Source organism: Paraburkholderia sp. GAS348, assembly GCF_050434205.1.
GTDB lineage: Bacteria > Pseudomonadota > Gammaproteobacteria > Burkholderiales > Burkholderiaceae > Paraburkholderia.
Genome location: NZ_JBNPVT010000006.1, coordinates 1 through 230,686, shown reverse-complemented (window position 1 = coordinate 230,686; position 230,686 = coordinate 1). Strand labels below are relative to the sequence as shown.

Here is a 230,686-nt window from a genome sequence, read left to right as displayed (position 1 = left end):
GACGGCTGGACGCCGGCCGCATGAAAGATCCGGGCACTATCGACTCCGCTGTGCTCGAGGGCGCGTGAAATTGCGAGCGCATAGCCACCGATCGTCGTGAGAACGGCGTCGCTGTCGGAGCGGGAGGCGGTGGCTCTCTGCATGTTGGACGGCAATCATTGCTGGGCCGGCGTGCTGTGTGCGAGCGGCAGGCTGGCTGGGGGAGAAATGCGCTTGAGCGACGGTGTGGTCGCGTCGGTATCGCAATAGCGTAGCCGCGATTGCACTGCGAACTCCATCGGCGTAAATGCCAGGTCAGGAATCGTCACACGCGCGAACCGCCATTTGCACGAAGGTCAAAGCTCCCGATGGGCGTGTTGCGCGGCGTTCGCAAACCTCTTCCGTGCGTCTTACTTTCGCCCGGTGTTTACCCGCATCGAGCGCCAGGTTGCGCACGGTGCACGCGCAAGACCACTGGATTGTCTTCAAAGACCAGCGCCGCGCGGGATGCCGTTCATAAAATGCCTCCGATTTGTCAATGACCCGCAGACCCGCGATCCGGCGGCTGGCGTCACGTTTCAGTCCATGACAGGAGACCCTCATGACCCGCGAACTCAACCCTGCGGCATCCGATTCCGCTCCGGCGGGACCGTCTTCGGAAGAGACGGGCTCAATCGGGCAGCCCTTTCTCACCGGTGTGGCCATAGCCGGGACGCAGGATCTGCCATTTCCCAAAACGCCGACAGCCAGTCTCGCCGCGCGGACGCTGGCCGAGTCGAAGCACCAGTGGCGCAGCAAAGCCACCCCCTTGCGCGCCGACGCGCCGAACGTATTGATCATCATGCTGGACGACGTCGGCTTTGCACACGCCGATACGGTTGGCGGTGCGATTCATACGCCGACGCTCAGCCGCATTGCCGATTCCGGCGTGCGCTACAACGCCTTTCACACCACCGCGATCTGCTCGGCGACGCGTGCGTCGCTGTTGACGGGGCGCAACCACCATCGCGTGGAATCCGGGACCATCACCGAGTTGGCGAGCGATTTTGACGGTTACACCGGTGAGATTCCAAAGACTTCAGCGACCATACCGGAAGTGTTGCAGCACTATGGCTACAGCACAGCTGCATTCGGGAAGTGGCATAACACGCCTGCCCAGGATGTCTCTGCTGCGGGGCCTTTCGACCGCTGGCCGACCGGGTGCGGATTCGATCATTTCTACGGTTTCATGGGGGCGGAGTCCTCGCAATACGAGCCGAATCTGTATCGCAACACCACGCCGATCGAGCGGCCCAACGATCCGAAGTATCACCTGAGCGAAGATCTGGCAGCGCAGGCCACCAGCTGGTTGCGCCAGCAACATGCTCTTGCGCGTGACAAGCCGTTTCTGATGTATTGGGCGCCGGGAGCGGTGCATGGCCCGCACCAGGTCTTCGGTGAGTGGTCGGATAAGTACAAGGGACAGTTCGACGGAGGCTGGGATGTCTATCGCGCGCAGGCCTTCAGGCGTCAGAAGGCGCTTGGCTGGATTCCGGCCGACAGCATCCTGACGCCGCGCCCAGACACGATGCCTGCATGGAATAGCCTTGGCGACGATGAGAAGCGATTCCAGGCGCGCCTGATGGAGGTGTACGCCGGTTTCCTCGAGCATGCCGACACACAGGCCGGCAAGATCGTGGATGAACTGGAGCGGCTGGGCTTGCGTGACAACACGCTGATCTTTTACGTGCTGTCGGATAACGGGGCGTCCTCGGAAGGCTGGAGCGGCACCATCAACGAAATGCTGACGCTCAACGGCGTGCCGATGCCTTTCGCGCAACAGATGAAGATCCTCGAGGAGGAATACGGCGGCCTGCCCGCGTTGGGCGGTCCAAAGGTCGCGAACATGTATCACGCCGGCTGGGCCTGGGCCGGAGAAAGTCCGTTTCAGGGCACCAAGCTGGTGGCGGGTTATTTCGGCGGCACCCGTGTGCCGATGGCGGTTTCCTGGCCCAAGGGCATCAAGGCCGACGCCAATGTGCGTGGGCAGTTCCACCATGTCAACGATATCGCGCCGACCCTCTACGAGGTCATCGGCATTGCGCCGCCGGAGTCAGTCAATGGCCAGAAGCAGGATCCGCTGGACGGCGTGAGCCTCGCGTATACGTTCGCCGACAGCGAGGCGCCCACGCAAAAAACGCATCAGTACTTCGAAGTATTCGGCAGCCGCGGGATCTACTCGGAAGGCTGGATGGCGTCGGTTTTCGGGCCGCGTGTGCCATGGTTGCCAGGCGCCTACGCCGCCTACGCGAACTGGAATCCGGACGAAGATGTCTGGGCCTTGTACAAACTCGACGGCGACTTCTCCCAGTCGAACGATATTTCGCGCGACTACCCGCAAAAGCTCGCGGAGTTGAAACAGAAATTCGATAGCGAGGCGCGCGCCAATCACGTTTATCCGATCGGCGCGGGTTTGGGGCCGCTTCTTAATCCCGATGCTCGTGTGGGAACGACTCAGACCGAATGGCACTTCAATACGGAGATCACGCGCCTGCCCGAATTCTGTGCGCCTAATCTGCGCGCGCGCAACAACCGGGTCACGGTGGACGTCGAGGTGGCCGCCGCAGGCAGCGGCGTGCTCTATTCGCTGGGTGCGGTAGCCGGCGGTCTGGTGCTCTATATGGACGACGGTTACCTCCACTACGAATACAACTTCCTCGGTGTGGTGAGAACGCGCTTGCGTTCAGCGGACAGGATCGCGCCGGGTCCGCGTCGGTTCGATCTCGAGACCATGATGAGCGGGCCTGCGCCGGGTGCGGCTGCCGCGTTAGTCATGATGGTCGACGGCGTGGAAGTGACGCGGGCGACGACGCCGTTCACCGTCCCGCTTGCGTTCAGCGCGAGCGAAACCTTTAACGTCGGCGTCGACCTCGGTTGCCCGGTGACGCTGGACTATCGTGATCGCGCGCCGTTCAGATTCAATGGCCGGATCAACGACGTGCATATCGTGTATCTGCCATGATCGACTACATCGTGATCGGCGGTGGATCGGCGGGCTGTGTGTTGGCAGCCCGCTTGAGCGAGGATCCACGGGTTCAGGTTTGCCTGCTCGAAGCAGGCAAGCCTGATAACAGCCCATTGATTCAATGTCCGGCGGGGCTTGCCGCGTTGATCCCGTATCCCATCTTCAACTGGGCGTTCAAGACGATGCCCAACTCCGGGCTGAACGGCCGGATCGGCTACCAGCCGCGCGGCAAGGCGTTGGGCGGGAGTAGTTCGATCAACGGGATGATGTATATCCGTGGCGACCGGGCCGACTACGATCAATGGGCAGAAGAGGGCAATGCCGGCTGGAGTTATGACGAGGTGTTGCCGTACTTCAGGAAGTCGGAGAACAACGCGTTCTGGGGCAGCAATGCGCATCACGGCGCAAGCGGCCCGCTCAACGTGGCGGATGTGCTGGAACCGAGCGTCTATGCAAGAGCGTTTGTCGAGGCCGGCGTACAGGCGGGGCATTCGCCCAACCCCGATTTCAATGGCGATCATCAACTGGGCATTGGACTGACGCAGGTCACGCAAAAGAACGGCGAACGCTGCAGCACCGCCAAGGCGTTCCTGACACCGAATCTCGACCGGACGAACCTGCAGGTCATCACCGGTGCGCAGGCTACGCGAATCCTGATGGACGGCAAGCGCGCGGTTGGTGTCGAGTTTCAACAAGGCGGCGCAATCAAGGTTTTGAAAGCCACGCAGGAAGTTTTGTTGTCGGCCGGCGCCTTGCAGTCGCCACACATTCTGATGCTGTCGGGCATTGGGCCTGCCGGGCATTTACAGCAGCACGGCATTGACGTCGTCCATGATTCACCGGGCGTCGGCAAGAACCTGCAGGATCACATCGATATTGTTCACAGCTACGAAGCCGGTGCGTCGCGAGGGCTGTTCGGCGTGTCGCTGTCGGGCGTGTGGTCTGTGGCGAAGGGCATTCGCACCTGGGCGAAATACCGACGCGGCGTGCTGACGTCCAACTTCGCGGAAGGCACGGGCTTTGTGAAGACGCTGCCGGAAGAAAGGCGCCCGGATGTGCAGCTCGTGTTCATCGTTGCAAAGCTGATCGACCACGGCCGGAAGATATTGATCGGTAATGGCTACTCGGTTCACTGCGGCCTGTTGCGCCCCAAATCCCGCGGCAGCGTTTCATTGGCGAGCGCCGACCCGTTGGCGGCGCCGCTGATCGACACCAATTTCCTGGCCGATCAGGACGACGTGAGTCGCCTCATACGCGCTTTCAAACTGGTGCGCGGCATCATGCGTCAGCCGGCTCTCGCGCGATTTGGCGGCAAGGAATCCAGAAATTCGGCGCGCGCGCAGACCGACGCACAGATCGAAGCGTTCATTCGCAACCACGCTGACTGCGCCTATCACCCTGTCGGGACCTGTCGCATGGGTAACGATCCGCTCGATGTGGTCGACGATCAATTGCGCGTGAAAGGGGTGCACGGTTTGCGTGTTGTCGACGCGTCGATCATGCCGAACATCGTGTCGGGCAACACCAATGCACCGACCATCATGATCGCGGAGAAAGCCGCCGACATGATCAAGGCCGCGTTGGCCGAGATCAAAGAAGGATCATGCTGCACTGGATGCCCCTCGTGAAGGCACGATCGCGCGGTACACAAAATTAGAGCTGCGGCGGCATCGAGAAAGAGGCGAAACGCAAAGCGCTTTCCGTTTCATTTCACCGTTTGCCAGGCGCTGCGATGGCTCATCATCTTGATCTCCAAAGGAGCAGAACCATGGGTGTTCTCGACGGAATCCGCGTCGTGGAAATAGCGGGTATCGGGCCGGGTCCTTTTTGCGGCATGTTGCTTGCCGACATGGGCGCCGAAGTCATCCTGATCGAGCGCGCCGACGCCAACGATGGCGGCATGCTCGATCTCGGCAAGAGCGCTATCGTCAATCGTGGCAAACAGTCCATTGCGCTGAACCTGAAGGACACGCGCGCGATTGACGCGGTCCTGCGGCTCATCGAGGGTTCAGACGCGTTGCTCGAAGGCATGCGCCCAGGCGTGATGGAGCGGCTGGGGCTCGGGCCGGAGATGTGTCTCTCACGCAATCCACGCCTCGTATACGGCCGGATGACCGGATGGGGACAGACGGGGCCGTTGGCGCAGTGCGCCGGCCACGACCTGAATTACATCGCGCTCTCCGGCGCGCTGTGGTTCGCGGGCGAACCCGGCAGGCCACCCATGCCACCGCCCACGCTATTGGGCGATCTGGGCGGTGGCGCGCTGTATCTCGCGATGGGCGTGCTTGCCGGCATCCTGGGCGCTCGCCGTACCGGTCATGGCCAGGTGGTGGATGCTGCCATCGTCGACGGCAGCGCCAATCTGATGAACCTGCTGCTCTCGGTGCATGCCGCAGGGCATCAGCCTATCGAACGCGGGCGCGGCCTTCTGGACGGCCCGCACTGGAGCGGCACCTACGCGTGTGCCGATGGCCACTTTGTCAGTGTCCAGGCGCTGGAGCCGCAATTCAATGCGCTGCTCTTCAGCAAGCTTGGGCTCGGTGACGATCCGGATTTCCGGCAGCCTTATCACCCGCATCGATGGCCTGCCCTGCGTGACCGGTTGGCGGTGGTATTCGCCACGCAACCCCGGCAGCATTGGATCGATTTGCTCGAAGGCAGTGATGCCTGTTTCGCGCCGGTGCTGACGCCTGTCGGAGCCATGACGCACCCGCATATGGCCGCTCGCGGCGTCTATGCGGAGCGCGACGGGGTATTGCAGGCCGCCCCGGCGCCGCGATTCTCCGCGACCCCGTCCGGCGCCCCTAACGCCGTACCGCGCCGTGGTGAACATGGCCTTGCGATCCTCCGAGCCATCGGGCTTGGCGAAGACGAGATCGTGCAATTGCTCGCCGCGCACTGAGGCCACGTCACACGCAACTTATCGCCGGGACCTGCGACTTCATTCCAATGACCTGTAGCAAACCACAGTTCTCCATACGATCAACACATTCGCCAATTTCTTGAGGCCGACGCCTTCGTCGAGCGTCCTGATCACCGAAAAGTATGGAGATGTCATGAACGAAGACGTTTTGTTGTACGACGTCGATGGGTCTGTTGCCCGTTTGACGCTGAATCGCCCAAAGGCGATGAATTCGCTGAACCTGGCGATGCTTGCGGAACTGGATCGCCGTCTAACGCAGATCGAGGCCGACGATGAGATGCGTGTGCTGGTGCTTACCGGTGCCGAAGCAGCCTTCTGTGCGGGCGCAGACCTGAAGGAAGTATTGGCGGGCCAAGACCTGGGTCCCGGCGAAGCGGATTTTCTCGATCGTGCGAACCAGGTGTTTGGCCGGCTGCGCAATTTCCCGAAGCCCGTGATCGCCGCGTTGAACGGCGTCACGATGGCCGGCGGCCTGGAACTGGCGATGTGCGCGGATCTGGTGATTGCCGCCGAGACCGCCACGCTCGCCGACGCGCATGCCAACTTCGGCGTGTATCCGGGCGCGGGTGGCGCGGCCGTCCTGCCGCGGCTCATTCCGCTCAACATGGCGATGTATCTGCTGCTGACCGGCAAGTCCCTGTCGGCCACCGAGATGAAGGCGTGTGGCCTCGTCTGCGAAGTGCACCCGGATGTGGAACTCGCCGAGGCCGTGCAGAAGCTCGCCACGCATATCGCGCGAAAGAGCCCCATTGCGTTGCGCCGCATGAAAGAAGTAGCGCGGCAATCCGCCGACAAAACGCGCGACGACGCGTTGCTGCACGAGCAGGTGATGCTGCGCCAGCACATGCGCACATTCGACTTCCACGAAGGCTTGCAGGCTTTCGCCGAAAAGCGCGCGCCCCGGTTTCAAGGCCGCTGAATCACATCGTAATGAGAACAGAAACATGAGCGATATCTATGTGGCCGGCGTCGGCATGACTGCCTTTGGGCGCCTGCTTGAAAAGTCGGTGTACGACATGGTCGGAGAAGCCGTAGCGCTTGCGTTGAAAGACGCCGGCTGCGGTACGGCCGACATTGGCGCCGCGTATTACGGGACCATGACGAATGGCCAGTTGCAAGGCCAAACCGCCATCCCCGGCCCGATTGCGATGCGCCGCCTCGGCATTGAAGGCGTGCCGGTATTTACGGTGGAAAACGCCTGTGCCACGGGTTCATCGGCATTCAACCTGGCGACGCTGGCGTTGCGTTCGGGCAGCTGCGATATCGCGCTGGCCGTTGGTGCGGAAAAGATGAATATTCCGGACAAGGCCAGGATGTTCGCGGCGTTCGACGGCGGCTGGGACGTCTCGACGGTGGAGCGCAACAAGGCGACGTTGCTCGCCATGGGCGAGGGCATGACGCCGCCGCCGGGCACCATGTCCGAGCGCCCGTACAGCGTCTTCATGGACGTGTATGCCGCGATTTGCCGCAACCACATGTTGCGTTACGGTACTACCCAGAGGCAGATCGCTGCTGTGGCGGCAAAGAACCATCAACACTCGGTGCACAACCCGCTGGCGCAGTTTCAACAGCCCTTCAGTATCGAGGAGGTATTGGCGTCGCCACCGATCGCCTATCCGTTGACCACGTTGATGTGTTCCCCGATCAGCGATGGCGCGGCCGCTGTCGTGCTGTGCAACGCAGCGGGACTGAAGAGGCTCAACGGCGCGGCTCGCCGTGCGGTGCGTGTGCTCGCCAGCGTCGTGCAAACCGGCACCACGCGCGGCCTCGATGAGCCGCACAAGATCATTGCCCACCGCGCGGCGAAAGAGGCATACGAACAGGCTGGCGTGGCGCCTGAAGACGTCAATGTCGCGGAGGTTCACGACGCGTCCGCGATCGGCGAAATTCTCAATGCCGAGTCATTGATGCTGGTGCCTTTCGGCGAAGGCGGACCGGCAGCGGAGCGAGGCGACTTTACGGTCGGCGGCCGCATGCCGATCAACCCTTCCGGCGGCCTCGAATCGAAGGGCCACCCCATTGGCGCAACCGGCCTCGGCCAGATCCACGAACTGGTGACCCAGTTGCGCGGCGAAGCGGACAAGCGGCAGGTGGACAACGCCCGCATTGCGATTCAGGAAAACGGCGGCGGTCTTTACGGTATCGAAGAGGCCGTGGTGGCCATCACGATTCTTGCCAAACAGTAAGTCATTCAGGGAAGCCTAGAGATGGGATACGTATTCAGGACGGAAGAGCAGCGAGGCGCGGTGGACGGACTGCGGCGCTATCTGGCAGACAAGGCCGATCCCTTGTTCAACAAGGAGTATCGCGACAGGTTCGTGCCGAAGGAGCAGATGGGTGAGTTCATGCGTGAGCTTAGCCAGTTCGGCCTGATTTCGGGTACCGTGGGTGAAGAGCACGGCGGTCTGGGTCTTGATTGGCTCACGATGATCATGCTGTTCGAAGAAGTGGCGGCCACCTCGGTCGATCTGTCGGTGCCGGTGCTGATCAATGGTTTCTGTGCGCAGATGCTCGCGAGGCTGGCGCCTGCGCATCTGCGCGAACGCTATCTGCCGGGACTGCTCAAGGGCGAACTGTTCTGCAGCGCGGGTATCTCCGAGCCGGACGTTGGCTCCAACGTGCTGGAGATCAAGACGCGCGCCCGGCGGGATGGGGATCATTACATCATCAACGGCGAGAAGACGTGGATCAGTAACGGCGCCTATTCGGACATTCTGATCTGCACGTGCCGGACCGGCGACGATCCGCGCCGCGGCCTGACGCACTTTCTGCTCGACCGCAAAGAGCATCCGTACGAGGTTCGGGATATTCATAAGATCGCCTGGAACAGCCAGTCGACGGCGCAGATATTCCTTAGCGATGTCCGTGTGCCGGCCAGCAACATGCTCGGCAACGAAGGGGAAGCGCTGAAGAACACGTTAACGATGTTCGAACGCTCGCGTGTTTTCGTCGCCGCGCAGGGTCTCGGTATTGCACGGCGCGCATTGGAAGAGGCGACGCGCTATGCCACGGAGCGCAAACAGCACGGCAAGGTGATTGCCGGGCACCAGCTGATCTCCGCGATGCTGGCCGAAATGGCCACGCATGTCGACGCCAGCCGTCTGCTGACCCAGCGTGCTGCATCGATGATCGAAGCGGGAGTGCCCGCCGAGATGGAAGCAGCCATGGCCAAATATTTTGCCTGTGAAGCCGCGGTGACAATCGCCCGCCAGGCGGTGCAGATTCACGGCGGCAATGGGGTTACCAAGGAGTTTCTGGTCGAGAAGCTGGCGCGCGAAGCGATTGTTGTGCCGATTCCGGAGGGCACGACCCAAATCCAGCAACTCATCATCGGGCGCGCGCTGACTGGGGTCAACGCATTCTGATGCGTGGCGGCGCTCACGGCGCTGCCCGCACCAGGGCCTTTCAAATTCTCAACTTATATTCGGATATCCCATGCGTATTCAGGACAAAGTCGTCGTTATCACCGGGGGCGCTTCGGGGCTTGGTTTGGCCACCGCGCTGTACCTCACGCAGGAAAAGGGCGCCCGTGTCGCTATTTTCGATTTGAATGTCGAAGCCGGTGAAAAGGCGGTAGCCGATATCGGCGCCGATCGCGCGATGTTCGTGCAAACGGACGTCAGCAGCGAAGAGTCGGTGCAAAAGTCTGTCGGCGAGGTCATGGCCCGCTTCGGCGCCATTCACGTCTGTATCAACGGCGCGGCCGTGCCGACCGCATTCAAGGTGTTGGGCAAGGAAGGCAAGGCAGCGCCGCTCGCAAAGTTCGCGCAGACGACCGCGGTCAATCTCAACGGCGTATTCAATGTGATGTCCAAATGCGCGGAGCAGATGGCGAGCAATGACCCTGAGGCGGGCGAAGAGCGTGGCGTGGTGATTAACGTTTCCTCGGGCGCGGCGTACGAAGGTCAGATCGGGCAGAGCGCCTACGCGGCGACCAAGGCCGGCATCATCGGCATGAACATGCCGGCCGCGCGTGAACTCGGCGCGATTGGGGTGCGCGTCAACGCGATCGCCCCCGGCCTGTTCCTGACGACTATGGTGGCGGGACTCGACGAGAAGGTGCTGACGATGCTCAAGGAGCAGATGGAAGCGCCGAAGCGTTTGGGCGACATGCGCGAGTTTGCGCACTGCTGCGCGTTCATTATCGAAAACGCTTACCTGAATGGCGAAACCATTCGTCTCGATGCTGCGTCGCGCATGCGTGCGAAATAGAGTCGGTTGAGGATCGGTTCAGGATCGGTCGATCCCCGAACGTTTCAAAGACTGGTGCTGGAAGAGAGTAAAAAATGAGATTGGCAGACTATTTCGATGCGGTAGCGCAGCTTCACCCGGACAACCTGGCGTTTGTCGACGGCGCCACCCGCATGACATACGGCGAGGCCAAAAAATACGTACATGCGGTAGCGCACTGCTTGACGCGCGCGCGCGCGGCAGGTGCGGGCACGCATGCGGCAATCTATGCGCCCAACGACTACCGGGTCAGTCTGCTGCACCTGGGTATCAACCTGGCCGACGCTGCGTGGCTGTCCGTCCACATTCGCAATTCGGTTGAGACTAACGCCGAGGTGCTCGACTACTTCGACACCGACATGGTGTTCTTTCACAGCTATTTTGAAAGCAGCATGCCGGTGCTGAAAGCGAAGCTGTCGAAAGCCAGACTGTATGTCTGCATCGACCGCGCATCGGAACACGGGATGTCGATGGATGAATGGCTGAAAGACTGCTGGAAGCCTTTCCGCAATCAGCCGGAGGACCCGGCCAAGCGTGCGTTCCTGCAACCTACCGGCGGCACGACCGGGCCGTCCAAGGGCGCGGTGCACACGCATCGGAGCCTCGAGTTCATGGGGCTGGGTCTCACTTCGGCGTTCGGCATCACGTCCAGTTCGCGGCACTTGTGCGTGGCGCCGCTGACGCATGCCGCCGGGCTGCTGGCGCTTGGCTTCACGATCAAGGGCGGTGTCAACATTCTCATGCCGGGTTTCGATCCAGATGCCGTGTTGAGCTTGATCGAAGCGGAAAAGATCACGCACCTTTACCTGCCGCCTACCGCCGTCTACGGTCTGCTGGCGCATCCGAAGACCCGGAAGACGGACTTCTCTTCGTTGCAGGCCTTCATCGTCGGTGCGGCGCCGATCGCGCCGGAGAAGTTCAAGGAAGCAGTTCAAGTGTTTGGACCGGTCATGTATGAAAGCTTCGGGCAGACAGAGACGCTGGTGCCGATCCTGGTCAAAGGTCCTGCGGACTACCTGATGCCGGATGGCAGCTTCGACGAGGATGTGGTGAGGGCGGCGGGTAAAGCGGTCGACGTCGCGTGTCTCGCCATCATGGACGCCGAAGGCAACCTGTTGCCTGCCGGTGAACGTGGCGAGATCGTCGTGCGCTCGTCGATGGTTATGCAGGGCTACTACAAGAAGCCGGACGACACGGCTGCGGTTTCGGCATTCGGCTGGCACCACACCACCGATGTCGGCGTGCGGGACGCACGGGGCTACGTCACCATCGTGGATCGCATGAAGGACATGATCGTCACCGGCGGCTTCAATGTTTTTCCCGTCGAAATCGAGAAAGTCATTCAGAACCATCCCGCCGTTCTCGATTGCATTGTGATCGGCGTGCCGGATGACAAATGGGGCGAGGCGGTGAAAGCGGTGGTTCAGCGCAAGCCCGGGCTGACCGTTTCCGAAGAAGAGATCATGGCGCTCTGCAAGGAGCATCTGGGCAGCACGAAGACGCCAAAGAGCGTCGAGTTCTGGGTCGACCTGCCGCGCAGCGCGGTGGGCAAGCTGCTCAAGAAAGACGTTCGGGAAAAGTACTGGGGTGAGCAGTGGCGATCGGTGTAGGTGCCGATCTACCGATCCGCTGCAGGCGTGCCGCCTGAAGCGCGAGATGTAGCGGGATACGTGCTCGATCGAGACCGCGCCGAGAAAGAGGGTGAACCGGAATGCCGAAATGAACGATGCCATTGAAAATCTGCGGGACGTATTGGCCCGGCAGCGTGATGCATGCCGCGCCAGCCCCTATCCTGAGTTGAAGCAACGCAGGCGCGAGTTGAAAACGGTGCGAGAGGCCTTGAGCCGCTATCAGGATCGACTCGCGGCGGCGATGAGCGACGATTTCGGCCGCCGCTCCGAGTTCGAGTGCAAGATGCTGGACGTGATGTTTCCTGCGTTGCAGATCGACCATGCGCTTGCCAACCTGCGGCGTTGGATGAAGCCGCAACGGCGGCGCACGGACTTGCTGTTTCGCACCAACAGCGCCAAAGTGGTCTACCAGCCTAAAGGCGTTGTCGGCGTGATCGCGGCATGGAATTTCCCGATCGTCGAGGCAGTGGGGCCGATGATCACGGCGCTCGCAGCGGGCAATCGGGTGATGATCAAGATGTCGGAATTCTCGCCCCGCAGCACGCTGGTTCTGTGCGAGATGCTGGCTGAGATATTTCCGGAAAATCAGGTGGCGGTGTTTGGCGGCGGCGTGGATGTTGCTCGGGCCTTTGCGAGCTTGCCGTTCGATCACATCGTGTTTACCGGTTCGCCTGCTGTCGGAAAAGAGATCATGCGTGCGGCGTCCACCAATCTGACACCTGTCACACTGGAGCTCGGCGGCAAGTCGCCTGCGATCGTCGCACCTTCAGCGTCGCTGGCGGCCGCGGCGCGCTCGATCGCGCACGGCAAGGCATTCAACGCGGGGCAGGCCTGCGTGGCACCGGATTATGCATTGGTGCCACGCGATCGGATCGACGAATTCGTGGCAGCCGCAGTAAGCGCATTCCGACGCATGGTTCCCGACCCGGCCGGCGATCCGAACTACACGTACATCGCTTCCGACCGCCACGCCACGCGCGTGCATGAGTTGCTCGCCGATGCGGTGGCCAAAGGCGCCACCGTCACCTCGTGCGGCACCGGCAACGGCAACGGCTCGCGAGCCGTGCCCATGCAGATCGTGACGAACGTGACGCCCCATATGCGGATCATGCAGGAAGAGCTGTTCAATCCCATCCTGCCGGTGATGGCCTGCGATTCGCTGGACGAAGGCATCCGGTACATCACGGCGCGGCCTCGTCCGCTGGCGTTGTACTACTACGGTACGGACGCGGGCGAAATCAAACGATTGGAGCAGGACGTTCACGCCGGTGGCATGACCGTCAACGATTGGGCATGGCACGTTTTCCAGGGTGACTTGCCGTTTGGCGGCACCGGCAATTCGGGAATTGGAAGCTGGCGCGGGCCGGAGGGATTCAGAGCGCTGTCGCACGGCAAGTCGGTATTTAGGATGAGGCGCTGGTTCCCGATCGGTCTGTTTCGTCCGCCCTACGGCACGCGCGTTCAACGGCTGATATCGAAGCTATTCCTTGGGTATCCCGACCCGGCCTTGAACATTCCGTGTTCATATGAAAATGAAGCCCGCCGGTATGGTTCGACGGCGCAAGACATAAGCAGAGAGTCGACATGAGAGCCCTACACCTGATCCAGGCCCGCGGGGCTTCCGGCGCCGGCGTGTACCAAGGTTCGAAAGCCTATGCGTGGACCGTGTTCGCCTTGAGCTTCGGATTGATTCTGTCGGACTACCTGTCGCGCCAGGCGGTGGGCGCCGTCTTCCCGTTTCTCAAACCGGTGTGGGGCGTATCGGATTCGCAACTGGGCGCGCTCGTCAGTATCGTGTCGCTGGTGGTCGGCGTGATGACCCTTCCGTTGTCGCTGATCGCGGATCGTTGGGGGCGCGTCAAAAGCATTACGCTGATGGCGTTCGTCTGGTGCTTCGCCACCATCGCGTGTGGCATCGCGACCAGCTACACGCAGATGCTCGCGGCGCGCGCAATGGTGGGGTTTGGCGAGGCCGCCTATGCGGCGGCGGGCGCGGCTTTGCTTGCCCACACTTTCCCGGAAGACAAGCGTTCCGCGGTATTGGGGGCGTTTCAATCGGGCGGCATCTTCGGTTCCGTGATGGGCGTGGTGATTGGCGGTGCGGTCGCGAGCCAGTTCGGCTGGCGCTATGCCTTTTTCGCGGTCGGCGCGCCGGGCCTGCTGCTCGCCGTCCTTTACCCTTTCTTTGTTCGCGATTACCAGGTGCCTGCCTTGCAACAGGGCGCTTCGGGCCAGTGCGTCAATGGGCGGCCGCGGTTTGCCGAAGTATTCAAACATGTGTTCGCCGCGCGCTCCGGCAACTTTACGTTCGCCGCGTTCGGTCTGCAGCTGGGGATCCCCGCCATTCTGATTGCATGGGTGCCGACATACTTCAATCGCTTCTACGGCTATGACCCGAAGAAGGCGAGCCTGATCGCGGCGGTGGTGGTGCTCCTGCTGGGTATGGGCATGCTCTTTGGAGGCGGCGTGGCCGATTGGCTGAGCAGGGGACGGCCTCGCTATCGGGCGCTCGTGCCTGCCGCTTACGCGCTGATTTCCGCGTTGATGCTGTTTGCGGCATTCGCATTGCCGCCTGGCTTAGCGGGGCTTGTGCTGCTGCTCGGCGGCGCGCTCTTCGCCGCGGCGCATGGGGGCGCCGCGGTGGCGATGCTGATCGACGTCACCAATCCCGCCGTTCACGCCACCGTGACGGCAACTGCGGTGCTGGGCGCCAATCTGCTTGGCACGGCACCAGGTCCGTATCTGGTGGGACTCCTTTCCGACGTGACGAATCTGCGCACAGCGCTCACTGTTGCGCCGCTGATGTCGCTGAGCGCAGCGGTTCTATTTCTGCTTGCCGCGCGTTACTACGAAGCGGATATCGCCGCGAGGAAGGCTGCCGGCTAGGAACGGCAGCGGTTTTTGTCTGCGCGGCATGCGGCATGCCGTACGTCGTACGCCGCGCGATTCTGGCGACACTCTGAAAGACCTCCTTTTTGGCCGCAATGACAGGCGCGGGAACCGCTCGTCCCATACGATTAGCCATCGACGCAATACGGCCGGAGCCGGCCGTATTGCGGGGCTGATTTAGTCAAATCTCAAGCGGGTTGCTTGTTCTTCAAAGGCCATAGCCATGACTTCTGCTTCGCACTACTGGGTGGCCGCCTGCCGCCGTCAAGCATGAATGCCCCAACCGCGGCATCGCTGACCGGCATTCATCTGATGGCGAAGCCCATCGGCGCGCTTTGCAATCTCGATTGCGGCTATTGCTTTTACCTCGAGAAACAAAACGCGTTTCCGCCACGCGAGCGCTTTCGTATGTCCGATGAGGTCCTTGAGGCTTACGTCCGGCGATATATTGCGGCTCAGTCGGCGCCTGAGGTCGAATTCACCTGGCAGGGCGGTGAACCCACCTTGCTGGGGCTGCAATTCTTCGAGCGCGCCGTGGCATTGCAGCGCAAGTTCGCTCAGGGCAAGCTGATTCGCAACACCTTGCAGACCAACGGCACCTTGCTCGACGACGAGTGGGGTGCGTTTCTTCGACGCGAGCGTTTTCTCGTGGGCGTCAGTCTGGATGGTCCGCGTGAGCTTAACGACGTGGCGCGCCCCGACAAGCGCGGCCATTCGAGTTACGACGACACCGTGCGTGGTTTGGCCGTCTTGTCGCGTCATGGCGTGGATTTCAATGTGCTGGTGACAATATCCAGCACCAATGTCCATCAGCCGTTGGAAATCTATCGTCATCTGAAGGAACTAGGCGCGCGTTTCATCCAGTTCAATCCGGTCGTCGAGCGGGTGGCTCAGCCTGAGGAAAAGGTCATCGGACTGCATTTTGCCGTGCCCCCGTCGCTCAGCTTGTCTGCCGTAGCGAAAGCGAAGCCAGTGGCACGTAGAGAAACAGCGGTGACGTCGCTGACGGTGAGCGCGCTTGCGTACGGTGCATTTCTGTCCGCGGTATTCGATGAATGGGTTCGCAACGACGTTGGCACGGTTCACGTGATGAACTTCGAATGGGCGCTCGCGTCGTGGTGCCAGTTGCCTGCGGGCGCGTGCATCTTCAGCCCGCGTTGCGGCAAAGCCGCCATCGTCGAGCACGACGGCAGTGTTTACGCTTGCGACCATTTCATGTACCCGGAATATCGCCTCGGCAACGTGATGTCGGACGACCTGGGCAGCATGATGTCCTCGCAGGTGCAGACCGACTTCGGCATGGCGAAGGAAACCTCGCTCCCCGCCAAATGTCTGCGCTGTGAATTCCGCTTCGCGTGCCATGGCGAGTGCCCCAAGAACCGCTTTATCGAATCGGAAGACGGCGAACCGGGGCTCAATTATCTGTGCGCCGGCTATCAGGCCTATTTCCGTCACATCACACCCGCAATGAACATCATGGCGCGGTTGCTGGGGCAGGGCAAACCGGCGGACCAGGTGATGGACATCATCCGGTGCTGACGCCGAACCCGCGATGTCTCGCCCGACGACCGCGGCGGGACGTCCGGTCTGAATGATCATCCGATATGGCTGACGCGAACGACTTCAGACGCGTATTGGACAACGATGCTGCTTCGACGACCTGTCGTGCGGCGTTGACCGTTGAGGGCTGGTGAGCGGCTTACACAAGCCGTTCGGCGGCTGGCTGCTGACCACGAGTCTCGCAGGTTGCTGGTTTTGGAAAGTGATTCAGCACGGAAATTTCTGGTTGCCACATGGACGCCGGATCAGGTAATCCAAGGAGACAAAATGAAAAGAGGCTTTGCAGTTGCAATTGCAGTGGCAACAGTCGGTAGTACTGCGCATGCACAATCGTCGGTAACAATGTATGGGGCAGTGGATACGGGGTTGCTTTATCAGAATACTTCGGCGGCTTCGTACAATCCCGCCGCGCCGAATACCGGCCACCTTTTCAAAATGAAAGACGGTGGCATCTATACCAGCATGCTCGGGTTCAAAGGTACGGAAGACCTGGGAGGCGGGTGGAAGACCAACTTCAAATTGCAAGGTTCATTTGACAGTACCAGTGGCAAATTTGGGTTGAGCGGTACCGCCGGCGTGGCGGCGCAATTCAATCAGGAGGCGTCGGTTGGCCTGGCCGGCCCGTACGGGTCGCTCACCATGGGCCGGCAGATTATCCCGCTGACCTACGCGATGGCTTACACCGATGTGCGCCAGGGTGGCTACTTCGGCAGTATTTTTACCGCGCTGGTCAGCATGAATTCCGCTGCGGGCTGGCCCGGAACCAGTACGAACGCACAGCTTGGGGCGGTGTTCGACGACAACGCCATTGTCTATGTCTCCCCGAACTTCGGCGGCGTGACCGCCAGCCTCGAATACGCGCCGGGTGGCGTAGCGGGGCAGGCGCAGGGCAGCACACGAGAATCGGCGGTTTTGCAGTACGACAACTATGGACTGAAACTCGCGGCAGCCTATTACAACGGGCATGATACCAATCCCAGTCCGACAAGCGTGGCGACCGGGCTGGACAACAACCGGTTCTACTACCTCGGTGCGCTGTATTCGATCAACGGCTTTACAGCCAGTACGTCGTTTAGCAACGGCCGCAATCCCGCCCATCCGAAGACCACTAATTTCGACATGATTTCCGGTGGCTTTGGCTATCGGTTCACGCCGGCTTTCGAGCTGACAAGCGGCGTGTATTACATCAAGGACGAAAACAACTCGGCGAACAAATCGACCGAAATTGTGCTCGGCGCGAACTACAGTCTTTCCAAGGCGACCACGCTGTATGCCCAGGTGGGTTACGTGGACAACCGGGGCAAGATGAATCAGTCGGTTGAGTATGGGCAGCCCGTCGCGCCGGGTATGAATACGACAGCGGCGATGATTGGTATTCGAAAGCGATTTTGAGCGTTCCCGCGTAAAGCGCCGCGCTGCCATGCCCCGTCCGACGTGTCGGGGGGCTGGCGGCGTCTCGGCAGGCGTGAGCGGAGCAGGGAGCGAACGATCGATAAACGCCCCCTTCATTATCAACATGTCGGCCACGCGCAGCCCATGATGCGCGATCATCAGTTCTCGATCCGCCCTATGATTAAGTTATCCCAGGGTGCGAGCTGGGCATCTCAGGTTCGCATCGGGCCATTCCGGAACAACTGCCTCGCTGGGCCAATAACTAATCGAACTCTCGACTGGAGAAGAACATGGTGAGCCTGGACACGCTGGAGACGCTGATGGCCGCTTCGCTGGTTCTTCTGCTCGGTCGGCAGATCCTTGCCCGGACACGCGTATTGCGAACCTACAGCATCCCGGAACCGGTAGTCGGCGGGTTACTTGTAGCGCTGCTGGTTTTTGGCTCAAGGAGCGTGTTTAAAATCGACCTGCGTTTCGATACAACGCTTCAAACGCCGCTGATGCTCACTTTCTTCGCCACCATCGGTCTGAACGCCGATCTCGCCGGGCTGAGAGCCGGCGGGCGTGCGCTACTTGTCTTTCTCGGTGCCGTGGTCGGCTTGCTCGTGATGCAGGATGCGCTCGGCATCGGTCTCGCCTGGGCGTTAGGACAAGAACGTGTGCTCGGCCTGCTTGGGGCGTCGGTGACGCTCTCAGGCGGCCATGGCACGGGTGCAGCCTGGGCCAAGGTGTTCGCGGAGCGTCACGGGCTCGCAGCGGCAACCGAGATTGCGATTGCCTGCGCCACGTTCGGCCTGATACTCGGCGGATTGATCGGCGGCCCGGTCGCGCGCTTTCTGATCACGCGCTACGGCCTTGCGCCCAACCCGGAATCCGAGGTCACAGACACGACCGGTTTCGAGCAGCCCAAAGCGGTTCGCCCGATCACGGCGGAGGCCTTCATCGAAACAGTGGCGCTGATTGCCGTTTGCCTCGCTGTCGGCTCGGCCATCGCATTGTGGTTGACCGGCACAGCGTTCGAGCTGCCCGCGTTCGTGTGTGTCCTGTTTGTCGGCGTTGTCCTGCGCAACGGGCTTGCGATGCCCGGCTGGTATCAGGTCTTCGAGCCCGCGGTGTCGCTGATCGGCAATGTCAGTCTCGGACTCTTTCTCGCGATCGCGCTGATGAGCCTGCGCTTAGGGGATCTGGCCTCGCTTGCGCTGCCGCTTTTCGCAATCCTGGTCGCGCAGGCGATCGCGATGGCCGTCTACGCCATGTTCGTCACCTTCCGGGTCATGGGGCGCAACTATGACGCGGCGGTGCTAGCCGCCGGACACTGTGGTTTCGGCCTCGGCGCCACGCCAACCGCGATCGCCAACATGCAAGCCATTACGGATCGGTTCGGCCCTTCACACCTGGCCTTCCTGGTGGTGCCGATGGTAGGCGCCTTTTTTATCGACATCGCCAATGCGATCGTCATCAAGTTGTTTCTGCTACTGCCAATTTATCCGTAAAGGCGACTGGGCCGACAGTGCGTATTTCACACCGGGCCGGACAGCGATTCCGTGCGCGGCGCCCGGCACGAGCAGAAGGCTCGCAACGACACGCGATCCATTGACTAGCGAGAGGCGGCAGCACCCGCTGCAGTTCCATCCTCCGTGCGCGGTACCGCGTCGTGTGCCAGCGGCGCCGGGAGTCCGGACTTGAGATGAACGTCGTGCTGCGGGAATGGGATTTCAACGCCCGCCTGCCGCAACTCACGTTCGATCGCCGTAAGCACATCGTGGGTGGCGGGAATTCGTTGATTCACGCCCTCGACAAAGAAACGCGCCTCAAAATCGAGTGAACTGTCGCCGAAAGCGAGGAAGAATACGCTAGGGGCGGGATTCGTGAGGACTTTGGGTGCCGAGCGCACTGCTTTCAGGATCGATTCGCATGTAGCCTTAGTGTCGGAGCCGTAGGCGACGCCGACCTTCAGCACCACCCGCGTGATGTGATCACTCAGCGTCCAGTTGATGACTCGCTCTGTGATGACGGTCTTGTTCGGTATCACCACTTCCTTGCGATCGAAGTCGGTCACTGTCGTGGCGCGCGCCTGCACACGGGTCACGACGCCGGTCACGTCTGCGACAGTCACGGTATCGCCGATACGGATCGGCCGCTCGAACAATATGATCAAACCGGAGACGAAATTTGCAAAAATCTCCTGCAGGCCGAAGCCGAGGCCCACGCCCATGGCTGCGACCAGCCATTGAATCCGGGACCAGTTGCCGCCCAGCACGCTAAACACCGTCATGACCGCCCCACCCACAATGACGTAGCGGGCCACGGTCCTGATGGCATAGCGGCTGCCGCCGGAGAGCCGTGCCCGGTCCGGGAAGGCAATATCAAGGAAGCCTCCGATGTTTTTGACCGCAACGACTGCGATAAATCCTATCGTCAGGGCGAGCATCACGCCCCCGAGGGTGACGGTGCGCTCCACCGTTTGGCCCTCCTCGACATCGGTATAGGACCAGAGAGCAATCTCGTTGAGCCGGCTCAGCCCTGGTAATGCGCCGTGCCAGACCACCAGCACGGCAATCACCAGCAGTACGGCGGACAACGCCCGCAACAAGCGTGTCGCCTGGGCTCCGATCGAGGCCAGGTCCGGTCGGTCCAGATTCTTGCGTGCCCCGTCGATCAGGACTTCCGACTCCCGATCCATGCCCTGCGTCCGCGCGCGCTCAAGTTCGTCGCGCCGGTCGCGCAACCAGCGCGCGGTCAGCGTATGGAACAGCGCGATCGCTGCCGCAGCGAGGCAACTGATTAGCGTGAGCCGGCCGAAGACCTGCGCGGCATTGTAAAAGCCAACCGCCGACAGTACCGTCAGCGATAGCGGCACCAAACAGGCGAAGATGTAGGCGGCATATTTCATGACCACGTCCCGGTCCTCCGCGGCTGGGCCGAAATACCGCGAGAGAACCCGGCCACCCGGCCGGAAGGTCATACCGATCACGCCGGCGAACACGATGAGCGCGAGCATATGAGTTAGGCGCCCCAGTGAGGCCCGCACGATGAGATCGTCGTACTGGGATGCGACCTGGTTGACGAAGCCAAGCGGCACCACGAGGAAAGTGAACACGCGCGATGCGCGGCGCAATGCACGCACTGACTGGGCGTCGAGTCCGAAATGCAGTTGGGCAATGCCATCGCGACGAAACAGCCTTGAGAAGAACAGCCCTGCGAGTACCCCCCACGCCGCCGGGCCGAGCCCTTCGCCGACAGCATTGGCAAATTCCGAGGCCGTCGGCGAGGTGACGATCAGGTTGCCGACCGTCCAGACGGCTAGCGGTATCGGCGCAACGACGAGCAGGGTCGTGCCAAGGGCCTGCACGGTGGCGGTGACGTCGGGGTCGCCCTCTGCTCCCTTGCGCTCGGACAGGCGTCGCAGACGCGCAAGCAGACGCTTGCGCGCCGCCACGATGGCGAACGCGGCGCCAAACAGGACAAGCACCTGCAGCGAGCGTTGCTGCGCCTGATCCTTGATGGTTTCGCCCACCTCGCGCCAGCCCGTTGGCGAGGCGAGCCACAACAGCGTCTGCGGCAAATCGCTGAAGGACCGTTCGGACAGGGGGGCCACAGGCACCCAGAACAGCGCCTTGTCGATCAGGCTACGATAGTCTTGCGCGGTGCTCAGGAGCTGGTCCTCGGCGGCGACGAGTTCGTCCAGCGTGTTCAGGTAGGTTCGCTGCGAGGTCGATAGCCGATCGAGCAGTTCCCTGCGGTCCGCAATCAGGACTACCGCTTCGCCACGCAGGGCTGCCAGTTCTGCCGGGCGCGTGCGTGCAGCCTCTTTGCGCACGACGGCGTCGAGCTCTTCGTCCGGGTTCGCGAGACGACGTTGTTCGCGCTCGACCTGGAACGCAGCCGCAGCGATCGACTCAGCGGCGCGCGCCCGTTCGCCGCGCGCGCGACGGAACTGCTCCGCTTCAGGCAGCGCGGCAGCGCGCTCCGCGAGCACCCGGGCCAGTGATTCCGTGAGCTTGCTGCGCGCGAGGCTGAGGCGCGCGCGCTGAAAATCGACCGCCAGCTGTTCCGCCTCCGCCGTGCGCCGATCGCGAGCTTGCCGCAGCGACTCGATTTCTTTCGCGGTCCCGGCAAGCTGCGCCGAGGTTTGGACATTGGCCGCCGCCAACCGATTCAGGGTGGGACTGCGGTCCACCAACTGCCGCTGGCGTTCGGAGGCCTCTTCCTCGGCACGCCGGGCGTCATCTACTCGACGCTGATCGACGAGCGCCACCAGCCGCTTCAGGTCGGCATCGTCGCGCTGCAATTGCGTGCGAATCACGTCCCGCCGCAGTTGCGTCAAACGGGCCAAAAGAGGTTGCGCATCGAGGCGGCTGCGCAAGGCATCAGCCTGAGCTTCGCGAACCAGCAGCGCGGCCCGCCTGGCCTGCGTCTCCGGTATGGTGAGCAAAGTCTGGCGGGATGCACCTGAAGCGGTCTGGATTTCCTCGCGCGACCGTTCCAGACCGGCTTGCGCCTCGCGCTGCGCGTTGCGCAGTTCCGCGGGCTCCGTGTCGACACGTTCGATTTCGAGGTCGAGCATCGTGAGTTCGGCGCGCGCGGCGGCCTGGCGGGTCTCGGCCTGGGCTCGCGCCTGCTCCAGGTCATTGAGTGTGCTGCCGGCACTCAACGGGGCCGAACCCGCCCGGTCTGATTCAGAACGAAGCTGTTCCAGCGTCCGCTCCAGATCACGAATCTGGTCCGGCGCATCGCGCATCAACTGACGATAGGTCTGCGCCTGGGCACGCAGCTCGGGAACCCGCTCCAGATCCGCGAGCGTTGCGCGGGACAGTTCCGCTATGCGCGCCTTGGTGGGCGGATCGATGTCCTTGCGGACCTCGGCTTCCCGGGCCGTGCGCCGCACCTGTTCGACGGTCAGGTCAGCGTTCGAACGAACCACGGGAGGCTCCCCCTGCGCGAGCACAGCCGTCATGGTTGCGCCGACCAGCAATAGTCGCGCGATGGTCAGGGGACTAAGCAGACGGGTTTTGTCTGGACTACTGCCGACGTAAACCACCACCGCCACCCCTTGCGCCGCCCGCGCCGTTGGCTCTCCGGTCGACACCGCCTCCCGGTTGCGCGTAGCGTTGACTCTGGGTCGCACCTCTCTGACGATTCTGCATGTCGTTGTTCAGCTCTCCAAAGGAAGGCTGCGCGCTGGTCCGGTTGATGCCACCCGCAGCATTTTGAGGCTGGGCAGTGGCCCTGCTCGGCGGTGCTGGCGTGGTGCGCTGCTGCTGATAGTTCTGGGCGCTTTGCTGAGTGGTCCGGGGATTCGCCGGCTGGGCTCCCGCGGGGCGTTGCTGCTGAACGCTCTGGGCGCTTTGCTGAGTGGTTCGGGGATTCGCCGGCTGGGCTCCCGCGGGGCGTTGCTGCTGAATGCTCTGGGCGCTTTGCTGAGTGGTTCCGGCGTTACCGGGCCGAGCTCCTGCGGCGCGCTGCTGCTGATTGTTCTGCGCGTTTGGCCGAGTCGAGCCGGTGTTCGTCGCGGAGGGCGTGCGCTGGGGCTGCGCGGCTTGCACTTTTTGCGGCGACGACTGCGGCGTCGGTTTGTTCACGTTGGACCAGGAACCGTTATCGTACTTCTGCCAGCTCCCACCCGTGTTCTTGTACACATTGCCATCACGTCCGGCGTAAAGGTCGCCGTTTGCCGTCTTGCCCGCTACGGCTCTGCCGTTGGCCGTGCTTCCAGCAATCGCCTTGCCGCCAGCCGAATTCTGATAAGTCCCGACCGAGCCCTTCGCTGTGGTGGCATGCTGCGTCGCCGCCCACTGGTTCCCCTTCGTCACGACAGAGCTTCCCCATTGGCCATACGCGTTCGATCCCTGACGGGTGGCGGCATAAGCGCCGGTGTAGGGGTTATAGGCCTGCGCGACGCTCGCGCTGCCGTACTTGCCGGAAGCCGTGGCGCCGCGCGCGTACGTCCCGGTATAAGGATTGTACGAAGCGCCCCACTGCGCGCTACCCGCCGGGCCATAGGCACTGCCGCGTACGCCGCGCGCGCCGGTATAGGGGTTGTAGGCCGGGTATCCATACGGCGCCGGACGCGGATAGTAGATGGGATACGGCCCGTAGCCCACGCGGACATAGGGCGGATAGTAGTAGCCGTTGCCTTGCGCAACGATCGCGCCGACAGCGGCGCCTGCGATAAACATGCCGAGATATCCGGCGGTATAGCTGGCCTGGACAGAGCCGCCCGGCACGACCTGTTGTGTCACGTAAGTGACGTTATAAACGGGCGAGGCCGGCGGGATCGTATAGATCACCTGAGGCACTGAACTGCTGGTTTGCCAGGGTCCGGCCGGCGATGGCGAATCGAACCATACGCCCCGCGAACAGAGGTAATAGTGATTCTGCACCTTGATGATCTTGTCGGGCGTGTTGGTTGCGTAGGCGAGCGTGGTGCCTTCGATCGGTGCGAAATTTGGCTCGCCGCTGTAGGCGACCTTGATCTCGGCCGCCGCGGCAGCAGGGTTGACTTCAACCGTCGTCGGAATCTGCGCGAGCAGCACCGCGTCGTTGGCCTCCGGCGTGCCCGGCACGGAAGCGAGGACTCGCGAGGCCGGGCTGTCGCGAGGAATTCTGGCGAAATCGGCCGGTAGCTGGTTGGTTGCGAACGTCCATGGCCCGCTGGGGTTGGGCGACGAAAACCAGCGGCCTGCCGTCAGATAGTAGTAGATCTTGGTCGGCGCATAGACGAACACGTCGCTATCGGTATTCTTCGCGAACACCAGTCCTGTGCCGGGGATCGCGGTGTAAACCGGTTGGCCGTCGAACACGATCAGCTCAGCCGGCGTACTGCTGAAGAAGACCGCCGGCGGCTTCGCAGCGTGCTTCGCAGACGGTGGAATGAAGGGCTTCAGATCCGTCCAGGTGGGGTCGGCAGGAATCTTCGTCATCTTGGCTGGGAGTGTCTTCGTTTCCGCCCAGCCGGTTTTCAGGTCGGTCGACGTCATCCACGATTGACCGGTGAACAGGTAGTACTGGTGGGCGGCGTTGTCGACGAACAGTGGCCAACTGGCGTTGACCACGAATGTGACATCTGAATTCTGGATCGGCGCGGGTACCGGGTCGCCATCCACAAACAGCAGGACCGCCGGCCCGAAACTGACAAAGATGGCCGGTGGATCGCTCTTGACGGCGACGACCGGTGCGGCCTGTTTCTTGTCTATGCTCGCCACCAGCCGATCCATCGACAAGGTCAGCGACGCCTGCGGATTGAGAAACTTTCGCACCAGCTGATCCAGCTTCTGGCTCGTTGCCTGGTCCGTGCCGGGGAAAGCGGTGCCGGTAATTTGCGGACTGCTCAGAAGTACGTTGCGACTGTCGATATCCACGTCAGTGTGCATTTGCATCGTGATCACGCCCACCTGTGGCTTGCCACCGCGCGGGGTGATGCTAATCGCCATTCGACCGGTCAGTTCCTTGAAGTCTTTCCAGTCGTCGATCTGTGGCTGGTAATAGGTGAGGGTCGCGTCCCCCTGGACCATTTCACGTGGCCAACCAGGGTCTTGAGTCGCGGCGCGGCTCGGCTGCATGGCCGACAACGCCAGTGCCAGCGCCAACACTCGGATGGGCAGTCTGGAAGTCACAATGCTTTGCTCCTGTCCGCCTCACGGCACTTCCGCAGCGCGACCCGTGCCAGGGACGGAAGGCGAATGAGCAGATACGGGGTACGGCTGTTGGCGGCCGGGTCGCGATTGTCGTCAGTGGTGCAGCTAAAAAGATAGGTTCACTACCGCGCATATGCAATTGGACCTTGGTCCAATTGCATGCAGCCGCGCGGCGAGCAAGATGCGCAACAGTAAGAGGGCATGGCCAGATTTCGTCAATCGTGCGATTCGGGGAAACACGGGCAACGTCGGGTCCACGAAGACGTCGTGCCGGCCAACGCCCCCGCTTCGAAGACGGGGGTTAAGCGAAAAACCAGAAGCGGAGGATTGCCGGGTGAGCCACCTCGTCGTTGCTTTGATTGTGTTCATAAGCGTTGTCGGCAGTGCGCTGCTGGGTTCGTATCTGCGCGTCGTACTGCCGCAACACCACCTTAGCGATGAATCAATCAGTGTCGTCAAACTGGCGACCGGCCTGGTCGCTACCATGGCCGCGTTAGTGCTTGGCCTGCTGATTTCGTCGGCAAAAGCCTCGTTCGACACGACGAATAGCGAAGTTGTGCATAGTGCCGTTGACATCGTGCGCCTTGATCGCGTCCTGGCCAGATATGGACCGGAAACGCAGGAGATTCGCGGCTTGCTTAAACGTATCACCGCCGCGTCGATCGAGGTGCTCGCTTCCGGCGATCCGTCGCAGTTGGCGAAAATGAGCGGGCCCGAGGCAGTGGCAAGGGGCGAGGACTTCCAGCGCAAGGTGGAGGAACTCTCACCGCACAATGCGGTGCAAAGTCAGTTGCAGGCACGCGCCCTCCAGATCGTCGATGAAGTGTTCGCCGCGCGCTGGCTGGCGTTACTCCAGCAGAAGGGCTCGATCCCCGTGCCGCTGCTGGTGGTTCTGGTGTCCTGGCTAGCCATTCTCTTCGGCACGTTTGGTTTGTTCGCGCCTCGCAACGGTACGACTATGACAGCGCTAGCCATGTGTGCACTGTCGACTGCCGGCGCGATCTTTCTGATTCTGGAAATGAACACGCCTCTCAATGGGATAGTCAGAATCTCGCCTGAGCCCATGCGCGCAGCGCTGGCCATTCTTGGCCAGTAGCCGCTCGATCGCGCGGGCGTTGGCTCTGCTGCTCCCGCACTCGAGCACGATCAGCGATTGAACCAGTGGTATTGGAAATAGGACCAAAGTCCAATGCGCGTACGGTCGCATCCGACTAGTCTGAAAGATGCGCGAGTCCAGCCGTGCTATTCATGGGAGAAAATCATGATTGTTTCTGTACGCACATTCGCTGTCCCGCTTGCATTGGCATGCATCGTGGTGTCTTCGAGCGCATTCGCGAACTGCGCCACCAACGCGCGCGGCGAGACCGTTTGCGGCAACGGACAGACGGCTGGCGGCTACAACCCGAATACCGGTAACGCGTGGAAGGCCCAAAAAAATCAGAACGGTGTCACGACGACCCAGACAAGCAAGGGCGGAGAGGCCAAGACAAAGAACGGCAAGGGCGTGTATAAAAGCCCGAGTGGCAAGACATGCTATCGGAGCGCCAACAGTCAGGGATGCAATTGAATCGATGAGCCTGGGCGATGGATGTTCCGGCGGGTGAGGTCGCACAGGATGCGCACACCGGGTATCACTTCAATGACACGCAACGACGCGACAGGCGCTAGTGCGTGGTTGAGCAGTTCAAGCGCGGCAGGGCCTCCCCACGCACCTTTCTCCGTGATGTCCTCGCAGAAATAGCGCCGCCTTTTTTGCTCTCTGGCACCGACTAGGGACCAAGGTCCAATATCGGCAATCCTGCCTGACTCATAGTCTGTCGTATGGAGGAGTGCACTAGCGCGCACTCCCGGATACCGGACTACGTTCAATGGGAAAACTCAAACCATTCGTTGTCGTTGTCGATGACGATGAATCGGTAAGCCGGGCGATCAGGCGATTGCTGCGCTCGATCGGGCTCGCTGCCGAAACGTTCGCCAGCGGCGACGCGTTCCTCGAAGTCCTGGCGTCCATGCCGTCATATCACCCTGACTGCGTCGTGCTCGACGTGCAGATGCCAGGGTTGAACGGGCTGGAAGTCCAGCGACGCCTGGCCGGCAGTGGCATACCTGTCATTTTCATCACCGCCCACGACGACATCGGCGTGCGCGAGCACGCGCTCGCGGCCGGCGCGGTCGCCTATTTGCGCAAGCCGTTCAACGACGAACTGTTTGTCAAGACGGTACGCGCTGCCCTTGAAGGCGATCAGCCACCGTAGCGCAAGCCTGTGCGCTTGCGTATTCAGGCGATATTGGACCAAAGGCCAATTGTTTTAACTGGACGCAAATACCACTATTCACGTTGCCCGCGAAGAATTTAAGGCGGAAACGCATTTCACACCGTGGTGTCAATTTCTGAATGGAGCACGCATCATGATCAAGTACCTTCGGCTAATTCTCGCGGTTCCCTTCTTTCTGTTCGCCGTGGCGTGCTCAACGAACCCGACTGTTGCCAATGGCGGGGACCCCGAGTTAGACGCGCAGGCACGTCAGGCACTGCAGCAACTATTCGACAGCACTCCGAAGGCGAAGGATCTCCAATACCAGGCGAAAGCCGTCGTCGTGTTTCCGAGCATCGTCAAGGCTGGGTTGATAGTCGGTGCGCAGGGTGGAAAGGGCGTGATGTTTGGTCCGGACGGCAAGATCCTTGGGTACTACAGAGTGCGCGGCGTTTCATACGGGATGCAAGCAGGCGCACAAACCTTTTCGGAGGCTATGTTTCTCATGACCGACCCGGCAATCACGTCGCTCACGAGTGGCACCGGATTGTCCGTTGGTGTGGGACCGAGCGTCGTGGTGGTGGATGCAGGGATGGCGAAGTCGATGACAACTACGACATTGCAGTCAGATGTCTATGCGTTCATTTTTGGCCAACAGGGTTTGATGGCGGGCCTGGGCGTTCAGGGGCAGAGAATTGTTAAGTTTGACGAATGAAGTGCGCACTATCCCGCACGGTCGTGGCCACCGATGTTCTAACGCGAATCACCTCGGCCATGCACGCCGCGCCGGACGCGCGATCGGGAAATCGCTCGCGCATTGCGCGGACATTGACAGCCGTTAGCCAGTAAATGGGGCGACCGTAGAAGATCGAGGTCCTCAAGCCATGCAACGAATGCAACGAGTCGCAATAGGTCTGGTGGCAGGGGTGCTGACATTTGCAGCCGCCGCGCAGCAGCCCATCATCTATCCGGCCAAGGGGCAGAGCGCGCAGAAGCAAAACACGGACACCGCGGAGTGTCAGCTATGGGCGAAGCAGACGACCGGTGTCGATCCGGTCGCGATTGCCCAGCAATCCGGTCAACCTGGCGCTGCGCCAAAGCAGGGTGGTGCGGTCAAGGGCGCAGCCGGGGGCGCCGCCGTGGGCGCAGCAGTGGGCGCAATCGCAGGCAACGCCGGGAAGGGCGCTGCGATCGGTGCGGTTACCGGCACAGCGGCTGGCGGCGTGCGCCAGCGCCGCGCCAATCAGGCCGAGGCCGCGCAGCAGCAGGCGGGGCAGCAACAGACGTCCCAGCAGATGGCGACGTTCAATCGGGCAGTGGCGGCTTGCATGACCGGCCGTGGCTACACGGTTCAGTAGACATCGATCGGGACGGGAGTGACAGCCATGAGCAGGAACCGCCTAGGTTTCGCGATTGCCGGGCTCGCCGCGCTTGCGCTGTGCGCCGCCTGCCACAAAGCCGCTACGCTGCCGGCCGCCGGCGCGATCGAGGTCACCGTGATGCCGGTGACGCAGCGCGACACGCCCGTCGATTTCGAATACACCGCACAAACCCAGAGTTCACGCGAGGTCGAGATTCGTGCGCGCGTGGACGGTTTTCTCGACAAGCGGCTCTATACCGAAGGGCAAATGGTTCACGCCGGGCAGACGCTCTTCCAGATGGACGCGAAGCCCTTCGAGGCCGCGCTGCAAACGGCGAAAGGCCAGCTTGCACAGCAGCAGGCGCGCCTGACGGTCGCGAAGGCAAATCTCGCGCGCGTGATTCCGCTGGCCGCACAAAATGCGTTGAGCCAGAAGGATCTCGACGACGCGACAGGCAATGAAAAGCAGGCTGAAGCTGCGGTGCTGGCAGCACTTGGCCAGGTGCAAACCGCGCAGTTGAACCTTGGCTACACGACGATCAAGTCACCGCTCACCGGCTTATCCAGCTTCGCGAGGCAACAGGACGGCAGCTTTGTCACCGCCTCGGCGTCGGGGCTGCTCACCTATGTCTATCAACTCGATCCGATGTGGGTCAACTTCAGCATTTCGGAAAACGAGTTGCTGAAGTTCCGCGACGACATCGCGAAAGGCCACCTGCGGGTTCCGGCCAATCAGGATTTCGAGGTGACGGTGATCCTGGCGGATGGCACCGAGTTTCCGGAGCACGGCCATATCAGCTTCACCAATCCTGCTTTCAGCAATGAGACCGGCACGTTCCTCGTGCGGGCGTCTTTCGCCAATCCGCAAGGCACCTTGCGTCCCGGCCAGTTCGTGCGGGCCCGCGTGTCCGGCGCCACGCGCCCGAACGCGATCCTCGTGCCGCAACGTGCGGTATTGCAGGGCTCGAAGAGCCACTTCGTGTGGGTGGTCGACAACGATTCGAAGGCCCATCAGCGGGTCGTGGAAGTGGGCGAATGGCATGGCGACGACTGGTTCATCACCCAGGGGTTGCAGCCGGGTGAGCGGGTGGTGGTGGACGGCGCGATCCGTGTGGCCGCCGATGTGCCGCTGAAAATCGTCGCGGCGCCGGCCGCGCCCGCTGCCCCCGCTGCCCCCGCTGCGCTCGATGCGCCAGCGGGGGGCGATGGCAGTTCGAAGGAGCACCCGGCTGCCACGACCGCCACGGCTGCCGCGACTGCCACGACTGCCACGCAGTAAGGGGGTTGCGACATGAATATCTCCCGTTACTGCATCGACCGCCCGATTTTTGCGTCAGTGATTTCGATTGTCATCACGCTTGGCGGCGCGGTGGCGATGTTCAACCTGCCGATCGCGCAGTATCCGGACGTCACGCCGCCGCAGATCACCATCTCGGCAAACTACCCAGGCGCCAGCGCCGACGTGGTGGCCAACAACGTGGCCGCACCGATCGAGCAGCAGGTGAACGGCGCGGACAACATGATCTACATGAACTCGTCGAGTTCATCCACGGGCAATCTGACCGTCAACGCGTACTTCCAGATCGGCACCAATCCGGAATTGGCGCAGGTCGACGTGCAGAACCGCGTGAACCTCGCGCTGCCGCAACTGCCCTCTTCGGTGCAGTCGCAAGGCATTCAGGTGCAGAAGAAGTCGTCGGCGTTCATGATGGTGATCGCGATCTATTCGCCGAGCGATCGCTACGACGCGACCTATATCGCCAACTACGCGAACATCTACGTCCTGGATGCGCTCAAGCGCATCCCGGGTGCGAATCAATCGTCTATCTTCGGCACGCCGGATTACGCGATGCGCATCTGGCTCAAGCCAGACCGCATGGCGCAACTGGGCATCACCGCGGGTGACGTGCAACGCGCGGTCGCCAATCAGAACCAGCAATTCGCGGTAGGCCGTCTCGGGCAGTCGCCCACCGGCGCACCGGTCGAGCAGTCGTTTGCCGTGACCACCACGGGCCGCTTGAGCGACCCCGCGGAGTTCGACAACATCATCATCCGGGCGGCCAGTGGCGATGCCGCGATCGTCCGGTTGAAGGACGTCGGCCGCGCCGAACTGGGGCAGAAGGATTATTCGATCCGTAGCCGCTTTCAGGGCAAGCCGGCCACTGTGATCGCGGTGTATCAGCAGCCTGGCGCCAATGCGCTCGACGTCTCGAAGCAGGTGCACGCGACCCTCACCGAGATGAAAAAGACCTTTCCGGAAGGGCTCGACTACAGCATCGCCATGGACACGACCGATTTTACGCGAGCGTCGATCACGGATGTCGTGCACACGTTCTTTGAAGCGCTCGTGCTGGTCGTGATCGTGGTGTTCGTGTTCCTGCAAAGTCTGCGTGCCACGCTGATTCCGGTTCTGGCGGTGCCGGTGTCGATCATGGGCACCTTCATGGGCATGCTCGCGCTCGGCTTCTCGATCAATATGCTGACGCTGTTCGGCATGGTCCTCGCGATCGGCATCGTGGTGGACGACGCGATCGTGGTGATCGAGAACGTCGAGCGGAATATGAATGTCCACAAGCTGAGTCCGAAGGATGCCGCGAGGCGCGCGATGGACGAAGTGGCCGGCCCGGTTGTCGCGATCGTGCTCGTGCTGTGCGCGGTGTTTGTGCCGGTGGCGTTTCTCGGCGGCATTACGGGGCAGTTGTACAAGCAGTTCGCCATCACCATCGCGATCTCGGTCATTTTCTCCGGGGTGGTCGCGCTGACGCTGTCACCGGCGCTGGCCGCGTTGCTGCTGAAGCCCGGCCACCATGAGAAGAAAGGGTTCTTCAAATGGTTCGACAGGAACTTCGAGAAGATGACGGACAGCTACACGTCCGTGGTCAAACTGGTGATCAAACGCTTCGTGGTCGCATTGTTGCTGTTTGTCGGCATGGCCGCGCTGGCGGTGGTGATGATGCGCACCATTCCGACTTCGTTCCTGCCGCCTGAAGATCAGGGCTATCTGCTCGGCGCGATCATCATGCCGGACGCGGCGAGTCTGGATCGAACCGGCGACGTGTCGCAACGCGTCACCGATTACTTCATGAAACAGCCGGCGGTAAGCAGCGTGACGATCGTCGACGGCTTCAGCCTGCTGGACAGTCAGAACAAGAATAACGCTAGTGCGTTTTTCATCGGCTTCAAGAGTTTCGATGAGCGCTACAAGTTTGCCAATATCAAGACCCAGAATGCGAAGGCGGTGTTGATCGACGCCTACAAGAATCTCTCCACGGTGAAGGAAGGGATCATCCTGCCGGTCAATCCGCCGTCGATTCCGGGTCTTGGCACGACCGGCGGCACTGAGATGTGGATTCAGAGCAAGGGCGATGCAACCATCGCGCAGCTCGCCGGGGTGGTGGACGACTTCGTGGCAAAGGCGAAAAGCCGGCCGGAACTGGCGCGTGTCACGTCCACTTTCAATGCGTCGTCGCAGCAGTTGCTGGTCGACGTTGATCGCGACAAGTCGGAAACGCTCGGCGTACCGATCGAGGAAGTGTATAGCGCGATGCAGACGATGTTCGGCTCGCTCTACGTCTCGCAGTTCAACCGTTCGAGCAGGCTGTGGCAGGTCATCCTGCAGGCCGAGCCGCAGTACCGACTGACGCCGCAGGATCTGAGCCAGCTTTACGTACGCAGCAAGACGAACAACATGGTGCCGCTGAAGGCGGTGGTGAACTCCAGGTACGTCACCGGCCCGGATCTGGTCACGCGGTTTAACAACTTTCCGGCAGTCAAGATCACGGCGAACGGCGCGCCGGGATACAGCTCCGGGCAAGTCATCAATGCACTCGAGGAAGTGGCCGATCAGGTGATGCCGTCGGGCTACGGCGTGGGCTGGAGCGGTGAGGCTTACGAAGCGCGGCAATCGGGTGGCACCTCGGGGCTCGTGTTCGTGTTTGGCCTCGTGATGGTGTTCCTGATTCTCGCCGCGCAATACGAGAAGTGGAGCTTGCCGTTCGGTGTGTTGCTGGCGGTGCCGTTCGCGTTGTTCGGCGCGCTGCTCGCGATTCTGTTGCGTGGGCTTGAGAACGACGTGTACTTCCAGATCGGCTTGACCATGCTGGTCGCGCTCGCAGCCAAGAACGCAATTCTGATCTTCGAGTTCGCGGTGCTTAATCGCGAGGCCGGCGAGTCGGTATACGACGCGGCGGTCACGGCGGCAACCGAGCGGCTGCGGCCGATCGTGATGACCTCGCTCGCGTTCATTCTCGGTTGCGTGCCGCTTGCCATTGCGCTTGGCGCGTCGGCCAACAGCCGGCATTCGATCGGCACCGGGGTGATCGGCGGCATGCTCGGCGCGACGGTAATCGCGGTGTTCTTTATTCCGATGTTCTTCTACGTGCTCGAAACCATGTCGGAAAAGAGCGGCGGCAAGAAGACGCCGGGGGCGAGCGGTGGCCCTGCGATGGGCGACGGCACAGGTCCGGTTGCGCCCACGGGATCCGGCGGCGGTGCCGCGACCACGCCGTCCGCGCAGCATGAGGGCGACTGACATGCGAGCCTCTGCGTTCCCGCTGCGCGTGGTCCCCGCCTTGCTGCTCGCAATGGGACTGGGCGGTTGCCTGTTCGGTCCTGACTACGTGCGCCCGAATGTGGCGACGCCCGCGAACTTTCGTTTCGAAGCCGGTGAAACCGCTGAGGTGGCCAACGCGCCGTGGTGGGAGCAGTTTCAGGACCCGGTTCTGAACGATCTGATTCTGGCGGCGCTCGCGGACAACAAGGATGTGAAGATCGCGGCGGCCCGAGTCGACCAGTTTCTCGGTCAGTTCGTGACGACACGCTCGGCGCTGTTTCCGCAGATCAGCGCCGGCTTCGACGCGTCGCGTCAGCGTGCTTCCCAGTCCGGGCCGACACCGTTGCCCGCGGGCTTTGGTCCCGTCTACAACGCGTTTTCGGCGCCGTTGACCGTGGCGTGGGAGCTGGACCTCTTTGGGCGGGTACGCCGAGAGACCGAGTCGGCGCGTGCGAGCCTGCTCGCGAGCGAGGAAGGCCGTCGCGCGACGATTCTCTCGCTGGTTGCTTCGGTGGCCACCGCTTACATCAATCTGCGTGATCTCGACCAGCAGCTGGCGATCGCGAGAGCGACCACCGACAGCCGCGCGGGATCGGTCAAAGTATTCCAGGCGCGTTTCTCCGGCGGCGATGTCTCGCAGATGGAACTCGCGCAGAGCCAGTCCGAATATGAAGCCTCGCTCGCGACGATTCCGCAACTCGAGGCGCAGATCGCGCAGCAGGAAGACGCGTTGTCGGTGCTGCTCGGGCGCAACCCGGGCCCGATTCTGCGCGGCCGCGAGCTGACCGAACTGGTGTTGCCTGTGGTGCCTGCCGGTCTGCCGTCCGATCTGCTGGAGCGCCGTCCCGATCTGCTGCAGGCCGAGCAAAACCTCGTCGCCGCCAATGCGCTGATCGGCGCGGCGCGCGCGCTGTATTTTCCGCAAATCTCGCTGACGGGTCTGTTCGGCTCGACGAGCGGACAGTTCTCGAAGCTGTTCACCGGGCCTGCGCGCGTCTGGTCGTACGCCGGCTCGTTGACCGTGCCGATCTTTACGGCGGGCAGCATCGGCGGTCAGGTCAGCCAGGCCGAGGCGCAACAGCAACAGGCGCTGATCCAGTATCAGCAGGCGATTCAAACCGCGTTCCAGGAAGTCGACGATGCGCTCATCGCGCTGCAGAAGTCGCGCGAACAACTGATCGTGCAGGCGCGCCAGGTGGAGGCGTTGCGTACATACGCGCGGCTCGCGCGGCTGCGTTTCGAAGGTGGCTACACGAGCTACATCGAGGTGCTCGACGCCGAGCGCAGCCTGTTCAACGCGCAGCTCAGCTATACGCAGACCAATGGCCTGGTGTTCAGCTCGCTGATCGGTCTTTACAAGGCGATGGGCGGCGGGTGGGTCGTGCAGGCCGAGGCGATGACGGGGCGGGTGATGGGGCAGCGCAGTGTGGCGCAGGTGGCCGCTCAAGCGGCAAACCCGTCGGCTAGTCCTTCAGCTAATCCATCGGCTAATCCACCGGCTAATCCACCGGCTAATCCACCGGCTAATCCACCGGCTAATCCGGCGGAGACAGTGCCAGGTGCGGAGCAGCCCAAATGACCCCCACCGTGACAAGCGCGGCGACCCCGACGCGTCTCATTGCCTGCCACGAATGCGATCTGCTGCAACGCGAAACGGCGCTGCCGCGCGATGGCGTTCTGCGCTGCTGCCGCTGTCAGGCGGAACTGTATCGCGCTCGTCCAGACAGCGTCGATCGGGCGCTCGCCTTTACGCTCGCCTCGGCCGTGCTGTTCGTGATCAGCAACCTGTATCCGATTGTCGGCCTGGCGGTCAATGGGGATCTCGTGGAGACGACGTTGCTCGGTGCCGTCCGCATCCTGTACAACGACGGCATGTGGCCGCTTGCGGGACTGGTGTTCGCCACGACGTTACTGATGCCGTTGCTGCAGATGACGACGATGACGTATCTGCTGGTGCCGCTGTGGCTTCACCGCCGGCCGTACGGAGTCGACATCGTATTTCGCCTGATGCATCTGGCGCGGCCGTGGGGCATGACCGAGGTGCTGATCCTCGGCATGCTGGTGGCGCTGGTCAAACTGGCGCACATTGCGAGCGTCGTGCCGGGCGTTGCGCTCTGGTCGTTCGGTGCGCTGATGCTGCTGCTGGCGGCGGCCAATTCGGCGTTCGATCCGCGCGCGCTCTGGCAGCGGATGGGCGAACGCGAAGCTTTTGTCACCGATCTGCACGAGGCCGCGGGGTCATCCGCACCCACCGCCATGCGTTGCGGTCTGCTGAGTTGTCACAGTTGCGGGTTGCTGGTGCATTCGCGCGGCTACCTGCATGACGCCGGCTGTCCGCGCTGCGGTGCGCATCTTCACACGCGCAAACCCGATAGCTTCGCGCGGACCTGGGCGTTCCTGATTGCTGCCATGGTGCTGTATATCCCGGCGAACGTGTTGCCTGTCATGAACACCAGTTCGCTGTTCGGCTCCGAGAAAGACACGATATTGAGCGGTGTCGTCTACCTATGGACCTCGGGGGCGTGGCCGCTTGCCGCGGTGGTGTTTATTGCGAGCATCGCTGTGCCGATGCTCAAGATCATTGCGCTCATTTACCTTGTGATCTCCACACAGCTGCGCTCGAACACGCTGTTGCAGCAACGAACCCGCATCTATCGGCTAGTGGAGCTGGTCGGCCGCTGGTCGATGCTCGATATCTATGTCATCACCATTCTGGTCGCGCTCGTGCAGTTCAACGCGCTCGCCACGATCCAGGCGGGACCCGCCGCGGTCGCGTTCGGTTCGGTAGTGGTGCTGACCATGTTCGCGGCGATGTCGTTCGACCCGCGCCTGATCTGGGACGCAACGGAGGATCATCATGTCTAGACCTCCCGGGCCGCCGGAGCTTCCCGAAGCGGTAGCGACGCCGCGCTCGCGCTGGCGCATGCAGGTCGTCTGGCTGGTGCCGATCATCGCGGTGCTGATCGGCGGCTGGCTTGCGGTCAAGGCGGTCCTCGAACAGGGGCCGACGGTCACCATCAGCTTCGCGACCGGCGAAGGTCTCGAAGCGGGCAAGACCAAAATCAAGTTCAAGAACGTGGATGTTGGCGTGGTCAAGAGCGTGACCTTGTCGAGAGACCACAGCAGCGTTGTCGCGACCGCCGAACTGGTCAAGGACGCATCGAGCATGCTGCTCGACGATACGCGTTTCTGGGTCGTGCGCCCGCGGATTTCCGGAGGCACGGTGTCGGGCATCGGCACGCTGCTGTCCGGTTCCTTCATTGGCATGGATGTGGGTACTTCAGCGAAGTCGCGGCGCGACTATGTCGGACTCGAGTCGCCGCCGGTCTTCGCCAGCGGCGTGCCGGGGCGGGAGTTCGTATTGAAGAGCGATGACATGGGATCGCTCGATGTCGGCTCTCCCATCTTCTTCAGACGCCTGCAGGTCGGACAGATCACCTCATACGCGCTCGACCCGGACGGCAAAGGCGTCACGCTGCACGCCTTCATCAACGCGCCCTATGACAGGTACGTGCAGAACGATACGCGCTTCTGGCATGCAAGCGGTGTCGATGTGTCGCTCGACACCAATGGTATCAAGGTCAATACGCAGTCGCTGGTGGCGATCCTGATCGGCGGTCTCGCATTTCAGACGCCGGAGGAAACGAGCAGTCAGCCCGAGGCTGCGGTTCGTACCCGATTCACGCTTTTCGAGGATCGTGCGGAGGCCATGAAGCGCCATGACAAAATTGTGGATACCTACGTATTCAATTTTAACGACTCGGTACGCGGGCTGACCATCGGTGCGCCGGTCGATTTCCGCGGCATCGTGGTGGGCGAGGTGGCGGCGATCTATACGCGTTTCGATCAAGCCACGAAGCAGTTCAGCATTCCGGTCGAGGTGCGCCTTTATCCGGAGCGGTTCACGTCGCGTTACCAGTCTGGCGCGTCCGGAGGCCGGCTCTCATCGGATCCCCACCAGCTGGCGGAAAGGCTGGTCGCACTCGGCCTGCGCGCGCAGCTTCGAACCGGCAACCTGTTGACCGGGCAGTTGTATGTCGCGCTCGATTTCTTCCCCACTGCAGCCAAGGCCGGGATCGACTGGAACGCGACGCCGCCGGAAATACCGACCGTGCCGGGCGGACTGCAGTCACTGCAGGATTCGGTCGCCAGTCTGGTGGCGAAGCTGAACAAGATTCCGTTCGAAGGCATCGGCAACAATGCGCAAAAGACACTGGCCGAAGCGGATGCCCTGCTCAAAGAGTTGCGCACCGAGGTCATGCCGCAGGCGCGTGACACGCTCTCGGCCGCCCAGACGGCTCTGAATTCGGCGAATAGCGCGCTGCAGCCCGACTCCGCGCTGGCGCAGAACACTGGCGACGCCATGAAGGAAATGGCGCGCACGGCGGCGGCCTTCCGTACCTTGGCGGACTATCTCGAACGCCATCCAGAGGCGCTGATCCGGGGCAAGCTGGAGGATAAGAAATGATGCGCCGATCCTTACCCATTGCCATGGCGGTGGCGCTCGCCGCGTTGTGCGGTTGTGCGTCGTCGCCGAAGTCGGAGTTCTATACGTTGAGTCCCCAGGCGCCGCAGGCGAGCGCCCCCGCCGCCGCCCCGATCACGGTGCTGATCGGGGTGGTGACGGTGCCTGAACTCGTCGACCGGCCGCAGATCGTGGTTCGCTCCAGTGACAGCAAGGTCGAGATCGACGAATTCGCCCGTTGGGCGGATCCCTTGAAAACCCAGATCCCGAACGTGATACGCGCCGATCTCGCGCGTCTGCTGGACAGCGCGTACGTGTCCACCCGCCCGATTGGCGTCGATCCGGCCTCGGCCTACCGGGTGCAACTCGATGTCCAGCGCTTTGACGGCGCGCTCGGCGATGCGGCGACGGTCGACGTGTTGTGGTCGGTGTCGCCGCCCGGGAAAGGTTCGCCGCGCAGTGGCCGCAGCACCGTGCAAGAGCACTGTGCTGGCGCCGGTTACGATGCGTTGGTGGCTGCCTACAGCCGGGCCCTCGTCGCGGTCAGCCGCGACATCTCCGCGTCGATCCGCCCGGCGTCGTCGCAATGATGTGCGTCAGCCTGCCGACCGGGCGGGTTCGCTCGGCTCGTTGAAAAGCGCAAGGCTACCGGCACGGACGGCGTCTGTTTAGTTTGACGAAGCAGGCGACGCGACGGGCGATACCGCGTGCACATCCATGCTCCCGAGAGCATCCCCCATGATTTTGTTGTCGGGCGAGTAGGGAAACAGTAACTCGATCTTGATCCCGTTCGGGTCTTCAACAAAGAGCTGGTGCTCCGAAAGTTCCGGAACGACTCGTTCCTGGAATGGCAAGCCCAGTGCGCTGAGGCGTTTCTGATAGTCCGTCAGACCGATACAGCGCATCGCTATGTGGTCAAGCGAGCCGCCTCCGGGCGACACCGCGCGATCGCCCAGGTATGCCGTCATCTCCGCATTGTTTGCTTCGACGTTGGCGATATGGACCAAAGGCCGGTCGCCGGCATACATCCATCTGCCGGGAAACCTGAATCCGGGGCGCCAGCCTTCTGTCATTCCAATAGCGTCACGGAAGAATGCAGCGGTCTCGTCGACTTTAGCGGTGCGCAAGGTGAAGTGGTCAAGCTGCAGAATGGTCATGGAGCCTCCAATAAAATTGGTCGATCGATAAATATCAGGTTGGCGGATTAAATCTGTTTCAAGAAAGAGATAAGTGCAACGATGCTAGACCAGGTCACCTTCGATGAGAGCCAGCATTTGGGCGGCTGCATCGGCCGCACGTTCAGCGATCTCTTCCTCGCTGGCGCTTACCACACCGAATAGTGCCTCGTCGAAAAGGCCAGCCTTGAGTAGCGCCGCGAAGACCGCTGCAGCTCCGTACCTGTCAGCTACTTTCCAGCCGGTGACAGGCAACCACCGGTCCAGGTAGCGCGCGAACAACGCGTCGCGCATGCCTGTGACTTCTTCTCGATAGCGGCGAGCTAACTCGGGGAAGCGGGGCGCATCTCGGGTCACTACGCGATAGAGGGCCAACTGTTCCTCCGAAAGCGCGTGCCGCAGATAGTCGCTGCCTGCAATTGGCAACGCGATGGCCGGAGGTTCCTGAAACCAGAGTGGATCGCTCGGTTCCGCCGGCTCTGACGAGCCAGTCGGCTGCGCGCCGGGAGGCGAGCAGGCCGCCTGCATCACCGCGCTGAACAGATCGTCCTTGCTCTCGAAGTGACGGTATAGCGTCTTGATCGACACACCGGCGTCCGCCGCGATGCGATTGACGGAGCTTTCGGCATAACCGTTTTCAAGGAAGGCCCGCAGCGCAGCGTCGACGATCATCGTTCGCTTGCGCGACATCAACGCGGCTTTCGGATTGTCATCCGACCAGGTCTTGACCATAAGTGTCCCTCATTTATCTGCTTGACGGATGATACGACAGCGACCACTATACCACGAACGACAGCGATCACTGTCGCTCCAGTGCCGGGTCGATTTTACCTCTTGGGGAAAGGACTCGGTTTCCATGTGACCGTTTCCTGATGGACATTCAGATGAGTAAGCTTCTTTCACAAACGCTGCGGCTACCCAGCGGCGCCATTCTCGCAAACCGCCTCGCCAAGGCCGCCATGAGCGAAGGCATGGCCGATGCCAACAATCATTCGACGCCGCGCCTCGAAGCGTTGTATCGGCGCTGGGCGCGTTCTGGCGCCGGGCTGCTTCTCTCCGGCAATATCCAGGTTGACCGCTGGCATCTCGAGCGCCCCGGCAATATCGTGGTCGACGACGAGAGTGGACAGGAGCAACTCGCACGGCTCGCCGCTGCGGGAACATCGGAAGGCGCGCATTTCTGGGCTCAACTCAGTCATACCGGACGACAGGTGCAAAGTGCGATCAATGCATCGCCGCTCGCGCCGTCATCGGTCGATATCGAAGTGATGCGGGGTGCCGGCTTTTCGTTCGCCACGCCGCGCGAAATGACGGAAGAGCAGATCCAGCGGGCCATCGGGCAATTCGCCTTCGCTGCCGGGAAAGTGCACGAGGCCGGTTTCACCGGTGTCTCGCTGCATGGGGCGCACGGTTACCTGATCTCGCAGTTCCTTAGCCCGCTCGCCAACAGGCGCACGGACCGCTGGGGAGGTTCGCTTGAAAATCGCTCCCGTTTCGCACTCGAGGTGTTGGCTGCGGTTCGGAATGCCGTTGGTCCCGACTTTCCGGTTGCGCTCAAGCTCAATTCATCTGATTTTCAGAAGGGCGGCTTCACCAATGCCGAGTGCATCGAACTCGTGAAGAAGCTCAACGATTCTTCGCTCGATCTGCTCGAGCTATCGGGCGGTTCGCTCGAGCAGCCTAAGATCGCGGGCCTTACGCTAATGGACGAGGGAGAAGACGCGCCGCGCGAAAGCACCGTCAGGCGCGAAGCATTTTTCGTGGATTTTGCCGCCTCCGTTCGCGCCGCGGCGAAGATGCCCGTGATGGTGGTCGGTGGATTTCGCACGACGGCAGCCATGATCGAATCGCTGGAGCGCGGCGAACTGGATCTCATCGGACTCGGCCGTCCGATCATTGCAGATCCTGAAGTGCCGAAGCGCATTCTCTCCGGTGAAGTCGATCGTGCGTCCAGTCCCGAAGCTGCGCTCCATCCGTTTCATCTACTTCCGTGGAACAACATGCAGCTCGAACGGCTGGCAGACGGTCTTGATCCTGATCTGTCGTTAGATGGCGAAGATGCAGTGGCGCAGTTCACCGAACTCGAGACTCGCATCATCGCCACACTGCTGCAGCATAGAGCCATGGCCTGATGCAGAAGCGCGGATCGCCCGACCAGAGCGGGTGATCCTTGGGCTCGGGCCGAAATATGTCGCGCGCTGCCCAACGGCGAACAAGGCGCTGAGCGAGTGCGTCCCGTTGTCCAGCCTGACCCACGGAGCGATGGAGTCGGATGGCATTAAAATACCATTTGATATTTGAATTCTATATGGTATTGTTTTGACGTAAACCAACAGTCGTCGCGAGTGCGCCTCGACTACCTCGAAGATCGGATAGCCAGCAGAGACGTAGCGGTACGAGGAGGAGCCACTGGGCTGTGGAGCGTCGAACGATATCTCAGCCTTCGCGGGCGCGTGCCGTGCGCACCGCAACTTTCACGGACATGGAGTCAGCTTTATATGCAGTCTATCGCCACTTACAGCACGCCGCATAACCCTTCGGACATTCTGAGTCAGCCTCTGACATTGCCATGCGGCGTGAGGCTGCCAAATCGCCTGGTCAAGGGTGCAATGTCAGAATTCCTTGCCGATTCTCGCAATCGCGCGACGGAAAAGCATGCGACGCTCTATCGCACGTTCGCGCGTAAGGGCCCGGGACTGCTTTTCACCGGTAATGTGCAGGTGGATCGGCTGCATTTGGAGCACGGCTCAAATGTCGTGATTCAAGGTCATCAGGATACCAAAGCTCTTGCGGCACTCAAGGCGTGGTCATCGGCCGCAAAAGCATTCGGCGGTCAGGTCTGGATGCAATTGTCGCATTCCGGCCGGCAGACACAGAAGTCGATCAATCTTGCGCCCAAAGCCCCTTCCGCCGTTAAGGTGAACTTGCCTGGCGATCGTTTCGGGACGCCGGTAGCGTTGACCTCGGACGAAATTGAGGACCTCGTCGAGCGGTTCGCTCATGCCGCGGGGGTGGCTCGTCAGACAGGCTTTGACGGTGTGGAGCTGCACGCCGCTCATGGTTATCTCATCTCCCAGTTCCTGTCGCCCCTCACCAATCTGCGAAGCGACCGCTGGGGTGGCAACCTGGCCGGCCGAGCTCGCTTTCTACTGGAGGCAGTTGGTCGTATTCGGGCCACCGTCGGGGCCGACTTTCCAATCGGCGTCAAGCTCAATTCGGCGGACTTTCAGCGCGGCGGTTTCAGCTTCGAAGACAGTCAGATTGTCGCGGGCTGGCTTGATGAGGCCGGGGTCGATCTCATCGAGATCTCGGGGGGCACCTATGAGCAGCCCAAGATGGCAAACATTGAGGGGCTTGAACCCTCTTTTGATCCCACTATCAGCAGGTCCACTCAGGAACGGGAGGCCTTCTTTTCTCGTTTTGCGCCTGAGATCCGCCGCAGTGTCAGTCGGGCCAAGCTCATGGTTACCGGAGGTTTCCGCACGGCGAAGGGCATGGCTCAGGCGATTACCGACGATGGTATCGACTTGATTGGATTGGGACGACCGCTATGTCTCTATCCAGAAGCTCCGTCCGAGCTATTGAAGGGCGACCTCGATCAATTCGAGCCGTGGGAACATCGGCTGCGGTTAGGGCCTGGACTTCTCGGGCCGCACTCTCCGATCAAGATCCTCAAGGCAATCAATGGTTTTGGAACAATGAATTGGTATAACGAGCAACTTCTTCGTTTAGCCGACGGGCTTCCTGCTGATCCCAGGATGAATTTCCTGATGGCATTCGTTCGGGGCAGCAATCGCGAGCGTCGGGTGGCGCGAGCTTTGGAGTCTGACCGATAGTCTGCCATGGCCACTATCGTAAATACATTTTGGATCTCCAATACCGAGTGGTATCTTTGATTGGTGCGCTATCCATCAATCCATCGACAGGTGACGGACGACATTGAAAACGGAGGATGCACATGGGTAAGTTGAACGGCAAGGTAGCACTGGTAACGGGCGGCGCGCGAGGTATCGGTGCGGCTATCTCATTCGCTATGGCGAGCGAGGGTGCCACGGTTGTCCTTACGGATATTGATAAAGCGGCGGCGGGAGCGACCGCGAATACAATTCGCAAGGAGGGTTGGGGCTGCATCGCGATGCAGCACGACGTTTCGAACCCTGCCAGTTGGGCGATGGTTGCTGCCGAAACGGAACGTCAACTCGGGGCTCTGGACGTACTGGTGAACAACGCCGGGATATTGGTAGTACGGTCCATAGCGCAAACTAGCCTTGAGGACTTTCATCGTGTGTCTGCGGTGAACACCGATGGCGTATTCCTCGGCATCAAGCACGGTTTCGCTGCAATGGGTACGCGCGGCGGATCCATCATCAACCTGTCCTCGCTCGGGGGGATGATCGGCGCAGCGAATCAGATTGCTTACGGCGCCTCTAAAGGCGCAGTCAGGCTGATGACTAAATGTGCAATGGCCGAGGCCGCGAGTCTGGGGCTGCCGATTCGTTGCAATTCCATCCATCCTGGGGTCATACATACGCCCATGACCGAAGCCCACTACGGTTTCGGAGCGGGTACAGGTGTGGATGAGATGTTCGCTTCAGCGATACCGTCAGGGCGACTTGGAACCCCACGAGACGTGGCTGCCGCAGTTGTCTATCTTGCATCGGATGATGCGTCATACGTCAACGGTGCGGAACTGATGGTCGACGGTGGCATATTTGCCGCTCCGATTCAAAAACCGAAAGCACCTGATTGATGGGAGCGCACAGCAATCGTTTCGGCGTCTGACGCCACTTCGGTAGGTGCGTGTCACCCGACGTGCAATCTACAGATGCGGTGACCAATCACCGTGCCTAACGATCGAGCCCAAAACGTTCGGTGGCAGTGGGGCGGAACACTAGCCTAGCTGCTACCCATCACCATTGCTCGGTCCCGGAAGCTAGAAAAGATGTATTGGCACTCTGGGTGTTGGATACCGGAATCAGGTTGCGTTAGCTTCGACACCCCATCCACAGAAATGCACGCACAAAGCGGCTCTCCACGGAATCGTCGTGTGCCCATGTGCCAGTGTGTATAGGGTTTTATGGAGTGCGTGAGATCGAGCGCGTTAGCAGGGGCGTCAAGTCGGATTTTGCCACTTGCGTCCGGATCAAGTCACCCGCACAGCACCAGTAATGCAAAGGAACCCGGTGAAAACCTCGGCATCCCAAAACGGTCTGAAAAAAACATTCAACCAAGGTCATTTTGACCGTGTGATTGATCGACTCTCTGTCAACAAGCGCGAATGGGCACGACTTCCCATCAAGCAACGTATCGATCTTCTCCAGAAGGTACGTGCAGGCGTCGTAGAAACTGCCGAGGCGTGGGCGCTACTTGCCGTTACGCGGAAAGGCCTGTCGGCCGACTCGACAATCGCGGGCGAGGAGTGGATGTCAGGGCCATGGGCGATGTTGACGGCTATCGATATCCTGCTTCGCACGCTTCAACGCATCGACGGCCATCGTTACCTGAACGGAGTAAAGGTGCGTCGCACCGCCAATGGACAAACGGCCGCAGAAGTCTTTCCGCTGACCATCACCGACAGGTTGCTGCTCAGTGGCGTGAGCGCGGAAGTGTGGATGGAACCGGACGTCTCGCCGGAGATGCTGAGGCAATCATCAGCCGGCAGCTATGGTGCTGAACGTTCCTCAAACGAGGGGCGGATAGCGCTCGTACTAGGTGCCGGCAATATCACCAGCATTGCACCGCTCGACGCGCTTTATAAGCTCTATGCGGAGAACAGCGTGACGGTCGTCAAACTCAATCCTGTCACAGACTACCTCAAGCCGATATTCGAGACTATCTTCAAACCGTTGATTGACGCGGGCTATTTCGCGATTGCGAGCGGTGGCGTTGACGTAGGAATCTATCTGACTACGCATTCACTTGTCGATACGTTGCACATCACTGGAAGCTCCGCTTCGCACGACGCCATTATCTTCGGTGTGGGAGACGATGGCGTGGATCGCAAGAAGCGGAATCGTCCTTTAAACAATCGCCCCATCACGAGTGAGTTGGGCGCGGTCTGTCCGACAATCGTGGCTCCCGGCCTTTGGACGAGGGCTGATTTGCGATTTCAGGCCGAGCACGTCGCCACTCAGAAACTTCACAACTCCGGATTCAACTGCATTGCGGCCCAAATACTCATCTTGCCGCGGGAATGGCCGTTGAAGGACGCATTCCTCGAAGAATTGCGTCGTGCCCTCGCGCGCGCGCCTTCGCGGTCACTGTACTATCCTGGCGCGCAGGAACGGCTCGCCGGGTTTCTGGCAACAAATCCCGAAGCGATTGAGCTCGGAGATGCTGCCGACGTGTCACGCATTATTTCCTTTATCAATGTTGAAGAGAGTGAAGAGCCGCCCAGTTTTTCGACTGAGGTTTTTGGCCCCGCTCTCGGCGTGGTGTTTCTTGAGGGGAGCGATTCCGCGGGCTTCTTGCAGAACGCGATCGCTTTCGCGAACGATCGCCTGCACGGCACGTTGGGGGCAAATGTCATCATTGACCCGGTGACTGAAAAGGCGCTTGGAGTGAAGTTTGAGCTTCTGTTAGCTGAACTGCGCTACGGGTGTGTAGCGGTGAATGCCTGGAGTGGGCTGGGTTTTCTGTTGGCGCACACCCCTTGGGGCGCATTCCCTGGCCACCCGCTCAATGACATTCAGAGTGGCAAAGGATTCGTTCACAATGGTTTTCTGTTTGATCGGCCGCAGAGATCGATTGTTCGCGCGCCCTTCAGACCATTTCCTCGCGGAATCCTGCACGGGAGCTTTGCCATGCTGCCAAGGCCACCGTGGTTCGTGACGAACCGTACGGCAACCGCCACCGCCCGCAAGATTGTCGCCTTTCAGGCAAGTCCTTCCTTGCTAAAGCTGCCTGGAATCTTCCTCAGCGCGCTTCGCGGATAACACACTGGAGAACAATTAGCATGTCCGTACGCTTTGCCACACCTGCATCCAACGCACACCGTCATCAGTTGCTCATTCGTCACATTCTTGAGGGATCGATAGCGGCAGCGGCAGAGCAGGAAATCGTCTATCGGGGCGAGCATCGCCAATCATATGCGGATCTCCTTGAACGGGTAAATCGGCTAGCCGGCATGCTGAAAACATTGGGTGTCAGGCCTGGTGAGACCGTGGCGGTAATGGATTGGGACAGTCACCGTTATCTGGAAGCTTACTTCGCCGTGCCTATGATGGGCGCAGTTCTTCAGACAGTTAACGTCCGCCTGTCCACGGAACAGCTGGTTTATTGCTTACGCAGTTCGACTGCATCCGTATTGCTGTTTCATCGAGATTTTGCGCCTCTGCTGGACGCGGTCCTTCCGCATTTGCCCGGCATTCGATGCCGTGTCCTGATCGCCGACGGTGAAGATTTTTGCAAAGAGGGTACCGAGGGCGAATATGAGGAATTGCTCTCTGCCAGTCACGCACGCTTTGATTTTCCGGAGTTTGATGAAAATGCGCTTGCGACCACGTTTCATACGACCGGTACGACAGGAAACCCAAAGGCGGTGAGCTTCAGTCATCGACAGCTTGTACTTCACGCACTCTCTTTGACGGCGACGCTGGCCTCTCAACCGGATGGACAAGGTTTTCGGCGCGGCGATGTCTATATGCCGCTCACGCCGATGTTTCATGTCCACGCCTGGGGAATGCCCTACGTAGCGACGATGGCAGGTGCGAAGCAAGTCTACCCAGGCAGGTATGAGCCCGAGCTGTTGCTCAAACTTAAGCGCGATGAAAGGGTGAATTTCTCGCACTGTGTCCCTACCGTATTGCAAATGCTTCTTGGCGCAGCCACTGCGGCAGGACATAAGTCCATCGGTCCGTGGACGTTGCTTATCGGTGGTTCCGCGTTGTCTTCGTCCCTACAGGAGACCGCGGCAACGTTCGGCATCAATGCTCTGGCCGGATACGGCATGTCGGAAACAGCACCGACGATTTGCGTCGCCCGGCATGACAGGAATGCCGCCAATGACCGAGGCGCAGCGCTTCGCCGCGCGGGTATGCCGATTCCTCTGGTTCAAACCATGATCGTCGACCCGGATATGAATCCGCTCCCGGCCGACGGTCGTAGCGAGGGCGAACTCGTATTGCGCGCTCCATGGCTCACGCAAAGTTATGAAGGTGACGTGGCTGCAAGCGAGGGCTTATGGCGTGGCGGATGGTTGCATACGCAAGATCTGGCGGTCATCGATCAGAACGGTGCCGTTGCGATTCGCGATCGGCTCAAGGACGTGATAAAGACTGGCGGTGAATGGGTATCTTCAACCCAGGTTGAGGACCTGATCATGCTTCACCCGGATGTCGCCGAGGCCGCCGTAATAGCAATTCCTGACATGAAGTGGGGCGAGCGTCCGTTCGCATTCGTTGTTCCGATTGCGTCGGCGGCAGCCTCGCTTACCGCTGACTTGTTGCGGAATCACCTGGTAGCGTTCGTAGATAAGGGGTTGCTTAACCGGATTGCCATACCGGAGAACATCGCCATTGTGGAAAGCCTGCCCCGGACAAGCGTCGGCAAGATCGATAAGAAAAATTTGCGAACCCATTTCGAAGGAAGGAGTGCCGCCAAAGCATGAGCTCAAGTCGGATACACGTCTATTAACGAACGAACTGTGCCGAAATTGAAATAGACGGCCTATTTTGATAGATCTGCTGCCGTGGCGATGATGGCGGCGACGGCGAGTCACCGAAGCAGCGTTTCGTTTGACCAGAGGTTGCACACCTTGAGTTTGCGGAAGATGGAGGCGTCAATGGTGCAGAACAACGCAAGAACCAGTCGGCTTTCACGAGTTGAGCAACAAGCGCTTACGCGCAGGCGCCTGGTTAGCGCCGCTGAATCTGCATTCTCACGGTTTGGCTACGAAGGGGCGTCTCTTGAATTGATCGCAGCGGAGGCCGGCTACACCAGAGGAGCGCTCTACTTCAACTTTCCCGATAAAGAGGCTCTTTTCTCTGAAGTGCTGCGCCTCTATATGGAAGGCAATATCGCGGCATTGGAGCGGATTGATCGCCTGCAGCCAGAGAGAATTTTTGATGCAGTGGCGAATTGGGTTAAGACGACACAAGCCGGTTCGCAACTGATTGCAGAACTGATGCTTCACACACGGCGAAGCACCGAATTTGCGGCGCGTTACCATGCATTTCAAAAGGGCCTGATTGACATGCTGGCGCGTGTCCTTGAGCGTCACTTTGCGGCACAGTCAATGGCTAATCCGGTCGACGCGGTGCACCTGGCGGATGGGATTACCGCTTTGGCTCGCGGACTGAGTCTGAAGGCTTGTGACCAAACAGCGGCGACACTTTGCGAGTCGGGAGCCATCATAGACAAGATGCTGAGGGTCCTTATCCGCGTCTAGACAACGGAGGTCCGAGTCGAAGACCGATGCGGCTTCGGACATGACTAGTTCAGACCTAGCCCAATCGTCGAGAAAGCCTATCGACGCACCTTTGGCTATCTCGTTGACCAATATGTGAAATCGACGGTTCGCGTCTTCCTCACGCGTCGCACCCTTCTCACGCATGAAGCGAATCAGCTGAAGGATCCGATTGAGCATCCTATCAATACAAATACCAATTGATATTTAAAAATCGAGTGGTATTCTGTCTATCAGCATGACGTTGCATGCGAGTTTGATGTTTTCACGACTTGTTCGGTGATCCCGAAACCTATTGGATATTTGGAGGCGGACTTATGGCTCGGCTGGAAGGCAAAGTAGCGATTATTACTGGGGCGGCGAGCGGGCAGGGGGCGGCAGAGGCACGGCTGTTCGTGGCGGAAGGGGCTCGAGTTGTAGTTGCGGACATTCTGGAGGCTGGCGCCCGGGTTGCGGCTGAATTGGGTGAGGCGGCCTTTTTCGTCAAGCACGATGTAGCGGATCAGGGCTCTTGGGAGCGCGTGATCTCGGAGACGCTTGGCCGGTTTGGCCGACTCGACATTTTGATCAATAACGCCGCCATGTTTGACCCGAAACCGCTGATGCAAACGGAGCCGGCAGAACTCGATACGCACTATCGGGTCAACCAGCTCGGAGTATTCCTTGGCATGCGCGCAGTGGTCGAGCCGATGAAGTCCTCTGGCGGGGGTTCGATTGTGAACATCTCGTCTGTCTCCGGATTGCGAGCGCTGCCCGGTCAGTTCGCATACGCGTCTACCAAGTGGGCCGTTCGCGGTATGACGGGCTGTGCGGCAGTCGAATTGGCACCGTTGGGCATACGAGTCAACTCGGTCTATCCGGGCCTGATTGACACGCCTATGCTCGCGGGCAACTCGCCGGAGACCAACGCGTTCTACGCGAAGATGGTGCCGCTGGGACGCATGGCCAAGCCGGGAGAAGTGGCCGAAGCGGTTGCCTTCCTGGCGTCAGACGCAGCCAGCTACATGACTGGGGCGGAGATTGCGGTGGACGCCGGCGCAAGACTCTAGTCGATCGAATCGGTGCGCGGCTTCGCTGGTTGCCGCGCGAATGAATCACGGGAATGCGCCGGCTTCACGACAAGTCGGGCGCATTGTCATATGAAAGCGAGTGCGTAATGGGTATGAGTTTGCAAGGCAAGGTCGCGGTGATAACTGGCGGAAGCTCTGGGATTGGCCTTGAAGCAGCGAAACTGTTCGTTGAGGAGGGGGCGTTTGTCTTCATTACCGGTCGGCGACAGTCTGAATTGGATCGTGCTATATCTGAGATCGGGCATCATGTTCGCGCCGTTCAGGGCGATATCTCCAACTCTGCCGATCGCCAACGCCTCTACGAAATAGTCGCGGCGGAGGCGGGCTACATTGACGTACTGTTCGCCAACGCTGGCGTCGGTGACGTTGGGCCTATTGGCACGATCACGGAAGCGCACTTCGATCATATCGTCGGGGTCAATTTCAAAGGAACGTTGTTCTCCGTTCAGGAGGCGTTGCCGCTCTTCAGAGACGGCGGCTCAATCATCCTGACCGGCTCGATCGCCGGCGCAAAGGGTTTTGGCGATTTGGTCGTCTATAGCGCGACCAAAGCGGCATTGCGTTCGCTAGCCAGGACCTGCACAACAGGGCTCAAGGATCGCAAGATCCGCGTGAATTTGTTGAGTCCAGGGACGACGGATACACCGATCATCGCACCGATGCCGGACGACATGAAGGCCGGATTTGCTAGCCTGGCTCCGGCGGGCCGACTGGCTCAAGCGGCGGAAATTGCGTCCGTCGCCTTGTTTTTGGCATCTGATGCATCCAGCTTTGTGACAGGTACCGAAGTATTCGCGGACGGTGGAGCTGCGCAGGTGTAGATCGGCATGGAGCGAGTTGATTGATCGTAGGGAAAGCGTTCGATCTACGTGCTGTTTTTCATTTGTCGATAAGTAAAACTGATTAATTTATATGGTCACGTAGCGCATGACGGCGAAGGGCTACGACCCGGCTGGCGCGGCTCCTTCGCAAATTCATGCGGTTGCGAGAAACGAAGATAGGGAGTGTCATGGTTATCAGTAACCCCTTCGAAATTTGCTTTCTTCTTACCGTTTTCTCACTGCTCGGGATCGTTCTCGTCGGGAACATGCTTAGAGCGCTCAAGCTGGAACGATGTCGTCCGAGCCTGGCTGGTGCCATCGTCGGAGTGGCGGCGGGGATGGCAGTCATTGAAGCGCTTCCGTGGATTTCCTGAATCGATGCTACGGGTCGAGCAACGCGGACTGGTCTCTCTGCGCCGAGCGTGTCGTTCAAAAACCGGAACAGACGATTTCTGTGGATGTGCGTGAAGGTTCTTTCACATCGAGTGTGGCAATACCGTGCAACGCATGGACGCCGGATTACTTGCACCTTGCGTTGCTGCAAGGGCAACCCTCTGTCGCCGCATCGTCGGAATAGCCTCCTGAGCATCGTCGAATTTTTAACGATATCAATTTAAATACCGATTGATATTTAAAGTCACATTGGTATCATTGATTGAAGGTTACCCGTTTTCAATGGGGCGACTGGCGGATGCAGAGGGGCAATGTGCGAGGTCGACACTATGACTTACGGTTCAGCTGACCGTGAAGGTGGCAATCATCTTACGCGTGGTCAAGGACGAAACTGCGATGGTTGTGGCAACGGGGCTTGTAGCTGTTAAGGGTTTTCAGGGTAGCTGAGACAGGTGAAGAGGGGTGTGGTCATCGTCCTTTTCTTTCGGGGTGCGGTGCGATCATCGATATGCAATAGTTAGGAATGCAATTCATTAAAATTACGCAAGGCGAGATCTTTATCTGGACATAAATACTAGAAGGTTGCGCTGAACGTCGCGGCCTTTAGCAAACAGGAGACGCCGGAAATGTTTGATGCTAGACCGCAAGAGACGCTGGCTGGGCGACTGAAGGGAACGATTGCTCTCTCGGCGGTGTTGATGGCCACAGTCCCCACGGGTGCCTGGGCCTTTTCATTCAACATGCCGTCGGACTGGCAGGTCAGTTGGGACAATACGCTGACCTACAACCTTGGAATGCGTGCTAACGGCATCGATCCGCTCATAGGAAATAACCCGAACTATGACGAATCCGACTATAAGTTTGCGCATGCGGGCGACATCGTCACCAATCGAACCGCGTTGCTTTCGGAATTAAACGTAACGTATCAAGGGCACGTCGGCTTTCGTCTTTCTGCGTCAATATGGAAAGACTTCGCGTACGGAGGTGGAGACGTCTCAAATCCCGGGATCTATGCGCCCGCAGGTGGTGGGTTCCCGGCTATCACGTACCACTCGATCGATTCTTATTCGGACAGCAAGTACTCCTCCTATACGAATCGCTACTACGCCCAGGGCGAGCAGCTGCTTGATGCATTCGTGTTTGACAACTTTGACGTGGCGGGAAAAAACGTTTCCCTGAAGCTTGGGCAGTTTACGGAATACTGGGGTAATGCTCTGTTTTTCCCGCTCGAGGGGATCTCGTACTCTCAGGGCGCCATTGATGCCATAGCTTTGTCCGCAAGTCCCGGCGCGGAGGTCCAACAGCTATTTCTGCCTCGTCCGCAACTTAGCTTGACTGCGCATCTTACGCCTGAAGTTTCGCTTTCAGGTCAATATGCGTTCGTTTTCAACTCAAACCGCTTGCCTGCCGGGGGGACATTTCTCGCCCCCGCTGATTTTCTCTTTACTGGACCGTCGAATTTCTTCGCGGGTGCCGTTCCAAGTAGCCAATTCGGCTTGCCGGCCGGCGGATATTTGCCTATCAACGTGCCGGCCGGCGCTAGCAATACGCCGCGAAATCTTGACAACAATTTTGGCGTGAAACTAGGTTGGACACCGGCATTTCTGAATGGTGGGATGGGTTTTTATTTTCGCCGCTTCGACGAAACGCAGCCGTGGGCTCCCTTGCTGGATTTCGGAGCCGGTGGAGTTCCTACGGATTACCATCTTTCGTACAACCGCGGGGTTCAACTATTCGGATATTCCCTCGATACGACAATAGGAAATGTCGGCACCGGCTTCGAAGCCTCATACCGAAAAAATACTGCACTGAATAGCACTGCTAGTCCGCTCGTCCCGGTCGAGCCGCAAGGTGCAAAGGGAAATACGCTTAACCTGATCGCCAATGCGATTGTCCCGTTGTCGCGGTCGTTTCTGTGGGACACCGGCACGCTGACTGCCGAACTGGCTTATACCAGGCTTTTGTCCGTCACCGCAAATCAGCTTCTCTATAACGGCGTGGGTAACGCCGGTTGTAGTGCCGGTAACAAATGGGACGGATGTGCGACTCGCAATTATGCCGCAGCCGAAATCCTGTTCCAGCCACAATGGTTGCAGGTTTTTCCGGGCGTCGATCTGAGTATGCCGATCTCGGATGTGTTTGGTATCTACGGAAATAACGCACAGGTAGGCACTTCGCAGAATGGGCAGGGAACCAACTCGTTCTCGATTGGTGTGCAGGCAACAATCCGACAGAAAACGACAGTTACGCTCGCATACAACGGGTACCACGCTCATACGAATGGGGTCGCCTTTACCCCAGGCGGTCTTGCCTACTATTCCAGCGGCAACGGACTGTTCGGCAATAACGACCGTAACTGGGTTTCACTCACACTGCAAAGCTCGTTCTAGTAATAATTGTTGGAGGAGACGTTATGAAGAAGGTATTTGGAATCGTGGCGGGAATGCTTGTCGTTGCCTCGCATTCAGGAGTTACGCTCGCGGCGGTGTCGGCTGACGACGCCAGGAAACTGGGCACCTCACTTACGGAATTTGGCGCCGAGAAACAAGCAAGTGCTGATGGCGCGGTTCCCGCGTATACGGGCGGACTTATCACGCCGCCCGCTGAATTTGACCCGAAGAGCGGCTTGATTCCGGATCCGTTCAAGGACGAAAAGCCGTTGTACAGTATTACTGCGAAGAATATGTCGCAGTATGCGGATCGACTGACGCCTGGTGTACAGGCATTGCTCAAGCGCTTTCCGACTTACCGGGTTGACGTATACCTGACACATCGGACCATGCACTACCCGAAATGGGTGCTCGACAACACACTCAAAAATGCCACCACCGCTAAGCTCGTTGGGAAGATTCAAGGGGATGGCGTGGATGGGGCATTTGGCGGCCTTCCGTTTCCGATTCCGAAAGATGGCTATGAAGTGATGTTCAATAGCAGTCTGAATTTTCAGAGGACTCAGTACGAGAATCAGGCGAAGTCATGGTTGGTCGACAGCGCGGGAAATCGAAGCGAGCTTCCCGAGAATGACGCAAACGATTACAGGCCGTACTATGATCGGGCGCTAGGGCAAGGAAAGGCACCGCATGACGCTTACGACATTTATCATGTTGTCCAGGTATCCCCGCCGACCGGAGTCGGTACAGCAATCCTTGCATACACTCCCATTAATAATTCGGTAGACGATCAAACGACGTGGCTATATATGCCAGGGCAGCGGCGAACAAGAATGGCTCCCGATTATAAATACGACACGCCAATTTCCCAATTCGGCGGCGTCATGTTTTGGGACGATCTTGGACTTTTTCATGGGCGGATGGACCGGTTCGATTTCAATTTGATCGGTAAGAAGGAGTTGGTGATTCCGTACAGTTCGTATAAGTATCTGTCGATGTCGCCCGATCAGATGTTTGGGAAGCAGCATCTAAATCCGGACGCAATTCGCTGGGAGACGCACCGCGTATGGGTTGTAGAAGCGACTCTGAAACACGGGGAACGGCATGCCTATTCGAAGAGGACGTTCTACGTTGATGAGGATAGCTGGGCGATCGTCGAAGCGGACGCATACGATCCGGAAGGAAAGCTCTGGAAGGTTGGATTTGATTACACATTAAATTTTTACGATGGAGGCGGGGGAGTATTTAGCGCAACCTATAACATTTACGATTTACAGAAAGGCAACTATTTCGGGACAAATTCTGGCGGTCCCGTCGATGGCCATCCTTTGATTAAGCCTTCTGATACGCATCAAAAAGAGAATTTGTTTACGCCAGCAGGCATGGCCGGAACTGGTATGCACTGATGCAAAGCAGCACATCCGTCCACGCTTCGGATGTGCTGCTCTGCAAATGGGATTGGGACAGTGCGTGATGCTTCGAATCGGTTTTTGATTAGGTTTACTGCTATGGTCATCTTCGAGAAGGTGTTGGACACCCGCGGTATGAGGAAGTGGGCGCGCGTCGCTGTGGTTATCGCGATGGCGTCTGCGGGACTTGGCAATCAGGTCGCGACTGCATCAACGGCGGCACCGGACGGCTCGCCGAATCGAGCTTTCGTTGATCCTCTTGACGCGCCGGCGCTGATGCGTACGTCCGTTGCTGGACGACCCGTCATGTCAGTTGTGGGTGCGGGCCGACGCCTTGTTGTGGTAGGCATGCGCGGCTTGATCGCGATATCCGATGACGGTGGCAAGACGTGGACGCAGGCTTCTGTGCCGGCGCAAAGCGACTTGCTGGCGCTGAGTTTCCCAACGAACCTCGAAGGCTGGGCAGTGGGACACGACGGGGTGGTGCTGCACAGCGGAGATGGCGGGGCAACGTGGAGTCGACAACTGGATGGGCGCGTTGCGGCGCGTAGGCTGTCTGCCATATATCAACAGAAAGTCGCGGCCGGCGATCAATCGGTACAACCCTATCTGGACCAACTGAACCTCAACTATAAAAGTGGCCCCACGTTGCCGTTCGTCAGTGTGGCGTTCGAAAACGCTCGCATGGGGTTCGCGGTTGGCTCGTTCGGAATGATCGTGGCAACTGAGGATGGCGGAAAGACCTGGCAACCTTATCTAGACCGAATTGATGATCCTCAGTTCTTGCATCTGAACTCGATTCGATACATCGAAGGGAATCTTTATATTGCCGCGGAGAAAGGGACCGTCTTCAAGTTCGACCGCCAATCTGGACGGTTTGTCGCCGCGACCACGGGTTACCCAGGAAGCTTCTTCGGCATTGTAGGCAACGCCAAGGTGCTATTGGCCCACGGATTGCGCGGTACCGTCTATCGCAGCACGGACTCGGGCACTACGTGGACACCGACGACCGTACCTATGCATGGCGCCATCACTGGCGCCGCCTATCTTCCGCAGCGTCGCGTGTTTGTTTTGGTGACAAGCGGCGGGGAGATCGCGACCGGAGATGAGATGGGCGAGAACTTCCAGTCGCAGGTAGTCGGGAGGCCGACTGTTTTTACGGCCGTTCACGGCATGGGAGACAGCGCTGTGGCGGTGTCCGGGTTAGATGGCACGCGCATCTTAACGCTTCACTGACTTTAGCGGATCGCCCCTCGTAGGGCCCTTGCTTCAAGATCTTGAGAGTGTCTTATGGAAAGCAATATCGGAAGCGGTGACGGGATGCCTGTAGTACGGTTGCAAAAAGACTTCGATCGCCGTTCAGGATCCCGTCTGGAGCGGCTGATTTTCAATCATAGACGGTTGATCATGATCATCAGCCTACTGTTGATTGCTATTTTTGGATTTGAAGCATCAAAGCTGACGATAGGCGTGAGCTTCCAGGACATGATGCCTCAATCGAGCGAGTTCATCCATAACTACCTCAAGAATGCTGATTCTCTGCGTAGTCTGGGTAACTCGGTGCGCATTGTTGTCGAGAACAAAAAAGGGAGTATATATAGCCCGAGGTATCTTCAAACATTGCGTCAGATCAACGACCGGGTTTACGTGATTCGTGGGGTCGACCGCGCTTTTGTCAAGTCTCTCTGGATGCCTGTTGTCCGATGGACCGAAGTCACCGCTGACGGGTTCCAGGGCGGTCCAGTCATGCCTGATGATTACGACGGTTCACCCGCAAGCATTCAGCGCCTTCGTGTCAATATTGCTCGCGCGGGCATCGTCGGTTCCATTGTCGGGGGCGACCAGAATTCCAGTACGATTTTCGTGCCTTTGCTGGCGACGTACGGCGATAGCGGAAAACCCCTTGATGACCTTGCTGTTCGAGACGCGATAGAGAAGATTCGCGTCGACTATTCAAATGACCAGATTGCGATCCACGTAATCGGCTTTGCCGAGCTCACGGGCGACCTGATTCATGGGCTGAGGCAGGTCGTCGTTTATTTCATTTTTGCCGCACTGATCGCGATGGGGATTGTGTTCCTGTACACGCGATGTCCACGCAGTACATTGCTCGTGAGCTTATGCTCTCTCACGGCGGTATTGTGGCAGCTTGGGATCATGCGCCTACTGGGCGCAAAGCTTGATCCGTATTCGATACTCGTACCATTCCTGATCTTTGCGGTGGGCGTCTCGCACGGTGCTCAGAAAATGAATGGCGTTACGCAGGACATCGGTCGTGGAACAGACAGATATGTGGCAGCGCGCTATACGTTTCGCAGACTATTTGCGGCGGGTCTGACTGCGTTGCTGGCGGACGCCGTCGGATTCGCTGTTCTGATGTTCATCGACATCCCCGTGATCCGTGGGCTCGCGCTGGCCGCTTGTATCGGCGTGGTAGTGCTGGTTTTCACGAATTTGATATTGTTGCCCGTATTGCTGTCATATACGGGTGTGAGCCAGGCTGCGGCTGGGCGCAGTTTGCGGACGGGCACTCATCACCCGTTTATACGACTTCTCGCACCGTTCTCGCGCCGTCGCGTGGCTAGCGTCGTCCTGCTGCTCGCGGCCGGGCTGACTGTTGGGGGCCTTGTCGTAGGCGAACATCTCAAGATTGGCGACCTTGATCCGGGCGCGCCGGAATTGCGCGCCAGTTCACGTTATAACCGTGACGCCGCCTACGTCACAAATCACTACGGATTGTCGACGGATCAGTTTGCGATCATCGTGAAGACACCGCAAATGGGACTTACCGGCTTTCGGACACTGCTGGAGATGGACCGGCTCGAGGAAGCGTTGCGCGATGTGCCCGGGGTGCAAACAACGACGTCTGCCAGCAGCCTCGCACGCTTGTACACCGCGTCTGGTTACGAGGGTGACCCGCGATGGATGACGATCAATCGGGATCCTTATGTGACAAACGATGCGATCAACAATGTTTATGTTGCAAACCCGGAGCTTGTAAACAACGATCGTTCCGTGGCTCCCATTATTGCGTTTCTTTCGGATCATAAGGCGGAGACCCTGGAGCGCGTCGTTGCAACCGCACAGCAATTCTTGTCTACGCATAACACAGGCGATACGAACTTCCTGCTGGCGGCGGGCAGCGCTGGTATCGAGGCTGCCACGAATATCGTGGTTCGCAATGCGAATAGACGCATGTTGTTCATGGTCTACGGCGCGGTTATGTTGCTGTGTTTCGTCACCTTCCGCAGTTGGCGCGCGGTTGTCGTCGCGCTGGTTCCGCTGATGATAACGTCGATCCTTTGCGAGGCACTGATGGTCGTGCTGGGGATTGGTGTAAAGGTGGCCACTCTGCCGGTTACGGCACTCGGGGTCGGTATCGGAGTGGACTACGCCTTATATTTCCTGAGCGTGCAACTGGCAATGCAGCGTCGAGGTTACTCCCTGGAGGAGGCGCATCTGTCGGCTTTGAATTTTACGGGAAAAGTGATCGCGCTCATTGGCGTCACATTAGCCGCTGCGGTGGTGACGTGGGCGTGGTCGCCAATCAAGTTCCAGGCTGATATGGGTATCTTGCTTACCTTCATGTTTCTCTGGAATATGGTTGGCGCACTGGTCCTGATCCCGGCTCTCTCGCATTTTCTGTTGAGGGACGTGTCGAAATTGCCGTCGGCAGAGAAAAATTCAGACTCCCCAGGCGCGAAGTCGCGCGTTGCCTCCAGTTGAGCTGGCGAGTTGATTTTGTCCAGATATCTCCGGTCGCGATGTAAGTGTGTGATCGGAGGCTAACGGTTTCTGTTCGACACGATACGTACAGATTCAAGAAGGAACCGGTTCGATAGCGCGCAGAACCGCAGCACCTTCGCTGGCGAACGCGCGGAGCAGATGGTGTGCAATGGCGAATGGCTTGGGTGCGGACAGTCCTCCAGCGTGCGTGCCGGACAACATCGCGGCGACTTCCTCTCGTGAAAACCAGCGCGCGTCTTCCAGTTCTGTCGTATCGACGATGATTTCCGTATCATTCGCCCGAGCGAAACAGCCGATCATCAGTGATGAAGGAAACGGCCAGGGCTGAGACGCGAAATAGGTGACCTGAGAACAATGCACGCTGGTTTCCTCAAGCACTTCGCGACGTACCGCGTCTTCCACTGTTTCGCCGGGCTCAACGAAGCCAGCAAGCGCCGAGTACATTCCCGTTGCGAACTGACGCTGACGTCCCAACAGACAGTGATTGTTGTCGATGCCTAACATGATCACGACCGGATCGACTCGTGGAAAGTGTTGCGATCCGCAAGCGTCGCACGAACGTCGCCAGCCTGCGGTCGACGCCCGGCTCGGTTGGCCGCAATTCGCGCAGAAGCGATGGCGCCGATGCCAATCGAGCATTGCTTTTGCCTGACCGAGTGCGCCCAGTAGACCGGGCGAGACCAGGCCGCTAACGGCAATAGAACGCAGATCGATCAGTTCGAGGCGTGTCGACAGTGAAGGGGGATCGAACACACCCTGATCGAACCCGAGGGCAAAGCGTGCCGACCCGGTGTCAGCCTGGCCTAGAAAAACGACCTGAACCGGGGGGCCGAACTCAGACACTTCGCTTGCCGTGAAAAGAATGTCATGTTCACTACCGCGCTTCAGCACTGGAATATCCGCGGAGAAGACGATAAAACGCGTTGACGGATCGCGTTGCAAACTCTCGATAAACGCGGCATCGTCGCGCTTTTCGTTTCGCCGGTCGAGCGGGTTGAAAGCAAAGCCGATAGCGGTGGACTGATCAAGGATGGACATTGGAGTATCTTTCGGTACGGTTACGCCGGGTCGGCGTTGGGTCTCGTGCGATGCATTTTACGTCGCCCGGACGAAGGCGAGGCGAAGACGGCACATGCAAAGGACTTTCCTAAACGGCAAAAATAGGTTACAACTTACAGTAACATTCTAAATACCGGTTAAACTTCAAAATGCAAATGGAAGTCCAGCGTCCGGTTCGCCGTAGTCGTGCTGAACAGCAAGCGCTCACGCGTGAGCGGCTGCTGGCTTCGGCCGAGAGTGCGATCGCCCGGCTCGGCTATGGTGGGGCCTCGGTCGACATCATCGCTGCAGAAGCAGGCCTCTCGAAAGGCGCCATCTACTCCAATTTCTCGACGAAGGAAGACTTGTTCCTCGAGTTGTTGCGATTGAACATGGAGCGCGACATGGCGGCGCTGGAAAAGATCGTCGAGTTGGAGCCGCAGGAACTCTATCAGGCTATCAGCCAATGGCTTGCCACCATGCACTCGGAAAGCGATTGTCCCGTTCTTGCCACGGAGCTTCAGCTGCAGGCTCGCCGCAGTCCGGAGTTCGCAGAGCACTATTATGCGCTTCAGGAGCAACAGATACGGACTCTCGCCCGCATTCTGCGCGCGTACTTCAAGGTGTCTTCAGCCAATCTTCCGATTGATGCCGCGGACCTTGCTGCGTGTATTATCGCGCTGGCCCACGGCCTGAGCCTCCAGCGTCCGGTGGGTAAATCCCGATCCCGTAACCAGGCCGGCCGGGTGATCGATGAACTTCTGCAGGTCTTTCTGACGAAGTAGCTGCCGCTGCGGGCGGCACCGGTCTGGTGCCTGTGGTAGCCCGCCGCACAAGCAGGGCTTGACACGGCGCCGTTGGCATTGGCTTCGAAGCGGGGATTGCGGTTTGCTGCGATCGGTGCAATCGCAACGAACTCAGGTGGCGTACGACCCGAACTCGATGTCGTGCAGGATGTCTGTGCGGGTCGGCGACCAGTCCAGCAGACGTCGCGTCTTTTCTGACGACATGCGCTTGTTCAACGAAAGACTCACGCCGATCGGGCCGCCAGTCGCGAACATTTCCCCGAACTCAAGACTTGCCGTGCGATCGCCGGCGCCGATCATGCGGCTAACGGAGGCGGCGAGTTCTCGCTGGCTCACTTCACCCGCGACGCCGTGCAGCACCGCACCCGCCGGCGCGCGTTCGACAGCGAGACAATACAGTTCGGCGAGTTCATCGACATGAACGTATCCTTGTAGCGTAGCGCCGGATCCGAGGTGTGGCGCGACCCCTTGAGCGCGAGCCATCCTGATGAGACCGGGTAGGTCATAGCTGCCGCCGTGTCCGTAGACGAGACCCGGACGCATCACGATGCCGCGGACGCCCGAGGCGCTCGCTACTTCCTTCTCCGTCTCAACGCGCGCGGCCATGGCTGCGCCGAACATTTCGACCATCACCGGTGGCACATTTGCTGACGCAGGCGCAAAGACCGAGGACGGCAAAGGCAGATCCACATCCTCATCAAAGACGTTGGGCGTCGCCTCGCCTCCGTTGACGATGCCGAGAACCGCCGAGCCGCTGGTGAAGATCAGCGTCCTGCCCGTTCCTTCGATGGCGCCGAGCATGGCGCGAATCGCGTCCCGATCCTGCGCGAACGTTTCAGCGCTGCCCGCCAGTGAGCCAATGCTTGCCGTGCTGACGACGGCATCGACTTCGTTGGCCGCTTTGATCAGACTCGCGCTGTCGGCAAAATCGCCGGCAACGGGGGTGATTCCGGCAAGGCGAAGCCTCCCGGCAGAATCCTCCGATCGCGCGAGGCCGAAGACCTCGTGTCCACGTTTGGCGAGCGCCTTGGCGGCAGCGCCACCGATAAAACCGGTCGCGCCGGTTACGAGAATCTTCATCGAATGTCTCCTTGATAGACGAAATAATACCATATAGAATTCAAAGATCAAATGGTATGTGTGAGTGATGGGTAGCGTCCATGTGTGCGACACAACGCGTCGAGAGATCTGGATGATGGTAATTCGTGTAGGATCGCTAACTGGATTGTGGAAAATTTAAGGGCAAGCCGGAAAACAATGTCAATTGACCTGAAGATACAGATCGTGACACGCTTGAGTGTAGTGTTGCCCGCGATCATGGCGGTCCACATCGGATGCAGACGCTGTCAAGCGTGAAGCCCCATTTTGCCGCTAGCCATCGCCGCGAGGCGCACGACGAGCGCTCGAGGAAGAAATCGCGACAACCAGGTAGTGGCTCGCACGCTTGTCCGCCCCGGGTAGGCGACAGCTTTTCTCTGGTCGAAGGCCTTCAGGGTTTTTTGAACAACCGATTCCGCGCTGTCCATATCCTTTGCCGGCACATTGGTCGAAACTCCATCAAAGAAGCTCGTTGCCGTTGGCCCTGGGCAAGCAGCCATCACATGTACGCCCGTGGCGGCGAGTTCAAATTGCAGCGCCTCGCTGAAGAAAAGAACGAAAGCCTTGGTCGCGGCATAGGTCGCCATATGGGGGAGGGGTTGAAAGCTCGCGTTGGATGCGAGGTTGATGATGCCGCCCTTGCCACGTTCTGCCATCCCGCTGCCAAACAGGTGGGCAAGGGCGACGACCGTCTGAACGTTGACCTGGATCGCCGACTGTTCCTTCTTGAGATCGTGCGAGAGGAAGAGGCCAGTCAGCCCAAGCCCGGCATTGTTGACCAGCAGGTCCACCTGAATGCCGCGGCGCTTGAGTTCCTCACCGATCTGTATGGCGGCTTCGGGAACGCCCAGGTCGGCATTGAGCGGGACGCATTGCACGCCGTGCCTGGTTGCGAGGTCTTCCGCCAAGGCATTCAAAACGTCACTGGAGCGGGCTACCAGCACGAGGTTCATGCCACGTGCGGCAAGTGCCTCCGCGAAGACCTTCCCTAGTCCTTTCGATGCACCGGTAATCAGGGCGGTCGAGCCGCGATAAACAAACATTTTCTGCTCCTTGCATCGGGCGTAATTTGTAATGCGCGTTCCACGCGGTTTGAACCAGACGCAAATTGCTGGTTGCGTGGTCGAGCTTCATGGGGGGGCGCGGCCTGAGTACTGAAGTTGCACATTGTGCAAAGCTCAGCGCACTTTGATAATTGGCGTACGATTTGAATGATCTTCAAAAATAACGGAAACATCGTGGAGAACCTCGGCGACATCCGGCTTTTTGTCGAAGCGGCGAACCTGGGCGGGCTATCGGCGGCCGGACGTAAGCTCGGGCTGTCTCCCGCTGCCGCGAGCGCACGCCTCGTGAAACTGGAGACGAGCCTGCATACGCGGCTGTTTGAACGCACGACGCGCCAGCTAAGGCTCACCGAGGAGGGGCGGATTTATCTGCTGCATTGTCAGCAGGCGCTTCAGTCCCTGGAGGATGCGCATGCGGCGCTACATGCCGGTCGGAGCATTGTTCGCGGGAAGGTGCGGATTTCGGCTACCTCGGATTTCGGGCGCCATGTCCTCAAGGGCTGGCTTGACGAGTTCAACGTGCAATATCCGGAGGTCACGCTCGCGTTGATCTTGTCCGATTCGTTGTCGAATCTGTTGTTCGACGACATTGACCTTGCGATCCGATTTGGCGTGCCCCCAGACAGTTCGCTTGTCGCGCGGCGCCTGGGGCCTAATCGACGCGTGCTTTGTGCGTCGCCCGAGTATGTGACAACGCACGGGGTGCCTGAGCGCCCGCAGGATTTGGAGCGGTTCGATTGCATCATCCTTGCGACGGCATCCGGGCCTGCGAACGACTGGCGGTTCACGCGCGGCGGTGAGGTCGAGACTTATACCGTGCCCCTTGCAAATGCCAGGGAGACCAACGACGGTGCGCTCGCGCGCGAGTGGGCAGTGGCTGGTTACGGTATAGCGATGAAATCGGTATGGGACATCGCATCGGACCTGCGCACGGGGAAACTAACTATTCTGATGCCGGAGTGGCGGTCTCCGGATGTTCCTGTGCACGCCCTGTACCAACGTAGCAGGTATATGGCGCCACGCGTGCGGGCGCTCCTCGACTTCCTGGTGGAGCGCTCTACCGCGATGTCGCATGACCTGGACGCCTATTTGAACTCCGGCGCTGGGGTTGCTGAAAGAGGTGGCGCCCGGAATAGCCGTCTGCCGGGAGAAACGTAAACGCATACCATGCGCAGAACCAAAACGATTTAGACGAGTGCAATCTTGCCGGTGGCAAGGTCATACACGCCGCCAACAATGTCGATCTTCTTGCTCGCGTAAAGTTTTTGGACGATCGGCGGTGAGTTCTTCAGTTGAGCCACCTGCCGTCGCACGTTCTCGGCGACCGCGTTGTCCAGCAAATTGCCGGTCTGCATTTTCCCGGCGGCGATGACGGCCGGTTTGATCGCGGCGATGAGTCCCGGCAAATGGCCCGGAAGGACCGTCTTGGCCTTCAGCACTTTGATTGCGGCGTCGACCGCGCCGCATCCGGTGTGGCCTAGCACCATGATCAGCGGCACCCCCAGGAACTGGGCGCCGTATTCGACGGATGCCAGCAGATCCGGGTTCACGACGTTACCCGCGACGCGTAACACGAAAAGATCGCCCGGCCCCTGATCGAACGCGAACTCCGGCGCCACGCGCGAATCGGCGCAGCTCAGGATCGTGGCAATCGGATACTGTCCCTGGACACGGGCGGCACGCCCCGATGAGAAGTCGCGCTCGTTCGGTGCGTTGGCCGCGTAGCGCGCATTGCCATCCATCAACCGCTTCAACGCGTCCGCAGGCTCGATCGAGTTCGGTGGTGGCGATGCGCCTGGCGCTGGCGGCTCGGCCGCGATCGCGGCACCCACGCTCCACGGTAGGAGCGCCGCGAGTGCGCCGGTCTTCAGGAAATCCCGGCGCGATACTTGAGGCTCGTGCTGCGCATCACCACATAGATCACACATTTGCTTTCCTCCGTCATTGCTGGGTGCATTCGGCAAGCAAACAGGTGTCTTGCCGCATCACGACGCAACTGGCACACCGATCGCCGGCTATGTGCGCTTCACGTGGCGGCCCAACGCCACGAGATAGATCAACTAACTTGCATGGGTTTGAGTCTATACGGTCGGCAGGAGCCGTGCCCGGAAAACTCTGCAACTGCCAGCAACACGAGGCGCTGGCCCAGGCGTGAAGCCGGCGACAGAGACGGTTGGTTTAGGCGAGGGCTCCCCGGCGTCCGTGAGATGGCGCGGGAGCATTGGTGTTCAGATTAAATTGGTGTTCGTATGAACAAGTAAAATAATTGAACGCCGCGCGTTTGTCGTTCTTGGCGGATGCGTGTTCATGTTCTTTGAACACGCGAAATCTATGAACGACCAGTGCGGTGATCCAGGATTCATCAGCAGTGATCTACTCACCCGTGAACGGAAAAACGGGCCGTGGCTTCTTCGCCAGGAAGGCTTCGACGGATGCTGGCAGCGCCAGCTTGACGTCCTTGCTATCGAAAAGCGGCATGGCAATGTCAAACATGGCCTCGTCGGCCGCAGTAACACCGCCTGTTGCCCAGATTCGCAGGAGCGCCTTGTGAGCTGCATGAGCGCGAGTCGGCCCCGCAGCGAGCTTGACCACGAACGCCGTCGCTTCATCGGCCAGCTCGCCGTCAGGCACGACCCGATTCACCACGCCGTGACGCTCCATGACCGCTGCTGGCACCTGCTCCGACGTCAAGGCCCATTCGATCGCTTTCGAGCGACCGGCTCTCTCTGCAATGCGATAAACCCCGCCTAGTAGGGTCACGATGGCGAGCGATTGCTCCGGGTGACCAAAACGAGCCGTTTCCGCTGCAAAAATGATGTCTGCGCGTACAGCCAACTCGAGCCCGCCACCGAAGCATAGTCCTTGAACCGCGGCGACCGTGGGAATCGATAGCCGCTCGAACCGATTGAAGCAGTTCATATACCGCTCGAACAGTGTGCGAAGTTCGCGTGCACTCATATCCGGCCAGTCCACGATATCGCCACCGAAACTGAAATCAGGGCCTTCGGCGCGTACCAGCAACGCTCGTGCATCGCTTTCGCCGACCGCGGTAAGCGCCGCATCCAACTCGTCGACCATTTGCGGTGTAAGGCGGTTCTGAGGCGGATTATGCAAGGTGATGACGGCCATACCGTCGTCGATCGAGTGCGTCAGGTGTGGCATGAAATCCTTCCTCGCTCAGGAAAGGTGCTCTTTGAACCAGGCAACGGCTGCCGAACTCGCAGCAGGGAACTGTCCCAGATAAGGGTCGAAATGTCCGCCCGGAATGGTGACCAGCCGCTTTGGCTGCAGGGCCTGTTCATAGGCCTTGAGCGCAAGATCCGTCACCGTGATTGTGTCGTTCAGCGCGACGACCATCAACAGCGGGGTTGGCGACACGCGGGAAACCCATACGCCAGGTTCGTACATGCGCGCCCCGCGGGTCGAACGAATCGTCACGTTGTTTTCCCAGATGCCAGGGGGCATGGACTGCAGATAGAAATCGATGGCGTCCTGTGCGCGATATGACGCGGGAACCGTAGGATCCGCACTCACAACGGCTTGCCGACGCGGCGGCTCGCCTCGAGCTTGCGCGCGTTCATCTTCCGAAAGTGCGCTTTCGAGCGCGGTGATCCCCTCCGGAGGGATGCGTCGCAGCCCCTGTTCATAACCGCTGATGGTCGGAACCTGCGAGACAACGGCACGTATCCTGCGGTCGGTCGCGCCGAGAACGATAACGTGGCCACCCGCGTAGCTTGTTCCCCACACGCCGATGCGCGACGCATCGACCTCGGGTCGCTCCTCCAGGTAGGAAATGGCCCGGCGCCAGTCGGCGATCTGACGCCACGGATCCACGTCTTGCCGAACCGCACCGTCGCTCGCCCCGAAATTACGATGATCGTGCAACAGCACGACGAAGCCCGCATCAGCAAAAGCACGCGCGAACGGCTCCAGACCATGTTCCCTTACGCCGGCATATCCATGTGCCATCGAAATGGCTGGGCGGGGTTCAGTGGCCCCGTCTGGCACAAACAGCCAAGCGCGCAGTCGCTCATTGCCTTCAACCTCAAACTCCACATCCAACCGCGTTGTCATCTTCGTTCCTTGTGCATTACAGAATCAGTTGTATCAGGGAGATCGATTCGAATCGATCGATTAGGCATAGATAGGGGCGCTTCGCAAGACCGGACCTGTTGATGGACTCTTCAGTCTGTTTCCACCAGTGAGTAACTGAAACCATGATAGCGAGCGGTCGTAGTCGATTGATACAGCCGGAATGAATTCACATGTTACGGATATCGAACAATCCATTTCCGCCATGCAAAGAACGGCGAACGCCAGCCTATCGCAGTGCTCACCAGCGGGGCGAAACTTCTGCCAGTTGGGCTACGCCCCGGCCAAAAGAGAAATTTTCATTCGGTACCGGTACCAAGGCGATAAATACATCGTCCGGAGAAATGCCAACGTTTTCGTGAAGCAGCCGGGTGATCGCCGCGAGAAGTTTCTGCTTGTCGTCGAGAGGGCGGTGCGCGCCGATAAGCACGGTGACAATCATTGCGTCAGCGGTCCGACTCATCTCCATGAAGGTGGGGTCGATGAACAACTCGTCCTCTCCGTGCTCGCTAATCATGATGAAACGGTCGCCCGGCGGAATCCCGAGTCCCTCCACGAGCGAGCGGTTCAGCGAATTACCAATGGCTTTCTTCTGATCCTTCGAGAATCGACCGGCGGGAATGTGGGCGTGAAAAACGGGCATGATGTCTCCGTGAAGTGAGGCTTCGTGTTTACCACGAGCGCAAAAATAAGTTGATATGCGCATAATAGGTGCCATCGCGGTACTTGGCAAGATTCAGATTCGCTGCACTAGGAGGGGCAAATGTCAGTCGTCACATCAGCAAGCAAAACAAGCCGGACACCGCTTTCTTTGGTGTTCGTGCATGGTTTTCTCGACAATCGTACGGTTTGGTCGCCGCTCATAGAGCAGCTCGAATCAACCTCGTATGTGCACTACACGCTCGATTTGCGAGGAGCGGGCTCGTTGCGGGAGGATGGTGGTCCCTACACCCTGGCACAGGCAGCGGCCGACGTTCAGCGCCTGATCGAGAAACACCAGATGGAGCGGGTGGTGCTTGTCGGGCACAGCATGGGCGGCCAGATCGCCGAACTGGCTGCCATGAAGTTCCCTGAGCGCGTCGCCGCGCTGGTGCTTCTGACGCCGGTCTCGTTGGCTGGGAGTCAGTTGCCTCCTGAAGCGGTGTCGTTCCTGCGTACTTCAGGCGGTAATTCGGCCGCGCAGCGAGAGATTCGGAGGCACTTTTCGCGCAATCTCCCGGAGCAGGAAATCGAACGTCTGGTTCGCGAGGAGGTTCTGATGGGCGTTGCGGCGGTAGAAGGATACTTTGACGCGTTCAGTGGCGGCGACTCCGCAGGCAATGCGCCGTGTTCCTATGCCGGCCCTGTACTCATTGCCGGAGCGCAAGAGGATCCGGTCGTGCCCATCGAAGCAGTTGCGGAGATGGCGCATACCCGCTTTCCGAACGCCAGACTGGTGCGGATCGAGCAATCGGGACATTGGCCGCACCTCGAACAACCTGGCGATACTGCGGCTGCCATTGAGGGCTTTCTCTCCGAATGCGCTTTACCGGTCCCTCAGGCGGACTCCCTGGATAGCGTCCGGTTGCAATAAGCGGATATGAGCGTATATTCCTGGTATCAGGGAATATCGAGCAGACGCTCATGACACGGAACGAAGACACGCTTCCCAACATCGACGGGCTGTGCAATTGTCTCGCTGCGAGGCAGGCATCGCGCTATCTCACCGCGGTGTATGACAAGGCATTGAGTCCCGCCGACCTTCGGATCACGCAGTTTTCCATTCTTCACAAGCTCGTAAGAAGCGGATCGATCACCATGGGGGAGCTGGCCGGAGCAATAGCCATGGACCGGACCACGCTGACGTCGAATCTGAAGCCTTTGGAGCGAGACGGATTGATCGATATCGTTCCGTCCAAGGAGGACAGACGCGCGAAGCAGGCGGCTATCACAAAGGCGGGGCTCGCCAGGTATAAAAAGGCGCTTCCCTTGTGGAGTGAAGTCCAGTCGACGTTCGAAGGTGCGTATGGCAAGTCGCCGGCCGCGCGGCTTCGGGATGCGCTCAGGGCCGTGCTGGACAGTGGTTTTGATCCGTGGGCGGACAGTGTGGCCGACGCTGACGCATAGCAAGGTCACGGCGGCAGGAACGGATATGTCGGGCGACACCCGGCATATCATCAGGTTTGATGAGTGACCAGGCTATTTTAAATTCATAGGCGCATATCAACGTATATTCGTGGAGACGAAAATGAACAACGAACACCTTGTGGAAGCCTGCAGGAAGGCATTCACCGGATTTGAAGCCAACGACAAGGCCGACTTGATCGCCGCCCTGGCGGACGATGTCCTGTTCGAATTCTCCGATTCCTTGCCGTACGGCGGAACGTACAAGGGAAAAGAAGAATTTCTGGCCTTCTGGGCGCATGTGTACAAAGAATACGAGTATTTCAACTATGACCTGAGGGCGGTCGTTGAGTCTGACGGCTATATTTTCGTGCCCGTGGTTGCCCGCGCGAAAACCAAAACGGGTTTCTCCATGGAGAACGAACATCTTTTTCTCTTCAAGGTAAGCAACGGCAAAATCGCTTATGGCCGCATTTACGCGGATACCGCACGGGGGCGAGATGTTCTTGAAGGGCGTGAACCGCGTCGCTACCCGAAGCTTATCCTGAGCTGAGAACGCGATAACGGTCGAAGCGTTCGCCGACGTCGCTACGAACGCTTCGATGGCGCCGAGCGCGCGCTTGTCATGAAAGCTGCCGATCATAACGAACTCACGAGGTGTGCGCCGTCGACTGCGACGCAAGCGCCCGACATCCCCCGGCCGGCGTCCGAGGCCAGCAGCAGAAGAGGGCCATCCAGATCGGTCATCTCGTTCAAGCGCCTGCTCGGGATCCTCTTGCGCAGTCGCATCCCATCTTCGCTGGCAAGAAACTCCCGGTTCAAATTGGTCGAAATGTAGCCCGGCAACAGGCTATTAACGCGAATGCCGAAGCGGGCGAACTCAAGGGCCATTGCCTTGGTGGCGTGCAGCACTCCAGCCTTTGAAATAGCGTAAGGCGCGACGCCGCCTGCAACACGCTGGCCCAGAATCGACGCGACATTGATGATGTTACCTTCCTTTCCGACCTCGACCATCCGGCGGGCCGCTTCGGTTGCGACGAGCCAGCACCCTTTCAGGTTCGTGTCGATGACGGCGTCCCAGTCTGCCTCGGATTGTTTGAGGATCGGCCTCGCGATGGTGCGTCCTGCATTGTTGACGACGATATCCGGTACACCCACACTTGAGACGAAAAAATCGAGGCCGCGTGCGACGCTCTCGGAGCAGGTAACGTCCATCGTGGTCCAGATGGCCGTGCCGCCGTCCGCCTCGATCTGGCTGGCGAGGTCCTCCAGCTTGTCGGCGTTGCGCGCCACGATGGCCACCGTCGCGCCCGCGCGCGCCAGCAGTTGCGCGAAGTGACGCCCCAGTCCCTCGGAGGCGCCGGTAACGAGCACTCGCTTCCCGTCCAGCGCGAAGTTGACATCGGTGTTCTTCATAGATCTTGCTCCATGCTCGTCAGAATCTTTTTACCCATGCTGCCCTGATGTTCGCCAAGCCGCTTACCAAAGACAAGGCGCTCGCGCGCATAGGCCTGAATGAAGCGGCGCGTTTTCTCTTTCAACGCCACACTTGATGGCGGAAGAAGCATGTCCAGCGAATCGTTTATCGAAGTCATAAGCAACGATGCAACTATCAGGAGTGGATTGCTTTCGCAGTGCGAACCGGAAACGCCGGACCGAACCCGGCTGCGCGTCCGGCGTGCCCGTGAGACTGATGCCGTAAGCATGAGTTCGAGCCGTGTTCGGTCTTCACAGAAGTATCCGGCGTTCCCGCAACGCGTCAAAGGTGTCCTGACGCGTTTTAAGCGCGCGGTTTGATCACGACGCTTTCCCGGGTGTAGAGCCGGTTTGGCACATCGCGGTCAATGAGCCCATCAAGCGACGCCAATGCTCCGTCTTGTCGCGCCTGTTGGAGGCTGGAGAACCAGCACATATCGATTCCGTCCCACTCGGGCTCACGTCCGTCCCGATAACCCGCCAGACGGGGTGTCGACTGAACGTAACGCTGAACCGCCGGCAAAGCCGCTACGGCGCTTCCGTAATTCTCGCGCCAAAGCTGCTGAAACTCCTCCGGCGAAAGAGCGGGTGAGCGCTTGAAGAACGTGACACGCTTGATGAGTTTATCTCGCGCGGCCGCACTGTCCTTCAAGACGGATTCATCTGTCAGCACAATCCGGATCGTCGAGCGATCCACAAATTGCTCTTCGTCGCGATTGAGTTCCTCATACTCCTTGGTTGTCGATAAGTGCTTCAGCGCCGCACTGTCCGGGAATAGGAGTTCGACGATGCCATCGTAGATCGGAGTGTCTGTTTCAAAGGTTTCAGCTAACGGCGGATTTTGAGTGTAGCCAAGAATCCCCGGCAAGCGCTTGACGAAATTCGGATGCTCGGCACCCCAATATGATTGGTACTCCGACACACTAAGGCCGGCCTTTCGCTTGAACAACGTACACACTTTCAGCATCGTTTCTCTCCTTATAGAGCCTGAACGGCGACCGATATCGTTGCCGGGCGATTCGTCTTCGAAAACACCTGCAGCCGATTCGACCGTCTGGTAGTGAATAGGTCAACCCGTTGGCGCGGGTTGTGGGTGTCATGACAGACGGCACGGAATCACTATATATTCCTTTTGAGAGGAATAAAAGTGGTGGTTGGAAATTTCTGGTGCAAGCGTTCGGGACGCTCCCCGTCGGGCTCGCCTGAACACCCCATGTCTTGGGGCTGACAAGGGGAAAGTATGGGATGGCGGGCTTTTTGCACCTCGGGTAAGCCCTCACGTCGTTGCATCGTTCGGGAGCGTATGTGGCTCCGGCAAGCTGAGGGGCGGGCGCGCCGCGTGCGGAAATGGATTTGCGCTCAGTCGTGCGGCGCAATACCGTGCATTACCAGATTGACAACGAAGTCGACATAAATCTTCTCTGCCTCGGACCGGGAGCCAGGAATCAACTCCTCGATAATGGCCTTTGCGGTGACAAAAATCTCGCTAAGACCCAGCAACGCTACGTACAGCAAACGGGGGTCAAAGTTGGTGGAAAACTCGCCTTGTTTTTGCCCGTCTTCGACGACCGCAAGCAGCCGCACATAGGCAGATTTTGTCAAGTCCAACCGGACGGTCTTTGCCCATTTCGAATCCGATGCATAGACGCGTTCGGAAATCATGGGCCAGAGATTCGGGTTCGCCACGACATAACGGGTTAGCGCCACGATACGGCTACGCATGCGGTCAGTCGGCGTTCCACCGGCAGTGCTGGCTTTGGCCATGACGACGCCGAGCCCATCGATCAGCCGTTCGAGCACGATGGTAAGCAGGCCATCGAGATCGCCGAAATAGTATCGGATTAGCTTGGGGTCGATCGACGCTTTCGCGGCAATGAGGTTCTGCGTCAACTCCGCCGGTCTGTATTTTTTCAAAAGGGCAGTGGTCGTTGCAATGATCTTTTCCTGTCCGACGTTCGGATCGAGCGCGGATGGACGACCTTTGCGGCGCCTCGGTGCGACCACAGTTTCAGCCGTATTCGTAAGAGGAGGATTTTTCACGGATCTGAATTTGGATGGTGTTAGGCGCACGGCGCGCGTTACCTCGAGATCCCCACCTGCGTGCGGATCTGTAAGAGCATTGTGAATTCGAGAGATCTTAACTGGCGAACCCTGGCGACGCAACGTCGGCCGGGGCAATGCGTTGCTCCGGTGCGGGCCGCGCGCCGGCGCCGAATCCAAAGGTTTGCCCCAACGCGCCGATCGGCTGCCCGTCGTGCGATCCGCGTATCGACATAGGGATAAATTCCTATATCGAGGAATTTCGTTGACATTCGACTTTGACGGCGACTAACATCATTCAAACGAAATGACCGAGCTCCTGGAGAGCGATTCGAACGATTGAGCCTGGGCAGCAGTGGGCGGCCCCGGTGACGGGTGACGCGAGTTCGCGCATCAGCCGCCGACAGCGCCGGGCAGTTCACGATGGCGAGGGAAGGGGTGGGACGACGGATCGCTTCAGGACGGGCATTTCGGAATGCAAATTATTATGATGAAAGCGCGGTTGCTTGAATGCGAACCGGCATCGCTCAATTTCCAACGGATGTTCTCTGCAAACCCAATAAAGGAACGCTCATGCGACAAGACATCGAATTCAAGACGGAAGACGGCACCACGCTCCGAGGCTGGATGTACATGCGTGATCTGCCGAATAAAGTGCCGGTCATCGTCATGGTGCACGGATTTTCCGGCACGATCACGTCTTTGACTCAATATGCCGAGGCCTTCTGCGAGGCAGGCTTTGCCGTGCTTCTTTATGACCACCGCGGTTTCGGTCGCAGCGCCGGTAAGGTGAGGCAGCATATCGATCCCTATCAGCAGATCGCGGATTTCCGTGACGCCATCACCTTCGCTCAGATGCAGTCTGGCGTCGATCCCGACCGCGTGGGCATCTGGGGATCGAGTTATGCCGGCGGCCACGTTCTGTATATCGGCGCGTCCGACCGGCGGGTTAAGTGCGTCGTAAGCCAGATCCCTTTCGTGAGCGGACATGCCACCGCCGGGCGCCTTTTCAGGCCCGATCAATTGTCGGCGTGGAGAAAGCGTTTCAGCGCGGAACGACGCGCCATAGGATTGGGGGCGCCACACACGGTGATTCCCGTCTTCGCGACGAACGGCGACGAACCGTGCGCGCTGCCGCCGCCAGTCACGGACGATTTTATCGAGGTTAGCCGGCAAGAAGAGGGTTGGCTAAACGAGGTGACCGTCAGATCGCTGGAATTTCTGACCGAATACGAACCCGGTGCCATGGCGCGATTTATCAGTCCCACGCCGTTGCTGATGATCGTGGCGCGCCATGATCGCGTTGCGGCGCCCGAACTGGCATTGGCCGTCTATAACGAAGCGCTTGAACCCAAGCGCGTCCTGATTCACGGTGGTGGTCACTTCGGTACCTACACGATGCAATTCGACGAAACGAGCGGAGCTGCGATCGAGTGGTTCAGGGAACATCTGCAGGCGTAGAAGCGGCTTCGGTGACACTACCGGGTCTCCGGGCGCCGATTGTGCGCGAGTGATCTCCACGATCTTGTGGGCGCACTCGCGCGATTCTATGCTCCATTTCGAGGACCGACATTCAAATGCACACACAACTTACCGCTGCAATACGGCGAGCGGCGCAGATCAACCCTACCGGACCAGCGGTTGCTGGGCCTGAGGGGACCTTAAGTTGGCCGGAATTGATGCGCCGGGTCGCCCAAGTTGCGTTTGGCCTTCAGGCTCTGGGTGTCGACGCAGGCGACCGGGTTGCGATCCTGTCCGCCAATTCGGCTCGATTTCTGGAGCTTTACTATGCGGTACTTTGGACAGGGGCCATAGCTGTTCCGCTCAACACGCGCACCGGTCCTCACGAACTCGAGATCGTGCTTGCCGACTGCAAGCCGGTAGTGCTGGCCCTCGGAGGTGAATTCGAGAGCCTCGTTTCGATGGTGCCGGTGGCGCGGTCAGGCGTGCGCCATCTCGTTTCGATGGACCGCGCCACGGCGGCTTCCGGGCTGCTTCCCTACGAGAGCTTGTTGACAGGCGAAGAGAGGGTTGACGCCGGACGAAGCGGGGACGATACAGCGGCGATTTACTACACCGGGGGCACGACGGGCGCGCCGAAGGGCGTGATGTTGTCCCACGCAAACATCATGGCGCACTGCCTCGGTATGTGTTTCCCCCTTGCACTTTCCCGCTCCATGAAGCATCTGCACGCCTCCCCTATGTTTCACGTCGCGGATACGGCAGGAATCTTTGCGACAACGATGGTTAGCGGTACACACTATTTTGTTCACCGGTTCGACGCGGTCATGGTCATGGACGAAATAGAACGATCCGGCATCACGCATATTTCACTCGTGCCGACAATGATCAACCGCATTGCGTCGTCACCGCGCGCGCGTGAGTTCGATCTGAGTTCGGTGCAGACAATCTACTATGGCGGTTCGCCGATGCCCGAACGCGTCATCGACGACATCATTTCGTTGATGCCCGTGACGCGCCTCGTGCAGGGATATGGGCTCACCGAGTCTTCGCCAACCTTGTCGATTCTTCAGCACGAGGACCATCTGGGCCTGACGGATAGGAGGCGGCGCCGCTCGGCTGGTCAGGCTTCGCTCGGTGTCGAGCTTGCCATTCTCGACGAAAACGGCGAGAGCGTGCGGCCCGGAGAAAATGGCGAAATCTGTGCCCGTGGTGCCAATATTACCGCGGGCTATTGGAACCGGCCCGAACAGACGAGCGAGGCGCTTACGGGGGGCTGGCTGCATACTGGCGATATCGGTTTCATGGACGAAAACGGCTTTCTCTACGTAGTAGATAGAATAAAGGATCTGATCATTTCAGGCGGTGAAAACGTTTATTCGATTGAAGTTGAGAACTTGATCTACCAGCATCCCGCAGTACAGATGTGCGCGGTAATCGGCTTGCCGAGTCCTTCATGGGGCGAGAGCGTGCATGCGGTGGTGAGTTGCAAGGAAGGATTCTTTATCTCTGCCGAAGACGTGTTACAGCACTGCCGCGAACGACTGGCCCGTTACAAGGTTCCCAAAAGCGTAAGCATAAGAAACCGGGACTGGCCGATGTCGGCTGCTGGAAAGGTACTGAAGACCGAGCTTCGCAAAGAATATTCGTCGAGTACTTAGCGTCGTGCAGTGGGACATGCATCGGGTTTCGCGGACGGAAGTTACGCCACGACTTTCCCGATGCGGCAGTTATTCTCCAGGCGCTTGTTTCAGGCGGAAAGAGCCGCCCAACTATTCCTATTGAAGTAAGGAGACGACATGTCTGACACTTTCACGGAGATTCGCTATGCGGACAAAGACATCGGAGCGCAACGAAGGGCCTTGTGGATAACAGTCACAGGTAATCTCCTTGAGTGGTTCGACTGGACGATCTACGCCACGTTCGCGCCATTCATCGCGAAGGCGCTCTTTGCCCCTGCCAATCCTGTATCGGCGCTCTTGCAGACGCTGGCGATCTTTGCGGTGGGTTTTGTCGCTCGCCCAGTCGGCGGTCTGGTATTCGGGAGATTCGCCGATACTCATGGCCGCCGGACCGCGCTCGTCGTAACCATGCTGCTGATGGCCGCGGGAAGCTTTCTGATCGCTTTCATTCCGTCTTATGCGAAAGCGGGACTGGCTGCCTCGGTGTTGCTTCTTGCAGCCCGTCTGGTGCAAGGTCTCGCACACGGAGGAGAGAGCGCCGCGGCTTACGTCTACGTAGGCGAGATCGCCCCTTCCGCCTCCCGGGGAATGTGGTCAAGCAGCTTTTTCTCGAGTATCACCGCAGGCGTGATACTCGGAAGCCTGCTTGGCGTGCTCTTGACTCAACTGCTGAGCACGCAAGACTTGCTCTCATGGGGATGGCGTATTCCGTTCGGGTTCGGTGCGGTGCTTGGTCTCTACACGTTTCATCTTCGGCGTACCGCGATGGAGTCCGAGGTATTTCGCAAGACGAAAAGGCACGCCGCTGAAAAAACTTCCTCTACGAAATTTTCGCGGGCTTACTTCCTCAGCTGCCTTCGCATGTTTGTCCTGCTGAGTGCTACGGTAGTCGTCTACTACACGTGGCTGAGCTTTGCTACTTCCTATGCGATTGTGACGAAAGGCATAGCGGCAAAAAGTGCGTTCATCGCGAGTCTGGCTGCGCAGTTGATTTGCCTTCTTGCAATGCCACTGTTCGGCCGGCTTTCGGACAAAGTTGGGCGTCGGCCGCTTGCCCTTGTCACCACGTTAGGTTTTGTATTGTTGTCGTTCCCACTCGATGCGATTTTCACCAGCAGCGGCTGGTCGCTATTTGTGGCACAAAGTGTGGCGCTCGTTCTGTTCGCAAGCGTGGGCTCCATCTATCCGGCAATGATGTGCGAGCAACTCGCGACAGGTGGGCGGGGAGTCGGCATCGGATTCGTGACTTCGCTTTCGGCTGCCGTGTTCGGGGGCACCGCTCCTTATCTGAACACATGGCTCAGCGCTATGGGGTCGCATTGGATCTTCACGGCCTATACCGTGGGCCTCAATGTTCTGGCAACTATTGCCATTCTGTTCATGCCCGAGACGAAAGGGGCCGATCTTCAGACGAGCGGCGTTTAGCACCAACAGTCTTTCAGTCGATCCGCTACCTACATTCAGTTAGCCTGTCTATCGGATAGCGGAGAAGTCACGCCCGTAGCATCCGTATTTCACGCGATCATGCACGAGATATGGTATGTATAACTAACGAGTTGGGATGGTTATGGAAATGAAAAAATCCGGATTGGCGGTGATTGGGTTGATCTGCTTGATGAACAATGCACATGCCCAAAGCAGCGTAACGCTGTACGGGATCATCGACACGGCCATTACCTATGCGAAATCGGGCAATGGATCCGGCAATCTCGTTGCACTGGAATCTGGGGTCAGTAACGGGAGCCGGTTCGGCCTGACGGGGACGGAGGATCTGGGCGGGGGCCTGAAGGCGAAATTTGTGGTGGAAAATGGCTTTGCCACCAACACTGGCGCTTTTCAACAGGGCGGACTGTTGTTTGGGCGCCAGGCATGGGTCGGGCTGACGTCTACATCGGGGTGGAGCGTCACGGCAGGCCGTCAGAATTCACCAATGAGCCTGGCGTTGATCGCCTCCGACGCCAATGCACAGATCTACTGGGGCAATACGCAAGTCAGCGGAAACGGCGTATATCAAAGCCGGAAGGCAACCGCCTCGGATGCCGGGTTTCAGGCAACCAGCCGTGTCGACAATTCGATTCTGGGTACTTGGGTGCTACGTGACCTGACGCTCCGATTGATGGTTTCTACAGGGGACGGAAACTCGAGGGACAGTGGCAGATTGTTGAGCGGCAGCGCGACGTATGCATCAGGGCCTGTGATGTTCACGACGAGCTTTACGCGATTTCGCCAATATGCAGCGGATATAACGCCGCTTGCGGACCCCGCGTGGGAGACGGAAGTGATGGTGGGTGGTTCATTCGACTTCAAGGTGGTACAGGTATTCGCTGGCTATTACCGCTTTAATCCATCAAGTGACAACACGACTATCACCGCGCAGACGTTTTCGAATACGTACACGTATTGGCTTGGTGTCCGCATTCCGGTCATCTACACAGATCGGATCATCGCCGAGGCTCTGCGAACAGAGTTCGACTATTCAAACGGACATGGCGCGGGAACCACCTTGGGCATTACATACGAGCATCCGCTTTCCAAACGAACGATCGTCTATGCAAGTTATGGTCAGATCAACAACGACTCGAGATCTGCGGCGATTTTGTGGGCCGGAACGGCCGCGCTCAATTACCCCACCGTGTTGGGAGCAAGCCCCAAAGCATTCTCGGTTGGTATCAGGCACTTGTTCTGACTGCCTTATCGAGGGGGGCGAACGCGCTGCAAGCCGGCCAGTTGCCGACATGAGTATCGGTTGAGACACTTGGCATACCGAAGGTACTGGGTCAACCCAATGCCTTCGGAACCTTTAACCGGCGTCTCGGCAATGCGCAGCGCCTGCTGTCTTAAGCAGACCCTGGATAACGAGGCCGATGCATCTGGAAATGCGCATCGGAAGAAATTTCGAAATAGTCGGCCATGCCGCCACCGCGCAGGACCGGATGCGCGGCTGCTGTATCGTAGACGCCGTCACGCAGAAGCGTCTTGTCAATATGAACGCCCACGACCTCGCCGAGTACGAGCCATGTCTGGACGGCATCTCCATCAATCTTTGTGAGCTGGATAATTTGGGTACAACGACATTCGAAGCGGACGGGACTTTTCTCGACCAATGGAACGTCCACAACGCGTCCTGACAATGAGCTCAAACCCGCCAGTTTGAATTCGTCGATTTCCTTTGGTGTTGACGCAGAGCTCGTATTCATTTGGTGTGCGAGCGAGCGCGTCGTCAGGTTCCAGCCGAAAAGGCCCGTTTCCCGAATGTTCAGCAGCGAATCTTTCGACCCTATGCTCGAAAATCCGACGATGGGGGGCGTGTAGTTGAACGCACTGAAGAAGCTATACGGCGCGAGGTTGGCGACCCCATTGGCATCCCGCGTTGAGATCCAGCCAATTGGCCGTGGGCCAACAATCGCATTGAATGGGTCGTGGGGTAATCCGTGACCAAGCGAAGGTTCGTAGAAATGATAGTGCGGTGCTTTCAGTTCCATTTCCGTCTCCTCATGTTTTGTCGAGGTATAACGCAGTTCAAAGTGAATCTCTGCTTGTGGAGGTGAGTTTATGTTGTCCGGCTAACGTGGCGATGCCAAAGGCACTCCGCTTTTCAAGGCATTGAATAACCAGAACGTAGGGGGCTACACTGAGGCGTGCAGGGAGGTGCCTGAGTCTGCGGCTCCTTTTCCTTTGTCGCGTGTTAAAGGACTGCGGCGTTACGGGATATGAACCTTGCCATCACCATGGGTCACAAGTTATCTGACGCAACTGCGTTACTCTCAATGTCGAACCCCAGAATAATCGCATATGCGCGTAATTTCAAGCTGAAACTGATACGAACGAACATTGTTGGAGATGAACAAAAATTGAATTCACCTGCGGCAAACGCGGTGAGTTTTGCAGGGCGCGGAATATTCAGCCCGCCGGCCACGACGCGATGACGCCGATTGGCCGGGACAACCGTTGCCGTTTACTGCAAGACGTCATTCAACCGGCGTTGTTACATGGAGGCAAGGTTGGACTGAACATGCCCGTTGCCCTGCGGACTATGCTGCTTGAACCTTACTGCGGACGGACTTCGGGCGTGCGGCAACCAGCATGCGGTTGAGCACCGCCACGCCGATGGCCGCTTCGGTTTGCTGGGCATCAGGGGCGCGTGCCGGCAGCCGCGCACCGCCGTCGATCGCGGTGGAATCACGATCTGTGCGGCCGCGCTATGCTGTGCGACCGTCTGGTACGTCGGGGCGCCGGCATAGGCGCCATCGCCGATGAACCGCCCGATCTCGCCCGGGTCTGCTGCTAGCAGCGACGCGACCTGCGAGGGATCGTCTCCCTCCTGAGCGGTGAGCGTGTGCGCCACGATCCGCCCCGTGCTGGCATCGACCGCCAGATGCAGCTTGCGCCAAGTGCGGCGCGATGCTGACTGCGCGGCGGCTCAGTGTGGTGTGATCGAGAATCGGCAGCGTCAGCCCCATCAACTGGAGCACCGAACCGAGCAGTCCTTCAGTCTGGCGCAAGCGCATCCGAAACACGCTGCCCAGCATCAGGGCCGTTTCAATCGCCAGACCCGAATAGCGCGGCTGGCCGCCCGGCGTGGTGCGGCGAGGCGCCTGCCACTGCGTCGGCGCCACGGGCTTGATCCACAGCGTCGGACTGCCTCGGCTACGCAGGCCCGCTTCGTACTCCGGCCAGTTCCACGCGATGCGCCATCTTCGGATGCGATGACGGCCATCTCCAATGCGGCCCACATCCCGTCTCAATGTTGAGACAGGTTTTGCGGCACTTCGATTCTTGTTCGTTGCCGTCTGGCTGCGCTGAATATTCGATAGGAACCCTCGCTCTAGCCTTATGGGCGCTGGACGCGTGGGGTGGCATGGACATGACCGCTTACATGCGAAATGATCATTTCCAACCAGGTCAAGCCTCTGACGTGTAACGGTTGCGAAACATTAGGCGCCTGTCTGGCACTCGTCGACCGCACGGGAACAACGCCGCTTGTCGCGTAGCAAGCGTTTGCGCCCTCATGGCACGGTCATTGCTGTATGAGCCTCACAAGCGAGTCTGTTGCGGCCGATATCAAGCCTGAACAATCCACGGAAGCGATACCAGAACCTCGCACGCGTGATCGTGGAAAGGCCAATGCGCTTTCGACGCAAGCGGTGGGACCATCGAAAAACAAATCCATAAACGCCGGACTAATAGTTCGCATTACATATTAAATGTCACGGGTGAAGGCGGCATCTGGAGGGGAAGCTCATGAGATCGATATATCGTACTGGCATTGCTCGTGCAACGCTCGTGGTGACTTGTGCGCTGTCTTTACCCGCACAGGCCGCCCTTGGCGAAAGAGTCAGCAGCGTAGGCAGCGACCAGGTTCGCATGCATGCCACGGCACACGGCGCCACATCGCAATTCGCGTACACGGTGCATCTGATTACGCTGCCGTCGGGCACCGTGGTGCGCGAGTATGTCGCGGCGAACGGAATCGTGTTCGGCGTCGCGTGGGAAGGCCCGACCTTGCCGAACCTGAAGGCTGCACTGGGCGAGGCTTTCGATCAATACGTCGCGGCCACCGCGACGCGCCGGGCAACCCCGCTTGCCGTTTCGAACGATGCGCTGGTGGTGTTCTCGGGCGGCCATTTACGTGCGTTCGCGGGTTACGCGTATCTGCCGCAAGCGCTCCCCGCTGGCGTCGACGCCAGTGTCATTCAATAGCGGAGCTATCATGCCCGCTCCGGGTTTGCTCCATAATTCAGATTGGCTTTTAAAGCTGCTCGCCGCTACATTGCTTGCAGTGTTGGTGGTCGGATGCGGCGGCGGCGGTGGGAGCAGCAGTTCATCCGGCACGTTGGCACCCGCGCAATCGCTCACGAATATAGCCCCCGCGCCCCAAGCGCTAGCCTCTAACGCAGCAGCGGTGACCGTCGATTTCGGCGTAATCGGTGTGCCGAATATACCCTTCGTCAGCGTTACGCTGTGCGTGCCGGGCACGACGCAGTGTCAAACCATTGATCACGTGCAAGTCGACACGGGCTCCTCGGGGCTGCGGGTGTTCGCCGCTCAATTGCCGGTGTCTTTGGCACTGCCGCAGGAGCAGGATGGCGCCGGCAATCCGCTTGCCGAATGCATGCAGTTCTTCGACGGTTATACATGGGGCTCGGTGCGGCTGGCTGATGTACAGATCAGCGGTGAAAAAGCCGCGTCGTTGCCGATTCAGGTGATCGATCAGGGCTATAGCGCAACGCCGTCGGACTGCAGTAGTGTCGGCGCGTCGCGGAACACCCCTACGAGTCTGGCGGCCAACGGAGTGCTCGGCATTGGCGTGTTCAAGCACGATTGCGGTCCGGCCTGCGTGCAGAATGCAGTGCCGGCGACCTACTACAGTTGCGTCGGGACCAGTTGCACGTCGATCGCCGTCGCCGAAAACGTGCAGGTTGCCAATCCGATTCCCTACTTCGCGACCGATAACAACGGTTCGATTTTGCTGTTGCCAGCCGCGTCGTCAGGCGGCGAAGCCTCGCTCAGCGGGCAACTGGTGTTTGGTATTGGCACGCGGAGCAATAACGGCCTGGGCAGTGCGCAGGTGATCGGGGTCAGTCCGTCCACCGGCACGTTCAGCACAGTGCAAAATGGCATGACCTACTCGCGGAGCGTCATGGACAGCGGCTCGACCGGGCTCTTCTTTCAAACCAGCGCGCTACCGGTCTGCGCAACTCCAAACAACTCGTTTTACTGCCCTGCATCGACCCAGCAGTTGAGCGCAATGATTGAAGGTGTGAATGGTGCGATCAGTGCTGTCTCATTTGCTGTCGGCAATGCCGCGGAACTCAGGCTGAATGATGCCGGCGATTCGGTGATGCCGCTGCTTGCCGGTCCGGCATTTGCCACCCCGACTATCTTCGTCTGGGGCATGCCATTTTTCTACGGGCGTAACATCTATGCTGCCGTCGAGCAACAATCGACGCCTGCAGGAAAGGGGCCATATATTGCGTACTGAGCCGCCGCGCGCGAAGTACCGCCGCGCAGTCAGCGTCGCGCCGCACTTGGCGCAAGCTGCATCTGGCGGTCGATGCCAGCACGGTGCGGATCGTGGCGCACACGCTCACCGCTCAGGAGGGAGACGATCCCTCGCAGGTCGCGTCGCTGCTGGTCCAGCCTTGTCTCCATGCAACAACGCATGCATGGAGACCTTCTATCAATAATGGGTTTGTGTCACAGCGGCTGGCGGAGTTGCACGCCTGCCGCTGGATTTCGACGCGCCTATACAGTCACGACGATCTTGCCGAACTGAGCGTTCGATTCAAGGTAGCGGTGCGCCTCGACCATTTCATTGAACGTGAATGTCTTGTCAATCATCGGCTTCAACGCGCCGGATGCGAGACCAGCGAGGATGAAGTCAACTGCAGCCTTTTGACGGACTGGGTCGCCACTGGTGTTCCAGATCGTGTAACCGACAATAGTCGGCAGCTTAATCAGCAGATCCAAGTAGGACAGCTGCGACGGCTCCTCGCTCAGCGCGCCGTACACGAGCAGAATACCGCCCGTCGTCATAGCCTCGATCAGCTTGCCGAGGCTAGGGCCGCCGACGGGATCGAACACCACGCGCGCGCCAACACCGTCAGTGATGCGCAGCACCTCGGCCACCATGTCTTGTTCTTCGGTGGCGATGACGAAGGCGGCACCGGCGTCGAGGAGTTGTTCGCGCTTGGCGCTGGTGCGGGTCAGCGCGATCGGTGTAGCCCCGATCATATTTGCCAGCTGAATTGCGGCAAGGCCCACGCTGCTTGATGCCGCCGGAATCAACACCACGTCGCCCGCGCCAAGCTTGGCTGCCTCGATGAAGGCACCGTAGACGGTGATGAACATCATCCAGATCGACGACGCCTGCTCGAACGTCAGCGACGGCGGATGTGGTACGACGGCCGAGACCGGCGCGAGGACCAGTTCGCCGTACATGCCGTACTGGTTCTGCGAAAACGCTGGGACGGTGTTGACGGCGTCGCCAACTGCAAACTGCGTGACGCCAGGACCTACGGCGTCGACGATACCGGCCGCCTCGTAACCAAGTCGGGCCGGCAGCTTGACTTCCTCGATATATTCGCCGGCGCGCCACATGGATTCGGCGCGGTTCAAGCCGATGGCCTTGACTCGGATGCGCACTTCGCCGGCTGCCGGCTCCGCGACGTTCACGTCCTTGTAGGAAAGCACTTCAGGGCCGCCGGTGGCGGCAAATTGAATAATACGTGACATGGTAAACCTTTAGTTTGGTGGTATGCCGCAGCTAATTGCACGAGCCGAGCCGGAAGCATGGGCGCTTCCATCACAGCCATCTCTTTCTCGATCAAGCTGTTGACCAGTGCGATAGATGCCGGACCCGTCTCGTAGTCAAGGTCCGCATCATTACGCTTACCTGGCAGGCTGCGGAAATTCAGGCCGACTTTATTGAGCCATGAAGCTTGATCGGAATTTTTAGCAGCATGCTTCTCATAATTTGGAATATCGACCGTGTAATTTCGCTTTTTTGGGCTTTTTTATGACGCTCACTTATGCTTTTTAGCTCCTTGTCCGCCCCGAGAGTGATCTCGCGCGTTGTGTCGCCAAGTGCCTGGCGGGCATCGTGGATCAGCACTTTGGCCACTTCGCGCTCAGCATAGCCATCGGTCAGCGTCACCACGGCGCTGGCGATCAGCCCGTGGCGGTTGTCGCTCAAGGTGTGGCCCATGTAGCGTAATTCGCTTGCCGTTTTACCCTTACGATACAGCCGCGAATCGGGGTCGCTCTTCGATTCATGCGTCTCATGGCTGCGAATCTCGCCCTTGAAGTTCCCGCCTTCTCCCGGGTCCTGATCATCGTCTTTGCGCACAAAGCTTTTATGACTCGCCCACGGTTGAATCAGCGTGCCGTCCACACGGAAGTGCTAGCCTGAAAACCAGTGTTTGTCCTCAGCAATGTCCACAACCTCGTTGAAGAATTCAATGACTGCGTCATGTTTAATCAACCGCTCACGGTTCTTGGTGAAGACGGTGGGGAGTCAGACGGCATCGTGCATCGACAACCCGACGAATCAATGAAGCAGCAGGTTCTATTGGATCTGCTCCATCAACTGCCGCTCGGAGCGAACGCTGTAGAGCACTTGCAACAGCATCGCGCGCGGCAACTTCTCCGGGGCAATGCCGGGCCGTCCACCTTTGATCCCTGCCTCGTACATCCCGGCGAACAAGCGGTCTATCTTGACCAACGCTGCGTTGGCCATCTTGCGAATCGTGCGCAGTGGATGAGCGGCCGGAACCAAGTCTCCCGGCTTACGCAAGGTGAATAGGTTCTCGGTGACGGTATCGGCGCCGCGCATGATTCGCTCAAAGTGGTCTGCGCAGTGGTAACAACGTTTGAACGGACCGTTCGGGTGATTTGGTGGGGAGGTATTTCCGCAGCCTGCGAGGTGAGGCAACGGTAATACGTTCAGGCAGCCTCTGCGTAGAACGGATAGTCCGTATAACCCACTTCAGTGCCGCCGAAGAAGGACTCGCGGTCATATGGATTGAGCGGCCAGCCTTTGCGCAGGCGTTCCGGCAGATCGGGATTGGCGATGAAGTGGCGGCCGAATGCGACGAGGTCAGCATCACCGGCTTCCAGAATGTCATTGGCAGATTGCCCGTCGAAGCCACCAGCGACGATGATAGTGCCGCTGAAGTACTTTCGGAGCAGGCGCGCCGCTGCAGGCGTTTGACTCCATTTTTCGTCCTCGATCACCCCGAGGATGCGCGGCTCGATAAGGTGTAGGTACGCGAGATCCAGCTTATCCAGTTCACGCGCGACGTGGGTGAACAAAGCTTCCGGATCACTGTCGCCCATGTCGCCAAACCTGCCACTCGGGCCGAGGCGCACTGCTACGCGATCGCTGCCCCAGACCGAAATCACAGCATTCACGATTTCCAACAGGAAACGGCTACGGTTTTCAATTGAGCCACCGTAGTTGTCAGTGCGCTTGTTGCTAATATCTTGCAGGAACTGGTCCAGCAGATAGCCGTTAGCACCATGCAGTTCAACACCATCAAAACCAGCTAAAATGCCGCGCTTAGCCGCCAAGCGGAAACTTTCCACCAACTCCTTGATTTCAGCGATGGTCAGTTCTTTGGGGGGAGTGTTTTCCATCCAGCCCGCTTTTCCAAAAGCGACTCCACCATGCTCGACGACGGAAGGCGCCACCGGCTGAGCGCCCCCTGGCTGCAGTTCACTGTTGGACTGACGACCTGCGTGATAGAGCTGCAGGAAGATCTTCCCACCTTTAGCATGAACGGCATCGGTCACGAGTTTCCAGCCCGCAATCTGGCTATCGTCGTAGAGCCCGGGAGCACCCAAGTAGCCATTGCCGTTGGGCGCGGTAATGGTGGCTTCGCCAATCAGGAAGCCGCCTTCGGAAGTACGTTGGGCATAGTATTCCGCCATCAGCTTGCCTGGAATGGCGCCTGGTTCGGCGCGCATGCGGGTGAGCGGCGCAAGGACTACGCGATGGGCAATCTTGTGTGGGCCTACTTGGACGCTGGTATGCAGCTTGGACATGATGTCGGTTCCTCAAAGTGACGGTCGTGAGCAATATAGAGCCTCGGCCTATTTAGAAAAATACCCGGCGATGCCGAACACATCGGAAAAAATGTCTGCAATGTTGGATCGCAGTACACTGGACGCGCTAAAGTAGCCGCCATTTCGGACAGGAAGTGCTTATGGACAGCATGAGTGGAATTCCGATGTTTGTGCAAGTTGCTGAGACGCGCAGCTTTACCGCAGCGGGGCGACAGCTGGGTGTTTCATCCTCTGCGGTTGGCAAGGCCATCGCCAGGATGGAAGAACGGTTACGCGTGCGATTGTTCCACCGCAGCACTCGGAGCATCACGCTGACCGCGGAGGGAACCGTTTTCCTGGAGCGTTGCCGCCGCATCCTGAGCGAGGTTGATGCTGCCGAGGCTGAGCTGTCGGGCCTGGCTGGCAATCCGCGCGGGCGCTTGCGCGTGGGCACGCCCCAATTGGGCGGTTTGATGATGCCGGCCTTCGATGGTTTCATGGAACGCTATCCGGAAATTGAACTGGACATCGAAATGTCCGACCGCATGGTTGATGTCATTGAGGATGGCTTCGATGCCGTTATCAGGACCGGCGAACTAACCGACTCGCGCCTGGCGGCACGCCGTTTGGGTTCTTGTTCGTATGTGCTGGTTGCATCGCCCACCTATTTCAAGCGTCATGGCGTGCCTACCCGGCCGCGCGAGCTTGAAGGCCACTTCTGCTTGCTGCACAAATGGACTTCCACGGGGAAGCTAGACCGCTGGCACCTCCGGCTTGATGCATCCGAGCCCGAGTTGGTTCTGCGCGAGACCATGACGTCGAACACCATCGAGCCACTTGCTCACGCCGCCATTCTGGGCAGGGGCATTGCGTTCCTGCCAGCCTTCCTGGTGCGTGACGCGTTGCAATGCGGTCAGCTAATAACAGTGTTGGATGACTATGTGAATAGCGAAGTTGTCTTCTGGATACTATGGCCCGCTAGCCGCTATGCTTCGCCCAAGCTGCGCGTTTTCATTGACTACATAAGCGAGCACTTGCACATCTGATGCCTTTATGGTGCCAGCTGGATTGTTACGTCCCGGGTTATTTGGGAAGTGACGTCCCACGCTATCCCCGGATGAAACGATGACGAACGTCTCGCGCTGTGATGGAAATGCGCATGCTCACGCAATGCGCGAGACGAAGTTGGACGGGAAGCGGTGGTGATGCAGCGAGGCGGCAAGCACGACGCCGATGCCGGGCTCTGTCAACTGGACAAGCGTAGACTTTCTTTGTTCAGAAGGTGTAGTTATCCTTATTAGATGGCTGTTCTTGGCGCGCTTGTTCACGCGTGCAGCCGCCTTGACCTCGCGCCGCTTTTGCACAAGCACGTCGAGTTCGGCACATTGCTCGTCGACCGCTCGCCACAACAGATACGGCTCGCCGCGCAGCGTCACGAACATCTCGTCCTGATGCCATGTGCTGCCGGGTTTGCGCGTTGCATATCGCGACGCGAGCAGCTCAGGCAATCGTGGTTCTGGATCGAAGCTGCCGCCCGCGTCTTCCGGCGTTTAACCGGCAGCCATCATGTCGTTGAACTGGTTGACCCACGCGTGCTCGTTGGGTCCCGGATTGGCGCGCATGTTCACGGCCGGACCCACGAGTATTTCGTTGGCCTCCGTGCCTAGTTGTTCGATCGCGCCCGCGACGAATTCATCAAGAGGCATCGCGCGCTCTTCCTCGCTGCTGTTCATCAGCTCGGTACGGACCCAGGGCGGCGCGATCTCGATGAGCGAAACCTTGCTGTCCCGAAGCAGATAGCGTTGTGAGAGCGTGTATGAATGCAGTGCCGCCTTGGTCGCGCTGTACACCGCCGTGATCGCCATCGGCACGAATCCGAGTACCGACGTGACATTTGCCACGACCGCACCGTCCCGGGTCTTAAGGTGCTCGATCAGAGCGGAGGTCATGCGGATCGGCCCAAGCAGGTTCGTGTCGACGGTCGAGCTCAGCAGTTCGTCGTCGACCGGGCCCTCAGCGCCATCGGGAAACATGATGCCGGCGTTGTTGATCAACACGTTCAGACCGGGATAGTCGGCGATCAGCCTCGCGGCGACAGCCTTGATATCCGCCGGATCGGTGATGTCGAGCGACACCGCCCGCATGCCGGGGTTCGCATCGATGGTCGCTTGCAGACGCTCGGCGCGCCGGCCAGAGATGATCACCTGATTGCCGAGCTTGTGCAGCGCTTCAGCGAGACCACGGCCGATACCCGAGCCGCCGCCGGTGATAAAAACTGTATTGCCTGTGAGTTTCATGATCGGTTCAAATAGAAATGACGAGTGGCGTCAATGCCGAAAGATGTTTCCGAACAGCTTCGGGCGCGAGGGCCCGATTGGCTGCTTCGGTGGTGGTCTTGATCGTTTTCCGCAGACGTGAGTGACGGCGCGTTATGCCGGCACAGCCTGAAACTCGGGATAATCGGTGTAGCCCTCGGCTGTTGGGCCATAGACCTTTGGCCAGTTGACTTCGGCAAGCGGCGCATCGGCGGCGAAGCGCGCCGGCAGATCCGGATTGCCGATGAACGGGCGACCAAAGGCGACCATGTCGACCAGTCCCGCTTCGATCAGCCGATTACCGCGCGCACGATCGATATCGACGTTCGCAATGATGTTGCCGCGGTAGATCTCGCGGAAATGGCGGAACATGCCGTCGCCTGCCATGGCGGCCAGTGGCGTCGCCGACAGGTCGGCCATTGCTCCCATCAGCAGCAGATGTGAGAGATCGAAATCGTTGAGCCGCCCGATCACATATTCGGAAGTGGCAAGCGTTTCGTCATTGGAAACGAACGCGCCCGTCTCCGACGTCGCGGGTCCCGTCTTGATGCCGGTGCGCTGCGCTCCAACTGCCTCGACCACCGTTTCCACGACTTCGAAAAGAAACCGCGCGCGGTTCTCCGTCGAACCGCCGTATTCATCGGTACGCAGATTGGTGCGAACGTTGAGGAACTGATTGAACAGGTAGTGATAGCCGCCCTGGATCTGCACGCCGTCAAAACCGGCGGCGATCGCGTTGCGCGCAGCCCGGCCAAAATCGGCGACCGTGCGACGGATCTCGTCTTTTTCCATGGGGCGCGGGACCACAGTGTCTTTGCGGCCTGCCGCGGTCACGCTTTGCTGCTCCGGATTGACCGCTGAAGCGGATGGCGGCGCCTTGCCGGCGTCGAAATCCGGATGCCCTATTGAACCGGTATGCCAGAGTTGGGCGACGATCCGACCGCCCGCGTGGTGCACGGCGTCCGTCACCACGCGCCAACCGCGCACCTGGGCATCACTCCAGAGTCCGGGCACGTCTGCCCAGCCGACGGCCTCGGGGCTCACGAACACCCCTTCGCTGATGATCAAACCCGCCGAAGCGCGCTGCACGTAGTACTCGGCGTGCAAGGCCGTCGGGGCAAGCTCGGGATTGGCCGCGCGCATGCGCGTCAGCGACGCCATGACGACGCGATTGGGCAGATCGAGGTCCCCTAGCCGAACCGGCTGGAGCAGGGGTTGGTTACTTTCGATGTTCATGATTTTTCCCACGAGATTGATGGATTCACCCGGTCACAATGGTGATTGACAGTGAGTTTGGTGGGTGAAATCCGAAAAGTCAATGTCGATCGCAATTGTTTTTTTCGAAGACGGTTATAATTGAACCCACAACGATGCGGAGCATTGAACGATGGGTGTCTCGAAACAGCAGGCAGTGGAGAACCGGAAGGCCATCATTGCGGGCGCGGAGAAGTTGTTCCGTGAGCATGGAATCGATGGTGTGGGCCTTAGCGCGCTGATGAAGGCCGCGGGCTTTACCCAAGGCGGGTTCTACAACCACTTCAAATCGAAGGAGGCGCTGGCCGCTGAAGTTGTGGCGACTGCGATGGACAAGGCCAACGGTGACCTGAAGGAAGCCATTGCCGCGCCGATTGAGCCGGACAGGAACCGGCTGAGCCGACAGGTGGACTTTTACCTGTCCGGCACGCATTGCAGTGATATCGAGCAGGGTTGTGCGGTCGCCGGCCTCACTGCGGACGTCCGTCGGCTTGGGCATGAGGCACAGTTGCACTTTGCAAGTGGTCTGCAGACTATGCTCGAAACGTTGACAGGGCTCGTTATGGAACAGGGCTCCGAAGGCAAAGATACGGACGAAGCGCGCCAGCAGGCAATCGCGCTCTACAGTGAGATGGTCGGTGCGCTCATCCTGTCGCGGGCGGTAGCCGGCGCCAATCCTCAGCTCGGCGATGAAATACTGAACGCGAGCCGTCAGATGCTGCTTAGGAATTTCGCGCTGGAAGAGGGCTCGGACGCTCGTTGAAGCGTGTCATGTAACGGACGGATTTTGGCGGGGAAGAGCCGATTCTGAAAAACCGCTTTACAGTTCGCTGCAGCGCGGTTTCTGGTGCGGGTCGTCGCGGTCGTGTGCGCCCCTGAGTCGGCGCAATCGCTGACGATCCAGCTTTAGGATCCTTAGGGATGTTCGGGCGGCATTGGTTCTTCATGGAGCACGTGGCGCAGTCTACCTGGCGCGATCGCGACTGCTGCAAAGATGGCCAGCGAATTCATCCGATGGCCATCGCGCTCATTGCGTATTCGCTTATATGGAGCGATACATCGCGAGCGTTACCGCTCGCCCGGGAACGCGTCGCCAAACATCGGATACCCGCCGGCGGAGTCGCTGCTCGTCGCTTCGTCCTGCAACACGTCCCAATGCTCGACGAGCTTTCCGTCCTCGATTCGCACGATATCCACACCGATCAGGGCGGTTGACCTTGCCGAATTGGTGTATCGGCTGTGCACCCAGACAAGATCGCCTTTGGCGGCAACCATGTCGTATTCAAAACGCGCATCGGGAAGCGAGCGAACCAGGCCGAAAAGCCCCTCGCGTCCGGCCGGAACGAGCTGGCTGTGCTGGACGTAGGAATCGGACCAGAACTGCTCTGCCTTCGCGTAGTCTTTCCTGTTGAACAGCGTGTCCAACGCCTTGAGAACGAGCGCTGTGTTCTTCTCTTCAAGTGTTGCAGTCATGACATGAACTCCGGTGATCTCTAGCCAGGTGTAACACTTTTGACGTTCGTCGCGGGTAGGAACAACGTGGGCGGATATCCTGGCAGGCTTCGTGAGTGCATCGCGCGCGCCGCGAACGCGCGGCGCGCATTCAGCCTTTATTCGACGGGAATCGGATTGTCGGCGATGAACTGGTTGAACTGTTCGACAAACGCATGCTCATTGGGCCCTGCGTTATCGCGCAATGGCTTGGCGGTGGCAACGACGACCTCGGTTGTTGCTGATTCCAGGAGTTCCATCGTTTCGGCGATGAACGCATCGAGCGGCATGGCGCGCGGGTCGCCGCTCTTGTGAACAAGATCAGTGTCGACCCAGGGTGGCGCGATCTCGAGTACGCGGACGCTCGTATTGCGCAGCATGAAGCGTTGCGACAGCGTGTACGAGTGAACTGCTGCCTTGGTCGCTGAGTACAGGGCAGTCGCGGCGAGCGGCACGTACGCGAGCACAGAACTGTTGTTAATGATGTACGACTCGGTCTGTTGCTTCAGATGCTCGACGAAGGCGGCGCTCACTCGTACGGGACCAAGCAGGTTCGTGTCGACGAGACTGACGGCCTGATCGTCGTCGAGCGGGCCACCGGCGTCGTCGAACGGCATAATGCCTGCGTTGTTGATCACGACGTTCAATGATGGATAACGTTCAATCAATTGCCCGGCGACCTCGCGAATCTGCGCAGCATCGCCGATGTCGAGTTGAACGGTATCGATGTCGGGATTCTGCTTCGCGATTTCGTCAAGCAGTGCTTTGCGCCGCCCCGCAATGATGACTTTGTTGCCCCTCTTGTGAAGGGCTTCTGCAAGTGCGCGACCGATGCCCGACGTACCGCCGGTGATGAAGACGGTATTTCCGCTGAGTTTCATGATACGTATTCCTTATTTGGATGAATCCGGATGCAGATTCGATATCCGTGGATTATCGTGCCGTCACATAGCGCGGCGCAGGGACATCGCTCGACAGATGCGGGGACATGCTTTGCCGAGCGGATTCATAGGCTTCCCACTCTTCGGCGGCATGCAATGACGGGATCGTCACAAGTTCACGACGATCAAGGCCCGTCAAGGCTGCGTCGACCATGTCGGAGGCCGACATGACGATGCCCGCGGGCAAGTGCTCAATCGGGAGGCCGGCGGTCTGCCAGAAGTCGGTGGCAGTTGCACCGGGCAGTACGGCTTGCACCTGGACGCCCTTGTCGGCAAGTTCGTGGTGCAGCGACTGGCTGAAGGCAAGCACAAAAGCCTTGCTGCCGCCGTAGACGCCGTTGAGCGTCTCCGGCGAGATCGCGACGATGGATGAGATGTTGATGACGGTACCCTTGCCTCGCGCGACGAAGCCCGGAATGGCGGCATACGTGAGGCGCGTGAGCGCGGTGACGTTCAGGTCGATCATCCGCGTCATCGCATCGACATCGCTGTCGAGCAGCGGTTTATGCGTACCCACGCCCGCGTTGTTGACCAGCAGCGTGATGCTTGCGTCCTGTTTCAGCTTTGCTTCCACGACGGCCAGTGCCGTGCGGTCGTTGAGGTCCGCGTCGACGATTTCAACGTTCTGATGCGTCTCGTTCGTGATGCGGTCGGCGAGGTCGATCAGCCGCTCGCGGTTCCGCGCGACGAGAATCAGATCGTAGCCCCGGCGTGCTAGCCGGTCCGCGTAGACTGCGCCGATGCCCGACGACGCGCCGGTAATAAGGGCTGTACCCTGGTGTGTCTGGGTCATGATGTCACTCCTGTTCGAAAGTGGTTGGATGCGTGAGTGCATTCTGGCTTCGTTTGAGCGTGACGGAAATGACGTATATGGGTATGATTTAGGACATTGGTTGACAGCTTTACATGGGGCCAGAGTAAGGCGCTAAAGCGCCAACTCGGGTCGACAGCTTTGCATGGGACCAGAGTAAGCGCTAAAGCGCCAACTCTGGTCGACAGCTTTGCATGGGACCAGAGTAAGCGCTAAAGCGCCAACTCTGGTCGACAGGAGAACGGACATGCACCGGATCGGGTTTTTGATTAGCGACGGTTTTCAGATCATGGCGCTCGCGCCGCAGTCAGTGTTCGAGTACGCGAACATCGTGGCAGGCGAGGCGTTCTACACGCTTGACAACTTCTCGGTGGCCGGCGGCGAGGTGCGCTCGTCGCTCGGCTTCCCGGTGGGCGCGCGATCGTTGTGCGGGCAGGTCGACGTGGACACATGGATCGTCGCCGGAGTGAACGATCCGCTCACTTCGCCGGCGCCTGACGACGTTCTTGCATTCCTGCGCGAAGTGGGTAATCGCGCAAGGCGCGTCGCCGGAATCTGCACTGGTGGATTCGTGCTGGCGGAAGCGGGCCTGCTGGCACAGCGGCGCGCCACAACGCATTGGGCGTATGCGCGCGAAATGCAGAAACTTTTTCCGGATATCCGCGTCGAGGAGGACCGAATCTATATTGTCGACGGCCCTATCTGGACGTCGGCTGGCATGACGGCGGGTCTTGACCTGGCGCTCGCAATGGTGGAAGAGGATCTTGGTGCGGAAGCGGCCCGTTCGGTGGCGCACAAGCTGGTCATGCACCAGCGCCGGGCGGGCGGCCAGTCGCAACACTCAGAAATGCTGGACCTCGCGCCGAAGTCCGATCGTATCCAGGATGCGCTGAACTATGCCCGCCAGAATCTGAGCCGTTCATTGACGGTGGAGGAGCTGGCCGAGGCTGTTCATCTGAGTCCGCGCCAGTTTAGCCGCGTGTTCACACTTGAAACGGGACAGTCTCCAGCCAAAGCCATCGAAAGGCTGCGACTGGAGGCTGCGCGGCTGATGATCGAACAGAGCCGACATCCGCTTGAGGTCATCGCAAGAGAGTCCGGCTTTCGCGATCGCCGCCATCTGCGCGACGCGTTCTTGCGCGGATTTGGCGTTCCGCCCAATGCGGTTCGACGCGACTCGCGGATGGATGTCCGAAGAACCAGCTAGAAAACGTCGTCCGGAAGGCTCTGTCAGGTTGACGAGGCAAGCGCTTGCTGCGCTCCAGCCCCGTGCCGCGCAAGATCGTCACCGATCAACTGCGCAGTTATCCGGCCGCAAAGGCCGAAATTCCGGAGTTGGCGGGCGTAAAGCACGTGTTCGTAAAAGCGGCTGCCCGGCTGAACAACCGGGCTGAGAGCAGCCGCCAACCGAAGCGCGAACGCGAGCGTCGCATGCGCGGCTTTCGCGACCCGAAACGCGCACAAAAATTTCTCTCGTGCTTCGGGCCGATACGGCAACACTTCGCACTGAAGCGGCAAGTGATAAGCGCCTCGCTTTGTCGCAAACAACTCGCAGCCCGGTTCGTTGCATGGCGCGAATTCGCTGAACTCGCGCAAAATCCGTCGACTGCCTTCTGACCCGTCGTCACATCTGCCGTAGTGCCGTCTCACTCTCGGCAAGTTGACAATGCCTTTTCAAGGCATGAGTGCAGTGGCGTTGCACAATGTCAGGCGTTGCATCTTCCTTCCTGACGTGCCGTCGAAACCCAGGCAAGCGTGTCATCCGGAGTTTGTGTTTCGGTGTAAAGATGACGGTGTCAATATTATTGACGGCCGCGCCCCAACGCAAATGATTCCGACTCGGGAATTTTCCCCTGTCCTGCATGAGGTGGCTCATTCGATGTCGTTGCTGCCGCGTGATGCTGCTCAACCCTATGCAGCGTCGCCTGGGCAAGACGAGAGGAGGTTGAGAGGCCGGGCGGACAGGGTAAAATGCCATTGGCAGCCAGTCTTCGCCGTGTCGAGTCCTGATGGTGGTTAATCTACATCTACACAGCGCAACATCTACACAGCGGCAACTTATGTCTACTCTTCCTCCCGAAGTCATCCCAACAAAAAAGAGCTCGTGGCATCACGGAAACCTTCGCGAGGAGATGGTGCTGCGTGGTCTTGAACTGGTCGAGTTGCGCGGGGCTGCCGATCTGTCATTGCGTGAGGTGGCGCGCCTCGCCGGCGTGTCGCAAACAGCGCCGACGCATCATTTCGGCGACAAGGACGGGTTGCTTGCCGCAATCGCCTCGGAAGGCTTTCGCCTGTTGATGGCGGATCGTCTCGCTGCCCTGAAAGACGGCATGACAAAGGAGCAACGGCTGCGCGTAGTCATGCGAGCCTATGTGGGTTTTGCGCTGAAGCGGCCGGAGCTGTTTCATCTGATGTTCGGGCCGCGTATCGCCGATAAAAACAAGCATCCGGAGTTGATGGAAGCAAGCGGCGGCTCGTTCCAGTTTCTAAACAACTCGATTGCCGAATTCCTCGCGGATCAAAGTGATTTAGCCCGCCCGCCGCGCTTCTCCGCGATTGCGGTCTGGTCAGGCATGCATGGGCTCGCGACCCTGTTGTCGGATCGGGAAAGCGGCTTGTGCCAGGTGTCCGGCGCATTGATCGACGATGTCTGCGAAACTGTCACCAACGTCTTGCTCGGCGGCTTGCAGAGCCCACATGTGCAGGCCGGAACGGCCGTTCGCCGGGCGGCCCGCAACAAGAAGTAATCTCCCCCTCGCGGCGCGTCTTTTTGTCGGCGATCGCCTGGCTGGGCGCGCCGCGCCTGTCTCACAGTGCTTCCCTCGGTACTGGCCGCTTTCCAGCCTGATATACCTTGCCCGTCCGTTTCCCCATGATTTAAGCAATAAACATTGCTCGTGAGAGGTTATTGACGCTTAAACTTGACGATGTAACAATAAGTCTCAGGTAGGGCAGCGCGGGTTGAACGGGTTGCAATAGATGCGGCCGGTTGGCCGGTTGGTCGCGCGTGGCTGGCATCTGGCCTCGCTCGTCATGAAGATTTGCTAGCAGAATTGCTTACTTTGCGCGGTCTATGCGACCGTTCGATTCAAATTCAGGAGGCGAAGATGACTGATATCGTAGTAGCAGGTTTTGCCCGATCCCCGTTTCATTTTTCACGCAAAGGCGGGTTGATTGACGTGCGCCCGGACGACCTGGCGGCGCAGGTGGTGTCCGAGTTGCTCAAGCGCACCGGCGTCGCTCACAATCTGATTGAGGATCTGGTAGTCGGCTGTTCCTACCCGGAAGCGGAGCAGGGGCTCAATATTGCGCGCATTATTGGCTTTCTGGCCGGTTTTGGCGACGTGGTACCCGGCGCCACGATCAATCGATTCTGCGGCTCGTCAATGTCTTCCGTCCACTATGCAGCAGGGCAGATTGCCCTCGGTCTCGGTGATGCATTCATCTGCGCTGGCGTCGAATCCATGACGCGGGTTCCGCAAGGTGGCTTCAACCGATCGCCGAATCCGGACCTGCTGCGCGACTATCCGGCTGCCTATGCGCCGATGGGCCTGACCGCCGAGAACGTTGCTCGCGAGTATGGTGTAAGCCGCGAAGCGCAGGAGGCCCTTGCTGTCGTTTCGCACGCGAAGGCTGCCGCGGCACGCGAGCAGGGACGCCTTGCCGACGAGATCGTGCCGATCAAGACTCCCGCTGGGCTTGTCAGTGTGGATGGCTGTATTCGTCCCGGCACGAATGCCGCGGCATTGGCGGCCTTGAAACCGGCGTTCGCGGAAGACGGCAGCGTCACGGCTGGCACGTCGTCGCCGCTGACCGATGGCGCATCGGCCGTGCTGCTGTGCAGCGCGGATTTTGCTCGCCAACACGGATTGCGCCCGCTGGCGAAAATCAGGACGGCGGCGGTGGCGTCGTGCCGGCCGGATTTGATGGGTATTGGGCCAATTCCGGCGACCCGCAAGGCGCTCGAGCGTGCGGGACTATCGGTTAAGGATCTGGACGTCATTGAAATCAACGAGGCATTCGCTAGCCAGGCAATCGCCTGCGGGCGCGAACTCGGCTTTGACGAAGAACGGGTCAACGTGGACGGCGGCGCACTTGCGATTGGGCATCCGCTCGGCGCGACCGGCGCGCGGCTGGTCGGCAAGGCGGCGTCGCTGCTTAGCCGCGGCGGCGGCCAGTTCGCGCTGGCAACGCAATGCATTGGCGGTGGTCAGGGCATCGCGACCATTCTGGAAGCCGTGTAATACGGTTGTGGGCGATAACACCGTGCCGTGAGGGCCTCTCTAACGCTCTTTCGCGCACGGTTGCCGGAAACGAAATCCGAGAAGCCCCATGTCCACACCGATTCTCAATCCGGCTGACTATCCATTTCGCGACGGCGGATTTCGCAAACCGTCTGCGGAGTTGCAAACGCGTGACGATGGCGTTTTGCTGCTGCGCTCACCAGCGACCTGCATGCGAAACATCCAGGCTAACGATATCGCCTTGTGCCGCCTCTTTTTGTGCAGCTACGCGTGCTTGCGCGGCCTCGACGTGGGCCGCCGGATTGATCGCGCTGTGAGCCGGATCATTGATGACGTCGAATGCCGGGTTGTAGCCGGCCTCTTTTAGATGGGCAAGTTCGGCTTGCACCTGGGCGCGCGTCAGCGGCGCGTTCGATTGTTGCGCAATCGATGCGATCGGCGCGGTCAGAACGGTGGCAATGACGATAGCCTTAATGAGCGACTTCACGATGACATACCTCCCAAAGGTGTAATCAAATGGTGCGAACATCGGGTTTGCAACCCGCGAGCAGAGTCTAGGGGAGGCGTCGATCCGCGGTAACGGGCGACACTGCAACTTATTGTTGCCTGCCTGAGAACAGTCGCGATCAGCCCAAACAAAACTCCGCCGCGCGCTCTAGAACGGCGCCTGCGACGTCCATTGTTGCGTCTTCGAATCCTGGAAGGGAACTCACCTGCGACTCGTAATTGAAGACCTCTTCCAACAAGAAGAGCACGTCGCGGATCGGTGCCTGACAGGTCGGCATAGCTGTTGATCTCACTGAGAGAAAGTCGGCCCAAGGTGACCTGGTGGTGCCGGGTGTTCAAACCGGCTGTCTCCAATGGGAGTGTCTCGGACAGGATATTCAACTTGACACTGTCATACTGCGCACAGATACTTGAGCACGCAAGCAGCGTTCGGCGCACGCGGTCGACGCGCTGGAAGATCAAATATGATTGATGGGAGACAACCATGCAGCAAAGACCTGTTCTCGTGACCGGTGCGGCCGGTCGGGTGGGGGCGGTGGGGCGGACCCTGACGCAGCTTCTGTTGAAGGAAGGCCACGCGGTGAGAGCGATGGTGCGACGCATCGACGAACGCTCGGAGGCACTGAAGGCCATGGGGGCTGACGTGCTCGTCGGCGACTTGCGCGACCTGCATTCGATGCATCGTGCAATTGAAGGATGCCGGGCGATCTATTTCGGCATGTCCGTATCGGATGCGTATCTGGAAGCGACGATGAACGCCGCGGTGGTTGCGAGGCATTACGGTGTCGATGCCTTCGTCAACATGTCGCAAATGACGCTTTCGCAGATGAGTCTCACTGAGACGACCGCAAGTCCTCAGCACAAACTGCACTGGCTCGCCGAGCAGGCGCTGAACTGGTCTGGATTGCCGGTGGTGCATGTTCGGCCGACGGTGTTTCTTGAAGGCTTCTTTCTGCAACTGGCGTCGGCCTCGGTTCGACAGTCGAGCGAACTGCGCTTGCCATTCGGCGACGGCAAGACGTCGCCGGTCGCTGCGGAGGATGTTGCGCATGCGTTAGCGGCAATCCTCGCCAATCCCGCGCCGCATGTCGGAAGGACCTACCACCTGACAGGGCCGGAATCGCAGAACATGCATTTCTACGCCGGCGAGTATTCGAAAGCACTTGGGCGTAAGGTCACTTATGTAGACATCCCAGTCGAGGAATGGCGGCTCGCTTTGCTCGAAAAGGGATTCCCGGTGCACCTCATGGATCACCTTTCGGCGATGGCCGATCTGCATAGAGCCGGGCGGTACGACCGTCAGTCGGACGACGTACTTACACTGACCGGCCGCCCCGCTACCAGCGTGGCCGATTTCGTGAGCCGCTACGAGAACGCGTTTCGTCCGCGTGAAGCGGGCTGAGCCGGGAGCCGTGCATCGATCCCGTCTGACGCCGTGATGCCGGAATAGGGCGACAAGGAGTGCAGCCGCTCGATCGAAGCCATGGGTCATGGCAATAAGCGCAAAAACGCGCAACTCTGCGACAATCCCGGTACACGTAAACGCATGCTGTTTGACAATGGTGCCGAGGCCTCTTCATGGCTGCGCGCCATTCGTCAAGGAGATCTGGCTGGCTTTCGCTCGACGGCTGCGGCTACGGGTGGCTGCGCACACAGATCTGGGCGCAACAAACGGTCCATTCACAGATATGCCTACCGAAGGTGCCCTATGGATTATCTTGATAGCTTGCGCGTTTTCCGCTCGGTCGTCGAAGGGAAAAGTTTTACCCGCGCGGCAGACATGCTGAGCATTACTACACCGGCCGTGTCGCGCGCCATATCCGGGCTTGAGCAGCGTCTCGGCAGTCGTCTGCTTCATCGCACGACGCGGCAGGTTTCGCTAACGGAAGCCGCGGAACATTTCTATGACGGCTGCTGCCGGATTCTCGACGATCTCGAAGTACTGGAAGCCGAAGCGTCGAACCAGGCGCGTGAGCCGACCGGTGTGCTTCGGCTTGTCGCTCATACAACGGCGACCGTGAGTCGGCTCGTGCCGCTCATCTCGACCTTTAAGCAGAAGTATCCCAAAGTGAGTCTGGACGTGACCCTTACCGAGCGCCCTGTCGACCTGGTGGCGGACGGCTATGACCTGGGGATCGTCGTCCCCTTCATGTTGAGTACCGACACGGTGGTGACCCGGCTTCTGGAACGCATGCCGCTCTCGGTGGTCGCGACACCAGCATATCTGGAAAAACACGCTTTACCCGAGCATCCGTCTGAACTGGTTGATCACACGTTCGTCGCGATGTCGCCCACGCTTCGTAAGCCGTCGTTGACTTTTCGCCTGGGTGACGAGGATATGACCGTCCCGCTGAAGTTCGATATCTCTTCGAACAATGCGGTGTTCAACCGGGAAATGGTGCTGGAGAGTTGGGGCGTCGGCGTGGTGCCTGCGGCGCTGGTCCAGGAGGAAGTGGCTTCAGGCAAGCTCGTGTCGATTCTTGACGATTTCGAAATCATCGACGGAGAGGTTGAGATTCGACTCGCGTATAACTCGCGAACCCTGCTGCCGGCCAAGGTGAAGGCGTTCGTCGAGCACGCTGCCACCTTCTTCGACGAGGTGGCAGTTGCGCGGCCGGCGCGGGCCAGTTCCAGGACGTGATGCTTCGCTTGGCTGGCGCGTATCGTGTTGCGGCGCTCGACTTCAAGCTGCTGCGTCGGTAATTCGTCGAAGGCGACGAGCTCCGCATTGCGGTGATCACTCTGTCGTGCAGGGCGTTACGGCGCTTGAGTCGGCACGCAGTGAAGGGCTGCTTTGGAGCGAGGCGCGTGGCTGTTCATGGCCCCATTGCAGTTATTTAGCGCGTCGGAGAATGAGCGATTGATTAGAAACTTGCGAAGGCATGCACAAGGCGGTTAAAAGCACCGGCATTCGACACATTCATCCCGTGCGACGCACCGGCGATGGTTTGCCTCTCCGCATAGTCGATCCATTCTGTGAGCTTTTCAACGTTGTTGCGGAACATCCGCGGGCTGCGCTGTCCGTCGATCAGCAACGTCCTGCATTTCACCTCGCGTGCCGTTTCACGGGAATAGGCGGGCAACGGATCGCGGAGCTGCTTGGGCAGCGTGCCCGCGTTGTCGATCGCCATGGTGCGGAACGCAACCGGGCTCTTGCGCCATGATCCGGGCACGCTGACCGAATCGACGAACAGCTCCAGTCCCGCGTCGATCTGCTGGCTCTCGATGAGTTCAGCGACACGCGCGCGCAGCACATTCGTCGCGGCCGGCAGCGAAGCGTCCGGCATCCCCTCGATCTGCAGCGGACCACCCGGATCGGCGAGCGTCAATGACTTCACAAGCCGCGGATATTCGCGTGCGACATGAAACGCCACGCAGCCGCCACGCGAATGCCCGATCAGATGCACGGGCCCAAGGTCGATCGCCTCAATGAACTCGGCCAGCTCGGCGACATGCGTCTGCCAGCCGAATTCCCCCTGGATGCAGGCCTCGCTTGCCGGCCAATAGTGGCTCAGGCTCACGGAGATGCAGCGAAAATGCTGCGACAGCGCCGCAGTCTGCGCATTCCAGTATCGATAGTCGCAAAGCGACCCATGCACGAATATCAGCGGTTCGCCATCTCCGCACTCGACATATGGCACGCAAATGCCCGATGCGATGGTCGCAAAGGACAATTCCGGCACGGCAAGCACTGAGAGGTCGGTACGGGCGTTCATTGAGTGGCTCCTTGGAAGACACTATGCCCGATGTCGCTGGTTTGGAAAATCGCGTAATATTGATCGAATCTATCTAATTTTCTGATACCGGACCCATTGAAAGCTCTCGACCTGGACGTCATGACCATGATCGTGGCCGTCGCCGACACCGGTAACATCAGCCGGGCGGCGGAAGTCGTGCATCGTTCGCAATCGGCGGTGAGCATGCAGATCAAGACGCTCGAGACTGCGCTGGGCAAGCCGCTGTTTGTTCGCAAACCGAGAAGTGTGGTCCCGACACAGGACGGCGAAGTCCTGTTGACGTACGCTCGCCGCATGCTCGCATTGCGCGACGAGGCTTGGGCCGCCGTGGTCAGGCCGGACGTGACGGGGCGCGTGAGCATCGGCGTGCCGGACGATTATGCGTCGTCGCTGCTGCCGCCAATCCTCAAGAAGTTTTCCGCGACCTATCCGAAGGTGGAAATTCAGGTCGTTGGCTTGCCGAGCGTCGCACTTGCGCCGATGGTGAAAGACGGCTCCGTCGACCTTGTGTGCGCCACGCGAGTCAAGGGCCTGTCAGGCGAGTTCATCCGGTTCGAGCCGATGGAATGGGCGGCGGCGCCGAGCGCCAATGAAATCTGGCGCGAACGGCCGCTGCCGATCGCCGTGTTCCTGCCGGGCAGCGTCGCGCGGGAGAATGCGATTCGCAGCCTCGAGCGCGCGAAAATTCCCTACCGGACCTCGTATGAAAGTCCAAGTCTGCTCGGCCTGCTGTCGATGGCCGAAGCTGGGCTGGCCATTGTCCCGCTCGCACGATGCGCGGTCCCGGCGCACTTCGCGCTCCTGGGACGTGCGCACGGATTGCCCGAGATTCCCGCGCTAGAAATGGTGCTGGCGCGAAGCACGGCCTCGAAGCGGCCGCCTTGCGACTTTCTGGCGGAAAAAATTCTTTCCGAGTTGAGGCGCTAGCCGCAAAGCCCCTGATTCGAGGCGGCGCTGGCTTTGCCGTCCAAGGTCGTGGCGCGTCCGCTCGATCTTCCTCGTCACCGTACCGGTATCGGTCTTGCTTACACCCGGCTCGATAGCGCGCCGAAACGTGCGCGCTTCGAAGCGATGGAGCATAGCGCCAGCGATTCATGGGGGAACTGAGTTTCGACGAGCGCGGCATTTGCGATTCAGCTTGCCAAGCCGGGAAGTGACCATCCACCCGTTGGCTTATAGTGGAGACATCGTCGCCCTCGGGGCGAGCTTCCTGTTCAGGACCGACGCATTTGACGAAGGACGGCAATATGGCTGCTGATTCTGGTTTGACTTACGACCCGCAGGGACCAACGCCTGGGTCATTGATGACGCTGGTTGAATATCTCGAACTCTCGCTGAATGAGGGGAAATGCGTCGTCATGATGCGCAACGGTCCAGACGTCTGTGCTGTCTACATCGGCGATCCAGCGGACGAGGACAACGAGTTGACTGGTCACGGAACCATCGCGGCGGGCGTGGCTGACGCGATACTCGAACTGACGCACGCCGGCTTGAACCGGATAACGGTCGGTGACCAGACGTACCGGTTTGTTCGAAGCTTCACGCACATCGCCGACGTTGGTGCCGTGATATTCGCTCCGGCATAGCGCTCCGCGCATTCGTCAGGACGTCGACCTTGGCTCGGGCCAGGGCCAGCCCTTCTTTTCGATGGCTGCATCCGACTTCGCGGGCAGCGCGGCCGCGGCCGGCGCATCGACCGGAGTTGCGTCTTTTGCGGCATCGTGAGGCGGTTCTGCCAACGGGTCCGCTTTCATCCCCGGAAGCCCGGCCCCGAACCACGCCACCGTCCTTTCGACGTGGCTGACATACGCTTTCCAGCCGTCGGGGTTACCGTCAAAAAGGTTGTGCTGAACGCTTGACGCTAGCGCGTCCCGGTTGAGTTCCGCCTCAAGCAGCTCCCTTGGCCACAGGAAGAACGCGCTGGCGACGCGTTGGGTGAATTCGGCCACCGTCATTTTCGGCGCCAGCGCCCGGAGGAACCCGAAGCGCTGCAGTGAGTCCTCTTCCTGCATAAGATGCGCCACCGGCGCGGTCGGCTTGCTAGTCCTTGCTAAACAGTTCAAAGCTTCGAGCATGTCTCCGAGATGAAGCAGTAATTCCCGCCTGTCAAATCGGTCGTCCATTGCGGTATGTTCGTTCATTGCGTACTTGGTTGGGGAGGGTTGGCTTCGGTTGAACGCCAGGTTTCGTCGCCACTATTCGGGTGCGTCTTCATCGAGTAGCTCGTCGTCCTCTGACTTCAGGATTGGGGCAGGGCTGTCCGGGTCCGGCGAGCCGGCCTCCGCGTCCGGAGCATTGTCCGCGCGTCTGTCTTTGCCGTCTTTGCGGCCCTCGTCAGGTGTCTGTTCGTTTGGATGGTTCGTCATGGCATCCTCCGAAATAACGCTAGCAGCTCGATGCTCCAGTAGCATCCTGGCGCTGCGTGCGGGTTATCGGGTCAGCGGCAGCCGCTGCGCATACCGCACCGTTGATTCGCCGCGTCGCGGTGTCCATCGACACGCACTGCTCGCCGGTACCCAATGTTAGCGCGCTCCCGACCAGCGTCAACCGTCACCTTCGTTTCTGCGTTGCGGCCGACGCGCGTGTCGACCTTGCCGCGCCGGCAGTTGCAGATGCGAGCGTCGCGCCCTTTTTCCGGCGAAACCTTTTCAGGTGTGGCGTTGGCGCTTTCGGTCTGGGGAACGAACGCATTGCTCGCGGTGTGGTCTTACCTGCCAACGGTGAAATGCTCCGCCGCAAACCAATCTAAATCAGGCCCCGATGCGCTCGACTTTCACTAAATGGCTGTTCATCGTCTACGTTCTCGGTACCGGGACGCTGTATTCAATGGCCATCCTGCTTCTGTTTCCTTTCGTCGGCAGGGCTGGCCGATACTGGTTGGCAAAACAATGGTGTCGCGCACTGGTGATAGTGATGCGCTGGCTGCCGGGAGTCTCATGTTCGATAGAAGGGCTTGAACATATTCCTGAAGGGCCAGCGATACTGCTGTGCCGTCACGAATCGACCTGGGAGACACTCACATTTCTTGCACTTTTTCCACGGCGCATCAGTTTTGTTTTCAAGGAAGAGCTTCTTCGCATCCCTTTTTTTGGATGGGTGCTGCGTGGCCTCGATATGGTTAGCCTGAACCGCGGCTCCGCTCGGCAGGCTCATCAGGCTGTGACGCAGGAAAGCGCCGAGAGGCTGGCGAAGGGAGATGTTGTCGTCATTTTCCCGGAGGGGACCCGGGTGCCACACGACGCTCCGTTGAGGATGACATCAGGTGGCGTTCGATTGGCTTGCGCGACTGGCGTTCCTGCTGTTCCTGTGGTTCTCAACGCGGGCAAAATCTGGCCGGCGAAAGGCTGGCCCAGCGGCCGTGGCCGGATTCGTGTGGTTGTCGGGCCGGCATTCTCGCCTCGGGACCTGTCACAGCAGGAACTGGGTCGAGCCGTCCACGAGTGGATGAAAGATGAACTGCTGCGGCTTTGATGCGCTTGAAGCGGGATGAATCCCGCGAATGGCTCGACAAACACCCGCTCGATGGCACTACGCGGCTCCGGTGCCGCAATGGGTCGCCGCGAGCGCCGCTTTGCCTGTCTGCGTGTGCCGACTATCCCCAGAAATTCTGAGCGCAAAGGACGGCATGGCGTACGCCGGTTCACTCCGAGCTTTTTTACGTGTGTACAGGAATCCAAATATGGAATTCTTTGTTCACTTCAATACGGCGTGCGGATAACGTATCTCACTTCTACAACTTCCTCGTGCGTCGCAACAAGTCGGTGATGGAGCGCGTGCGTGCATTCGGTGCGCAGTTGCACACAGCCCTGCTGGCGGGCACGAAGCGGCGGGCACGAAGCGTCAGGTACGAAGCGTCAGGCACGAAGCGTCAGGCACGCGCGGACGCGAACGCGAACGCGCATTGAACCATCCAACAGGCGGAGCCAGGCGTCATGACCGAGCGTTGGACAGGACGCTCAGGAGGACGAAGTCATCGCCGCCATCAACACGACGCCGATCTGGAGAAGCATATGGCCGAGGTTGCGGCGCAACCAGATTGTCCCGCGTCAGGAAGGAGATCCCATGAGTACGCTCCACAATGAAGTCGACCTGGATGCCGACGGACGTCACGTGGGCTATCTGCGGCTGCCTCACTCGGTTCATCGGTCCGCTTACGGCTGGATTCCGATTCCGATCGCATCAGTGCGCACCGGCGACGGTCCCGTCGTGCTGCTCATGGGGGGCAATCACGGTGATGAATACGAAGGGCAAGTGCTGGTCTCGAGTCTGATGCGCGAAATCGAGCCGCAATGGGTGTGCGGGCAACTGATCTTTTTGCCCATGGCGAATTTTCCGGCTGCGGTTGCGGGCCAGAGGACTTCGCCACTCGACGGCGGCAACCTGAACCGCAGTTTTCCCGGCGATCCACAAGGCGCGCCGACGGCCGCAATCGCCGACTACATCGAGCACACGCTGCTCGCACGCGCGCAATATCTGATCGATCTGCATTCGGGCGGAAGTTCGCTTCTCTACGACGGCGCCAATATGCTGGCCATCGAGCCGCGCGATCCCGAGGAGGAACAGCGGCTCAAAGCATTGCTCGCTGCGTTCGGGTTGCCGCGCGCATTTCTGCATCGGCCGAACCCGGTCCATGCAGCGAGCGCCGCGCGGCGGCAGGGTGCGATTTCCATCCTCACGGAGCTCGGCGGCGGCGGCACCGTGCAGGCGAGCCTGCTGCGTGATGCGCGACACGGACTGCTGAACCTGCTCGGGTTCATTGGCGTGTTGAGCGGACCACTCGTACCGGACGGCCCGCCTGCGCGGACGCGCTTCTTCACGGTATCCGGCTCGCGCCACTATGTGTACGCCTATGATCGCGGGGTGTACGAGCCACTCGTCGATTTGGGCGATCAGGTCGCGGCGGGCCAGGCGGCGGCGCGAATCCATTTCCCCGACACACCGCTACGGGAACCGGTCACCACTTTTTTCGCGAGCGCGGGCGAGGTCGTTTGCAAACGTGTGCCGGCCGCCGTGGAGCGTGGCGACTGTCTGTTCCATCTCGCCGAGCCAGTTTGAGGGCGATGCGGGTAAATCCAGCGTTGCTATTCTGGACATTTACACGCTTTATTAGAATTAAAAACGTGTGACCGTGGTCTGTCTAATGGGACGCATTAAAATAAGAAATCATCCCGCGGTTAGCGGGCTTAAGTTCGTGGTCTCGACGCGCTATCCAACAAATATCCCCAGGCCCTGATAGTGCTGCGATCAGGCATCTGAAAGCAACATGAAATAAATGTGCGGCCAGTATCCCATTAATTAATGCGTTTCACCGGCAGCAGAGTTCCTGACGCTATGGTGCGGATAATGATGTGAATTAAATATACGAACTCCACGGAATAACGATTCGTTAAATGTTTGGTTCGTCAAGAATGGGTGACCTGTTATCTTCTTTATAGATCGACGGTAATCAAAGTCGAACTGGAAAAGAATTCAACGACAGGAGTGACAGGGATAAGAGCTATCCCCTATTCACCATGACCTATGAAATTATCGATACCACGCCGCTGGATCCCGTTGCGCGGCCGCTATTGGACGCGCTGCACATCGAGTACACGACACGGTATCGCGAGTTCCGGCCGGACAGCGCGGCATCGGTAAGTGAAGAGATGATGCGTTATCCGGCCGGGTTGTTCGCGCCACCCGAAGGCGCTTTCATCGTCGTCATGCGCGATGGGGAGACGGTCGGCGGCGGTGCGTTCAAGCGCTATGACGCGACGACCGCAGAACTCAAGCGTATCTGGACACACGCCAGTCAGCGGCGCCAGGGGCTGGCCCGCCGTGTCGTGCAGGAACTCGAGGCGCGAGCGTTGCGTCAGGGATATCGCCGCGTCTATCTGACCACCGGCTTCAAACAGCCGGAAGCAGCAGGCCTCTATATCAATGCGGGCTACGAGCCTCTGTTCGATCGTTCGATCGCACCGGAGATCCATTTTCGTCTTCCGTTCGGCAAGGATTTGCTGGAGCCGGGCCGAGTCGATTCGTTGCACGATCTGGTTCAACCCGAGCCGCTTGGCCAGCGGTAGTCACGCGCGCGGTGCATCGTTCAACTCAACCATTTGACGGGATATCAAGTCATGAAGCAAAGCAAGGGAATCTGGGCAGTGCTGGCTGGAACGTTCGCCACATTGGCGATGGGCGCAGCAGGTATCGCTCTGGCGGCAAGCGGTGCATTTAACCTGAGTCCGGATCAGCATGGCCAGATCCGGACCACGCCTGACGCCGCAGCCATCAAGGCCATACCGGCCGCGTTTCCATTTGCTGCGAAGGACGAACTGGTCATCGGCATGGCAGTGGCGTGGCCGCCGCTCGGTACGTATGCGACCGATGAAAAGACGATCGTCGGTTTCGACCCGGATCTCGCGCAACTGGTCGCTGACGGTCTGGGGCGCAAGCTGAAAATCGTGGCGCTTGCGTGGGAAGACTGGCCGCTCGCCGTGCAATCGGGCAAGGTCGACGCGGTTCTGTCGAACGTGACGGTCACCGAGCAGCGCAAGGAGAAATTCGATTTCTCGACCTATCGGCGCGACGTGCTCGGTTTCTACGTAGCCGTCTCAAGCCCGATCAAGACAATCCGTGAGCCAAAGGACGTTGCCGGGCTACGTGTCATTACCGATTCTGGAACGAATCAGGAAAAGATCCTGCTCGCATGGGACAAGGAGAATGTCGCGCATGGACTGAAGCCCGTGCAGGTTCAGTACTACGACGACATCGCCGTCAGGGACGTGGCGCTGCGCTCGGGGCGCGCCGACGCGATCCTGAGCGTCAACTCGGCGCTTGCGTACGAGGCTGCGCAGAGAGGGGGAATACGCGCGGTCGGCGCCATCAGCGGTGGTTGGCCGATCACGGCCGACGTCGCGATCACCACGAAGAAGGGCAGCGGACTTGCTGCGCCGCTCACGCTGTTGCTGAACGACCTGATTCGCAGCGGCAAATATAGCCAGGTACTCGACCGCTGGAATCTCGGTTCCGAAGCGATCGATCAGGCCAGGACGAATCCTCCGGGGCTCCCCAGGAGTTAAATCGTCGAGGCAGTTGAGACTGACTTTATAAGGTCAGTTTTCAATCATAAGTATTACTGAAAATCGAGCGACGCCATCGCTGCCGCACCGGCCGCCGCTCATGCATAGAAAAATTTGCTCGAACGATTTTGGACCCCGATAGCGATAATGGGATCAGCGAAGTCGTTCAGCGAATTTCCTCAAATTTTTCCCCCTGTACCGCGTGGTGCATTGGGAGGGCTTGATATGTCCTACTCACTTTCGATTCTCGACAAGAGTCCGATCGCCGACGGAAAGAGTGCTCATGATGCGCTGCGCTTTACCGTACGGCTCGCGCAGCGCGCCGAGGCGTTGGGTTACAAGCGTTACTGGATCGCCGAGCATCATGGCGCCCCGGGACTCGCGAGTTCCGCGCCGGAGATCGTCGTGTCGCATCTGCTCGCGCACACTTCGCGCATTCGTGTCGGCTCGGGTGGCGTGATGCTTCAGCACTACAGTCCTTTCAAGGTTGCGGAAACTTTCCGGGTGCTCGCCTCACTCGCGCCTGGGCGTGTCGATCTCGGCATCGGCAAGGCGCCGGGCGGACTGCCGTTGACGACGCGCGCGCTGCAATGGTTTCACGACAAGGCGAAGAAGCAGGATTTCGCGCACCAGTTCGCGGAACTCGACGCGTTCCTGAAGTGGGGCGTGGCCGTTGATCACCCGCTGGCAGGTGCGATCGCGCTGCCGACGCCGCCTGAGGCGCCCGAGCGCGTTTTGCTGGGCGCTAGCGCCGAGAGCGCGGCGCTCGCCGCGCGGCACGGCTGGCAGTTCTGCTACGCCGGCCATTTCAACGGTGACGAAGCCAATATCGAGCGCTCGCTCGATGCCTATCGCAGCGTGACAGGACGCCCGCCGCTGCTCGCGCTTTACGCGTTCGCCGCGCAGTCGCGCGCCGAGGCTCAGCGCCAGATCGGCACACTGCGCATTTTCAAGCTGCAGCTTGCAACGGGGCAGAGCGTCAATCTCCCCAGCCCCGAGGCGGCAGCGGAATTCGCGCGACAAACCGGCGTGACCCACTATCGCGTCGACGAACTCCATCCCCACGTCGTCGCCGGCACCGCGGAGGAGGTGCGCCGGGAACTCGATGCCTTGCACGAACGCTTCGGCATCGAGGAATTTGTAATCGACTCCCCGATAACAGACTACGCGCAGCGGCTCGCTTCGGTCGAGGCGCTGGCCGGCGCGGAACAGACCGTACGCGTTTGACTTCAGCTCATCCTACTTACGGACCAGACTATGACTCAGCGAAATCTCACATTCGGCATCATGCTGCACGGCGCTGGCGGCCACATGAATTCGTGGAAGCATCCCGCAGGGCCCGCGGATGCCAGCGTCAACCTGGATTTCATCACCGGCGTCGCACAGAAGGCCGAGGCCAACGGCGTCGCGTTCGCGTTCGTGGCCGATGGGCTCTACATCAACGAGAAGTCGATTCCTCACTTCCTGAACCGCTTCGAGCCCATCTCGATCCTTTCGGCGCTCGCGACATCGACCTCGAAGATCGGCCTCGCCGGCACGCTGTCGACTTCGTACAGCCATCCGTTTACGGTGGCGCGGCAGTTCGCTTCGCTCGATCTCATCAGCGGCGGGCGCGCGGGATGGAATGTCGTGACGTCGCCGCTCGAAGGTTCCGCGAAGAATTACGGCGGTCAACATCCGGACCACGAACTGCGCTACGAGATCGCCGACGAGTATCTGGACGTGGTGCAGGGACTGTGGGATAGCTGGGACGACGACGCATTCGTTCGCGAGCGCGAGAGCGGCCGCTTCTTCGACCGGGACAAGCTGCATACGCTCGATCACAAGGGACGGTTCTTCGAAGTCGCCGGGCCACTGAACATCCAGCGCTCGCCGCAGGGACAGCCGGTGATCTTCCAGGCCGGTTCGTCGGACTCGGGGATCGCGCTCGCCGGCAAATACGCGGACGCGGTGTTCACGCATTCGCCGTCGCTCGAAGAAACCAGGGCGTTCGCCGACCAGGTGCGCCAGAGCGCCGTCGAGCACGGGCGCGCGGCGACCGACGTGAAGATATTCCCGGGCGTCGGACCCATCGTCGGCGCGACGGCGGACGAAGCGGAGGCGAAGTATCGCGCGATCCGCGACCTGCTGACCATCGACGACGCGCTCGCCTATCTGGGGCGCTTTTTCGAGCATCACGACTTTACGCAATACCCGCTCGACGAGCCGTTCCCGGAGCTCGGCGAGCTTGGATCGAACAGCTTCCGTTCGACGACCGACCGCATCAAGGCCAATGCAAAACGCACCGGTGCAACATTGCGCCAGCTCGCGCTCGAAGTGGCCACGCCGAAGACGCAGTTCATCGGCACTGGCGAGCAGATTGCCGATGAGCTGATCCGCTGGTTCGACGCCGGCGCGGCCGACGGCTTCATCCTCGGCTTTCCGGTGCAGGCAGAAGGGCTGGACGATTTCGTTCGATACGTGATCCCGGCGCTGGAGACACGCGGACGTTACAGCCGCACGCTGGCCGGAACGACGCTGCGCGATCACCTCGGCCTGCCGCGCCGGGAAAGCCGCTACGCGACCGCGGAAACGGCCTGATGAACGGCATGCAACGCAGGAGGACAGCATCATGAGCGACACCACCCAGCTTGGCGGTCCCGCTCACGCGGTTCATGCGGGAAACGCGATCGGCACCAATGAAGGTCACGACTACGCGCGCTATCGGATCGTGCCGGTGCGGCATCGTGCGCGCACGGCCGCAACCGTGCTGGCCATCGTCCTGCTCGGGCTCGTCCTGAACTCGATACTCGGCAATCCGCGCTGGGGCTGGGGCGTGTTCGCGCAGTGGTTTTTCGCCGAACCGGTGCTCTCGGGACTTGCGCGTACGCTTGTGCTTACGGCGCTCGGCGCGCTCTTCGGCTTTGCGCTCGCGACGCCGCTGGCATTGGCGCGTGTTTCGCGTTCTCCGCTGCTGGCGGGCTGTGCGTGGGCCTTCATCTGGCTGTTCCGCTCGATCCCGCCGATCGTGCTGCTGCTCCTGCTGAACAACCTTGGCTATCTGTACGAGACGATCTGGATCGGCGTGCCGTTCACACACTTCGTGATGCTGACCGAATCGACCACCGATCTGATCAGTCCATTCTTTGCGGCGGTGCTCGGGCTCACGCTGAACCATGCCGCGTTCTCGGCCGAGGCAATCCGCGGCGGAATTCTGTCCGTCGACCACGGGCAACGCGAAGCGGCCGCCGCGCTCGGCTTGCCGGGCGCCCGCCAGGTCAGGCGTATCGTACTGCCGCAGGCGATGCGCTCGATTTTGCCGACCGCCTTCAACGACGTGATTGGTCTCGCGAAAGGCACCTCGGTTGTCTATATCCTCGCGATGCCGGACTTGTTCTACACAGTGCAGATCATCTATCACCGCAACCTGGAGGTGATTCCGCTGCTGATGGTCGCGACGGTCTGGTATCTGATCATCCTGACCGGGCTGTCGGCGATCCAGGTTCATATCGAACGGTACTACGCACGCGGCGCGACGCGCGAGCAGGTGGCGGTGTCGCCGTTGACCGCGCTATTCGGGCGCTGGCGTACCGCGCGTGCTGCTCGTAGCGAAACCCCGGCGCAGTCGGATCGGCAGCATCGCGCGCGCGAGTCGCTGGAACAGGCAACGGGAGGCTGGGCTCAGCAACGCGTCGGCGGCAGGGTTGGGATCCATAACGTGTCGAAAAGCTTCGGCATGCTGAAGGTGCTCGACAACGTCTCGTTGTCGTTCCCGTCGGGCAGCGTTACGGTGATTCTCGGCCAGTCGGGCTCGGGCAAATCGACGTTGCTGCGCTCGATCAATCACCTCGAACGCGTCGACGACGGCTTCATCGACATCGACGGCGAACTCGTCGGGTATCGCCGCGATGGGCGCACGCTCTACGAGTTGAAAGAGCGGGACGTTCTTCAGCGCCGCCGCGACGATGTCGGGATGGTGTTCCAGAGCTTCAACCTGTTTCCCCATCTGACGGCGCTCGAAAACCTTATCGAGGCGCCGCTCGCGGCGGGCGTGCCGCGCGCGCAGGCAGAAGCGGCGGCGCGTGTTCTGCTCGCGCGCGTGGGACTCGCCGGCAAGGCGAATGCGTGGCCGCGCCAGCTATCCGGGGGCCAGCAGCAGCGCGTGGCGATTGCGCGTGCGCTTGCGCTGAAGCCCAAGGTTCTGCTGTTCGACGAACCCACGTCGGCACTCGATCCGGAACTCGTCAACGAAGTGCTGGACGTAATCCGTCAGCTTGCGCGTTCCGGCACGACGCTGATCATTGTCACGCACGAGATCGGCTTTGCGCGCGAGGTCGCCGACACGATCGTGTTCATGGATGGTGGCCGGATCGTGGAGTCCGGTCCGCCGTCGAGCGTGCTCGGTGCCCCGGCTCATCCGCGCACCCGCGAATTTCTTTCGAAGGTGCTCTAAAACGAGTACCGCCAGCGTCTTGAGCAATTCCATGTTGTCATTGATACTGTATGAATGTACAGTGTTGTGCGTGGACGGCTAGCGCGTGCAAGTTTATTGAGCGGAAGCGGGGCGTGCTGAACCTCGCCCCGTCGCGTTATAAAAATTTCGGATGCGCGGGCAAGCCTGCGTTGATGAGAGGAGATTTTTTCAAATGTCTGCGTCACCCATTCAGGCGCGCCATGCCTGAGCAACTCTGGCTGCCCGGACTCGAGGCGCCACCTGTGCCGACAGACGGCTTGTTCTTCGCCGTCTTTCCAGATGCGCATACGGCGGCGAACATCTCGAAGCTGGCGCAACAGCTCTGCGGGGAGACGCGCTCGAAGAGCAAGCCTCTTGCGGCCAACCGTATGCACGTTACGTTGCTTCACCTCGGGAATTTCGCGGGAGGTTTGCCGCCAGCACGGGTGGATGCGGCCATGAGTGCGGCCGCGTCGATCAGAATGGAGCCTTTTAGCGTCGAGTTCGACAGTGCGCTCAGTTTTGCGCTGAAGCCGCGGCCGGGGCCACTGGTGTTGGGTGGCGACGAGGGTGTCGTTGGACTCCACGCGCTTCATGACGCACTCGTATTGGCATTGGAAAACGCTGGATTTGGCGACCGCGCGGTCTCGTCAAATACGCCGTACACCCCGCACGTGACCCTCGCTTACGGCATGCCCTGGGTCGCGACACGTTCTGTCGAAGCCGTCAGTTGGAACGTGCGTGAATTTGCTCTGGTGCACAGCCTGCTCGGGCGTACCCGACACGTTGTTCTGGCGCGCTGGCCATTGGCGGCCGGGTGAATGTACGGATTCGCGTCGGCCGTCGTAAAGTCAATGCGTCGAGGGGTGCCGGACTAGAACCGCACGCCAGTCGCGCAACCGCCGGCAAAGCCGCCGCCGCTTCCGCCCGCACCTCCGCAGAACACGCCGCAGCCTGATAGCGCGGCCGATATCGCAACGGCCGCCAATGTCGTACGTAGGCATCGCTTGAAGGCATGCTTTCGACGCGGCGCAGTCAATGCAGTCAGGCATGGATCGAGGCGTGCGGCGCAAGCTCGAAGGGCAGTGTAGAAGCGGTGGTCGGTGATTCCGGATTGCATAGCGTAAGTGGACTCCATGAAAGGGGGCAGGTGCAGGCGCCCGTTTTCTCGGCGCATGACGAAAGATATTCGTAAGTTTTTGCCGATACGAAAAGCGGTGGCGTTGGCGGCGCCGGCAACCCTCCACCCTAATCCACGCCACGCGCGCGCTCAAATACGCAAAATCTGAAAACCAGGGGGATTCGTCGGTCAGACAGCCAGAACCAGTGCACGCTCCCTGATAGAATGCTTGGGCCGCAACGTAGTGGACTGCAGATGAAATTGCTTGATGCGTTAGTCGAACAGCGTATTGCCGCCGCAGCCGCGCGCGGTGAGTTCGATGATTTGCCGGGCGCGGGCGCGCCGCTGCCCCTGGAGGACGATGCACTGGTCCCGGAGGAAGTGCGCGTCGCCAACCGGATTTTGAAAATTGCAGGTTTCGTGCCGCCGGCTGTCGAGCAGCTGCACGCCTTGCGCGACCTGCAAGCGGAGCTGAATGCCGTGAGCGACCGGGCTGCCCGCTGCCGTCTCCAGGCGCGCATGCTGGCGCTCGATATGGCTCTTGAATCGCTGCGCGGCGGCCCGCTGGTCCTGCCGCGCGAATACTGCCGCCGCATTGCCGAGCGGCTGTCGGAGCGCGTCGGCAACCTCAATTTGGCCGATGCGGGTTCGCAGTGAGCGAGCCGCTTCCCCCCTCCGTCACGCCAGGTCCGGAGTCTGTCGAGTACCGCGAATCGGCTGAGGCGGTCACATTGGCGGCTGCCCAGGCCGGATCCGTTGGTCCCGATGCGCCAGCACTCGCGGCGAGTGATCCAACGCCAACTGCTGCCGCCAGTGGGCGGATCGACACCCCCACGCCAGACGAATCGCCCACACCGCCTGCCTCGGAGCGCGATCGCCGCTTCATGGCGCTCGCCCAGGCCGCTGCCGAAGAGGCCCGCGCAGCCGGCGAAGTACCGGTTGGCGCGGTGCTCGTGCGGGGCGACGAGGTCATCGCCACAGGGTTCAACCATCCGATCGGCGCTCACGACCCGTCGGCACATGCGGAAATGATCGCATTGCGCGCAGCCGCGCAAGCTGTCGGAAATTACCGTCTGCCGGGCTGCGAGCTGTATGTGACGCTGGAACCTTGCCTGATGTGCGCCGGTGCGATCATGCATGCGCGCATCGCACGCGTCGTGTTCGGGGCGCGCGATCCGAAAACCGGAGCGTGCGGCAGTGTCGTCGATGCATTCGCGAATCCGCAATTGAATCACCACACCACGGTGACCGGCGGCGTGCTCGAAACCGAATGCGGCGCCGCGCTCAAATCGTTCTTTGCCGAGCGGCGGCGCGCAAGCCGTGAAGCACGCGCGGCGGCACGGGCCGAAGCGCTCGCCGTAGCCGGCGGCGAAGCACAGCCCGCTGCGCACATCGGAGCACGCCGCGAGACACAGGTTGAAGCACAGATCGACGCGCACGTGGTAGCGCGCAGCGAAGCGCACGCCGAAGCACACGCCGAAGCGCACGTCGAAGCAGACTCCGCAGCACGCAGCGAACCGGGGCCGGCTGAGCCGCTCTAAAACAACAACGTCCAACAGGTCTTGCCAATGACCGTCCATCGCACCATTGAGTTAATCGCGCCGTCCGGGTATCCGCATGATTCCGAGGTGCTGCATCGCGCGTTGCATCGCTTGCATGCGCAGGGGCATCGCGTCGAAGGTGTGGAGGTGACAAGGCGCCGCTACCAACGCTTCGCCGGCACCGACGGCGAGCGTGCCGCCGATCTCAACCGGCTGGCGGACCCCGCGCGTAAGTTGCCCGACATCGTGCTAGCCGTGCGTGGCGGCTATGGCGCGGTGCGCGTCCTCCACGGACTCGACTACGAAGGGCTGCAACGGCGCTTGGCCGAGCAGCCTGTCGCGCTGGTGGGTCATAGCGATTTCACCGCGGTGCAGCTTGCTTTGCTGGCACGCGCCGGCCTGAAAACGTTCGGCGGCCCGATGTTGATGAGCGACTTCGGCGCAGAAGATCTGAGCGAATTCACCATGCAGCACTTCTGGTCCGCGCTGACCGGACCGACCATGACGGTGACGAGCCATGTGCCGCAAGCGCAAACTGCCGACGTGACGGGCATGTTGTGGGGCGGCAATCTGGCAGTGGTGACGTCGCTGATCGGTACGCCGTACATGCCGCCGGTGCAGGGCGGCATTCTGTTCCTCGAAGATGTCAACGAGCAGCCGTTCCGGCTCGAACGGATGCTTTATCAGTTGCACCTGTCGGGCATCCTCGCGCAGCAGCAGGCGCTTGTGCTCGGCGATTTCTCTGGCGGCAAACCGTACGATTACGACAACGGCTACGACCTGCGCGCGATGATCGAGCAGGTGAGGTCGGTGATCCGGATTCCGGTCATTACCGGTCTGCAATTCGGCCATATGCCCAACATGCTGACGCTGCCGGTTGGCGCGGACGCGCACCTCGTCGCCAACGCACACGGATTCAAACTGACGGTATCGGGCTATCCGACCCTCGCCTGAAGCGGCGTGAGGCGGGGAGGCGGGCGTTTGCCCGCTTTATTTTCAAATCAATCACGCAACTAACGGTCAATATTTCAAGACCACACCCGATAGATCCGCCCCACGAAGGCCCCTCACTTTGTTGACAAAAACCGTCACCCATAGACGACCGTCCCATACATTAATTAAACTGATATTGAAGCAGAGTAAGGCCTGCGTGGGCTATCCGCCAAGCCACGCTATGGTCCGGGTGTCTGGATTGTCGAAATTCAAGACAAAAATTGTTGACAATCTTTATGTCCATCCTATGATGACAACCATACCGAGACGCACATCATGTCCGACACAGACTCCGCAGCCGCGAATAGTTCGAAACCCGAAGCGATCGCCGAGCGCATCCGCGCGGCGATCCTCGAGCATCGGCTCGCACCGGGCGCCAAGCTGACAGAAGCACAGTTGTGCGAAGTATTCGGCGTGAAGCGCGGGCCGATCCGGCAGGCGCTCGCGCAACTGGCCACCGACCACCTCGTCGACCTGGAACCGAATCGTGGTGCGTTTGTTGCCAGCCCGTCGCTGCAGGAAGTGCATGAGGTGTTCGAAATGCGCCGGATCATCGAGCTGGCCGTGGTTGAAAAGATTTGCGGCGGTCATGGCATGCGCCGTTTGAAGAGCATTGGCAGCATGATCGGCCGTGAACGCAAAGCGTTCGAAACACGTGATTTTCCGGCGTGGATTCGTCTGTCGGGCGAGTTCCATACCGAGCTGGCCGGGCTCACCGGCAACGCCGTGCTGTGCGATTGCCTGAACGGACTGGTGGCGCGCTCCACGCTGATTTCGGCGCTGTACGAGTCGCTCGGACGCAGCCCTTGCTCGTTCGAAGACCATGAAGCGATTCTCGCCGCGCTCGACGCCGGCGACGCAAAAGAGGCGGCGGCACGGATGTCGCGCCATTTGCAAAGCGTCGAGTTGAAGATGCTGGAGCGCCCCGCACGTGGCGCAGCCGATCTGCATGAAGTGTTCGGCGCACTGAACGGCGCACCGAAGGAAGCTCATGGACCCAAGTCCGCGCCAGGCTGAGGCAGGCGGCCGGTGCGCGCTCGTTGCTGGTGCGCGCCGCACTGAATTGAACTGAACCGAATCAGGCGTTGTAAGGCGGCTCGGCGTGAGCGCTGCCCGCTTGCGCACGCGTGGCCGTCACGGGACGACAGCCTTGGAGTAGTAACGCATCGCCGGGAATCCGCGGCGACAGGCGGTGCGATAACCACAAGTACATCAAGTACGGAGACACCCGCGGCGCGGTCAATGAGTCGGCTCGACCCTCCTGTTTCCCGATCGGGAAGAAGAGGGTGGCTGGCATGGCCGATGCAACATCCTTCGATTTGTTATCGACGGTCCCTATCCCAAGGAGGAATCATGGCTGAGTTCAGCGCAGCGCCCGGCAGTCCCGCAATTCCCACATACGCAGACGGCGGCGCGTCCAGCGATCCGTCGATACCCGCAGGCTACAGCGAGAGGCTGTACAACGAAGACCTGGCGCCGCTGCGCCATCAAACCTGGGGCGCTTACAACATCTTCGCATTCTGGATGTCGGACGTGCACAGTGTCGGCGGCTATGTGTTCGCGGGTAGTCTGTTTGCGCTTGGGCTGACGAGCTGGCAGGTGCTGATCGCGCTGCTGGTCGGCATTACGATTGTCAACCTGCTCTGCAACCTGATTGCCAAGCCGAGCCAGGCGAACGGCGTGCCTTATCCGGTGGCTTGCCGCGCAACGTTCGGCGTGCTCGGCGCGAATATTCCTGCCGTGATTCGTGGCTTGATCGCGGTCGCATGGTATGGAATCCAAACTTATCTGGCTTCGAGCGCGCTGGTGATCGTGGTGCTGAAGTTCGTCCCGCAGCTATTGCCGTACGCGGACGTGCATCATCATGGTTTCATGGGTCTCTCCACCTTGGGCTGGGCCGGTTTCATGTTGCTGTGGGTATTGCAGGCGCTGGTGTTCTGGCACGGCATGGAGACCATCAAGAAGTTCATCGACTTCGCGGGTCCGGCGGTCTATGTGGTGATGTTCATTCTCGCCGGCTACATGGTGTATCGCGCAGGATGGCGAAACATCGGAATCAACCTGGGCGGCGTTAAATATCACGGCATGGAAGTCGTGCCGGTGATGATCACGGCGATTTCGCTGGTGGTGTCGTACTTCTCCGGCCCGATGCTGAATTTCGGCGACTTTTCCCGCTACGGCAAGAGTTTTCGCAGCGTGCAGCGCGGCAACTTCTGGGGGCTGCCGGTCAACTTCCTCGCCTTTTCGCTGGTGACGGTGGTCACGACCGCCGCCACGCTGCCGGTGTTTGGCCAACTGATCACGGACCCGGTCGAAACGGTGGGTCGTATCGACTATCCGACCGCGGTGATTCTCGGTGCATTGACCTTCACGATTGCGACTATCGGCATCAACATCGTCGCTAACTTCGTGTCGCCGGCCTTCGACTTCTCGAATGTCGCGCCGCGTCTGATCAGCTGGCGTGCGGGCGGCATGCTCGCGGCGGTGGCGTCGATCTTCATCACGCCGTGGAACCTGTTCAACAATCCGGCGGTAATTCATTACACACTCGATGTACTCGGCAGTTTCATTGGACCGTTATATGGTGTCCTGATCGTTGACTACTTTCTCGTGAAACGTCAAAAGATCGTGCTCGATGACCTCTACTCGGTTTCTCCGAACGGCTCGTACTGGTACAGGAATGGTGTCAACTACCGCGCCGTAGCTGCATTGCTGCCGGCTGCGATCATCGCCGTGATCTGCGTGATGGTGCCGACGCTCGACGGGCTGGCCAATTTCTCGTGGTTCATCGGGGCCGGATTGGGTGCAGTGTTCTACCGCGCGCTCGCTCGCTGAGCCAGTACTTCAACAGGAGTCGCTATGCGCATCAAACTGATCAATCCGAATACGACGCAACGCATGACCGAGGCGATGGGCCGCTGCGCGCGTGAAGTCGCCGCGCCCGGCACCGAAGTGATCGCGGTCAGTCCGACGATGGGGCCGCCGTCGATAGAAGGCTATTACGACGAAGCGCTCGCGACGCCCGGCTTGCTGGCCGAAGTTATCGCCGGCGAGCGCGAGGGCTGCGACGGGTACGTGATCGCCTGCTTCGGCGACCCCGGGTTATACGCAGCCCGCGAGTTGGCGCGCGGACCGGTGATCGGCATCGCCGAAGCGGCGATGCATGCCGCGAGCGTGCTGGCACCGGGGTTTTCGGTGGTGACCACGCTGGCGCGCACCTGCGGCATGGCGTGGCATCTCGCCGAGCGCTACGGCATGAAGCGCTTTTGCCGCAACGTGCGTGCCACCGACGTTGCCGTGCTGGACCTGGATAAGCCTGGCTCGGCGGCGCGCCGCATCATTCTCGACGAATGCCGGCGCGCGCTGGAGGAGGACGGGTCGGACGCGATCGTGCTCGGTTGCGCTGGCATGGCCGAATTGTGCGCGGAGATCGAAGATGCCCTGGGCGCGCCGGTGATCGAGGGCGTGACGGCGGCGGTTAAATGGACCGAAGCGCTGGTCGCGCTGCGGCTGTCGACCGCCAAGCGGGGCGATTATGCGCGGCCGCTGGCCAAGCGCTATGACGGCGCGCTGGAAGCCTTCAGCCCGACCGATGCGGACCCAAATCCACAGCCGCCTCGCGATTCGGCCGCACGTGCCGCGGAAAGCGCAAATTCGACTGGCTTACTGCGGGTAAACACCACGGAACGCCCGGTGGGGCCGGCTCCGCACATACATCCAGTCTGACACGCACTATCTGCCCGGGTGTATGGGCGCACCCGGGTGTTTTCGCTACACTGGTCCCACTCGGCGCTGGTACCCGAACGCTATTTTGCTGCTGCTTCTGGTGCCGCTACTCAGGGCCGTCTCGGCCCGCGCCGGCATGCGTGAGAGGCAATCGCGGGCAACCGGACACAAGCACACGCATGCAGAAGGCACGCCAACTCCACGTGCATGTCACGTGAGTTTCACGCGAATTTTACGCGAATTTTACGTATCGTCATCACGCTTTCGTCAAACCATGCCACTCGACTCGAACTACCCACGCGATCTGATCGGCTACGGCCGCCACCCGGTGCAGGCGAACTGGCCGGGTCGAGCGCGCGTCGCGGTGCAATTCGTCCTGAACTACGAAGAAGGCGGTGAAAACTGCGTGCTGCACGGCGATCCCGGCTCGGAGCAGTTTCTGTCGGAAATCGTCGGCGCGGCGTCTTATCCGGCGCGGCACATGAGCATGGAGTCGATCTACGAATACGGCTCGCGTGCAGGCGTGTGGCGCATCCTGCGAGAATTCGAAAAGCGCGGCCTGCCGCTCACGGTGTTCGGCGTCGGCATGGCGATCGAACGGCATCCTGATCTGGGGCGCGCGTTCGTCGAGCTCGGTCATGAGATCGCTTGCCACGGCTATCGCTGGATTCATTACCAGGACGTGTCGCCGGAACAAGAGGCGGAGCACATGCGCCTCGGCATGGAAGCGATCGAGCGCATCACCGGCGCGCGCCCGCTCGGCTGGTACACCGGCCGCGACAGTCCCAACACGCATCGTCTGGTCGCCGAATACGGCGGCTTCCTGTACGACTCGGATTACTACGGCGACGATCTGCCGTTCTGGATGGACGTCGACGTGACGGGCGGCGCCAAGAGCCCGCAACTGATCGTGCCGTACACGCTCGACACCAACGATATGCGCTTTGCGAGCCCGCAAGGCTTCAACACCGCGGACCATTTCTTCACCTATCTGCGCGACGCATTCGACGTGCTTTACGAAGAAGGCGACGAAGCACCGAAGATGCTGTCGATCGGCATGCACTGCCGTCTGCTCGGCCGCCCGGGCCGCTTCCGTGCGCTGCAACGTTTTCTCGACCATATCGAACAGCACGATCGCGTGTGGGTGACGCGGCGCGTCGATATCGCGCGTCACTGGCGCGAACATCACCCTTACCAACAAAACAACCGCGGGGCAGCGGCATGAAGGCGATGCAATACACTCTGGATCAACTCAACAGCACCTCGACCGACGCGTTCGTCGCGGCGCTGTCGGGCATTTTCGAGCACTCGCCGTGGGTCGCGGAAATTGCCGCGCAGCAACGGCCGTTTGCCAGCATCGACGAACTGCATAGCAAGATGTCGAACATCGTCGAGACTGCCGGTGAAGAGAAGCAACTGGCGTTGATCAACGCCCACCCGGAGCTCGCCGGCAAGGCTGCGGTGCGCGGCGAACTGACGGCCGAATCCACGCGAGAGCAGAGCGGCGCGGGCCTCGCCCAATGCACACAGGAAGAATTCGACAGGCTGCTGGCGCTGAACAGCGCCTATCGCGAGAAGTTCGGTTTTCCGTTCATCCTCGCGGTGCGCGGTTACGACCGCCACGGCATCATCGCGAACTTCGAGGCGCGCGTGAACAATAGCCGCGCCGACGAATTGCGCGCGAGCCTCGATCAGATCTACCGCATCGCACGTTTCCGGCTCGACGACCTGATCGACGCGTAAGGTTTCAACTACGCGTCGCGGACCTCGAACCGAAACGTTTTTTCAGCACTAGCAAACATAAAGGAAGACAAAGATGGCACTCCCGATTCTCGACCCGAACGCACCGGAATTCACGCGCCGCTATGTGAACCTGGCGGATCCGCGCCTGGGTGCGCAGGCGCTCGAGGCCAGCGACGATTTCTTCGCACCGAAGGAACGTATGCTGAATCCAGAGCCGGCCGTCTTCATTCCAGGCAAGTACGACGACAACGGCAAGTGGATGGACGGCTGGGAAACGCGTCGCAAGCGCGCCAACGGTTACGACTGGTGCGTCGTGAAGCTCGCGCGTCCGGGCGTGATCAAGGGTCTCGACCTCGACACCAGCCACTTCACGGGCAACTTCCCGCCGGCCGCTTCGGTTGAGGCTGCGCGCGTCGTGGACGGCGTACCGAACCAGTCGACGCAATGGACCGAAATCGTCCCGTCGACCACGCTGCAAGGCAACAGCCATCACTATCACGAAGTCAGCGACGCGAACGCCTACACGCACCTGCGCGTGAACATCTACCCGGACGGCGGCATTGCACGTCTGCGTGTGTATGGTCAGCCGCAAGTCGACTGGGCAGGCGCAAGCCGCACCGAGCAGTTCGATCTGGCCGCGATGGAAAACGGCGCGTATCTGGTCGCGGCGAACAACCAGCACTTCGGCGCTGCATCGACGATTCTGATGCCGGGCCGCGGCGTGAACATGGGCGACGGCTGGGAAACGCGCCGCCGCCGTGAACCGGGCAATGACTGGGCGATCGTCGCGCTGGCGCAACCGGGCGTGATCAGGAAGATCGAAGTCGATACGGCTCACTTCAAAGGCAACTATCCTGACCGTTGCTCGATCCAGGCCGCGTATGTAACGGGCGGCACGGATAGCTCGCTGATCACTCAAGCCATGTTCTGGCCGGTGCTGCTGGGCGAGCAGAAGCTGAAGATGGACAACCAGCACTATTTCGAAAGCGAAATCGCGGCACTGGGTCCGGTCACGCACGTGCGCTTCAACATCATTCCGGACGGCGGCGTGTCGCGTCTGCGTCTGTGGGGCACGCTCGCATCATGAAAACGCTGGCTATCGAACCGTTGACGAAGGAAGCGTTCGCCGCGTTCGGCGACGTGATCGAACTCGAAGGCGCGAAGCAGATTCCGATCAACCTCGGCACCACGATCCGCTATCACGATCTCGCGAAAGTGGACGTGACCGACGAGAACGGCCGCACGCTGGTGAACCTGTTTCGCGGTCAGCCGCGCACGTTGCCGTTCGAAGTGAAGATGCTCGAACGTCATCCGCTGGGCAGCCAGGCCTTCGTGCCGCTGAACGACAAGCCGTATCTGGTGGTCGTGGCGCCGGCGGGCGAGTTGGACCCGAAGCAGATTCGTGCGTTCGTGACGAGCGGCTGGCAAGGTGTGAACTATGCGAAGGGCGTCTGGCACCATCCGCTGATCGCATTGGGCGGCGTGAGCGACTTTATCGTCGTCGATCGCGGCGGCGATGGACTGAACCTGAACGAGCAGGATCTGGGCGAGTCGCTCTGGCTGACTGAAGATGCGTTGAGCGCGGTGACCGTTTGAGGTCGTTGCCTTAGGTTGCCTTCGCGTAATACGGTGAGCAGGTTGGTTATAAAAATGCCCACAGTGCAGAACGCTGTGGGTTTTTGATTTGCGGACCACCACGCTATGGGGCGCAATATGGTTGGTCAGTTGCGCTTGCCGAGAAGCGGTGAACGCCCGATGACTTCACGCGCATGTTCAGCCGGCTCCGGTGCGGAAAATCCCGCCGCTTCGATCGCCGGTTTGAGTCCTTTGAACTGCAAGCTCTTCTTCGGCGATCGCAACGACGCCATACCGTCGTCCCACGCATGCAGCATCTGCTTGGCGACGTTGCGCCACTGCGGTTCGTTGCGCGCCGCTTCAATCAACTCGTGACCGACGGCGACCGCCGAGTCGCATAACGCTTCGACCATCTGTGCGTATTGCCGCGGGGCGATTCCCATCCGTGTGTTGAAAAATCGTTCGAGCGTTTTGCCGGCTGCCCAGGTTTTACGTCCGTCGATCGGCAGGCCCGGCGGATTGGCCGCGAATCGCGGATAAGCCTGCGTCGTGACGATGTCGTAGACGGGTGTAAACGCGACGTCGTCCACGGACGTGTAAAACAGCGCGACATTTTTCGTATGGCAATCCGCGTTGCGCACGACGTAGGTTGTCAGCAAGTGCCAGCCGAGATGCTCGAGTTGCTGCCGCATGCTGTCGCGATCGAGCAGGTAGGCGCGTGCGGCATTGAGCATCTTTTCGCTGGTCGAATTGTATTTTTCGTGCGGCGGCAGGCCCAATAAACCGCACATGTCTTCTACTCCGTACGCGGGCAGGCCATGCGCATCCACGTCGAAACGCTCGACGATCAACGCGCGCCCATCGTCCGACATCTGCGTGCGTGCGACCGGCGCTACGCCGAGCCGTTCGAGCACGCGCATCGAGTAGAACTCGTTGAAGCCGAGAAACGGTGTGTTGTCGTCGGAGCCTTTGACGATGTGGCGGCTCGTTCGGATTGTTGGTTTGCCGAGCGGCATCGGCGCGGACGCACTGGAAGTTTCCGCCTGCGGCGCAATGAACTTCGGCACGGCGCCCGAGATGGCCGCGCGCGCATATTCGCGCACCAGTGAAGCAAAATGTTCGGCCGTGTTGTCACCGTGCAGGATGTCCTGCACATCCAGCGCTTGCAGTTCGGTGCCCGGCGCGACACCTTCGGGCGTCACGGTAACGCGGCCAATCCCCATGGCGCCGACTACGGCCAGCAGTGACAGATCGGTGCCGTCGAGCAGGGGGCCGAATTGCTCGCGGATCAGATTCAGCAGGTAGCCTTCCGGCAGGTTCTGCCGGAAAAACGGATGCAGGTCGCGTGGCCAGCGCCAGGCCTCTTCGCGTACCGGCATGGTCAGGCTGACGAAGTCGGCCACCGTCGCATCACGGTTGTATTTGAGGACGTAGTCGTCGCGCTCGCGAAACAGCGTGGCGACGTGCTTGCCCAGTACCTGAACGTCGAGCCTCATGAGTCCGCGTCCGGCATGCGTTGTTCAGCCAGGATATCTTCGAGCGTCCGCCCGTGGCCGTGCGCGACGAACTTGAGGTCGTAGCCGGCCGCTTCGAGCAGGCGCACCAGCACCGACACGCTCATATCGTTTTTGGCGAGCGTTTCCATACGCGCGACGGTGGTGCGCGCGACGCCTGCGCGGCGCGCCAATTCCTCTTGAGACAGGTGGCTTTCGCGCCGAACGGCCTTCAACATGTCCGATACGTCAGCGAGATTGGTCATTTGTAGCCCCAGGGCATCAAATTGGCAGATGTTAGCCATATTGTAGCCCATAAGACACAATTTGTTCTTATGGTTTTGTGCCTCATGGGCTACATATTCATCAAGTATCTTTAAATTTGTGTCTCTTGGGCTACAATTTTACTGGTCATTCTGACAAGCTGTCCGGACCGAACGATCAACAAAAAAGCGGGCTTCCCGCTCACGCGAAAAGCCCGCTTCATGTTCTGCCAAGGTTCTGCAAAGCCGGGCGCAACGCGGCCACCAGCTCATTACTTCACCGCACCGCCTTCGAACCACGCGGCGATCTTCATCCGCTCGTCGTCGGTCATGTGTGTAACGTTGCCCAGCGGCATCGCCTTCAAGGTCACGGCCTGCTGATAGATCCGCTGTGCGTTCTGCGAGATCTCGTCCGGCGTATCCAGCAACACGCCAGCCGGGGCGCTGCCCATCATCGTCGGATGGGCGGAGTGGCATGCCACGCAGCGCTGTTGCAACACCGGCGCAATATCGGCCACCTTGACCGTCGGCGCATTCGCAGCTTGCGCTTGCGGCACGACCGGCTTCGGCATCGTCCAGAAGAGGGCGCCGAACATCAGCACGATACCGACCAGCGGCAGATACCACAGCACCTGGCCACGATGACGCATCACGAAGAACTGGCGAATCAGCGCGCCGGCCAGCATGATCATCAGGAGCACGACCCAGTTGTACTGATTCGTGTACGTCATCGCGTAGTGGTTCGACAGCATAGCGAACACCACCGGCAGCGTGAAATACGTGTTGTGCACCGAACGTTGCTTGCCGCGCTTGCCGTAGATCGGGTTCGGCGTTTCGCCCTTGAGCATCGCGGCAACCATCTTGCGCTGACCCGGGATGATCACGAAGAACACGTTCGCCGACATGATCGTTGCCAGCATCGCACCCATGATCAGGTAAGCCGCGCGGCCCGCGAAGATGTGGCACGCGAGGTACGCCGCGATCACCACATAAATGCCGACGCAGATGCCGAGTACCTTGTCTTTATTGCCGAGCAGACGGCACAGCGAGTCGTAGACGATCCAGCCGGCGGCGAGGAAGCCGAGAGCGGATGCGACGGCCACGACCGGACCCATATCCAGCACGTTCTTGTCGATCAGGTACGTGCTCGGCGAGAACAGATACAACACCGTGAAGAGGCTCGCGCCCGACAGCCACGTGGTGTACGACGGCCACTTGGACCAGTGCAGGTCGTCCGGCATTTCCGGCGGCGCGACGGTGTACTTCTGCATGTTGTAGAAGCCGCCGCCGTGCACGTGCCACAACTCGCCGAACACGCCGCGCTTGCGCTGGTTCGGGTCCGTAGGCGGTTTCAGGCTGTTGTCGAGCGCGACGAAATAGAACGATTCGCCAATCCAGGCGATGGCGGCGATGACGTGAAACCAGCGCAAGGCCAGATTCAGCCAGTCAGTGATAAAGCCTTCCATGAAACTCCTCCACTTCTGATTCGTTGTACGCACAACGACGCTTGTGCCTTGATTGCGCCTTCTGACTGCGCCTTCGGTGACCCGGCTGACGGGTCGTCGGCATGCGTTGCGTCGCCGCACAGACTGCGGGGTGTCCCCCAAGGGGACTTCTTTCAGGGCGAAAGACGCGGTGCGCTCAGTTCGCACGCGCCGTTTTTTATTGGAGCGTCAGGTCGGGTCGCTCGCGTTCGATTGCGCTTCGCGGGTGTCTCCTGGGAGCCGCACAGTGCAATCGGGCGCGCTCGGAAATACAACACGACTCCAACCTTGTCGTCCTCCAACGCCTATCGAAACCGCCCGGCGCGCCTAGCTGCCTCGATAGGTGCTGTACGACCACGGCGACACCAGCAGCGGCACGTGATAGTGCGCGCCGGCGTCGGCCACGCCGAAACGCAACACAACGCGATCGACGAAGCGCGGCTCCGGCACCTTCGTGCCGATCGACGCAAAGTAATCGCCAGCGTCGAACACGAGTTCGTATTCGCCCGCGACCAGTGCGTCGCCTTCGAGCAGCGGCTGGTCGCAGCGGCCGTCGTCATTGGTGGTGGTGGTTTTGAGCGCGCGGCGGGTGTCGCCGGAGAGCGCAAAGAGTTCGACCTTGATGCCCGCGCCGGGACGGCCGTTGGCGGTGTCGAGCACGTGGGTAGTGAGCTTTCCCATTCGCAATTTTCCTTATGTGAATGCGAGGTTTCGGCGGCGGCCCGATCCAGAATACGTTGCGGCGGATCGAGGCTCCACGTCAGTGGCTACATACCCGTCGGCGAATTGAAGCGAGCGCCGTGGCAGCCATTGTAAAAAGGATGTTCACGTCAGCGCGCGCGAGATAGGAAAGATAATACCTGGCGCATGACCGACAGCCTGTTGAAAGCCGCATCAAGTCGATTTGTTCGACCATTGCCGTACATTTAATCGTATGGGCGGATCGTACCGGCGCCAAAAAGGCCCACTATATCGGCAGTGTGAGGTTGAGTATCGCACTGGCGCGAGTTGTCAGCATTATTTTGGCCGTCGAAGGTTACACCTGTGCGCCGCAGCAAACGTGAGTCAATGCGGCACACCCCGAAGACGGCGGAAATACGCTGGGTAACCGGGCCAACGGCGTTCGACGGGACGCGGCGGCACGGTTGGCGTGCCGTCCCATCGCGTTCGAACGGCTTTGCACGGAAGCAATCAAGCGGAGAAGCGAATGACGATGGAGCAGGCGGCTATCAGGCCAAACAAGCCTAAGAAAACGATGCTGGTGAAGCATGCGGACGTGCTGGTCACGATGGACGGCGCCCGGCGCGAACTGCGCGACGGCGGCATATATATCGAGGACAACCGCATCGTCGCGGTCGGGCCGACAGCGGAATTGCCGCAAACGGCCGACGAAGTGCTGAACATGCGCGGCCACCTGGTGATTCCAGGGCTGGTGAATACGCACCACCATATGTATCAGAGCCTGACGCGCGCGATTCCGGCTGCGCAGAACGCGGAGCTGTTCGGCTGGCTGACCAACCTCTACAAGGTGTGGGCGAACCTCACACCGGAGATGATCGAAGTCTCGACCTTGACGGCGATGGCCGAACTGTTGCTGTCCGGTTGCACGACTTCGAGCGACCATCTGTATATCTACCCGAACGGCAGCCGCCTCGACGACAGCATCGTCGCGGCAGAGCGGATCGGCATGCGTTTTCACGCAGCGCGCGGCAGCATGAGCGTGGGGCAGAAGGACGGCGGTTTGCCGCCGGATTCGGTGGTCGAGCGTGAAGCGGACATCCTGAAGGACACGCAGCGTCTGATCGAGACGTACCACGACGAAGGGCGTTACGCGATGTTGCGCGTGGTGGTGGCGCCGTGCTCTCCGTTCTCGGTGAGCCGCGATCTGATGCGCGAATCGGCGGTGATGGCGCGGCATTACGGGGTGTCGCTGCACACGCACCTGGCGGAGAACGTCAACGACATCGCGTACAGCCGCGAGAAGTTCGGCATGACGCCGGCCGAGTATGCGGAAGACCTCGGCTGGGTCGGTCACGATGTATGGCATGCGCACTGTGTGCAACTCGACGACGCGGGCATTGAACTGTTCGCCCGCACGGGCACCGGCGTGGCGCATTGCCCGTGTTCGAACATGCGGCTGGCGTCGGGGATTGCGCCGGTCAAGCGGATGCGCGCGGCCGGTGTGCCGGTGGGCCTGGGCGTCGACGGTTCGGCCTCGAACGACGGCGCGCAAATGGTCGCGGAAGTGCGCCAGGCGCTGCTGCTGCAGCGGGTCGGCTTTGGGCCGGACGCGATGACCGCGCGTGAAGCCTTGGAGATTGCGACGCTAGGCGGCGCGAAGGTGCTGAATCGCGACGACATCGGCGCGCTGGCGCCCGGCATGGCAGCGGATTTCGTGTCCTTCGATCTGCGTCAGCCGCTGTTTGCGGGCGCGTTGCACGATCCGGTCGCGGCACTGGTGTTCTGCGCGCCGTCGCAGGTGAGCTATAGCGTGATCGGCGGCAAGGTGGTGGTGAAGAATGGCCAGTTGACGACGCTGGAACTCGGGCCGGTCATCGAGCAGCACAACCGGTTGGCAAAGACGCTTTACGAAGCGGCAGCGTAAGCGTAATGATGGAGTGAGAGCGAAATAGAAGAGGCAGGTCTATCGGCCTCCACGCAGACTGGATGCCGATAGAACGCAGAGCAAAGATCAGGGCTTATCGATCAGCGTCTTGGTCGCCTCGGCAACCAGACTGCGCAGCCAGCGTACTTCGTCGGAATAATGCACGCGCTCGTGCCACAGCTGGTAGTACTGCATCGGCGGGAAATCGAGCGGTGCGGGCACCACGGTCAGCGGCAGGAACTTGGCGTAGTAGTCGGCAAACAGGCGCGTCGTCGTGAAGATCAGATCGGATTTGATCAGCACGTAAGGCGCCAGATTGAAGTACGGCAACGTGACGACCACGTGACGCTTTAACCGCTCGCGCGCGAGATGCACGTCGATCGCACCCCGTTGGCCCACCGAGTAAGGAGTAGGCGCAAGATGCGGCGCATTCAGGTACTGGTCGAGCGTCAACCCGCCGCGTTTGGCGAACGGATGCACATTGCTCATCAGGCAGACGATCTGATCGACGAACAGATTAGACAGGTGCAATTGCTCCGGCGGCTCCGGCCAGTTGCCGACCACGATGTCGAGCTTGCCGTCCTCGAGCGCGAGTTCGTAGTCGAACGCCGGCCCGAGCGAGTGAAATTCAAGCGTCGCATTCGGCGCGGCCTGACGAAAGCGCTCCACCACCGTCGGCACGAACAGCACGTTCAGGTAGTCCGGGCAGCCGATCCGGTAGCAACGGATCGACGTGGCCGGATCGAAGTTGTGCTGCTGGAACTTGATGCGTTCGATCTCGCGCAGCGCGTTTTGCACCGGTTCGAGCAGGCGCAGGCCGTACTCGGTCGGCACCATGCCGGATTTGCCGCGCACCAGCAGCGGGTCGCCAGTGATGTCGCGCAAACGGCGCAGCGCCGCGCTGATGGCGGGTTGCGATTGATTCAGTTTGACGGCCGCGCGCGTGACGCTGCGTTCCATCAACAGGGTGTGCAAGACGCGTAGTAGGTACGTATCGATCGCCTCGCGTTGCTGACTCATGACGTCTCCGAAATATATGTTCTGGCTGATCGAGCGGGCGTGGGTGTATATGGCTTTTAATATGAACACAAAACCACGTCAAGAGTGGGATACCCGCAGAGCACGCTGCGGCGGGGGTTTGCGGGGAATTTTGACGGCTCGACTGAGCGGGTCGATTTAGGTATTGTCATCCGGTTGTGGTGACGGATCGCTTGCTGACCAGGCGGGCGGACGCGCTGTGACCGGCAGTCTCTGACGTACTACGGAATCACATGAGCGACTCTTCTTATAGCGACGGCGCCGCCGCGCAGCCGGCAAACAGGCCGGAACAGGCGGCGCCCAGGTTGATGCTTCAGGGCATCACCAAACAATATCCGGCCGTGCGTGCCAACGACGACGTCACATTGATCGTCGCGCCGGGTGAAATCCACGCTGTGCTCGGCGAAAACGGTGCCGGCAAAAGCACGCTGATGAAAATCATCTACGGCGCGGTGCGGCCCGACGCTGGCGAGATCCGCTGGGAAGGCCAGCCGGTCGAGATCGCGAGCCCGGCGGCGGCGCGCAAGCTCGGCATCGGCATGGTGTTCCAGCATTTTTCGCTGTTCGAGACGCTCACGGTCGGCGAAAACATTGCGCTTGCGCTCGACGAACCGTTCGATCTGAAGACGCTTTCGAGGCGTATCCGCGAAGTCTCCGCCGACTATGGCCTCGACATCGACCCGCAACGTCACGTCCACAGCCTGACGGTGGGCGAGCGGCAACGCGTCGAAATCGTGCGTTGCCTGCTGCAGAACCCGCGTCTCCTGATCATGGACGAACCGACTTCGGTGCTCACGCCGCAAGCGGTCCGCAAGCTATTCGAGACGCTCCGGCGTCTCGCGGCAGAAGGTTGCAGCATCCTCTACATCAGCCACAAGCTCGACGAAATCCAGGAGCTGTGCGATACCGCCACGGTGATGCGCGGCGGCCGTGTGACCGGTCACGTGACGCCAAAAGAAGAGACGCATGCGTCGCTCGCGCAGTTGATGGTCGGCCATTCGCTGCCGGATTACACGCGCCGTGAACACACGCCGGGCGCCGTGCTGCTCGACGTGAAGCAGTTGTCGGTGGAAAGCGACGACCCCTTCGGCACCTCGCTCAATAACGTGTCGTTCGGCGTGCATGCCGGCGAGATCTTCGGCATTGCGGGTGTGTCGGGCAATGGGCAGGCTGAATTGCTCTCGGCACTGTCGGGTGAAAAGCGCGGCGTGCGCGCCGATGCGGTCACGATTTGCGGCAAGGCCGCAGGGCGCCTCGGCGCAGGCGGCCGGCGCGCGCTCGGTTTCGGTTTTGTGCCGGAAGAGCGTCTCGGCCGAGGCGCAGTGCCGGCAATGACACTGTCGGAAAACGCGCTGCTCACGGCGCATCGTCAGCAGATGGTGAACTCAGGCTGGATCAAGGCGGGCGCGATGCGCGCCTTCGCGAAGCGCTGTATCGAAGCCTTCGACGTCCGTTGCGGCGGCTCGGAAGCGTTGGCGCAAAGTCTCTCTGGCGGCAATCTGCAGAAATACATCATGGGCCGCGAGATCTTGCAGGCGCCTAAGGTGCTGGTGGTCGCACAGCCGACCTGGGGTGTCGACGTCGGCGCGTCAGCGTTTATTCGCCAGCAGTTGCTCGACCTGTCCGCCCGCGGCGTGGCGATTCTGGTGATTTCCGAAGAGCTGGAGGAGTTGTTCGACATCTGCGATCGCATCGCGGTGCTGGCAGGTGGCAGACTCTCGCCGGTGCGTGCCACGGGGGCGACCAACGCCGAGGAAATCGGCCGCTGGATGGCGGGCCTGTTCGGCGACCGCGAGGGCACGGCGCCGTCGGCGGAACAGCCGGCGCATGCCTGATCAGATCGATGCGCGCTCGGCCAACCGATCGACGTTAAACACCAGAACCAGACATAAGCACCCGCTCCCATGATTCTTCCATATCGACTCGAAGCACGCACAACGCCCTCGCGCACGATGCAGCTTGCCGTGCCGCTGATCGCCGCGTTGCTCACGCTCGTGATCGGCTTCCTGATCTTCAGCCTGGTCGGCCGTGATCCGCTCGAAGCCATGCACGCGTTTTTCATCGAACCGCTGTCCAGCGTGAACGGCTGGTCCGAACTGCTGCTGAAAGCGTCGCCGCTGTGCCTGATCGGCCTCGGTCTCGCGATCGGCTATCGCGCCAACGTCTGGAACATCGGCGCTGAAGGGCAGATGCTGCTCGGCGGCATCGCCGCCAGCGGCGTCGCGATCTATTTCGATCAGGCCACCGGCTGGTGGATTCTGCCGACCATGATGATCGCCGGCGTGCTCGGCGGCATGGCGTGGGCCGCGATTCCCGCGCTCTTGAAAAGCCGCTTCAACACCAACGAGATTCTCGTGAGCCTGATGCTCACGTATGTGGCCACGCAGTTGCTGATCTATCTGGTGAGCGGCCCGTGGCGCGATCCGCAGGGCATGAACTTCCCGCTCTCGGAGATGTTCAGCGGCGATGCGCTGTACCCGACCTTTTCCGGCGACTGGCACTGGAAATGGCTGCGCGGCACGCGGCTGAACGCGTCGGTGTTCATCACGCTGATCGCGATTCCGTGCGTGTGGCTGTTCATGCGCAAGAGCTTCGCGGGCTACCGGATGAACGTCGGCGGTCTCGCGCCGCTCGCCGCGCGCTACGCCGGTTTCTCCGACAAGAAAACCATCTGGACGTCGCTTCTGATCAGCGGCGGTCTGGCGGGCCTCGCCGGGATGGGCGAGATCGCCGGTCCGATCGGCCAGTTACAGGCAACGTGGTCGCCGGGCTACGGCTTCACCGCGATCATCGTCGTGTTCGTGGGGCGGCTGCATCCGGTCGGCATCGTGCTTGCGAGCTTCCTGATGGCGCTGCTGTACCTCGGCGGCGAAGCGGTGCAGACCTCGATGCAATTGCCGCAGGCGCTCTCCGGCGTGTTCCAGGGGCTGCTGCTGTTCTGCCTGCTGGGTGCCGACCTGTTCGTGAACTATCGCGTGCGCCGGCGTTCCGTCGCCGCGCAAGCCCACTGATTTTCCCGCCGGATCTCCATGGATATTCAACAAGCCAGCGCGCTCACCTCGAGCGCCGTCACCGCCGCAATCCCACTGATGTTCGCGGGCGCAGGCGAACTCGTCGCCGAGAAGTCGGGCGTTCTCAACCTCGGCGTAGAAGGCATGATGCTGATGGGCGCCGTGAGCGGCTACGCGGTCACCGCCATTACCGGCAACCCGTGGCTCGGCGTGGTCGCCGCGATCGGCGCGGGTCTCGCGATGTCGCTGCTGTTCGCGTTCCTCACGCTGACCATGCTCGCCAACCAGGTCGCCACCGGCCTGTCGCTGACAATCTTCGGCATTGGCTTGTCGGCCTATGTCGGCAAGCCGTATACGTCGGCGGCGGTGCGCGCCACGATCGACACGTGGACCATTCCAGGTCTCTCGAAGATTCCAGTGCTCGGGCCCGCGCTCTTCAGCCTCACGCCGCTCGATTACCTCGCGTTCCTGATGTTCGCGGTGATCTGGTGGTTCCTGTACCGCACGCGTGCGGGCCTCGTGCTGCGCTCGGTCGGCGAATCGCCGCAAGTGGCGCATTCGGTCGGCTTTCCGGTGGTGGGCGTGCGTTACGGCGCGGTGGCCTTCGGCGGCGGCATGGCGGGGCTCGCAGGCGGTTATTACTCGATCGTCAACCTGCACCTGTGGCAGGAGCAGCTCACGTCGGGCCGCGGCTGGATCGCGCTTGCGCTGGTGGTGTTCGCGACCTGGCGTCCTGGGCGTTTGCTGATTGGCGCGCTGCTGTTCGGCGCCGTTACCGGCCTGCAGTTCTACGCGCAGGCCATCGGCGTGCCGGTGCCGACGCAGTTTCTCGCGATGCTGCCATACGTCGCGACCGTCGTCGTGCTCGTACTGATTTCGCGCAACCCGAATACGATTCGTCTGAACGCACCCGCGTCGCTGGGCAAGCCGTTTTTCTCGGCGGGCTGACACGCTTGCCGTTTCATATGACCGGCCACACGTTTCAAATCAATTGATAAACACGACAGGAGAAAACATGAAGAGAAGAAATCTGCTGACCGCTTTCGCTTGGGGCGCGGCCGCGCTGTCGCTTGCGGCACCGCTCGCCCAAACCGCGCAGGCGGCCGATGCGCCAGGCGTCGCGTTCGTCTACCTCGGCAATCCTGGCGATGCCGGCTGGACCTTCGCGCACGATCAGGGTTCGAAGGAAGTCGAAGCGAAGTTCGGCAACAAGATCAAGATCACCCGCATCGAGAACGTGCCGGAATCGGCCGACTCGGAACGTGTGTTCCGCGATCTGGCGAACAAGGGCAACAAGATCATCATCGGTTCGAGCTTCGGCTATCAGGACTTCGAGCTGAAGGTCGCGAAGGACTTCCCTGATACGGTGTTCCTGCACGCAACCGGCTACAAGAAGGCGCCGAACTTCGGCACCTATGACGTGCGCATGTACCAGGGAGCGTACCTGGCCGGCGTCGCCGCGGGCTATGTGACGAAGACCAACACGCTCGGCTTCGTCGCATCGGTGCCGATTCCTGAAGTGATCCGCAACATCAACGCGTACACGCTCGGCGCGCGTTCGGTGAATCCGAAGATTCACACCAAGGTCATCTGGATCAACAGCTGGTTCGATCCGGGCAAGGAAAAGCAGGCTGCCGAAACGCTGATCGGCCAGGGCGCCGACGTGCTGCTGCAAAACACCGATTCGAGCGCGACACTCGCGACCGCATCGGAAAAGCACGTGCATGCGTTTGGCTGGGATTCGGACATGAAGAAGTTCGGTCCTGAGGCGCACCTCGGTTCGGTGGTCGCGCACTGGGGCGTGTATTACAACGCGGCTATTCAGCAGGTGCTGGATGGCAAGTGGAAGAACGACCCGGTGTGGTGGGGCATTCCGCAGAAGGCCGTCAATCTTGAAGACCTGAACACGTCGGCGATTCCGGCTGATGCGCAGAAGCAGGTCGCGGCGAAGCGCGATGAACTGGCCGGCGGCAAGTGGGACGTGTTTACCGGCCCGATCAAGGATCAGTCCGGCGCGGTGAAGGTGCCGGCAGGCAAGACGCTCGCCGATTCGGAACTGCAACGCCTGAACTGGTACGTGGAAGGCGTGGACGGCTCGCTGCCGAAGTAAGCCGGCTTTTGCGGTTATCGCGAGCGGATTTAGCAGCTGTTGGTCGGATCGCAAATGACCGGTTCACAAATGACCGGGTCGCGAGTGACCGGGTCGCGAGTGACCGGGTCGCGATCGACCAGGCTGCGGTCTCAGCAACCGCTGCTTTAAGGCGCTGCGTCCACCACGGACGCAGCTTTTTTTTTTGCTTCAGATTATGTGTTGACGATGTTTCAGGCAAAGCGTTAGTCGATGCGCAGGCCGACCTTGATAGTCACCTGCCAGTAGGCGACCTTGTCGTTTTCGATCTGGCCCCGCGTTTCCGTCACTTCGAACCAGTGCAAATTGTGCAGCGTCTTCGACGCTTTTGTAATCGCCGTGCTGATTGCGTCGTCGATCGATTTGGTCGATGAGCCGGTCAGTTCGATTTGTTTGTAGACGTGTTCTGACATGAACTTCCTCCTTTGACCTTCGTTGGTGTGCAAAAAAAGTATAGGCAATGGATCGCCGTTGACGTCCCCTACGTCTCGCACGTGAGCGAGTCATCCCGCACATCGCGTGCCCGATATGCCGCGGCGAGGCGAGGCCGTTATGATGTCCGCGCGACTCAACTTGAAACCTGACGAGGCTCGAAAGTGGAAATTGGTTTTTGCGGTCCCGGTCTGATGGGCGCGCCGATGATCCGGCATCTGCTGCGTGCGGGGCATACCGTGCATGTCTGGAATCGCACGCGGGCCAAGGCGGAAGCGCTGCTGGCCGACGGCGCCAAGGTGGTCGATACGCCACGCGAGCTGGCCTCGCGGTGCGAGGCGGTGCTGCTGTGCGTCGCGGATGCGGCGGCGGTTGAGGAAACTGTGTTCGGTGCAGAGGGGCTGCTGAGCGTGGATGCCGCTGCGCCGAGACGCGTGCGCTGGATTGTCGATCACTCGAGCATTCCGCCGGCCGCGACACGCGCGTTCGCGCAGCGCGCGGCGGCGGTGGCTGCAGTTGCGGCGGAAGGCCCGATTGCTGCAACGGGTGAGGGTGGACGAGAGCGAGAATCTGCGGGCACAAGCACAAGCACAGGCACAAGCACAGGCACAGGCACAGGCACAGGCACAGGCACAGGCACAGGCACAGGCACAGGCACAGGCACAGGCACAGGCACAGGCACAGGCACAGGCACAGCAAACGTCGGCTGGATTGACGCGCCCGTATCAGGCGGCGTAGCGGGCGCGACGGCGGGCACGCTGGCGATCATGGCGGGCGGCGCCGCGGCGGACGTCGAGGCAGTCACGCCACTCCTCGGCGCGTATTCAGCTCGTGTCACGCGCATGGGCGAGGTCGGCGCGGGGCAAACCACTAAGCTCTGCAATCAGACCATCGTCACCGCAACCCTGGCGGCGATCGCCGAGGCGGTGAGCCTTGCGCAGCGCAGCGGTATCGACGCCTCCAAACTGACGGAAGGCCTTGCCGGCGGCTGGGCCGATTCGGTGTTGCTGCAGATTTTCGTGCCGCGCATGACGCAAAGCGGCCTCGCGCCGATTGGCGCATTCCGCACGTTCCAGAAAGACATCGACACGGTCGCCGCGACGGCGTACGAGACCGGCACGCCGATGCCGGTTTCGTCGACGGTCCAGCAACTGTTGCGACTCGGCGCGGCGATGGGGCTTGGGGAGGCCGATCTGTCGGCTTTCATCGACGTTTTGCAGACGGCGCGCGGCGGCTAGAAGGCACGCGGGAGGCGCGAACGCGACGCGAACAGGGCGTCGAAACGCGCGAGCACGGCGTACGCGCGGGTTGAAGCCTCGATAACCTGCTAAAATATTGGGTTGTTCGCCGATATCACATTAAAGGACGCGCCGTGCTGTCTACCGCCAATATCACCATGCAATTCGGGCCAAAGCCCCTCTTCGAGAACATCTCGGTCAAATTCGGGGAAGGGAACCGGTATGGCCTGATCGGTGCGAACGGCTGCGGCAAGTCCACCTTCATGAAGATCCTGGGCAGCGATCTGGAACCGAGCTCCGGCAACGTGATGCTCGAACCGAACATCCGCCTCGGCAAGCTGCGCCAGGATCAATTCGCCTACGAAGACGTGCGTGTGCTCGACGTCGTGATGATGGGCCACACGGAAATGTGGGCCGCCATGACCGAGCGCGACGCGATCTACGCGAACCCGGACGCCACCGACGACGACTACATGCACGCCGCCGAACTCGAAGCGAAGTTCGCCGAGTACGACGGCTACACCGCCGAAGCGCGCGCGGGCGAGCTGCTGCTCGGCATCGGCATCGCGATCGAAGACCACAACGGCCCGATGAGCAACGTCGCGCCGGGCTGGAAACTGCGCGTGCTGCTCGCGCAGGCGCTGTTCTCGAAGCCGGACGTGCTGCTGCTGGACGAACCGACCAACAACCTGGACATCAACTCGATCCGTTGGCTGGAAGACGTGCTCAACCAGTACAACTCGACGATGATCATCATCTCGCACGATCGTCACTTTCTGAACCAGGTCTGCACGCATATGGCCGACATGGACTTCGGCACGCTGAAGGTCTATCCCGGCAATTACGACGACTACATGCTGGCCAGCACGCAGGCGCGCGAGCGTCAGCAGAATGCCAACGCCAAGGCGAAGGAGCGCGTCGCCGATCTGCAGGACTTCGTGCGCCGCTTCTCGGCGAACAAGTCGAAGGCGCGTCAGGCTACCAGCCGTCTGAAGATGATCGACAAGATCAAGATCGAGGAATTCAAGCCGTCGTCGCGGCAGAATCCGTTCATCCGCTTCGAGTACGAGAAGAAGCTGCACAACATCGCCGTGGTGGCTGACAAGATCTCGAAGAAGTACGACCGCTCGATCTTCAACGATTTCAGTATTAGCGTGCAGCCGGGCGAGCGGATCGCGATCATCGGCGAGAACGGCGCGGGTAAGACCACGCTGCTGCGCTCGCTGCTCGGCAGAATCACGCTGGATCATGGCGCGGTGAAGTGGGCTGAAAATGCGAACGTCGGTTACATGCCGCAGGATACGTACGAGGAATTCCCGGACGACGTCACGCTGATGGACTGGATCGACGGCTACCGCCAGGAAGGCGACGACGAGCAGATGGTGCGCGGCACGCTCGGCCGTCTGCTGTTCAATGCCGACGACATCCGCAAGTCGGTCAAGGTACTCTCCGGTGGCGAGAAGGGCCGCATGATCTGGGGCAAGCTGATGCTGGGCCGCCACAACGTGATGCTGATGGACGAGCCGACCAACCACATGGACATGGAATCGATCGAATCGCTGCAAATCGCGCTCGATAAGTACGAAGGCACCCTGATTTTTGTGTCGCACGACCGTGAGTTCGTGAGCGGCCTCGCAAACCGGATCATCGAAGTGAAGACCGATGGCACGCTGAACGACTTCGGCGGCAACTACGAAGACTTCCTGTTGAGCCAGGGCGTGCAGTAAGCGCTCCTCGTTGCACGGTGTAGCTTCAGGCAAAGCCCGCTTCTTCGAAGCGGGCTTTTTTCATCGTGCGCGACTTGTGCACCGGTTCCAGTTTATCTATACGTGCAGCAGATCCACGGATCCGCAGACCCGCGAGCGTCTCGACGGAAGAACCATAAATCTCACCGTGAAGTGACCAGCATCGAGCAGCCGGACTCAAAAGCTGCTTCCGATCGTGCAAGGCGGTATGGGCGTCGGCATCTCAGCTCACCGGCTGGCGGGCAGCGTTGCCCGCGAGGGCGCACTCGGCACCATCGCGAGTACCGACCTGCGTCATCATCATCGCGATCTGATCGAACTCCTGCTGACCGGTGCGACGCGACCCGCTGCCGCAGGGCGATGGGCGTTCTCGCTGGGTTGATACGGGTCAACGTGAAGCCTGGCGAGACCTTCGACAATCCCCGCACGCCAACAAACACTCGGGGAAGCACATGAAGCTCTCGATCAGGAACAGAATCAAGACCGCCGCCGTCGCGTCGTGCCTGCTAGGCGCGGCTGCGCTGGCTCCGCAGGCGCAAGCTGCCGGCGGCGACCAGTTGAACGGCATCCATGCCGGCGACATACTGGTGCGTCTGCGCGCAATCAGCATCATGCCGAACGTGGAGACCAACCAGTCGCTGTCGGCGCTCAACGTGGGCGTCAACAATGCCATCGTGCCGGAGCTGGATCTGACCTACATGATCCGCGATTATCTCGGCGTCGAGCTGATTCTCGGCACGTCGCGCCATCAGTTGACGTCGAACCTCGGCAATCTCGGTGGCGTGAACGTGTTACCGCCCACGCTGCTGCTGCAATATCACTTCAACCACGCGGGGCGTATCCGTCCGTACGTCGGTGCGGGTCTGAACTACACGTTGTTCTATAACAACGGCCTGAACGCAGGTGGTCAGCCGATCTCGATCACCAACCACAGCTTTGGCCCCGCATTGCAGGCCGGCGTGGATGTGCAGGTGACCAAATCGCTGTTCGTCAACGCGGACATCAAGAAGATCTGGATGCATACCGACGCAACACTCGGCGGTCAGTCGCTCGGCCGGCTAAGTATCGATCCGGTGGTGGTTGGTCTGGGTGTCGGTATGCGGTTCTGATTGCCGCGCTTGAGAAGCCGCTCGCGCCACGCAAAAACGCCGGAATTTCCGGCGTTTTTTATTGCAATCTCAATCCCAATCGAGAGACGAGTTTGCCGACAGGAGGGCCGATGCGGCCGGCCGCGGCGCGAGGAGACTACAGCTTGTCGTTCTTGAAACGCATGGCCGTGCCGTCCTGTTCGATACGTATCCATACGGCGCGCTTTTCCTCGTCGCTCAGGAACACCCAGTTGGACACTTCGGTGGCGGTGCGGCCGCAGCCTTTGCAGATTTCGTCGAAAAGCGTGGAACAAACGCCGATACACGGGCTGTCGGGGAGAGCGTGGAGATTCGAAGCCATCGGAAACCTTGGGGCGGAGAAGCGGAGTTCCGCTATGTTAGCCGATGCGGCGATCGCGCCTCGGCGTCGCACTCGCCGTGGCTCAGATGCATGCACGGTCGGCAGCATCCACTGCCGCGTTCGCCCCGCTTCGAGAATGCTTACAAAACCGCTTCATTGAGACTGCACTCACCCGCACGCGACGGGCCCGCAGCGAACCGGCTTCGGCGAGGCCGCCGTAACTTGACAACGAGATAACACCGAGGTTGTCACTGGTGTTTTTTCAGGTAGACACACGCCAATAACCCGCTAAAATTGCGCCGATTTTGTGGCGGCGCGGCTTACGCTGTACCGTTTGCGCGACAGCTCAGCATTTTTTTTGGTGCGCGCAATAATTAATGGTAGTTTTCGAGTTTTTCAGGGGAGCCGCGTGCAGTGTGACGCGGCGTGGGCGAAGACGTCCGGTTCGGGCCGGTCAGGATTGGAGAACGGAATGAAAAAACGGGTAGTGGTGCAGGTGGCGGCGCTCGTCTTGTGTGCAACACCGTGGTTGACGGCCGCTGCGAAAGATACGCAGCTGAACGTGTATAACTGGTCCGATTACATTGCCAAGGACACCATTCCGAACTTCACCAAGCAGACTGGCGTCCAGGTCAAATACGACAACTACGACAGCGACGACACGCTGCAAGCCAAGCTTCTCACCGGCAATTCGGGCTATGACATCGTCGTGCCGACCAGCAATTACGCCGGCAAGCAGATTGCCGCCGGCATCTTCGCGCCGCTCGACAAATCGAAGCTGCCGAACCTCAAATACCTCGACCCGTCGCTGATGGCCCTCGTGGCCGGCGCCGATCCGGGCAACAAGTTCACGGTACCCTGGGCATACGGCACGACCGGCCTCGGCTACAACGTCACCAAAGCGCAGCAGATCCTCGGCAAGAACGTGCCGCTCGACAGCTGGGACGTCCTCTTCAAGCCGGAAAACATTTCGAAGCTGAAAGCATGCGGCGTGTCCGTGCTCGATGCCCCAGACCAGATGTTCGCCGCCGCGCTGCACTACATCGGCAAGGATCCGATGAGCACGAATCCGGCCGACTACCGCGCCGCGCTCGCAATGATGAAGAAGATCCGTCCGTACATCACGCAGTTCAACTCGTCGGGTTACATCAATGACCTGGTCGGCGGCGACGTGTGCTTCGCGTACGGCTGGTCGGGCGACGTCGTGATCGCCAAGCATCGCGCGATCGAGGCGAAGAAGGCCTACAAGATCGAATACTACATTCCGAAGGGCGGCGCCCCGGTGTGGTTCGACGTGATGGCGATTCCGAAGGACGCGAAGAACAAGGAAGCCGCGCTCGAGTGGATCAACTACATCGAAACGCCGCAGGTCCACGCCGCGATCACCAATGCCGTCTACTACCCGAGCACGAACCTCGAAGCGCGCAAGTACGTGGACAAGGACGTGGCGAACGACCCGGCCGTGTACCCGTCGCCTGAAGTCATCAAGACGCTGTTCCTGTTGAAGCCGCTGCCGCCGGAAATCCAGCGGCTGCAAACGCGGCTGTGGACTGAGTTCAAGTCCGGCCGCTGATCCGCGGCCAGAGTGAACGGGTAAGTATCATCATGAAGCCCTCGGTGTCCACCGGGGGCTTTGTTCGTCAAACGCCGGAGTAAAGCATTGTGATGAGTAGTGACCAGTCGGGCGCGCTGGCAGGGGCCGCCGTGCCGTCCCCGGGCCTGAACGCCGAAGCAGGCGATGCAGCAGAGAATTTCGTCCAGATCGTCGACATCGTGAAGAAGTTCGGCGAGACCGCAGCGGTCAAAGGGGTCAACCTGTCGGTGAAAAAGGGCGAGCTATTCGCGCTGCTCGGCAGTTCCGGCTGTGGCAAATCGACCTTGTTGCGCATGCTGGCCGGCCTCGAATCGATCACGTCGGGCAAGATCCTGATCGACGGCGAAGACCTTGCGCAATTGCCGCCTTATCGCCGGCCGGTCAACATGATGTTCCAGTCGTACGCACTGTTTCCGCACATGACGGTCGAGGCCAACGTCGCCTTCGGCCTGAAGCAGGAAGGCGTGCCGAAATCCGAACTGAAAGACCGTGTGCAGAGCGCGCTCGATCTCGTGCAGATGGGCCGCTTTGCGAAGCGCAAGCCGCATCAGCTCTCCGGCGGCCAGCAGCAGCGCGTGGCGCTCGCGCGCTCGCTCGTCAAGCGGCCGAAGCTGTTGTTGCTCGACGAGCCGATGTCCGCGCTCGACAAACAGATCCGTCAGCGCACGCAGATCGAACTGGTCAATATTCTCGACAGGGTCGGCGTGACCTGCATGATGGTGACGCACGACCAGGAAGAGGCGATGACGATGGCGGACCGTCTTGCCGTGATGAGCGAAGGCGAGATCATCCAGCTCGGCACGCCGCATGAAGTCTACGAATATCCGAATTGCCGTTTTTCGGCCGAGTTCATTGGGTCGACCAATCTGTTCGATGGCAACGTCGTCGAAGACGAACCCGATCACGTGTTCATCGAAACCCCCGACCTGCCAGTCCGCCTCTACGTGAGCCACGGCATCACCGGGCCGCTCGGCATGCCGGTGACGATCTCCGTGCGGCCCGAGCGCATCGCGCTCACGCGCAAGCCGCCCGAAGGCGCGTACAACTGGGGCAAGGGCGTCGTGACGAATGTCGCGTACATGGGGGGCTATTCGCTGTATCACGTCAAGCTCGACGCCGGCAAAACGGTGATCGCCAACGTGACGAGCCTTGCCTTGACAGAGATCGACCCGCCCACCTGGGGCGACGAGGTGTATGTGCGCTGGAGCGCATCGGCCGGCGTGGTGCTGACGTCATGAAGCGCGCGATCAGTTCTCTGGCGTCGTGGCCGGTGCGCCGTTTCAATCTGACCGGCCGCACCGCGGTGGTGGCTGGGCCATTCATCTGGCTGCTGCTGTTTTTCCTTGTGCCGTTCCTGCTGGTCGTGAAGATCAGCTTTGCCGATTTGCAGCTCGGCATCCCGCCCTATACGGAACTCACCGCGTATGCGGATGGTGTGATTCACGTCGCGCTAGACCTGTCGCACTATGCGTTTCTGCTGACTGACAGCCTGTATTTCGCGACCTATGTGAATTCTGTGGTGGTCGCGGCGATCTCCACGTTGCTGTGTTTGCTGATCGGTTATCCGATGGCGTACTACATTGCGCGATCGAATCCGGCAAGCCGCAATCTGCTGATGATGGCGGTGATGCTGCCGTTCTGGACGTCGTTTCTGATTCGCGTGTATGCATGGATCGGCATCCTGAAGAATAATGGCTTGCTGAACAATTTTCTGATGTCGGTCGGGCTGATCCACACGCCGATCGAGCTGTATCACACGAACACCGCGGTTTATATCGGCATGGTGTATTCGTACCTGCCATTCCTCGTCATGCCGCTGTATGCACATCTGGTGAAGATGGACATGACGCTGCTGGAAGCCGCCTACGATCTCGGCGCGAAGCCGTGGCGAGCGTTCTGGCAGATCACCTTGCCGCTGTCGAAGAACGGCATCCTTGCCGGTTGTTTGCTGGTGTTCATTCCAGCGGTAGGCGAGTATGTGATTCCGGAATTGCTGGGTGGCGCGAACACGCTGATGATTGGGCGCGTGATGTGGAATGAGTTCTTCGACAATGCCGATTGGCCGATGGCGTCTGCCGTGACGTGCGCAATGGTGTTGTTGTTATTGGTGCCGATGGCGTTTTTCCAGTACGCGCAGGCGAAGGCGATGGAGGAAAGGCGCTGATGAAGCCGAACCGGATTTTTCAGTTCATTGCGTTGGGGATCGGGTTTCTGTTTCTCTACATTCCGATCGTGAGTCTGATTGTGTATTCGTTCAACGAATCGCAACTGGTCACGGTGTGGACGCGGTTTTCTACGCGCTGGTATGCGGCATTGTTGCAGGACGACGAGTTGATCGCGGCTGCGTGGTTGTCGTTGCGGGTGGCGTTGCTGACGGCGTTTGCTTCGGTGATCATCGGTACGTGGGCTGGGTTTGTTCTGGCCCGCATGGGGCGGTTTCGTGGTTTTACGCTCTACACCGGGATGATCAATGCGCCGCTGGTGATTCCCGAGGTGATTCAGGGGATCTCACTGCTGCTGCTGTTCATCGAAATGGCCAAATGGTTGGGATGGCCTGCCGGGCGTGGCATTTTCACGATCTGGATCGGGCACGTGATGTTGTGTATTTCATATGTGGCCATCATCGTCCAGTCGCGTGTGAAGGAGTTGAATCCTTCTCTGGAGGAAGCTGCGCTTGATCTTGGGGCGACGCCGCTTAAGGTGTTTTTCTTTATTACGTTGCCGTTGATTTCGCAGGCTCTGGTTTCTGGGTGGTTGTTGTCGTTTACCTTGTCTATCGACGATCTGGTTTTGTCGGCGTTTCTGTCGGGGCCTGGGTCGACGACGTTGCCGCTGGTTGTTTTCTCCCGTGTTCGGCTTGGATTGAATCCGGAGATGAATGCGTTGGCTACTTTGTTTATTGGCGTTGTGACCGTTGGGGTTGTTTTGGCTAACTATTTTATGCAGCGGGCCGAGAGGAAGAGGGCTGTGATGGCGGTGTAGGTTTTTTGCCGCAAGAAAAACCATCAAACCTTATACCCAATCAGTCGCGTGCGCGGTTTCCGCAGACAGATTAGTCTTGCTTGACTTGCACCCCTTCGGTCTCCTGGCGCGCCGTAAGCGGCACCCCCCTCACTTGCAACGTTGACAAACTGACGAGAATTCCTAATCTGAAAACAGCGCCCGATAAGGTTAATGAATATTTGGACGTCCTGCGCTCCGAACCCCATAGCCAAGGAGAGTCCCGTCATGGGAATGCGCCCAGATCCTACGTTCCACGCATCGCCGAAGCTCGCAATGGATGCGCCAGCGGAAGACTTCGCCTACACGCTGTTACTCAGCCCCGATTTCTCGCAGCCCGACGCGCTCGCCGTCATCGACGTGAAGCCCGGATCGCCGACCTACAGCCAGGTGGTTCACACGGTGCCGGTGTCCAACAAGGGGGACGAATTTCACCACTTCGGATGGAATGCCTGCTCATCGTCACTGTCGCCACTGACCGGTCACGCGTTCCTCGAACGGCGCTATCTGATCATTCCGGGGATGCGCTCCTCGCGCATCTACATCGTGGATACCAAGCCCCATCCGACCCAGGCGCGAATCCACAAAATCATCGAACCAGAGGAAATCTTCCGCAAAACCGGCTACTCGCGTCCGCACACGGTCCATTGCGGGCCTGAAGGCATCTATGTCAGCACGCTCGGTGGCGGCGGTAGGGATGGCACAGACGGCCCCCCGGGCATCTTCATCATGGACTGCCAGACTTTCGATGTCCTCGGCCGCTGGGAGATCGACCGCGGGTTGCAGGAGAAACATTACGATTTCTGGTGGAACCTGCCGCGCGACTACATGGTGTCGAGCGAGTGGGCGTTGCCGCCGCAATTCGAGAACGGGATCGTCCCGGAAGATCTTCTGTCGAACAGGTACGGGCACCGCATCCACTTCTGGGATCTGCGGGCGAGGCGCAACGTGCAGACGATCGACCTCGGCGCGAACCACCAGATGGCGCTCGAAGTGCGGCCTGCGCACGATCCCGGCCGGGAGTACGGCTTCATCGGCGTGGTGGTCGACACGACGAACCTTGAAGGGTCGATCTGGACCTGGTGGCGGGAGGGCGGAACGTTCCACATCGAGAAGACCGCGACCATTCCGCCCGAGCCCGCAGCCACGGAACTGCTTCCGCCGTTGCTTCAGGGATTCGGCGCGGTGCCGCCGCTCGTCACCGATATCGATCTCTCCATCGACGACAAATTCCTGTACGTCGCCTGTTGGGGAACCGGCGAGATGCGCCAGTACGACGTAACGGAACCCCGCAAACCGAAGCTCACGGGATCGGTCCACATCGGCGGGATCGTGCGGCGCACGCCGCATCCGAACGGTAATGCCTTTGCGGGTGGTCCGCAGATGGTCGAGATCAGCCGCGATGGGAAGCGGGTCTACTGGACCAACTCGCTCTACTCGACGTGGGACAACCAGTTCTACCCGGACGGTGTGCCCGCGGCTCAGGTCATGGGCCGGGCTGAACCTGGCGGCGGCCTTGCGCTGGCCGACGACTACTGGGTCGCCTTTCCCGATGGATACCGGGCTCACCAGATCCGGCTCGAAGGCGGTGACTGCTCGACCGATTCGTTCTGCTACCCGTCGGTGGGGATTTGATTGGGGGCGGCTGGCCGCAGACCGGCCTTTGGTTAGCCGTCGTGGCGAGCGGTCTCTATCACGGGCTCAACCCGGCAATGGGCTGGCCGCTTGCCGTTTCGAGCGGGCTGATGGACCGGCGTGCACGGGCGCTGTTCTCCGCACTCTTATATCTCGCGGCGGGACACGTGTTGGCCATGTTCGTGGTGATGGTGCCCTTCGCCATGCTGGCGATCCTGCTCGCCTGGCAGCGCGAGATCCAGATCGGCGCGAGTGTGCTGGTCATCGGCTTTGGTGCCTTCCTTCTGATCTGGCGGCGCCATCCGCGGGTACTCGCGCGGATCCCACCGTCGCGGCTCGCGCTTTGGTCCTTCGCCGTTGCCATCGCGCACGGCGCAGGATTGATGCTGGTACCGATCTACCTCGGCCTTTGCCGGTCCTACGACATGGAACGAGGGCATCAGGCCGCGCGGACCCTGATCGACGCGAATCTGGGCATGGCGCTGCTTGTCTCCGGCGTCCATGCCACCGCGATGATCGTGGTCGGCGGAGTCTTCGCCTGGTTGGTCTACCGCTACCTGGGGTTGAAGTTCGTGTCGCGGAGCTGGTTCAATCTGGATGCAGTCTGGGCATCGAGCCTCATCCTGGTGGGCGCTCTCTCATTGGCGTTCAATGCCGCGGTACTCGGCGGCGAGGGGCGATAGCCGTTGGCTTGCAGGCGCCACACGGCATCGCGCGTTGGGTCTGCATAAATCAGCCGGAGACGCGCACCGCCTCTGCCGTTAGCGCAGCACCGCAGCATGCGAGTTGCCGATCAGCGTCGCGCGCGCGATGCCGAGTGCCTGCATGAACGTGTCGATGAAACGCCGGTAGGTTGGCAGGTTCATCGTTTCGAGTTCGCCGGCGCTCGAGCGCAGCGGTCCGGTCACGCCGAACGGCGGCAGATCGAGGCGAATCACGCGATGCTCGCGCTTGAGTTCGTCGGCGACGCGATTCCACGTATGCAACGAAGACGCGAAACCGTGAATCATCACGATCGTGTTGCCGCTGCCTTCATCGACGTAGTGCACGTCGGCGCCCATGATCTTGACGAACTTCGAACCGCTTTGTGTGTAGCGCCGCTGCAATTCGGCGCGCGGCACGCTGGTCATGCCGAGGCGCGCGGCGAGCGAGCGGGGCGGCAGTACCGCTGTTGATGAGCGCGTTGCGGATTCGATGCTTGCCATGGTTGTTGTCTCCCTTTAGTTCGAATCTGCAGAAGGCGGATCGCCATGCCGATGCCCGCAAACCCGCTGCCGACAATGGCGATGTGTGGCGCCGCGGGTTGGGCAGATGAGGCGGGCGTCACAGTTGGTCTCCGGGGGCAAAATCCGGGTGTCTACATATGTCTACACCAGCATAACGCGCAGGGTAGACAACTGTACACTTCGCGTCAAGATCGTTTAGAGTACGACTGTTAAACGCGCGAGCCGCGCTCAGGCTGAAAGCTCATGAACCCCGTACCTGAAGCGGCGTCCACCGCCGGCCATGGCGCTGTTGCCGGGCAGGACCTCCCGCCCGGCAAGCGCAAACTGATCGAAGCCGCGTTGCGTCTGACCGCGGGCGGGCGCAGCTTTGCAAGCCTGGGCTTGCGCGAACTGGCGCGCGAGGCGGGGCTGAATCCCAACACGTTCTACCGTCATTTCGACACGCTCGACGACCTGGCGCGCGAGGCGGTCGAATCGGTGAGCCGCCGCTTGCGGCCGATGCTGCGGCGCGAGCGCTGGCTGGCCGCGCACGACGAGCCGCAGAGCGTGCCGCGTCGCGCGTGTGTGGCGTTCTTTGCGTTTGCATTGGAGAATCGCGAGGCGTTTCTGAGCGCGCTGGCCGAGTATCACGGCACCTCGCGGGCGCTGCGTGAAGCGGTGCGGGCGAACCTCCACGAGGTGTCGGCGGAAATGGCGGACGACGTCGTGCAACTGGAGCTGATGCCGACGCTTGCCCGCGCAACCGTCGACGAAGTCTGCACGCAGATTGTGCTGCAACTGTTTCATCTGTCGGCGGAGTATATCGACGCGGATGCCGTGCGCCGGGAGGCACTGGTCGCGTATGCGGAGCGTTTCATCGTCCGGCTGTTCGCGGGGTCGGTGCTGCTTGCGCAACATGAGCCGGTGAGGGCGTCCGCGTCAGCGAGGGCCTAAAGGCAAAGGCAAAGGGAAGGGGAATCGCGGTAAAAAAACAGGCTCCGCGCAGGAGCCTGTTTTCATTGCAGCTTGATGGGTCAGCGTTTGATCGACTGCATCTCAGCCAGCGCTGTGTTTCTCAGGTATCGCTCCAGCCGCCGGAATCGTCGTTACTCCCCATGTCGACGCCACCGCCGTTGTTGTCGCTCCAATCGTTCGAGCCCTGGCCGAAGTCGAGGCCGCCGCCATTGCCGCCGTCGCCGCCGCGGCGACGCGTTTCGTCATCGACAATCACGTCGTGCTCCACGACGCGCTCACGCCCGGAATTCAGCGCCTCGCCAAGCAGCACGCCGGTCAGCAGACCGCCCATGCCGCCGCCGAAACCGCCGCCACCTTGTTGCACGATGACCTGCGGCTGCTGCTGATACGGTCCCTGCTGCGGATAGGGCGCTTGCGGCGGGTTGCCGAAACGCTCGGCCTCCTGCGCATACGGCGACTGCTGCGTGCCGGCGGCCGGCGTGGCATACGGATTGGGCCGTCCCTCGGCGCGGGCGCGCAGGCTGCCGATGCGCTGCTCCAGTTCGTCGAGCTGATACGGCGGCACCGGATTCTTGCTGTTCGACAGCGTTTCGACGAGACCGCGCAACTGGTCTTCGGTCGATTCGACTTCTTTCTCCAGTGCTTCATGACCTTGCGCGGTGGAGAGCTTTACATCGAGCTTCAATGAGCGCACGGCGTTGAGCATCTCGGTCGCGCGCTTGAGCTGCACGCGACGATCGTCGTCGGCACGCGAATCGTCTTGCGAGCGGGCGCGGCGCAGTGTCCAGCGCAACACCAGCGCGATCACGCCAAACAGGAGAATGATGCCGACCCACATGCCGATGCCAGGACCATGCCGTTGCGGCGTTTGCGGCACCATTGCCGACTGCTGCTGCATTGCCGGCGAATTCTGCTGCACGAACGGGTTGGCCGCGCGGCTTGTGGTGTTGCCGCCGGCACGTTCCGCGTCCTTGCGGATACGTGCTTCGGTTTGCGCGAAACGGCTCGGGTCGGTGAAGCGGATTTGCGGGTCGAGCGTCTTGGCCTGTTGCACCTGGGCGAGGGCGTCGGCATAACGGCCTTCGCGATCGAGCACCTGGCTGTACAGATAGTGCGCGTGCGCATTGTTCGGATGCGCCTGCAGCACTTCGCTCAAACCGGCATCGGCCTGCTGCCAGTTGCCTTGCGACATGGCGGATTCGATCTGCTGCGCCGTCGGCACAGCGAACGCCGCGGCCGATACGAACAGCAGTGAGGCGAACGCGCTTGCGAGAAATTTTTTCATTTACGGACCGGGTGCGATGCACCCGTCTCCTTCAGTCGATTCCGGCGGCCGGCGTTCCGGTGGCCGGCGCTCCGGTAGTCGGCATTCCGGTGGCCGGCATTCCGGTGGCCGGCATTCCGGTGGCCGGCATTCCGGCTGCGCCAGTCATGGCAGCCGGTATGCACTGCCGGTGCAATTACTGAGCCTGCGTGTTGATCTGCTTCTTCAACGCTTCGAGACGATCCTCAACGGACGGGCCGCGGTTCAGATCCGCGAGCTTGTCGTCGAGTGCCTTGCCGCTCTTCACGTCGGCCGAATTCAGGCGCGCGTCGGAACGGGCATTCGACAACGCAACCTTATCTTCCAGCCTCTGGAAATCTTCGGACAGATTCTTGCCGCCGATACCGCCCAACGCGGTGGCTGCAACATCTTTGGCCTGAGCGATCTGCTGCTTGGCTTGCAGAATGTTCGAGCGCGCGTTCAGGTCGTTGCGACGGGCACGCATGTCGTCGATCTGGCTTTTCAACTGCGCAACCGACGGCTCGAGCGTGGTCAGTTCCTTCGCCAATGCATCGCGCTCGGCTTCGGCTGTGGCTTGTGCGCCGAGGGCTTCGCGCGCGAGCGCTTCGTCGCCGGATTGCAGCGCGCGTTTCGCGCCGTCTTCGTATTTCTTCGCCTTGTCGGCGGCAACATCGCGCTTGCTTTGCTGCGTGGCGACTTGCGCCTGAATCTCGATCAGCGAGTTCTCGGCTTTAGCGATGCTCTCGTCGAGTTCACGCACGATCTGGCGCGAATCGCGCGACGGGTCTTGCACGGAATCGGCTGCGTCGTTCAGGAGACCTTTAAGCGTGCGCGAAATGCTGTCAAAAAGCGACATGAAAACCTCCAATGAATGAAATCGGCGCTGAATAGTCCCACGCGCTTTAACTGCCTTTGAACGCTAGTTTACGCTGCTGCGCGTGAAGCGGCGCAACGTTCGGACCGGAGTTCGGGGCACACTTGTCAATTGCAATAGTGGCGCTTTAAATTTCCGTTTTGAAACCGGATTGCAAACAGCCTCAGCGGTTAAAACATGTGGTGGCTCATTCAGCCGCCCGGATATTACACCACGTGTTCTCTTAAAACCGACTTAAAGGGCGCGATGACGCAATCGCCAAACTTTGCGCATGGCGGGTGTCCGTGCGGCACACATCCGCACGGTGAGTGTCCGCATGGCGGATGTCGCGGATGGGACGAGGCGTAGCGTGTGAGCGGCGTGCGTGCGTTTTGGCACTACCGCGTCGATTCGCGCGAGGCGGGTCTGCTCGCCCGGGCAACTTTCAATTCAGGCGACGAATTCAGGCGAAGCGGCCGCCTTCCGTGCTTGGATCGCTTTGCGGATCGTCATCGTCCCGCGTGGCGTCGAGGCGCGGGCGCTTGAGCACGTTGCGCAACGGCGCGTCCACGCCGTCCGGTTTCTGCGCGGAGTCGGCAATGGACGCCGCTTTGGCAGCGGCGACACGCGCCACGGCTTCGGCTGCCGCAGCGGCTTCTATTTCCTCTGCGGTGGCGGTCAGGGCGGCCAATACACCGGCCGGCAGCAATGGTGCTGGGCTTGCGCCCGCGGGTGTGCCCAACAATTCATCCGCATGCGAGGCGGCCGCGCTTTCCGCTGGTGCAGCGGATTCGCTGTCACCGTGGGTTTGCAAGGCCGGCGGGAGCGCTGCCCGTGCATGGCGGGTGCCGCGCGCGACACGCTGCAGCGCCGCGTCGAGCGCGTCCGGCGCGCGCGGCGCACGCAACCGGTCAACGATACTGGCAGCCTTTACCTGCTCGCTGGTGGCGCCGAAGCTCAACACCGCGCGCCGCATCAATTCGCTGACGCTAATGCCCAGGTTTTCGGCGGTGGCGGCGATCGCGCGTTTTTGCGCGGTCGTGACAAATACGACGATGCGTTCGCTGGGCTTGTTCATGGTCGGCTCGCACACTTGTTTGTTGGCATTGGCGGGTCAAGGCGTGTATTTGGCGTTCGCCGCCGCGCGCGCCGGTGACGACTCGCGCGACGAGTCCATCATATGACGAGTTGCACCGATGCGGAACGGGCGCAACATGAAAATCCCGTGACATCAATGAGTTGTAGCGTTTGCGGCAGGCTTGTCCACAGGCCTTTCAACATTTTCTGTTGATAACCCTGGCCGGCGGCGCCGGGCGCTGGTCTGACTGCCGCGATCTACTGTCGAGACGCCGCGCGAAGGGAATTCTTACAAAAAAACTATCTTGGACGACGCTTGATTTCTTTAAAATGCGCTGTTACGTTGCGCCGGACGATGCCTCAGGCGTGCCGTGCGGCCGCCCGGGGGGCGTAGGGCCGCGCGGTGTTTTGCGCCTCATGCGTTCAGTGACACGCCCACTATTCCAGTCATGCCAATCATCAAACGACCGCATTCTTCCAATTCTCCGGCTGGCGACGACCGGGATTCCCACCACCGAACTCCAGGACGCAACGCTGCTTCGCGCGACGCTGAGGCCGGCCGCCGTTCGATCGGTGCGAGCATCACCCTCTGGTTTGTCAGTCTGCTGGCGACTATCGCCGTGGTGGGTGCGCTGATCGTCGGTTACGCGCTCGTGGTGATGGGGCCGCAACTGCCGTCGCTCGATGCACTGACCGACTATCGCCCGAAAGTGCCGTTGCGGGTGTACACCGCGGATCACGTGCTGATCGGCGAGTTCGGCGAAGAGCGGCGCAGCATCGTGCGCTTCCAGGACATTCCGGATCAAATGAAGAAGGCGGTGCTCGCGATCGAGGACTATCGCTTCTACGAGCACGGCGGCGTCGATTTCGTCGGCATTTTGCGTGCGGGTGTTTCCGACCTGACGCATGGGGGCGCCTCTCAGGGCGCGAGCACGATCACGATGCAGGTCGCGCGCAACTTCTTCCTCTCGAGCGAGAAGACCTATACGCGCAAGATTTACGAAATGATGCTGGCGTACAAGATCGAGCGCGCGCTGACCAAGGATCAGATCCTCGAGGTCTACATGAACCAGATTTATCTGGGCGAGCGCTCGTACGGGTTTGCCGCGGCCGCGCGCGTGTATTTCGGCAAGGATCTGAAAGACATCACGCTGGCTGAAGCCGCGATGCTGGCGGGTTTGCCGAAGGCGCCGTCCGCATATAACCCGGTGGTCAATCCGAAGCGCGCGAAGATCCGTCAGGAATACATTCTGAAGCGCATGCTCGAGCTGAAATACATCAGCCAGGATCAGTACGACCAGGCCGTCAAGGAAGAGATTCACACGAAGAATCCCGGCAACGAATACAACGTGCATGCCGAGTACATCGCCGAAATGGTTCGCCAGATGATGTACGCGCAGTACAAGGACGAAATCTATACGCGCGGCCTGAACGTCACCACCACGATCGATTCCGCCGATCAGGACGCCGCCTATCGCGCGGTGCGCAAGGGCGTGATGGATTACGAACGGCGCCACGGCTACCGCGGACCGGAAGGCTTCGTGCAACTGCCCGCACCGGGCGACGACCGCGATCAGACCATCGACGACGCACTTACCGATCACCCCGACAACGGCGAACTCATCGCCGCCGTGGTGACGGACGCGAATCCGAAACAGGTGAAAGCGCAACTGGTCGACGGCACCGAAGTGACGATCAGCGGTGACGGCCTGCGTTTTGCAGCGGGCGCGCTCTCCGCACGCGCGGCGGCTGCCGCGAAGATCAAGCCGGGCTCGATCGTGCGCCTCGTCGCCGACGACAACGGCAACTGGCAGATCACCCAGCTTCCGCAAGTGGAAGGCGCGCTGGTTTCGCTCACGCCGCAGGACGGCGCGATTCGCGCATTGGTGGGCGGCTTCGACTTCAACAAGAACAAGTTCAACCACATCACGCAGGCGTGGCGCCAGCCGGGCTCGAGCTTCAAGCCGTTCATCTATTCGGCGGCGCTCGACAAGGGGCTCGGACCGGCCACGATCATCAATGACGCGCCGCTGTACTTCCCGCCGAGCACGCCGGGCGGCGACGCATGGGAGCCGAAGGACGACGACCAGCCGGACGGTCCGATGCCGATGCGTCTCGCGCTGGAGAAGTCGAAGAACCTGGTGTCGATCCGCATCCTGTCGTTCATCGGCACCCGGTACGCGCAGGATTTTGTTACGCAGCGTTTTGGTTTCGACGCCGACAAGACCCCGCCGTATCTGCCGATGGCGCTCGGTGCGGGCCTCGTCACGCCGTTGCAATCGGCGGGCGCATACTCGGTGTTCGCGAACGGCGGCTACCGCATCAATCCGTATCTGATCAGCGAGGTGACGGATGCGCGCGGCGAGCCGCTCTCGAAAGCGCAGCCGCTGACCGCCGGCCGCGATGCGCCGCGCACGCTCGAACCGCGTAACGCCTACGTCATGAACAGCCTGCTGCATTCGGTGGCCACGGCCGGCACGGGCGCGGGCACCAACGTGCTGCATCGTTCGGATTTGCAGGGCAAGACGGGTACCACCAACGACGCAAAGGACGGCTGGTTCGCCGGTTATCAGCAATCGCTGGTGGCGGTGGCGTGGATGGGTTACGACCAGCCGAAGAGCCTCGGCAGCCGCGAGTTCGGTGCACAGCTCGCGTTGCCGATCTGGGTCGAGTACATGCAGCGCGCGCTGCGCGGCGTGCCGGAAGGCGAGCCGGCGCAGCCCGACGGCGTGACCTCGGTCGACGGCGAATTGTTCTACACGGACATGACGCCGGGCAATGGTTTCGTGGCCAGTATCGGTCTCGATTCGGCGAATCCGACCGCTGGTGTGAGCGACGCGGTCGGTGGCGTGGGGCCGGCGGGTATGACGCCTCCGGCGGTGCCGCCGCCGAGCGTCTCGTCGAATGAAAAGAAGCAGATCATGGATCTGTTCGAGACGAACAAGCCTTGATGTCCCGTAGATTTTCTGGCGCAACTCGGGCGAGCCCTCCGGGCAGATTTTGTGCCCGCCCTCCGCAGTGTGTTGTAATCACGCCTGCGGTGCTTTTATATCGGGTCACATACAGACGCCCGAGGGCGCTCGATTCCTAAGCGGGTTCGGCCCCCAGCACTGCTGCGTCTCGCCGCGAGCGAGGCGTTCATTTTCAAAAGTCGCACCGCGTGAGACCTGTTTGACGCGCGCGCATGCCACTTCGCTCGTGGGTAACTGTCAGGTTGCCGCGGCCGGTGTGTTTGTCATCCAGCATCCACCGGGCCGTTGCCTCTTGAAAAGTCGAATACTCATCTGTCTGATGACAGGTTTGCTGCGCGCGTTTGCTTTCCTGCCCTATGGCGTCGTCGCGCGCATCGGCACCGGCATCGGTGCGTTGCTGTACCGGATTCCTGGTGCGCGCCGGCGCGTCGTGCATACCAATCTGAAACTGTGTTTCCCCGACATGAGCGACGAGGCGCGCGAACGTCTCGCGCGCGCGCATTTCTGTCATGTGATCCGCAGTTATGTCGAGCGCGGCCCGCAATGGTTCGGCAATGCGCAGTCGCTGGCGCGCCTCGTCGAAGTGGAGAGTGCAATCGACCTCGGTGACATGCAAGGCCAGCCGACGATTTTTGTCGGCTTCCATTTTGTCGGTATCGAGGCGGGCTGCATGATGTATTCGACGCGGCACCCGGTTGCGTCGCTGTACACGCCGATGTCGAACCTCTTGCTCGACGCGATGGCCAGGCGGCAGCGCGGGCGCTTCGGCACGGAGATGATTCCGCGCAGCGATAGCGTGCGGCGCGCATTGCGCGTCCTGCGCGAGGGCAAGCCGGTCATGCTGGCTGCCGATATGGACTTTGGGCTGCGGGATTCGGTGTTTGTGCCGTTTTTCGGCGTGCCGGCTTGCACGCTGACGTCCGTGTCGCGGATGGCGCGCGCGGGGAATGCGCGCGTGGTGCCGTTTGTGACTGAGGTCTTGCCGGATTACCGCGGCTATAAGCTGACTATTTTTGACGCACTAAGCGATTTTCCTTCGGATGATGTGACTGTCGACGCACGACGGATTACTGAGTTTCTCGAGACGCAAGTGCGACGGATTCCTGATCAATATTATTGGGTGCATAAGCGGTTCAAGAATCGGCCTGTGGGGGAGGCTGGGGTTTACTAGAAACAGAAACCGCGGGTAAGACATCGCGCCGCGCAGCATGCGGCGTTATCGTCCAACCCTTGTGCCGCAGCAGGCAGCGCGATATCGGATAGTCGCGGTGGCCCTATGCCGCATGTCGTGCGGCTACTTCCGACCGTAGCATGGTGGCGAAGTGCGGCTGTCGCGATCGTGCATGTCAATCCCGCTCAATTTGAGTCAATGCCTCGACCGCGCCCATTCCGCGTGGCGATGTCCAGACACGTCTGCTTGTCCATCACGTGATTCGTCTGCCACGACCGATCAACGCACGTTGCTGTCCGAAACACCATTCCAGACCCGAGGTCGGTTATGCGCAGCTATACGGAAGACGAACGTGTAGACGGTCGACAAAATGCCGGAACAAAAAAAAGGACAAGGAAGAGAGCCAGGAAGCGGACACGTACTGGTAACCGGGCGATCAGGGTAGCCGATCTCATCGGTCAGGACGGCGCGTGGAATTTCGATGAGTTCGATGCGGTGCCGTATCTGATCACGCAAATTCCTGGCTGGGCAGGGTCGGGACTAGCCCTGGAGGTCGAAGCGAACGGTATCCCTACGCAGCGATTCGGCGGCGATGGTGGTGATGCAATCCGTGTCAGGTTGAGAAACAATGGCTTGAGAGACGCGCACTACAGCGCGGTGGTGAACGGCACGGAAGTGCCGGTCCGCGACGATGGTAACTGTTTCTTCTACGCCGTCTGGGAGGCGTTGCAGGACCACCGGCACGAGGCTGCGGCACATCGCATCTTCAATGGGCGCGAGCCGCTCACGAGGCTTGAGGCTGCGCGCTATTTCCGCCGCGCAATCAGGGAATATGTTATTCAGAACCCGGAGCGGTTCAACGAAATAACGGGATCCCTGACAGGCGCGGACGAAGCGGAAGAGGTGTTTTTCGACGCGCCGGAACACGCCGAATGGTTGCCGGAGCCCGTCTCGCAGATGGCGAGTGCGTCCACGCGGAACAGGGCTGCTTCGACAGAACTGTCCCGCACGCTTTTTCATCTGGGCAATCAGGCGACGGACTGGATAGGCCAATCCGCGTTGACGAGAATCCTGTTTCAACAGCTCTCCGCCTTCTCGCCCGTACTCAGTTTCTACGCCTCATACGCTGTGAGTGCATATCGTCTCGTGACAGCACTGATCCGGCGCGACGTGCTCGACGGATTGATGCAGACGTTGCTGATGCTTCCGTACCAGCTCCTTTCTCCGCCAATGTGTTTGCTTGCCATTGCCGAGCAAACCAAACGGTATATCGACAGCGTACTCGGATGGGACGACATCCAGTCGCTCGACGCCGATGACAAGGACCAGCGTGAAACGATATACATGTGCGTGGGTATAGTTGCGCTGATCACGCAGTACCTCTATTTCAAGCGCACGAAAATCGCGTTTCCGGAAACCGAGCTGGGCAAGAAACTGGTGGGCATGTTCGGGCTGCTCAAGCGCGCGACGCAAGGTTATGCGGTTTTGCAAACGCTGGTCGATACAGTGCCCGTGCCGAGCACGACTGAGCCTAATGCCGTTGTTGACCCCAATGCGCTTGGCTATGATCCGCATGACTACCGGGTGCAGAAGAGTGCGGCGGAAAAGCAATGGCAGAGGCGGCATGCGCGAATCCAGAAGCGGCTTGCGATAGTCGAGAGGCAGGAGCAACTCGCTGAGATCAGATCTCGAGCATCGAAGGCTGCGGGCGGAGCGAGCAATGGCGATACGGGCACGCCTGCACCGGCCAGGTCGGGGGCCGCAGACGCGGCTGTCTCGAAGCCGCTAATCGTGGCGGGAGCGGTCGCCGCCAGTCATACCGTTGTGAACATGGGCGCGGGCGCGGCGGATGTCGTCGAGCGTTCGGCATTGCTGGCTGACCAGGAAATCGCTGCGGTCGCGACGACGTCCCGAGTTCAATCGCTCGTGAGGAAGAGTCCGCTGGCGGGGGGCGTCGTCGGGGCAGCGGCGGCGGCCGGGTACGGGCTATATCGGCTCGTGAGCTGGCTGGAGCAATCTGATAGCGGCGGGGACGCGCCGCAAAACGTCGCTTATCCAGAGAATGCGACCTCCGCGACGTCGGAAGGCGTCGACGCGACGACGGTTAGTGCGGCCGGCAGCACTGCGATGCATGACGCGAGCGATGGGTTGAGTAGTTCGACGTCGATGGATAGGTCGAGAGAGGCTTCTTCCGGGACGGGTGTAGATGTGACGGCCGTAGCGGAGTCTGATTCACCGACGGAACCCACGTATCTTCAGAGCACCGCGGTGCAGCGGCAGACGGACGGCACCCGCCAGCAGGGCGAAAACGCGACGGAGGGTATTTCAGAATCGGCCGTGAAGCTTGGGATGACTCAGCCGTTTGCAGCGTCAACCGAGGCCACCGGCCAGCCTTGGCCATCCGGCATGGTGATAGATGAAATGGTGGACGATTTCATTATCACCGTGACTGAGGAAGACGATGAATTTCTGAGGACAGACGAGTTAGCCGTCCCCGTTGAAGGTGGCATGAGTTCGGATCTGATCGATTTCGTTTTATACAGCTCGGATCAGGTGAATGAGGACGAGCCGTCTAATCGATCCCGTAGATCAGCGAACGCTGAAGCTCAGGGCGTGGTCGTTCCGGCTGCAACCAGCGAGTTGAACTCGTGGATATCGAGGAACTGGCCGGAATCAGAATCTTTTAAACCGGGCTCAGACGACGTCATGGTTAAGGTCGGTAAGGAGATTTTTAAAGCAAAAAATGGTCAAACTTATATGCTTGTTGGCGGAAATTATTGGAAATTCGTCCCTAAGAGTCTTGTTTTTGGTGAGCTGAAAAATGAAATATCAAAAAGAAAATTTTTGCTTTACCGGGAAATGCCGAATTTTGTGTGGGGGTTCACCCGCGCCGACAGGGCTAAATTAAAACTCGGCCCCATTCCGGATGTAGACATACCGAAGCCGGCCGTAGTTTCAGAAGATCTAAGCGCTTGGGTCACGGCGCATTGGGGGCATAGCAGTGCGATTGTGACGGGTGGGGGAGTGCGCATTTCAGACGGTATTTATGAAGCCAAAAATAGAAACCTGTTTTTGAAGGTGAACAATGGTTGGTGGAAATTTGAATTTCTCGCTGACCGAACCCGTGCAGAGCTGTTCAATCAGAAAAATGGAGAATCTGTTTCTCTTAAATTTGACGGCGCAACGTGGGCCAGATATACCGCCCCGAGCAGCGAGGTTTCCACTCCTGATGCGAGCCGGCTTGATAATAGTCATATTATAGAAAATCTGTTCAGCTACGACTTCTATTCAAACGAAGTAAAAATCCAGTTGAAAGAAATCGTGAGGGCAGTTTTGAGTGGAAAAGAAGAAATAAAATATTCAGAATTGGTTGATAAAGTGGGAAAGCAGTGTGCCGCGTGGTTCGCGCAGGAATCTCAAAAAGAAAACTCGACGATGATCGCCGAAGTAATGTTGGCGCGCGGCGAAATGGAGATCCGGCGGGCGCATCTTCGACTTTCTGGCAGAAATGACGCGTCCGGGATGAAGTCCCTGTGGGAATATTATAATCTGGAAATTGACGTTCCTTTGCTTCAGGAGTATGACCGGTCGTTATCGTTGGGAGCAATTGATGATGCGGTATTTATAGAAGCTCTGACAACAACAGATGAAGATAACAGATTCACGATTCATCGTAACCGGTTGCAATCGAAAATCGACGAGCTCGTAGCTGATACGGAAAGGTTGACCGGCGAAAATGATGCGACGGAAACATCAATAAGCAATGCAAAAAGTAATCTGAAGAATCTTAGGGGGCAGCTCGATGCGTTGTCCAATAATAGCAAGGGCTATACTTTCATTAAACACCTTCGCGCTCACAATATTAATATTGTGAAAAATAGAATAAGGGATAAGTCGAAAGAATTTATTTCTGGATCGACCAGATTAAATGCGAATAACAATAAAATAAAGCATAATCACGATGAAATTGCTCGCCTAAAAAACGAGCTATCCGTTTATAACTGGAGCGTGGATTTTGAGGAGGGGCGGCTCACTCGGTATCGGGAGGGGATCGAGAAAGCTCGTCAAGTAATAAATCAGACTCTCCGCAGAGGTGCTGTTTCTGGAGATGTTTTATCTTGTGCGAAAAAAAGCAGGGTTGCGCATTACTACACTTTGATCAACACTGCCAATGAGCAGTTGGCTATCAAGCGGCTTGTGCGAGACCGCTATACTGTGGACGAAGTGACGGCATTGGAAAAACTGGATGTTGTGAAAAAATATTTGTACACGTCTTCGCAGCTGTCCCAGGAGTATTTTTACTTACTGAATGAACTGCCCATCGCGGAAATCCGTAAAATCACGGTTCGCGGTGATTATCGTGACATCATTTCTGCTCAGATAGCAGCCGCGAAATTTTACAAAAAAAGCAAAGGTTCATTGTCGAAAAGTGACACCCGGGAATCATTGCTGGACGAATACCATAAAATACCTGCTTCTGACGATGAGGCCCAAGGGTTTCTACTCCTCACGGCCGCTACCATTTATGGGATCATGAAAAGGCCAGGTGGCGTGCTCGACTGCGTTAAGGTTTCTCCAGATCTTATTGTCAGCGAATTTACTTCATATAAAATTTCCCAATCCCCGTTGGCTCGTATGGCGGATAAACCTGAAGGTTTTTTTTCGATCGGGGAACTGAAGGATAGCAATCAGTTTGTCACGCAGCTTGAATTCACTAATCAATTTTCCGACTATGTGGAAAAATTTAGTCGATATGAATCCGATTTGTTGTCGATAGGCCTGCTTGTTTCGTCCGGACTGAGCATGCTGGAGTTGTACACGGAATTTATAAATTTTTACCGCTTCAATCTGGTAGTCAATCATGGAAATGCCGAGATAGTCGGTGGCGTGGCATTTGTGGAACTATACAATGGGGATTGGCTAGTAGTTTCGTGTCTTCTCGATTCTCTTAAAGCAAAACGCGTTTCAAAAAAGAAAATGTCAGAAAACAAATACTTGAGATTTCTGATAAAACACCCCTCCAGAGAAAGACCTCGGGGTAACGGAAAGCGACCTCTCCCGAGGGTCGGATCAGGAGACAAGAATTTCAACGCTCAGGAATGGAGGGACTTGAAGAAATATTTCATTGTTCCTTTCTTGGGGGGGCGCTCAGCATACGCAGGTTCGGAGCCGTTGCTACTTAACGCGGACAATCCCGGAAAATATTCCAAGTCTAATGGCCTTCTGCTTGGCGAGATGCAAGTTTTTGTTCAGGAATGCATGAATGAGATGGCGCGTGGATTGAAGAATTATCTATATTATCCAAATTTCTGGCAGAAACTTTCGCTCGATTACGTGCCACTTTACCGTCAATTCTACAACTGGAAAACTGACAAGGCGTACGAGCCGGATTTGCAAGAAATATTGTTTGACGTTATCGTGATTTCTATGATCATGTTTTCGAAGGGAAAGCCGAAGATTAATTTGATGCTCGGCCAAGGGGGGCACGGCCTTCTGGTAAATATTTTCGAACTGTACCTGAAAAATAAAAAGGCTGGACTGGCCGGGTGGAATCTGGTTGGAGCGGTTCTGGCGCAAATGCCGATTACTGGAGTGAGGACAGGTGTCAAGGCTGTCAAAATCACCTTGTCAGGATTATATGATTTGATCGAGCCTGTTCCTCTAAGAACGGCCATCGGCGGATTTTATAAATGCCTGATAAAACCTACGAGGGCGCTTAATCGGGGATTTTTTTTAGGCAAGGTCACGACATGGGCTCCAGGAGATCCGGCGAACCCGAAAGAGATACCCGTGGCGTCTCGAAAAAATGTCGGAGCCACGGGAGAAATTAATGAAAGCTGGCAGAGAGCGGGCATTTCCCTTGATGGAATGATTAAGGGCGAGGATTCCCCGAACAAGGGTGTTTACCGAAATCCGCGTGCAGGTTCTTCAACTGGCACGTCAACTGACACAGACTCCAGTGACTACTACATTAAGGATAGGTCGGCCATCTATGAGGTTCGTTGGGATGAGTATGCGCGCACCTGGCGTGTTATAGATCCCGGACATCCGGGAAAGTTTAGCTACGCGGTTCCCGTTAAACTGAACGAAGACGGTCGATGGGTAACGCATAATGACGTCCCCGGTAAAGGGGGGGATGCGCGGGATCAGTTTGAAGGAGTAGCTAAATTACCCCGTCTTTCCGAAAACCAGGTGGCACCAGTCAGAAATCTGTTGGCTCAGGCGCGTGATAAATCTCTGGATATAATTGATAATTATGAAGTCGCCATCAGCAACAAAAAAAATAATGAAGAAATCGATAATTTGATGGATATTTTTCTGGGGAGGCACGATGAGCCATTAAAAAATGATTTAATGTATTCACTCAAGCGTCAGCGGAAATTTATTGAGACTCTTGAAGTCCGAAAAGATGTAAATTACCGTGGTGGATACTCTCGTGAAGATATCACTAATGTTCTTGAGAGTGAATTTACCTCAAGCGCCGAGCCTAAGCCAGCGATGACGGCTTACGTGGATGCTATTGTTGACGCCGGCAATGAGAATTTCAGGAGTAAAGACGAGCTGGTGAATTTCATGTCTGCAATGATGCTCCGGCAAAGTCGCCGTGTACACGGTTTTGAAGAGACTGTCGAGGGATATGTGAAAATCTCCGGTAGCTCGCTTGACGTTTCAGATATTCTGAAGCCAGGTCTAATAGGCAAGGATAAAATTCCGGGTGCCGATAACATTTCGTGCTTCCTGATGCAGGTTTATTACCTTAAAAAGTATCCCGATCTGTACGGAAAGTTTTTAAATAATTACAACGACTGGAAGGTGAGGCCGGATGATTCGTTGACCTGGATTTTCCCTGGGCATGGTACGGAAAACCCTTTTCCGTTGGTGCAGACAGACAAGGGGGAAATTCGGCATGGTCTCGTGCGACCGTTAATTGGTAGAGGGATTTTATCAGGAAAATCAACCAGTGATCCCGGTGTTAGTTTTCATTTTGTGAGAAGCGATGCGTTGATTGATACTACAGGCCTCCCTCCGCAAGTATTTTCCATGTCAGAAATTACGGAGGAGAATGGCCGATTGCATGGTGTTGTGGATATTTCAACGGGAGATCAGATAAGTTCCGCATCAAAAAATGGTCCTGTCATTGGGTCATGGGGAGGGGAGAATGTGCTGGACGATAATGTGATAGTAATTGATGTTTCAAATGGTCAGTCCAGTACGATTGGAATCGCCATTCCGCTTGATCAGCTGAAAGAAGGTAAGCCAATAATTATATCGGCTGGCGAATTGAGCGGTTGTTCAATGATTTATGCCGTGCGTGATAACACGTTGTATGCTTTCCACGCTGGTCAGAAGTCGGGAGACTCTGGCTGGTTGACGAGTCGGGAGGGGGCGGCAAGCATCTATAAGGCACATCTTGCGTTCAATGGGAAAGTGATATCGGATTTTGAGATCAAGGAAAATAGACTGATTGACGGAAATGGGATGTCTGTATCGGGTAACGATGCGTTAGTAAAAATATTCTCAACTTACGATAGAAGTACCATAAATTATTTTGGAAAGTCGACTCCTAATGGAGAAAGTGCACGGCCAACGGAAGTGAGGAATAATGTAAATCAATTTGATTACAATGGGGCGTTATCGCTGGGTGATCCGAGGGTGGGTGTCGCGTACGCTCTGCTTGTTAAGGACAAAGGCAAGGTTAAAGTAACAAGTTACTCTGAAGACATGTCGGTAAAGGCGGGGGGTGGACAGCCAAAATATATAACACTGGCAAATTCTGAGTATGTTATTAAATACTTTGATGATAGTTTGGAAAAAAGAAAGTTTGAAGAGGTAAGGCTTATTGATGAGTCTTCAATTCCTCGCGGACCTGACGTGGAGGAAAAGAAATCGTTTCTTGAGACTGTTTTTTCGCAAGATAATGAAATTTTATCCTATATTCGCTCTCCCTATGAAAATTCCCGTAATGCAGTAAGAAGATTTTGGCATCTTTTTGATGGTCGTGAAAATAGCGGGATCGTGAGGGAATTTAATACAGAAGGATTGGCGCCGGAAATGGCAGAAAAGGTGAGAGGCCTGAAAGACCTTGTTCAGGAAGGTGGCTTTTCCCTCGGTGTAAGGGCCATGAATTATTGGGAAAATGGCGAGAAGTCGTGGTCTAGTAGCGTCCACTTTGCGTTTATGCTGAACTTTCGCAAGTTTAAAATTATTCTGGATACGCCTGGCGCAGAGCTACCGGATATCGGGCCTATGCAGAATATTGGCGTTCCTCTGATAAAGCTTGAGCAGCGCTGGGTCAAGGATTATCAGGAAGCGTTTTCGAATACGACCGCAACAGTGAAATACAAGGACTTTGAGTCGTATGAAGATGCACTGGATTTCAGCCCCGCGTACCCTGTTGAGGCTCGGACTTTCGTCGATGGCGCCTATTTGCTCCAGGAACCCGACTGGTATCGTCAAGACGGCCCCTTCAGAGGAGCTGATGTGATGCCGACTCACTCGCCATCGTCCGTTGTTCAGTTTGATCCCCCAGAAATTGCGATCGAAGATGTAGTGCAGAGCGGGTTGCCCGATACATCGCTCGAGACCGGGCTGATTCACTTCTTCCCATTCGATGGTGGCCTTGCGGACACGATCGCGCCGGGCGTAACCGTGCAGCCGTTCGACGGTGCATCGAGTACCGGCGAGGCATTGGTGGCCGACAATTTCAGCGGTACGGCGATGCGGGTGTCCTCGTTGGATAGCGCCGCTGGTGCGCTGAACGGAATGAGGCTGATCGACGACGTCAGCACGCAGCCGCAATTCACAATCGGCTTCTGGTTCAAGTCTGACGGTGCGAAAAGACACCACGCACCTGTGCTGTGCAACAAGGATTGGAGCGTCGGTACGAATCCGGGTTTCGTGATTGACCAGCAAAAGGATAACCAACTGAAGTTCAATGTCGGTGATGGCACGCAGCGGGCCGATGTGTTTATTCCATTCACGGGCGACACCTGGGTCTACGTAGCGCTCACCGTCGATACTGTCGCGTCGACGGCAACCGCCTATGTGGGCGATCCATCCGGCGGCTTGCGGTCAGCGACACTGAAGCTGAACGGCATGGACATGAAAGGAATTGCGGGGACTCACTCGACCATCGCGTTTAATGAAGACGCGCTTGGCAACTACTATTCGCGTCGCCAACGCGCGTTCGGTACGGCGACTTTTAACAACGTTGCAATGTGGAACAGGGTGCTCACGCAGGAGCAGGTGAAATTGTTATTTATGTCGGGACTCCCGAGCGGGCAGGAGCCGGCATCTCCGGGTGATGTGTCGCCTGCCCTCGCTACACAAAGCGTCGGACCGGAACCCATCGAGTCTGGAGTCGAGGAGGCTACGGCGGCTGTCGACGAGATGCCGCACGCATTCACAGGCGTACTGAGCGCAGACCAGGCGAGTCTGACCTTGTCGTGGACAGCGCCTGAAAATCGACCGGAGGCTTACTTCCTGTATCGCGACAACAAGGAGATCGCAACTTTGTCCGGCGACGCGACTTCGTATGTTGATAGCGGGTTTGGTGGAGTGGGAAGCGGCAACTATGTGGTCGAGTACGCGTTGACCACGAACCGCGGTGTCACTGTGATTCCGATGCGTGTAAAACTCACCTACCTGCGGCCTGACACAGACGTTGCCAGCGGGCTGATTCACTTTTTCTCATTCGATGATGGGCTGGCCGACGCGATTGTGCCGGATGTATCCATTCGGCCTTTCGATAGCGCTTCGAAAGCGGCCCGGACGCAAGTTGCCGACAGTTTCCGCGGCCACGCTATGCAGGTCACGCCGCAGAATATAGACGAAGGTGCGCTGAATGGCATGAAGCTCGCCGATGACGTTAGCACCCACGCGCAATTCTCGATTGGCTTCTGGTTCAAGTCGAACGGGGCACCGAAAGATTCGCCTGTGCTCGGCAACAAGGATTGGGCCGCGGGCGTGAATCCCGGATTTGTGATCTCGCACCATCGCGATGGCGTGTTCAGGTTCAACGTCGCTGATGGTAGCCAGCGGGCGGACCTGGAGATCACATTCACGACTAATCGATGGGTCTATGTGGTGATGACTGTCGATACCATCGCACGCATGGCTACCGCATATGTTTACGATCCCGTCAAGAGTTTGCGGATTGCGAAGTTGGATCTCGCTGGCTTCGACGTGGAAAAGATCCGCGGCGTCTACTCAACCATTGGTTTTAACGAAGATGCGCGCGGCGACTACTACTCGAGAGGTCAAGGTGTGCCGGGCACGATGTGTTACAACGACGTCGCCATGTGGAGCAGGGTGCTGACAAAGCAGGAGGTGTTGTCGCTGTCCAAGCCGACGTATTCACTGTCGGTGTCGCCGCTTGATTCGGTCGAAACTGTTGTTGTCTAGCTGCGGCAGTCCCACACAGTGGCGTCCGGCGACACGCTGTCGAGCATCGCCGACAAGTACTACGGGGCTGCGGAAAGCGGCCGTTGATTTGCGAGGCCAATCGGGCAATCCTGAAGAACCCATCCTTGATCTATTCAGGGCAGGTGTTGACGATTCCGGCGGCATAGGAGGGGTGCCGGATCGCTGCGATCAGTCGACTTGAACGGCGGATGGCTCCGACGCCAACGGCGGATTCCCCATCGCCTGGAACAAGGCTGCCGTGTCCGTCAGTCGCGCGCTCGTATAGCGGATCTCATCAAGCTGCGCGTTGCGGAACTGCTGCTCGCTCGACCGTGTCGACGCGATCGGTAACGCGCCCAGCCGGTAGCGTCCCGACGTTTCGTCAAAAATTCCCTGCGCCGAGCGCGCGGCAATGCTCGCCGCGTCAAGCGCCTGCGCGTCGTGCTGCAGTGCTGCGAGCGTATCGGCGACGTTCTGGAATGCGGCCAGCACGGTCTGTTTGTATTGCGAAACCGCAGCGTCATAGGTGTCCACCGCCGCACGCCGCTGAGCGAACAGGGCGCCGCCATGAAACAGCGGTTGCGACAATGACGCGCCAATACTCCAGATCGCCCCGGCGCCGGACAGCGCCACCGGCCAGCTAAAGCCGCCTTGTCCCATTGACGCACTCAGCGAGAGGCTCGGGAACATCTGCGCCGTCGCGACGCCGACATCGGCCGCCGCGGCCTTCAGGGCGGCGTCCGCGGCCTGAATGTCGGGCCGGGTGCGCAGCAGCTCGGATGGCACCACCACCGGTACCTGTTCAGGCACATGCAGTTGCGCAAGATCGAGGTCGCCCGGTGCCGCATCCGGCGTGCGGCCAAGCAGCACCGCCAGAGCATGACGCGTCGTCAGCCATTGCTGCTTCAAACCCGGCAAACTTGCCGACAGGCTCGCCGCGCTCTGTTGCGCGCTCAACTGATCGGCGTGCGAGACCGCGCCCAAGGCGTAGCGCCGTTGCGTGTCGCGCGCCTGATCGTTGGCAATTGTCACGAGCCGCTCGGTCGTGTCGATCTGCGCACGCAATGCCGCGCTCGTGATCGCCGCCGTCACGATGTTGGCCGCCAGCGCGCGACGCGCGGCATCGAACTGATACGCCTGCACATTCACGCGGGCAGCGAGCGCCGCATCGGCGAGGCGCGAGGCGCCGAACAGGTCGAACGTATAGTGCGCCTGTAACTGACCGACGAAGACGTTGTACAGGAACGTATTCGGACCGGCCTCGGGAATCGCCAGCGCACGATTGCGGGTGGCCTGGCCGCCTGCGTCGATGGTCGGCAGCAGCGAACTGCCGATCTGCGCGCGCAGTTGCTCGCGCGCTGCAGCCAGGCTCTTTTCGGTCGAGGCAAGCGTCGGGCTGTTGCGCAAGCCTTCGTCGACCAGTGCGTTCAGCGCCTCCGATTGATAAAGCTTCCACCATTCGGGCACCGGCTTCGCACCGACCACGAATTGCTGGGTGATGCCTTGTGCGGGCACGGTTTGCGTCGGCTGCGCTTCGGCGCCGTAGTGAGCCGGTTGCGGCATGGCGGGCGGCTCGCCGTTCGGGCCGAACGAACAGGCAGCCAGCGCCAGCACGGCGCCGCTGAGAAGCGCGAGGCGCAGGTGCCGAGGGAATGGAAGGGTAGTCATGATCTCAGTTCCCCGAGTGCGCCGTGCCGGACGGCGCCGGCGGCTCGCGCTCGTCGTCGCGCACTCTGAACGACATCGCGTACAGGGCCGGCAGATAGAACAGCGTAAGGATGGTTGCGCTCGTGATGCCGCCCATCAGCGCGGTCGCCATCGGACCGAAGAAGTTCGAGCGCAACAGCGGAATCAGCGCAAGCACGGCGGCGGCCGCGGTCAGCGTGATCGGCCGGAAGCGCCGCACCGTCGCGCCGACGATCGCGTCGAAGCGCTTATGTCCCGCGGCAATGTCCTGCTCGATCTGATCGACCAGAATCACCGAGTTGCGCATGATGATGCCGAACATCGCGATCACCCCGAGCATCGCGACGAAGCCGAACGGCTGGCCGAACAGCAGCAGCGTGAGGACCACGCCGATCAAGCCGAGCGGCGCGGTCAGCACCACCATCAGCACCCGCGCGAAACTCTGCAACTGGACCATCAGGAGCGTCAGCACGGCGATGACCATGATCGGAATCTGCGCGTTGATCGACGTTTGCCCCTTGCCGCTTTCCTCGACCGACCCGCCGATTTCGAGCCGGTAGCCGACCGGCAGCGTGCCGCGAATCTGGCTCAGCGCTTTATCGACGGCATGCGTGACGTCGATCCCTTGCGCGCCCGGGGCCACGTCGGACTGCACGGTGATGGTGGGTTGCCGGTCGCGTTCCCAGATCACGCCGTATTCGAGGTCGTTGCGCAGACGACCGAGCGTGCCAAGCGGCACCGGGCCGTTCGGCGTCGGCATCGCCAGTGTGATGAGCTTCGCGGGGTCGACGCGTTCCGCTTTGGGCGCGCGCAGATCGACGCTGATCAACTTGTCGCGCTCGCGATACTGCGTGACGGTGTAGCCGGAAAGCGTCATAGCGAGGAAGCTCGAAATGTCTTCTGAGCTCACGCCGAGTTCGCGTGCTTTCTTCTGATCGACTTCGAAGCGCACCGAGCGCTCGGCAGGCTCGTCCCAGTCGAACTGGACGTTGCGGGTGCCGCGCTCGGCGCGCATGGTCGCGGCGACGCGCTCGGCGATCGAGCGCACGGTGGCGATATCGTCGCCGCTTACCCGGAACTGCACGGGATAGCCGACCGGCGGCCCATTCTCGAGGCGCGACAGGCGTGTGCGGATCGCCGGAAAGTTATTGCGCAATTCCGCTTCGAGCCACTGTGCGAGCTTCTCACGATCCTTTACCGATTTCGCCGTGATCACGAATTGCGCGAAATTCGGCTGCGGCAATTGCTGATCGAGCGGCAGATAGAAACGCGGCGCACCGGTGCCGACGAAGTCCACCGTATGATCGATTTCCGGCCGGCCCACCAGCGCTTTCTCCAGCCGCTGTGCTTGCCGTAACGTCGCTTCGAATGACGCGCCTTCGGGCAGGCGCACGTCCACCAGCAACTCGGGACGGTCCGAGCTCGGGAAGAACTGCTGCGGCACTAGCGTGAAGCCTGCCATCGCCGCGACGAACAGCACGATAGTGATCGCCAGCACGACGAAACGCCGCTCGATGCACCAACCGATCCAGCCACGCAGCCGCTTATAGAAGCGCGTGTCGTAGATGTCATGTTCGTGATCGTCTGCTTCGTGTTCCTGACGTTTGCGCTCGGGCAGCATGTGATAGCCGAGCAGTGGAATCAGCACCACCGCCGCGAGCCACGACGCAATCAGCGCGATTGCCGACACTTCGAAGATCGAGCGCGTGTATTCGCCGGTGCTCGACTTCGCCAAGGCAATCGGCAGGAAGCCGGAGACGGTCACGAGCGTCCCGGTCAGCATCGGAAAAGCGGTGCTGGTGTATGCAAAGGCGGCAGCACGCGTGCGGGTCCAGCCTTGCTCCAACTTCACTGACATCATTTCGACCGCGATGATCGCGTCGTCGACCAGCAGCCCCAAGGCCAGCACCAATGTGCCCAGCGACACCTTGTGCAAGCCGATGTCGAACAGGTACATGCACAGCGCCGTGACGGCGAGCACGACGGGTATCGAGATCACGACCACCATGCCGGTGCGCACGCCCAACGACAGCAGGCTGACCACCAGCACGATCGCAATCGCTTCGGCAACGGCCTCGAGAAAATCGTCGACAGAATGCGCAACTGCGTTCGGCATGCTCGACACTTCGACCAGGTGCAAGCCGGCGGGCAGGGTGGCCCGCAGCTTGAGCGTCTCCTGATCCAGCGCTTTGCCCAGACGAATCACATCGCCGCCCGGTTGCATCGTGACGCCGATGCCGAGCACCGCCTTGCCGCCCGAGCGCATTTGCGTGGCGACAGGATCGTCGTAACCGCGCTTGATGGTCGCGATGTCGCCGAGACGGAACGAGCGGTTGTTGATGCGGATCAGCGTGTCGGCGAGCGCGTTGACGTCCTTGAACTGGCCAGTGGGACGCACGAACACGCGGTCGTCGGTGGTGGTCAGCGTGCCCGCTGGCGAGATGCTGTTCTGAGAATTGATCGCCTGACCGAGTTGCTGCGGCGAGATGCCGAGGCGTGTGAGTTGCGTGTTGGCGATCTCGATGTAGATGTGCTGATCCGGATCGCCGAAATAATCGACCTTGCCGACGCCCGGCACGCGCAGCAGCACCGTGCGCAACTGGTCCGCATAGTCGTGCAGTTGCGCGGCGGAAAAGCCGTCGCCTTCAAGCGTGTAGATGTTGGTGTAGACGTCGCCGAATTCGTCGTTGAAGAACGGGCCTTGAATGCCTGGCGGCAGGGTCGCCGCGATATCGCCGACCTTCTTGCGCACCTGATACCAGGTTTCGGGCACGTCCTTGACCGGCGCCGAGTCTTTCATCGAGAAGAACATCAGCGATTCGCCGGGGCGCGAGTAACTGCGCACGAAATCGATGGTGGGTGTTTCCTGCAATTTCCGCCCGATGCGGTCGGTGAGCTGTTCCTGCACCTGGCGCGCGGTCGCGCCGGGCCAGAAGGTGCGGATCACCATGACGCGGAATGTGAAGGGCGGGTCTTCCGATTGGGCGAGACGGGTATAGGCAAGGATGCCGAACGCGGTCGCGAGCGCGATCAGGAAAACCACTAACGCCTGATGGCGCAGCGCCCATGCGGACAGGTTGAAGCGTCCTTCTTCATGCGTGGTGCTCATGAAGCGAAGTCCTCGGGATGCAGCGGCGGGATCACGTGGACTTTTTCGCCGGCGGTCACGGTATGCACGCCTTGCAGTACGACGCGGTCACCGTCCTTGAGCCCCAGGCCGATCACGATCGTGCGCTCGTTGTAGCGGGTGACCGTCACGCGGCGCAGTTCCAGCGTGCCGACGCCCGGCGTGCCGACGCCCGGCGCGTTATCCGCGGGACGCACGACCCACACGGCCGGCTGCGTGCCGTCGTGGAACAGGGCGGTGGCAGGCACCGTGAAGGAACTGCTCTGGCTCGCAGTGGGGTTGGCAGCGGAGTTGGCAGCTGGGTTTGCAGCCGAGTTCGCAGACGAGTTCGCAGCCGAGTCCGAGGGCGAAGGTGCGGAGAGCGCGATGTCGGCGGTCATGCCGAGGCGCACATCCGGGCCGGGATTGTCGAGCGTGAGCTTGGCGCGGTACGTGCGGCTTTGCGGATCGGCGGCGGGCGACAGTTCGCGCACGCGCGCGGTAAAGCTGCGGCCCGGCAGCGCGGCCAACGAGACCTTCGCGGTCTGCCCGATCGAGAGCGCGGCTAGCGCGCTTTCCGGCACGTCGCAGACCACGTCGATATCGCCGCTCCATGCGAGGTTGTAGACGGCCTGGCCTGCCGACACATTCTGGCCGGTGTCGGCCTGCTCGGCGGTGATCACACCGGCGTGATCGGCAATGAGCGTGGTGTACTGCAACTGGTCTTTCGACAACGCCGCCTGTTGCGCGGCCTGGTCGCGCTGCGCGGCGGCTGACGCGTACGCATTGGTGGTCTGTTCGAGCTGTGCGGGCGCGATCAGGTTTTCTTTCGCCTGGGCCTGGTCGCGCTCGAGTTGCTGCTTCGCATACACGAGACTGTGTTGCGCGGCTTCCAGTTGAGCCTGCGCGCTGGCGGCATTCTTCTGCGCATCTGCCGGATCGAGCCGGGCGACGATCTGCCCGTACTTTACTACGTCGCCCAAACGTACACGCCGTTCGATGATTTTTCCGCCGACGCGAAACGATAGCGGCGTGGAATAGCGCGCCTGCACTTCGCCAGGCAACGCTGCCGCAACCGTCGCGCTGCCGTCCGTATGCACGGCGACGGCGACCACCGGACGCGGCGCGGGCGCAGCCGCTTCTTGCTTCGAGCACGCGGCGAGCGTGACGATGCTGGCGAAGGCGAGGGCGAATGCTGCGCGGCGCAAGCGTGCGGAACGGGCATGCCGATGAAACTGCTGGCGCATCGCAGACGATGCGGGAGGACCGGGACGCTTCACAATTACCCCAACTGGAGACAGCGAACGAACACGGCAAGCCGCAGCGGCCCGCCAGCGAGGACGCGTGGGCCGAAACATGCAATTGGCATACGCATCCGACTTCGGATGAATGGCTGCATTCTAATACACACATGTATTTGAATGTCGGCGTGAATTGGAATTCTTTTCGGTGCTAGACTTGCGCCCATGAAACGGCAACGACTTACACGCGAGCAGAGCAAGGACCAGACGCGCCAGCGTCTGCTTGACGCTGGGCAAGCGATTTTTATGAAGAAAGGCTTTGTCGCCGCGAGTGTCGAAGACATCGCCGGGGCGGCGGGTTATACACGCGGCGCGTTCTATTCGAACTTCCGCAGCAAGAACGAGTTGTTCCTCGAGCTACTGCGTCGCGACCACGAGACCATGCAGGCGGGGTTGCGGGCCATCTTCGAAAACGCGGCGTCGCGCGAAGAGATGGAAGAGCGCGTGCTGCGCTATTACAGCAGCTTGCATCGCGAGAACAAGTGCTTCCTGCTGTGGGTCGAGGCAAAGCTGCTTGCCGTGCGTGACGGCCGCTTCCGGATACGCTTTAACGCGTTCATGCACGAGAAGCTCGAACAGTTGAGCGCGTACATCCGCGAATTTTCGACGCGGGTCGGCACGCCGCTGCTGCTGCCGGCGGAGACGTTGGCGATGGGCTTGATGGGTTTGTGCGACGGCGTGCAGTTCTTCTACACGGTCGACCCGCAGAACGTGCCGGCCGAGATGGCTGAAACGGTGCTGGCGGGATTTTTCGCGCGCGTGGTGTTTGGGCGCGACGCGTAATCGATCAGATAGTGTGGCGAATGCCGGCGAATCAGCTCGCCGGCAACTGCGCGCAGGTGTCTGCAACCGGCGTGGCGCAGACGAAAGAATACTGCCCACTGGCGCGCAGGGCTTCCTCACCGACGTGCAGGACGACCTTGATGTCCGGGCACCGCTCGTAAGCGATGAAGGCCGAACAGGCCGCGGCGGACCAGCAAACCAGTGAAAATGCGATTTTTTCGAAAAGCTGAAAACGATGTGGCATGGCGATTAATTTCCTTTCGGGCGCTATGTTACCAGCGTATAAGGGTTTATACCTAGTTAAATATCCGCAATAAGCCTCGCAATAGTGTCGCGAGCGCCTCAGGAACCTGTCCGGATTGTCATGTTCAGGTCAGGGTTGGGACATGATCGGGTCGATACAATCGAATCGTTGGGCAAATCCGCGCGCGCCTTGTCGTGCGGGTCGACACAGGCGGCAGCGTTGCGCCGGCCCGGCTTTACCGAGGCAGGAGTCGTCCCATGAATCAATTGCAGTCGATGCGCGTATTCGTCAAGGTGGCCGACCTTGGCAGTTTCGTCGGCGCGGCTGGCGCGCTGGATCTTTCCACTGCCGTCGTCACGCGTCACGTCGCGGATCTGGAAGCGCGTCTCGGCACGCGGCTGCTCAATCGCACCACGCGCCGTCTTTCTCTCACCGAATCCGGCACAACCTATCTGGAACGCGTGCGCCACATTCTCGACGACCTTGAAGGCGTCGAGCAGATGGTGGTGGCGCGCAATCACGAACCGGTTGGAACGTTGCGTATCGTCGCGCCAGTGGTGTTCGGCCTGCATAGCCTCGCGCCGGTGGTGCAGTCGTACGCGGCGCGCTATCCGGATGTGATGCCCGACGTCACGCTGGCGGACCGCCACGTCGATCTGGTGGAAGAGGGGTTCGATGTGGGGATCATGGTCGCGCGGCAGATGCGCAGCGCGAGCATCGTCACGCGGCGTCTGACCACCGGTTATATGACAGTCTGCGCGACACCCGCTTATCTTGCGCAGCACGGCACCCCGGTCCGCCCCGAAGATTTGCTGGCGCATCCGTGTCTGAGCCGGCCTGCTGAGCAGGGTGGCGACGAGAAGGTATTCACCGGACCGGACGGCGAAGTGCGGGTAAGGCCCACCAACGCGATTGCGGCGAACAACACCGAGATGTTGCGGCAGTTCGCCCTGCTGGGTATGGGCGTGGCGATTTTGCCGAGCTATCTGATCGGGCGGGATCTGGCGTCCGGGCGCCTTGTGCCGTTGCTCGGCGACTACCGTCTGCCGCGAATCGAAATCACGATTGCTTATCCAAGCCGCCTTCATTTGCCGGCGAAAGTGCGCACCTTTATCGACCACCTGGTTGCGCATTTCCAGCAGACCGATGAGCACGCGCGCGATCCGCGCGCCACGATGCCGCGGCGTGCCGTCGCCGGCTCGCCGGCGTATCCCGATGATCTGCCGGTGTCTGCATTGCCGGGTGACGTGACGCGGCTGAAGCCCCGGACTTCGCGCGCGCGAAGCGTGGTGGCGTCGCCGCTTTGACGGGCGTGCGGCACGCAGGCGCCTCGCGCTTCAAGCGCGCCTTCGAATCGCTTTTGCCGACGCGATGGTGTCGTTAAAACCGCCGAAAGCGAATGGGATATTTATTACGTGCAGGATGCACGGACCTGAGAGAGCGAGCCCAGCTTATTACGTGCAGGAAGCACGGACCTCAGAGAGCGAGCCCAGCGTAAAGACCCGCTTTCCGCTCATGCGCCCAGACCCGGCCCGTAATTGCCGCCGATCAGGCGCGTGACCGACGTCACGTCGGCGTAATCCTGCTCCGGCAAGCCGTCGAGCATCGACAATACTTCGTTGCTCGCGCCGGCTTCGCGCGCCGCGTCGACTAGCGCATCTTTATAAGTCGGGAAACTGACTTCGCGCAGAACGTCGGCGATCTGCAGATCAATCGATTCGCCAGGAATAGCCGATGCGGTCATGCCAGCGCTCCCCAAGGGCTGTTTTCAGGTTTGCAGGTGTTCGTTCTGGCCCGTGAAGCTTCGCTCCAGATGCCGCGACTTGGGCAGCGCAATGTATTGCCATTGTTGCGGACGATTGTCGTCCGTGGCAGCGACGTCCGGCGCCGCAGGGGCGACGGGTGCGGCGTTGGCGCGTTCGGCAAGGCTATTGGCGGTAGTGCTGTCCGTTGCGGTATGAACCGGCGCGGCAAAACACGAGGCTGACAGCGTCACCATGGTCAACAGTGTCGAGGTTTTCATCACCCGACCTCCTCAGCTCATGCGGCGCTAACAGGTGAGCAAGCGCTGCACCGTCCCCGCGTCGAAAGGAGGGCGCAACCTACACGCGGCGTTGCCATATGCGCGCGGCGTGCATCTACCATCTTAGATGTCAAACCGCTGCGGCGCGCGCGTAAAAAAGACAAAACCTCATTGTAGATTTCACATGATGGCAGGAAAAAGGCAACGCAGTCGCGAACGCTCGTGCACCATTTATGTTGCGTTGCAATAAACACCTCGTCTAGCGCAGCACCTCGAACCGCGTCCACGGCCACGACGGCCGGTCGCGCATATAGCCGTTGAGCCAGTTCCACTGCGGATGGCGCTTCATGAACGCCTGGGCGTCGAACGGCCGGCCGCACGGGTGTCCCCAGCGCGCGGTGAACGCCATGGTGCGCGCCATGTCACTGTCGACCACTTTGCCGTCGTTGGCGCCCCAGGGATTGAACGGCCCTTGATCGGAACCGCCGAAGCGCGCGTCGTCCAGTTCCAGATGCCCGCAGATCGTGCGCGAGCATGGGTTGTCGTTGCGGTCGAGATAGACGTCGTGATGGTCGGCGATCATCTCTTTGGCGAGTTCGACGTCGATCTTGCCGTGATGCATTTCTTCGAGCTGCATGAAGCGCAAGCGGCGCGCGCCGTTCTTGCGCACGTCCGTATAGTCTTCGCCTTCGCCGATGCATTCCTGGTTGCGTATCTTCAGATCGGTCGCGGTGTTGTAACCGCTGTAGAAGCCGTTTTTCGTACTCTCGAAACCGGAATAATGCAGCCCGAGTTCGTAGCGCGCGATCTCGCCGGTCTTGGTGTCGCCGAGCAGCCAGCTGTTCGCGTAGCCGCCGTTGTTGGCGACCGCGAACATCTCGCACCATTCGCCGATGTTGTTGGCGTACTGCGACGCGCGCCGCGAGCGATAGAACTCCGGCGCACCCGCGGCGTTGTAGCCGGCAAAGTTGGAGATGGTGGTTTCAGTGACCATCAGGCCGGCTTCGGTGACCCAGAAATCGGTGAGGCTGGAAATGCAGCCCGGCAAGCCCTGCATCAGGATGCGGTTGCCGCGATCCGGCACGATGTCGAACACGACGTTGAACGCATCGCCCGCGGCGTAGCGGTCCCACGAGTTGTGCGCCATGACGATGCGGCCGTCGCGGGTGGCACTGCCGGTGGCGATGAACGCGCTGCAGTGATGGCCGCGGCGCCCGCGCCACGGTTTCAGGCCGAGCTGCGGCTGCTGGGCCGCTGCGTGGCTCGGCCACCAGCTTTGCAGCAGATCCATGTAACCGTTCCAGGCCAGCACTTCGGCGAACGGCAGCTTCGCGCCGTCGGCGATGCCCTGGATTTCGTCGGTGAATTCAGTGTCGAGTTTGTTGGCGAACTGGGATACGGCGGCATCGACGAAGGTATCGAAGTCTTCGCCGGTGTCCCATTTCGCAAGATAGCGGGCGGTGCGGATCGCGTTCTGGATTTCAGTGGCGAGCAACTGGCCATGCTGTTCGCCGCGATCGTACGGTTCGCCTTCGATATGCAGAAAAATCCAGCCCGCCTGGTCGCGGCGTACGGCATCGAGGGACGGTTCGCTCATCTTCGCTCCGATCGAAGGGCGGGCATCTCGGTGCGCCCGTCTTGGCGTAACGCGCGCTGCTCGCAAGCGCGGCAGCGGTTTCCCCATTGTAGAGAATCTGCTGTGCTTTGCACGGGCTGGGAAGGCGGCGCCGCACCGTCCAGCGCGGGCTCGATGAACGGTTCAGCGGTCAAGCGGCACAGTGGCCGAAGGCCCGAATCCGAATGAGTGGTCAGGTGAATTTGATTTGAAATTTTGTGCCGTATGCGCCGGGCAGGTTGCGTACTTCGTCGTCGATGGTTTCCTTCGTCCCGGTGACGAAGTGACGCGAATGGCATGCTGCTCTGCTTCACGCAGCTTGATGACGGATTTCATCGGGCAGTGTTTGAGTTGGATTCCTCACTCAAACGCACCGACTTCGAAATCGTTTTTCTGAAATACTTAAAATCAAACAAGTCTTTAATATTCCAGAAGCACCAGCGTTGCCGCTGGCACTTCTGGCTCGATTGCATGGATTAAAAAATCAGGTTATTGAGGCTGCACGCCAACGATAATCAGCTGTGGCGAGTAATTCGTCTCTTTTGAGTAAAATGTGTAGGAATCTCCGTTCTTTTTGGTGTCGCCACTGATGCAAAATGCAATTTGCTGCTGCCCTGCCTGTTGAGCCTGTTTAACCAGATTGGTTACGTCGATGTCGCGATACTGATTTTTTTCATCCAGGTACAGGCTCGCATAGGATTTATAATTACAATCAGGATGATTGTTCCACGTTACACTGTTTTCATCCCATTCCGTTGACGTTGGGTAAATATAAATCGTCTGCGCTCCACTTGACGTACTTCTTCCGCCGTAGAGATGAACTTTATATTTAAACATAGCGCTTTCTTCTTCGGAATAAGACGTTGGCAGGGGTGGAATTTTATATTTTAATAAAGTTATTTTTTCGGGATTGCCGCTCTCACTGGCGTTAGAGGTATCTCCCTGGACTAATAATTGACCACTTCCTCCAAAATTCCGGTCGCTATCATCTTTGTTGCTTACATAGGTATCGGCAATGGGGTTGACATAGCTATAAGGCATATAGCTTGTGCAATCGTAGTTATTGTTCATGCAGCGTTCGGTCATAAACTTCGCCGCATCTGGTGTCCAGCCATTGATGAAATCACCATGCGCTGTATAAATACTTCCCCATTGATCGATACGCTGGTCGCCGTTCATGATGGGATCCAATGATAATTGAACTTTACCAAGATCCAGAGAAGCTACGCCGGGGAATAAGTAGGCGACATTCATGTTAACCGTGGGAATGTGTTTGGGATAATCAGCCGGACAGGCTCCGCTGGCATCAGCATAAACTGCATTGGGTTTATGAGTCACGCCTGACGGTTTTGCAGCGATAGTCTTACCATCCCAGCAGTTGGGAAACTGAACGGCAATGTCGAGTTGTATTGGTTCACTGGTCGAAGGCGGTAAACAAGTTCGCTCTGCGTTATGGCTATAACCTTTGCCATCATTGCACAGGAAATTAATATAAGGGTTCGGCGAAGTGCCTTTATGATCTCCGGCCAGAAGCTGCAAGCCTGGTGGAAATTGGGTTAACGGGTTTTCAGTGCTGTTTACAGTTTGATAATATGTTTTCTGATATGCGGGGCGCACTACCGTATCATCGGGTAATCTCAGTGAAGGTGCCCAGTAAGCCGATGAATCAGCCAGATCGGTACAGGTGGTGGTTGGCGATTTTTGCAGGCTGGTATAAGTTGATGACGCATCTGTTCCGGTATTGCCAAAAAAATCATGCCACATTGCGTGACCCGGCATTCCGAACATCAAAATGGCGTCATCACCCAGGGTATGGCTATAAGTGCAATTGACGCTGGTTTGATAATTGTCCGCATAAGCAGGAAATGGAACCATGCATATGCTGATGATCGAGGTGGCCAGGCCGCAGATATATCGTTTCGTATTTTTTATGCTTTTCATGAAAATACCCATCTGGTGGATTAATCTAAAATGAAGGTTGGGCGTTCGCCACCGAATGGCCCGAAACCTGCCACTAGAATTCTTCGCATACGCAATCCTTATAACAAAGCACTCAGGATCGTTCCTCCCCTGCCAAGAGGGAGGGCTGGGAAGGGTATTGGCAGACGACACCAATACCCTTTGCATACTCTACTAAATCCCAGCTTCAATGTTCAGATGAATTTGGTTTGAAATTTCGTACGTATGCGCTGAGCATGTTTCAAACTTCGTTGTCGATGGTTTGATTCGCCCAGGTGACGAAGTGATGCCGATGGCATGCCTCTCTGCTTCGCTCAGTTTGATGGGTGCATTTCATCGGGCAGTGTTGGAGTTGGATTCCTACTAAAATGCGCCAACTTCAAAATCGTTCACCCAGAACACTTGACCGAATACCCGAATACCCGAATACCCGAATACCCGAATACCCGAATACCCGAATACCCGAATACCCGAATACCCGAATACCCGAATACCCGAATACCCGAAGCCCGAAGCCCGAAGCCCGAAGCCCGAAGCCCGAAGCCCGAAGCCCGAAGCCCAGCCTAGCGCGTCGGATTCATGCGGAAATACGCATCGAGCAGCGACGTCTTGTAGACGACGCCCGCAAGCTTCGGATCCGCCGCGCTTTCGACTACCGGCAGGCGCTCGCCCTGAAACGCCATGAAGTGCTGCAACGCAACGCCAAGCGGCATGTCCGGCGTGAGCACATCGAAATGCGGCTGCAGATAATCCGCGGCGGTTTTCGCGGCGGTGTCGCGCTTGTCGAGCAGATCGGAGGTGATGTCCTTGAGCGCGACCACACCGAGAAACGCGCCGGACTCGTTGGCGACGTACAGATACTTCACCGGATATTCGAGGAACACGCGCGTCATGTCCTGCACGGTTGCGTTCGGCGGCACGACGGTTTCGGCGGGACGGATCAGCTCGCGCATCTGCGTCGCGCGCAGACGGGTGCGCTCCTGTTCCTCCTGATTGCGGCGCAGCGTGATTTCGTACATCGACGTCTTGCCGATTGCGCGCGATACGAAATAGGCGACCACGCACGACAGCATCAGCGGCAGCACCACCTGATAGCTGAGCGTCATTTCGAAGATCATCAGGATCGCCATTAGCGGCGCCTGGGTGGCACCGGCCAGAAACGCGCCCATGCCGACCATCGCATAAGCGAACGGCGCCGAGGTGCCGTGCGGCCACAACGCGTGCATGCCGAGGCCGAACAGCGAGCCCACCCCCGCCCCGACGAAGAGCGTCGGCGTGAACACCCCGCCGATCGCGCCTGACCCCACCGTCGCCGACGTCGCGACGATCTTGAACACCAGCACGAGGACGAGCGCGGTCCACGTCCACGGCGAATGCAAAATGGAATTGACCACGCTGTAGCCGTTGCCCCACACCTCGGGCGTCCACACGGAAAGAATGCCCACGATCAGACCGCCCAGCGCCAGCCGGATAGGTAGCGGCACGGGCAGCTTGCGAAAGTTCGCTTTCGAGAAGTCCATCAGCCGCAGAAACTGTGGCGCGGCCGCACCGCACAGCAACCCAAGCCCAACGAACAACAGGACTTCGGCACCTGCCACCGGCGGAAACACGGGCATTTCGTACGGCGGTTTGTAGCGGGTGAACTCGCGCATCGTGATGTTGGCGACCACCGCCGAGACCACCACGGGGCCAAAGCTTTCCATCACGATCGAGCCGAGCACGATTTCCGTGACGAAAAACGCGCCCGCAATCGGCGCACTGTATGCAGAGGTAATCCCGGCCGCCGCGCCGCAGGCTACGAGCAGGCGCAGACGCGGCGGGTCGAAATGCACCCAGCGGCCGATCAGCGACGCGGCCAGCGCCGCCAGTTGCACCATCGGCCCTTCGCGGCCGATCGAGCCGCCGCTCGAAATCGTGAATAGCGACGACACGCTGCGCCAGAAGCTCAGCTTGACGGGCACCACGCCGTCGCCGATGGCGACGGCTTCCATGTAGTCGATGTGATTGCACTTGTCGACGTGACGCTGCGCGATCAGCAGAAAGAAGCCGGCGATCAGGCCGCCCGCGGCGGGCAGCCACACACGCACCGTCCACGGCAAGCCGCGCGCCATTTCGACGAAACTGCCGGATTTGCCGACAACCGCCAGTTGCAACAACGCAATGCCTTCGCGAAAGGCAATCGTCGCGAACGCGCCCGCGACGCCGACCACCACCGACCAGACCAGCATCGTATGGGCGTCGGACAGACGGAACAGCGTTTGGGCGCGGGTGCGCAGCTTCAGCAGGAATGAAAGCACGTCGGCAGGAGAGGGCGTGATGGGTGGATGGAATGCGCGTACGGTAACAGCATCGCGCCCGCTGGCGGAAGCGGGCGCGATGCGCAGGGTTCGCGAAGGCGGCCGGCGTGGCTCAAGTCGCCGCCTTATCGAGTTCCGGATAGTGCCGGAAGATGCAGGCCTCGTTATGCGCGATACGCCGGTCGGACTGAAGATAAGCGGCGATGTTCGGCCGCTCCATCACCGCGTCGTGCAACGCCGCGAGGCGCGGATAGTGTTCGCCGAAGCGCTTGAGCGCGCGCGGAAACGCATACAGCAGACCGTCGATCAGCTGGAACATCGACAAGTCGACGTAAGTGAGCGCGTCGCCCACCATGAAGGTGTCGCCGGCCGGATTCTGTTTCAGCACGCGCTCGAAGTACTTCATGAACTTCGGAATCCGGTTGTCGATGAACTCGTGCGCGCGCACTTTGGCGGCGTCTTTCTGGTCTTCGTAATACAGCGCACTGGCGAGCGGGTGATGCGTGTCGTGCGCTTCGGTCACCATATCGGCGATCGTCAGTTGCAGCCCGTTGGCGACGTAGCGCAGATTTTCAACCGATGGCGCGAGATTGAGCTTCGGGCCGAGATAGAACAGGATGTTGGCGGTCTGCGCGATCACCAGATCGCCGTCCTTCAGAAACGGCGGCGCGAACGGTGGATAGGGCTCGTCCCTGCTCTTCATCACCGCCATCATCGCCTTCGTACCCAAGCCGTCCGCCGGCTCGCCGCGCGCTACTTCCACGTAGTCCGCGCCGGCTTCTTCCAGGGCCAGCCGCACGAATTCGCCGCGGCCTTGCAGGCCGTCCCAATAGTAAAGTTCCAGGCTCATCGATCGGTCCTCATTCTGGTTCCATGAACGGGTTGGCGTGAACGGGGTTGCCTGAACGGACAACGTCAGCAGCCAGTATGCCGCGCGTGCGTACCGGATGGTTCTCCTGAACGCACAAAACCCCGCACGCGGCGGGGTTGGTCAGGAGGCGAGGGCGGTTTAGCCGAACAGATGCTGGACGGTCCACGTGATACCCAGTCCGCCGGCGATCAACCACACATACAGGATGAAGCCGGTGGTCAATGCGCGGGGGCCGGCCTGACGGATCTGCGCAATGCGGGTTTCGATACCGAGCGCGGTCATGGCCATGGTGAGCGCGAAGGTGTCGAGCATGTTCAGCGTGCTGGTCGCGCTTTCCGGCAGGACGTGCAGCGAGTTGATCACGACGAAGGCAAGGAAGCCGAGCGCGAACCAGGGAATCGCCAGCTTGCGCGGAGCGTGTTGCTTGCCGTCTTCAGACGTAGCGGCAGCGCTGCGTGCCGAGCGGTTCACCCAGATGCCGACGACCAGCAGCACCGGCACCAGCAGCATCACGCGGGTCATCTTGACGATGGTCGCGATGTGGGTCGCTTCCGGGCTCACGTTGCTGGCCGCGCCGACCACCTGCGCCACTTCATGAATCGTGCCGCCGAAGAACAGGCCCGCGCCAACCGTGTCGAGATGCAGCCAGCCCGCCTTGAACAGCACCGGGTAGAGGAACATCGAGAGCGTGCCGAACAGCACCACGCTGCCCACTGCCATGGCGCTCTTGTGCGGCTTCGATTGCAGCGTCGACTCGAATGCGAGCACGGCAGCCGCACCGCAGATCGCGCTGCCTGCGGCAGTGAGGAGCGCCGTGTCGCGATCGAGCTTCATGATCTTCATCCCGGCCCACGTGCCGATCACCAGCGTGCTGACGACAATCAGCACCGATTCGGCGAGACCGGGCAACCCGACCTGAGCGATTTCCTGCAGGCTGACGCGCAACCCGAAAAACGCCACGGCGATGCGCAAAAGCTTGCGCGCCGAGAAGTTGACGCCGGCTGCCCAGCTTTCCGGCATGCCGTCGCGCAGCGCGTTGCCATAAATGGCGCCCGCCACGATGCCGACGATCAGCGGGCTCAAACCCAGGCCGGCGATGGCCGGGATCGCCGCGATGCGGGTCACGGCAGCGGCAAACAGTGCAACGAAGAGAATGCCGTTGAGCTGGCCGCGGGTGGATGAAGACCCGGCGGGTGCGGCAGAAGCGGTGAGATGAGCGGTGGACATGGCGTAGTGCCTTCCTATAGCTGTCTGAATTCGATAGCCCGAATCCTAAATTAGATATATCGATATGAAAAATCGTGATTTAGAATGTAAAGTATCGGTTGTACGGATACTTTGACCGCCATGACCCCGGACCAACTTATAACGTTTGCCGCCGTTGCCGAACATCGCAACATCAGCCGGGCGGCTGTGGCGCTGCATTTATCGCAGCCGGCCGTGTCCGGACAATTGCGGCAGTTGCAGGACGAGTTCGGCGAGTCGCTGTACCTGCGCGACGGGCGCGGCGTGCGGCTCACGCCCGCCGGCGAGCAGCTCGCCAGCTATGCCACCCGGCTTCGCGATACGTGGCGGCAGGCGCATGCGTATCGCGACGCGTTGCGCGGCCTCGAGCAGGGCACCTTGCGCATCGGCGCAAGCACCACGCCGGCGAGCTATCTGCTGCCGTACCTGATTGCCGACTTTCATCGCCGCTATCCCGAGGTGACACTGCATACCGCCGATGGCAACACCACGGAAATCGTCGGCGCGCTAGGCTCGGTGGATATCGCGATGATCGAAGGCCCGGTCGGCGCGGATCTGCCGCCGGACACCGCGGTGCATGCGTGGCGCGAGGACGAGATCGTCGCGATCATGCCGCGCACGCATCCGCTGGCGCAGGCGGTCGGTGCGGGCAGGGAGAACGGGCAGGGCATCAACGGCGAGCGCGTGGAGCTGACAGCCTTCGGCCCGCATCCACTGGTGTTGCGCGAAGCCGGGTCGGGCGTGCGGCAGATCGTCGAGCGGGCCTTTGCCCGGGCGGGCGTGCCGATGCGCGTGGCGCTGGAGATTGCCGGGGTCGAAGGCGTCAAGGAGGCGGTGCGGGCGGGCATGGGCATCGGTTTCGTCTCGGCGATGTCGATGCGGCATGAGGACGGCGCGCTGTGCCGGTGCTCGCTTGGCCCTGAGGCGCTGACGCGGCGGCTGTCGATTCTGGTGCCTCACGCGAGTGCGCCGTCGCGGGTGGTTGAGCAGTTCCTCGCGCTGTGCCTTGTGGATGGAACCTGATCGAGGTTTCCTGGGGATTTCCACTATGGTGCATGACGCCGCGCTCGGCGCACTATTCGGGCATCGCAAGCGCCTCGGCGCTTTTTTTCGAAACGTGTTTGGAACCGGTTCCAAATGCCGATCCTGAGACAGATTTGAGTAAATTCCACATGACTGACGCAGTGGACGTGGTGATCGTCGCAAGTGCTTTCGGGATGGACGCGGTCCGCAAGGGCGGCCATCTGAAGTGGGCCGGCGCGAGCAAACGGGCCGGTGCGGCGGCGTTCGAAGTGCGCCGCGAACTGTTCGTGGACGAAGCCGATGCGGCGCCGCAGGCTTTGAGCGCGCTTGGCAAATCGATCGCAGAACTGGGCTTGTGGTCGGTGTATTCGACCCCCGCTTCGTTGTATACGTCCGACGGACACGTCGACGCCGATGCGCTGCGTCTCGCGCTCGACGAAGCGACGGCGTTCGGCGCGCGCTTCGTGAAGCTGCAACTCGGCGGATTCGCTTCCGAGGCCGATGGCGCGGCGATTGCCGACCATCTGCGCGGCGCGAACGTGCGGCTCGTCGTCGAAAACGGCCAATTGGCCGAAGGCGGCTCGCTTGCGCAATTCACTGGCCTGTTCGATGCGTTGAAGCGCGAAGGCCACGCCGACGTTCTCGGCATGACTTTCGACATCGGCAACTGGGCATGGTGCGATGTCGCGCCGCTCGATGCCGCTGGGCCGTTGGCTGCACACGTCGAATACATCCATTGCAAGACGGCGGTGGGCGACGGCGCACGACGCTTTCCCGCCGCGCCGGCCGCCGACGACACGCAGTTCGCCGCGGTGCTCGACAAGCTGCCGCGCCACGTGCCGCGCGGCATCGAATTTCCGTTCGATGCGAGCCGGATCGACGCGGACGCGGCGCATTACGTCGCTTGGCTGGCCGCCGCGTAAACGGCGCGTACGCCTTAAAAAAGTACGCAGGAGCGAAGCATGAGCAACACAACCGCAGCACTCGACGTCATCACCTACGGCGAAGCGATGGCCATGTTCGTGGCCGCCGACACCGGCGCGCTCGCCGGTGTCGGGCAATTCACCAAGCGCGTCGCGGGTGCCGATCTGAACGTGGCGATCGGTCTGTCGCGATTGGGTTTCAAGGTGGGTTGGATGAGCCGGGTCGGCAACGATTCGTTCGGCCAGTACGTGCGCGACACGCTGGCGAAAGAAGGCATCGACCAGCGCTGCGTTACCACCGACGAGCGCTACCCGACCGGTTTCCAGTTGAAGTCGAAGAATGACGACGGCAGCGATCCGGCTATCGAGTATTTCCGCAAAGGGTCGGCGGCGAGCCACCTGTCGTTGGCCGACTACGCGGCCGATTACGTGCTGCCCGCGCGTCACTTGCATCTGACAGGCGTGGCCCCGGCGATCTCAGCCAGCTCGCGCGAACTCGCGTTCCATCTGGCGCGTGAAATGCGTGCCGCCGGCAAGACCATTTCGTTCGACCCGAATCTGCGCCCGACGCTGTGGCCCTCGCGCGCCGCGATGGTCGAAGGGCTGAATGCGCTCGCCGCACTGGCCGACTGGGTGCTGCCCGGCATCGGCGAAGGCGAGATTCTGACTGGTTATACGCAGCCGGACGACATTGCAAAGTTTTATCTCGACCACGGCGCGCGCGGCGTGATTGTCAAACTCGGCGCAGAAGGCGCGTACTTCCGCACCGCCGACGATGCCGCCGTGATCGCCGGCCGGCCGGTCGTGAAGGTGGTGGACACGGTCGGCGCGGGCGATGGCTTCGCCGTCGGCGTGGTCAGCGCGCTGCTCGAAGGCAGGACACTGCCGCAAGCGGTTGCGCGCGGCAACCGCATCGGCGCACTGGCGATCCAGGTAATCGGCGATTCGGAAGGCCTGCCGAGCCGCGCCGAACTCGACGCGCTCGAGCTCGCCGATGTGCCGCACGATGCAACCGCGGCTTGAGCGCGGGCGAACCACGCTCAGGGGGCCGCATTCAACGCATTCAAAGCATTCAAAGCATTCAAAGCATTCAAAGCATTCAAAGCATTCAGCCATTCAGCATTAGCTAGTTCGATAACAGCAAGAGCGCTCGAACAGCGCCCCATGACCGCCCATCTTTGCTTCGGGAAGCCGTTAGCAACTATCTTGCATGAGACCAGAGTAAGTACTTTGCACCAACTCTGGTCGACCGCAACTGCATGGGACCAGAGTAAGAGCTTTGCATGGGACCAGAGTAAGCGTTAAAGCGCTAACTCTGGTCGACAGCTAAAGCGCTAACTCTGGTCGACAAAGGAGACTCACATGACCTCATCGCTTGCCATTCGCCGCTGGTGGACGATCATGCCGATCGTATTCATCACGTACAGCCTCGCTTATCTCGACCGTGCGAACTTCGGTTTCGCATCGGCTGCCGGCATCAATCAGGATCTCGGCATCAGCAAGGGGCTGTCGTCGTTGATCGGCGCATTGTTCTTTCTCGGCTATTTCTTCTTCCAGATTCCTGGCGCGATTTACGCGGAACGCCGCAGCGTGAAAAAGCTCGTGTTCTGGAGCCTGATCCTGTGGGGCGGTTGCGCGGCGCTGACCGGCATGGTCAGCAATATTCCCTCGCTGATGGTGATCCGCTTCGTGCTCGGCGTCGTCGAAGCCGCGGTGATGCCGGCGATGCTGATTTTTATCAGCAACTGGTTCACGAAGAGCGAGCGCTCGCGGGCCAACACCTTCCTGATTCTCGGCAATCCCGTGACGGTGCTGTGGATGTCGGTGGTATCCGGCTATCTGGTGCATTCGTTCGGCTGGCGTCACATGTTCATCGCCGAAGGCGCACCCGCGATTCTCTGGGCCGTGTGCTGGTGGTTCATCGTGCAGGACAAGCCGCAGCAGGTCTCGTGGCTCACCCAGCAGCAAAAGGACCAGCTCGCCGAAACCTTGCGCGCCGAACAGGCCGCGATCAAGCCGGTGCGCAACTACAGCGAAGCGTTCCGCACGCCTGCGGTCATCAAGTTGTGCGCGCAGTATTTTTGCTGGAGCATCGGCGTGTATGGTTTCGTGCTGTGGCTGCCGTCGATCCTGAAGAATGGTTCGACGCTCGGCATGGTCGAAACCGGCTGGCTCTCGGCGCTGCCGTATCTGGCCGCAACGATCGCCATGCTGGCGGCTTCGTGGGCATCGGATAAACTCAACCGCCGCAAAGTGTTCGTGTGGCCGTTCCTGCTGGTCGGCGCGATCGCGTTCGCCGCGTCGTACGCGATCGGCTCCACGCACTTCTGGATTTCGTATGCGCTGCTGGTGATCGCCGGCGGTGCGATGTATGCGCCGTATGGGCCGTTCTTCGCGATCGTGCCGGAACTGCTGCCGAAGAACGTTGCGGGCGGCGCGATGGCGCTGATCAACAGCATGGGGGCGCTCGGATCGTTCGTCGGCTCGTACGTGGTCGGCTATCTGAATGGCGCGACCGGTTCGCCCGCGGCATCCTATGCGTTCATGAGCGTGGCCCTCGTCGCCGCGGTGATTCTGACGCTGATCGTCAAGCCGCAGCCACAAGCAGAGCCGCTGAGCAAGGGCGCCAAGCTCGCTACACCGTTGCAAGGAAAATAAGTTGATGAAGAAGATCGTCGCCTGGAAGTCATTGCCCGAGGACGTGCTCGCGTATCTGCAACAGCGTGCAGAAGTCGTGCAGGTCGACCCCGCGCAGCACGACGCGTTTGTTGCCGCGCTGAAAGACGCGGACGGCGGTATCGGTTCGAGCGTGAAAATCACGCCAGCGATGCTCGAAGGCGCGAGCCGGCTGAAGGCGCTGTCGACCATCTCGGTGGGCTTCGACCAGTTCGATGTCGCCGATCTCACGCGCCGCGGCATTGTGCTCGCGCACACGCCGGACGTGCTGACCGAATCCACGGCGGATACGGTGTTCTCGCTAATCCTCACTTCGGCGCGGCGAGTGGTCGAACTCGCGGAGTGGGTGAAGGCGGGCGAGTGGAAGCACAGCATCGGACCCGCGCATTTTGGGGTCGACGTGCAGGGCAAGACGCTTGGCATCGTCGGACTGGGACGGATCGGCGGCGCGGTCGCGCGGCGCGCGGCGCTGGGCTTCAACATGAAGGTGCTGTATACGAACCGCAGTGCGAACGCGCAGGCAGAACAGGTTTACGGTGCGCGCCGCGTCGAATTGGCGGAGCTGCTGGCCATCTCCGACTTCGTCTGTCTGCAGGTGCCGCTCACGCCCGAGACGAAGCACATGATCGGCGCGGCCGAACTCAAGTCGATGAAGCAGAGCGCGATCCTGATCAACGCATCGCGCGGCGCCACGGTCGATGAACAGGCGCTGATCGAAGCACTGCAAAACGGCACGATTCACGGCGCGGGTCTGGACGTGTTCGAGACCGAACCGCTGCCGGCCGATTCGCCGCTGCTGAAAATGGCGAATGTGGTCGCGCTGCCGCATATCGGTTCGGCGACGCACGAGACGCGCCATGCGATGGCGCGCAATGCGGCGGAAAACCTTGTAGCCGCGCTCGAGGGTACGCTCGCGATCAACATCGTCAATCGCGAAGTGTTGAAGAAATGAGCACGACGCCGCCTGCCGCCGCACGCCGCGCGACGATCACCGACGTCGCGCGCGAAGCCGGCACGGGCAAGACCAGCATCTCGCGCTACCTGAATGGCGAGATGAGCGTGCTGTCGCCGGAATTGCGCGCGCGCATCGAGGCGGCCATCGAGCGTCTCGACTATCAGCCGAACCAGATGGCGCGCGGCCTCAAGCGTGGCCGCAATCGCCTGATCGGCATGCTGCTCGCCGACCTGACGAACCCATATTCCGTCGAAGTGCTGCAAGGCGTGGAAGCCGCTTGCCACGCGCTCGGGTTGATGCCGCTGATCTGCCACGCGGCCAACGAAGTCGAAATGGAGCGGCGCTATCTGCAACTGCTCACCACGTATCGCGTGGAAGGCGTGATCGTCAACGCGCTCGGCGTGCGCGAGGAAACACTGCGGCCGGTGGGCGGCGGGGGAATTCCGGCGGTGCTGGTCGACCGTTCGGTGGAAGGGCTGGTCGCCGACATGGTTGGGCTGGACAACCGGGCGGCCGCTGAGCTTGGCACGCGGCATCTGCTCGACAACGGTTTCGACGATATCTGGTTTGTCGTGCAGCCCTTCGAGCAAATCAGCTCGCGGCAACTGCGCGAGGCGGCGTTTCGCGAGGTGATGAGCGGCGAGGGCGGTAAGGGACGTGAGGGCGGACCTGGCGGTAAGGGCGAAGGCAGCAGGACGGGCGGCAAGGGAAACGGCGACAAGCGTGGCGCGCGGGGGCATACGCTGGTGCTGAACCTCGCGGAGCCGGCGGCGGTCGAACGTGCCCTCGCTGAACTGGATCGCGCAATTGATGCGGTTGGCGGTCCGGGCGGGGCCGTGTCCAGCGCGGCAGATAACGCCGCACGCAGCGCCACAGATAACGCCACAGATAACGCCACCGTTACAGCCGCAGTTCGCGCCATCGGCAAACCCAGCCGCATCGCCTTGTTCGCGGCCAACGCGCCGGTCGCGCTGTGCCTCGCCCTCCATCTGAAAGCGCGCTATGGCGTGGATTGGCAGGCGCGCGTCGCGCTGCTGTCGATCGACGATCCCGAATGGGCCGAATTGACCGGCGTCACTACGATCCGCCAGCCGACCTACGAGATCGGCTACCGTGCGGTCGAGTTCCTCCATGAGCGCATCGAAGGGGTGCAAACCACCGCGCGCGACTGCCTCCTGCCAGGCGAATTGATCATCCGTGCGTCAACTTCGCGCTGATCTGCGATCATTCGGGCTGCGGCGCGCAGCGGGTGCGCGCCGGTCATCGCAAGGAAACTCATGGTTGTTGCACCGCTTACCCTCTCGAGCCTCGCCGTCGCGACGCTGCTGGTCGCCGCTTTACCGTTCCTGATTTACCGCCGTCTGCGCCGGCCGCTCGCGCTCAACCCCCGCGACGCCATTACCGGCATCGCCGTGTTCGCGCTGTTCGCGATGGTGATCGAGCGCGCGCTGAATGACTACGTGCTGCACCGGAACGAAGCGACCGCCACCCTCCTGGCCAATCCGCTGGCCTTCGTGGTGTACGGCGCGCTGGCCGCGGGTATCTGCGAGGAAGTGGGGCGTTTCATCGGAATGCGCCTGCTGCTCAAGCGCGCGGCAGCGAAGTCCGCGTCCGCTGCGAGCACGGGTGACGGCACGGCGCTCACCTATGGCCTCGGTCACGGCGGCGCTGAGGCCTGGCTGGTCGGCGTGCTGGTGCAGATTCAATGGATCCTGTTTGCCGTCTTCGAGAACCGCGGCGAACTGGACGGCTACCTGAGCAATCTGCCGACCGACTCGGTAATGCGCATCCACTTGATCCTCGCAAGCCTGACGCCGCAGACGGCCGGCATTTTCGCGCTCGAACGGGTGGCCGCACTGGTGTTCCAGATCGGCTTGTCGGTATTGATGTGGCGTGGCGTGCGGGCGGGCTGGCGCGGCATCCTGCCGCTCGCGATTGTGTTGCATGCGCTGGTCGACGTGCCGGCTGCGCTGTTCCAGGCGCAACTCGTGCCGCTCGCCGCAGTGGACGGCGTGTATGCGCTGGGGGCGGTGATTGTCGCGGGCTTGCTGTTCAGAACGTTCCGTCGCCCGGCGGTTGCCGCATGAGCCGCTTGTGAGCCGCCTGTGAGCCGCGTGTTACTCAGGCCATCCGTGATTCTCTAACTTTCGGTGTACCTCTTCGGTACACCGTTCAGGCACATCCTTTCGGCACACCTCATGGAAGAAGCTTACCAATACGACTGCGCGAATCCCGAGTTCGAGGAATTGGCTCGCGTCATCAGCGATCTGTTTCCCGAGCAGACACAGTTCATCCAGCGTGCCGGCGAAGACGGCACGCCGACGCTGGCCATTCACTGGGTTGCAATGCGTTTTGGCGCGACCGCGCGCCGCATCGTGATGACCGTGGTGATTGCGCCGACCGCGTTGGCGCGTTATCGCGCGTTGCCGGCGCGGCTGCGCGGCCGGAGTTTCGCGGTGCTGCGGGCGTTTGTAGAAGCGAGCATCGGCTCGCTCGAAGAACAGTACGCGAACGGCGAGGCGGTGCCGCGCGATGTGACGGTGGATCTCGGCGACGAGTTTGCTTAAAACGCTTGACTCAGGACCCGCGGGCCATTGGCTAGATGGCGGGCCCGAATGCGGCTGGGCTTACCGCGGTCAGCCGGCCACGACTCATTGGCTGGGAGTCACAGGCAGCGACTCAATCGGCAAGCCGATAGACCTTCGCGAAGCGTGCGGCCTGCACCACGCCGTAGTCGCCGGGGGCGTACTGCATGATCCAGTCACCGGCGGCGCCGTGCAGCACGTCGCCGCCCCCTGCTGAACGGGCTAGCGAAAACGCTTCGTTCATCTGTTTGGCCAGCACGACGGCCGGACGGTTGCGATAAGCGCCCGGTGCGCCATGCGCGAGGGCGGTGTCTTCCGGCAGATATTTCGCATCGAAGCGTTCGCGCGAGACGACCCAGCGGTCGCCGGTCGAACCGGTGATCAGCGCGTCGCCGCGGACATAGCGGTTCGGCCCTTCCAGGCTCATCAGTTCGCCTTCGGCGGCGGCGAATTCAACGCTCACGGTTTCGTTTTTGACGACGCGCTGAGCGTTGGCATCTTGACTCAGGTCGAGATTTTTGAGTTCGGTCATGAAGCGAGCGGGTGTAGAGAGATAGATAGCCGCGCCGGGACCCGGTGTCTCGACGCCACGTACTCGCAATCATGCCAGATGCATCTGAAGATCGGTTTCTTTTGCCATTGGCGGGGAAGGCGGCGAGCACGGCCGCCAAAAGCAAAAGAACCGGGCGCGCAGCGCAGAAATCCGCGCCGCGCGTCATCAACCGTGCAGCTGACCGCTTACGGCTTCACAGCCGCATCATTCGCTTGCCGGCGCCTTCTTACCGCCGCCCTTGCCATGGTGACGGCCACCCTCAGGGCCACCCTGATGGAACGTTACGTCGGCCAGCTTCTTCTGTTCCGGCGAGAAGCTGTTGTACAGCGGGTCAAACGCATCGACCAGCCTCTTCATGCCGTCCGCATGCGCTTGCGCGATCGTCGCGTATTGCTTCATGTCGTCAAGCGCCGACAGGTTCGTATCGGCCTTGCGCTGCTGGAACAACTGCCCCATCGTCTGGCCATTGCTGCGCATGACATCGGCGAACGCGTTCCATTGCGATTCCTGCGCCGGCGTGATCTTCAACTGGGTGTGCAGGTAGGCGATGCGGTCTTCGACATTGCGCTCGTGGCCGGCTTTTGCGGCGGGTGCGGAAGCCGGGGTGCCCATCGGCGCCGAAGCCGGCGCGGAAGTTTGTGCGAACGCGCCGCTCATGGCGACTGCGGTGGCCAACATTACGAGTGCTTTTTTCATCGAAACTCCTGATGTCTGTTCGAATTAGGACAAGGCGAGCATGGCGAGCGACCCCACGCACATCGGCATAGCGACGCACGGCGGCCGGCTGCCCGCTTCGCCGTCGCCGCTATTTGTATCACGATATCTCTACAATGCGGCTACGGTACGACAAACGCTTACAACCGAAACGCAATGCGGCTGCGGTACGACAAACGCTTACAACCGAAACGAACAGGAAATAGCGGGTGGACAAATTCGTCAGCATGGAAGTCTTCGTCGCCGTGGTCGAAGCGGGCAGTCTCACGGCGGCGGCCGAGCGATTTGACATTTCGTCGGCGATGGTGGGCAAGCACATCCGCTCGCTGGAAACGCGGCTCGCGACGCGCCTGCTGACGCGCACCACGCGTCGTCAGAGCCTGACCGAAATCGGCCGGCACTATTACGAGCAGTGCAAGCGCATTCTGGCGGATGTCAAGGAGGCGGAGTCTCTAGCCGAGGCAATGGCAGCCGCGCCGCGCGGCGTGCTGAAGGTGACGGTGCCGCTGACGTACGGTGTCGAAGTCTTTGCCCCTGCGATGACCGACTACCTGAGCGCATGGCCGGACGTGAGCCTCGAACTGGATCTGTCGAATCGCGTGATCGACCTGGTGGAAGAGGGCTTCGATGCGTCGGTGCGAATCGGCCACTTGCCGGACTCCAGTTTCGTCGCGCGGCCGTTGAAGCCTTACCGGATGCGCGCCTGCGCGTCGCCGGCCTATCTGGCGCGGGCCGGCACACCGCGCACGCCGGCCGATCTCATGCAGCACGAATGCCTGGGTTTTCTGCATTGGGGCCGCGAGGGTTTGTGGCGGCTAGGCGGCGAGACCGCGGACGAAAACCAGTTGCGCGCCGGACGGTTCCGGGCGAACAACGGCCAGGCGCTCAAGGTTGCCGCATTGCGCGGCTTCGGGCTGGTGTTGCAGCCGGAGGCGCTGCTTGCGGGAGAGATTGCCAGCGGCGAACTGGTGTCGGTGCTGGAAGACTATTTGCCCGAAGGTGCGCCCGTCCACCTGGTTTACCCACGCGACCGCCGTGCAACGCCGAAGCTCACCAGCTTCATCGATTTCGTGATCGAGCGGTTCGGGGTGTGATCGTGCCGCTTCGCCTCGCGTCGCTTATCTTGTTCCGCTGCGTTTCCAGCTTCCTGCGTGCCGCTTCCCGATCACTGTTAGCCGCTCATCATTGCGCCGTCCATGGTTCGGGTTCCTTTGCCTGCCGCCCGGTGTGCAAGACGCGCGATAATCCGCTCCACTGCTGACCAACTTCTTGCCCCCCGATGAGACCTCCGCGCCTCGACCAACTCGACGACCTCGACCGCAACCTTGTTGCGCTGCTGCAAGCCAACGCCCGTGAGAGCGTCGCCAATCTCGCTCGCCAACTGGACGTGGCGCGCACTACCGTGATCGCACGGATCGCCCGGCTCGAGCGTAGCAATGTGATCGGCGGCTATAGCGTGCGACTCGGTCAGGACGTGCTCGACTCGAGCATCCAGGCATACGTCGGCATCATCATCGCGCCGAAATACGGGCCTGCCGTGCAGAAACGTCTCGGCAAGATGCCCGAGGTGCAACTGCTATGCGCGGTGAGCGGCGAGTTCGACTATGTTGCCTGGCTGCGCGCCGATTCACCCGATCGCCTCAACGATCTGCTCGACGAGATTGGCGGCCTGGAAGGTGTGGAGCGAACCACCACGTCGATCATTCTTGCGCGCAAGATCGACCGCGGCATGGTGTGATCCTGCTGCCCAATTTTTACGCCGTTTTGATACGTTTTCGACATATCGACTGACTGCATCGTCATAACGTCGAAGGTCATGGTCATAGCGCAGCATTTTGCGCGTATGAACTGTTTTTGCTTCTCCCTAAACTGTGTCTCGAGGGTTCAGCCCGCCGGGCGCAGCGCCTAAGCGCTGCGCACTTCCCAAGCTGGAGACAGCAGATAACAGCAACCATCGTGCATGGGACCGGAGTAAGTGCTTTGCATGGGGCCTGAGTAAGTGCTGCAGCGCTAACTCTGGCCGACAGCTAAAAGCGCTAACTCCGGTCGACAGCGATGCATGGGACCGGAGTAAGTGCTTTGCATGGGGCCTGAGTAAGCGCTAAAGCGCTAACTCAGGCCGACAGCTAAAGCGCTAACTCCGGTCGACAAAGGAGAAGCGTATGAAAGTAGCCATCGTTGGCGCAGGTTTGATCGGTCACACCATCGCCCACATGTTGCGCGAAACCGGCGACTACGACGTCGTCGCGTTCGACCGCGACCAGAACGCGCTCGATAAGCTTGCCGCTCAGGGCATCCCGACCCGCCGCGTCGATTCCGCCGATGCCGCCGCGCTGCGCGCCGCCATTCAAGGCTTCGACGCGCTCGTCAACGCGCTGCCGTATTACCTGGCGGTGAGCGTGGCCTCGGCCGCCAAGGGCGCGGGCGTCCATTACTTCGATCTGACCGAAGACGTGCGCGCCACCCACGCGATCCGCGCGATCGCCGACGACGCCGACCACGCCTTCATGCCGCAGTGCGGTCTGGCGCCGGGCTTCATCGGTATCGCCGCGCATGAGCTGGCGAACCGTTTCACCGAAATTCGCGACGTCAAGATGCGCGTCGGCGCGCTGCCGGAGTTCCCGACCAACGCGCTGAAGTACAACCTGACGTGGAGCGTCGACGGCCTGATCAACGAATACTGCCAGCCGTGCGAAGCGATCCGCGACAGCCGCACGCAGTGGGTGCAGCCGCTCGAAGGCCTCGAACACTTCTCGCTCGATGGTACCGAATACGAAGCTTTCAATACGTCCGGCGGTCTAGGTACACTGTGCGAAACCCTGTCGGGCCGGGTCGAGTCGCTCGACTACAAGTCGGTGCGCTATCCGGGCCACCGCAAGCTGATGCAGTTCCTGCTGGAAGATCTGCGTCTTGCGAGCGACCGCGATACGCTCAAGACCATCATGCGCCGTTCGGTGCCTTCGACCGCGCAAGACGTCGTGCTGGTGTTCATCACCGTGAGCGGCATGCGCGACGGTCAACTGGTGCAGGAAGTGTTCACCCGCAAGATTTTCGCGAAGACGGTGTGCGGCGTGCCGATGAGCGCGATCCAGATCACCACGGCCGGCGCGATGTGCGCGGTGCTCGATCTGTTCCGCGAGCAGAAGCTGCCGCAAAGCGGCTTCGTGCGTCAGGAGCAGGTGTCGCTGCACGACTTCCTCGCGAACCGCTTTGGCAAACTGTACGAAGGGCAGTCGCTGGATGCGATGGCGACGGTGTAAGCGGAGACTGTCGCGTTGAGGCTCAAAACCGAGGGCCGTGCGACCACGCGGCAGTGACTGCCGCGAGCAACCAGGAAGGCCTCGCAGAAGGCCCCCTTAGAACAGCCCAGGACGCCCCGCACTGCGGGGCGTTTTGCGTTTCGCGCGCCGGTGCGAAACCGGCTGGCACTACACAGGTGAGCTACACAGGCAGCTACACGGATAAGCTACACAGGTAGCAGCGGCAGCATCGCATGCGGCTCACCTACTATGCGTGCAAGCAACGCTTCGTAGTCCGCCTGGGTTGGCGCGGTGTTGTCGAACATCAACAGATCTTCGCAAATCTCGCCGCTCGGCACGAAGCGGCGCTGCCGATACTCGTCCCAATGCGCGAGTTTGTAGGCATCGTTCGGATTGCCGCGATCGACAATGCGCTGATGCGCGATCTCTTCCGACGTGGTGATCCACACCACTCGCAGCGCCACGTCCGCACCGATACCCAGCCAGGCGCGATCAAAAAGGCGCCGCTCGCGCACTTCGCGCGAGAGTGGCCCGACCACGAGCGCACTGATGCCGAGTTCGAGGTTGTCGCGGGCGGTATCGAGGAGGCCGCGATACTCGGGATCGCGCAGGTGTTGCAGGAAAAGCGGGCTGTCGCGGTCGTTCGGGTCGCCGGTCAGCATGGCCATGGCGGCGGCGCTGTAGCCGCCGAACAGCGTATCTTTATCGAGCAGGCAGAAAGGCGAAGCGCTCGCCTGCATGAGCGGGCCGATCAGCATTTTCGCCAGAGTTGTCTTGCCGGTGCCTGCGTGACCGCAGAAGAAAACCAGACGGGTCACGAAGACGTGTCCTCGGGCGCGGCGGCCGGGGCGCCGGCGTGCTGCGGGTCGCGCGCGAATTTGCCGCCGGCCTCCAGCCACATCACATTGATGATGCCGAAGCCCAACGCGACACCGATGCCGAGAATCCAGGTGAAATACCACATTGCAGTCTCCTTGATCGTATGTCCGGCGAGGCAGGCGATGAAGCGTTGCGCCTGGCCGGTACCGAGAAGCAAACCTGCTGGCAGACAAAACTACCACGCTGCGGATCTGAGGGTAAATCCGCAGTGCTCGGCGCCCACAGCGCAGCGCTTTGCAACGATCATGAAGAAGAACGCGGCAGCGCGCAAGAGGGTGAGCGGACGGTTGGCCGTTCGCCCAGGATGGCGCAATGCGCCTATAACAAGAACAAGAGCAACGCCACCAACAACACGGGAGACCCAGCATGCCGATGCGCCAGCACTTCCACTGCAAAGCCGCGCTGCTTGCGCTGGTGATCGCGTCGCTCGCGGGTTGCGCCTCGACCCCTGCCGAACCCGTCCCGTTCAAGGAGGTGCCGCAAGCGCGCATCGTCCAGCCTGGTTACACGCAGCCCGGCAACGGACTGGTTGGGGTGGACGTACGGCGCGAACGTTCTCGTGACCTTATCGTCCGGTTCCGCGATGCCTTGGTGTATATCGACGGCGAGCAGGTCACCGACCTGATGAACGGCGAGCATGTGGTTTTCTATCTGAGCCCCGGTGTGCATCGCATCGGTGTTTCGACGCAATTCGATCCGGTCGTGGAGATGCGCTTTATGGTCACGGCCGATACGCGCTATACGAACCGCGCGTCGGTCACCTTCGGCGAAGATCACAGCATCGCCTTGCGCAGGGTTGCCCAATAGCGCAGGGGCGCGCCGCCGTACGATACGTGTCCAACAATGCCCGCGAATACGGGATGCACGCCGGGCAAGGCCAGTGCGCGCCGCACTGCGCCCGCCGCCGCGGCACGCAAGCTTTAACAATTGCATACATGACGTTCACGCAGAGCCCTTAACATGGCGGCTGTCGTGTATGCGTTCGTGCAGATCCGCCACTGGGCTTACGCACAGTGCGAAGCCGGCGGGTCTGTACCGTTTTCAAGGTAATCCAACATGCTGATCAATTGCGCCGCCTATCAGGACGGCCGGAAGCTGGCTGACATCGATATCGACAGCATCAGCGACTACGTGGCGCGGCCCGAGTGCTTCGTCTGGGTCGCGCTGAAAGACCCGGGGCCGGGCGAACTGGCCGTGATGAAACACGAGTTCGGCCTGCACGAACTCGCGATCGAAGATGCGCAAAACGGCCATCAACGTCCGAAAATCGAGGAGTACGGCGAGTCGCTATTCGCCGTCATGCATACCGTGGAAATGGACGAAGAAGGCGAACTGCTGACCGGCGAGGTCGACGTGTTCGTGGGGCACAACTATGTGCTGTCGGTGCGCCGCGGCACGCGCGTCGGGTTTCAGAACGTTCGCGCCCGTTGCGAGCGCGAGCCGCAATTGCTCAAGCAGGGCTCGGCGTTCGTGCTGTACGCGCTGGCGGATGACATCGTCGATCGGTATTTTCCGATCATCGAGGCAATGAACACTGAAATCGAAGCACTCGAAGACCGCATCTTCGAGCGCAATAATTCGGCGGCATCGCGCACGATCATTGAAGATCTGTACTCGCTGAAACGCCGTCTGGTGATTCTGCAGCATCACATTGCGCCGCTTCAGGAAGCGATCGGCAAATTGACGGGTGGCCGGATTCCGAGCATCTGCGAAGGCATGCAGGCGTACTTTCGCGACGTCTACGACCACCTCGAACGGATCGTCAAGATCATCGACGGCCGGCGCGAAATGGTTGTGACTGCGGTGCAGGTCAATCTGGGGATGATCTCGCTTGCCGAAAGCGAGGTGACCAAGCGGCTCGGCTCGTTTGCCGCGTTGTTCGCGGTGCCGACCATGATCGCCGGCATCTACGGGATGAACTTCCAGAGCATCCCCGAGCTGCATTACAAGTTCGGCTATCCAGTTTGTCTGGCCGTGATGCTGACCGTGGATCTGGTCTTGTACTGGCGCTTCCGCAAGGCCGGCTGGCTTTGACACGCCGTTAGCCGCCGAACAGGCGGTGCACCGCAACACCGCGAATCGTTGACACCCATTAGCGGGCACACTGAGAATAGGTCTCGCAAACGTTTGCGAATAACTAGAAATACGGCTCGACCGCGAGCCCGACAAACCTTGGAGAGAGGCATGAGCCATCGCATTCGCCGCCGCATGCTGGCGGCCGCAGTTCTCGTCACCGCTACCGCCGCTTTACCGTTTTCTTCCGCTTACGCGCAAACCGTGCCCGCCCATAAGCTGAAGGTCGCGCTGGTGATGAAGTCGCTCGCGAACGAGTTCTTCCTGACCATGGAAAACGGTGCGAAAAACTACCAGAAACACAATGCCTCCCAGTTTGACCTGATCACCAACGGCATCAAGGACGAGACCGATACCGCGAACCAGATCCGGATCGTCGAACAGATGATCGTCTCGAAGGTCGATGCGATCGTGCTAGCCCCCGCTGACTCGAAGGCGCTGGTGCCCGTCGTCAAGAAGGCCGTCGACGCGGGCATCATCGTCGTGAACATCGACAACCGGCTCGACCCGGATGTGCTCAAGTCGAAAGACCTGAACGTGCCGTTCGTTGGCCCGGACAACCGCAAGGGCGCGCAGAAGGTCGGCGACTATCTGGCCAAAAAGCTGAAGGCGGGCGATGAAGTCGGCATTATCGAAGGCGTGTCGACCACGACCAACGCGCAGCAACGCACCGCGGGCTTCAAGGACGCCATGCAGACCGTCGGCGCGAAGGTCGTGTCGGTGCAATCGGGCGAGTGGGAAATCGACAAGGGCAACGCCGTGGCGTCGGCCATGCTCAATGAGTATCCGAACCTGAAGGCGCTCCTCGCCGGCAACGACAATATGGCGATCGGCGCGGTCTCGGCCATCCGTGCGGCAGGCAAGCAGGGCAAGGTGCTGGTGGTCGGTTACGACAATATCAACGCGATCAGGCCGATGCTCAAGGATGGCCGTGTCCTGGCCACCGCCGACCAGTACGCCGCCAAGCAGGCCGTGTTCGGTATCGACACCGCGCTGAAGGCGATCAACGAGCACAGGAAACAGTCGCAGTTGTCCGGTGTGGTGGAAACGCCGTGCGACCTGGTGACCAGGTAAGGGTCGGGCAGCCGGTGCCGGAACCGTGCCAATTCAATAAACGCTCAAGAAACCTGCTGCGCCGCCGTTAAATTCAGAGGTGAGCGTCATGACGCTGGCTGCGCCGCGGGAGGGTGCGTGGCCGACAGCGCCTGAGCATTCCGCGCATTGGGCTGGCGTGACACGTCGCTGTCGTTGGCGGCCTCATGCGAGTGCATCGCGCGAGGCCGCGCCGGGAGCCTCGGAACCAGGATTGCGACGGATTCGTCAGCACCCTGGCGTCTCAAGCGCAGTCGACGCTGGAAGTGTGGGAAAGGCGGTAAAGCATAAGTATTCATGAGTTTGATCTGTCTTCGATGAGGATGTCCGGTGGGTCGTCAGGTGGCGTGGCCGGCGGGAACAACAGGCAGGAGAGCAACAGGTTATGGCGACGATCAAAGATGTAGCGGCCGTGGCAGGCGTGTCGTTCACGACGGTATCGCACGTGGTGAACAACTCACGGCCGGTGTCGGCCGACGTGCGCGCAAAGGTCGAACACGCGATCCGTCAGCTTCACTATGTGCCATCGGCGGTGGCCCGCTCGCTCAAGGCGCGGGCCACGGCGACGATCGGTCTGGTGGTGCCGAACAGCACGAACCCGTATTTCGCGGAGATGGCGCGCGGGATCGAGGATGGTTGCTCGCGCAACGGCTACTGCCTGTTCTTCTGCAATTCCGACGACGATCCGGCCAAGCAGCGTCACTATCTGCGCGTGCTGCAGGAAAAGCGGATCGACGGACTGATCGTCGCCTCGGCGGGCGATGACGCGGTGCTGGCGCAGACGCTCGCCGACGCCCGGGAGCCGCTGGTCGTCGTGGACCGCAATATCGAAGGCGTGAATGCGGATCTGGTGCAGATCGACCACGAGAAGGGCGGCTACATTGCGACGCGTCATCTGCTCGAGCTGGGGCACGTGCGGATCGGCTGCATCACCGGGCCCGTGAAGACGGCGGTGAGCGCCATGCGGGTACACGGCTTCATTCGCGCCATGACGGAGCGCGGCATCGAGATTCCGGCCGGCGCCATTGTCGAAAGCGATTTTTCGGGGACCGGCGGCCATCGCGCGGCTGGACAGCTGTTCGATACCGTGAAGCCGTCGGCGATTTTTGCCGGCAACGACATGATGGGCATCGGTGCGCTACGCGCCGCGGCAGAGCGCAATATCAGCGTGCCGCACGATTGCTCGATCATCGGTTTCGACGATATCGAACTGGGGCGATTCACCTATCCGGCGCTCTCGACCGTGGGGCAGTCGGTCCGCGCGCTCGGCGATATGGCGGCGCAGACGCTGATCGAACGTATCGCCGGGACGTCGTCGGGCAGTCCTCCGCGCGCACTGGGTCGCCGGCGTGTCGTGTCGCCGCGCCTGATCGTGCGCGAATCGACCGCGACGTGGGCCGGCGCGGCGAGGCGCGATCTGGCGGCCTGATATCGGGCGTTGCGTTGCCGGGCGCGCGCCGAAAGGCTTCGTGTCCGCTCTCCGCACGGACGCGGTCCGTCGGTGCTTTGTAATTATTTCCAATTGCTTACAGCATCTTTCTTCCTACCATATAAGACCTTCAAGTACGCAAACGGAATGCCGTAAACCTGGGTATTAGAGCGCGTAGTCAAATCAGCGCCATGCAGGCAGCCGCCACACGCTACCCCGCGCTGCGCACGCAGTCTCTTATTTGCTAAGTACAGGAACGAGCATGTTGAACAAAGGCATCACGATCAAGGCGCGGATTGGCCTCACGATGGCTTTTCTCGCCGCGTTGCTAGTCGCGATTGGCGTTTTTGGTCTGTTCGGCATGAGCCGATCGAACGCCGCTCACCGGGACACTTTCACGAATGTAATGCCGAGCACTGTCGATATCGGCAACGCCGAACTGTATGCCGCGCGCGAGCGGCTGGCGCTCGACCGGGCGGCGTTCATGATCGGCACGCCGGAAGCGGCGCCGACGATCGAGCGTGCGCATTCGATGCGCGCCACCTCCGACATGTGGTGGAAAAAGTATATGGATCTGCCGCGCGACGCAGAGCAAGACCGTCTCGCGCAGGACGTCATCGCCAAACGTGACGCGCTGCATCAGGAATTGGATGGCTTTGCGGCGGTCATCACGGCGAACGACCAGAGCAAGATCATCGACGGCGCCAAGCGCATGCAGGTGGCGTACAACGATCTCGCCACGTCCGACGATACGCTGAGCAAGTTTCAGTTCACGTCGGCCGAGCAAGGCTACGACTCCGCGCAAAGCAGCTTCGAGATGTTCCGCGTGGTGAGCGCCGGTGCGCTTCTGGTCGGCGTGCTCGCCGCCGTGCTGTCCTACCTGACGCTCAGCCGCGCGATTGGCCGCCCGCTCGACGCCGCCCTCGGTCATTTCGACGCGATCTCCGCTGGCGATCTGCGCCGCCCGGTCGTGGTCACCTCGCGTAACGAAATGGGGCAACTGCTTGGAGGCATCGCCAAAATGCAGCGCAGTCTCACCGAAACGGTGCGCACGGTGCGCAGCGGCAGTGAATCGATTGCGACCGCCACGCGCCAGATCGCAGCCGGCAATATCGACCTGTCCACGCGCACGGAAGAGCAGGCGTCGGCGCTGCAGGAAACCGCGTCGAGCATGGAAGAGCTGACCGGCACCGTCAAGCAGAACGCCGACAACGCTCGCCAGGCGAGTTCGCTGGCGGCCAACGCGTCCGAGATTGCCAACAAGGGCAGCGCCGTGGTCAGCCAGGTGGTCGGCACGATGGGCGACATCAACCAGAGCTCGGCGAAGATTGCCGACATCATCTCGATCATCGAAGGGATTGCGTTCCAGACCAACATCCTGGCCCTGAATGCGGCCGTGGAAGCGGCGCGGGCCGGCGAAGAAGGGCGCGGGTTCGCGGTGGTGGCAGGCGAAGTGCGCAGCCTCGCGCAGCGTTCGTCGGCGGCGGCCAAGGAGATCAAGGAGCTGATCGACACCTCGGTGGAGCGCGTGCAGTCCGGCTCGGCCCTGGTCGACGAAGCGGGCCGCACCATGACCGAGATCATCGGTGCTGTGCAACGCGTGACCGACATCATGGGGGAGATTGCAGCGGCCTCGGAGGAGCAAAGCAGCGGCATCGGCCAGGTGGCGCGCGCGGTCACCCAGATGGACGAGGTGACGCAGCAAAATGCCGCGCTGGTCGAAGAAGCTGCAGCGGCAGCGTCTTCGCTTGAAGATCAGGCCGGCAAGCTGCGTACCGCGGTCGCGGTGTTCCAGCTCGAAGAAAGCGGCTACAAGGCGCCGGTGAGCGCGGCGCCGAAGCGCGCAGCCGCGCCGGTTCGCGCGGCAGAGGCACGCAAAGTGTCACACCCGGTGTCATCCCCCATGTCACACGCTGGCGCGCAGCCCGGCACCGCCAGGACCTCTGCCGCACCCGCGGCAACGGTGGCTGCCGCCGCGCCGACGAGGGCGCCTGCCAAGGCAGCGGCGAGCGCCGGCAGCGATCAGGATTGGGAAACCTTCTGACCGGTCACCGCCTCGCAACATTCGTTCCCGATGAAACATTAGACGGAACCATGCTTGCGCGGATTGGCCGCATGACGATAAAGACCGCGATTGCGCATGCAACTGCGGTCTTTTTTCATACTCTGCGGACTAAGTAGCGTTCACAAGCGTTGTCGGCGCCCTGGCGAGCGCCGTGATCCGGTACATTGACGGGCGCGACTACGGCTTGCATCGGCGACATCGCCGCTTCAGGCAGTCAGCGCGCGGACCGTGAGCCCGCTATCCTAACCGCCGCAACTCAGCGCGGCAGTCCACCCCGCTCAACGCGCCAGCCATAAAGGACGACATGACGCCATACGACCTCGCGCACCGCCTCGTCGAAGCCCGCCGGCAGCATCGCCCGATCGATGCGCCGCCACCCGACAGTCTGCCGCCTGACGCGGCAACCGCTTATGCGATCCAGCAGGCTGTCATCGCAGGCCTCGGCGATTCGACGGGGGCATGGAAGATCGGCGCCAGAGCGCCGGGCGGGGCCGCCGCGGGCGCGCCGATTCCAGCTTCGCTGGTGCTGCCGTCGCCCACGCGGGTGGCCCATACCGGCTTCTTCCGGGTGCTGGTGGAGCTGGAGATCGCCTTTCGTTTCGCCGAGGCAATCGAGCCGCGCGGCCGGGCTTATGCGCGCGACGAGGTGCTCTCGAAGGTCGGTGTCGTGCTGCCAACCATCGAGATCGTCGATAGCCGTTTTACCGAGTGGCCTAATGTCGCGCCGCTCGCGCAACTGGCCGACGCACAGAACAATGGCGCATTGATCACCGGCCATCCGGTTGCCTATGCAGGCCTCGCACGCGGCTTCGATTTCGTATCGCCCGAACTGGAGCTAAGTTTCAACGGCAACTCACTGGTGCCGGAAGCCACCGGCAATCCGGCTGGCGATCCGCGCGAACTGCTAGTGTGGTTCGTCAACCATTGCGCCGCGATGGGTATCACCATCGAGCCGGAATGGACGCTCACCACCGGTTCGTACGTCGGTGCGCACAATGTGGACAAGCCGGGCATTGTGCGCGGCCATATCGACGGTCTAGGAGAAGTGGAGATTGAACTGACTTGAGCGTGCCGCGGCCTGCTTGTAACGGTCAGCTTGTAACCGCACATTACGAAGCACCAAGCACGTGCTTCTGGTCAGCATGGCGAACGAACATGTAACACAGCGCCTGTCGCTGTAGACCAAATGGCGATGCCGCGCGTTGATGAAAAGAGTCGCAGGATACAGGAAAGCGCATAACGTCCGCGTTCGATGCAACAAAGTGTGTGCATGCAGACAGGTTGTTCGGTAGAGCAGTGAAAGCGTTCGATGAACGAGACGATTCGCGTAACGGAGCATAGCGAACGTGCTGGGCAGCACGGCGAGCAGGGGGCGTTGGAGAGGCCGCAGCGTGGGCCGGCAGTGGCTGCGCATTCGCTGTGTGCGAGCGCAAGATTGTAGGTGAGCGTATCTGTGTTTCCAAGTGAGGAATGTCGGGAGGCGGGTACGGCGCGATTTTCGCAACGTAGTTCGTGAAAAAAAATTTAAAAGGGTTTAGGATGAATTCGAGCGATGTCGTTTCCGAATAGCGCGCCGCGCACGACATCGGTCTAGACTTCGGCGAGGAGGTAGCATGGATATCTACAGCAGTTTCGCGACCCGCTTCGAGAAAACGCGAGAGGATGAACTCTCGCTCGAGGAGTATCTCGCGCTCTGCAAAGACAATCCCGCCGCGTACGCTACGGCTGGCGAACGCATGTTGACGGCAATCGGTGAACCAGAACAGATCGACACTCGCAACGATCCGCGCATGTCGCGTATCTTCGCGAACAAGGTCATCAAGGTATACCCCGCATTCCGTGAGTTCTACGGAATGGAAGAGGTGATCGAGCAGGTGGTCGCCTACTTCCGGCATTCGGCCCAGGGGCTCGAAGAAAAGAAACAGATCCTGTATCTGTTGGGACCGGTCGGCGGCGGTAAATCGTCGATTGCGGAGCGTCTTAAGCAACTCATGGAACGCGTGCCGTTCTATGCGATCAAGGGCTCGCCGGTCAACGAGTCGCCACTTGGTCTGTTCGATTACGACGAGGACGGTCCGATCCTCGAAGAGCAATATGGTATTCCACGCCGCTACCTGAAAAATATTCTGAGCCCATGGGCGGTGAAGCGCCTGCACGAATACAACGGCGACATCCGCAAGTTTCGCGTGGTGCGCCGCTACCCGTCGATCCTTCGTCAGATCGGTATCGCCAAGACCGAACCGGGTGACGAAAACAATCAGGACATTTCGTCACTGGTCGGCAAGGTCGACATCCGTAAGCTCGAACAGTACGCACAAGACGATGCGGACGCGTACAGCTACTCCGGTGGCCTGTGCCTCGCGAATCAGGGCTTGCTCGAGTTCGTCGAAATGTTCAAGGCGCCGATCAAGGTTCTGCACCCGCTGCTTACCGCCACTCAGGAAGGCAACTTCAAGGGCACGGAAGGCTTCGGCGCGATCCCGTTCGACGGCGTGATTCTCGCCCACTCGAACGAGTCGGAATGGAAGGCGTTCCGCAACAACCGCAACAACGAAGCACTGCTCGACCGGATCTTCGTCGTGAAGGTGCCGTACTGCCTGCGCTACGGCGAAGAGGTCAAGATCTACGAGAAGCTGCTGCGCAATTCGTCGCTGGCCAGTGCGATATGCGCGCCGGGTACGCTGAAGATGATGGCGCAGATGTCGGTGCTCACGCGTTTGCAGGAGCCGGAGAACTCCAGTCTGTTCTCGAAGATGCAGGTGTACGACGGCGAGAATCTCAAGGACACCGATCCGAAGGCCAAGTCGTATCAGGAGTATCGCGATTTCGCGGGCGTGGATGAAGGGATGACCGGCGTGTCGACCCGCTTCGCGTTCAAGATCCTGTCGCGCGTGTTCAACTTCGATTCGACGGAAGTGGCTGCGAATCCGGTGCACCTGATGTATGTGCTTGAACAGCAGATCGAGCGCGAGCAGTTCCCGCCGGAAACCGAGCAGAAGTATCTGTCGTTCATCAAGGACGTGCTCGCTTCGCGTTATGCCGAGTTCATCGGCAAGGAGATTCAGACCGCGTACCTGGAGTCGTATTCCGAGTATGGTCAGAATATTTTCGATCGCTATGTGACGTACGCGGACTTCTGGATTCAGGATCAGGAGTTCCGCGATCACGACACCGGCGAGAGTTTCGACCGCGCGGCGCTGAACGCCGAACTGGAGAAGATCGAGAAGCCCGCGGGCATCAGCAACCCGAAGGACTTCCGCAATGAGATTGTCAACTTCGTGCTGCGTGCGCGTGCTGCGAATGCGGGGAAGAATCCCGCGTGGATCAGTTATGAGAAGCTGCGCGTCGTGATCGAAAAGAAGATGTTCTCGAACACGGAAGAGCTGTTGCCGGTGATCTCGTTCAACGCCAAGGGCTCGGCGGAAGAGCAACGCAAGCACGAAGACTTCGTCAACCGGATGGTGACGAAGGGCTATACGCCGAAGCAGGTACGCTTGCTGTGTGATTGGTATCTGCGCGTGCGCAAGTCGTCATGATGCGCACTGCGTGCCGCCCGCGCGGTCCGACCGCGTGGGCACCTTGCGAGGCGCAAGTTGTATGGACATAGCGTTGTGTTTGCAGACATGCCTATTGCAACGTGCGTCTCGCGCAGCGGAAATTAGTGCAGTTGCATGGGGGGCTGAGTAAGTGCTTTGCATGGAACCAGAGTAAGTGCTAAAGCGCTAACTCTGGTCGACAGCTAAAGCGCCAACTCAGACCGACATGCGGTGCATGGGGTTGGAGTAAGCGCTAAAGCGCTAACTCCAACCGACACGGGAGACCGGGCGTGCTTCATCAAATCATCGACCGCAGGTTAGCTGGTAAGAACAAGAGCATTGCAAATCGCGAGCGCTTTTTGCGCCGCGTTAAGAACTATATTCGTCGCGCCGTTTCGGAAGCGGTGCGCGACCGCAGCATCAAAGACATCCAGAACACCCAGAGCATCACGATTCCGCGCAAGGACATCGCGGAACCGTCGTTCCGGCATGGTCCCGGCGGCAAGCGGGAAATGGTGCATCCGGGCAATTCCGACTACATCCGCGGCGACAAGATCCAGCGCCCGCAAGGGGGCGGTGGCGGAGGCGGGGGCAACCAGGCGAGCAACGAGGGCGATGGGCAGGACGACTTCGTGTTCGAGCTGAGCCGCGAAGAATTCATGCAGTATTTCTTCGACGACCTCGAACTCCCGCGTCTCGTCAAAACTCATCTGATGGCCGTGCCTACGTGGAAAAGCATCCGCGCCGGCTGGGCGGCCGAAGGCACGCCAAACAATATCGACGTGGTCCGCTCGCTGCGCAGCGCGCTCGGCCGCCGCATCGCGCTCGGTGCGCCGCTCGTCAATCAGTTGCACGAGATGGAACGGCAACTCGAAGTGATGAAGGCCGATCCGGACGACCGTCGCGACGAAATCAAACTGCTCGAAGAGGAAATTCACCATTTGCGCGGGCGCATCTGGCGCATTCCGTTTATCGATCCGTTCGATCTGCGCTACGTGAACCGGGTGAAGCAACCCACGCCGTCCAGCCAGGCGGTGATGTTCTGTCTGATGGATGTGTCCGGTTCCATGGACGAACAGCGCAAGGATCTCGCCAAGCGCTTTTTCATCCTGCTGTATCTGTTCCTCAAGCGTAACTACGAAAAGATCGAAGTGGTGTTCATTCGCCACCACACCCGCGCCGAAGAAGTCGACGAAGACACGTTCTTTCATTCGACGGAAAGCGGCGGCACGGTGGTGTCGAGCGCGCTGGAACTGATGCAGAAGGTGATGGACGAGCGTTATTCGCCGACTGAATGGAATATTTACGGCGCTCAGGCTTCCGACGGCGACAATTGGACCGACGACTCACCCAAGTGCCGCAAGATACTTTCAGATGACATCCTGGAGAAGGTGCGCTATTTTGCGTATATCCAGGTCACGCCGGAAGAGCAGAACCTGTGGCTCGAATATGCACAGTTGGCGCTGAGCCAGCCGCACATGGCGATGAAGAAGGTCGAAACCGCGGCTGACATTTATCCGGTGTTTCGGGAGTTGTTTGAGAAGCAGGTAGCGTCTTCATGACAAAACACCTGCACAACGAAGCGCGCGGCTATCACCCGGAGCGCGGAAAAGGCGTGCCGCAGCAGCAACAGTCGGGGCATGCCGAGGCGAAGGCGGACAATACGGGAGCCGCCGCTGCCGGAGCAGTCGACACCGCTGCTGCACGGGGACACACCGGAACGCCCACTGAGGGGCAAAGGGAAGTCCGTATGAACGTAGGCGATAGACGGCCTTTGCCGTGCCCGTCCGACTGGACCTTCGAATTGATCGAAGAGTACGACTCGCATATTGCCCTTGTTGCAGAGCAATATGAACTCGACGTGTATCCGATCCAGCTCGAACTCATTAGCGCCGAACAGATGATGGATGCTTACGCATCCGTCGGCATGCCGGTGAACTACCGTCACTGGTCGTTCGGTAAACACTTTCTTTCCACTGAAAAAAGCTATCGTCGCGGGCAGATGGGGCTGGCGTACGAAATTGTCATCAATTCGAACCCTTGCATCGCGTACCTGATGGAAGAGAACACGATGACGATGCAGGCGCTCGTCATCGCGCATGCGGCCTATGGTCACAACTCGTTCTTCAAGGGCAACTATCTGTTCAAGCTGTGGACGGATGCGCACGCGATCATCGATTACCTCGTCTACGCGAAGAATTACATCGCGGAGTGCGAGGAGCGCTTCGGGCTCGACCGGGTGGAAGAACTGCTCGACTCGTGCCACGCGTTGATGAATTACGGCGTGGACCGTTACAAACGTCCGCAAAAACTGTCGCTGGAAAAGGAGTTTGCGGCCCGCCGCGAACGTGAGGCTTATCTGCAATCGCAGGTCAACGAACTGTGGCGCACCTTGCCGACCCGGCATACGCCGTTGCCGGAGGAAATCGAGGAGCGTTATCCACCCGAGCCGCAGGAAAACCTGCTGTATTTCGCGGAGAAGAACGCACCGCTGCTCGAGCCGTGGGAGCGGGAAGTGATCCGCATCGTGCGCAAGGTCGGCCAGTATTTCTATCCGCAACGGCAAACCCAGGTCATGAACGAAGGCTGGGCCACGTTCTGGCACTACACCTTGCTCAACACGATGTACGCCCAGGGCAAGCTGGAAGACGGCTTCATGATGGAGTTTCTCCATTCGCACAGCAATGTGGTCTACCAGCCGCCGGTCACGAAGCCTTACTACAGCGGCATCAACCCGTACGCGCTTGGCTTTTCGATGATGAGCGATATCCGGCGGATCTGCGAATCGCCGACTGAGGAGGACCGCAAGTGGTTCCCCGAACTGGCGGGCAGCCCGTGGCTGCAGGCAATGCACTATGCAATGCGCAACTTCAAGGACGAGAGCTTCGTCGCACAGTATCTGTCGCCGCATCTGATCCGCGAGATGCGTCTATTCTCGGTGCTCGACGACGACATGCGCGATGCGCTCGAAGTGTCCGCGATTCATGACGACAGCGGATATCAGTACGTGCGCCAGGCGTTGTCGCGGCAGTACGACATGCATCATAGGGAGCCGAATATCCAGGTGTGGGCGGTGAACACGCGCGGCGACCGGAGTCTGACGCTGCGGCATTTCATGAGCGACAACCGGCATTTGTCCGGCGATAGCGATGAAGTGCTGAAACATATGGCGCGCTTGTGGCAGTTCGACGTCTACCTGGAAAGCGTCGATGAGAATGGGACGGTGAGGAAGCGGTACGAGTGTAAGTATGTGCCGCCAGCGATAAGGGTTTGAGTTCGCTCGGCCTTGCCATACGGAAGGCTGGGTTTTGAGTTGTCTGGAGTCCCTGTTTGTCAGTGACGAACAGGGGCTTCTGTCATTCGAAGTCGGGCAGGTCGCCCGGTATCCGTTTTTCAGTAATTCGTGAAAAAGTACTGAAAAACGCTATGTCGTCTTTTCCTCCCTACGAGCAGTAAGAACAAGCCTACTGTTCCCAGTTCACCAACCTCGAACAGGCAGCCGCCACTTATAAGTGGGGCTGAATCATCTGCTGCGTCCTTGCAGGTTCCCTCGCATGACAACCCGTTCCCTGCAGTGCCTGTGACCGAGCTCAACCTGCCTCGAGGAGCTCGCAACGAGCCTCGCGGCATCGTCCCCTAACAAACCCCCATCTTTTCCTTGCAATTCTGTAAAATTCGCGCACGCGCGCTATGGGTGTCATTGCGGCACCTTGATGCGCGTGTTGTGAAGGCGGCGCCACGACCGCTACCTCCGTTTAAAGACAAGGAAAGACAACAGCATGACCGACCTATCCGACCAAACCGTGGCCACGGCTCACGACGTTCACGACGCACACGACACCCGGCGCCGCATCTTCGCGATCGTTGGCGCCTCATCGGGCAATCTAGTCGAGTGGTTCGACTTCTACGTGTACTCGTTCTGCGCGCTGTATTTCGCGCCGGCCTTCTTCCCGAGCGGCAACACCACCACGCAGTTGCTCAACACCGCCGGCGTCTTCGCCGCGGGCTTCCTGATGCGCCCGATCGGCGGCTGGTTCTTCGGCCGGCTCGCCGACAAGCACGGCCGCAAGACCGCGATGATGGTGTCGGTGTTCATGATGTGCGGTGGCTCGCTCGTGATCGCGGTGCTCCCCACGTATGCGCAGATCGGCGCCCTGGCGCCGGCGCTGCTGCTGGTCGCGCGCCTGTTCCAGGGCTTGTCGGTGGGCGGTGAGTACGGCACCAGCGCCACCTATATGAGTGAAGTCGCGCTCAAGGGCCGCCGCGGTTTCTTCGCGTCGTTCCAGTACGTCACGCTGATCGGCGGCCAGTTGTGCGCGCTGCTGGTGCTGGTGGTCCTGCAACAGACCCTCTCCACCGAAGAACTGAAAGCATGGGGGTGGCGCGTGCCGTTCGTGATCGGTGCGTTGGCGGCGCTGGTCGCGCTGTATCTGCGTAAATCGCTCGAGGAAACCACCACGGCGGCAACGCGTCAACGCAAGGAAGCCGGCACGCTGCGCGGCCTGTGGCTGCACAAAGGCGCATTCCTGACGGTGCTCGGCTTCACGGCCGGCGGCTCGCTGATTTTCTACACGTTCACCACGTACATGCAGAAGTACCTGGTCAACACGGCCGGTATGCACGCCAAGACGGCCAGCAACGTGATGACCGCGGCGCTGTTCGTCTACATGGTGATGCAGCCGGCGTTCGGCGCTTTGTCGGACCGTATCGGCCGGCGTCGTTCGATGCTGTTTTTCGGCTTCTTCGCGACCATTGGCACCGTACCGCTGCTGCACGCCTTGAAAGACGTGACGAGTCCGTACGCGGCCTTCGGCCTCGTGGTCGTGGCGCTGGCGATCGTCAGCTTCTATACGTCGATCAGCGGACTGATCAAGGCCGAAATGTTCCCGCCGGAAGTGCGCGCGCTCGGCGTGGGCCTGTCGTATGCGGTGGCCAATGCGATCTTCGGCGGCTCGGCGGAATATGTCGCGCTGTGGCTGAAGTCGGTGGGCAACGAGTCGATGTTCTACTGGTATGTCACTGTGCTGTGCGCGATCGCCGGCATCGTGTCGCTGCGCATGCGCGATCCTTCGAAAGAAGGGTATCTGCGTCACGAGCCTTGAGCGTGAGCGGTACGCTCGCGCAGCGCGCATGAGCGCTGCGCGAGAACGGCGGTTAGGGGCAACCCGGCCGCCGTTTTTTTGCCCTGTCGGCAAGCACGGCGCATGGTCAAGCCACCACGATCTCCGTTCCCAGCACATGAAGCAGATCGCGCAGCGCCTCGGCTTGCGCCATCTTCGCGTCGCTGCGCAAATGGATCTGCACGGCGCGCCCCGCGATCCCATCGACGGGATGCGCGAGCCACAACTCCACTGCAAGCCCCAATCCTTCCGGCTGATTGACGACGACCGGCTCGATCACTCGCGGCTTGAAACAGGCACTGTCGGACATGACGAATCTCCTCGGGCTGATGACGGTTCGAGACTCATCGTAATCAGCCGCACGCGCAAGACCAAGCGACAAATACGCATTTGCTAATGAGCGGATGCCTGGCAGAAGACGCGCGCGCTCATGGAGCCCGTTGCGGCGAAGGAATCGCAGGCCGCTTCCCGCTACGACAGCGTCAGACCCGTTCGGATTGATCGGTCACGAGGTCCGTGACGAGTTCTGTCGCAGCAGCGGCGGGCGGGTCAGCGACGACAGCCGGTGCCGCTGCGGCCACAGCTGTCACCGTTGCACGCTGCCGCACGCTCAGAGCCGCGCATGAGAGCATGAGCAGATGATGATAAAGCCGTATGCTGAAGCCATAGTTGTAGGCGAAGAGATGCGTGAGCGCGATCTTCAACCCAGGCATTGCCTGCCGGTTCTTCGCATGAACCGAAACGACGATGGGCGCGAGCCGGCGTAACGCCAGCTTGCGTGACGGTTCCAGTTGCGGCGGCAGTTGCAGCGCCTTGACGAACGCATACGCACTGACGGTCGCGGCTACCGCCGTGCCGCGCGTGCTATGCGAGATCGAGGTCGCCGTCTTCCGATACACCGACACGTATTCGTGCAGATAGAACACATTGCGCGCTGCGAGACAAAGTTCGGTGCCGAACACGAAATCGCAGCACATGCCGTACCGATCCTGGTAGCCGATCCGCTTGACGAGCTCTGCGTTGGCCATCCAGCCGTTGTTCGGGAACATCTGGATCAGCCCGGTCCTGCCCGGCAAAGGCTGCAGGCCTTCAGCGTCCTTCGTGCGGCGAAACGCGGTGTTCAGGCGTGTGCTCGCGTCGAAGTCGACTGTGCCGCTGTGATCGGCCTCGTACTGATCGGCGAACGCCACCTCGAGTTGCGGATGACGAGCCCATAGCGACACGAGTTTTTCGATGCCGTCGGTGGTGAGCAGGTCGTCGTCGTGAATCAGCAGGATCTTGTCGCCGCGTGCACGCTCGAACAGGCTCGCGACATTGCGCCCCTGACCAAGCGGCGGCTGGTTCATTGCATAGCGGATGCGCGGCTCGTTCGCGTAGCGCCGCGCGATCAACTGCCGGGTGCGCGTGTCCTTTGAATCGTCGCCGATCACAATCTCCAGATTGCCGTACGTCTGCGCGAGGCATGAGTCGATGCACTCCACGATCAACTCAGGCCGATTGCAGGTCGGCAGGCAAATGGAAACCTTAGGGAAGGGATGGGGCACTGGGGAGGTGGTGGAGAGGGTGAACACGGGCGTCTCGTTTCTTATCTGTTAAGGGCGGCAGCCGGTTCGCTTCGCGCACACATTGCTGCATGCAGCAAATTAGTTCATTACAGGAAAAAAATAATCTGTAATAAATCAGAAAGAATATCTGCAGTCTGAAAGGATTTCGAAGGGGAAAATTTGTACCCACATTTACAAACAACACCTTGACCGCGCCCCACATTCAGCGCACCGTAAAGAAAGAAAACACCACGGGAGCGTGAAATGTCCCTCAACTTCCCGAACCCAAGCCGCAGCTACGACGCCTTCCATCATTGTGTCAATTTCTGGGGCTATGACAACGCGCGCGAAATCGCCTTCACTGTCGACAATTCGGTCATTTCGAATCTGAGCCCGAGCGTAGGCTCTGACGAACCGGCAGTGCTCGCGGCCTTCGATCGTCATCGCGAGCAAATCCTCACGCTCGCTCGCGGTTTGTACGTCGGCGGTCCGCAAAACCGCTATACGATTTCTTGATGCAGCGCGGCGCGGCACGTCCAACCGGACCTGCCGTGCGCCGCCTTGTTCCACAGCCGAAGCAGCGCGGCGCCCACCGGCGCCTCGCCTTGCTTTGTCGCGGGAGTTCCAGCATGGATGATGACCAGGTCAACCTAGAAGAAATCGCCGACAGCAAACGGCGGCGCGAAGCCGCACGCATTGCCGAAAGCGAAAAAACGGCCGCACCCACGGCAAATGAGCCGGGGCACGCCGAGAGCAATGCAGCCGCACCGAAGCAATGGGTCAAGCACGTCACGAAGTGGCTGGGCGCGAAGAGGTCGTTGATGCAAACGCGCCGACCCTTGATGCTCAAAAAGAAACCCGTCGCTCTTTAGACATTCGGAACGAAAATAACCGGCGCCAAGCCGGTTTTTCTATTTGTGCCGCGCCGCGCCGCGCGGCTGGCGCGTCCAGAGCCCGAGCCGCGCGATGGTTTTCGGCAGGGCATTAGCGGTGTTTAGGCGCGACTCAAACCGCCGGTTCGCGTATCGAGCCCGCCGTCAGCGAAACGATGAAATCGGAGAATGCCCGCACCTTGGCCGGCGGATGATGCCGCGAAGGATAGAGCGCATACAGCGGATAAACCGTGTCGCCCCAGTCGGCAAACAGTTCAACCAGTTTGCCATTGGCGAGCAACGACTCGGCGCCGAGTGCGGGAATCTGCGCGACGCCCTGGCCCGCGGCGCACACACTATGCAAGGCGCCGACGTCGTTCACGGTCAAGCGGCCTTGCGGCGCAATCTCGATCTTCTTGCGTCCGCGGTGAAACGCCCAGCTGAACGGGTAACCCGTTAGCGGATCACGGAACTTGATGCACACATGCTTGCCGCTTTCGAGTTCGGCTGGGCTCGCCGGATGGCCATGTCTCTTCAGATACGAGGGCGCGGCGACGGTCAGAATCCGCGTGTCGAGCAGCTTGCGTGCAATCAGCGTCGAAGCCGGCGGGTCGCCGAAACGGATCGCGAGGTCGAAACCGTCGGCAACCACGTCGCCTAGCTGGTCGCGCGTGATCAACTCGAGTTGCAGATCGGGATGCTTGTCGATGAAGCCGCCGAGCCTCGGCCCCAGCACGAGGCGCGAAAGGAACGGGTCCATGTTCACGCGCAAACGCCCGCGAACGGCAGTCGCGCCCTGAGCCGCGGAAGCCGCCGCTTCCTCGAGTCCGCCGAGCAGCGGCACGATCTGTTCGTAAAAACGCCGGCCTTCGTCAGTCAGTGTGACCGAGCGGGTGGTGCGGTCGAATAGCCGGATGCCGAGGCGTGCTTCAAGCCGTGCAACCGAACGGCTGACCCCGGATTGCGACATGTCGAGTGCAACACCTGCCGCCGCAAAACTGCCGCTGTCGACGATCGCCGTCAGCACGCCCATGCCGTTCAGCATGCGCTCGTCAAATGGCATGTGATATTCCTTTGTCATGCACTAATGCATGACATGCTAACGCGAAATACCGTTTGAATTCATACGCCAGTACCGGGAAACGCAACCTGTCCGAGCGCATCGACGACGCTGCGTCATGAGTGGAATAACCATCACGCGCGCGTGTCGGGCGACCGTTTGCCGGTGTGAGAGACGTTATTCAGCGCCCCGCGCCCTGGGTCGCCTGGCCACGCACGTCGCGCGTGACGGGGGCTTCGTCGAGATGACGAAATACCCAGGCCGACACTAGCGTGATGACGCCCACGCACACGAAGCTCAGGCGGAACCCGAGCGCCGCCGATCCCCATTGCGCCGAGAACAGATTCACCAGCCCGCCGCCGATCGAAACGCCCAGCCCGATCGCCAGCATCTGCACCATCGAAAAGAGGCTGTTGCCGCTGCCGGCATCTTCATGCGAGAGGCCTTTGAGCGTGACACTGTTCATCGCCGCGAATTGCATGGAGTTGGCCGCGCCGAACACGGCCAGAATCACGATCCCGACGATGAGTGGCGTACCACGCGTAATCAATGCGAACGCAACGATCGCCGATCCCACGATCACCGTGTTGACGAGCAGGAACGTGTCATAGCCATAGCGGCGTATGAGTGGCGCGATCCAGCGTTTGGCGACGGTGCCGGCAAGTGCGGCAGGCAGCATCATCAGGCCGGAATGCAGCGGTGAGTAGCCGAGCTGCAATTGCAGCAGCAACGGCACGAGGAACGGTACGGCGCTCGAGCCGACGCGGCATACCAGGTTGCCGATCAGACCGACGCTGAAATTCGGTTCGCCAAAGAGCGAGAGTTTGAAGAGTGGATTGTTGCGGCGCCTTGCGTGCGGGATGTAGGCGAGCGCGCTGAGCACGGCGAGCGCGAAGAGACCCGCCGACCATGCCGCGCGGTGCGTCGCGACCGGCGCGTCGACGGCCAGCGAAAACGCGATCATGCACAGCGACAGCAGCCCACAACCGGCGAAGTCGAACGGCGGCGCCTGGGTTTCGCCATGCGCCGGCAAAAAACGCTGCACCGCGTAAAGACCCAATGCGCCGATCGGCACATTGATCAGAAAGATCCAGTGCCACGTGATGGCCTCAACGAACCAGCCGCCGAGCGTCGGCCCGGCGATCGGGCCCAACTGGCCGGCAATCGAAATGAACGCGAGCGCCGACACGTATTGCTCGCTCGAGACGCTGCGCAGGACGGCGAGCCGGCCGATCGGCAACAGCATCGAACCGCCCAACCCTTGCAGGACCCGCGCCATCACCAGTTGGCCGAGCGTATGCGCGCTCGCGCAGCAGATCGACCCGAGCACGAATACGAGAATCGCCACGAAATAGACGCGCCGCGTGCCGAAGCGGTCGGCGAGCCAGCCTGACGCGGGGGTGAGCATCGCCATCGTCAGCGTGTAAGCGACCACGATCGGCTGCATCGCGAGGGGCGCGACGTGCAGGCTGTGCGCAATCGACGGCAATGCGGTGTTGACGATCGTCGTGTCGAGCGACTGCATGAAAAAGCCTGAGGCGACGATCCAGAGCAGCGCCGTCTGGGCAGAGTCCTTATTCATTTTCAATTGAGCTACGGCGGCGGCGGGGCGGACAGACCGGCGGGCCGTGCTCGAAGCAATCGTTGGGGGGATTCCGTCATCATATTGACATCGTGGTCAATCGGGAACCCCGCTAGAGGCATTGACTGTTATCGACTTTGCCGATAACCGGGATCACAATGACCCATGCTCAATCCCATCTGGCTCAAGACCTTCGCGACCGTCGCAGCCTGCCATAGCTTCACCGAGGCGGGGCGGCGACTCGATCTGACGCAGTCGAGCGTTAGCGAACATATCCGCCGGCTCGAACAGAGCGTCGGACGGCGCCTGTTCGTGCGCGACACCCATTCGCTCGCGATGACTCCGGACGGCGAGGCCATGCTCTCGCACGCCAGCGTGATCCTGCAGGCGCTTGCGCGGGCCGAGTCGCAGTTTCGCGCGCCGCGTCTGAAAGGACGCGTGCGGCTCGGCTCATCCGACGACGTTGCGCTCGGGCCGCTGCCCACGGTGCTGGCGGCGTTTCGCAACGCGCATCCCGATGTCGAGCTGGAAATCACAATCGGTATGACCGGCAAGCTGTATGAGTTGCTGGACGCCGGCTCGATCGATCTGCTGGTCGGTAAGCGGCGTCTGGGCGACCGCCGCGGCGTGCCGCTGTTCACGGGGCGGCTGGAGTGGCTGGCGCGCACCGGCACACTGGTCGACCTCAGCCAGCCGTTGCCGCTGATTCTGGTCTCCGAGCCGAGCGTGACGCGGGCCGTGGTGCTCGATGCGCTCGCCGAAGCCGGTTTCAGCTGGCAGGTAGTCTGCACGAGCAGCAGTCACGCGGGTTGCATTGCCGCCGCGCGCGGGGGGCTCGGCATCACCGTTCGTCCGCAGTATTTGGCCGCGCGGGGCCTCGCGCCGCCGCTCAACGCGGCCAGTCTGCCGACGCTGCCCTCAGTGGAATTCATCGCGCTGGCCGCCAAACGGCTGAGCCGTCCGGCGGGCACGTTGCTGCAATTGCTGCACGACAGCGATTTGCGCGGTTCGTGGATCGGTGAATGACGCCGCGCGATGCGGCGGTTTCTGAGCCGGCGTTCCGGTTTGGGACGGCGCTGAATGGTGCTATTCAGCACTTAGGATCGCCAGGCACATGCTCTTGCAAAACGCAGGCAAGCGCTTCGATAAAGGAGGACGGGACGGCCGCAACCCAAGCGTCCTTACCGCTTGTAATGGCATCGTTGCCGGGCTTCGGGCGATTCTGTATGGTGGGTCATCGACCTATCACGCGAGATCCCGAATGACGCCCGCTGCAAACCAGCTTCCGCAACCGATTCGCTCCGATGTCCTGATCGTCGGCGCCGGCCCGGTGGGCCTCTTTGCCGCTTTCGAAGCGGGCGTGATCGGCCTGTCATGCCAGATTGTCGATGGGCTCGACAAGGTGGGCGGGCAGTGCATCGAGCTCTATCCCGACAAGCCGATCTACGATATTCCCGCGATTCCGTCGTGTACCGCGCGCGAGCTGGTCGAGCGTTTGATGGTGCAATGCAAGCCGTTCGACGTGCCGATCCATCTCGAGCAACGGGTCGAGTCGGTCGAGCAACGCGACGATGGGCGCTGGACCGTGCGCACCGACCGTGGCCTCCTATTCGACGTGGCGGCGATTTTGCTTGCCGCCGGCAATGGAGCGTTCGTGCCGCAAAAACTGGCGCTTGCCGAAGCCGTGCCGCTGGAGTCGCGCCACGTGCACTACAGCGTGCAACGCCTCGCCGATTTCGCCGACAAGACCGTGGTCGTGGCGGGCGGCGGCGATTCCGCGCTCGATTGGGCGCTGGCACTGCGCAAGGTCGCGCGGCGCGTGACGCTGGTGCATCGTCGCAACGGCTTCAGCGCGGCGGATTCGAGCGTCGAGTCGATGCGGCGGGCGGTCGAGGCCGGGGAGATGGACTTCATGGTCGGCGCAATTTCGGGGCTCAACGTCGAGGGCGATACGTTGAATTCGATCGCGCTGCGGCATATCGAAGGCGAAACGCAGCTCGACACCGAGCAACTCGTCGTGCTGTACGGATTGGTCGCTGATCTTGGGCCGATCGCGAAGTGGAATCTGTCGATCCACGGTGGCCGCGTCGATGTGGATACGTCCAACTATGAAAGCTCGCGGCCCGGCATTTTCGCGGTCGGCGACATCGCTAACTATCCGAACAAGCAGAAGCTGATTCTGTCCGGTTTTCACGAGGCGTCGTTAGCGCTGCGCAAGGCGTACGCCTACGCCTATCCGGAGAGGAAGCGGGTGCACGTCCATTCCAGTTACGACGCGAAGCTGGCGGAAAAGGTCGGGGCGGCGGGGTGACGCTCCGGGGCGACGTGCCGAAGCGTGCCTGAAAGCGATAAGCCTGGACATTAAGCGAAACATGATAAGCGAAACATGACAGCGGGCCGGTGTATGCTTTTGCCTAGGCCCATGGACGCTTCTTACTATGAACGAGCTTGACGCCCAACCTGCAGGTGATAAGCATGAAGCCGCCAACGTATCACCTGCGCGCCGTGTGAAGCCCCCCGTCGAGGTCGATTACGGCTCGCTGGTTCAGTCGATCCAGGACTACGCGATCTTCCTGCTGGACCCGACCGGGCATATCGTCAGCTGGAATGTCGGCGCGCAGAAGCTGAAGGGCTACGCGGCGCACGAGATTATCGGCCAGCACTTCTCGCGTTTCTACACTGCGGAAGCCGTGGCGCGCGGCTGGCCGACTTACGAGTTGGAGCAGGCGGCGCTCACCGGCCGCTTCGAGGACGAAGGCTGGCGGGTTCGCAAAGACGGCACGACCTTCTGGTCGAACGTGGTCATCACGGCGGTGCGCAACGAGGCGGGCGTGCTAACGGGTTTCGCCAAGATTACCCGCGATCTGACTGCGCAGCGCGAGTATCTGGAAGCGTTGCGGCAAAGTGAGGAGCGCTTCCGTCTGCTGGTCGACAACGTGAAAGACTACGCGATTTTCATGCTCGATCCGGACGGTTTCGTGGTGAGCTGGAATGCAGGCGCCGCGCGCATCAAGGGCTATGCGCGCGAAGAAATCGTCGGCCGGCATTTCTCGACGTTCTACACGCGCGAAGAAGCGGCGGCCGGCAAGCCCGCGCGCGAACTGGCGATCGCAAGGCAGCTCGGCCGTGTTGAAGACGAAGGCTGGCGCGTGCGCAAGGACGGCACGACCTTCTGGGCCAACGTCAACATCACCGCCGTGTATGACGAATCGAACCGGCTGCGCGGCTTCGCCAAGGTCACGCGCGATCTGACCGAGCGCCGTGAACGCGAAGAGCTGGAGCGTTCCGGCGATCGCCTGCGCAAGTTTCTCGCCACGCTCGCCCACGAGTTGCGCAATCCGCTTGCGCCGGTGCGCAACGCGATCGGTGTGATGCAGCTCGAGGCGGGGGTGAGCCCTACGATGGCGCGCTCACGCGATCTGATCGATCGCCAGGTCGCCCACCTCACGCGTCTGGTCGACGATCTTCTCGATGTCGGGCGCATCATGTCGGACAAGGTCGAGTTGCGCCTTGCGCGCGTCGATCTGGCCGAAGTGGTGGCGCGCGCGATTGAAGCCGTGCGGCCGTTTACCGATGCGCGGGCGCAGCGTGTGGCGACGCACATGCCGGCCGAGCCGCTTGTCGTCAGCGGCGACACAACGCGGCTCGTGCAGGTGCTGCAAAACCTGTTGCATAACGCGTCGAAGTTTTCGCCGTCCAGCAGCCGCATCGAGATCGTCGGGCGTATCGAACATCACATGGCCGTGCTGGAAGTGCGCGACCATGGCCGCGGCATTCCCGTACGTTCGCTCGATGCGATCTTCGAGTTGTTCGTGCAGGAAAAGAATGGGCAAAGCCTTGGCGAAGGCGGCCTCGGCATCGGCCTCACGTTGTGCAAATCGCTGATCGAAATGCACGGCGGCAGCATTATCGCGAGCAGCGAGGGAGAGGGCTGCGGCAGTTCGTTCACGTTCAGTTTGCCGCTTGCCGCTGCGCCCTCCGAAGCGCAGGCCGGTCAGGGTGGTGTTGCAGGCGGGGCGGTGTCGCCGTTGCGAATTCTGCTGGTGGACGACAATCGCGACTCCGCCGACAGCCTCGCCATGCTGCTCGAACTCAAAGGCCACGAAGTCCGCATTGCCTATGATGGCGCGCAGGCGCTCGAGGTCGCGCCGCGCCTCGCGCCCCACCTTGCATTGATCGACCTTGCGATGCCAAAAATGGACGGTTACGCCGCGCTGGCGGCGTTGCGCGAGATGCCCGCGCTGGCCGGCACGCTGTTCGCCGCCATGACCGGCTTCGGTCACGCAAGCGATCGCGAACGTACGCGGGCGGCCGGTTTTGACGCCCATCTCGTCAAGCCCGTGGAACTCGCGCTATTCGAAGCGTTGCTGGAACAGGCGGAAGCGCGGCGCCGATAGCGCGGTCCAAACTAAGGTCAAACGGCGCGTTTTCTTCATACAGGCGCGCCATCACCCCTGAAATAGTGAAGCGTGTCCTGGGTGTCGGATGCCTGAGGCACGCCGCTTGCTGTGGATCTGCACGCGCCGCGGCTAATCGAAGGCCGCGCGCATGGATCGAACCGCTTCAGGGAGGTACTGATGCTCGATAGGCGCGATCGTGCGGCCAGCGTGAGTGCGCGGCCACCGGAAAGGATCAGCAGAACCCGCACTCGCGATCCTCAGGCGGCACTCGCCGCGCAGCACGCTGTGCGTTATGCCGGGGCGCTTGAAGATTTTCTGCACCGCACGCGTTTCGATACGGGAGACCCCGCCGCGCTGGGCGATGTTTTGCGCGCGCTGGTCGAACAGGGCTACGACCGTTTGCCCTTCGTGCCGTTGCCCGGGCACGGGCAGACCCTGGCGCGCTGGCGGACCCTGGCCGTGGTGGCGGCGTGCGATCTCGGTCTCGTCAAACTGTTCGAAGGGCATACCGATGCGCTGGCGATTCTCGCCGAGCTGCGCGGCCCCACGCCGCCCATTAGAAGTCGTTGGGGGGTATGGGCCGCGGAGCCGCCTGATGCGCGCGTGCAGGCGAGCAAACGCGCGACGCGTACTGATACTGCCGCGCAACTGTATCTGAACGGCACGAAAGCCTGGTGTTCGGGCGCGGGCGTAGTCAGTCACGCGCTCGTCACTGCATGGATAGATGACGAACCCGTGCTCGCAGCCGTCGCGATGGATCACCCATCGATTTCGATCGACACATCGAAGTGGCAAGCAGTCGGCATGCAGGCAACCGCTAGCGCCGACGTCACTTTCGATCGGACACCGGCCGCGCTCGTGGGCGCAGCACACGCCTATGTGCGCCGGCCGGGCTTCTGGCATGGCGGCGCTGGCATTGCCGCATGCTGGTACGGCGCCGCCGCGCAGATCGGCCGGACCTTGCGCGAAGCGTCCATGCAACGTGCCGACGGACATCGGCTCGCCCACCTCGGCGCGGTCGATGTCGCTTTTGCGGGCGCCGCCGCGGTGTTGCGCGAGACTGCCGCTCATATCGACGCGAACCCAAAAGCGGACTCGCGGCGTGACGCCATGCGCGCACGCCTCATCGTCGAAGAAGCGGCAACGGCCGTGATGAATCACGCGACGCGCACGCTCGGCGCCGGTCCGTTGTGCCGCGATGCGCGCTTTGCCCGCGCGCTGGCGGACCTGCCGGTGTTCTTGCGGCAAAGCCATGCCGAAGGCGACCTTGCGGCGCTCGGCGAGTTGACCGTCAAAGCAACGTTCGACGCCAACGCCGCTGCCGGAGGTGCGCCGTGGACGCTCTGACGCGATATAGGGAGGGCCGCTGACATGTCCGCTACGACGGTGTACTTCGATGAACTCTACAAAAGCGGCGACGACCCGTGGCACCTGCGCGAAGGCTGGTACGAGCGCCGCAAGCGTTCGCTCACGCTTGCACTGCTGCCGCGTCCGCGCTATCGCAACGCGTTCGAGCCGGGCTGCGCGAATGGGGAACTGACGGCCGAGCTGGCGACCCGCTGTGACGCGCTGCTCGCCGCCGATCTGCACGAAACAGCCGTGCGTCTTGCACGCGAACGTGTTGCCGGTATGCCGCAGGTGCGCGTCGACCGGCGCACGGTGCCGCACGAATGGCCGACCGACGCAGGACCGTTCGACCTGATCGTCATCAGCGAATTTGCCTATTACCTCGATGCTGCCGACCTCGAAACGCTGGCCGCACGAATCGCAGCATCGCTCACGCCGGACGGCACGCTGCTCGCTTGCCACTGGCGCCGCCCGTTTGCCGAGGCGCTCGAATCCGCCGATGCCGCGCACGCGTTGTTCGATGCTCGCTGCAGCCTGTCGCGTCTCGCGCATCACGACGAAGCCGATCTGCTGATCGACGTATGGTCCCGCGATGCGCGTTCGGTGGCGCAGCGCGAGGGGCTCCTATGATCGGCGTGATCGTTCCGGCGCATAACGAAGAGGCATTGCTGGCGCCTTGTCTTGCCGCGTTGATCGAAGCATCGCGGCACGCCGGTCTGACCGGCGAGTCGGTGCGGATCGTCGTCGTGCTCGATGCCTGCAGCGACTTTTCCAGGGCGATCGCGCGCGCTTACGGTGTCGAGACGTTGACGCTGAAGGCGCGCAATGTCGGCATTGCGCGCGCGACAGGCGCCGACTTTTTGCTGGCCGACGGCGCCCGCTGGCTCGCATTCACCGATGCCGACAGCCGCGTGTCGCCGGGCTGGCTGGTCGCGCAGTTGTCGCTGGACGCGGACGCGGTGTGCGGCTCGATTGCCGTCGACGACTGGACCGCTCATCCGCATAGCGTGCGCGAATATTTTCGCAAGACCTACGTGGACGCTGACGGTCACCGCCACGTGCACGGCGCGAATCTCGGCGTTTCGGCCGAGGCCTATCGACGAGCCGGCGGCTTTCCACCGCTCACATGCAGCGAAGATGTCGCGCTCGTCGACCGGTTGATCGCGACCGGCGCCCGGATCGCGTGGAGCGCCGCGCCACGCGTGATCACCAGCGCGCGTACGGCGAGCCGGGCACGCGGCGGCTTCGGCGCTACGCTTCTCGCCTGGGCGACATGATGGACACGTTTTCCAGGCTATTCAGCGAAGGCGGGAACCTCGATTCGCTGCAAATGGGCATGCGCTCGAAGGAGCGCAAGACCTTACCCCCGGCTGCCTCGCGAAATCTCTTCACCGGCGCGATGCGGCATGCGCAGCGTCACGGGAATCGATGCGAACGAGCACAAGCCCACCACCAGAAACGCCGGCCAGAAATCCGACCACGTGATGCCCGGATGTCCGTGCAGCACGCGCGAAATCTGCAGCACGATACCGCCCACCGTTACGCCCAGGCCGAGCGACATCTGCTGCACGACGCTGCCGAGACTCGTCGCGCGCCCCACATCGCGGCTGGCGATTTCCGCGTAAGTCAGCGAGTTGAGACTCGTGAATTGCAGCGCGGGGAAGAAGCCGCCGAGCAACACCACGAACCAGATGATCCAGGTCGGCGTGCCCGGGAAAAACAATCCGCACGCCGCGATCGAGATCCCTGACAGCGCCGCGTTCACTACCAGCACCGAACGGAAGCCGAAGCGATGCAGCACGCGCGAGGCGACCGTGCGCATGAACATGCCGCCGAACGCGGACGCGCAGGTGATCAGGCCGGACTCGAACGCGCTCATGCCGTGTCCTTCCTGCAGCATCAGCGGCAGCAGAAAGGGCAGTGCACCGAGGCCGATGCGAAACAGCGAGCCGCCGAGCACGCTCGCCTGGAAGGTCGGCACCTTGAAGAAGCGCAGATCCAGCAAAGGCAATTTCACGCGCTGGGCGTACGCGACGTAGACCACCAGCAGAGCCGCGCCGCTCGCGCACATGCCGAACGCGTCCCGATTCGACATGAGTTCGCCGCCGACCAGCGACAACCCGAGCAGAAGCAGCACCGCGCCAGCCGCCGACAGAAAAAAGCCGATCCAGTCGAGCGGCCCGGGGTCCGGTTCGCGCGTGTTGGCGATATGCCGGTTGGTCAGATAGATACCGAGAATGCCGATCGGCACATTGATGAAGAAGATCAGACGCCAGTGCAGATAGGTCGTGATGAAGCCGCCGAGCAGCGGTCCGGCTGCCGGTCCGAGCAGTGCGGGGACGCTCAGATAGTTCATCGCGCGGATGAAGTCGGACTTGTGGACCACACGGAAGATGATGATCCGCCCGACCGGCACCATCATCGCGCCGCCGACGCCTTGCACGAAGCGGGCGAGGGTGAAGGTGGCGAGCGAGTTCGACGCGGCGCACAAGAGCGAGCCGGCCACGAAGATGCCGATCGCGGTGCGGAAAATCGTGCGCGCGCCGAAGCGGTCCGCGAGCCAGCCGCATACCGGAATAAAAACGCCGAGACCCAGCACGTAGCTCGTGACCGCGATTTTCAGCGTGACCGGATCGCGCCCGAAGTCGCGCGCCATAGCGGGCAGGGCGGTGACGATCACATTCGCATCGACGCTTTCCATGAACATCGCGCATGCGACGATGAGAGGCGCAATCAGGGCTTTCTGGACGACGGTCATGAGGGGGGGCGGCCGGTCTGCGGCGGATGGTCGCAGGTAAAGGGGGCATTATTGCACCTGTACGGTGCGGATGGTTAATAGCGCACCACCTGATGCCGCCCCTTTTCGAGATTGCGCGGATAATGTCGAATCTTCGTCTCGCGATCTTCAATAAGCGTTTAAAATTCTGCCCCTTGTCGAGCGCAGCGGTCCTCATCAGCACGGCAAGCCAATCGGCAATATCGACCGTTTCATCGGCGCGTATTGCTCCGTCATGCACTCTGTCATGCCGCGAAGCGTGTTCAGCTCAGCTTACCGGCCCAGATTAAAACCCGACGAATCGACTTGCATTGGCTGACACTGTCAACCTTTTCAACACTTTTCCGTTATCCGTTTGTAATCGCCGAAGTAAGGCGACGCCGTGGCAGACGACCCGTCGCCGCGACAGCTCTACGCAAGGCCCGCATTGACCATATTTCACCGATATAACAACAGATTGGACCGGCCAGGCGCGATGTTCGACCGTGCATCGAAGGCGCCTGGCAAGCCGAGCATCCTCTCGCCCGTGCTCGCACTCGTGATTTGCGGGCTGCTGCTGGTCGTCTTGCAACACCTCTCGCAGGCGGTCGACTATCGGTCGGTCATGCGCCAACTGCGTCACCTGACGGCGGGCGAGTGGGCCGCGGCGCTCGGCGCGACCGCGCTCAGCTATATCGCGCTGGTCGGCCGCGACGCGGTCGGCTTGCGCTACCTCGGCGCCGCGGTGCCGCGCGCGGCGCTGTGGATCGGCGCGACGACGGGCTCCGCACTCGGCAATGCGACCGGCTTCGGCGCTTTGACGGGCGGTGCCGTGCGTGCGCGCGTCTATGGGGTGTCGGACGTCACGCCCGCGCAGATTGGCCGCATGACCGTGTTCACGAGCGTTTCACTGGCGCTCGCACTGGTGCTGATGACGGCACTCGGCATGGTGTGCCTCGCCGACCCGCTCGCGAGGATGCTGCATCTCCCGCCGCTCACGCTGCGCTGGAGCGGCGCTGCGCTGCTCGCCGTGCTCGGACTCGCGGCTGCCGCCTGCCGCCGCGAAACGCGCCCAATCCGCACGCGCTGGCAGTGGCTGTCGTTCGATATCCCGGCGCGCCGCGACCTGCTCGCGCAAGTGGCCCTCGCCGTACTCGACGTGGTGGCCGCGGGCCTCGCGTTGTGGGCCCTGCTGCCGCATGCGGACGTCAGCTTCGTGACCTTCATCACTGTCTATGCCGCCGCGATGCTGCTCGGCTTGATCGGTCATACGCCTGGCGGTGTCGGCGTATTCGAAGCCGCGATGGTGTTCACGCTGAACGGCAGCGTGCATACGCATCAGATGGTCGCGGCGCTGCTCGCCTATCGCGCGATTTACTTCGGCGTCCCGCTGATCGTCTCGGCGGCGCTGCTCGCGGGCTTCGAAGGCCGCGCGCTGAAAAGCCGTTTGCCGCTGCATCATGCGGCGGGCGCGTCGAAACTCGCGCCGCTGTTTCTGAGCCTCGTGACGTTCGTGGTCGGCGGCATGCTGGTGATTTCCAGCGCGACGCCCGCGTTCTGGCATCGCATCCTGATCCTGCGCGACGTGCTGCCGCTGTGGGTGCTCGAAAGCTCGCAGATGCTGTGTAGCGTGCTCGGCGTGCTGCTGTTGTTTGTCGCGCGCGGATTGCTGCGGCGTCTGGATGCCGCGTGGTGGATGACCTTGCTGCTGGCGGTGCTGAGCCTTGCGCTGTCGCTGACCAAAGGTCTTGCCTTCGTGGAAGCGGGCGTGCTCGGCATGCTGATCGCGCTGCTGTTGTCCACGCGCCGGCGCTTCAACCGTCATTCGTCGCTGTTTGCCGAGCGCTTTACAGCGGGCTGGCTGGTGTCGGTGGCGATGGTACTCGCGCTTGCCGTGTGGGTGATGCTGTTTGCATTCCGCGACGTGCCGTACACGCGCGACCTGTGGTGGCAATTCGCTTTCGACGAACGCGCACCGCGTGCGCTGCGCGCGACGCTGGCCGCCAGCCTGTTCGCCGCCACGTTCTCTTTCTGGCAGTTGCTGCGCCCCGCGGCGGGCCGGTTCGTCATGCCCGCTGCGCAAGATCTGCAAGACGCGGCGCGCATCGTGCGGGCGCAGGAGCGCAGCGACGCTGGTCTCGCGCTGATGGGTGACAAGAGCTTCCTCTTTTCCGAATCGCGCGAAGCCTTCCTGATGTATGCGAAAAATGGCCGTACGTGGGCCGCGTTGCACGATCCGGTCGGTCCGCGCGAGGAGTGGGCCGGCTTGATCAGCAAGTTCGTTGCGCTCGCTCATGCGCATGGCGGCCGCGCGGCGTTCTATCAGGTGCGCGCCAACGCGTTGCCGCTCTATCTCGACGCCGGCCTCACACTGATGAAGCTCGGCGAAGAGGCCCACGTGGTGCTCGACGATTTCGACCTGAAGGGCTCGCATCGCGCGCATCTTCGCTATGCGCTCAAGCGCGGCGAGCGTGACGGCTTTACCGTCGAAGTAATCGATCAGGCCGACGTGCCGGCGTCGCTCGAAACGTTGCGTGAGATTTCCGACGGCTGGCTCGATAGCCGCGACGCGCGCGAAAAGAGCTTCTCGGTGGCCGCGTTTACCGACGAGTACCTCGCCGCGCAATCCGTGATGCTGGTGCGCCAGAACGGCGAGCCGGCCGCTTTTGTGACCTTCATGACGACCGATATGAACACCGAAGCGACGGTCGGCGTGATGCGGCATGTGGAAAGCGCGTCGCCGTATGCGATGGAGTATCTGTTCACCCAACTGGCGCTGCATCTGAAGCAGGCGGGCTTCCGCTCGCTCAGTCTCGGCATCGCGCCGCTCTCCGGCATGCAGCCGACGCCACTCGCGTCGCGCTGGCATCGGCTGGCGGGCATCGTGTGGCGCTTCGGCGGCCGCTTCTATAACTTCCGCGGACTGCGTGCTTTCAAGAGCAAGTTCCAGCCGCATTGGGAGCCGCGCTATCTCGCGGCGTCGGGTTCGGTGGGCGTGTTCTTCACGCTCGCGGACCTGTCATTGCTGGCAGGAGGCCGGCGTTCATGACCTTGCATCCGTTTTTCAGACTCGCCGTTGCGGCGAGCCTTGTAGTTGGCAGCGCAGCCGCCTTTGCCGCACCCGCACCCGCCACCGTGTCCGGCGGCCGCTTTGGCGACGTGACGGTGACACAACCGGCCGGCCCCTTGCGCGGCTTCGTGGTGTTGTATTCGCCGGCCACGGGCTGGAGTGCGGCGGACCAGCAAACCGCCGATGCGCTCGCCAAGGCTGGCGCGTTGACCGTCGGCGTGGATACGGCGCGCTATGCGGCCAATCTGAGTGCGAAAAATGAAGCCTGCCATCAACTCGTGGGCGATGCAGAAGCCTTGAGTCATCAGCTGGAACGGCAATCGCAATCGAGCCGCTATTTCGCACCGATCGTCGCCGGCACGGGGCAGGGCGCGACGCTGGCGATGCATGTGCTCGAACAGGCCCCGTCGAATACGGTTGCCGGCGCGGTCTCGGTGGATGCCGAGCGCAATCTGGATCCGCGCTTTCAGCCGTGCCCGCCGGACCCGACGATCATCCGCGACAAGGTGCCGGGTTTCGTCGAAAAGACGGCGCCGGGCAACGGCGATCGCGCGCGACTCGTTGCGATGCTGACGCCGCATTTGCAGACGGCATCGACGAGCGATGACGACGTCTCCGATCTGCCACTGATCGAATTGCCGGCGGCGCATCCGAACGGCCTGATGGCGATTGTGATTTCCGGCGACGGCGGCTGGCGCGATCTCGACAAGACCATCTCGCTCGCCTTGCAGAAAGATGGCGTTTCGGTGGTCGGCATCGACAGCCTCCGCTATTTCTGGAGCGAAAAGACGCCGGCGCAGACGAGCCGCGATCTGGCGCGCGTGATGCAGACCTATGGGGCGCGCTGGCACGCGGAGCATATTGCGCTCGTCGGCTATTCGTTCGGCGCCGACGTGATGCCGTTCGCCTATAACCGCCTGCCTGAAGCGCTGCGCGCGAAGGTGTCGCTGATTGCGCTGCTAGGCTTTGCGTCCGACGCCGATTTCCAGATCCGTGTCGGCGGCTGGCTCGGCATGCCTGCGAGCGATAAGGCATTGAAGGTGCAGCCCGAATTGACGCGTGTGCCGCCCGCGATCGTGCAGTGCTTCTATGGTGAGAACGAGAAGGACACGTTGTGCCCGGCGCTGACCAACACCGGCATCACGGTGATTCGCACGTCGGGCGATCATCACTTCGGCCGCGACTACAACGCGCTGGAGCGGCGCATTCTGGATGCCTTCAGGAAACAAAGCGGCGTGCGTGATTAGTCCGCGTGATTAGTCCATCTGTATGACGCGCGTCGCCAGCGGCGGCGTGCGGCCTTCAGGCGGCACTGCCCGATGTAGCGAGCAGGGATTGACAAGGGCAGCCAAGTCAACGAAGATCAACCGCATGAACTGCCTCGACATCCGTATTGCGCTGATTATTAGCACCATTCATCGAATGGTGGGTTAGCGCGCGTCTGATAGCAGTGACATCAACCCGCCCCACGAGGCGGGTTTTTTTATGTCCGCTTTCTGCCTGCCTCCTGGTGATCATCATTGATGACTTGTCCTTGCCGCACAGGAGCTTGCCTTGCCGTTACACGAACTCAATCAAGTGGCCGTTGCCGCTAACAGCGTGGCGTTGCGCCACGACTACCTGAAGAAAACCCTGACCGCGCGCGTCTACGACGTGGCCCGCGAGACCGAACTCGAACGCGCGCCGAGTCTGTCGGCGCGGCTCTCCAATCCGGTTTATCTGAAGCGCGAGGACAACCAGCCGGTGTTCTCGTTCAAGGTGCGCGGCGCGTACAACAAGATGGCGCACATTCCGGCGGATGCGCT

The 230,686-nt window shown here is 60.5% G+C and carries 188 protein-coding genes and 10 pseudogenes (1 of these 198 cut by a window edge); 132 read left to right on the top strand and 66 right to left on the bottom strand.

All coding sequences use genetic code 11. The features are described 5' to 3' along the window. Both P3T22_RS13395 and P3T22_RS13390 read right to left on the bottom strand, forming a co-directional pair. Nucleotides 1-143, bottom strand: partial view of an AraC family transcriptional regulator gene (locus P3T22_RS13395; protein ID WP_082855009.1) — the 5' portion only. 904 nt of this gene lie to the left of the window's left edge; 143 of the gene's 1,047 nt are visible here — the first part of the coding sequence; the start codon lies at nucleotides 141-143; its stop codon lies off the left edge, out of view. 12 nt (nucleotides 144-155) lie between these two features. Continuing rightward, complete coding sequence (locus tag P3T22_RS13390) at nucleotides 156-308, bottom strand: hypothetical protein (RefSeq protein ID WP_158515259.1); 153 nt, start codon at nucleotides 306-308, stop codon at nucleotides 156-158. A 272-nt stretch (nucleotides 309-580) separates the two neighbouring features. Between P3T22_RS13390 and P3T22_RS13385 the strand changes: the two genes are divergently transcribed. The 13 genes from P3T22_RS13385 to gltS all read left to right on the top strand — a co-directional run bounded on the left by P3T22_RS13385 (nucleotide 581) and on the right by gltS (nucleotide 19,101). After that, nucleotides 581-2,980 carry an arylsulfatase gene (locus P3T22_RS13385; protein WP_429325205.1) on the top strand — a complete coding sequence of 800 codons (2,400 nt, stop codon included), beginning with the start codon at nucleotides 581-583 and terminating at the stop codon, nucleotides 2,978-2,980. Continuing rightward, complete coding sequence (locus P3T22_RS13380; protein ID WP_429325204.1) at nucleotides 2,977-4,611, top strand: GMC family oxidoreductase; 1,635 nt, start codon at nucleotides 2,977-2,979, stop codon at nucleotides 4,609-4,611. The genes P3T22_RS13385 and P3T22_RS13380 overlap by 4 nt, the downstream gene beginning before the upstream one ends. 140 nt (nucleotides 4,612-4,751) lie before the next feature. Next, nucleotides 4,752-5,885, top strand: a complete 1,134-nt coding sequence (locus P3T22_RS13375) for a CaiB/BaiF CoA transferase family protein (protein WP_429325203.1) — start codon at nucleotides 4,752-4,754, stop codon at nucleotides 5,883-5,885. A 154-nt stretch (nucleotides 5,886-6,039) separates the two neighbouring features. Then, nucleotides 6,040-6,825, top strand: a complete 786-nt coding sequence (locus tag P3T22_RS13370) for an enoyl-CoA hydratase/isomerase family protein (protein ID WP_429325202.1) — start codon at nucleotides 6,040-6,042, stop codon at nucleotides 6,823-6,825. Between the two features lie 25 nt (nucleotides 6,826-6,850). After that, complete coding sequence (locus P3T22_RS13365; protein WP_429325201.1) at nucleotides 6,851-8,092, top strand: thiolase family protein; 1,242 nt, start codon at nucleotides 6,851-6,853, stop codon at nucleotides 8,090-8,092. Nucleotides 8,093-8,113: 21 nt separating this feature from the next. After that, nucleotides 8,114-9,271 (top strand): acyl-CoA dehydrogenase family protein, encoded by a 1,158-nt coding sequence (locus tag P3T22_RS13360; protein WP_063495802.1) that lies wholly within the window; start codon nucleotides 8,114-8,116, stop codon nucleotides 9,269-9,271. A 70-nt stretch (nucleotides 9,272-9,341) separates the two neighbouring features. After that, complete coding sequence (locus P3T22_RS13355) at nucleotides 9,342-10,118, top strand: SDR family NAD(P)-dependent oxidoreductase (RefSeq protein ID WP_063495803.1); 777 nt, start codon at nucleotides 9,342-9,344, stop codon at nucleotides 10,116-10,118. A gap of 74 nt (nucleotides 10,119-10,192) precedes the next feature. Next, entirely contained in the window at nucleotides 10,193-11,746 is a 1,554-nt protein-coding gene (locus P3T22_RS13350; RefSeq protein WP_429325200.1) for a class I adenylate-forming enzyme family protein, read from the top strand. 109 nt (nucleotides 11,747-11,855) lie between these two features. Beyond that, on the top strand, nucleotides 11,856-13,355 hold the full coding sequence (locus P3T22_RS13345; protein WP_063495805.1) for a coniferyl aldehyde dehydrogenase: 1,500 nt from the start codon (nucleotides 11,856-11,858) through the stop codon (nucleotides 13,353-13,355). Further along, nucleotides 13,352-14,653, top strand: a complete 1,302-nt coding sequence (locus P3T22_RS13340; protein WP_082855011.1) for an MFS transporter — start codon at nucleotides 13,352-13,354, stop codon at nucleotides 14,651-14,653. Before P3T22_RS13345 ends, P3T22_RS13340 begins: the two co-directional genes overlap by 4 nt. A gap of 273 nt (nucleotides 14,654-14,926) precedes the next feature. Beyond that, nucleotides 14,927-16,195: an anaerobic sulfatase maturase gene (locus P3T22_RS13335; protein WP_063497918.1), complete on the top strand. Its 1,269-nt coding sequence runs from the start codon at nucleotides 14,927-14,929 to the stop codon at nucleotides 16,193-16,195. 288 nt (nucleotides 16,196-16,483) lie between these two features. After that, entirely contained in the window at nucleotides 16,484-17,608 is a 1,125-nt protein-coding gene (locus tag P3T22_RS13330; RefSeq protein WP_063495806.1) for a porin, read from the top strand. A 290-nt stretch (nucleotides 17,609-17,898) separates the two neighbouring features. Next, nucleotides 17,899-19,101 carry a sodium/glutamate symporter gene (gene gltS, locus P3T22_RS13325; RefSeq protein WP_063495807.1) on the top strand — a complete coding sequence of 401 codons (1,203 nt, stop codon included), beginning with the start codon at nucleotides 17,899-17,901 and terminating at the stop codon, nucleotides 19,099-19,101. 104 nt (nucleotides 19,102-19,205) lie between these two features. On the opposite strand, the gene P3T22_RS13320 is transcribed toward gltS, so the two are convergent. Together P3T22_RS13320 and P3T22_RS13315 are read right to left on the bottom strand one after the other, a co-directional pair. Continuing rightward, nucleotides 19,206-22,565: a mechanosensitive ion channel domain-containing protein gene (locus tag P3T22_RS13320; protein ID WP_429325199.1), complete on the bottom strand. Its 3,360-nt coding sequence runs from the start codon at nucleotides 22,563-22,565 to the stop codon at nucleotides 19,206-19,208. A gap of 64 nt (nucleotides 22,566-22,629) precedes the next feature. Further along, complete coding sequence (locus P3T22_RS13315; RefSeq protein WP_429325198.1) at nucleotides 22,630-25,224, bottom strand: hypothetical protein; 2,595 nt, start codon at nucleotides 25,222-25,224, stop codon at nucleotides 22,630-22,632. 202 nt (nucleotides 25,225-25,426) lie between these two features. On the opposite strand from P3T22_RS13315, the gene P3T22_RS13310 reads away from it, so the two are divergent. Both P3T22_RS13310 and P3T22_RS13305 read left to right on the top strand, forming a co-directional pair. Further along, on the top strand, nucleotides 25,427-26,341 hold the full coding sequence (locus tag P3T22_RS13310) for a hypothetical protein (protein WP_429325197.1): 915 nt from the start codon (nucleotides 25,427-25,429) through the stop codon (nucleotides 26,339-26,341). Nucleotides 26,342-26,506: 165 nt separating this feature from the next. Continuing rightward, nucleotides 26,507-26,812: a hypothetical protein gene (locus P3T22_RS13305; protein ID WP_063495811.1), complete on the top strand. Its 306-nt coding sequence runs from the start codon at nucleotides 26,507-26,509 to the stop codon at nucleotides 26,810-26,812. On the opposite strand, the pseudogene P3T22_RS13300 reads toward P3T22_RS13305, so the two are convergent. Then, nucleotides 26,797-26,988 (bottom strand): annotated as a pseudogene (locus tag P3T22_RS13300) (hypothetical protein); the annotation flags it as partial. The gene P3T22_RS13305 and the pseudogene P3T22_RS13300 sit on opposite strands and share 16 nt — an antisense overlap. Nucleotides 26,989-27,113: 125 nt before the next feature. Between P3T22_RS13300 and P3T22_RS13295 the strand changes: the two are divergent. The 9 genes from P3T22_RS13295 to P3T22_RS13255 all read left to right on the top strand — a co-directional run bounded on the left by P3T22_RS13295 (nucleotide 27,114) and on the right by P3T22_RS13255 (nucleotide 38,467). Then, a complete protein-coding gene (locus P3T22_RS13295) occupies nucleotides 27,114-27,500 on the top strand; it encodes a response regulator transcription factor (protein WP_063495812.1) in 387 nt (128 codons plus the stop codon). 154 nt (nucleotides 27,501-27,654) lie between these two features. Further along, entirely contained in the window at nucleotides 27,655-28,215 is a 561-nt protein-coding gene (locus P3T22_RS13290; RefSeq protein ID WP_063495813.1) for a YSC84-related protein, read from the top strand. A gap of 169 nt (nucleotides 28,216-28,384) precedes the next feature. After that, nucleotides 28,385-28,858 (top strand): YMGG-like glycine zipper-containing protein, encoded by a 474-nt coding sequence (locus P3T22_RS13285; RefSeq protein ID WP_063495814.1) that lies wholly within the window; start codon nucleotides 28,385-28,387, stop codon nucleotides 28,856-28,858. A 27-nt stretch (nucleotides 28,859-28,885) separates the two neighbouring features. After that, nucleotides 28,886-30,139, top strand: coding sequence for an efflux RND transporter periplasmic adaptor subunit (locus P3T22_RS13280; RefSeq protein ID WP_429325196.1), 1,254 nt, complete (start codon nucleotides 28,886-28,888; stop codon nucleotides 30,137-30,139). 12 nt (nucleotides 30,140-30,151) lie between these two features. Continuing rightward, the gene (locus P3T22_RS13275; protein ID WP_063495815.1) at nucleotides 30,152-33,391 is read left to right on the top strand and encodes an efflux RND transporter permease subunit; all 3,240 of its coding nucleotides are present in this window, start codon (nucleotides 30,152-30,154) and stop codon (nucleotides 33,389-33,391) included. 1 nt (nucleotide 33,392) lies between these two features. Continuing rightward, nucleotides 33,393-34,991, top strand: coding sequence for an efflux transporter outer membrane subunit (locus P3T22_RS13270; protein WP_429325195.1), 1,599 nt, complete (start codon nucleotides 33,393-33,395; stop codon nucleotides 34,989-34,991). After that, nucleotides 34,988-36,277 (top strand): paraquat-inducible protein A, encoded by a 1,290-nt coding sequence (locus P3T22_RS13265; RefSeq protein ID WP_429325194.1) that lies wholly within the window; start codon nucleotides 34,988-34,990, stop codon nucleotides 36,275-36,277. The genes P3T22_RS13270 and P3T22_RS13265 overlap by 4 nt, the downstream gene beginning before the upstream one ends. Further along, complete coding sequence (locus tag P3T22_RS13260; protein ID WP_063495817.1) at nucleotides 36,270-37,880, top strand: intermembrane transport protein PqiB; 1,611 nt, start codon at nucleotides 36,270-36,272, stop codon at nucleotides 37,878-37,880. Before P3T22_RS13265 ends, P3T22_RS13260 begins: the two co-directional genes overlap by 8 nt. Continuing rightward, nucleotides 37,877-38,467, top strand: coding sequence for a PqiC family protein (locus P3T22_RS13255; RefSeq protein WP_429325193.1), 591 nt, complete (start codon nucleotides 37,877-37,879; stop codon nucleotides 38,465-38,467). The genes P3T22_RS13260 and P3T22_RS13255 overlap by 4 nt, the downstream gene beginning before the upstream one ends. Before the next feature lie 78 nt (nucleotides 38,468-38,545). Here P3T22_RS13255 and P3T22_RS13250 read toward each other — a convergent pair whose 3' ends face one another. Together P3T22_RS13250 and P3T22_RS13245 are read right to left on the bottom strand one after the other, a co-directional pair. After that, nucleotides 38,546-39,034, bottom strand: a complete 489-nt coding sequence (locus P3T22_RS13250; protein WP_429325192.1) for a VOC family protein — start codon at nucleotides 39,032-39,034, stop codon at nucleotides 38,546-38,548. 84 nt (nucleotides 39,035-39,118) lie between these two features. Then, entirely contained in the window at nucleotides 39,119-39,784 is a 666-nt protein-coding gene (locus P3T22_RS13245; protein ID WP_429325191.1) for a TetR/AcrR family transcriptional regulator, read from the bottom strand. A gap of 152 nt (nucleotides 39,785-39,936) precedes the next feature. Between P3T22_RS13245 and P3T22_RS13240 the strand changes: the two genes are divergently transcribed. The 12 genes from P3T22_RS13240 to P3T22_RS13185 all read left to right on the top strand — a co-directional run bounded on the left by P3T22_RS13240 (nucleotide 39,937) and on the right by P3T22_RS13185 (nucleotide 58,267). Then, nucleotides 39,937-41,184: an NADH:flavin oxidoreductase/NADH oxidase family protein gene (locus tag P3T22_RS13240; RefSeq protein ID WP_429325190.1), complete on the top strand. Its 1,248-nt coding sequence runs from the start codon at nucleotides 39,937-39,939 to the stop codon at nucleotides 41,182-41,184. A gap of 366 nt (nucleotides 41,185-41,550) precedes the next feature. Beyond that, entirely contained in the window at nucleotides 41,551-42,888 is a 1,338-nt protein-coding gene (locus P3T22_RS13235) for an NADH:flavin oxidoreductase/NADH oxidase family protein (protein ID WP_429325189.1), read from the top strand. Between the two features lie 122 nt (nucleotides 42,889-43,010). Next, nucleotides 43,011-43,802, top strand: coding sequence for an SDR family NAD(P)-dependent oxidoreductase (locus P3T22_RS13230; protein ID WP_429325188.1), 792 nt, complete (start codon nucleotides 43,011-43,013; stop codon nucleotides 43,800-43,802). Nucleotides 43,803-44,235: 433 nt separating this feature from the next. Then, on the top strand, nucleotides 44,236-45,987 hold the full coding sequence (locus P3T22_RS13225; protein ID WP_429325187.1) for an aldehyde dehydrogenase family protein: 1,752 nt from the start codon (nucleotides 44,236-44,238) through the stop codon (nucleotides 45,985-45,987). 20 nt (nucleotides 45,988-46,007) lie between these two features. Then, nucleotides 46,008-47,660 carry a long-chain-fatty-acid--CoA ligase gene (locus P3T22_RS13220; RefSeq protein ID WP_429325186.1) on the top strand — a complete coding sequence of 551 codons (1,653 nt, stop codon included), beginning with the start codon at nucleotides 46,008-46,010 and terminating at the stop codon, nucleotides 47,658-47,660. A 174-nt stretch (nucleotides 47,661-47,834) separates the two neighbouring features. Beyond that, nucleotides 47,835-48,440, top strand: coding sequence for a TetR/AcrR family transcriptional regulator (locus tag P3T22_RS13215; RefSeq protein ID WP_429325185.1), 606 nt, complete (start codon nucleotides 47,835-47,837; stop codon nucleotides 48,438-48,440). 335 nt (nucleotides 48,441-48,775) lie between these two features. Beyond that, on the top strand, nucleotides 48,776-49,507 hold the full coding sequence (locus P3T22_RS13210; protein ID WP_429325184.1) for an SDR family NAD(P)-dependent oxidoreductase: 732 nt from the start codon (nucleotides 48,776-48,778) through the stop codon (nucleotides 49,505-49,507). Between the two features lie 107 nt (nucleotides 49,508-49,614). After that, complete coding sequence (locus tag P3T22_RS13205; RefSeq protein ID WP_429325183.1) at nucleotides 49,615-50,349, top strand: SDR family NAD(P)-dependent oxidoreductase; 735 nt, start codon at nucleotides 49,615-49,617, stop codon at nucleotides 50,347-50,349. Between the two features lie 1,019 nt (nucleotides 50,350-51,368). After that, complete coding sequence (locus P3T22_RS13200; protein ID WP_429325182.1) at nucleotides 51,369-53,132, top strand: DUF1302 domain-containing protein; 1,764 nt, start codon at nucleotides 51,369-51,371, stop codon at nucleotides 53,130-53,132. 23 nt (nucleotides 53,133-53,155) lie between these two features. Next, nucleotides 53,156-54,538 carry a DUF1329 domain-containing protein gene (locus tag P3T22_RS13195; RefSeq protein WP_429325181.1) on the top strand — a complete coding sequence of 461 codons (1,383 nt, stop codon included), beginning with the start codon at nucleotides 53,156-53,158 and terminating at the stop codon, nucleotides 54,536-54,538. A gap of 102 nt (nucleotides 54,539-54,640) precedes the next feature. Beyond that, nucleotides 54,641-55,777 (top strand): WD40/YVTN/BNR-like repeat-containing protein, encoded by a 1,137-nt coding sequence (locus tag P3T22_RS13190; RefSeq protein WP_429325180.1) that lies wholly within the window; start codon nucleotides 54,641-54,643, stop codon nucleotides 55,775-55,777. 54 nt (nucleotides 55,778-55,831) lie between these two features. Further along, on the top strand, nucleotides 55,832-58,267 hold the full coding sequence (locus P3T22_RS13185) for an efflux RND transporter permease subunit (RefSeq protein WP_429325179.1): 2,436 nt from the start codon (nucleotides 55,832-55,834) through the stop codon (nucleotides 58,265-58,267). 93 nt (nucleotides 58,268-58,360) lie between these two features. Here P3T22_RS13185 and nudC read toward each other — a convergent pair whose 3' ends face one another. Beyond that, the gene (gene nudC, locus P3T22_RS13180) at nucleotides 58,361-59,326 is read right to left on the bottom strand and encodes an NAD(+) diphosphatase (RefSeq protein ID WP_429325178.1); all 966 of its coding nucleotides are present in this window, start codon (nucleotides 59,324-59,326) and stop codon (nucleotides 58,361-58,363) included. Between the two features lie 176 nt (nucleotides 59,327-59,502). Between nudC and P3T22_RS13175 the strand changes: the two genes are divergently transcribed. Next, a complete protein-coding gene (locus P3T22_RS13175; protein WP_429325177.1) occupies nucleotides 59,503-60,111 on the top strand; it encodes a TetR/AcrR family transcriptional regulator in 609 nt (202 codons plus the stop codon). A 132-nt stretch (nucleotides 60,112-60,243) separates the two neighbouring features. Here P3T22_RS13175 and P3T22_RS13170 read toward each other — a convergent pair whose 3' ends face one another. After that, entirely contained in the window at nucleotides 60,244-61,212 is a 969-nt protein-coding gene (locus tag P3T22_RS13170) for an NAD-dependent epimerase/dehydratase family protein (protein ID WP_429325176.1), read from the bottom strand. A 266-nt stretch (nucleotides 61,213-61,478) separates the two neighbouring features. Beyond that, complete coding sequence (locus P3T22_RS13165) at nucleotides 61,479-62,273, bottom strand: SDR family NAD(P)-dependent oxidoreductase (RefSeq protein ID WP_429325175.1); 795 nt, start codon at nucleotides 62,271-62,273, stop codon at nucleotides 61,479-61,481. A gap of 195 nt (nucleotides 62,274-62,468) precedes the next feature. Between P3T22_RS13165 and P3T22_RS13160 the strand changes: the two genes are divergently transcribed. After that, a complete protein-coding gene (locus P3T22_RS13160) occupies nucleotides 62,469-63,452 on the top strand; it encodes a LysR substrate-binding domain-containing protein (protein ID WP_429325270.1) in 984 nt (327 codons plus the stop codon). A gap of 29 nt (nucleotides 63,453-63,481) precedes the next feature. On the opposite strand, the gene P3T22_RS13155 is transcribed toward P3T22_RS13160, so the two are convergent. From P3T22_RS13155 to P3T22_RS13140, 4 genes are all read right to left on the bottom strand, one after another. Next, on the bottom strand, nucleotides 63,482-64,222 hold the full coding sequence (locus P3T22_RS13155; RefSeq protein ID WP_429325174.1) for a carbonic anhydrase: 741 nt from the start codon (nucleotides 64,220-64,222) through the stop codon (nucleotides 63,482-63,484). Nucleotides 64,223-64,667: 445 nt separating this feature from the next. Beyond that, a complete protein-coding gene (locus P3T22_RS13150; RefSeq protein WP_429325173.1) occupies nucleotides 64,668-65,423 on the bottom strand; it encodes an enoyl-CoA hydratase/isomerase family protein in 756 nt (251 codons plus the stop codon). A gap of 48 nt (nucleotides 65,424-65,471) precedes the next feature. After that, a complete protein-coding gene (locus tag P3T22_RS13145; RefSeq protein WP_429325172.1) occupies nucleotides 65,472-66,368 on the bottom strand; it encodes an alpha/beta hydrolase in 897 nt (298 codons plus the stop codon). Nucleotides 66,369-66,627: 259 nt separating this feature from the next. Further along, nucleotides 66,628-67,029, bottom strand: coding sequence for a tautomerase family protein (locus P3T22_RS13140; protein WP_063495823.1), 402 nt, complete (start codon nucleotides 67,027-67,029; stop codon nucleotides 66,628-66,630). A gap of 120 nt (nucleotides 67,030-67,149) precedes the next feature. Between P3T22_RS13140 and P3T22_RS13135 the strand changes: the two genes are divergently transcribed. From P3T22_RS13135 to P3T22_RS13125, 3 genes are all read left to right on the top strand, one after another. Then, complete coding sequence (locus P3T22_RS13135; RefSeq protein ID WP_063495824.1) at nucleotides 67,150-67,959, top strand: alpha/beta fold hydrolase; 810 nt, start codon at nucleotides 67,150-67,152, stop codon at nucleotides 67,957-67,959. Between the two features lie 50 nt (nucleotides 67,960-68,009). After that, nucleotides 68,010-68,492: a MarR family winged helix-turn-helix transcriptional regulator gene (locus tag P3T22_RS13130; protein ID WP_063495825.1), complete on the top strand. Its 483-nt coding sequence runs from the start codon at nucleotides 68,010-68,012 to the stop codon at nucleotides 68,490-68,492. Nucleotides 68,493-68,613: 121 nt separating this feature from the next. Continuing rightward, nucleotides 68,614-69,042 carry a nuclear transport factor 2 family protein gene (locus tag P3T22_RS13125; RefSeq protein ID WP_429325171.1) on the top strand — a complete coding sequence of 143 codons (429 nt, stop codon included), beginning with the start codon at nucleotides 68,614-68,616 and terminating at the stop codon, nucleotides 69,040-69,042. 86 nt (nucleotides 69,043-69,128) lie between these two features. On the opposite strand, the gene P3T22_RS13120 is transcribed toward P3T22_RS13125, so the two are convergent. The 5 genes from P3T22_RS13120 to P3T22_RS13100 all read right to left on the bottom strand — a co-directional run bounded on the left by P3T22_RS13120 (nucleotide 69,129) and on the right by P3T22_RS13100 (nucleotide 72,240). Beyond that, nucleotides 69,129-69,905 carry an SDR family NAD(P)-dependent oxidoreductase gene (locus P3T22_RS13120; RefSeq protein WP_429325170.1) on the bottom strand — a complete coding sequence of 259 codons (777 nt, stop codon included), beginning with the start codon at nucleotides 69,903-69,905 and terminating at the stop codon, nucleotides 69,129-69,131. After that, on the bottom strand, nucleotides 69,902-70,084 hold the full coding sequence (locus P3T22_RS13115) for a hypothetical protein (protein ID WP_429325169.1): 183 nt from the start codon (nucleotides 70,082-70,084) through the stop codon (nucleotides 69,902-69,904). The genes P3T22_RS13120 and P3T22_RS13115 overlap by 4 nt, the downstream gene beginning before the upstream one ends. A 185-nt stretch (nucleotides 70,085-70,269) precedes the next feature. After that, nucleotides 70,270-70,932 (bottom strand): EthD family reductase, encoded by a 663-nt coding sequence (locus P3T22_RS13110; RefSeq protein ID WP_063495829.1) that lies wholly within the window; start codon nucleotides 70,930-70,932, stop codon nucleotides 70,270-70,272. A gap of 392 nt (nucleotides 70,933-71,324) precedes the next feature. Continuing rightward, nucleotides 71,325-72,005 carry a TetR/AcrR family transcriptional regulator gene (locus P3T22_RS13105; RefSeq protein WP_148662140.1) on the bottom strand — a complete coding sequence of 227 codons (681 nt, stop codon included), beginning with the start codon at nucleotides 72,003-72,005 and terminating at the stop codon, nucleotides 71,325-71,327. Nucleotides 72,006-72,102: 97 nt separating this feature from the next. Beyond that, entirely contained in the window at nucleotides 72,103-72,240 is a 138-nt protein-coding gene (locus P3T22_RS13100) for a hypothetical protein (RefSeq protein ID WP_158515260.1), read from the bottom strand. 275 nt (nucleotides 72,241-72,515) lie between these two features. Here P3T22_RS13100 and P3T22_RS13095 point away from each other — a divergent pair, with 275 nt between their 5' ends. The 4 genes from P3T22_RS13095 to P3T22_RS13080 all read left to right on the top strand — a co-directional run bounded on the left by P3T22_RS13095 (nucleotide 72,516) and on the right by P3T22_RS13080 (nucleotide 77,834). Further along, on the top strand, nucleotides 72,516-73,466 hold the full coding sequence (locus tag P3T22_RS13095) for an alpha/beta hydrolase (RefSeq protein ID WP_201788159.1): 951 nt from the start codon (nucleotides 72,516-72,518) through the stop codon (nucleotides 73,464-73,466). Nucleotides 73,467-73,582: 116 nt separating this feature from the next. Further along, on the top strand, nucleotides 73,583-75,127 hold the full coding sequence (locus P3T22_RS13090; protein WP_429325168.1) for an acyl-CoA synthetase: 1,545 nt from the start codon (nucleotides 73,583-73,585) through the stop codon (nucleotides 75,125-75,127). Between the two features lie 138 nt (nucleotides 75,128-75,265). Beyond that, nucleotides 75,266-76,573 (top strand): MFS transporter, encoded by a 1,308-nt coding sequence (locus P3T22_RS13085; protein ID WP_429325167.1) that lies wholly within the window; start codon nucleotides 75,266-75,268, stop codon nucleotides 76,571-76,573. 142 nt (nucleotides 76,574-76,715) lie between these two features. Next, nucleotides 76,716-77,834, top strand: coding sequence for a porin (locus P3T22_RS13080; RefSeq protein ID WP_429325166.1), 1,119 nt, complete (start codon nucleotides 76,716-76,718; stop codon nucleotides 77,832-77,834). 151 nt (nucleotides 77,835-77,985) lie between these two features. Here P3T22_RS13080 and P3T22_RS13075 read toward each other — a convergent pair whose 3' ends face one another. Together P3T22_RS13075 and P3T22_RS13070 are read right to left on the bottom strand one after the other, a co-directional pair. Continuing rightward, nucleotides 77,986-78,630, bottom strand: a complete 645-nt coding sequence (locus P3T22_RS13075) for a flavin reductase family protein (RefSeq protein ID WP_429325165.1) — start codon at nucleotides 78,628-78,630, stop codon at nucleotides 77,986-77,988. A gap of 549 nt (nucleotides 78,631-79,179) precedes the next feature. Beyond that, nucleotides 79,180-79,881, bottom strand: a pseudogene (locus tag P3T22_RS13070) (transposase). A gap of 508 nt (nucleotides 79,882-80,389) precedes the next feature. Between P3T22_RS13070 and P3T22_RS13065 the strand changes: the two are divergent. The 3 genes and pseudogenes from P3T22_RS13065 to P3T22_RS13055 all read left to right on the top strand — a co-directional run. Further along, entirely contained in the window at nucleotides 80,390-80,848 is a 459-nt protein-coding gene (locus tag P3T22_RS13065) for a DUF2844 domain-containing protein (protein ID WP_063495836.1), read from the top strand. Between the two features lie 10 nt (nucleotides 80,849-80,858). Further along, nucleotides 80,859-82,130 carry a DUF3443 domain-containing protein gene (locus P3T22_RS13060; protein WP_429325164.1) on the top strand — a complete coding sequence of 424 codons (1,272 nt, stop codon included), beginning with the start codon at nucleotides 80,859-80,861 and terminating at the stop codon, nucleotides 82,128-82,130. A gap of 35 nt (nucleotides 82,131-82,165) precedes the next feature. Then, nucleotides 82,166-82,288: pseudogene (locus P3T22_RS13055) on the top strand (IS5/IS1182 family transposase); the annotation flags it as partial. A gap of 105 nt (nucleotides 82,289-82,393) precedes the next feature. Here P3T22_RS13055 and P3T22_RS13050 read toward each other — a convergent pair. The 3 genes and pseudogenes from P3T22_RS13050 to P3T22_RS13040 all read right to left on the bottom strand — a co-directional run bounded on the left by P3T22_RS13050 (nucleotide 82,394) and on the right by P3T22_RS13040 (nucleotide 85,693). Next, nucleotides 82,394-83,383, bottom strand: a complete 990-nt coding sequence (locus tag P3T22_RS13050) for a zinc-dependent alcohol dehydrogenase family protein (RefSeq protein ID WP_429325163.1) — start codon at nucleotides 83,381-83,383, stop codon at nucleotides 82,394-82,396. 310 nt (nucleotides 83,384-83,693) lie between these two features. Beyond that, nucleotides 83,694-84,482, bottom strand: a pseudogene (locus P3T22_RS13045) (IS5 family transposase); the annotation flags it as partial. Between the two features lie 110 nt (nucleotides 84,483-84,592). Continuing rightward, nucleotides 84,593-85,693: an alkene reductase gene (locus tag P3T22_RS13040; RefSeq protein ID WP_063495839.1), complete on the bottom strand. Its 1,101-nt coding sequence runs from the start codon at nucleotides 85,691-85,693 to the stop codon at nucleotides 84,593-84,595. Between the two features lie 161 nt (nucleotides 85,694-85,854). On the opposite strand from P3T22_RS13040, the gene P3T22_RS13035 reads away from it, so the two are divergent. After that, nucleotides 85,855-86,739, top strand: coding sequence for a LysR family transcriptional regulator (locus P3T22_RS13035; RefSeq protein WP_063495840.1), 885 nt, complete (start codon nucleotides 85,855-85,857; stop codon nucleotides 86,737-86,739). Between the two features lie 258 nt (nucleotides 86,740-86,997). Here P3T22_RS13035 and P3T22_RS13030 read toward each other — a convergent pair. The 3 genes and pseudogenes from P3T22_RS13030 to P3T22_RS13020 form a co-directional block, all read right to left on the bottom strand. Beyond that, a pseudogene (locus P3T22_RS13030) lies at nucleotides 86,998-87,174 on the bottom strand (DDE-type integrase/transposase/recombinase); the annotation flags it as partial. Nucleotides 87,175-87,243: 69 nt separating this feature from the next. Then, nucleotides 87,244-87,990, bottom strand: coding sequence for an SDR family oxidoreductase (locus P3T22_RS13025; protein ID WP_063495842.1), 747 nt, complete (start codon nucleotides 87,988-87,990; stop codon nucleotides 87,244-87,246). Between the two features lie 132 nt (nucleotides 87,991-88,122). Next, a complete protein-coding gene (locus tag P3T22_RS13020) occupies nucleotides 88,123-89,244 on the bottom strand; it encodes an alkene reductase (protein WP_063495843.1) in 1,122 nt (373 codons plus the stop codon). Between the two features lie 151 nt (nucleotides 89,245-89,395). Between P3T22_RS13020 and P3T22_RS13015 the strand changes: the two genes are divergently transcribed. Further along, complete coding sequence (locus P3T22_RS13015; RefSeq protein WP_063495844.1) at nucleotides 89,396-90,025, top strand: TetR/AcrR family transcriptional regulator; 630 nt, start codon at nucleotides 89,396-89,398, stop codon at nucleotides 90,023-90,025. A 305-nt stretch (nucleotides 90,026-90,330) separates the two neighbouring features. Here the strand turns inward: P3T22_RS13015 and P3T22_RS13010 are convergent, their stop codons facing one another. The 3 genes from P3T22_RS13010 to P3T22_RS13000 all read right to left on the bottom strand — a co-directional run bounded on the left by P3T22_RS13010 (nucleotide 90,331) and on the right by P3T22_RS13000 (nucleotide 92,487). Next, nucleotides 90,331-90,735 (bottom strand): nuclear transport factor 2 family protein, encoded by a 405-nt coding sequence (locus P3T22_RS13010; RefSeq protein ID WP_063495845.1) that lies wholly within the window; start codon nucleotides 90,733-90,735, stop codon nucleotides 90,331-90,333. Nucleotides 90,736-90,872: 137 nt separating this feature from the next. Then, a complete protein-coding gene (locus P3T22_RS13005; protein ID WP_429325162.1) occupies nucleotides 90,873-91,634 on the bottom strand; it encodes an SDR family oxidoreductase in 762 nt (253 codons plus the stop codon). A 52-nt stretch (nucleotides 91,635-91,686) separates the two neighbouring features. After that, nucleotides 91,687-92,487, bottom strand: a complete 801-nt coding sequence (locus tag P3T22_RS13000; protein WP_429325161.1) for an SDR family NAD(P)-dependent oxidoreductase — start codon at nucleotides 92,485-92,487, stop codon at nucleotides 91,687-91,689. A 265-nt stretch (nucleotides 92,488-92,752) separates the two neighbouring features. On the opposite strand from P3T22_RS13000, the gene P3T22_RS12995 reads away from it, so the two are divergent. The 4 genes and pseudogenes from P3T22_RS12995 to P3T22_RS12980 all read left to right on the top strand — a co-directional run bounded on the left by P3T22_RS12995 (nucleotide 92,753) and on the right by P3T22_RS12980 (nucleotide 96,749). Beyond that, complete coding sequence (locus P3T22_RS12995; RefSeq protein ID WP_063495848.1) at nucleotides 92,753-93,712, top strand: GlxA family transcriptional regulator; 960 nt, start codon at nucleotides 92,753-92,755, stop codon at nucleotides 93,710-93,712. Between the two features lie 38 nt (nucleotides 93,713-93,750). Next, nucleotides 93,751-94,122 (top strand): annotated as a pseudogene (locus P3T22_RS12990) (DDE-type integrase/transposase/recombinase); the annotation flags it as partial. Nucleotides 94,123-94,565: 443 nt separating this feature from the next. Continuing rightward, the gene (locus P3T22_RS12985) at nucleotides 94,566-95,252 is read left to right on the top strand and encodes a TetR/AcrR family transcriptional regulator (protein WP_429325160.1); all 687 of its coding nucleotides are present in this window, start codon (nucleotides 94,566-94,568) and stop codon (nucleotides 95,250-95,252) included. Between the two features lie 360 nt (nucleotides 95,253-95,612). Next, nucleotides 95,613-96,749: a thiolase family protein gene (locus P3T22_RS12980; RefSeq protein WP_063495851.1), complete on the top strand. Its 1,137-nt coding sequence runs from the start codon at nucleotides 95,613-95,615 to the stop codon at nucleotides 96,747-96,749. A gap of 196 nt (nucleotides 96,750-96,945) precedes the next feature. Here P3T22_RS12980 and P3T22_RS12975 read toward each other — a convergent pair whose 3' ends face one another. Then, entirely contained in the window at nucleotides 96,946-97,236 is a 291-nt protein-coding gene (locus tag P3T22_RS12975) for a DUF4148 domain-containing protein (RefSeq protein WP_063497920.1), read from the bottom strand. A gap of 139 nt (nucleotides 97,237-97,375) precedes the next feature. Next, entirely contained in the window at nucleotides 97,376-97,534 is a 159-nt protein-coding gene (locus P3T22_RS12970; protein WP_082855016.1) for an acyl-CoA dehydrogenase N-terminal domain-containing protein, read from the bottom strand. A 206-nt stretch (nucleotides 97,535-97,740) separates the two neighbouring features. Between P3T22_RS12970 and P3T22_RS12965 the strand changes: the two genes are divergently transcribed. Further along, the gene (locus P3T22_RS12965) at nucleotides 97,741-98,658 is read left to right on the top strand and encodes an NAD(P)H-binding protein (RefSeq protein WP_063495852.1); all 918 of its coding nucleotides are present in this window, start codon (nucleotides 97,741-97,743) and stop codon (nucleotides 98,656-98,658) included. Between the two features lie 306 nt (nucleotides 98,659-98,964). Beyond that, nucleotides 98,965-99,897, top strand: coding sequence for a LysR family transcriptional regulator (locus P3T22_RS12960; protein ID WP_063495853.1), 933 nt, complete (start codon nucleotides 98,965-98,967; stop codon nucleotides 99,895-99,897). A 223-nt stretch (nucleotides 99,898-100,120) separates the two neighbouring features. Here the strand turns inward: P3T22_RS12960 and P3T22_RS12955 are convergent, their stop codons facing one another. After that, entirely contained in the window at nucleotides 100,121-100,972 is an 852-nt protein-coding gene (locus P3T22_RS12955; protein ID WP_063495855.1) for an alpha/beta fold hydrolase, read from the bottom strand. A gap of 126 nt (nucleotides 100,973-101,098) precedes the next feature. On the opposite strand from P3T22_RS12955, the gene P3T22_RS12950 reads away from it, so the two are divergent. Next, entirely contained in the window at nucleotides 101,099-101,920 is an 822-nt protein-coding gene (locus P3T22_RS12950) for a LysR substrate-binding domain-containing protein (protein WP_181448420.1), read from the top strand. 302 nt (nucleotides 101,921-102,222) lie between these two features. Further along, nucleotides 102,223-102,579, top strand: coding sequence for a hypothetical protein (locus tag P3T22_RS12945; protein WP_335341186.1), 357 nt, complete (start codon nucleotides 102,223-102,225; stop codon nucleotides 102,577-102,579). A 15-nt stretch (nucleotides 102,580-102,594) separates the two neighbouring features. Here P3T22_RS12945 and P3T22_RS12940 read toward each other — a convergent pair whose 3' ends face one another. Both P3T22_RS12940 and P3T22_RS12935 read right to left on the bottom strand, forming a co-directional pair. Further along, a complete protein-coding gene (locus tag P3T22_RS12940; protein ID WP_063495857.1) occupies nucleotides 102,595-103,116 on the bottom strand; it encodes a hypothetical protein in 522 nt (173 codons plus the stop codon). A gap of 72 nt (nucleotides 103,117-103,188) precedes the next feature. Continuing rightward, complete coding sequence (locus tag P3T22_RS12935; protein WP_158515262.1) at nucleotides 103,189-103,359, bottom strand: hypothetical protein; 171 nt, start codon at nucleotides 103,357-103,359, stop codon at nucleotides 103,189-103,191. A gap of 394 nt (nucleotides 103,360-103,753) precedes the next feature. Here P3T22_RS12935 and P3T22_RS12930 point away from each other — a divergent pair, with 394 nt between their 5' ends. The 19 genes and pseudogenes from P3T22_RS12930 (at nucleotide 103,754) to P3T22_RS12840 (ending at nucleotide 123,202) form a co-directional block, all read left to right on the top strand. After that, a complete protein-coding gene (locus P3T22_RS12930; protein WP_429325159.1) occupies nucleotides 103,754-104,464 on the top strand; it encodes a lysophospholipid acyltransferase family protein in 711 nt (236 codons plus the stop codon). A 218-nt stretch (nucleotides 104,465-104,682) separates the two neighbouring features. Continuing rightward, nucleotides 104,683-104,898 (top strand): hypothetical protein, encoded by a 216-nt coding sequence (locus P3T22_RS12925; protein WP_429325276.1) that lies wholly within the window; start codon nucleotides 104,683-104,685, stop codon nucleotides 104,896-104,898. Nucleotides 104,899-105,055: 157 nt separating this feature from the next. Next, nucleotides 105,056-106,048 carry a succinylglutamate desuccinylase/aspartoacylase family protein gene (locus P3T22_RS12920; protein WP_429325158.1) on the top strand — a complete coding sequence of 331 codons (993 nt, stop codon included), beginning with the start codon at nucleotides 105,056-105,058 and terminating at the stop codon, nucleotides 106,046-106,048. Between the two features lie 458 nt (nucleotides 106,049-106,506). Continuing rightward, nucleotides 106,507-107,055 carry a GNAT family N-acetyltransferase gene (locus tag P3T22_RS12915; RefSeq protein ID WP_429325157.1) on the top strand — a complete coding sequence of 183 codons (549 nt, stop codon included), beginning with the start codon at nucleotides 106,507-106,509 and terminating at the stop codon, nucleotides 107,053-107,055. Between the two features lie 51 nt (nucleotides 107,056-107,106). Next, nucleotides 107,107-108,051: an ABC transporter substrate-binding protein gene (locus P3T22_RS12910; RefSeq protein ID WP_429325156.1), complete on the top strand. Its 945-nt coding sequence runs from the start codon at nucleotides 107,107-107,109 to the stop codon at nucleotides 108,049-108,051. 225 nt (nucleotides 108,052-108,276) lie between these two features. Beyond that, nucleotides 108,277-109,278 (top strand): LLM class flavin-dependent oxidoreductase, encoded by a 1,002-nt coding sequence (locus tag P3T22_RS12905; protein WP_429325155.1) that lies wholly within the window; start codon nucleotides 108,277-108,279, stop codon nucleotides 109,276-109,278. A gap of 30 nt (nucleotides 109,279-109,308) precedes the next feature. After that, the gene (locus P3T22_RS12900; protein ID WP_429325154.1) at nucleotides 109,309-110,631 is read left to right on the top strand and encodes an LLM class flavin-dependent oxidoreductase; all 1,323 of its coding nucleotides are present in this window, start codon (nucleotides 109,309-109,311) and stop codon (nucleotides 110,629-110,631) included. Nucleotides 110,632-110,662: 31 nt separating this feature from the next. Beyond that, entirely contained in the window at nucleotides 110,663-112,483 is a 1,821-nt protein-coding gene (locus tag P3T22_RS12895) for an amino acid ABC transporter permease/ATP-binding protein (protein ID WP_429325153.1), read from the top strand. A gap of 221 nt (nucleotides 112,484-112,704) precedes the next feature. Beyond that, complete coding sequence (locus P3T22_RS12890) at nucleotides 112,705-113,304, top strand: 2'-5' RNA ligase family protein (RefSeq protein WP_429325152.1); 600 nt, start codon at nucleotides 112,705-112,707, stop codon at nucleotides 113,302-113,304. Between the two features lie 554 nt (nucleotides 113,305-113,858). Beyond that, a complete protein-coding gene (locus P3T22_RS12885) occupies nucleotides 113,859-114,260 on the top strand; it encodes a DUF1992 domain-containing protein (RefSeq protein ID WP_429325151.1) in 402 nt (133 codons plus the stop codon). Nucleotides 114,261-114,424: 164 nt separating this feature from the next. Then, a pseudogene (gene tadA / locus P3T22_RS12880) lies at nucleotides 114,425-114,985 on the top strand (tRNA adenosine(34) deaminase TadA); the annotation flags it as partial. A gap of 186 nt (nucleotides 114,986-115,171) precedes the next feature. After that, nucleotides 115,172-116,098, top strand: a complete 927-nt coding sequence (gene ldcA / locus P3T22_RS12875) for a muramoyltetrapeptide carboxypeptidase (protein ID WP_063495867.1) — start codon at nucleotides 115,172-115,174, stop codon at nucleotides 116,096-116,098. Between the two features lie 315 nt (nucleotides 116,099-116,413). Then, on the top strand, nucleotides 116,414-117,154 hold the full coding sequence (locus P3T22_RS12870; protein ID WP_429325150.1) for a GntR family transcriptional regulator: 741 nt from the start codon (nucleotides 116,414-116,416) through the stop codon (nucleotides 117,152-117,154). 336 nt (nucleotides 117,155-117,490) lie between these two features. After that, the gene (locus P3T22_RS12865; RefSeq protein ID WP_063495869.1) at nucleotides 117,491-118,972 is read left to right on the top strand and encodes an NCS1 family nucleobase:cation symporter-1; all 1,482 of its coding nucleotides are present in this window, start codon (nucleotides 117,491-117,493) and stop codon (nucleotides 118,970-118,972) included. Nucleotides 118,973-118,996: 24 nt separating this feature from the next. After that, nucleotides 118,997-119,863 (top strand): aspartate/glutamate racemase family protein, encoded by an 867-nt coding sequence (locus tag P3T22_RS12860; RefSeq protein ID WP_063495870.1) that lies wholly within the window; start codon nucleotides 118,997-118,999, stop codon nucleotides 119,861-119,863. A 274-nt stretch (nucleotides 119,864-120,137) separates the two neighbouring features. Continuing rightward, entirely contained in the window at nucleotides 120,138-121,088 is a 951-nt protein-coding gene (gene puuE, locus P3T22_RS12855; RefSeq protein WP_063495871.1) for an allantoinase PuuE, read from the top strand. Then, nucleotides 121,085-121,606 carry a 2-oxo-4-hydroxy-4-carboxy-5-ureidoimidazoline decarboxylase gene (gene uraD, locus P3T22_RS12850; RefSeq protein WP_106351861.1) on the top strand — a complete coding sequence of 174 codons (522 nt, stop codon included), beginning with the start codon at nucleotides 121,085-121,087 and terminating at the stop codon, nucleotides 121,604-121,606. The genes puuE and uraD overlap by 4 nt, the downstream gene beginning before the upstream one ends. 73 nt (nucleotides 121,607-121,679) lie before the next feature. After that, on the top strand, nucleotides 121,680-122,693 hold the full coding sequence (alc, locus tag P3T22_RS12845) for an allantoicase (protein ID WP_063495873.1): 1,014 nt from the start codon (nucleotides 121,680-121,682) through the stop codon (nucleotides 122,691-122,693). Then, entirely contained in the window at nucleotides 122,690-123,202 is a 513-nt protein-coding gene (locus P3T22_RS12840; protein WP_429325149.1) for an ureidoglycolate lyase, read from the top strand. Before alc ends, P3T22_RS12840 begins: the two co-directional genes overlap by 4 nt. A gap of 125 nt (nucleotides 123,203-123,327) precedes the next feature. On the opposite strand, the gene P3T22_RS12835 is transcribed toward P3T22_RS12840, so the two are convergent. From P3T22_RS12835 to uraH, 4 genes are all read right to left on the bottom strand, one after another. Then, nucleotides 123,328-124,677, bottom strand: coding sequence for a type II toxin-antitoxin system HipA family toxin (locus P3T22_RS12835; protein ID WP_429325148.1), 1,350 nt, complete (start codon nucleotides 124,675-124,677; stop codon nucleotides 123,328-123,330). Continuing rightward, complete coding sequence (locus P3T22_RS12830) at nucleotides 124,674-124,940, bottom strand: helix-turn-helix domain-containing protein (RefSeq protein ID WP_054035321.1); 267 nt, start codon at nucleotides 124,938-124,940, stop codon at nucleotides 124,674-124,676. Before P3T22_RS12830 ends, P3T22_RS12835 begins: the two co-directional genes overlap by 4 nt. Before the next feature lie 269 nt (nucleotides 124,941-125,209). Further along, nucleotides 125,210-126,403 carry a urate hydroxylase PuuD gene (locus P3T22_RS12825; protein WP_063495876.1) on the bottom strand — a complete coding sequence of 398 codons (1,194 nt, stop codon included), beginning with the start codon at nucleotides 126,401-126,403 and terminating at the stop codon, nucleotides 125,210-125,212. A gap of 345 nt (nucleotides 126,404-126,748) precedes the next feature. Continuing rightward, on the bottom strand, nucleotides 126,749-127,102 hold the full coding sequence (gene uraH, locus P3T22_RS12820; protein ID WP_429325147.1) for a hydroxyisourate hydrolase: 354 nt from the start codon (nucleotides 127,100-127,102) through the stop codon (nucleotides 126,749-126,751). Between the two features lie 526 nt (nucleotides 127,103-127,628). On the opposite strand from uraH, the gene P3T22_RS12815 reads away from it, so the two are divergent. Next, a complete protein-coding gene (locus tag P3T22_RS12815; protein ID WP_063495877.1) occupies nucleotides 127,629-129,026 on the top strand; it encodes an 8-oxoguanine deaminase in 1,398 nt (465 codons plus the stop codon). Nucleotides 129,027-129,113: 87 nt separating this feature from the next. On the opposite strand, the gene P3T22_RS12810 is transcribed toward P3T22_RS12815, so the two are convergent. Next, a complete protein-coding gene (locus P3T22_RS12810) occupies nucleotides 129,114-130,046 on the bottom strand; it encodes a LysR substrate-binding domain-containing protein (RefSeq protein WP_063495878.1) in 933 nt (310 codons plus the stop codon). Nucleotides 130,047-130,297: 251 nt separating this feature from the next. Here P3T22_RS12810 and P3T22_RS12805 point away from each other — a divergent pair, with 251 nt between their 5' ends. The 4 genes from P3T22_RS12805 (at nucleotide 130,298) to P3T22_RS12790 (ending at nucleotide 135,185) form a co-directional block, all read left to right on the top strand. Further along, on the top strand, nucleotides 130,298-131,899 hold the full coding sequence (locus P3T22_RS12805; protein ID WP_429325146.1) for an ABC transporter ATP-binding protein: 1,602 nt from the start codon (nucleotides 130,298-130,300) through the stop codon (nucleotides 131,897-131,899). A gap of 69 nt (nucleotides 131,900-131,968) precedes the next feature. Next, a complete protein-coding gene (locus tag P3T22_RS12800) occupies nucleotides 131,969-133,075 on the top strand; it encodes an ABC transporter permease (protein ID WP_429325145.1) in 1,107 nt (368 codons plus the stop codon). A gap of 18 nt (nucleotides 133,076-133,093) precedes the next feature. Next, nucleotides 133,094-134,023, top strand: coding sequence for an ABC transporter permease (locus P3T22_RS12795; protein WP_063495881.1), 930 nt, complete (start codon nucleotides 133,094-133,096; stop codon nucleotides 134,021-134,023). A gap of 67 nt (nucleotides 134,024-134,090) precedes the next feature. Next, nucleotides 134,091-135,185, top strand: a complete 1,095-nt coding sequence (locus P3T22_RS12790; RefSeq protein WP_429325144.1) for a BMP family ABC transporter substrate-binding protein — start codon at nucleotides 134,091-134,093, stop codon at nucleotides 135,183-135,185. A gap of 224 nt (nucleotides 135,186-135,409) precedes the next feature. Here the strand turns inward: P3T22_RS12790 and P3T22_RS12785 are convergent, their stop codons facing one another. Next, entirely contained in the window at nucleotides 135,410-135,616 is a 207-nt protein-coding gene (locus P3T22_RS12785) for a dodecin (protein ID WP_063495883.1), read from the bottom strand. Between the two features lie 183 nt (nucleotides 135,617-135,799). Here P3T22_RS12785 and P3T22_RS12780 point away from each other — a divergent pair, with 183 nt between their 5' ends. The 4 genes and pseudogenes from P3T22_RS12780 (at nucleotide 135,800) to P3T22_RS12765 (ending at nucleotide 139,727) form a co-directional block, all read left to right on the top strand. Continuing rightward, complete coding sequence (locus tag P3T22_RS12780) at nucleotides 135,800-136,873, top strand: NAD(P)-dependent oxidoreductase (protein ID WP_429325143.1); 1,074 nt, start codon at nucleotides 135,800-135,802, stop codon at nucleotides 136,871-136,873. Nucleotides 136,874-137,007: 134 nt separating this feature from the next. After that, entirely contained in the window at nucleotides 137,008-138,600 is a 1,593-nt protein-coding gene (locus P3T22_RS12775) for an ABC-F family ATPase (protein WP_063495885.1), read from the top strand. Between the two features lie 202 nt (nucleotides 138,601-138,802). Beyond that, a pseudogene (locus P3T22_RS12770) lies at nucleotides 138,803-138,937 on the top strand (nitronate monooxygenase); the annotation flags it as partial. A 133-nt stretch (nucleotides 138,938-139,070) separates the two neighbouring features. After that, a complete protein-coding gene (locus P3T22_RS12765) occupies nucleotides 139,071-139,727 on the top strand; it encodes an OmpW/AlkL family protein (RefSeq protein ID WP_429325142.1) in 657 nt (218 codons plus the stop codon). Nucleotides 139,728-139,863: 136 nt separating this feature from the next. Here the strand turns inward: P3T22_RS12765 and P3T22_RS12760 are convergent, their stop codons facing one another. Continuing rightward, nucleotides 139,864-140,067 (bottom strand): DUF1289 domain-containing protein, encoded by a 204-nt coding sequence (locus P3T22_RS12760; protein WP_429325141.1) that lies wholly within the window; start codon nucleotides 140,065-140,067, stop codon nucleotides 139,864-139,866. 472 nt (nucleotides 140,068-140,539) lie between these two features. On the opposite strand from P3T22_RS12760, the gene P3T22_RS12755 reads away from it, so the two are divergent. From P3T22_RS12755 to P3T22_RS12730, 6 genes are all read left to right on the top strand, one after another. Beyond that, entirely contained in the window at nucleotides 140,540-141,640 is a 1,101-nt protein-coding gene (locus tag P3T22_RS12755; RefSeq protein WP_429325140.1) for a polyamine ABC transporter substrate-binding protein, read from the top strand. A gap of 92 nt (nucleotides 141,641-141,732) precedes the next feature. Beyond that, nucleotides 141,733-142,899 carry an ABC transporter ATP-binding protein gene (locus tag P3T22_RS12750; protein WP_429325139.1) on the top strand — a complete coding sequence of 389 codons (1,167 nt, stop codon included), beginning with the start codon at nucleotides 141,733-141,735 and terminating at the stop codon, nucleotides 142,897-142,899. Next, entirely contained in the window at nucleotides 142,896-143,825 is a 930-nt protein-coding gene (locus P3T22_RS12745; RefSeq protein WP_063495890.1) for an ABC transporter permease subunit, read from the top strand. The genes P3T22_RS12750 and P3T22_RS12745 overlap by 4 nt, the downstream gene beginning before the upstream one ends. Continuing rightward, on the top strand, nucleotides 143,825-144,643 hold the full coding sequence (locus P3T22_RS12740) for an ABC transporter permease subunit (RefSeq protein ID WP_063495891.1): 819 nt from the start codon (nucleotides 143,825-143,827) through the stop codon (nucleotides 144,641-144,643). Before P3T22_RS12745 ends, P3T22_RS12740 begins: the two co-directional genes overlap by 1 nt. A 246-nt stretch (nucleotides 144,644-144,889) precedes the next feature. Further along, on the top strand, nucleotides 144,890-146,296 hold the full coding sequence (locus tag P3T22_RS12735; RefSeq protein ID WP_429325138.1) for a selenium-binding protein SBP56-related protein: 1,407 nt from the start codon (nucleotides 144,890-144,892) through the stop codon (nucleotides 146,294-146,296). Then, complete coding sequence (locus P3T22_RS12730) at nucleotides 146,293-146,979, top strand: hypothetical protein (protein ID WP_063495893.1); 687 nt, start codon at nucleotides 146,293-146,295, stop codon at nucleotides 146,977-146,979. The genes P3T22_RS12735 and P3T22_RS12730 overlap by 4 nt, the downstream gene beginning before the upstream one ends. Before the next feature lie 99 nt (nucleotides 146,980-147,078). Here P3T22_RS12730 and P3T22_RS12725 read toward each other — a convergent pair. Then, nucleotides 147,079-147,501, bottom strand: a pseudogene (locus tag P3T22_RS12725) (alpha/beta fold hydrolase); the annotation flags it as partial. A 264-nt stretch (nucleotides 147,502-147,765) separates the two neighbouring features. Between P3T22_RS12725 and P3T22_RS12720 the strand changes: the two are divergent. Further along, nucleotides 147,766-148,455: a TetR family transcriptional regulator gene (locus tag P3T22_RS12720; RefSeq protein ID WP_063495894.1), complete on the top strand. Its 690-nt coding sequence runs from the start codon at nucleotides 147,766-147,768 to the stop codon at nucleotides 148,453-148,455. 121 nt (nucleotides 148,456-148,576) lie between these two features. On the opposite strand, the gene P3T22_RS12715 is transcribed toward P3T22_RS12720, so the two are convergent. Then, nucleotides 148,577-149,761, bottom strand: a complete 1,185-nt coding sequence (locus tag P3T22_RS12715; protein ID WP_429325137.1) for a tetratricopeptide repeat protein — start codon at nucleotides 149,759-149,761, stop codon at nucleotides 148,577-148,579. Nucleotides 149,762-149,820: 59 nt separating this feature from the next. Here P3T22_RS12715 and P3T22_RS12710 point away from each other — a divergent pair, with 59 nt between their 5' ends. Beyond that, the gene (locus P3T22_RS12710; protein ID WP_429325136.1) at nucleotides 149,821-149,943 is read left to right on the top strand and encodes a hypothetical protein; all 123 of its coding nucleotides are present in this window, start codon (nucleotides 149,821-149,823) and stop codon (nucleotides 149,941-149,943) included. On the opposite strand, the gene P3T22_RS12705 is transcribed toward P3T22_RS12710, so the two are convergent. Further along, on the bottom strand, nucleotides 149,937-150,617 hold the full coding sequence (locus P3T22_RS12705; protein WP_063495896.1) for a PspA/IM30 family protein: 681 nt from the start codon (nucleotides 150,615-150,617) through the stop codon (nucleotides 149,937-149,939). The genes P3T22_RS12710 and P3T22_RS12705 overlap by 7 nt on opposite strands. A 460-nt stretch (nucleotides 150,618-151,077) precedes the next feature. Continuing rightward, nucleotides 151,078-151,692: a hypothetical protein gene (locus P3T22_RS12700; protein ID WP_063495897.1), complete on the bottom strand. Its 615-nt coding sequence runs from the start codon at nucleotides 151,690-151,692 to the stop codon at nucleotides 151,078-151,080. 448 nt (nucleotides 151,693-152,140) lie between these two features. Between P3T22_RS12700 and P3T22_RS12695 the strand changes: the two genes are divergently transcribed. The 3 genes from P3T22_RS12695 (at nucleotide 152,141) to P3T22_RS12685 (ending at nucleotide 166,238) form a co-directional block, all read left to right on the top strand. Continuing rightward, nucleotides 152,141-154,642, top strand: a complete 2,502-nt coding sequence (locus tag P3T22_RS12695; RefSeq protein ID WP_429325135.1) for a penicillin-binding protein 1A — start codon at nucleotides 152,141-152,143, stop codon at nucleotides 154,640-154,642. A 340-nt stretch (nucleotides 154,643-154,982) separates the two neighbouring features. Beyond that, nucleotides 154,983-155,834 (top strand): lipid A biosynthesis lauroyl acyltransferase, encoded by an 852-nt coding sequence (locus P3T22_RS12690; RefSeq protein WP_236720926.1) that lies wholly within the window; start codon nucleotides 154,983-154,985, stop codon nucleotides 155,832-155,834. Between the two features lie 327 nt (nucleotides 155,835-156,161). Further along, a complete protein-coding gene (locus tag P3T22_RS12685) occupies nucleotides 156,162-166,238 on the top strand; it encodes a cytotoxic necrotizing factor Rho-activating domain-containing protein (protein ID WP_429325134.1) in 10,077 nt (3,358 codons plus the stop codon). Nucleotides 166,239-166,427: 189 nt separating this feature from the next. On the opposite strand, the gene P3T22_RS12680 is transcribed toward P3T22_RS12685, so the two are convergent. Genes P3T22_RS12680 through P3T22_RS12670 form a run of 3 tightly spaced genes read right to left on the bottom strand, consistent with a single transcriptional unit; the run spans nucleotide 166,428 to nucleotide 172,277 of the window. Further along, nucleotides 166,428-167,906 (bottom strand): efflux transporter outer membrane subunit, encoded by a 1,479-nt coding sequence (locus tag P3T22_RS12680; RefSeq protein WP_429325133.1) that lies wholly within the window; start codon nucleotides 167,904-167,906, stop codon nucleotides 166,428-166,430. Nucleotides 167,907-167,910: 4 nt separating this feature from the next. After that, nucleotides 167,911-171,033, bottom strand: a complete 3,123-nt coding sequence (locus tag P3T22_RS12675; protein ID WP_429325132.1) for an efflux RND transporter permease subunit — start codon at nucleotides 171,031-171,033, stop codon at nucleotides 167,911-167,913. Then, entirely contained in the window at nucleotides 171,030-172,277 is a 1,248-nt protein-coding gene (locus tag P3T22_RS12670) for an efflux RND transporter periplasmic adaptor subunit (RefSeq protein ID WP_429325131.1), read from the bottom strand. The genes P3T22_RS12675 and P3T22_RS12670 overlap by 4 nt, the downstream gene beginning before the upstream one ends. Nucleotides 172,278-172,496: 219 nt before the next feature. Between P3T22_RS12670 and P3T22_RS12665 the strand changes: the two genes are divergently transcribed. The 3 genes from P3T22_RS12665 to P3T22_RS12655 all read left to right on the top strand — a co-directional run bounded on the left by P3T22_RS12665 (nucleotide 172,497) and on the right by P3T22_RS12655 (nucleotide 174,665). Beyond that, complete coding sequence (locus P3T22_RS12665) at nucleotides 172,497-173,114, top strand: TetR/AcrR family transcriptional regulator (RefSeq protein ID WP_063495903.1); 618 nt, start codon at nucleotides 172,497-172,499, stop codon at nucleotides 173,112-173,114. 30 nt (nucleotides 173,115-173,144) lie between these two features. Continuing rightward, nucleotides 173,145-173,255: a hypothetical protein gene (locus P3T22_RS12660; RefSeq protein WP_420488475.1), complete on the top strand. Its 111-nt coding sequence runs from the start codon at nucleotides 173,145-173,147 to the stop codon at nucleotides 173,253-173,255. 360 nt (nucleotides 173,256-173,615) lie between these two features. Further along, on the top strand, nucleotides 173,616-174,665 hold the full coding sequence (locus P3T22_RS12655) for a LysR family transcriptional regulator (protein ID WP_063495905.1): 1,050 nt from the start codon (nucleotides 173,616-173,618) through the stop codon (nucleotides 174,663-174,665). Nucleotides 174,666-174,871: 206 nt separating this feature from the next. Here the strand turns inward: P3T22_RS12655 and P3T22_RS12650 are convergent, their stop codons facing one another. From P3T22_RS12650 to P3T22_RS12620, 7 genes are all read right to left on the bottom strand, one after another. Beyond that, nucleotides 174,872-175,102 (bottom strand): DUF2795 domain-containing protein, encoded by a 231-nt coding sequence (locus P3T22_RS12650; RefSeq protein WP_063495906.1) that lies wholly within the window; start codon nucleotides 175,100-175,102, stop codon nucleotides 174,872-174,874. 24 nt (nucleotides 175,103-175,126) lie between these two features. Next, a complete protein-coding gene (locus P3T22_RS12645) occupies nucleotides 175,127-175,381 on the bottom strand; it encodes a hypothetical protein (protein WP_063495907.1) in 255 nt (84 codons plus the stop codon). Between the two features lie 259 nt (nucleotides 175,382-175,640). Further along, on the bottom strand, nucleotides 175,641-176,978 hold the full coding sequence (locus tag P3T22_RS12640; protein WP_063495908.1) for a C45 family autoproteolytic acyltransferase/hydolase: 1,338 nt from the start codon (nucleotides 176,976-176,978) through the stop codon (nucleotides 175,641-175,643). 507 nt (nucleotides 176,979-177,485) lie between these two features. After that, nucleotides 177,486-178,937, bottom strand: coding sequence for a DUF7594 domain-containing protein (locus tag P3T22_RS12635; RefSeq protein WP_429325130.1), 1,452 nt, complete (start codon nucleotides 178,935-178,937; stop codon nucleotides 177,486-177,488). 581 nt (nucleotides 178,938-179,518) lie between these two features. Further along, nucleotides 179,519-181,252: a ClcB-like voltage-gated chloride channel protein gene (locus tag P3T22_RS12630; protein WP_063495909.1), complete on the bottom strand. Its 1,734-nt coding sequence runs from the start codon at nucleotides 181,250-181,252 to the stop codon at nucleotides 179,519-179,521. A 112-nt stretch (nucleotides 181,253-181,364) separates the two neighbouring features. Continuing rightward, complete coding sequence (locus tag P3T22_RS12625; protein WP_429325129.1) at nucleotides 181,365-182,102, bottom strand: glutathione S-transferase; 738 nt, start codon at nucleotides 182,100-182,102, stop codon at nucleotides 181,365-181,367. Between the two features lie 159 nt (nucleotides 182,103-182,261). Next, nucleotides 182,262-183,350, bottom strand: coding sequence for a YeiH family protein (locus P3T22_RS12620; RefSeq protein WP_429325128.1), 1,089 nt, complete (start codon nucleotides 183,348-183,350; stop codon nucleotides 182,262-182,264). Nucleotides 183,351-183,470: 120 nt separating this feature from the next. Here P3T22_RS12620 and P3T22_RS12615 point away from each other — a divergent pair, with 120 nt between their 5' ends. The 8 genes from P3T22_RS12615 (at nucleotide 183,471) to P3T22_RS12580 (ending at nucleotide 191,512) form a co-directional block, all read left to right on the top strand. Continuing rightward, on the top strand, nucleotides 183,471-184,391 hold the full coding sequence (locus P3T22_RS12615; RefSeq protein WP_429325127.1) for a LysR family transcriptional regulator: 921 nt from the start codon (nucleotides 183,471-183,473) through the stop codon (nucleotides 184,389-184,391). 149 nt (nucleotides 184,392-184,540) lie between these two features. Then, nucleotides 184,541-185,314, top strand: a complete 774-nt coding sequence (locus P3T22_RS12610; RefSeq protein WP_429325126.1) for a sugar phosphate isomerase/epimerase family protein — start codon at nucleotides 184,541-184,543, stop codon at nucleotides 185,312-185,314. A 39-nt stretch (nucleotides 185,315-185,353) separates the two neighbouring features. Next, nucleotides 185,354-186,337: a sugar kinase gene (locus P3T22_RS12605; protein WP_429325125.1), complete on the top strand. Its 984-nt coding sequence runs from the start codon at nucleotides 185,354-185,356 to the stop codon at nucleotides 186,335-186,337. 339 nt (nucleotides 186,338-186,676) lie between these two features. Beyond that, nucleotides 186,677-187,972 (top strand): MFS transporter, encoded by a 1,296-nt coding sequence (locus P3T22_RS12600; protein ID WP_063495914.1) that lies wholly within the window; start codon nucleotides 186,677-186,679, stop codon nucleotides 187,970-187,972. 4 nt (nucleotides 187,973-187,976) lie between these two features. Next, a complete protein-coding gene (locus tag P3T22_RS12595; protein WP_063497925.1) occupies nucleotides 187,977-188,942 on the top strand; it encodes a 2-hydroxyacid dehydrogenase in 966 nt (321 codons plus the stop codon). After that, complete coding sequence (locus P3T22_RS12590) at nucleotides 188,939-190,162, top strand: LacI family DNA-binding transcriptional regulator (protein ID WP_429325124.1); 1,224 nt, start codon at nucleotides 188,939-188,941, stop codon at nucleotides 190,160-190,162. The genes P3T22_RS12595 and P3T22_RS12590 overlap by 4 nt, the downstream gene beginning before the upstream one ends. A gap of 60 nt (nucleotides 190,163-190,222) precedes the next feature. Beyond that, nucleotides 190,223-191,032: a YhfC family intramembrane metalloprotease gene (locus tag P3T22_RS12585; RefSeq protein ID WP_063495916.1), complete on the top strand. Its 810-nt coding sequence runs from the start codon at nucleotides 190,223-190,225 to the stop codon at nucleotides 191,030-191,032. A 111-nt stretch (nucleotides 191,033-191,143) separates the two neighbouring features. Next, the gene (locus P3T22_RS12580) at nucleotides 191,144-191,512 is read left to right on the top strand and encodes a DUF3022 domain-containing protein (protein WP_063495917.1); all 369 of its coding nucleotides are present in this window, start codon (nucleotides 191,144-191,146) and stop codon (nucleotides 191,510-191,512) included. Nucleotides 191,513-191,624: 112 nt separating this feature from the next. Here P3T22_RS12580 and P3T22_RS12575 read toward each other — a convergent pair whose 3' ends face one another. Together P3T22_RS12575 and P3T22_RS12570 are read right to left on the bottom strand one after the other, a co-directional pair. Then, nucleotides 191,625-192,062 (bottom strand): PGDYG domain-containing protein, encoded by a 438-nt coding sequence (locus tag P3T22_RS12575; RefSeq protein WP_063495918.1) that lies wholly within the window; start codon nucleotides 192,060-192,062, stop codon nucleotides 191,625-191,627. 206 nt (nucleotides 192,063-192,268) lie between these two features. Further along, nucleotides 192,269-192,779 (bottom strand): annotated as a pseudogene (locus tag P3T22_RS12570) (Spy/CpxP family protein refolding chaperone). Nucleotides 192,780-193,006: 227 nt separating this feature from the next. Here P3T22_RS12570 and P3T22_RS12565 point away from each other — a divergent pair. The 3 genes from P3T22_RS12565 to P3T22_RS12555 all read left to right on the top strand — a co-directional run bounded on the left by P3T22_RS12565 (nucleotide 193,007) and on the right by P3T22_RS12555 (nucleotide 196,057). Next, the gene (locus P3T22_RS12565) at nucleotides 193,007-193,891 is read left to right on the top strand and encodes a LysR family transcriptional regulator (RefSeq protein WP_063495919.1); all 885 of its coding nucleotides are present in this window, start codon (nucleotides 193,007-193,009) and stop codon (nucleotides 193,889-193,891) included. A 185-nt stretch (nucleotides 193,892-194,076) separates the two neighbouring features. Beyond that, nucleotides 194,077-194,535, top strand: coding sequence for an Lrp/AsnC family transcriptional regulator (locus tag P3T22_RS12560; protein WP_054039581.1), 459 nt, complete (start codon nucleotides 194,077-194,079; stop codon nucleotides 194,533-194,535). Nucleotides 194,536-194,959: 424 nt separating this feature from the next. Then, the gene (locus tag P3T22_RS12555) at nucleotides 194,960-196,057 is read left to right on the top strand and encodes a saccharopine dehydrogenase family protein (protein WP_063495920.1); all 1,098 of its coding nucleotides are present in this window, start codon (nucleotides 194,960-194,962) and stop codon (nucleotides 196,055-196,057) included. 206 nt (nucleotides 196,058-196,263) lie between these two features. Here P3T22_RS12555 and P3T22_RS12550 read toward each other — a convergent pair whose 3' ends face one another. Together P3T22_RS12550 and cydX are read right to left on the bottom strand one after the other, a co-directional pair. Next, nucleotides 196,264-196,875 carry an AAA family ATPase gene (locus tag P3T22_RS12550; RefSeq protein WP_429325123.1) on the bottom strand — a complete coding sequence of 204 codons (612 nt, stop codon included), beginning with the start codon at nucleotides 196,873-196,875 and terminating at the stop codon, nucleotides 196,264-196,266. Then, a complete protein-coding gene (gene cydX, locus P3T22_RS12545) occupies nucleotides 196,872-197,021 on the bottom strand; it encodes a cytochrome bd-I oxidase subunit CydX (RefSeq protein ID WP_063495922.1) in 150 nt (49 codons plus the stop codon). The genes P3T22_RS12550 and cydX overlap by 4 nt, the downstream gene beginning before the upstream one ends. A gap of 281 nt (nucleotides 197,022-197,302) precedes the next feature. On the opposite strand from cydX, the gene P3T22_RS12540 reads away from it, so the two are divergent. The 10 genes from P3T22_RS12540 to P3T22_RS12495 all read left to right on the top strand — a co-directional run bounded on the left by P3T22_RS12540 (nucleotide 197,303) and on the right by P3T22_RS12495 (nucleotide 212,233). Continuing rightward, nucleotides 197,303-197,743 carry a hypothetical protein gene (locus P3T22_RS12540; protein WP_063495923.1) on the top strand — a complete coding sequence of 147 codons (441 nt, stop codon included), beginning with the start codon at nucleotides 197,303-197,305 and terminating at the stop codon, nucleotides 197,741-197,743. A gap of 249 nt (nucleotides 197,744-197,992) precedes the next feature. After that, a complete protein-coding gene (gene corA, locus P3T22_RS12535) occupies nucleotides 197,993-198,970 on the top strand; it encodes a magnesium/cobalt transporter CorA (protein ID WP_063495924.1) in 978 nt (325 codons plus the stop codon). Between the two features lie 150 nt (nucleotides 198,971-199,120). After that, nucleotides 199,121-200,083: a sugar ABC transporter substrate-binding protein gene (locus P3T22_RS12530; RefSeq protein ID WP_063495925.1), complete on the top strand. Its 963-nt coding sequence runs from the start codon at nucleotides 199,121-199,123 to the stop codon at nucleotides 200,081-200,083. 403 nt (nucleotides 200,084-200,486) lie between these two features. Further along, nucleotides 200,487-201,530 (top strand): LacI family DNA-binding transcriptional regulator, encoded by a 1,044-nt coding sequence (locus P3T22_RS12525; RefSeq protein ID WP_063495926.1) that lies wholly within the window; start codon nucleotides 200,487-200,489, stop codon nucleotides 201,528-201,530. A 262-nt stretch (nucleotides 201,531-201,792) separates the two neighbouring features. Then, entirely contained in the window at nucleotides 201,793-203,574 is a 1,782-nt protein-coding gene (locus P3T22_RS12520) for a methyl-accepting chemotaxis protein (protein WP_429325122.1), read from the top strand. 325 nt (nucleotides 203,575-203,899) lie between these two features. Beyond that, complete coding sequence (locus tag P3T22_RS12515) at nucleotides 203,900-204,661, top strand: hypothetical protein (protein ID WP_063495928.1); 762 nt, start codon at nucleotides 203,900-203,902, stop codon at nucleotides 204,659-204,661. 547 nt (nucleotides 204,662-205,208) lie between these two features. Beyond that, nucleotides 205,209-207,131, top strand: a complete 1,923-nt coding sequence (locus P3T22_RS12510) for a PrkA family serine protein kinase (RefSeq protein ID WP_063495929.1) — start codon at nucleotides 205,209-205,211, stop codon at nucleotides 207,129-207,131. Nucleotides 207,132-207,421: 290 nt separating this feature from the next. Further along, nucleotides 207,422-208,693, top strand: coding sequence for a YeaH/YhbH family protein (locus tag P3T22_RS12505; protein WP_063495930.1), 1,272 nt, complete (start codon nucleotides 207,422-207,424; stop codon nucleotides 208,691-208,693). Continuing rightward, nucleotides 208,690-210,405 carry a SpoVR family protein gene (locus P3T22_RS12500; protein WP_181448410.1) on the top strand — a complete coding sequence of 572 codons (1,716 nt, stop codon included), beginning with the start codon at nucleotides 208,690-208,692 and terminating at the stop codon, nucleotides 210,403-210,405. Before P3T22_RS12505 ends, P3T22_RS12500 begins: the two co-directional genes overlap by 4 nt. A gap of 505 nt (nucleotides 210,406-210,910) precedes the next feature. Next, nucleotides 210,911-212,233, top strand: a complete 1,323-nt coding sequence (locus P3T22_RS12495) for an MFS family transporter (protein WP_063495932.1) — start codon at nucleotides 210,911-210,913, stop codon at nucleotides 212,231-212,233. A 106-nt stretch (nucleotides 212,234-212,339) separates the two neighbouring features. On the opposite strand, the gene P3T22_RS12490 is transcribed toward P3T22_RS12495, so the two are convergent. Further along, nucleotides 212,340-212,561, bottom strand: coding sequence for a hypothetical protein (locus tag P3T22_RS12490; protein WP_063495933.1), 222 nt, complete (start codon nucleotides 212,559-212,561; stop codon nucleotides 212,340-212,342). Between the two features lie 172 nt (nucleotides 212,562-212,733). Then, the gene (locus tag P3T22_RS12485; RefSeq protein ID WP_429325121.1) at nucleotides 212,734-213,822 is read right to left on the bottom strand and encodes a glycosyltransferase family 2 protein; all 1,089 of its coding nucleotides are present in this window, start codon (nucleotides 213,820-213,822) and stop codon (nucleotides 212,734-212,736) included. A 237-nt stretch (nucleotides 213,823-214,059) separates the two neighbouring features. Here P3T22_RS12485 and P3T22_RS12480 point away from each other — a divergent pair, with 237 nt between their 5' ends. Continuing rightward, the gene (locus P3T22_RS12480; protein ID WP_063495935.1) at nucleotides 214,060-214,311 is read left to right on the top strand and encodes a DUF1488 domain-containing protein; all 252 of its coding nucleotides are present in this window, start codon (nucleotides 214,060-214,062) and stop codon (nucleotides 214,309-214,311) included. Between the two features lie 113 nt (nucleotides 214,312-214,424). Further along, nucleotides 214,425-214,667, top strand: coding sequence for a hypothetical protein (locus P3T22_RS12475; protein WP_063495936.1), 243 nt, complete (start codon nucleotides 214,425-214,427; stop codon nucleotides 214,665-214,667). Between the two features lie 133 nt (nucleotides 214,668-214,800). Here P3T22_RS12475 and P3T22_RS12470 read toward each other — a convergent pair whose 3' ends face one another. Further along, entirely contained in the window at nucleotides 214,801-215,730 is a 930-nt protein-coding gene (locus P3T22_RS12470; RefSeq protein ID WP_429325120.1) for a LysR family transcriptional regulator, read from the bottom strand. A gap of 178 nt (nucleotides 215,731-215,908) precedes the next feature. Further along, the gene (locus P3T22_RS12465) at nucleotides 215,909-217,309 is read right to left on the bottom strand and encodes a DHA2 family efflux MFS transporter permease subunit (protein ID WP_429325119.1); all 1,401 of its coding nucleotides are present in this window, start codon (nucleotides 217,307-217,309) and stop codon (nucleotides 215,909-215,911) included. 165 nt (nucleotides 217,310-217,474) lie between these two features. On the opposite strand from P3T22_RS12465, the gene P3T22_RS12460 reads away from it, so the two are divergent. The 6 genes from P3T22_RS12460 to P3T22_RS12435 all read left to right on the top strand — a co-directional run bounded on the left by P3T22_RS12460 (nucleotide 217,475) and on the right by P3T22_RS12435 (nucleotide 224,333). Continuing rightward, nucleotides 217,475-218,335, top strand: a complete 861-nt coding sequence (locus tag P3T22_RS12460) for a LysR family transcriptional regulator (RefSeq protein ID WP_429325118.1) — start codon at nucleotides 217,475-217,477, stop codon at nucleotides 218,333-218,335. 235 nt (nucleotides 218,336-218,570) lie between these two features. After that, nucleotides 218,571-219,620 (top strand): NAD(P)/FAD-dependent oxidoreductase, encoded by a 1,050-nt coding sequence (locus P3T22_RS12455; RefSeq protein ID WP_429325117.1) that lies wholly within the window; start codon nucleotides 218,571-218,573, stop codon nucleotides 219,618-219,620. Between the two features lie 127 nt (nucleotides 219,621-219,747). Then, nucleotides 219,748-221,706, top strand: a complete 1,959-nt coding sequence (locus P3T22_RS12450; RefSeq protein ID WP_429325116.1) for a hybrid sensor histidine kinase/response regulator — start codon at nucleotides 219,748-219,750, stop codon at nucleotides 221,704-221,706. 180 nt (nucleotides 221,707-221,886) lie between these two features. After that, the gene (locus P3T22_RS12445; protein WP_429325115.1) at nucleotides 221,887-223,056 is read left to right on the top strand and encodes an acyl-CoA dehydrogenase; all 1,170 of its coding nucleotides are present in this window, start codon (nucleotides 221,887-221,889) and stop codon (nucleotides 223,054-223,056) included. A 24-nt stretch (nucleotides 223,057-223,080) separates the two neighbouring features. Then, nucleotides 223,081-223,686 carry a class I SAM-dependent methyltransferase gene (locus tag P3T22_RS12440; protein WP_429325114.1) on the top strand — a complete coding sequence of 202 codons (606 nt, stop codon included), beginning with the start codon at nucleotides 223,081-223,083 and terminating at the stop codon, nucleotides 223,684-223,686. Beyond that, nucleotides 223,683-224,333 (top strand): glycosyltransferase, encoded by a 651-nt coding sequence (locus P3T22_RS12435; protein WP_429325113.1) that lies wholly within the window; start codon nucleotides 223,683-223,685, stop codon nucleotides 224,331-224,333. Before P3T22_RS12440 ends, P3T22_RS12435 begins: the two co-directional genes overlap by 4 nt. Before the next feature lie 83 nt (nucleotides 224,334-224,416). On the opposite strand, the gene P3T22_RS12430 is transcribed toward P3T22_RS12435, so the two are convergent. Beyond that, nucleotides 224,417-225,814 (bottom strand): MFS transporter, encoded by a 1,398-nt coding sequence (locus P3T22_RS12430; protein ID WP_063495944.1) that lies wholly within the window; start codon nucleotides 225,812-225,814, stop codon nucleotides 224,417-224,419. Nucleotides 225,815-226,307: 493 nt separating this feature from the next. On the opposite strand from P3T22_RS12430, the gene mprF reads away from it, so the two are divergent. Further along, nucleotides 226,308-228,860, top strand: a complete 2,553-nt coding sequence (gene mprF / locus P3T22_RS12425) for a bifunctional lysylphosphatidylglycerol flippase/synthetase MprF (protein ID WP_063495945.1) — start codon at nucleotides 226,308-226,310, stop codon at nucleotides 228,858-228,860. Further along, nucleotides 228,857-230,128, top strand: a complete 1,272-nt coding sequence (locus P3T22_RS12420) for a virulence factor family protein (RefSeq protein WP_429325112.1) — start codon at nucleotides 228,857-228,859, stop codon at nucleotides 230,126-230,128. The genes mprF and P3T22_RS12420 overlap by 4 nt, the downstream gene beginning before the upstream one ends. 106 nt (nucleotides 230,129-230,234) lie before the next feature. Here the strand turns inward: P3T22_RS12420 and P3T22_RS12415 are convergent, their stop codons facing one another. Beyond that, a complete protein-coding gene (locus P3T22_RS12415; RefSeq protein ID WP_158515266.1) occupies nucleotides 230,235-230,402 on the bottom strand; it encodes a hypothetical protein in 168 nt (55 codons plus the stop codon). A 33-nt stretch (nucleotides 230,403-230,435) separates the two neighbouring features. On the opposite strand from P3T22_RS12415, the gene P3T22_RS12410 reads away from it, so the two are divergent. Next, nucleotides 230,436-230,686, top strand: a 251-nt coding sequence (locus P3T22_RS12410; RefSeq protein ID WP_429325111.1) for a pyridoxal-phosphate dependent enzyme, incomplete at its 3' end; no start/stop codon positions are given.

Bases quoted from the DNA above. Each gene is read 5' to 3' on its own strand.
- P3T22_RS13385 (WP_429325205.1), top strand. From the start codon at position 581: ATGACCCGCGAACTCAACCCTGCGGCATCCGATTCCGCTCCGGCGGGA.
- P3T22_RS13380 (WP_429325204.1), top strand. From the start codon at position 2,977: ATGATCGACTACATCGTGATCGGCGGTGGATCGGCGGGCTGTGTGTTG.
- P3T22_RS13375 (WP_429325203.1), top strand. From the start codon at position 4,752: ATGGGTGTTCTCGACGGAATCCGCGTCGTGGAAATAGCGGGTATCGGG.
- P3T22_RS13370 (WP_429325202.1), top strand. From the start codon at position 6,040: ATGAACGAAGACGTTTTGTTGTACGACGTCGATGGGTCTGTTGCCCGT.
- P3T22_RS13365 (WP_429325201.1), top strand. From the start codon at position 6,851: ATGAGCGATATCTATGTGGCCGGCGTCGGCATGACTGCCTTTGGGCGC.
- P3T22_RS13360 (WP_063495802.1), top strand. From the start codon at position 8,114: ATGGGATACGTATTCAGGACGGAAGAGCAGCGAGGCGCGGTGGACGGA.
- P3T22_RS13355 (WP_063495803.1), top strand. From the start codon at position 9,342: ATGCGTATTCAGGACAAAGTCGTCGTTATCACCGGGGGCGCTTCGGGG.
- P3T22_RS13350 (WP_429325200.1), top strand. From the start codon at position 10,193: ATGAGATTGGCAGACTATTTCGATGCGGTAGCGCAGCTTCACCCGGAC.
- P3T22_RS13345 (WP_063495805.1), top strand. From the start codon at position 11,856: ATGAACGATGCCATTGAAAATCTGCGGGACGTATTGGCCCGGCAGCGT.
- P3T22_RS13340 (WP_082855011.1), top strand. From the start codon at position 13,352: ATGAGAGCCCTACACCTGATCCAGGCCCGCGGGGCTTCCGGCGCCGGC.
- P3T22_RS13335 (WP_063497918.1), top strand. From the start codon at position 14,927: ATGAATGCCCCAACCGCGGCATCGCTGACCGGCATTCATCTGATGGCG.
- P3T22_RS13330 (WP_063495806.1), top strand. From the start codon at position 16,484: ATGAAAAGAGGCTTTGCAGTTGCAATTGCAGTGGCAACAGTCGGTAGT.
- gltS (WP_063495807.1), top strand. From the start codon at position 17,899: ATGGTGAGCCTGGACACGCTGGAGACGCTGATGGCCGCTTCGCTGGTT.
- P3T22_RS13320 (WP_429325199.1), bottom strand. From the start codon at position 22,565: ATGACGGCTGTGCTCGCGCAGGGGGAGCCTCCCGTGGTTCGTTCGAAC.
- P3T22_RS13310 (WP_429325197.1), top strand. From the start codon at position 25,427: ATGCGCAACAGTAAGAGGGCATGGCCAGATTTCGTCAATCGTGCGATT.
- P3T22_RS13305 (WP_063495811.1), top strand. From the start codon at position 26,507: ATGATTGTTTCTGTACGCACATTCGCTGTCCCGCTTGCATTGGCATGC.
- P3T22_RS13295 (WP_063495812.1), top strand. From the start codon at position 27,114: ATGGGAAAACTCAAACCATTCGTTGTCGTTGTCGATGACGATGAATCG.
- P3T22_RS13290 (WP_063495813.1), top strand. From the start codon at position 27,655: ATGATCAAGTACCTTCGGCTAATTCTCGCGGTTCCCTTCTTTCTGTTC.
- P3T22_RS13285 (WP_063495814.1), top strand. From the start codon at position 28,385: ATGCAACGAATGCAACGAGTCGCAATAGGTCTGGTGGCAGGGGTGCTG.
- P3T22_RS13280 (WP_429325196.1), top strand. From the start codon at position 28,886: ATGAGCAGGAACCGCCTAGGTTTCGCGATTGCCGGGCTCGCCGCGCTT.
- P3T22_RS13275 (WP_063495815.1), top strand. From the start codon at position 30,152: ATGAATATCTCCCGTTACTGCATCGACCGCCCGATTTTTGCGTCAGTG.
- P3T22_RS13270 (WP_429325195.1), top strand. From the start codon at position 33,393: ATGCGAGCCTCTGCGTTCCCGCTGCGCGTGGTCCCCGCCTTGCTGCTC.
- P3T22_RS13265 (WP_429325194.1), top strand. From the start codon at position 34,988: ATGACCCCCACCGTGACAAGCGCGGCGACCCCGACGCGTCTCATTGCC.
- P3T22_RS13260 (WP_063495817.1), top strand. From the start codon at position 36,270: ATGTCTAGACCTCCCGGGCCGCCGGAGCTTCCCGAAGCGGTAGCGACG.
- P3T22_RS13255 (WP_429325193.1), top strand. From the start codon at position 37,877: ATGATGCGCCGATCCTTACCCATTGCCATGGCGGTGGCGCTCGCCGCG.
- P3T22_RS13250 (WP_429325192.1), bottom strand. From the start codon at position 39,034: ATGACCATTCTGCAGCTTGACCACTTCACCTTGCGCACCGCTAAAGTC.
- P3T22_RS13245 (WP_429325191.1), bottom strand. From the start codon at position 39,784: ATGGTCAAGACCTGGTCGGATGACAATCCGAAAGCCGCGTTGATGTCG.
- P3T22_RS13240 (WP_429325190.1), top strand. From the start codon at position 39,937: ATGAGTAAGCTTCTTTCACAAACGCTGCGGCTACCCAGCGGCGCCATT.
- P3T22_RS13235 (WP_429325189.1), top strand. From the start codon at position 41,551: ATGCAGTCTATCGCCACTTACAGCACGCCGCATAACCCTTCGGACATT.
- P3T22_RS13230 (WP_429325188.1), top strand. From the start codon at position 43,011: ATGGGTAAGTTGAACGGCAAGGTAGCACTGGTAACGGGCGGCGCGCGA.
- P3T22_RS13220 (WP_429325186.1), top strand. From the start codon at position 46,008: ATGTCCGTACGCTTTGCCACACCTGCATCCAACGCACACCGTCATCAG.
- P3T22_RS13215 (WP_429325185.1), top strand. From the start codon at position 47,835: ATGGTGCAGAACAACGCAAGAACCAGTCGGCTTTCACGAGTTGAGCAA.
- P3T22_RS13210 (WP_429325184.1), top strand. From the start codon at position 48,776: ATGGCTCGGCTGGAAGGCAAAGTAGCGATTATTACTGGGGCGGCGAGC.
- P3T22_RS13205 (WP_429325183.1), top strand. From the start codon at position 49,615: ATGGGTATGAGTTTGCAAGGCAAGGTCGCGGTGATAACTGGCGGAAGC.
- P3T22_RS13200 (WP_429325182.1), top strand. From the start codon at position 51,369: ATGTTTGATGCTAGACCGCAAGAGACGCTGGCTGGGCGACTGAAGGGA.
- P3T22_RS13195 (WP_429325181.1), top strand. From the start codon at position 53,156: ATGAAGAAGGTATTTGGAATCGTGGCGGGAATGCTTGTCGTTGCCTCG.
- P3T22_RS13190 (WP_429325180.1), top strand. From the start codon at position 54,641: ATGGTCATCTTCGAGAAGGTGTTGGACACCCGCGGTATGAGGAAGTGG.
- P3T22_RS13185 (WP_429325179.1), top strand. From the start codon at position 55,832: ATGGAAAGCAATATCGGAAGCGGTGACGGGATGCCTGTAGTACGGTTG.
- nudC (WP_429325178.1), bottom strand. From the start codon at position 59,326: ATGTCCATCCTTGATCAGTCCACCGCTATCGGCTTTGCTTTCAACCCG.
- P3T22_RS13175 (WP_429325177.1), top strand. From the start codon at position 59,503: ATGGAAGTCCAGCGTCCGGTTCGCCGTAGTCGTGCTGAACAGCAAGCG.
- P3T22_RS13170 (WP_429325176.1), bottom strand. From the start codon at position 61,212: ATGAAGATTCTCGTAACCGGCGCGACCGGTTTTATCGGTGGCGCTGCC.
- P3T22_RS13165 (WP_429325175.1), bottom strand. From the start codon at position 62,273: ATGTTTGTTTATCGCGGCTCGACCGCCCTGATTACCGGTGCATCGAAA.
- P3T22_RS13155 (WP_429325174.1), bottom strand. From the start codon at position 64,222: ATGTGTGATCTATGTGGTGATGCGCAGCACGAGCCTCAAGTATCGCGC.
- P3T22_RS13150 (WP_429325173.1), bottom strand. From the start codon at position 65,423: ATGGCCGTCATCACCTTGCATAATCCGCCTCAGAACCGCCTTACACCG.
- P3T22_RS13145 (WP_429325172.1), bottom strand. From the start codon at position 66,368: ATGACAACGCGGTTGGATGTGGAGTTTGAGGTTGAAGGCAATGAGCGA.
- P3T22_RS13140 (WP_063495823.1), bottom strand. From the start codon at position 67,029: ATGCCCGTTTTTCACGCCCACATTCCCGCCGGTCGATTCTCGAAGGAT.
- P3T22_RS13135 (WP_063495824.1), top strand. From the start codon at position 67,150: ATGTCAGTCGTCACATCAGCAAGCAAAACAAGCCGGACACCGCTTTCT.
- P3T22_RS13130 (WP_063495825.1), top strand. From the start codon at position 68,010: ATGACACGGAACGAAGACACGCTTCCCAACATCGACGGGCTGTGCAAT.
- P3T22_RS13125 (WP_429325171.1), top strand. From the start codon at position 68,614: ATGAACAACGAACACCTTGTGGAAGCCTGCAGGAAGGCATTCACCGGA.
- P3T22_RS13120 (WP_429325170.1), bottom strand. From the start codon at position 69,905: ATGAAGAACACCGATGTCAACTTCGCGCTGGACGGGAAGCGAGTGCTC.
- P3T22_RS13115 (WP_429325169.1), bottom strand. From the start codon at position 70,084: ATGACTTCGATAAACGATTCGCTGGACATGCTTCTTCCGCCATCAAGT.
- P3T22_RS13110 (WP_063495829.1), bottom strand. From the start codon at position 70,932: ATGCTGAAAGTGTGTACGTTGTTCAAGCGAAAGGCCGGCCTTAGTGTG.
- P3T22_RS13100 (WP_158515260.1), bottom strand. From the start codon at position 72,240: ATGTCGATACGCGGATCGCACGACGGGCAGCCGATCGGCGCGTTGGGG.
- P3T22_RS13095 (WP_201788159.1), top strand. From the start codon at position 72,516: ATGCGAACCGGCATCGCTCAATTTCCAACGGATGTTCTCTGCAAACCC.
- P3T22_RS13090 (WP_429325168.1), top strand. From the start codon at position 73,583: ATGCACACACAACTTACCGCTGCAATACGGCGAGCGGCGCAGATCAAC.
- P3T22_RS13085 (WP_429325167.1), top strand. From the start codon at position 75,266: ATGTCTGACACTTTCACGGAGATTCGCTATGCGGACAAAGACATCGGA.
- P3T22_RS13080 (WP_429325166.1), top strand. From the start codon at position 76,716: ATGGAAATGAAAAAATCCGGATTGGCGGTGATTGGGTTGATCTGCTTG.
- P3T22_RS13075 (WP_429325165.1), bottom strand. From the start codon at position 78,630: ATGGAACTGAAAGCACCGCACTATCATTTCTACGAACCTTCGCTTGGT.
- P3T22_RS13065 (WP_063495836.1), top strand. From the start codon at position 80,390: ATGAGATCGATATATCGTACTGGCATTGCTCGTGCAACGCTCGTGGTG.
- P3T22_RS13060 (WP_429325164.1), top strand. From the start codon at position 80,859: ATGCCCGCTCCGGGTTTGCTCCATAATTCAGATTGGCTTTTAAAGCTG.
- P3T22_RS13050 (WP_429325163.1), bottom strand. From the start codon at position 83,383: ATGTCACGTATTATTCAATTTGCCGCCACCGGCGGCCCTGAAGTGCTT.
- P3T22_RS13040 (WP_063495839.1), bottom strand. From the start codon at position 85,693: ATGTCCAAGCTGCATACCAGCGTCCAAGTAGGCCCACACAAGATTGCC.
- P3T22_RS13035 (WP_063495840.1), top strand. From the start codon at position 85,855: ATGGACAGCATGAGTGGAATTCCGATGTTTGTGCAAGTTGCTGAGACG.
- P3T22_RS13025 (WP_063495842.1), bottom strand. From the start codon at position 87,990: ATGAAACTCACAGGCAATACAGTTTTTATCACCGGCGGCGGCTCGGGT.
- P3T22_RS13020 (WP_063495843.1), bottom strand. From the start codon at position 89,244: ATGAACATCGAAAGTAACCAACCCCTGCTCCAGCCGGTTCGGCTAGGG.
- P3T22_RS13015 (WP_063495844.1), top strand. From the start codon at position 89,396: ATGGGTGTCTCGAAACAGCAGGCAGTGGAGAACCGGAAGGCCATCATT.
- P3T22_RS13010 (WP_063495845.1), bottom strand. From the start codon at position 90,735: ATGACTGCAACACTTGAAGAGAAGAACACAGCGCTCGTTCTCAAGGCG.
- P3T22_RS13005 (WP_429325162.1), bottom strand. From the start codon at position 91,634: ATGAAACTCAGCGGAAATACCGTCTTCATCACCGGCGGTACGTCGGGC.
- P3T22_RS13000 (WP_429325161.1), bottom strand. From the start codon at position 92,487: ATGACCCAGACACACCAGGGTACAGCCCTTATTACCGGCGCGTCGTCG.
- P3T22_RS12995 (WP_063495848.1), top strand. From the start codon at position 92,753: ATGCACCGGATCGGGTTTTTGATTAGCGACGGTTTTCAGATCATGGCG.
- P3T22_RS12985 (WP_429325160.1), top strand. From the start codon at position 94,566: ATGTCTACTCTTCCTCCCGAAGTCATCCCAACAAAAAAGAGCTCGTGG.
- P3T22_RS12980 (WP_063495851.1), top strand. From the start codon at position 95,613: ATGACTGATATCGTAGTAGCAGGTTTTGCCCGATCCCCGTTTCATTTT.
- P3T22_RS12970 (WP_082855016.1), bottom strand. From the start codon at position 97,534: ATGCCGACCTGTCAGGCACCGATCCGCGACGTGCTCTTCTTGTTGGAA.
- P3T22_RS12965 (WP_063495852.1), top strand. From the start codon at position 97,741: ATGCAGCAAAGACCTGTTCTCGTGACCGGTGCGGCCGGTCGGGTGGGG.
- P3T22_RS12960 (WP_063495853.1), top strand. From the start codon at position 98,965: ATGGATTATCTTGATAGCTTGCGCGTTTTCCGCTCGGTCGTCGAAGGG.
- P3T22_RS12955 (WP_063495855.1), bottom strand. From the start codon at position 100,972: ATGAACGCCCGTACCGACCTCTCAGTGCTTGCCGTGCCGGAATTGTCC.
- P3T22_RS12950 (WP_181448420.1), top strand. From the start codon at position 101,099: ATGATCGTGGCCGTCGCCGACACCGGTAACATCAGCCGGGCGGCGGAA.
- P3T22_RS12940 (WP_063495857.1), bottom strand. From the start codon at position 103,116: ATGGACGACCGATTTGACAGGCGGGAATTACTGCTTCATCTCGGAGAC.
- P3T22_RS12935 (WP_158515262.1), bottom strand. From the start codon at position 103,359: ATGACGAACCATCCAAACGAACAGACACCTGACGAGGGCCGCAAAGAC.
- P3T22_RS12930 (WP_429325159.1), top strand. From the start codon at position 103,754: ATGCGCTCGACTTTCACTAAATGGCTGTTCATCGTCTACGTTCTCGGT.
- P3T22_RS12920 (WP_429325158.1), top strand. From the start codon at position 105,056: ATGAGTACGCTCCACAATGAAGTCGACCTGGATGCCGACGGACGTCAC.
- P3T22_RS12915 (WP_429325157.1), top strand. From the start codon at position 106,507: ATGACCTATGAAATTATCGATACCACGCCGCTGGATCCCGTTGCGCGG.
- P3T22_RS12910 (WP_429325156.1), top strand. From the start codon at position 107,107: ATGAAGCAAAGCAAGGGAATCTGGGCAGTGCTGGCTGGAACGTTCGCC.
- P3T22_RS12905 (WP_429325155.1), top strand. From the start codon at position 108,277: ATGTCCTACTCACTTTCGATTCTCGACAAGAGTCCGATCGCCGACGGA.
- P3T22_RS12900 (WP_429325154.1), top strand. From the start codon at position 109,309: ATGACTCAGCGAAATCTCACATTCGGCATCATGCTGCACGGCGCTGGC.
- P3T22_RS12895 (WP_429325153.1), top strand. From the start codon at position 110,663: ATGAGCGACACCACCCAGCTTGGCGGTCCCGCTCACGCGGTTCATGCG.
- P3T22_RS12890 (WP_429325152.1), top strand. From the start codon at position 112,705: ATGCCTGAGCAACTCTGGCTGCCCGGACTCGAGGCGCCACCTGTGCCG.
- P3T22_RS12885 (WP_429325151.1), top strand. From the start codon at position 113,859: ATGAAATTGCTTGATGCGTTAGTCGAACAGCGTATTGCCGCCGCAGCC.
- ldcA (WP_063495867.1), top strand. From the start codon at position 115,172: ATGACCGTCCATCGCACCATTGAGTTAATCGCGCCGTCCGGGTATCCG.
- P3T22_RS12870 (WP_429325150.1), top strand. From the start codon at position 116,414: ATGTCCGACACAGACTCCGCAGCCGCGAATAGTTCGAAACCCGAAGCG.
- P3T22_RS12865 (WP_063495869.1), top strand. From the start codon at position 117,491: ATGGCTGAGTTCAGCGCAGCGCCCGGCAGTCCCGCAATTCCCACATAC.
- P3T22_RS12860 (WP_063495870.1), top strand. From the start codon at position 118,997: ATGCGCATCAAACTGATCAATCCGAATACGACGCAACGCATGACCGAG.
- puuE (WP_063495871.1), top strand. From the start codon at position 120,138: ATGCCACTCGACTCGAACTACCCACGCGATCTGATCGGCTACGGCCGC.
- uraD (WP_106351861.1), top strand. From the start codon at position 121,085: ATGAAGGCGATGCAATACACTCTGGATCAACTCAACAGCACCTCGACC.
- alc (WP_063495873.1), top strand. From the start codon at position 121,680: ATGGCACTCCCGATTCTCGACCCGAACGCACCGGAATTCACGCGCCGC.
- P3T22_RS12840 (WP_429325149.1), top strand. From the start codon at position 122,690: ATGAAAACGCTGGCTATCGAACCGTTGACGAAGGAAGCGTTCGCCGCG.
- P3T22_RS12835 (WP_429325148.1), bottom strand. From the start codon at position 124,677: ATGAGGCTCGACGTTCAGGTACTGGGCAAGCACGTCGCCACGCTGTTT.
- P3T22_RS12830 (WP_054035321.1), bottom strand. From the start codon at position 124,940: ATGACCAATCTCGCTGACGTATCGGACATGTTGAAGGCCGTTCGGCGC.
- P3T22_RS12825 (WP_063495876.1), bottom strand. From the start codon at position 126,403: ATGGAAGGCTTTATCACTGACTGGCTGAATCTGGCCTTGCGCTGGTTT.
- uraH (WP_429325147.1), bottom strand. From the start codon at position 127,102: ATGGGAAAGCTCACTACCCACGTGCTCGACACCGCCAACGGCCGTCCC.
- P3T22_RS12815 (WP_063495877.1), top strand. From the start codon at position 127,629: ATGACGATGGAGCAGGCGGCTATCAGGCCAAACAAGCCTAAGAAAACG.
- P3T22_RS12810 (WP_063495878.1), bottom strand. From the start codon at position 130,046: ATGAGTCAGCAACGCGAGGCGATCGATACGTACCTACTACGCGTCTTG.
- P3T22_RS12805 (WP_429325146.1), top strand. From the start codon at position 130,298: ATGAGCGACTCTTCTTATAGCGACGGCGCCGCCGCGCAGCCGGCAAAC.
- P3T22_RS12800 (WP_429325145.1), top strand. From the start codon at position 131,969: ATGATTCTTCCATATCGACTCGAAGCACGCACAACGCCCTCGCGCACG.
- P3T22_RS12795 (WP_063495881.1), top strand. From the start codon at position 133,094: ATGGATATTCAACAAGCCAGCGCGCTCACCTCGAGCGCCGTCACCGCC.
- P3T22_RS12790 (WP_429325144.1), top strand. From the start codon at position 134,091: ATGAAGAGAAGAAATCTGCTGACCGCTTTCGCTTGGGGCGCGGCCGCG.
- P3T22_RS12785 (WP_063495883.1), bottom strand. From the start codon at position 135,616: ATGTCAGAACACGTCTACAAACAAATCGAACTGACCGGCTCATCGACC.
- P3T22_RS12765 (WP_429325142.1), top strand. From the start codon at position 139,071: ATGAAGCTCTCGATCAGGAACAGAATCAAGACCGCCGCCGTCGCGTCG.
- P3T22_RS12760 (WP_429325141.1), bottom strand. From the start codon at position 140,067: ATGGCTTCGAATCTCCACGCTCTCCCCGACAGCCCGTGTATCGGCGTT.
- P3T22_RS12755 (WP_429325140.1), top strand. From the start codon at position 140,540: ATGAAAAAACGGGTAGTGGTGCAGGTGGCGGCGCTCGTCTTGTGTGCA.
- P3T22_RS12750 (WP_429325139.1), top strand. From the start codon at position 141,733: ATGAGTAGTGACCAGTCGGGCGCGCTGGCAGGGGCCGCCGTGCCGTCC.
- P3T22_RS12745 (WP_063495890.1), top strand. From the start codon at position 142,896: ATGAAGCGCGCGATCAGTTCTCTGGCGTCGTGGCCGGTGCGCCGTTTC.
- P3T22_RS12740 (WP_063495891.1), top strand. From the start codon at position 143,825: ATGAAGCCGAACCGGATTTTTCAGTTCATTGCGTTGGGGATCGGGTTT.
- P3T22_RS12735 (WP_429325138.1), top strand. From the start codon at position 144,890: ATGGGAATGCGCCCAGATCCTACGTTCCACGCATCGCCGAAGCTCGCA.
- P3T22_RS12720 (WP_063495894.1), top strand. From the start codon at position 147,766: ATGAACCCCGTACCTGAAGCGGCGTCCACCGCCGGCCATGGCGCTGTT.
- P3T22_RS12715 (WP_429325137.1), bottom strand. From the start codon at position 149,761: ATGAAAAAATTTCTCGCAAGCGCGTTCGCCTCACTGCTGTTCGTATCG.
- P3T22_RS12705 (WP_063495896.1), bottom strand. From the start codon at position 150,617: ATGTCGCTTTTTGACAGCATTTCGCGCACGCTTAAAGGTCTCCTGAAC.
- P3T22_RS12700 (WP_063495897.1), bottom strand. From the start codon at position 151,692: ATGAACAAGCCCAGCGAACGCATCGTCGTATTTGTCACGACCGCGCAA.
- P3T22_RS12695 (WP_429325135.1), top strand. From the start codon at position 152,141: ATGCCAATCATCAAACGACCGCATTCTTCCAATTCTCCGGCTGGCGAC.
- P3T22_RS12690 (WP_236720926.1), top strand. From the start codon at position 154,983: ATGACAGGTTTGCTGCGCGCGTTTGCTTTCCTGCCCTATGGCGTCGTC.
- P3T22_RS12685 (WP_429325134.1), top strand. From the start codon at position 156,162: ATGCGCAGCTATACGGAAGACGAACGTGTAGACGGTCGACAAAATGCC.
- P3T22_RS12680 (WP_429325133.1), bottom strand. From the start codon at position 167,906: ATGACTACCCTTCCATTCCCTCGGCACCTGCGCCTCGCGCTTCTCAGC.
- P3T22_RS12675 (WP_429325132.1), bottom strand. From the start codon at position 171,033: ATGAGCACCACGCATGAAGAAGGACGCTTCAACCTGTCCGCATGGGCG.
- P3T22_RS12670 (WP_429325131.1), bottom strand. From the start codon at position 172,277: ATGCGCCAGCAGTTTCATCGGCATGCCCGTTCCGCACGCTTGCGCCGC.
- P3T22_RS12665 (WP_063495903.1), top strand. From the start codon at position 172,497: ATGAAACGGCAACGACTTACACGCGAGCAGAGCAAGGACCAGACGCGC.
- P3T22_RS12655 (WP_063495905.1), top strand. From the start codon at position 173,616: ATGAATCAATTGCAGTCGATGCGCGTATTCGTCAAGGTGGCCGACCTT.
- P3T22_RS12650 (WP_063495906.1), bottom strand. From the start codon at position 175,102: ATGACCGCATCGGCTATTCCTGGCGAATCGATTGATCTGCAGATCGCC.
- P3T22_RS12645 (WP_063495907.1), bottom strand. From the start codon at position 175,381: ATGAAAACCTCGACACTGTTGACCATGGTGACGCTGTCAGCCTCGTGT.
- P3T22_RS12640 (WP_063495908.1), bottom strand. From the start codon at position 176,978: ATGAGCGAACCGTCCCTCGATGCCGTACGCCGCGACCAGGCGGGCTGG.
- P3T22_RS12635 (WP_429325130.1), bottom strand. From the start codon at position 178,937: ATGAAAAGCATAAAAAATACGAAACGATATATCTGCGGCCTGGCCACC.
- P3T22_RS12625 (WP_429325129.1), bottom strand. From the start codon at position 182,102: ATGAGCCTGGAACTTTACTATTGGGACGGCCTGCAAGGCCGCGGCGAA.
- P3T22_RS12620 (WP_429325128.1), bottom strand. From the start codon at position 183,350: ATGTCCACCGCTCATCTCACCGCTTCTGCCGCACCCGCCGGGTCTTCA.
- P3T22_RS12615 (WP_429325127.1), top strand. From the start codon at position 183,471: ATGACCCCGGACCAACTTATAACGTTTGCCGCCGTTGCCGAACATCGC.
- P3T22_RS12610 (WP_429325126.1), top strand. From the start codon at position 184,541: ATGACTGACGCAGTGGACGTGGTGATCGTCGCAAGTGCTTTCGGGATG.
- P3T22_RS12605 (WP_429325125.1), top strand. From the start codon at position 185,354: ATGAGCAACACAACCGCAGCACTCGACGTCATCACCTACGGCGAAGCG.
- P3T22_RS12600 (WP_063495914.1), top strand. From the start codon at position 186,677: ATGACCTCATCGCTTGCCATTCGCCGCTGGTGGACGATCATGCCGATC.
- P3T22_RS12595 (WP_063497925.1), top strand. From the start codon at position 187,977: ATGAAGAAGATCGTCGCCTGGAAGTCATTGCCCGAGGACGTGCTCGCG.
- P3T22_RS12590 (WP_429325124.1), top strand. From the start codon at position 188,939: ATGAGCACGACGCCGCCTGCCGCCGCACGCCGCGCGACGATCACCGAC.
- P3T22_RS12585 (WP_063495916.1), top strand. From the start codon at position 190,223: ATGGTTGTTGCACCGCTTACCCTCTCGAGCCTCGCCGTCGCGACGCTG.
- P3T22_RS12580 (WP_063495917.1), top strand. From the start codon at position 191,144: ATGGAAGAAGCTTACCAATACGACTGCGCGAATCCCGAGTTCGAGGAA.
- P3T22_RS12575 (WP_063495918.1), bottom strand. From the start codon at position 192,062: ATGACCGAACTCAAAAATCTCGACCTGAGTCAAGATGCCAACGCTCAG.
- P3T22_RS12560 (WP_054039581.1), top strand. From the start codon at position 194,077: ATGAGACCTCCGCGCCTCGACCAACTCGACGACCTCGACCGCAACCTT.
- P3T22_RS12555 (WP_063495920.1), top strand. From the start codon at position 194,960: ATGAAAGTAGCCATCGTTGGCGCAGGTTTGATCGGTCACACCATCGCC.
- cydX (WP_063495922.1), bottom strand. From the start codon at position 197,021: ATGTGGTATTTCACCTGGATTCTCGGCATCGGTGTCGCGTTGGGCTTC.
- P3T22_RS12540 (WP_063495923.1), top strand. From the start codon at position 197,303: ATGCCGATGCGCCAGCACTTCCACTGCAAAGCCGCGCTGCTTGCGCTG.
- corA (WP_063495924.1), top strand. From the start codon at position 197,993: ATGCTGATCAATTGCGCCGCCTATCAGGACGGCCGGAAGCTGGCTGAC.
- P3T22_RS12530 (WP_063495925.1), top strand. From the start codon at position 199,121: ATGAGCCATCGCATTCGCCGCCGCATGCTGGCGGCCGCAGTTCTCGTC.
- P3T22_RS12525 (WP_063495926.1), top strand. From the start codon at position 200,487: ATGGCGACGATCAAAGATGTAGCGGCCGTGGCAGGCGTGTCGTTCACG.
- P3T22_RS12520 (WP_429325122.1), top strand. From the start codon at position 201,793: ATGTTGAACAAAGGCATCACGATCAAGGCGCGGATTGGCCTCACGATG.
- P3T22_RS12515 (WP_063495928.1), top strand. From the start codon at position 203,900: ATGACGCCATACGACCTCGCGCACCGCCTCGTCGAAGCCCGCCGGCAG.
- P3T22_RS12510 (WP_063495929.1), top strand. From the start codon at position 205,209: ATGGATATCTACAGCAGTTTCGCGACCCGCTTCGAGAAAACGCGAGAG.
- P3T22_RS12500 (WP_181448410.1), top strand. From the start codon at position 208,690: ATGACAAAACACCTGCACAACGAAGCGCGCGGCTATCACCCGGAGCGC.
- P3T22_RS12495 (WP_063495932.1), top strand. From the start codon at position 210,911: ATGACCGACCTATCCGACCAAACCGTGGCCACGGCTCACGACGTTCAC.
- P3T22_RS12490 (WP_063495933.1), bottom strand. From the start codon at position 212,561: ATGTCCGACAGTGCCTGTTTCAAGCCGCGAGTGATCGAGCCGGTCGTC.
- P3T22_RS12480 (WP_063495935.1), top strand. From the start codon at position 214,060: ATGTCCCTCAACTTCCCGAACCCAAGCCGCAGCTACGACGCCTTCCAT.
- P3T22_RS12475 (WP_063495936.1), top strand. From the start codon at position 214,425: ATGGATGATGACCAGGTCAACCTAGAAGAAATCGCCGACAGCAAACGG.
- P3T22_RS12470 (WP_429325120.1), bottom strand. From the start codon at position 215,730: ATGCCATTTGACGAGCGCATGCTGAACGGCATGGGCGTGCTGACGGCG.
- P3T22_RS12465 (WP_429325119.1), bottom strand. From the start codon at position 217,309: ATGAATAAGGACTCTGCCCAGACGGCGCTGCTCTGGATCGTCGCCTCA.
- P3T22_RS12460 (WP_429325118.1), top strand. From the start codon at position 217,475: ATGCTCAATCCCATCTGGCTCAAGACCTTCGCGACCGTCGCAGCCTGC.
- P3T22_RS12455 (WP_429325117.1), top strand. From the start codon at position 218,571: ATGACGCCCGCTGCAAACCAGCTTCCGCAACCGATTCGCTCCGATGTC.
- P3T22_RS12450 (WP_429325116.1), top strand. From the start codon at position 219,748: ATGAACGAGCTTGACGCCCAACCTGCAGGTGATAAGCATGAAGCCGCC.
- P3T22_RS12445 (WP_429325115.1), top strand. From the start codon at position 221,887: ATGCTCGATAGGCGCGATCGTGCGGCCAGCGTGAGTGCGCGGCCACCG.
- P3T22_RS12440 (WP_429325114.1), top strand. From the start codon at position 223,081: ATGTCCGCTACGACGGTGTACTTCGATGAACTCTACAAAAGCGGCGAC.
- P3T22_RS12435 (WP_429325113.1), top strand. From the start codon at position 223,683: ATGATCGGCGTGATCGTTCCGGCGCATAACGAAGAGGCATTGCTGGCG.
- P3T22_RS12430 (WP_063495944.1), bottom strand. From the start codon at position 225,814: ATGACCGTCGTCCAGAAAGCCCTGATTGCGCCTCTCATCGTCGCATGC.
- mprF (WP_063495945.1), top strand. From the start codon at position 226,308: ATGTTCGACCGTGCATCGAAGGCGCCTGGCAAGCCGAGCATCCTCTCG.
- P3T22_RS12420 (WP_429325112.1), top strand. From the start codon at position 228,857: ATGACCTTGCATCCGTTTTTCAGACTCGCCGTTGCGGCGAGCCTTGTA.
- P3T22_RS12415 (WP_158515266.1), bottom strand. From the start codon at position 230,402: ATGATGATCACCAGGAGGCAGGCAGAAAGCGGACATAAAAAAACCCGC.